Annotated in this window: 167 protein-coding genes, 3 tRNA genes, 3 pseudogenes and 1 riboswitch (1 of these 174 only partly in view); of the genes and pseudogenes, 91 read left to right on the forward strand and 82 right to left on the reverse strand. The window is 42.6% G+C overall.

Annotated elements, in window-relative coordinates:
- The 6 genes from ACTXGH_RS04950 to ACTXGH_RS04975 form a co-directional block, all read right to left on the reverse strand.
- Positions 1-247, reverse strand: the 5' portion of a protein-coding gene (locus ACTXGH_RS04950) for an acyl-CoA thioesterase (RefSeq protein ID WP_439262458.1). The gene continues 245 nt to the left of window position 1, outside the view; 247 of the gene's 492 nt are visible here — the first part of the coding sequence; it begins with the start codon at positions 245-247; its stop codon lies off the left edge, out of view.
- 154 nt (positions 248-401) lie between these two features.
- The gene (locus ACTXGH_RS04955; RefSeq protein ID WP_439296109.1) at positions 402-1,346 is read right to left on the reverse strand and encodes a hypothetical protein; all 945 of its coding nucleotides are present in this window, start codon (positions 1,344-1,346) and stop codon (positions 402-404) included.
- Positions 1,347-1,423: 77 nt separating this feature from the next.
- Entirely contained in the window at positions 1,424-2,377 is a 954-nt protein-coding gene (locus ACTXGH_RS04960; protein ID WP_439296110.1) for a uroporphyrinogen-III synthase, read from the reverse strand.
- 173 nt (positions 2,378-2,550) lie between these two features.
- Complete coding sequence (hemC, locus tag ACTXGH_RS04965; RefSeq protein ID WP_439296111.1) at positions 2,551-3,576, reverse strand: hydroxymethylbilane synthase; 1,026 nt, start codon at positions 3,574-3,576, stop codon at positions 2,551-2,553.
- Positions 3,577-3,840: 264 nt separating this feature from the next.
- Positions 3,841-4,578, reverse strand: a complete 738-nt coding sequence (locus ACTXGH_RS04970) for a LytR/AlgR family response regulator transcription factor (protein ID WP_299218690.1) — start codon at positions 4,576-4,578, stop codon at positions 3,841-3,843.
- A gap of 458 nt (positions 4,579-5,036) precedes the next feature.
- Positions 5,037-6,083 carry a sensor histidine kinase gene (locus ACTXGH_RS04975; RefSeq protein ID WP_439296112.1) on the reverse strand — a complete coding sequence of 349 codons (1,047 nt, stop codon included), beginning with the start codon at positions 6,081-6,083 and terminating at the stop codon, positions 5,037-5,039.
- A 227-nt stretch (positions 6,084-6,310) separates the two neighbouring features.
- Here ACTXGH_RS04975 and argH point away from each other — a divergent pair, with 227 nt between their 5' ends.
- The 3 genes from argH to thiC all read left to right on the forward strand — a co-directional run bounded on the left by argH (position 6,311) and on the right by thiC (position 10,634).
- The gene (gene argH, locus ACTXGH_RS04980) at positions 6,311-7,684 is read left to right on the forward strand and encodes an argininosuccinate lyase (protein WP_439296214.1); all 1,374 of its coding nucleotides are present in this window, start codon (positions 6,311-6,313) and stop codon (positions 7,682-7,684) included.
- 234 nt (positions 7,685-7,918) lie between these two features.
- Entirely contained in the window at positions 7,919-8,209 is a 291-nt protein-coding gene (locus tag ACTXGH_RS04985; protein ID WP_439262469.1) for an oxidative damage protection protein, read from the forward strand.
- 90 nt (positions 8,210-8,299) lie between these two features.
- A riboswitch (TPP riboswitch) is annotated at positions 8,300-8,416 on the forward strand.
- A gap of 232 nt (positions 8,417-8,648) precedes the next feature.
- On the forward strand, positions 8,649-10,634 hold the full coding sequence (gene thiC / locus ACTXGH_RS04990; protein ID WP_439296113.1) for a phosphomethylpyrimidine synthase ThiC: 1,986 nt from the start codon (positions 8,649-8,651) through the stop codon (positions 10,632-10,634).
- 87 nt (positions 10,635-10,721) lie between these two features.
- On the opposite strand, the gene ACTXGH_RS04995 is transcribed toward thiC, so the two are convergent.
- Complete coding sequence (locus tag ACTXGH_RS04995) at positions 10,722-11,612, reverse strand: fructose bisphosphate aldolase (protein ID WP_439296114.1); 891 nt, start codon at positions 11,610-11,612, stop codon at positions 10,722-10,724.
- Positions 11,613-11,934: 322 nt separating this feature from the next.
- Positions 11,935-12,825, reverse strand: coding sequence for an EamA/RhaT family transporter (locus tag ACTXGH_RS05000; RefSeq protein WP_439296115.1), 891 nt, complete (start codon positions 12,823-12,825; stop codon positions 11,935-11,937).
- A gap of 336 nt (positions 12,826-13,161) precedes the next feature.
- Here ACTXGH_RS05000 and ACTXGH_RS05005 point away from each other — a divergent pair, with 336 nt between their 5' ends.
- The 3 genes from ACTXGH_RS05005 to ACTXGH_RS05015 are packed head-to-tail and all read left to right on the forward strand — an operon-like array spanning position 13,162 to position 16,622.
- Positions 13,162-15,069: an ABC transporter ATP-binding protein gene (locus ACTXGH_RS05005; protein WP_439296215.1), complete on the forward strand. Its 1,908-nt coding sequence runs from the start codon at positions 13,162-13,164 to the stop codon at positions 15,067-15,069.
- Between the two features lie 36 nt (positions 15,070-15,105).
- The gene (locus tag ACTXGH_RS05010) at positions 15,106-15,996 is read left to right on the forward strand and encodes an alpha/beta fold hydrolase (RefSeq protein WP_439296116.1); all 891 of its coding nucleotides are present in this window, start codon (positions 15,106-15,108) and stop codon (positions 15,994-15,996) included.
- Between the two features lie 8 nt (positions 15,997-16,004).
- A complete protein-coding gene (locus ACTXGH_RS05015; RefSeq protein ID WP_439296117.1) occupies positions 16,005-16,622 on the forward strand; it encodes an alpha-ketoglutarate-dependent dioxygenase AlkB family protein in 618 nt (205 codons plus the stop codon).
- Positions 16,623-16,634: 12 nt separating this feature from the next.
- Here the strand turns inward: ACTXGH_RS05015 and ACTXGH_RS05020 are convergent, their stop codons facing one another.
- From ACTXGH_RS05020 to ACTXGH_RS05030, 3 genes are all read right to left on the reverse strand, one after another.
- A complete protein-coding gene (locus ACTXGH_RS05020; RefSeq protein ID WP_439296118.1) occupies positions 16,635-18,560 on the reverse strand; it encodes an EcsC family protein in 1,926 nt (641 codons plus the stop codon).
- Between the two features lie 70 nt (positions 18,561-18,630).
- Positions 18,631-19,386, reverse strand: coding sequence for an endonuclease/exonuclease/phosphatase family protein (locus ACTXGH_RS05025; RefSeq protein WP_439262622.1), 756 nt, complete (start codon positions 19,384-19,386; stop codon positions 18,631-18,633).
- 255 nt (positions 19,387-19,641) lie between these two features.
- Positions 19,642-20,754, reverse strand: a complete 1,113-nt coding sequence (locus ACTXGH_RS05030) for an AOC03_06830 family ribosome hibernation factor (protein WP_439296119.1) — start codon at positions 20,752-20,754, stop codon at positions 19,642-19,644.
- 554 nt (positions 20,755-21,308) lie between these two features.
- Here ACTXGH_RS05030 and ACTXGH_RS05035 point away from each other — a divergent pair.
- The 5 genes from ACTXGH_RS05035 (at position 21,309) to ACTXGH_RS05055 (ending at position 25,912) form a co-directional block, all read left to right on the forward strand.
- Entirely contained in the window at positions 21,309-23,525 is a 2,217-nt protein-coding gene (locus ACTXGH_RS05035; RefSeq protein ID WP_439296120.1) for a M3 family metallopeptidase, read from the forward strand.
- Positions 23,525-23,782 (forward strand): YheV family putative zinc ribbon protein, encoded by a 258-nt coding sequence (locus ACTXGH_RS05040; protein ID WP_439262485.1) that lies wholly within the window; start codon positions 23,525-23,527, stop codon positions 23,780-23,782. The genes ACTXGH_RS05035 and ACTXGH_RS05040 overlap by 1 nt, the downstream gene beginning before the upstream one ends.
- A 157-nt stretch (positions 23,783-23,939) precedes the next feature.
- Positions 23,940-24,461 carry a hypothetical protein gene (locus ACTXGH_RS05045; protein WP_439296121.1) on the forward strand — a complete coding sequence of 174 codons (522 nt, stop codon included), beginning with the start codon at positions 23,940-23,942 and terminating at the stop codon, positions 24,459-24,461.
- Positions 24,462-24,579: 118 nt separating this feature from the next.
- Positions 24,580-24,900 carry a hypothetical protein gene (locus ACTXGH_RS05050; RefSeq protein ID WP_439262489.1) on the forward strand — a complete coding sequence of 107 codons (321 nt, stop codon included), beginning with the start codon at positions 24,580-24,582 and terminating at the stop codon, positions 24,898-24,900.
- A gap of 160 nt (positions 24,901-25,060) precedes the next feature.
- Positions 25,061-25,912, forward strand: coding sequence for a hypothetical protein (locus ACTXGH_RS05055; protein ID WP_439262491.1), 852 nt, complete (start codon positions 25,061-25,063; stop codon positions 25,910-25,912).
- Between the two features lie 149 nt (positions 25,913-26,061).
- Here ACTXGH_RS05055 and ACTXGH_RS05060 read toward each other — a convergent pair whose 3' ends face one another.
- A complete protein-coding gene (locus ACTXGH_RS05060) occupies positions 26,062-26,982 on the reverse strand; it encodes a glutaminase (RefSeq protein WP_439296122.1) in 921 nt (306 codons plus the stop codon).
- A 344-nt stretch (positions 26,983-27,326) separates the two neighbouring features.
- Positions 27,327-27,773, reverse strand: coding sequence for a PACE efflux transporter (locus ACTXGH_RS05065; protein WP_439296123.1), 447 nt, complete (start codon positions 27,771-27,773; stop codon positions 27,327-27,329).
- Positions 27,774-27,863: 90 nt separating this feature from the next.
- On the opposite strand from ACTXGH_RS05065, the gene ACTXGH_RS05070 reads away from it, so the two are divergent.
- Positions 27,864-28,742 carry a LysR family transcriptional regulator gene (locus ACTXGH_RS05070; protein WP_439296124.1) on the forward strand — a complete coding sequence of 293 codons (879 nt, stop codon included), beginning with the start codon at positions 27,864-27,866 and terminating at the stop codon, positions 28,740-28,742.
- A gap of 859 nt (positions 28,743-29,601) precedes the next feature.
- On the opposite strand, the gene ACTXGH_RS05075 is transcribed toward ACTXGH_RS05070, so the two are convergent.
- The 15 genes from ACTXGH_RS05075 to tpiA all read right to left on the reverse strand — a co-directional run bounded on the left by ACTXGH_RS05075 (position 29,602) and on the right by tpiA (position 45,238).
- Positions 29,602-30,627 (reverse strand): ATP-grasp domain-containing protein, encoded by a 1,026-nt coding sequence (locus ACTXGH_RS05075; protein ID WP_439262497.1) that lies wholly within the window; start codon positions 30,625-30,627, stop codon positions 29,602-29,604.
- Between the two features lie 856 nt (positions 30,628-31,483).
- Positions 31,484-33,598 (reverse strand): polyribonucleotide nucleotidyltransferase, encoded by a 2,115-nt coding sequence (gene pnp / locus ACTXGH_RS05080; protein ID WP_439262624.1) that lies wholly within the window; start codon positions 33,596-33,598, stop codon positions 31,484-31,486.
- A gap of 641 nt (positions 33,599-34,239) precedes the next feature.
- The gene (rpsO, locus tag ACTXGH_RS05085) at positions 34,240-34,506 is read right to left on the reverse strand and encodes a 30S ribosomal protein S15 (protein ID WP_299218723.1); all 267 of its coding nucleotides are present in this window, start codon (positions 34,504-34,506) and stop codon (positions 34,240-34,242) included.
- Between the two features lie 370 nt (positions 34,507-34,876).
- On the reverse strand, positions 34,877-35,053 hold the full coding sequence (locus tag ACTXGH_RS05090; protein WP_439296125.1) for a hypothetical protein: 177 nt from the start codon (positions 35,051-35,053) through the stop codon (positions 34,877-34,879).
- A 103-nt stretch (positions 35,054-35,156) separates the two neighbouring features.
- Positions 35,157-35,321: a hypothetical protein gene (locus tag ACTXGH_RS05095; protein WP_439296126.1), complete on the reverse strand. Its 165-nt coding sequence runs from the start codon at positions 35,319-35,321 to the stop codon at positions 35,157-35,159.
- Positions 35,322-35,414: 93 nt separating this feature from the next.
- Positions 35,415-35,939 (reverse strand): type 1 glutamine amidotransferase domain-containing protein, encoded by a 525-nt coding sequence (locus ACTXGH_RS05100; protein ID WP_439296127.1) that lies wholly within the window; start codon positions 35,937-35,939, stop codon positions 35,415-35,417.
- A 411-nt stretch (positions 35,940-36,350) separates the two neighbouring features.
- Positions 36,351-37,421 carry a tRNA pseudouridine(55) synthase TruB gene (gene truB, locus ACTXGH_RS05105; RefSeq protein WP_439262504.1) on the reverse strand — a complete coding sequence of 357 codons (1,071 nt, stop codon included), beginning with the start codon at positions 37,419-37,421 and terminating at the stop codon, positions 36,351-36,353.
- Positions 37,422-37,430: 9 nt separating this feature from the next.
- Positions 37,431-37,820 carry a ribosome-binding factor A gene (locus ACTXGH_RS05110; RefSeq protein ID WP_058367855.1) on the reverse strand — a complete coding sequence of 130 codons (390 nt, stop codon included), beginning with the start codon at positions 37,818-37,820 and terminating at the stop codon, positions 37,431-37,433.
- Positions 37,821-37,969: 149 nt separating this feature from the next.
- Positions 37,970-40,702 (reverse strand): translation initiation factor IF-2, encoded by a 2,733-nt coding sequence (infB, locus tag ACTXGH_RS05115; protein WP_439296128.1) that lies wholly within the window; start codon positions 40,700-40,702, stop codon positions 37,970-37,972.
- Positions 40,703-40,892: 190 nt separating this feature from the next.
- Positions 40,893-42,377 carry a transcription termination factor NusA gene (gene nusA, locus ACTXGH_RS05120; protein ID WP_299218735.1) on the reverse strand — a complete coding sequence of 495 codons (1,485 nt, stop codon included), beginning with the start codon at positions 42,375-42,377 and terminating at the stop codon, positions 40,893-40,895.
- A gap of 93 nt (positions 42,378-42,470) precedes the next feature.
- A complete protein-coding gene (rimP, locus tag ACTXGH_RS05125) occupies positions 42,471-42,971 on the reverse strand; it encodes a ribosome maturation factor RimP (RefSeq protein WP_439296129.1) in 501 nt (166 codons plus the stop codon).
- 443 nt (positions 42,972-43,414) lie between these two features.
- Positions 43,415-43,491: transfer RNA gene (locus ACTXGH_RS05130), tRNA-Met, on the reverse strand.
- A gap of 122 nt (positions 43,492-43,613) precedes the next feature.
- A tRNA-Leu gene (locus ACTXGH_RS05135) sits at positions 43,614-43,698 on the reverse strand.
- Between the two features lie 208 nt (positions 43,699-43,906).
- On the reverse strand, positions 43,907-44,215 hold the full coding sequence (gene secG / locus ACTXGH_RS05140) for a preprotein translocase subunit SecG (protein ID WP_299218738.1): 309 nt from the start codon (positions 44,213-44,215) through the stop codon (positions 43,907-43,909).
- A 207-nt stretch (positions 44,216-44,422) separates the two neighbouring features.
- A complete protein-coding gene (tpiA, locus tag ACTXGH_RS05145) occupies positions 44,423-45,238 on the reverse strand; it encodes a triose-phosphate isomerase (RefSeq protein WP_439296130.1) in 816 nt (271 codons plus the stop codon).
- Positions 45,239-45,557: 319 nt separating this feature from the next.
- Between tpiA and pilB the strand changes: the two genes are divergently transcribed.
- The 4 genes from pilB (at position 45,558) to coaE (ending at position 50,356) form a co-directional block, all read left to right on the forward strand.
- On the forward strand, positions 45,558-47,261 hold the full coding sequence (pilB, locus tag ACTXGH_RS05150) for a type IV-A pilus assembly ATPase PilB (RefSeq protein ID WP_439262511.1): 1,704 nt from the start codon (positions 45,558-45,560) through the stop codon (positions 47,259-47,261).
- 120 nt (positions 47,262-47,381) lie between these two features.
- Positions 47,382-48,605, forward strand: coding sequence for a type II secretion system F family protein (locus tag ACTXGH_RS05155; protein WP_439296131.1), 1,224 nt, complete (start codon positions 47,382-47,384; stop codon positions 48,603-48,605).
- 7 nt (positions 48,606-48,612) lie between these two features.
- Positions 48,613-49,512 (forward strand): prepilin peptidase, encoded by a 900-nt coding sequence (locus tag ACTXGH_RS05160; RefSeq protein WP_439296132.1) that lies wholly within the window; start codon positions 48,613-48,615, stop codon positions 49,510-49,512.
- Positions 49,513-49,672: 160 nt separating this feature from the next.
- Positions 49,673-50,356, forward strand: a complete 684-nt coding sequence (gene coaE / locus ACTXGH_RS05165; RefSeq protein ID WP_439296133.1) for a dephospho-CoA kinase — start codon at positions 49,673-49,675, stop codon at positions 50,354-50,356.
- On the opposite strand, the gene rlmB is transcribed toward coaE, so the two are convergent.
- Both rlmB and ppnP read right to left on the reverse strand, forming a co-directional pair.
- The gene (gene rlmB / locus ACTXGH_RS05170; protein WP_439296134.1) at positions 50,319-51,089 is read right to left on the reverse strand and encodes a 23S rRNA (guanosine(2251)-2'-O)-methyltransferase RlmB; all 771 of its coding nucleotides are present in this window, start codon (positions 51,087-51,089) and stop codon (positions 50,319-50,321) included. The genes coaE and rlmB overlap by 38 nt on opposite strands.
- 124 nt (positions 51,090-51,213) lie before the next feature.
- Positions 51,214-51,549 (reverse strand): pyrimidine/purine nucleoside phosphorylase, encoded by a 336-nt coding sequence (ppnP, locus tag ACTXGH_RS05175; protein ID WP_299218752.1) that lies wholly within the window; start codon positions 51,547-51,549, stop codon positions 51,214-51,216.
- Positions 51,550-52,059: 510 nt separating this feature from the next.
- Here ppnP and recN point away from each other — a divergent pair.
- From recN to ACTXGH_RS05215, 8 genes are all read left to right on the forward strand, one after another.
- Positions 52,060-53,739, forward strand: coding sequence for a DNA repair protein RecN (recN, locus tag ACTXGH_RS05180; protein WP_439262519.1), 1,680 nt, complete (start codon positions 52,060-52,062; stop codon positions 53,737-53,739).
- A gap of 168 nt (positions 53,740-53,907) precedes the next feature.
- Positions 53,908-54,471, forward strand: a complete 564-nt coding sequence (locus ACTXGH_RS05185; protein ID WP_439296135.1) for a YqgE/AlgH family protein — start codon at positions 53,908-53,910, stop codon at positions 54,469-54,471.
- 68 nt (positions 54,472-54,539) lie between these two features.
- Positions 54,540-55,061: a Holliday junction resolvase RuvX gene (gene ruvX / locus ACTXGH_RS05190; RefSeq protein WP_439296136.1), complete on the forward strand. Its 522-nt coding sequence runs from the start codon at positions 54,540-54,542 to the stop codon at positions 55,059-55,061.
- 129 nt (positions 55,062-55,190) lie between these two features.
- A complete protein-coding gene (locus ACTXGH_RS05195) occupies positions 55,191-55,721 on the forward strand; it encodes a hypothetical protein (RefSeq protein ID WP_439296137.1) in 531 nt (176 codons plus the stop codon).
- A gap of 29 nt (positions 55,722-55,750) precedes the next feature.
- On the forward strand, positions 55,751-56,077 hold the full coding sequence (gene tusA / locus ACTXGH_RS05200; RefSeq protein ID WP_439262525.1) for a sulfurtransferase TusA: 327 nt from the start codon (positions 55,751-55,753) through the stop codon (positions 56,075-56,077).
- 66 nt (positions 56,078-56,143) lie between these two features.
- Complete coding sequence (gene xerD / locus ACTXGH_RS05205) at positions 56,144-57,082, forward strand: site-specific tyrosine recombinase XerD (RefSeq protein WP_439296138.1); 939 nt, start codon at positions 56,144-56,146, stop codon at positions 57,080-57,082.
- A gap of 29 nt (positions 57,083-57,111) precedes the next feature.
- Positions 57,112-57,450, forward strand: a complete 339-nt coding sequence (locus ACTXGH_RS05210; protein WP_439296139.1) for a DUF3817 domain-containing protein — start codon at positions 57,112-57,114, stop codon at positions 57,448-57,450.
- A 321-nt stretch (positions 57,451-57,771) separates the two neighbouring features.
- On the forward strand, positions 57,772-58,380 hold the full coding sequence (locus ACTXGH_RS05215; protein ID WP_439296140.1) for a class I SAM-dependent methyltransferase: 609 nt from the start codon (positions 57,772-57,774) through the stop codon (positions 58,378-58,380).
- A gap of 77 nt (positions 58,381-58,457) precedes the next feature.
- On the opposite strand, the gene lptG is transcribed toward ACTXGH_RS05215, so the two are convergent.
- The gene (lptG, locus tag ACTXGH_RS05220) at positions 58,458-59,666 is read right to left on the reverse strand and encodes an LPS export ABC transporter permease LptG (protein WP_439262537.1); all 1,209 of its coding nucleotides are present in this window, start codon (positions 59,664-59,666) and stop codon (positions 58,458-58,460) included.
- The gene (lptF, locus tag ACTXGH_RS05225) at positions 59,666-60,868 is read right to left on the reverse strand and encodes an LPS export ABC transporter permease LptF (RefSeq protein ID WP_439296141.1); all 1,203 of its coding nucleotides are present in this window, start codon (positions 60,866-60,868) and stop codon (positions 59,666-59,668) included. Before lptF ends, lptG begins: the two co-directional genes overlap by 1 nt.
- Positions 60,869-61,386: 518 nt before the next feature.
- Between lptF and ACTXGH_RS05230 the strand changes: the two genes are divergently transcribed.
- The 4 genes from ACTXGH_RS05230 (at position 61,387) to sstT (ending at position 65,956) form a co-directional block, all read left to right on the forward strand.
- Positions 61,387-61,992: a cysteine hydrolase family protein gene (locus ACTXGH_RS05230; protein WP_439296142.1), complete on the forward strand. Its 606-nt coding sequence runs from the start codon at positions 61,387-61,389 to the stop codon at positions 61,990-61,992.
- 316 nt (positions 61,993-62,308) lie between these two features.
- On the forward strand, positions 62,309-63,979 hold the full coding sequence (locus ACTXGH_RS05235; protein ID WP_439296143.1) for a leucyl aminopeptidase: 1,671 nt from the start codon (positions 62,309-62,311) through the stop codon (positions 63,977-63,979).
- Positions 63,980-64,000: 21 nt separating this feature from the next.
- Positions 64,001-64,471: a DNA polymerase III subunit chi gene (locus tag ACTXGH_RS05240; protein ID WP_439296144.1), complete on the forward strand. Its 471-nt coding sequence runs from the start codon at positions 64,001-64,003 to the stop codon at positions 64,469-64,471.
- A 282-nt stretch (positions 64,472-64,753) separates the two neighbouring features.
- Entirely contained in the window at positions 64,754-65,956 is a 1,203-nt protein-coding gene (sstT, locus tag ACTXGH_RS05245) for a serine/threonine transporter SstT (RefSeq protein ID WP_299218779.1), read from the forward strand.
- 92 nt (positions 65,957-66,048) lie between these two features.
- On the opposite strand, the gene ACTXGH_RS05250 is transcribed toward sstT, so the two are convergent.
- Positions 66,049-66,372, reverse strand: a complete 324-nt coding sequence (locus ACTXGH_RS05250) for a chaperone modulator CbpM (RefSeq protein ID WP_439262546.1) — start codon at positions 66,370-66,372, stop codon at positions 66,049-66,051.
- A gap of 104 nt (positions 66,373-66,476) precedes the next feature.
- Entirely contained in the window at positions 66,477-67,508 is a 1,032-nt protein-coding gene (locus tag ACTXGH_RS05255) for a DnaJ C-terminal domain-containing protein (RefSeq protein ID WP_439296145.1), read from the reverse strand.
- 337 nt (positions 67,509-67,845) lie between these two features.
- On the opposite strand from ACTXGH_RS05255, the gene ACTXGH_RS05260 reads away from it, so the two are divergent.
- Positions 67,846-68,208: a septal ring lytic transglycosylase RlpA family protein gene (locus ACTXGH_RS05260; protein ID WP_439262550.1), complete on the forward strand. Its 363-nt coding sequence runs from the start codon at positions 67,846-67,848 to the stop codon at positions 68,206-68,208.
- 112 nt (positions 68,209-68,320) lie between these two features.
- On the opposite strand, the gene ACTXGH_RS05265 is transcribed toward ACTXGH_RS05260, so the two are convergent.
- Positions 68,321-70,342: an ATP-binding cassette domain-containing protein gene (locus tag ACTXGH_RS05265; protein ID WP_439296146.1), complete on the reverse strand. Its 2,022-nt coding sequence runs from the start codon at positions 70,340-70,342 to the stop codon at positions 68,321-68,323.
- Between the two features lie 543 nt (positions 70,343-70,885).
- Here ACTXGH_RS05265 and erpA point away from each other — a divergent pair.
- The 8 genes from erpA to ACTXGH_RS05305 all read left to right on the forward strand — a co-directional run bounded on the left by erpA (position 70,886) and on the right by ACTXGH_RS05305 (position 79,472).
- On the forward strand, positions 70,886-71,266 hold the full coding sequence (gene erpA / locus ACTXGH_RS05270; RefSeq protein ID WP_299218789.1) for an iron-sulfur cluster insertion protein ErpA: 381 nt from the start codon (positions 70,886-70,888) through the stop codon (positions 71,264-71,266).
- Positions 71,267-71,668: 402 nt separating this feature from the next.
- Positions 71,669-73,243: a glutamate--cysteine ligase gene (gshA, locus tag ACTXGH_RS05275; protein WP_439262554.1), complete on the forward strand. Its 1,575-nt coding sequence runs from the start codon at positions 71,669-71,671 to the stop codon at positions 73,241-73,243.
- A 66-nt stretch (positions 73,244-73,309) separates the two neighbouring features.
- Positions 73,310-73,831, forward strand: coding sequence for a disulfide bond formation protein B (locus ACTXGH_RS05280; protein WP_439296147.1), 522 nt, complete (start codon positions 73,310-73,312; stop codon positions 73,829-73,831).
- A gap of 433 nt (positions 73,832-74,264) precedes the next feature.
- The gene (locus tag ACTXGH_RS05285; RefSeq protein WP_439296148.1) at positions 74,265-74,927 is read left to right on the forward strand and encodes a copper resistance protein NlpE; all 663 of its coding nucleotides are present in this window, start codon (positions 74,265-74,267) and stop codon (positions 74,925-74,927) included.
- 263 nt (positions 74,928-75,190) lie between these two features.
- A complete protein-coding gene (gene mpl / locus ACTXGH_RS05290) occupies positions 75,191-76,732 on the forward strand; it encodes a UDP-N-acetylmuramate:L-alanyl-gamma-D-glutamyl-meso-diaminopimelate ligase (RefSeq protein ID WP_439296149.1) in 1,542 nt (513 codons plus the stop codon).
- A gap of 386 nt (positions 76,733-77,118) precedes the next feature.
- Positions 77,119-77,373 carry a GlsB/YeaQ/YmgE family stress response membrane protein gene (locus tag ACTXGH_RS05295; protein ID WP_439262561.1) on the forward strand — a complete coding sequence of 85 codons (255 nt, stop codon included), beginning with the start codon at positions 77,119-77,121 and terminating at the stop codon, positions 77,371-77,373.
- A 228-nt stretch (positions 77,374-77,601) separates the two neighbouring features.
- Complete coding sequence (gene def, locus ACTXGH_RS05300; protein ID WP_439262563.1) at positions 77,602-78,156, forward strand: peptide deformylase; 555 nt, start codon at positions 77,602-77,604, stop codon at positions 78,154-78,156.
- A 140-nt stretch (positions 78,157-78,296) separates the two neighbouring features.
- Positions 78,297-79,472: a type III PLP-dependent enzyme gene (locus ACTXGH_RS05305; RefSeq protein WP_439262628.1), complete on the forward strand. Its 1,176-nt coding sequence runs from the start codon at positions 78,297-78,299 to the stop codon at positions 79,470-79,472.
- Between the two features lie 194 nt (positions 79,473-79,666).
- Here ACTXGH_RS05305 and dapB read toward each other — a convergent pair whose 3' ends face one another.
- Positions 79,667-80,497 carry a 4-hydroxy-tetrahydrodipicolinate reductase gene (dapB, locus tag ACTXGH_RS05310; protein WP_439262565.1) on the reverse strand — a complete coding sequence of 277 codons (831 nt, stop codon included), beginning with the start codon at positions 80,495-80,497 and terminating at the stop codon, positions 79,667-79,669.
- A gap of 328 nt (positions 80,498-80,825) precedes the next feature.
- Entirely contained in the window at positions 80,826-81,962 is a 1,137-nt protein-coding gene (dnaJ, locus tag ACTXGH_RS05315; protein ID WP_439262567.1) for a molecular chaperone DnaJ, read from the reverse strand.
- A 387-nt stretch (positions 81,963-82,349) separates the two neighbouring features.
- Here dnaJ and ACTXGH_RS05320 point away from each other — a divergent pair, with 387 nt between their 5' ends.
- Positions 82,350-83,009, forward strand: a complete 660-nt coding sequence (locus ACTXGH_RS05320) for a DUF2939 domain-containing protein (protein WP_439262569.1) — start codon at positions 82,350-82,352, stop codon at positions 83,007-83,009.
- Positions 83,010-83,124: 115 nt separating this feature from the next.
- Here the strand turns inward: ACTXGH_RS05320 and ACTXGH_RS05325 are convergent, their stop codons facing one another.
- Both ACTXGH_RS05325 and ACTXGH_RS05330 read right to left on the reverse strand, forming a co-directional pair.
- The gene (locus tag ACTXGH_RS05325; RefSeq protein ID WP_439296150.1) at positions 83,125-84,201 is read right to left on the reverse strand and encodes a disulfide isomerase DsbC N-terminal domain-containing protein; all 1,077 of its coding nucleotides are present in this window, start codon (positions 84,199-84,201) and stop codon (positions 83,125-83,127) included.
- 399 nt (positions 84,202-84,600) lie between these two features.
- Positions 84,601-85,305, reverse strand: coding sequence for a pseudouridine synthase (locus ACTXGH_RS05330; protein WP_439296151.1), 705 nt, complete (start codon positions 85,303-85,305; stop codon positions 84,601-84,603).
- A gap of 223 nt (positions 85,306-85,528) precedes the next feature.
- On the opposite strand from ACTXGH_RS05330, the gene ACTXGH_RS05335 reads away from it, so the two are divergent.
- The 8 genes from ACTXGH_RS05335 (at position 85,529) to ACTXGH_RS05370 (ending at position 93,250) form a co-directional block, all read left to right on the forward strand.
- Entirely contained in the window at positions 85,529-86,125 is a 597-nt protein-coding gene (locus ACTXGH_RS05335) for a YigZ family protein (protein ID WP_439296152.1), read from the forward strand.
- Between the two features lie 60 nt (positions 86,126-86,185).
- The gene (locus ACTXGH_RS05340; protein WP_439296153.1) at positions 86,186-87,217 is read left to right on the forward strand and encodes a YheT family hydrolase; all 1,032 of its coding nucleotides are present in this window, start codon (positions 86,186-86,188) and stop codon (positions 87,215-87,217) included.
- 197 nt (positions 87,218-87,414) lie between these two features.
- On the forward strand, positions 87,415-88,575 hold the full coding sequence (locus ACTXGH_RS05345) for a YheT family hydrolase (protein WP_439296154.1): 1,161 nt from the start codon (positions 87,415-87,417) through the stop codon (positions 88,573-88,575).
- 48 nt (positions 88,576-88,623) lie between these two features.
- Positions 88,624-89,166 carry an acyl-CoA thioesterase gene (locus ACTXGH_RS05350; protein WP_439296155.1) on the forward strand — a complete coding sequence of 181 codons (543 nt, stop codon included), beginning with the start codon at positions 88,624-88,626 and terminating at the stop codon, positions 89,164-89,166.
- Positions 89,167-89,319: 153 nt separating this feature from the next.
- Complete coding sequence (locus ACTXGH_RS05355; RefSeq protein WP_439262580.1) at positions 89,320-89,697, forward strand: DsrE family protein; 378 nt, start codon at positions 89,320-89,322, stop codon at positions 89,695-89,697.
- A gap of 251 nt (positions 89,698-89,948) precedes the next feature.
- A complete protein-coding gene (locus ACTXGH_RS05360) occupies positions 89,949-90,992 on the forward strand; it encodes an NAD(P)H-dependent flavin oxidoreductase (RefSeq protein ID WP_439296156.1) in 1,044 nt (347 codons plus the stop codon).
- Positions 90,993-91,364: 372 nt separating this feature from the next.
- The gene (locus ACTXGH_RS05365; protein ID WP_439262584.1) at positions 91,365-92,879 is read left to right on the forward strand and encodes an MATE family efflux transporter; all 1,515 of its coding nucleotides are present in this window, start codon (positions 91,365-91,367) and stop codon (positions 92,877-92,879) included.
- A gap of 119 nt (positions 92,880-92,998) precedes the next feature.
- Positions 92,999-93,250 carry a DUF2798 domain-containing protein gene (locus tag ACTXGH_RS05370; RefSeq protein ID WP_439262586.1) on the forward strand — a complete coding sequence of 84 codons (252 nt, stop codon included), beginning with the start codon at positions 92,999-93,001 and terminating at the stop codon, positions 93,248-93,250.
- Here ACTXGH_RS05370 and oppF read toward each other — a convergent pair.
- The 5 genes from oppF to ACTXGH_RS05395 form a co-directional block, all read right to left on the reverse strand.
- On the reverse strand, positions 93,244-94,299 hold the full coding sequence (oppF, locus tag ACTXGH_RS05375; protein ID WP_439296157.1) for a murein tripeptide/oligopeptide ABC transporter ATP binding protein OppF: 1,056 nt from the start codon (positions 94,297-94,299) through the stop codon (positions 93,244-93,246). The two genes, ACTXGH_RS05370 and oppF, sit on opposite strands and share 7 nt — an antisense overlap.
- A 2-nt stretch (positions 94,300-94,301) precedes the next feature.
- Positions 94,302-95,450 (reverse strand): oligopeptide ABC transporter ATP-binding protein OppD, encoded by a 1,149-nt coding sequence (gene oppD, locus ACTXGH_RS05380; RefSeq protein ID WP_439262588.1) that lies wholly within the window; start codon positions 95,448-95,450, stop codon positions 94,302-94,304.
- 12 nt (positions 95,451-95,462) lie between these two features.
- On the reverse strand, positions 95,463-96,368 hold the full coding sequence (gene oppC, locus ACTXGH_RS05385; protein WP_299185809.1) for an oligopeptide ABC transporter permease OppC: 906 nt from the start codon (positions 96,366-96,368) through the stop codon (positions 95,463-95,465).
- A 78-nt stretch (positions 96,369-96,446) separates the two neighbouring features.
- The gene (gene oppB, locus ACTXGH_RS05390; RefSeq protein ID WP_299185808.1) at positions 96,447-97,367 is read right to left on the reverse strand and encodes an oligopeptide ABC transporter permease OppB; all 921 of its coding nucleotides are present in this window, start codon (positions 97,365-97,367) and stop codon (positions 96,447-96,449) included.
- Positions 97,368-97,520: 153 nt separating this feature from the next.
- Positions 97,521-99,194 carry an ABC transporter substrate-binding protein gene (locus ACTXGH_RS05395; protein ID WP_439296158.1) on the reverse strand — a complete coding sequence of 558 codons (1,674 nt, stop codon included), beginning with the start codon at positions 99,192-99,194 and terminating at the stop codon, positions 97,521-97,523.
- A gap of 611 nt (positions 99,195-99,805) precedes the next feature.
- Between ACTXGH_RS05395 and ACTXGH_RS05400 the strand changes: the two genes are divergently transcribed.
- From ACTXGH_RS05400 to ACTXGH_RS05425, 6 genes are all read left to right on the forward strand, one after another.
- Positions 99,806-100,783 carry a zinc-binding dehydrogenase gene (locus ACTXGH_RS05400; RefSeq protein WP_439296159.1) on the forward strand — a complete coding sequence of 326 codons (978 nt, stop codon included), beginning with the start codon at positions 99,806-99,808 and terminating at the stop codon, positions 100,781-100,783.
- Between the two features lie 396 nt (positions 100,784-101,179).
- On the forward strand, positions 101,180-102,160 hold the full coding sequence (locus ACTXGH_RS05405) for a zinc-binding dehydrogenase (protein ID WP_439296160.1): 981 nt from the start codon (positions 101,180-101,182) through the stop codon (positions 102,158-102,160).
- 53 nt (positions 102,161-102,213) lie between these two features.
- A complete protein-coding gene (locus ACTXGH_RS05410) occupies positions 102,214-103,233 on the forward strand; it encodes an oxidoreductase (protein WP_439296161.1) in 1,020 nt (339 codons plus the stop codon).
- A 233-nt stretch (positions 103,234-103,466) separates the two neighbouring features.
- A complete protein-coding gene (locus ACTXGH_RS05415) occupies positions 103,467-104,258 on the forward strand; it encodes a TIGR04255 family protein (protein ID WP_439296162.1) in 792 nt (263 codons plus the stop codon).
- Positions 104,255-104,785, forward strand: a complete 531-nt coding sequence (locus ACTXGH_RS05420; protein WP_439296163.1) for a hypothetical protein — start codon at positions 104,255-104,257, stop codon at positions 104,783-104,785. The genes ACTXGH_RS05415 and ACTXGH_RS05420 overlap by 4 nt, the downstream gene beginning before the upstream one ends.
- An 8-nt stretch (positions 104,786-104,793) precedes the next feature.
- Positions 104,794-105,600: a hypothetical protein gene (locus ACTXGH_RS05425; protein ID WP_439296164.1), complete on the forward strand. Its 807-nt coding sequence runs from the start codon at positions 104,794-104,796 to the stop codon at positions 105,598-105,600.
- A gap of 60 nt (positions 105,601-105,660) precedes the next feature.
- Here ACTXGH_RS05425 and guaA read toward each other — a convergent pair whose 3' ends face one another.
- Positions 105,661-107,274 (reverse strand): glutamine-hydrolyzing GMP synthase, encoded by a 1,614-nt coding sequence (guaA, locus tag ACTXGH_RS05430; protein WP_439296165.1) that lies wholly within the window; start codon positions 107,272-107,274, stop codon positions 105,661-105,663.
- Positions 107,275-107,568: 294 nt separating this feature from the next.
- Between guaA and ACTXGH_RS05435 the strand changes: the two genes are divergently transcribed.
- A complete protein-coding gene (locus ACTXGH_RS05435) occupies positions 107,569-108,087 on the forward strand; it encodes a cupin domain-containing protein (protein WP_439263347.1) in 519 nt (172 codons plus the stop codon).
- 31 nt (positions 108,088-108,118) lie between these two features.
- Positions 108,119-110,002, forward strand: coding sequence for a BCCT family transporter (locus ACTXGH_RS05440; RefSeq protein ID WP_439263349.1), 1,884 nt, complete (start codon positions 108,119-108,121; stop codon positions 110,000-110,002).
- A gap of 205 nt (positions 110,003-110,207) precedes the next feature.
- Here the strand turns inward: ACTXGH_RS05440 and ACTXGH_RS05445 are convergent, their stop codons facing one another.
- Positions 110,208-111,380 carry a MalY/PatB family protein gene (locus ACTXGH_RS05445; RefSeq protein WP_439296166.1) on the reverse strand — a complete coding sequence of 391 codons (1,173 nt, stop codon included), beginning with the start codon at positions 111,378-111,380 and terminating at the stop codon, positions 110,208-110,210.
- A 344-nt stretch (positions 111,381-111,724) separates the two neighbouring features.
- Between ACTXGH_RS05445 and ACTXGH_RS05450 the strand changes: the two genes are divergently transcribed.
- Positions 111,725-112,543 carry a hypothetical protein gene (locus tag ACTXGH_RS05450; RefSeq protein WP_439296167.1) on the forward strand — a complete coding sequence of 273 codons (819 nt, stop codon included), beginning with the start codon at positions 111,725-111,727 and terminating at the stop codon, positions 112,541-112,543.
- A 319-nt stretch (positions 112,544-112,862) separates the two neighbouring features.
- Here ACTXGH_RS05450 and ACTXGH_RS05455 read toward each other — a convergent pair whose 3' ends face one another.
- A complete protein-coding gene (locus ACTXGH_RS05455; RefSeq protein WP_439296168.1) occupies positions 112,863-113,810 on the reverse strand; it encodes an AEC family transporter in 948 nt (315 codons plus the stop codon).
- Between the two features lie 94 nt (positions 113,811-113,904).
- Positions 113,905-114,708 (reverse strand): crotonase/enoyl-CoA hydratase family protein, encoded by an 804-nt coding sequence (locus ACTXGH_RS05460; RefSeq protein WP_439296169.1) that lies wholly within the window; start codon positions 114,706-114,708, stop codon positions 113,905-113,907.
- Between the two features lie 185 nt (positions 114,709-114,893).
- On the opposite strand from ACTXGH_RS05460, the gene ACTXGH_RS05465 reads away from it, so the two are divergent.
- Together ACTXGH_RS05465 and rlmF are read left to right on the forward strand one after the other, a co-directional pair.
- A complete protein-coding gene (locus ACTXGH_RS05465) occupies positions 114,894-115,559 on the forward strand; it encodes a LysE family translocator (protein WP_439263359.1) in 666 nt (221 codons plus the stop codon).
- Between the two features lie 65 nt (positions 115,560-115,624).
- Positions 115,625-116,647 (forward strand): 23S rRNA (adenine(1618)-N(6))-methyltransferase RlmF, encoded by a 1,023-nt coding sequence (rlmF, locus tag ACTXGH_RS05470; RefSeq protein WP_439296170.1) that lies wholly within the window; start codon positions 115,625-115,627, stop codon positions 116,645-116,647.
- A gap of 99 nt (positions 116,648-116,746) precedes the next feature.
- Here the strand turns inward: rlmF and ACTXGH_RS05475 are convergent, their stop codons facing one another.
- From ACTXGH_RS05475 to dnaA, 5 genes are all read right to left on the reverse strand, one after another.
- On the reverse strand, positions 116,747-117,355 hold the full coding sequence (locus ACTXGH_RS05475; protein ID WP_439296171.1) for a manganese efflux pump MntP: 609 nt from the start codon (positions 117,353-117,355) through the stop codon (positions 116,747-116,749).
- Positions 117,356-117,501: 146 nt separating this feature from the next.
- Complete coding sequence (gene gyrB, locus ACTXGH_RS05480; RefSeq protein WP_439263460.1) at positions 117,502-120,075, reverse strand: DNA topoisomerase (ATP-hydrolyzing) subunit B; 2,574 nt, start codon at positions 120,073-120,075, stop codon at positions 117,502-117,504.
- A gap of 532 nt (positions 120,076-120,607) precedes the next feature.
- Complete coding sequence (gene recF / locus ACTXGH_RS05485; protein WP_439296172.1) at positions 120,608-121,819, reverse strand: DNA replication/repair protein RecF; 1,212 nt, start codon at positions 121,817-121,819, stop codon at positions 120,608-120,610.
- Between the two features lie 135 nt (positions 121,820-121,954).
- Positions 121,955-123,130, reverse strand: a complete 1,176-nt coding sequence (gene dnaN, locus ACTXGH_RS05490) for a DNA polymerase III subunit beta (protein ID WP_439263366.1) — start codon at positions 123,128-123,130, stop codon at positions 121,955-121,957.
- Between the two features lie 316 nt (positions 123,131-123,446).
- Entirely contained in the window at positions 123,447-124,892 is a 1,446-nt protein-coding gene (gene dnaA / locus ACTXGH_RS05495) for a chromosomal replication initiator protein DnaA (RefSeq protein WP_439263368.1), read from the reverse strand.
- Positions 124,893-125,459: 567 nt separating this feature from the next.
- On the opposite strand from dnaA, the gene rpmH reads away from it, so the two are divergent.
- The 8 genes from rpmH (at position 125,460) to ACTXGH_RS05535 (ending at position 132,964) form a co-directional block, all read left to right on the forward strand.
- Positions 125,460-125,594 carry a 50S ribosomal protein L34 gene (gene rpmH / locus ACTXGH_RS05500; RefSeq protein ID WP_007394757.1) on the forward strand — a complete coding sequence of 45 codons (135 nt, stop codon included), beginning with the start codon at positions 125,460-125,462 and terminating at the stop codon, positions 125,592-125,594.
- A 186-nt stretch (positions 125,595-125,780) separates the two neighbouring features.
- Positions 125,781-126,152, forward strand: a complete 372-nt coding sequence (gene rnpA / locus ACTXGH_RS05505; RefSeq protein WP_439296173.1) for a ribonuclease P protein component — start codon at positions 125,781-125,783, stop codon at positions 126,150-126,152.
- A gap of 1 nt (position 126,153) precedes the next feature.
- Positions 126,154-126,528 (forward strand): membrane protein insertion efficiency factor YidD, encoded by a 375-nt coding sequence (yidD, locus tag ACTXGH_RS05510; RefSeq protein ID WP_439296174.1) that lies wholly within the window; start codon positions 126,154-126,156, stop codon positions 126,526-126,528.
- Positions 126,529-126,744: 216 nt separating this feature from the next.
- The gene (yidC, locus tag ACTXGH_RS05515; protein WP_439296175.1) at positions 126,745-128,424 is read left to right on the forward strand and encodes a membrane protein insertase YidC; all 1,680 of its coding nucleotides are present in this window, start codon (positions 126,745-126,747) and stop codon (positions 128,422-128,424) included.
- 214 nt (positions 128,425-128,638) lie between these two features.
- On the forward strand, positions 128,639-130,090 hold the full coding sequence (mnmE, locus tag ACTXGH_RS05520) for a tRNA uridine-5-carboxymethylaminomethyl(34) synthesis GTPase MnmE (RefSeq protein WP_439296176.1): 1,452 nt from the start codon (positions 128,639-128,641) through the stop codon (positions 130,088-130,090).
- Between the two features lie 96 nt (positions 130,091-130,186).
- Positions 130,187-130,645, forward strand: coding sequence for a transcriptional regulator NrdR (gene nrdR / locus ACTXGH_RS05525; RefSeq protein WP_058369796.1), 459 nt, complete (start codon positions 130,187-130,189; stop codon positions 130,643-130,645).
- A gap of 167 nt (positions 130,646-130,812) precedes the next feature.
- On the forward strand, positions 130,813-131,868 hold the full coding sequence (ribD, locus tag ACTXGH_RS05530; protein ID WP_439296177.1) for a bifunctional diaminohydroxyphosphoribosylaminopyrimidine deaminase/5-amino-6-(5-phosphoribosylamino)uracil reductase RibD: 1,056 nt from the start codon (positions 130,813-130,815) through the stop codon (positions 131,866-131,868).
- A 421-nt stretch (positions 131,869-132,289) separates the two neighbouring features.
- Complete coding sequence (locus ACTXGH_RS05535) at positions 132,290-132,964, forward strand: riboflavin synthase (RefSeq protein WP_439263380.1); 675 nt, start codon at positions 132,290-132,292, stop codon at positions 132,962-132,964.
- A gap of 74 nt (positions 132,965-133,038) precedes the next feature.
- Here ACTXGH_RS05535 and ACTXGH_RS05540 read toward each other — a convergent pair whose 3' ends face one another.
- Positions 133,039-135,885: a response regulator gene (locus tag ACTXGH_RS05540; protein ID WP_439296178.1), complete on the reverse strand. Its 2,847-nt coding sequence runs from the start codon at positions 135,883-135,885 to the stop codon at positions 133,039-133,041.
- 490 nt (positions 135,886-136,375) lie between these two features.
- Between ACTXGH_RS05540 and fmt the strand changes: the two genes are divergently transcribed.
- The 9 genes from fmt (at position 136,376) to ACTXGH_RS05585 (ending at position 147,950) form a co-directional block, all read left to right on the forward strand.
- Complete coding sequence (gene fmt / locus ACTXGH_RS05545; protein WP_439296179.1) at positions 136,376-137,422, forward strand: methionyl-tRNA formyltransferase; 1,047 nt, start codon at positions 136,376-136,378, stop codon at positions 137,420-137,422.
- Between the two features lie 40 nt (positions 137,423-137,462).
- Positions 137,463-139,043, forward strand: coding sequence for a transcription antitermination factor NusB (locus tag ACTXGH_RS05550; RefSeq protein ID WP_439296180.1), 1,581 nt, complete (start codon positions 137,463-137,465; stop codon positions 139,041-139,043).
- A 187-nt stretch (positions 139,044-139,230) separates the two neighbouring features.
- Complete coding sequence (gene thrC, locus ACTXGH_RS05555; protein ID WP_439296181.1) at positions 139,231-140,652, forward strand: threonine synthase; 1,422 nt, start codon at positions 139,231-139,233, stop codon at positions 140,650-140,652.
- 348 nt (positions 140,653-141,000) lie between these two features.
- The gene (locus ACTXGH_RS05560; RefSeq protein WP_439296182.1) at positions 141,001-142,098 is read left to right on the forward strand and encodes a LysM peptidoglycan-binding domain-containing protein; all 1,098 of its coding nucleotides are present in this window, start codon (positions 141,001-141,003) and stop codon (positions 142,096-142,098) included.
- A 35-nt stretch (positions 142,099-142,133) separates the two neighbouring features.
- Entirely contained in the window at positions 142,134-143,366 is a 1,233-nt protein-coding gene (gene dprA, locus ACTXGH_RS05565) for a DNA-processing protein DprA (RefSeq protein WP_439296216.1), read from the forward strand.
- 158 nt (positions 143,367-143,524) lie between these two features.
- A complete protein-coding gene (locus ACTXGH_RS05570; RefSeq protein ID WP_439296183.1) occupies positions 143,525-144,172 on the forward strand; it encodes a Sua5/YciO/YrdC/YwlC family protein in 648 nt (215 codons plus the stop codon).
- A 229-nt stretch (positions 144,173-144,401) separates the two neighbouring features.
- Positions 144,402-145,364: a TIGR01777 family oxidoreductase gene (locus tag ACTXGH_RS05575; RefSeq protein ID WP_439296184.1), complete on the forward strand. Its 963-nt coding sequence runs from the start codon at positions 144,402-144,404 to the stop codon at positions 145,362-145,364.
- A gap of 230 nt (positions 145,365-145,594) precedes the next feature.
- Positions 145,595-146,671 carry a metallophosphoesterase gene (locus ACTXGH_RS05580; RefSeq protein WP_439296185.1) on the forward strand — a complete coding sequence of 359 codons (1,077 nt, stop codon included), beginning with the start codon at positions 145,595-145,597 and terminating at the stop codon, positions 146,669-146,671.
- A gap of 151 nt (positions 146,672-146,822) precedes the next feature.
- Positions 146,823-147,950, forward strand: a complete 1,128-nt coding sequence (locus ACTXGH_RS05585) for a metallophosphoesterase (protein ID WP_439296186.1) — start codon at positions 146,823-146,825, stop codon at positions 147,948-147,950.
- Here the strand turns inward: ACTXGH_RS05585 and ACTXGH_RS05590 are convergent.
- Positions 147,927-149,357: an alpha/beta hydrolase gene (locus ACTXGH_RS05590; RefSeq protein ID WP_439296187.1), complete on the reverse strand. Its 1,431-nt coding sequence runs from the start codon at positions 149,355-149,357 to the stop codon at positions 147,927-147,929. The two genes, ACTXGH_RS05585 and ACTXGH_RS05590, sit on opposite strands and share 24 nt — an antisense overlap.
- A gap of 320 nt (positions 149,358-149,677) precedes the next feature.
- On the opposite strand from ACTXGH_RS05590, the gene grpE reads away from it, so the two are divergent.
- Together grpE and dnaK are read left to right on the forward strand one after the other, a co-directional pair.
- Positions 149,678-150,283 (forward strand): nucleotide exchange factor GrpE, encoded by a 606-nt coding sequence (gene grpE / locus ACTXGH_RS05595; RefSeq protein ID WP_439263403.1) that lies wholly within the window; start codon positions 149,678-149,680, stop codon positions 150,281-150,283.
- 282 nt (positions 150,284-150,565) lie between these two features.
- The gene (gene dnaK / locus ACTXGH_RS05600; protein ID WP_439296188.1) at positions 150,566-152,506 is read left to right on the forward strand and encodes a molecular chaperone DnaK; all 1,941 of its coding nucleotides are present in this window, start codon (positions 150,566-150,568) and stop codon (positions 152,504-152,506) included.
- Between the two features lie 184 nt (positions 152,507-152,690).
- Here dnaK and ACTXGH_RS05605 read toward each other — a convergent pair whose 3' ends face one another.
- Positions 152,691-153,494, reverse strand: coding sequence for a methyltransferase domain-containing protein (locus tag ACTXGH_RS05605; protein WP_439296189.1), 804 nt, complete (start codon positions 153,492-153,494; stop codon positions 152,691-152,693).
- A gap of 160 nt (positions 153,495-153,654) precedes the next feature.
- The gene (locus ACTXGH_RS05610; protein WP_439296190.1) at positions 153,655-154,887 is read right to left on the reverse strand and encodes an 8-amino-7-oxononanoate synthase; all 1,233 of its coding nucleotides are present in this window, start codon (positions 154,885-154,887) and stop codon (positions 153,655-153,657) included.
- Positions 154,888-155,177: 290 nt separating this feature from the next.
- Between ACTXGH_RS05610 and ACTXGH_RS05615 the strand changes: the two genes are divergently transcribed.
- The 3 genes and pseudogenes from ACTXGH_RS05615 (at position 155,178) to ACTXGH_RS05625 (ending at position 157,575) form a co-directional block, all read left to right on the forward strand.
- Complete coding sequence (locus ACTXGH_RS05615) at positions 155,178-155,717, forward strand: porin family protein (protein ID WP_439296191.1); 540 nt, start codon at positions 155,178-155,180, stop codon at positions 155,715-155,717.
- Positions 155,718-155,917: 200 nt separating this feature from the next.
- A pseudogene (locus tag ACTXGH_RS05620) lies at positions 155,918-156,373 on the forward strand (NfeD family protein); the annotation flags it as partial.
- A 341-nt stretch (positions 156,374-156,714) separates the two neighbouring features.
- The gene (locus tag ACTXGH_RS05625; RefSeq protein ID WP_439296217.1) at positions 156,715-157,575 is read left to right on the forward strand and encodes an SPFH domain-containing protein; all 861 of its coding nucleotides are present in this window, start codon (positions 156,715-156,717) and stop codon (positions 157,573-157,575) included.
- A gap of 86 nt (positions 157,576-157,661) precedes the next feature.
- Here the strand turns inward: ACTXGH_RS05625 and hemN are convergent, their stop codons facing one another.
- The gene (gene hemN, locus ACTXGH_RS05630; RefSeq protein WP_439296218.1) at positions 157,662-159,125 is read right to left on the reverse strand and encodes an oxygen-independent coproporphyrinogen III oxidase; all 1,464 of its coding nucleotides are present in this window, start codon (positions 159,123-159,125) and stop codon (positions 157,662-157,664) included.
- Positions 159,126-159,512: 387 nt separating this feature from the next.
- Positions 159,513-161,957, reverse strand: a complete 2,445-nt coding sequence (locus ACTXGH_RS05635; protein ID WP_439296192.1) for a penicillin acylase family protein — start codon at positions 161,955-161,957, stop codon at positions 159,513-159,515.
- Between the two features lie 264 nt (positions 161,958-162,221).
- Here ACTXGH_RS05635 and ACTXGH_RS05640 point away from each other — a divergent pair, with 264 nt between their 5' ends.
- Positions 162,222-163,808 (forward strand): YifB family Mg chelatase-like AAA ATPase, encoded by a 1,587-nt coding sequence (locus ACTXGH_RS05640; protein ID WP_439296193.1) that lies wholly within the window; start codon positions 162,222-162,224, stop codon positions 163,806-163,808.
- Between the two features lie 12 nt (positions 163,809-163,820).
- On the opposite strand, the gene ACTXGH_RS05645 is transcribed toward ACTXGH_RS05640, so the two are convergent.
- The 3 genes from ACTXGH_RS05645 to ACTXGH_RS05655 form a co-directional block, all read right to left on the reverse strand.
- Positions 163,821-165,530, reverse strand: coding sequence for a formate--tetrahydrofolate ligase (locus ACTXGH_RS05645; protein ID WP_439296194.1), 1,710 nt, complete (start codon positions 165,528-165,530; stop codon positions 163,821-163,823).
- 84 nt (positions 165,531-165,614) lie between these two features.
- Positions 165,615-166,292 (reverse strand): phosphoglycolate phosphatase, encoded by a 678-nt coding sequence (locus ACTXGH_RS05650; RefSeq protein WP_439296195.1) that lies wholly within the window; start codon positions 166,290-166,292, stop codon positions 165,615-165,617.
- Between the two features lie 143 nt (positions 166,293-166,435).
- On the reverse strand, positions 166,436-166,936 hold the full coding sequence (locus ACTXGH_RS05655) for a DUF4385 domain-containing protein (RefSeq protein WP_439296196.1): 501 nt from the start codon (positions 166,934-166,936) through the stop codon (positions 166,436-166,438).
- 194 nt (positions 166,937-167,130) lie between these two features.
- Between ACTXGH_RS05655 and ACTXGH_RS05660 the strand changes: the two genes are divergently transcribed.
- The gene (locus ACTXGH_RS05660) at positions 167,131-167,505 is read left to right on the forward strand and encodes a hypothetical protein (protein ID WP_439263418.1); all 375 of its coding nucleotides are present in this window, start codon (positions 167,131-167,133) and stop codon (positions 167,503-167,505) included.
- A 74-nt stretch (positions 167,506-167,579) separates the two neighbouring features.
- Here the strand turns inward: ACTXGH_RS05660 and ACTXGH_RS05665 are convergent.
- Together ACTXGH_RS05665 and ACTXGH_RS05670 are read right to left on the reverse strand one after the other, a co-directional pair.
- Positions 167,580-167,655, reverse strand: a tRNA-Phe gene (locus tag ACTXGH_RS05665).
- A 125-nt stretch (positions 167,656-167,780) separates the two neighbouring features.
- A complete protein-coding gene (locus tag ACTXGH_RS05670; protein ID WP_439296197.1) occupies positions 167,781-168,203 on the reverse strand; it encodes a hypothetical protein in 423 nt (140 codons plus the stop codon).
- Between the two features lie 290 nt (positions 168,204-168,493).
- On the opposite strand from ACTXGH_RS05670, the gene hisB reads away from it, so the two are divergent.
- From hisB to ACTXGH_RS05685, 3 genes are all read left to right on the forward strand, one after another.
- Positions 168,494-169,120: an imidazoleglycerol-phosphate dehydratase HisB gene (gene hisB, locus ACTXGH_RS05675; protein WP_439263422.1), complete on the forward strand. Its 627-nt coding sequence runs from the start codon at positions 168,494-168,496 to the stop codon at positions 169,118-169,120.
- Complete coding sequence (gene hisH, locus ACTXGH_RS05680; protein WP_439263424.1) at positions 169,121-169,765, forward strand: imidazole glycerol phosphate synthase subunit HisH; 645 nt, start codon at positions 169,121-169,123, stop codon at positions 169,763-169,765. It abuts the gene before it with no gap.
- 164 nt (positions 169,766-169,929) lie between these two features.
- Positions 169,930-170,319 carry a hypothetical protein gene (locus ACTXGH_RS05685; RefSeq protein ID WP_439296198.1) on the forward strand — a complete coding sequence of 130 codons (390 nt, stop codon included), beginning with the start codon at positions 169,930-169,932 and terminating at the stop codon, positions 170,317-170,319.
- Positions 170,320-170,368: 49 nt separating this feature from the next.
- Here ACTXGH_RS05685 and ACTXGH_RS05690 read toward each other — a convergent pair whose 3' ends face one another.
- A complete protein-coding gene (locus tag ACTXGH_RS05690) occupies positions 170,369-171,691 on the reverse strand; it encodes a valine--pyruvate transaminase (protein ID WP_439296199.1) in 1,323 nt (440 codons plus the stop codon).
- 225 nt (positions 171,692-171,916) lie between these two features.
- Between ACTXGH_RS05690 and ACTXGH_RS05695 the strand changes: the two genes are divergently transcribed.
- The 5 genes and pseudogenes from ACTXGH_RS05695 to ACTXGH_RS05715 all read left to right on the forward strand — a co-directional run.
- Complete coding sequence (locus ACTXGH_RS05695) at positions 171,917-172,864, forward strand: NAD(P)-dependent oxidoreductase (RefSeq protein WP_439296200.1); 948 nt, start codon at positions 171,917-171,919, stop codon at positions 172,862-172,864.
- Between the two features lie 663 nt (positions 172,865-173,527).
- Positions 173,528-173,641: pseudogene (locus tag ACTXGH_RS05700) on the forward strand (TetR/AcrR family transcriptional regulator); the annotation flags it as partial.
- Between the two features lie 123 nt (positions 173,642-173,764).
- The gene (locus tag ACTXGH_RS05705) at positions 173,765-174,028 is read left to right on the forward strand and encodes a hypothetical protein (RefSeq protein WP_443561723.1); all 264 of its coding nucleotides are present in this window, start codon (positions 173,765-173,767) and stop codon (positions 174,026-174,028) included.
- Positions 174,025-175,080, forward strand: a complete 1,056-nt coding sequence (locus ACTXGH_RS05710) for an alcohol dehydrogenase family protein (protein WP_439296202.1) — start codon at positions 174,025-174,027, stop codon at positions 175,078-175,080. Before ACTXGH_RS05705 ends, ACTXGH_RS05710 begins: the two co-directional genes overlap by 4 nt.
- A gap of 217 nt (positions 175,081-175,297) precedes the next feature.
- A pseudogene (locus tag ACTXGH_RS05715) lies at positions 175,298-175,399 on the forward strand (IS1595 family transposase); the annotation flags it as partial.
- 85 nt (positions 175,400-175,484) lie between these two features.
- Here ACTXGH_RS05715 and ACTXGH_RS05720 read toward each other — a convergent pair.
- From ACTXGH_RS05720 to ACTXGH_RS05780, 13 genes are all read right to left on the reverse strand, one after another.
- Positions 175,485-178,079: an ABC transporter permease gene (locus tag ACTXGH_RS05720; RefSeq protein ID WP_439296203.1), complete on the reverse strand. Its 2,595-nt coding sequence runs from the start codon at positions 178,077-178,079 to the stop codon at positions 175,485-175,487.
- Positions 178,057-178,797 (reverse strand): ABC transporter ATP-binding protein, encoded by a 741-nt coding sequence (locus tag ACTXGH_RS05725; protein WP_439296204.1) that lies wholly within the window; start codon positions 178,795-178,797, stop codon positions 178,057-178,059. Before ACTXGH_RS05725 ends, ACTXGH_RS05720 begins: the two co-directional genes overlap by 23 nt.
- A gap of 67 nt (positions 178,798-178,864) precedes the next feature.
- Positions 178,865-179,680, reverse strand: a complete 816-nt coding sequence (locus tag ACTXGH_RS05730; RefSeq protein WP_439296205.1) for an arylesterase — start codon at positions 179,678-179,680, stop codon at positions 178,865-178,867.
- A gap of 230 nt (positions 179,681-179,910) precedes the next feature.
- A complete protein-coding gene (locus ACTXGH_RS05735; RefSeq protein ID WP_439296206.1) occupies positions 179,911-180,984 on the reverse strand; it encodes an alpha/beta hydrolase in 1,074 nt (357 codons plus the stop codon).
- Between the two features lie 104 nt (positions 180,985-181,088).
- A complete protein-coding gene (locus tag ACTXGH_RS05740; protein ID WP_439296207.1) occupies positions 181,089-182,345 on the reverse strand; it encodes an MFS transporter in 1,257 nt (418 codons plus the stop codon).
- A 359-nt stretch (positions 182,346-182,704) separates the two neighbouring features.
- Complete coding sequence (gene nqrM, locus ACTXGH_RS05745) at positions 182,705-182,950, reverse strand: (Na+)-NQR maturation NqrM (RefSeq protein ID WP_299218936.1); 246 nt, start codon at positions 182,948-182,950, stop codon at positions 182,705-182,707.
- Between the two features lie 119 nt (positions 182,951-183,069).
- Positions 183,070-184,227 carry an FAD:protein FMN transferase gene (locus tag ACTXGH_RS05750; RefSeq protein WP_439296208.1) on the reverse strand — a complete coding sequence of 386 codons (1,158 nt, stop codon included), beginning with the start codon at positions 184,225-184,227 and terminating at the stop codon, positions 183,070-183,072.
- Between the two features lie 146 nt (positions 184,228-184,373).
- Entirely contained in the window at positions 184,374-185,609 is a 1,236-nt protein-coding gene (gene nqrF, locus ACTXGH_RS05755) for an NADH:ubiquinone reductase (Na(+)-transporting) subunit F (protein ID WP_439296209.1), read from the reverse strand.
- A gap of 124 nt (positions 185,610-185,733) precedes the next feature.
- On the reverse strand, positions 185,734-186,342 hold the full coding sequence (nqrE, locus tag ACTXGH_RS05760) for an NADH:ubiquinone reductase (Na(+)-transporting) subunit E (protein ID WP_299218941.1): 609 nt from the start codon (positions 186,340-186,342) through the stop codon (positions 185,734-185,736).
- On the reverse strand, positions 186,342-187,013 hold the full coding sequence (locus ACTXGH_RS05765; RefSeq protein ID WP_075103264.1) for an NADH:ubiquinone reductase (Na(+)-transporting) subunit D: 672 nt from the start codon (positions 187,011-187,013) through the stop codon (positions 186,342-186,344). Before ACTXGH_RS05765 ends, nqrE begins: the two co-directional genes overlap by 1 nt.
- Position 187,014: 1 nt before the next feature.
- Complete coding sequence (locus ACTXGH_RS05770) at positions 187,015-187,929, reverse strand: Na(+)-translocating NADH-quinone reductase subunit C (RefSeq protein WP_299218945.1); 915 nt, start codon at positions 187,927-187,929, stop codon at positions 187,015-187,017.
- Positions 187,910-189,145 carry an NADH:ubiquinone reductase (Na(+)-transporting) subunit B gene (locus tag ACTXGH_RS05775; RefSeq protein WP_299218947.1) on the reverse strand — a complete coding sequence of 412 codons (1,236 nt, stop codon included), beginning with the start codon at positions 189,143-189,145 and terminating at the stop codon, positions 187,910-187,912. Before ACTXGH_RS05775 ends, ACTXGH_RS05770 begins: the two co-directional genes overlap by 20 nt.
- 5 nt (positions 189,146-189,150) lie before the next feature.
- The gene (locus tag ACTXGH_RS05780; RefSeq protein WP_439263452.1) at positions 189,151-190,503 is read right to left on the reverse strand and encodes a Na(+)-translocating NADH-quinone reductase subunit A; all 1,353 of its coding nucleotides are present in this window, start codon (positions 190,501-190,503) and stop codon (positions 189,151-189,153) included.
- An 865-nt stretch (positions 190,504-191,368) separates the two neighbouring features.
- Here ACTXGH_RS05780 and hisA point away from each other — a divergent pair.
- Both hisA and ACTXGH_RS05790 read left to right on the forward strand, forming a co-directional pair.
- Entirely contained in the window at positions 191,369-192,106 is a 738-nt protein-coding gene (gene hisA, locus ACTXGH_RS05785) for a 1-(5-phosphoribosyl)-5-[(5-phosphoribosylamino)methylideneamino]imidazole-4-carboxamide isomerase (protein WP_439263454.1), read from the forward strand.
- 72 nt (positions 192,107-192,178) lie between these two features.
- Positions 192,179-193,780, forward strand: a complete 1,602-nt coding sequence (locus ACTXGH_RS05790; protein ID WP_439296210.1) for a mechanosensitive ion channel domain-containing protein — start codon at positions 192,179-192,181, stop codon at positions 193,778-193,780.
- 73 nt (positions 193,781-193,853) lie between these two features.
- On the opposite strand, the gene rnr is transcribed toward ACTXGH_RS05790, so the two are convergent.
- The 4 genes from rnr to thrS form a co-directional block, all read right to left on the reverse strand.
- Positions 193,854-196,121, reverse strand: a complete 2,268-nt coding sequence (rnr, locus tag ACTXGH_RS05795; protein ID WP_439263458.1) for a ribonuclease R — start codon at positions 196,119-196,121, stop codon at positions 193,854-193,856.
- Positions 196,122-196,244: 123 nt separating this feature from the next.
- Complete coding sequence (locus ACTXGH_RS05800; RefSeq protein ID WP_439296211.1) at positions 196,245-197,489, reverse strand: toxic anion resistance protein; 1,245 nt, start codon at positions 197,487-197,489, stop codon at positions 196,245-196,247.
- Between the two features lie 335 nt (positions 197,490-197,824).
- A complete protein-coding gene (infC, locus tag ACTXGH_RS05805; protein WP_439263464.1) occupies positions 197,825-198,346 on the reverse strand; it encodes a translation initiation factor IF-3 in 522 nt (173 codons plus the stop codon).
- Between the two features lie 5 nt (positions 198,347-198,351).
- Positions 198,352-200,286 (reverse strand): threonine--tRNA ligase, encoded by a 1,935-nt coding sequence (gene thrS / locus ACTXGH_RS05810; protein WP_439296212.1) that lies wholly within the window; start codon positions 200,284-200,286, stop codon positions 198,352-198,354.
- Between the last annotated feature and the right edge of the window lie 1,308 nt (positions 200,287-201,594).

A 201,594-nucleotide genomic window follows, 5' to 3' on the forward strand; every position in this document is an offset into this window, starting at 1 on the left:
ACTGACAGCTTGACTGAGCGAGTACAGTGACCATATTGCCATCAAACATCCCTAAAGTCTGCAAATAAGCAATGCGCGCTGACTCAGCATAACGATAAAACACCACGTTATTTAAATGATTGAAAGCATCCATCTCCCCCCAATGTATTGGCTGAGTATGTATGACTGGATAATGGGCCAGATCGACAGGATAGCTATCGTTTGGTATATCTGCTGTTAGGCGTGTAGAGTGATTAACGAGATCCATAATTTGCCTTAATTTTCGTTTACTATTTTTCGTTTACGGGATAGAAGTGCATCAAAGTATCAGTGTTTAAGAGCACTAGTGTTTAAGAACATTAGTGTCTAAAAGTAACAATGCTTAACAAGCTTGAACACTCTGACAGGCTGCTACTCAAAGCTTACTTACGCTCAGACTTGTCCAACATTTGACTAGTTAATAATGTCTGTGGCTTTGGCACGTCAGCGATGAGCCTATCAAGCCATATAATGGCTTCTGTAATGTCATCTGGCGACTGCTTCGTCGTTGGGGTCTGTTGATGTTCAATCGTTGACTTGTTATCTATCGATGAAGATGATGGTGACTTACTAAGAGCAGCTTTTTGTCTACGAGACGTATCTTTAACTAAAGTCTGTAACTGTGCCCGTGCTTGGTTTAAATAACCAGTCAGCTGGTTTTGCTCACGCATATTACCGGCTTGAATGGCCAAATTTAAAGTCATAATGACTTCATAACCAGTTAACTGTTGACCAGTAAGTGCTGCGCTGTTGTTCTGATTACTGTTACGCGCATAACTGCGCAAAAATTCCTGAATAGTTTGAATGGCGAGATTCTGTAGCTGCCAAGGATTAGGCTGCGAGCTTTGTGCTTGTAGACGCTCGATATCTTTGGACAAACTTTGTTTGATAACCATAGTTAGTGCTGGTGATATCTCATTATTATCTTGCGATAACTGCCACAGTAGACCCTGTAACAAATCAATTGAGCCTTTATAATTGTTATCTGCTATTAATTTATCGACTGCCTTGATTTGAATACGTAATAGATCAAGTTGATTTTGTGCTTGGCTGTTTGTTGTTGTACTCGGCTCTGGTAAAGTTTGCTGACTGATGGCAAACAGACGGTCATCTATCTCATTTAAACGACTGACCATATGCTCGTTACTTTGTAGACGTTCATTGATTTGATTTTGAAAACGCTGCTGAGCAATATATAGCCAAACCAAAGCGATAACCAATAATAGAATAAACAACCATTGCAACCGTAATAGCAACATACTTGCCTGCCGCCGCTGTTGATTTACCGACAAGTCATTTGCTGTAGACTTTTTAAACTTGGTTGACATAAAGCGGTACCGTTATCAATAGTTTTTATGGCATTTATAGTTTTAAGAACATTTCAAAACAAAGGAATAAGACAAGTTTACGGTTTTATTTTTATCAACCGGCCCTGCTTAATAGCAGCCAAAATAGTCGTAGGGGATAAGTCTTCTACTTGCCAGTAGTGCAACTGTTTTTCTGCCACTATATTGGCTAGGCGCGCGCCCAAAACCACATAGTTAAAATCTGTCAGGGTCGGTAATATGTTACTTTTCGAGGCCATAGCTGAATTCGACTGCGCTTGCTCAACAATATCTGTCCAATGCTCAAACGCTGTGCCACTACTGATGACGACAATAGGCTTGGGTGCTTGTGACTGTGAAAATCGCGGCGATTGACTGATATTTTGCTTGATGAACTGCTCAGCCCATTGTTGATAATTTGCCTGTGCATCAGTAGGCTGAATACGCTCGTACCATGCAATACTGTCAATATGTACACCGCGCGCCTTTAATGTATCGACCAGTAACCGTCGCCCTCCTAAACCGCGCCAGATCAGTAGTTTATTGCCAGCTTGCAAACGCTTAATCTCAGGCATGGCCAACATACCTTCATTATTGGCGACCATCGGCTGTAAGACTTGATAACTAAATGGCAATTTGGAATCTTGTAACACAGACGCTGTCGCCTCTCCTACTGCAATCAGATGACTTGGTGGCTGACTAGGGTAAAGTGTCCTTGATTCTGACAATAGAGCATCAGTAGACTTTTCTGTGGTCTTTTTAAGGGCTTGCCAGACTGCTAGTCCTGACGCTGCTGCAGTAGGACTGACGATAACGAGTGCGTCATAACTACCTGACAGCCAGTCTTGCATCAATCCAATATCTGCCTCACTTACTACTCTCGGCTTTAGTGTGAGCATTGGCATATCGACAACACTAAATCCTGCCTCTTTTAAATGCGTTGACAATGGTGCTGCACGTTCTAGCGGGCGGGTATTAATGATGACTGTTGGTGATGAATCGTGAGTTGATTCGGACAAAAATGCGTGTGACATAGGCCTACCACTGCTTAAAGTATCATGTAGTTAGCTACAGCCAACATAGATATTAAAAAGTAGATATTAAAAAATGACTGTTAAGATCTTTACAGCTATGCGCTACATACATCAACGGTATATAGCACAGCTTACTGTTATTTATAGCAATAACAGTATTTACCAGTATGTATTTATGACTCAGGATGATAAATCGCTGACAAGATAGCGCCTGCACCATCAGCGAGTAATTTTTTGGCAACATCGATACCTAACTGATTGGCCTGTGCTTCTTTTTCCGCTTGTGAGCCCGTCAATACGATGCATTTTTCAGCTTTCAGTAATTCACTACCATCTGCTTGTCCAACACGGCCGCGCAACCACAAATGGCTACCGTTATCATTGTTGTCATAAACCGTAGTAGCTTCTGTAGCCTCATCCGTTTGCAATACAGCATAAGCGGCAATTGGAACTTGGCAACCCCCTTCCAAATGACGATTTAGAGCACGCTCAGCGATGAGACGAATACGCGCCTTGTCGTCGTTTAGGGGAGCAAGTAGCTCTAATACGTTTGTATCATCTTGACGACATTCAATCGCTAATGCCCCTTGACCGACAGCTGGTAGACAAGTATCAATAGCCAATTCACCGCGAATGCGCTCATCAAGCTCAATGCGTTGTAGGCCACTGGTAGCCAAGATAATGGCATCATAATCGCCTGCATCAAGCTTACCTAACCGCGTGCCGACGTTACCGCGCAACGTTTTGATTTGTAAATCTGGACGATAGGCTTTGATCTGACATTGACGACGCAAACTTGCAGTACCGACAATCGCGCCTTGTGGTAGCTCGTCAATACTATCATAAGTATTGGAAACAAAGGCATCGGTTGGGGCTTCACGTTTGCAATAAACGCCCAAGGTAAGCCCTTCAGGTAACTGCATAGGAACATCTTTTAATGAATGTACCGCAATATCTGCCTGCCCATCGTATAGGGCTTGTTCTAACTCTTTGACAAATAAGCCTTTACCGCCTATTTTTGCCAGTGGTGTGTCTAAAATCTTGTCACCTTTAGTGACGATTTTTAGTAGATTAATAGTCAACTCTGGATAAAGCTTCAGCAATCGATCGCGTATATGCTCTGCTTGCCAGAGGGCAAGAGGGCTTTGGCGGGTAGCAATATTCAAGGTAGGTAAATCAGATAGCGGTGTGGTACTCATGATAAGCCTCAAAATTGTTAGTACTAGATTGTTGATACTAGGTCTGATGCGTCAGTAGGTCTGATGCTTGCAAGCCTTTAATAGGTAAGTATTTTTATCTGACGCAAAAAAAATACCCCTATTTAAGCATAAATAAGGGCATGAAGATATGACTGAGATATTTTGGTTGTTACTAACTATTTAGGACGTGCTCATTATAACGTAATGGGCCTTTAGCAATCGATAATGCATACATCCTAATCGTTTTATGATTAGCGCCAGCGATCACATACTTTGGATTTTTTCTCGTAGCGCTGGCAGATGTCGGCGGCTAACTGAGAGTGTCTCATCCAGCCCTTTGAAGCGTACTTGATATTGACCCGAATCTATTGTTTCTAAATAATCCAAAAATCCTAGATTAATGATCGCATTACGATGGACTCGAAAAAGTCGGCTTTCAAACTCTTGTTCAAGCTCTTTTAGCGTCTCATCGATGAGTACAGTTCCCTCTTTATGACGGACTTTGACATATTTTTGATCTGCCGTAAAATAATAGATATCTTTAAGCTTAATCAACTCAACGCCGCGATGCGTACGCGCTGCGATATGCTCGCGTACAGGACGAGCAGTGGGATCTTCAAGCTTACGAATCTCATTTAGCTGGGCGGCATTTAAGTTTTTTGCTTGACTCAAGGCTTCTATTAATTCGTCTTTATTGGCCGGCTTTAATAAATAGCCAATAGCATTTGCTTTAAATGCGGCGATGGCATAATGATCATAGGCAGTAACGAAAATGATAGCTGGCGGATGTTCAAGCTCATTTAACGCTTGTGCACAGCGTACTCCATCCATTTCTGGCATACGTATATCGAGCAATATTATATCAGGCTGCTGTACTTTCACTGCCGTTATGGCCTCAGCGCCTGTAGTTGCTTGGGCAACAACTTCATATCCTGTTTCTTGCACAATCCTAACCAAGCGCTCACGAGCAAGTGGTTCGTCATCACAAACTACAATCCGCATGTAGACTCCTCTCTTACAGCATAATAATTATACTATTAACTACTTTTAAGATTATATTTGTACAAACTCGTAGTAGCTCAGCATATAAAACGATTATTTAATGACTCTACAATTAATTAGTTAGAGACTGAGAACTGACCTTTATCATACTCTACTCAGGCGATAAAATTTGCATGATTTTTAGAGAGCGTTTGTCATTTATATGTTATTCGCACAGGCAAGGTGACATAGTGCTTACGCAGCCTTGAACCTAAAATTCTTCATTATCAGATAATTGACGAGTCAAAATATCTTTTACTGATTTAGTTTTCAAAGTCAGGTCATATAAGATAAAGAGCAATAAATATGCCATGTTTATACTAACGGTAGTAGTATTTAAATAAAAGGTAGAAAGGTGGTCGATTTATATCATGTAATAGAGACTGGTTCAGATATCTTTTTGCTTGGTCAGGCGCCCACTAAATACTCACATCATATAAAGGGTAGTTGATAACAGTCACTATTTGCTCGTTGGTGACATCACTTTGTATGTCAGCACTTTGATCAAAATAAGCACGAAGACGCTCAGCTTGAATATAAAAATTTACATGTCGACGTAGGTCGTGGACAATCATCAAGGTTTTACTGGGCAATTGGACAGTAACGGTAATAGTAACTCGGTGCTGGTGCCACTCTATTGTGATATCAATAAAGATCGTTTCAGTCGTCATTTCAACGACATTGAGCAGCATTTTTTCAAGCACACTTTGCAAAGTTAACGCCGTAATTACCATATCATACATGACGTCGTCGTCAGGAAGGTTCCAATTGACGACCAGCTTATCGCCCAAACGACTCGATTCGATGGCTAAATAGTGCTCGCAAAGTGCCACTTCTTCTTCAAAGCTAATCTCACGCGCACCGTCAAAAGTGGCACGAAATAGAGCTGATACATGTTGCAGAAGATCAGCGGCCTTTGGAGGGTTGGATTCAATAAGAGATACTAGACTGTTGACGGTATTGAAAAAAAAGTGCGGGGCAATACGGGCTTTTATTAAATCGTTTTGAGCAGTCAGTTTATGCTCAAATGACTGTTTTAGGGCAATCAGCTCACGATAACGTCTGATAAAGTACAACATAAACACCAAAGTGAAGCCAACCGTGATTACGATATTGAATAATACATTTAAAACAAACGCTTTGCGCTCATAAACTAACCAGCCTGTATTAATCTTGACCAGCATAACTAGAGTTGCAGACACAGCAGATGTAATCGCAAACAAGAGCAGTATTTTCATACTGACATTGATAGGATTGTCGCGTTTAAAGATGGGTCGTAGGTAATCTATAAGATATAAAGATGGGATAATACTCAAAGTATATTGAACAATTCTACTTAGGAATTTAACGAAAAACTGAGGCCAAGTGGCTAGATCATGACGGTCAATCGACGTCACAAATAACGCCCAAAAAAAGATGTAGAGCATCCATTGCCAAGGCTTCATCATCTCTATGAGCTTGGGCATAAAAAACTCTAAGCGCTCAGCTAGTAAGGCAACCTCATCCTTTGCTATACTTGAGCTCTTATTTTCCTGACTTGTCTTAGACCAATATGAACGCCAATTCTTCAAATTTTAGTAATCCCAAGCAAGATAATAATTCACGTGCCTCTGCTGATTCTAACACAGATGCCTCTTATCAGGACAACCATATGCCAAGTAGCCAACCTGAAAACAGCGCACCAGGACAACAAATGTGGGGTGGGCGCTTTAGTGAAGCGACTGATAGCTTCGTTGCAGCATTCACAGCGTCAGTCGGTTTTGATCAGCGCTTTGCACGTCATGATATCGAAGGCTCGATTGCTCATGCAACCATGCTCAAAAAATGTGACATTTTGACAGCTGATGAAGTTGCAACCATCATTGAAGGTCTACAGCAGGTCTTACGCGAAATTGAAGCAGGAACGTTTAACTGGTCAATCACGCTCGAAGACGTACACATGAATGTTGAATCACGCTTGACGAATATCGTTGGAGCGGTCGGCAAAAAACTACATACAGGACGTAGCCGTAATGACCAGGTTGCAACCGATATACGCTTATGGCTACGCGAAGAGACTGACAATATTATCGCGCTGTTAGTACGTTTGCAAAGTGGCCTACTTAGCCTAGCTGAACAACATACTGATACGATCATGCCAGGCTTTACTCATTTGCAAACTGCACAGCCAGTAAGCTTCGGTCATCATGTGCTGGCGTGGTTTGAGATGCTCTACCGCGATACGGAACGTCTTGTCGATACGCGCCGCCGTATCAACCAGATGCCACTTGGTAGTGCTGCTCTTGCTGGTACCACCTTCCCAATTGATCGTACTATTACTGCTGAGCTGCTAGGTTTTGAAGGTATTTGTCAAAACTCATTAGATGCAGTGTCAGACCGTGATTTTGCGATTGAGTTTACCGCAAACGCTTCTATTTTAATGATGCATCTGTCACGTATGAGCGAAGAGATTATCTTATGGATGTCAGCGCAGTTTAACTTTGTGCAGATACCGGATCGTTTCTGTACTGGTTCATCTATTATGCCGCAAAAGAAAAATCCTGATGTACCAGAATTGGTACGCGGTAAAACAGCACGTGTTTATGGACAATTGATGACGCTACTTAGTCTGATGAAGAACCAGCCACTTGCCTATAATAAAGACAATCAAGAGGACAAAGAGCCACTATTTGACTGTGTCGATACCTTGACCGGCTCGCTCCTTGCCTTTGCCGATATGCTACCGAACATTACCCCGAATAAAGAAAATATGCGCGCTGCCGCTATGAAGGGTTATGCTACTGCAACTGACCTAGCAGACTATCTGGTGCGCCGCGGTGTAGCATTCCGTGATGCGCACGAAGTCGTTGGCAATGCCGTTGCACTAGGTATTAAAGAAGGCGTTGATTTAAGTGATTTGTCGCTGACGCAGTTACAGCAGTTTAGTGATGCAATAGGTGATGATGTCTTTGATTTCTTAACCTTAGAAGGTTCATTGGCAGCTCGTGACCATTTAGGCGGCACTGCACCCAATCAAGTTAAGCAAGCGGTCATTAATGGTCGTGCGCGCTTAAAAGCGTTTGCTTAAACGCCTAATCTAAAAACCGCTTTAACTTTGTATATTTAACACTCACTTCTAATACGCATAAGTTAGGGCGAGTGTTTTTAGTTGTCATACCATTGCCAACATTTATATTAAGCGGGTTGACTGTTACCTTCTATACACTTGATACCCTTGGCTAAACGGTCTAAGACCGCTATCATAGATAGATATTAATATTCGACTTAATAAATAAATAACTTACTGAATAAGGAGCGCCCTGTGACTGAGAGTTTTAATCCGCAAGCCAATACCGTTTTTTGCCGTAAATATCAGCAAGAACTGCCAAAAATGCCGCATCCGCCTTTTCCTAATAAAAAAGGTCAAGAGCTACAAGAAACGGTCTCTGACAAAGCATGGCAAGAGTGGCTTGAGCAGCAGACGATGCTGATTAATGAGAACCACCTAAGTATGATAGACCCACAAGCTAAAAAGTTTTTAACTGAGCAACGTGAGAAATTTTTAGACAATGAAGATTATGAGCGTGCACAAGGCTGGACACCAGAGACTTAAAACTCAAACCAATAAAACTAATATCGGCAAGCTTGGTAAATAGCTATAATTTTCTATAAAACTTTGCTAATATAAAGTTGATTTACAACACTGACAGACTCGGGGTGCGGTGTATGAAAGGCTAACTGCCTTTGTACATTCGCTGAGAGATCACCCGCCGAACCTGATGCGGTTAGTACCGACGCAGGGAAGTCTTAAGCTTTAGTTATACCTAAAGGGCGCGCAGAAATGCCTTTTTATTACTGTCATTGTTCTTACTTGTTCAATTTTAGTATGACGGTCAATATTAAGTTGCGTTCACTGATTTTTAAAACTATCTTTATCTAGGTTTAGTAGTAGATAGTTTTTATAAGATCAACATTATAGGAATAAGTAATGCTATCCCCGCAGCTACTGGCGGTGTTGCTTTTGTTCAAAAACCAACACGCTAGGACAGCATATGACAACCTCAACCGTACCCCCCAAAACCCAGCAAAACGCCTCTAATAAAAAAGCCGACGCGTTAAAAACGCCTGCGCATCGCAACCAAAAAGATGTTCGTTTTGAAGAAGACGCGCGCGATCTACACCGTATCCTCCCTGCCTCCAAAAAAGTCTACATCGAAGGCTCAAGACCCGATATCCAAGTGCCCATGCGCGAGATTACGCTTGACCCCACCCCTATTCAGGGTGTTGATGAGTCTGACTGGGAGCAAAACCCGCCCTTTTATGTTTATGATACCTCAGGCGTCTATACCGACCCCGATGCCCAAATTGACCTAACCCGTGGCTTGCCAAAACTGCGCGAGGGCTGGATAGACGAACGAGGTGATACCGAACAATTAAGCGGTCTATCTAGCTCATACGGCCAAGCGCGCGCACGCGATATCACCACGGCAAATTTGCGTTTCGCCCATATCGATAAGCCGCGCCGTGCTAAAAATATTGATGGCAAATCAGGTAATGTCACCCAGATGCATTACGCGCGTCGCGGTATCATCACCCCTGAAATGGAATATATCGCCATTCGCGAGACGCAAAAGCAGCATGAACTGACCGATATGCGCCAACATGACGGCGAGAGCTTCGGTGCCAACACTCCAAAAATTATCACGCCTGAATTTGTCCGTAGCGAGGTCGCGGCAGGTCGTGCGATTATTCCTAACAACATCAATCACCCTGAATCTGAGCCGATGATTATCGGACGCAATTTCTTAGTGAAAATTAACGCCAATATCGGTAATTCAGCACTTGGCTCCTCTATCGATGAAGAAGTCTCAAAAATGACATGGGCAACGCGCTGGGGCGCAGACACCATCATGGATTTGTCGACTGGTAACCATATTCATGAGACCCGTGAGTGGCTGATTCGTAACTCGCCTGTACCCATCGGTACGGTGCCGATTTATCAAGCACTAGAAAAAGTTGACGGTGTGGCAGAAGACCTAACATGGGAGATATTCCGCGATACGCTCATTGAGCAAGCCGAACAAGGTGTTGATTACTTTACCATTCACGCAGGCGTGCTGCTGCGTTATGTGCCACTGACTGCCAACCGTTTGACAGGTATCGTCTCACGCGGGGGCTCTATCATGGCGCAGTGGTGCCTTGCCCATCATAAGGAGAGCTTTTTATACACCCATTTTGAAGATATTTGCGAGATTATGAAGCAGTATGATGTTGCCTTTAGCTTAGGCGATGGTCTGCGTCCCGGCTGTCTGCAAGATGCTAATGATGCGGCGCAGTTCGGTGAATTGCGGACCCTTGGTGAGCTAACGCAAGTGGCATGGCAGCACGATGTACAAGTAATGATTGAAGGTCCTGGACATGTAGCGATGAACCGTATTAAAGAAAATATGGACTTGCAGCTTGAGCTATGTGCCGATGCGCCTTTTTATACGTTAGGACCGTTAACGACTGATATTGCTCCCGGTTATGACCATATCACTAGTGCCATTGGTGCTGCGATGATTGGCTGGTTTGGTACCGCCATGCTTTGTTATGTCACGCCCAAAGAACATCTCGGTCTGCCCAATAAAAAAGACGTTAAAGACGGTATCATCACTTATAAAATTGCTGCTCACGCTGCTGATCTGGCCAAAGGGCATCCAGGTGCACAAGCACGTGATAATGCCTTGTCCAAAGCGCGTTTTGAGTTCCGCTGGGATGATCAATTTAATCTAGCGCTTGACCCTGATACCGCCCGTGAATATCATGATGAAACGCTGCCTAAAGACGCGCACAAATCCGCCCACTTTTGCTCGATGTGTGGACCGAAGTTTTGCTCAATGAAAATCACTCAAAACGTGCGCGAGTATGCTAAGGGTTTGGATGCTAAAGAAAATCTAGGCGCAGACGCTATGAGCGCGGCTGAGATTGAGCAAGGCATGGCGGAAATGACTGAAAAATATCATAGTGAGGGTTGCCAGCTGTATAAAGAAATATGATAGTCAGAATTAACTTTTGTCCCATAAAAAAGCGCTACTAATCAGTAGCGCTTTTTTTGATCGCGAGTATCTTAGTAAGAGTCTTGGTTACACTTTCGACGCTTTATAAATCTCGTCAATAGAGGCATTAATGGTATCGGCAAACTCTTTATCGCTTTGCTGCTTACTCAGTCCTTCAGTAAAGGCACGTGAAAAACTGGCAATCATACCTGGATTTTTCTTAAGCTTTTCACAAGCGTCGCTACGGCTATAACCACCAGACAAGGCAACGACTCTTAACACTTTTGGATGATCGATTAGCTCTTGATAAAAACCTTCTTCCTCTGGCAATGTCAGTTTGAGCATCACTTGGTGATCATCGTTTAAACGCTCAAGATTACGCAAGATATCAGCTTTCAATAGTAACTCGCAATCATGCTTATTAGCACTATCGATATTTACTTCTGGCTCAACAATTGGCATAAAGCCTTTAGAAATAATTTGCTTTGCAACATCAAACTGCTGCTGGACAACCAGTTCAATACCATCAGCACTTGGCTCATAAATAACTGAACGCATTTTGGTACCAAAGACTGGATAGTTTTGGGCTTTATCTAATAACGCCTCCAAATTAGGAATCGGACGCATCACTTGTACACCGTTCATTTGTTCTGCCAAGCCTTTATCGACCTTTAAAAACGGTACGATATTTTTGTCTTCCCATAGATAGTTAGCTGTTGGCTTACCGTTAACTTCACGATCCATTGTATCTTCGAATAAAATTGCCCCAAGTACCCGCTCATTATCAAAGCAGTCACAGGTCATGATTCGAGCACGCATTTCATGCACAAGGTCAAACATAGCCTCGTCGTTGTCATACGCATCACCAGTGACGCCATAGTTTTCAAGAGCCTTAGGAGTACTACCACCGCTTTGATCAAGCGCCGCGATGAATCCTGAACCTTCTTTTATTCGTTGAAGTTGCTTTTGATATTCCATTAATTATATATCCTCTAAACGTTGATAAGGGTCAAATTTTACTGTAGTAAATGATGCGTTATACGATAAGTTGAGTATGATTTAACTATAGTCTACCTTAGCATAGGACATAAGATGTGCCTATATTCGATACGTTAAGAATCAACGTATTTTAAGAACAGTTGTTGGACTTATATATGACGACATTATTTTTTATTATATATATTGAAATAAGAATATACAAACTTAACCTACTGTTTACCTACAAAATTCTGTCATCGTAAAAATTATTAGCTGGTTTTTTATTTTTGGTTGTATAATTTAATATACAAATGTAATTTCTTTAAGCTAAGAATAGGATGGCGACGCAGCTTACTGCTAATAACAAACCTAGCATATTGATACGATTGAGTGACTCTTTGAACACGCCTACCCCAATGATAGTCGCCACTGCAATGACTCCAACATTCATACCAGTAAATACGATGCTTGGTGATTCAGACAACATTTGATGCGCACGTACGTAAGCATAAATATTACCCATATTAAGCGCGCCCAGTAAAAGTCCTGCGCTAAGTGCGTTCCTTTGCCAGCGCACGCGAGTAACGAGCAAATACATAAATAACAATATCCCTGCCAGACCAAAACTGATAAATAAAGTCAGCGGGAATGCGGCTCCTTGTTTAGCAACTTGCTTGAATAAAATATCAATAACGCCATAGCCTGCCCACACGCCAAATAGCCATAACGGTGTTCGTAGTGTAGAAGGATTATTAGACCGCTTACCCGTTTTATTGTTGCTACTTACATGAGAGTTGCCGGTTTGTTTTGGGCGATAAATCAGTGCGCCAAGTGCTAAAAACCCTAAAGCCAGCCCGAATATACGAGTGCCAGTCAACACCTCCCCAAATAATAGAAACGCGGCGCCGATAGGAATAATCAATGATAAGCGCTGAGCGGCATCGGTTGCCACCATCCCGACGGCTTCAATGGCACGTCCAAGAATCACGAATACGGCAGGCAGTAGCACTCCAAGCGCAACAATGATGCCCCATGCACTGCCAAGTTTACTAATACCACTCACTTCTGGCTTCAATAATAGCCAAGTAAGCAAAAAAGCAACTGGATAACCGGCGACGATCGTCTGACGTATATCTATATTTTTTTGTCGTAATACTTTGAGTAGCACCGAAACAGCGACACTACAAAGCACCGCAATCGTTAAATACATCATTGACTTCTACCTTATTGAGTCGCAATTTTGCGTATTTTCCATTCGTATACCAGTACTAAAAATTTGGCACAGTTATCTTTACATACTTCAGTCTTCGATAAATTAAGTTACTGAATAACGCGAAACAATGAAAGGTAACAAAATACCTTTTGTACAGCAATTTATTTATAGTAGTTTTTAATACCTGATATTAAATACGACCTGCCGCGTTCAAATTACAATTAGCATGCAGGGGTGATTGCGAAGTTTTGCTAAAATAGCGCACAATCCTAACAACACAAGTAATTGTCCAAGATAGTGTCTAATACCACTTATCTTGGCGTATCGTCATTGCCTATGAATGCTCTATTCCGTTTTTTTGAAAATCGTCTTTCTGCCTTTCCTGATACGCCTATGCCGCTGCCATCACCGACTGATGGGCTGTTAAAGTTTTTGTGGGCATGCACTAAAGGTCTGCGCGGGTGGCTGCTGCTCTTTATGATTTTGTCTGCTGGTATCGGTGTTTATGAGGCCATGCTGTTTGCATGGATTGGTAACATAGTCGATTGGCTTGGTGTTTATACCCCGCAAAACCTATGGGCAGAAAAAGGCGATCTATTACTCCTTATGCTTGCAGTGATGATATTAAGTCCGTTATGGATTGCCTTGTCATCTTTTATACATTTTCAGACTCTGCAAGGTGTATTTCCCATGCAAATGCGCTGGCGTTTTCATCAGCGCATGCTAGGCCAATCCATGCAGTTTTATCAAGACGAGTTCTCTGGTCGCGTCTCAGCAAAAGTGATGCAAACGGCTCTAGCAGTACGTGATACCGTTATGACTGTTACTGACATGTTTACCTACGTGACAGTATACTTTATTACTTCTGGTATTATCTTATTCAATCTTGACAGCTTATTACTAACCCCTTTTATCATCTGGTTTGTCTTAGTCGGCTTTACTATTTGGTTTTTTATTCCACGGTTAAAACGCACTGCTATTGTGCAAGCGGATGCTCGCGCTTTGATGGTTGGGCGTATTACTGATGCTTATGCCAATATTATGACAGTCAAGCTGTTTAGTCACTCACGCCGTGAGCTGGGTTATGCCAAAAATGCGATGGGGCAGTTTTTGGGAACGGTGCATGCTCAAATGCGCTGGGTCAGCTATCTTGAGGTATCAACGCATTTAATTAGCGTGATCTTAGTGAGCAGTACTGCTGGAATTGGATTATATTTATGGCAACAAGGTGCTGTAGGTGTGGGCGCTATTGCGGCAGCAACTGCCATGGCGCTACGCCTTAATGGTCTCACTCGCTGGATTATGTGGCAGACAGCCAGCTTGTTTGAGAGTATCGGTACTGTGCAAGATGGTATGCGAACTTTATCTGCGCCTCAAACCATCATTGATGTGCCCAATGCTTCTGCGTTAAAAGTTACTGATGGACATATCGTATTCGACAACGTTGACTTTAGTTATGAAGATGAGAATACTGTAAATGCAGCGGCTAGTGAGTCTGATGCTACTAGCCCTACTCTGACATCTGCACCAATAAAGCTACTTGATAGCTTTTATTTAGATATCAAACCCGGTGAGAAGATTGGTTTGGTGGGACGCTCAGGTGCTGGTAAGTCAACCTTGGTTAATTTACTCTTACGCTTTTTTGATGTCGATAGCGGCAAAATCTACATCGATGGTCAAGCGATTGACGAGGTCACGCAAGAGTCATTGCGTCAGCAGATTGGCATGGTCACTCAGGATACCTCACTCCTGCATCGTACTGTTCGTGAAAACATCGCTTACGGTCGACCTGATGCCACTGATGAAGAGATTATTTTTGCGACCAAGCAAGCCCAAGCTTGGGACTTTATCAAAGACTTATATGATGACAAAGGCAACACCGGTCTCGATACCCAAGTTGGTGAGCGCGGTGTCAAACTCTCTGGTGGTCAGCGTCAGCGTATTGCCATATCACGTGTCATGTTAAAAAATGCTCCTATTCTGCTTTTAGATGAGGCAACCAGTGCGCTTGATTCTGAGATTGAATTTGCCATTACCGAAAGCTTAAATGACATTATGACTGGTAAAACCGTTATTGCGATCGCGCATCGTTTATCAACGATTGCCGCCCTAGATAGATTGGTCGTTATGGATAAGGGGCAGATTATCGAACAAGGTAGCCATGATGAATTATTGGCATTAAAAGGTGTTTATGCTGGTTTGTGGCAGCGTCAAAGCGGTGGTTTTTTGGGTGAAGACAATTGATCTTCATTCAAAAACAATAAAGGAGGAAGCCTTAACATGGAAGCATTTACAAATAGTATCGATATCAGCGGCAAACAAGCACGTTATTATGACCTGCATCAACTTAGTAGATCGATAAATACTACGACCCAAAAACGTCCACCTGCCCATTTTTATGGTGGCAACAGCTTTACGGTTGGTACCTACTCTCCGCTACTGAATGATCTTGCAGATAACTTTGATCTCACCTCTCTGGCGCTGCGTGGCTATTGGTATGATAAGCCCAAAGCTCAATGCCTAACTCGTGAGCAAGATGCCGATATGCTTATCGAGTTTTTAGATAAGACTCAAGATAAGCCCATTATTGGTATTGGGCACTCACAAGGAGCGACTGCAACGGCGATGGCAGCCGCTGAGCGTCCTGATCTATTCTCGCAGTTGTATCTTATTGAGCCGGTCACCTTTACTAAAAAACAAACAGCGTTATATAACCTATTGCCACGTGCTTTTATGCTCAGCCGTGAACCGTTTAAAAGCACCTTGACCAAGCAAACCCAATGGTCAAGTATCAATGACTACTACGAGCATCTGCGCAAACAACGTGCCTACAGACGTATCAATGATGAGCATTTACTAGTGTTCGCTGAGCAAAGCCTCGTTGCCAATACTGACGGCAGCTACTCTTTAATCTTCGATCCAGAACAAGAACTTGCCAACTATTTTGGTACGCCGCATATTGATAGTGCCCTTAAAAAACTGCGTTGTCCTTATACACTGGTCACAGGCAAGCCGACTCTATTTATCAATCATAAAGTCCGTAAGCAATGGCAGAAATTTGTACCTGATGACAGCTTGATATCGCTGTCTGATTATGGGCATTTGTTACCGATGGAAGCGCCTGAACTATGTGCGCAGATCATAAATGAGCATTATAAAGGCGAAAGATAAACCAAACGATGACTGATCTTTTTGCGCCCATGCCTACTGATAACCTATTGCCTTATGATGGCAAAGTAAACGATTTAGGGGTTATTATTGATAATCCCAATAACCTCTACGACATTCTCTTAGCTGAGCTTCCTTGGCATTCGGACGTCGTGACTTTGTTTGGTAAAACTCATGTCACTGCGCGTCAGATTGTTTGGATGGGTAATAACAATACCAGCTATCACTATTCAGGACATACGCGCCAAAGTGTACCATGGTCAAATTCCGTGTTTCATGTGAAACACTGCATCGAAAAACAGCTGGCAAAGACAGGAATTGAAGCTGATTTCAATTCCTGCTTGCTTAACTATTACCCATCAGGTGCTGAGGGTATGGGCTATCATGCAGACGATGAAAAAGAGCTGGGTGTGCAGCCAGTTATCGCGTCTTTATCACTGGGTGCCACGCGCAAATTTGTCTTAAAGCATAAAAAAACTCAAGATAAAGTCGAGCTTTATCTTGAGTCAGGCCAGCTTATCGTAATGCATGGTGATACCCAAACGTTCTGGAAACACAGTATCACCAAAACAACTAAGGCAAATGAAGGTCGTATTAGTTTGACCTTTCGACGTATGCTGACCGCTTGATGGTTCTAAACTCTATATCTCTTTACGGTTTAAAAAACGTTCGCGATAGCACTGATAAGCAGCTTCACATACGTTTGATGTGTAGCTGGCGTTAACCCCACCTGCTACCATAGCCCCTACTGCTGGAATGACTTGCGCAGCCTTGGTCTTGACCATATTAGTCGCCACCTTAGTTGCCGTTTGCCGCAAGACTCGTGAAGCTACTTTTTCGTTAACTTTATTAAAGGCCAGAACTTCTGGGTCTTTTACCGTGCTAAAAGTATCATCAAGCGCCGCTTTGCGCTCCTCAGCAGAAGCAGAGGTGGCTACCGCCAATAATGACATAGCAAATAACTGCTCATTTTTGTCACTCATGTCAAAACCGTAGTAAGTCGCATATTCACCAATAGCACGCAGATTAGCGATGATAAGACCTATTATATCTGCAGGAATACCTGCCCAACCTGTTATGCCTGTTGCTACTCCCTGAGCACTAGTTAACGCCACATATTTACTTTTAAAAAGTTTAACCCGCTTATCAACGATGGCAATAGGTAGGTTTTCAATGTCTTTGAGCTTTTTGACCGCTGAGCCATCGATATCTGCTTCATTCTGATAAGCTTCAATAGTATCTTGCACATCTAATGTCCAATTTGCAGTATCACTTAACGTGATTATCATCTTTTCAGTAGCTTTTTTTAGGGTTTCACCGAATTGCGGTGCCGCCATAAGCGTCTCCCCTGCTTTATCAATAGGCATACTTAAGGTAGCAAAGGCTTTATCTAGCAAGCTTTTATCAGGATTCCTCCAAGCTTCTATTTCTTGACGAACTTGATCTTCGTAGGCTTTATTATCGGTAGTACTGGTATTAGTAGCACTACCTTGACTCGCTTTTTCATCAGCGATTGTTTTATTATCAGTAGTAGCTGTTTCGTGAATACTTGTCTCTTCGTCATCAGAAACTGCTAAGACAATTTTACCAAAGGTATCACCTTTTTGTAGTTCACTGTGCGCGGCAACGACTTCAGATAGCGGATAAGTCTGCTGAATTTGTAACTTCAACTTTCCATCTCCTACTTTCTGTAAGACCTGACCCATAACCTCTCCACTACGCTGAGCCTTAAAACCTGCCACATTTAGGTTGTCCTGGCTACCCGCCTCTTTAAGTTTATCGACCCAAATAGTAGGTAATACATTGACGCGTCCGCCAGATTTAAGCACATCAAGCGCGCGTACGCCAGCATCATCACCGACTAAGTCCAGTAGCACATCGGCTTGCAAATTAGGGAATGCATCTTCTTTAGTATAGTCAATCCAGCCTGCAAGCTTGCTCTTATCTACGAGAGTATCAAGCTTGCTATATTTTTCTGGTGAGCAGATAACAGTGACTTTAATGTCATCTTGATTGACCTTTTCCATCAATAACTGAATAAGTAGATGACCAACACCGCCTGCTGGGGCATTGATGACGACATGCTCGCCTTTTTTGATATCAGCAAACTTAACAAATTGTAGCGCTGTTTGTCCGATACAAGGCAGTGCTCCTGCTTGCTCTAGCGTTACTGACTCTGGGACTTTGGCAAGCAGATTAGCATCAACTGCAACGTACTCAGCATAACAGCCACCATCAAAGGTCAATGCCGCCACTTGTTCACCGACTGTAAATCGATCGTTATTACTTTTGGCCACAACGCCAGCCACATCAAAACCTAAAATAGCAGGTTTGTCGTGATTAAATTTGTCGTTACGGATATTTTCCGCACCCCAACCTTTGCCTTGACGAGTTTTATAGTCGACAGGATTAATACCTGCATACGCTACTTTGACCAACACTTGGTCATCGTTCAAGTCAGGAATAGCGACACCATCTTGGTAGTGCATGACCTCAGGCTCGCCAAACTCACGAATAAGGGCGGCATGTTGAGTGGTTGGTAACGAATTATTAGAAACGGTAGACATAATTATATATCCTTATATTTTATGTAGTTATGGTTGTTTGTCTCATTAGTATATAGATTGAAAACCCACACTATATCAGAGCCAGTTCAGCACTGATAGGTAGATGATCTGAAAGCTTAGACCATGGTTTGCCATTATGCACCCAAGCACTTTTTATAGAAAGATTGCGAACATAAATACGATCTAAACTGAGCACTGGTAGCTTCGCTGGGAAGGTCGGTAACAGCTTGCCATGACAGTGTTTAAAGGCCTCAGTCATCCCAAGGTCACTGGCGAGTGTGTCACAAGATAGTTTTTTCCAGTCGTTAAAGTCACCTGCCAAAATCAGCGGTTGATCTGAGGCAATCTCATTACGTACGTAATCGCTAATTGCCTGATATTGTTTAATACGGTCGCGCTCGAACAAATTGAGATGAGCACATAGCACCACTACAGGTTTTTTCCAGCCAGCTGGCTGTACTTCACAATGCAACACCCCGCGTTGCTCTAGCTTATTTACAGTGATATTGACGTTATGTTTAGGGTCCAAGGGGAATCGACTCAGTACTGCATTTCCATGATGGCCGTCCTCGTATTCTGAGTTTTTGCCATAGCTATTTTGCAGCTGCAGATACTCACCAAACCATTCGTGCTGAGATTGATCAGGGTATTCGTTATAGTGCATGTTGCGCCTTAAGTGTTGACCTTGCACCTCTTGTAAACATAAGACATCAGACCCTACCTCTTCAAGCGCTTGAGCAATTCCTTGCATTTTGACTCGGCGATTAAGTGGCGACATACCTTTATGGATATTATAGCTGGTCACAACAAAAGAGTTTTTATTCATCATAAATTCAGTATTCATAGCATAATTGTTATAAGTAATTATAGGCGTTATCTATACTATAACAACATTGACGATAGTTTTAGCTTTATCGTTATGGCATTAAAGCGTATTAAGTACTTAACGGATAAAGGTTATTTGTGAATGCACAACACGTTTTAATGGTTGTAAACATAAAAGAGCATTGGCTCTGATTGAACCAATGCTCTTGTTTACTGATAATAAATTATCATTACTCAGTCAATTGGCCGTATAAAATCAGTAGCGTGTAACCAAAGCAATTGGCTGATCTTCGCTCATGATGTCTTGCGGCATAAATACCACTTCACCACCATTATGCATGACATGTTCTATAATCTCACCAACTGCGTCATCTGTTACGTCATTTGCAGCAGCATCATCTGCTAACATAAGGGTCTGAGCCTTTTCATCGATCTTGGCTGACTGCATATAGCCGCGACGTACATAAAGTGTCTCGCCTGCTCCTTGGAAGGCGCCGCGATAGACTTCTTGTAAATCGGTACGCAACATCTCTGCACCGCGTGCTTTGTCAATCTCACCAAGCGCGGCTTCGTGCAACGATGTACGATAGCCCTCTACCGCTTCTTGGACACCATCGATAATATGCTGAGCACTGCCATCTTCTAAATTGGTAACGTTCGAGACTTTGGCAATAATATTATCTGGACGATCACAGACGTCATTATAGTAGCTGATATTACGTGCATCACCGACCACAACCAGTGGCATTTTGTGTTCGCCCCATAGCTCTTGTACACTTTTATCAACTTGATTAAAGAACTCTTTTAAATAGTTATCTTCTTTGTTAGCTGAGCGGTCAGAGCCTGCATCACCAGTAGTATACAAACCATTATTTTCTATAGGAAACGGGATGTTTTCCATATTATTCTGGCGATCAGAATCATTATCGAATTCTTTGATAACGCGATCATTAGAAGCTTCAATTAAACGAGCCACATCGCGTGTGAGGACCACCGTATAGTAATGTACAGCGCTTGCCATATCGCGGACAAGGTCACGAGTTGCAAAACGATCTGATATTACAACGCGCTCTTTGGTATCAAGTGGCATACGGATAATTTGCACATCGTCAGTACTGGCAAAAATCGCTAACGTATCAAGGTTATAGTTATGATTGAGCTCGTCAGTTTTGGCATGAATATTTTCTAAAATAGTGGTCGCTGTTTGCTTGTCGTACTCATTAGTCAAGCGCTCCTCGACTACTTTTAGTTGATTCTTTAACGCAATAGGATCTTGTTCATTTCCTGGATGCTCACGGTGGGTCTTTACAAATATACTTACTGCAGGATCAGTTTTTGTTTCACGTAAACTCTTAAGGGTCGCTTTCATAAATACTTTTCCTTATGTTGTTGTTATAAATTCCAACCAATAAACTGTTTATATAGGTCAAATTACTTTGCTTAGTTTATATAGCTGTCTGATTTAGCTCAGTCTCATTAGCGTATTACAGTTACCTAATATTCATAATCGTTTTATAGTTTTTAATCGGTAAAACCTTGTTTAATACGTCTCCTTATGTGCGGCATAAACGATAACCCGTACATAAGACCATAATTTTTATATTGGAACTACTATGATGCTATCAAGTTAATATGATGAGCTATAGGGTTAGTTTGCAAGCAAATGATAGCGCTTTGTAAGCATAAGTAAGAAAAATTTAATATTACAACTCCTAATATTCTTTATCAGCACATAATAGAATCGCCAATACAGAGTATTTACTTATTACCTTTCACGGTGAACTTGTATTCTAAGCAAAATAGACCCATCATTTAAGTAGCCGGTCAGTTGCTCTACTAAATATGCGCATGAAAACCCAAATCATTAAATATTAACGCGCGTTTTCTTTACTGACTTGACCCTTATTGCTCTTGGATACCTCTATGACTACTACAACTACGATCGACCCAAATCTACACCTTGTTGACTTTGATGCAACCGACCCTGTTGACTTACAGGTAAAAGTCACGGATGCGATTCAACAAGGTAATGACTTTTTAGATAACATTGCAGCATCTACAGATAAAGACTCTAACGATATAAGTGCCAAACAAGCATTGACTGATGTCATGATGTTTGACCATATCAACTTAGCGTTGGATCGCAGCTGGGGTGTTTTGTCGCACCTTAATAGTGTGATGAGTAACGACAAGATTCGTCATATTCATCATGAGCTATTACCTAAACTCTCCGCCTACGGTACTCGCGTTGGTCAACATCAACCATTATTTGGCCGTTATCAGGCCATCGCTAACGACAAAGAGTTTTTTGCAACGCTTGAGCCTGCTCGTGCACGCGCTATTGAGCTCGCCCTGCAAAGCTTTGAGCTATCGGGTGTGGCGCTACCTAAAGACAAGCAGGATGAATTTGCTGACATTCAAAGTAAATTATCTACCTTATCGGCAACTTTTTCTGACCATATTTTGGATGCCACCCAAGCCTTTGCATTGCCTTTACAACAAGAACAATTAGCAGGCTTAACGGAAAGTGGCTTGGCTTTACTTGCAGATGCCGGTGAGCAGCATAAAGCCCGTGAACTTGCCAGTGGTACGCTCACGCAAGCTGATATTGATGCGTTACCAACACCCTACTATGTGGCGACTTTGAATATTCCCGTATATCTTGCGGTCATGACCCATGCAGACAATCGCGAACTGCGTGAGACTTTGTATCGCGCTTATGTGACACGTGCCTCTGAATATGACACTCATACCAATGCTAAAGGCGAGTCACTAAACAACGCGGATATCATGGGCCAAATCCTACAACTGCGTGAACAAAAAGCTCAGCTACTAGGCTTTGATAACTATGCTGAAGTTTCTCTATCGACTAAGATGGCGGAAAGCGTTGCAGAAGTTGAAACTTTTTTACGGAATTTGGCTACCAAGGCTAAGCCTACTGCTGAACAAGACTTGGCCCAGCTGCAAGAATGTGCCCGTGACTATGACATTGCTGAGCTACAACCATGGGATAGTGCCTATATTGCTGAAAAGGTAAAACAAAACAAATTTAGTTTATCGCAAGAAGAGATTCGTCCGTACTTCCCCTTACCGAAAGTTATTGACGGCCTCTTTGCTATCGTTGAGCGCTTATACGGCATCAAAGTACAAGAACAAAATAGTGCGAATGAGTCTACTAAAGCTGACAGCAACGCAGTTTCGCGCTGGCACGATGACGTACGTTTTTATCAATTATTCGATGCCGATAACAACTTACTTGGCGGCTTTTACTTTGATTTATTTGCTCGTAATGGTAAGCGCGGCGGGGCCTGGATGAGTGGTTTTCAATCGCGCTACAGTAATGATGAGCAAGCATATCAGCAGCTACCAGTTTGCTTTATGGTCGGCAACTTTACCCCAGCGCTAGATGGTAAACCAAGTCTGCTCACTCATGATGAAGTATTGACCTTGTTCCATGAGTTTGGCCATGGTCTACATCATTTGTTGACGCAAGTAACGGTTGGTGATGTCGCGGGCGTAAATGGAGTTGAGTGGGACGCAGTCGAGCTGCCCAGCCAGTTTATGGAAAACTGGGCATGGGAGAGCGATGGCATTACACTTATTAGCAGTCATGTCGAGACTGGTGAGCCATTACCAAAAGACAAGCTAGATGCTTTGTTGGCCGCCAAAAATTTCCAAAGTGGTATGCAGACCTTGCGTCAAATTGAGTTTGCATTGTTTGATTTACTGATTCATGCACATACCCCAGCGCTTGATTATGTAGGTATTCTTGCAACCCTTGATGACGTTCGCAATGACATTGCCATTATGGAAACGCCTAACTACAACCGCTTTGCCAACGGCTTTAGTCATATCTTTGCTGGCGGTTATGCAGCCGGCTATTACTCTTATAAATGGGCTGAGCTATTATCTGCTGATGCCTTTAGTAAGTTTGAAGAAGACGGTATCTTTAACCCAATCACTGGTAAAGCCTTCCGTGAGACCATCTTATCTGTGGGCGGCAGCTTGCCGGCAAAAACCAACTTTGAGAATTTCCGTGGTCGTAGTGCCAGTATCGATGCGTTATTGCGCCACAATGGCTTTGACGATAGAGGTATTAATACTGCGGCAAACGCTCAAACTACACGCGAGGTAGGCTAATGCGCTATCAATCAAGCCGTCCAAAAAGACAATTTTTAGCAGGGGTGCGTTGCCCCAAGTGTCAGGCGTTGGATGCAGTAGTGCAGATAAACGTCGTGACGCCAATACTTGACGAATATATTGAATGTACTCTGTGTGGGCATAGTGAGCATCGCCCTGACTCTGATGAGATTAGCGCTAAAAATCATCTTGAGGATCAGCTGATCCGTGATGCAACCGTCACAGGGACCAGCGGCACAGTCAAGTTTAAAAACTAGGCTTAGCGTCTTAAGACTTAATGGTTATCGCAAATTTTTAAATATTTGGGCTCATACCTGACAATTGTACTTACCACTAGCCTATCTATTGATAGGCTTTTGTTTTTTAGTTTGCTATAGTATGAAAACACTGTTATCGATATGCACTGGCTTTAGTATGACTTCTAAAAAATCGTCACCTACTCTCTCTAAAACATCTACTACTGGCGTTCGTTCAAAGAAATTCATAATAATCGTCTTATTATTACTCGCTGTTGTTATTGCCTATTTTGTATGGTCACGTCCACTATCGAATACATCGACCCCCATAAAAGAGACAACAACAAAAACTGTATCTTCTCAAGCTGAGACACTGTCAGACAATGCAGACAGCGATCTAGCAGACCCAGTAGATACGATGAATAACAACGTGCCTTTATCTGATAAAAAGGCTGTGCCAATTGAGACGCAAGCATCTGATTCTGAAACTATTTTAAACGCCTCATTGCCAGAGACCGATAGTTTAGCCAAAGAAGAAGTTGATCGTTTAGAAGATGAGCATCAACGCTTAATAGACCAAGAAAAATTGGCGGCTGAACAAGTACAAATGAATAAAAAATTAACCGACATGAAAGCTGAGCAAATTAAACTGCTTGAACAGCAAGTCGCACAGCTAGAAGCTGCACAAACGGCTGAATAATAAAAAAAACTATTAAAATTATAAGTGGCTAACCGTACGTCAATATATACTGCTTATCATTAGACAATAGCTTGAGTACATACTACTTATCAAATCATTTGCTTATGGGGTATTCGTTATGACCACTTTGCGTTTGACCCATGACCCAATTTTAAATAGCAGCGCGCAGGTACTTATTTTACCAGTTAATAGTACGGGGATATTCTTAGATCCTATACTCATGCCGTTAATACGTTATAAAGGCCTGCGCACAATGGCCTTATTGACACGGCCACTCCTTTCTAACTCTCCAAAGAATAACCCAACCAAAAAGTCTCATACCTCAAATGTGACCTCTTTAGATTGGGATACGGTAACTTTATCCCTACTCGCTCAACATTTACAAGATATACCAAAAGCTCGTGTAGATATTCATCTGCATAAAAGTATAACTATCTAAACATGTTAAATTCTCTAGTAAAATGTTTTTTCCTGTAGGTCTTAATAAGTATATTTATGTCGTGATATTGATTAAAAGATCACTCCAGCATAATATCAACTGTGCATGCCTTTGAGCATAAATATTTTTTATTTAATATACCTAAACAGGAGAATTAATTATGTCAAATAATAATTCTAGCAAAAACAATACCAAAGACGAGAACAATAACGCGGTAACGGCTGTAGAGGTTGTAAAAGACGATACCGTAGTATTTGAAAATGGCAACTTTGAAGAATACAACGCTGAGCACGACTATCAAGAAGATAAAGATCAGGACAACAAGGCTCAAGACGATAAAACTAAAGACAAGAAAACTGATAATACTGCTAAAAATGATAAATCAGCAGATAACAAGTCTGAAAGCCAAGATAAATCTCAAAGCTCTAGTAAAGCCAAAGACGCTAATGCTAAGTCAGACAACCAAGGCAAAGCTGAAAGCGCTAGCAAAAATGAAAATGTTGAAAAAAATCAGAAATCTGATAAAAAAGAAGCATCTAAGAAAGACACTAAAGCTGAAAAAGATGATCAGTCTGACAAAGCTGGCGATACTAATAAAGAAAGTAAAACTAGCAAAGAAGACAAGACTCGCAAAAGTGACAAGTCCAACGATGCTAAAGAAAATAATGCCAAGCAGCAAGACGACACTGAACAAAATGACGCTGATGCAACAGAGCAGTCCAATGAGAACAGCGACTCTAGCATGTCGATGGCAGGTTTATTCCAATGGGCAAATAAGCTCAGAGAAGACTTTATGTCTGAAGCGATGGGCATGACTAATGGCGTTACCGGAAGAGCTACTGCTATGACGCTAGAGCGATTAATCGCTGTGGTAGATATGGAGCTTGCCGCTTTTGATAAAAGCGTTGACGTTGCCAAAAAACTCATCGCAAATGTAGAAGAAGAGCGCAGCAAAATTGCTAGTAGAAAAGAGAAGTACCAAAGTATGATTGATGATTTAAATCAAGAGTAAGCATTTTAAATTGTTAATTTAGAGTTTGATTAATCCAATGTTAAATGTTTAATTTAAGCGTTTAACATTGGATTTTTTTGGCTAAATAAACTGTCTTAGCAAATGCTTATACAGACATATTTGTCCTTCTAATCTTGCTATAAGCTTGTTTACTTTGAAAACACCGACCAGCCTGTCCTTTCTCCCAGTAGCTCTAATGCTTTCGTCCCAAGTTTTGAGTTACCGACCGAATTTAGGCCAGGTGACCATACTGCGATGGCACCCTTGCCTGGCGCTATCGCTAGAATACCGCCACCGACGCCGCTTTTGCCTGGCAGACCTACCTGATAGGCAAACTCCCCAGAGCCATCGTAGTGACCACACATCATCATTAACGAATTGATCCGCTTGGATTGCTGCGGGCTGATCACCTTTGCCCTTGTGGGTTGATTGATACCGTTGGAGACCAAAAACAGACCTGCACGGGCTAACTGCTCACAACTCATCGCAATCGAGCATTGATGAAAGTAAGTATTCAATATCTTATCGACATCATGTTGTAGATGTCCAAAAGACTTCATAAAGTGAGCGAGTGCAGCGTTTCTATCTTCGTGGTCAATCTCAGACCTTGCCACCTTATAATCAAAGCAGATTGACGCATCATCTGCTATAAAATGCACAAACTGTATAATCTCATCCAATATCTCTTTTGGCTCGCGTCCCATCGTGATAGCATCCACTACCGCAATCGCGCCTGCATTGATAAAAGGATTACGCGGTCGGCCCGATTCGTATTCCAATATGGTAATGGAGTTAAAAGGGTCACCCGAGGGCTCACGGCCCACATGATTCCAGAGCGTACTGCCAAGCTTACTAAGCCCAATAGTTAGCGTAAATACTTTGGAAATACTTTGTATGGAGAATAGGGTATTGGCATCTCCTGCTGAGTATACTTGCCCATCAGGGGTAGCAACACTGATGCCAAACTGGTTGGGATCGACATGTGCAAGCTGCGGAATATAATCTGCTACCTTTCCGCGGTCGGTCTCAAGTGCCATTTGGGCGGTGATATCATCTAGAATCTTTTGCATAGGAGTGGTGTTCTTTTTCGTTATCAAGTAATGATAATTTTAACTGAATATAATCGGATGATGATAGGGGAAATATACTTAGAGATTTATTGGTTGAGTGTCACAAGCTTTATCTAGCCTCAATGCTTTTATGGGCTATATGACTATTATTAGTCACAACTACTTAAATAGACTGATATAAATGGTTCTATTATATCAGTCTATTTTAGGTGGTCTCTTAATAGGTTTGAAGGGCGAAATAGCAGGTTCCGCTGGGGTATGGCCTATGCTATCAAATCTAAACTTCTTAAGATCAAAAAAATCGTTTCTCAACTAATATGTGACTAGACACTCGTATCATATTGTTATGCTCTGCTTTTGTAGTAGGATGAAAAATCTACTTTCAAAACAGGAAACATCTTGTCATAAACCCAGTTATAGAAAAAGGCATACACCAAATAGAAAGTAGCCATAGAGACTCCCATCATAAACGCGCTCCACAAGCTAATATGTAAGTACCACGCAATCAATGGCAGGTACAATGATAGCAGACCACCTTCAAATAAAAACGCATGTAATAGCCTTAGGGCAACAGTCTTGTCTACTTTTCCTCGCATTTTCAACAAGACTTGATCAAATACCCAATTGTAAAAATAGTTCCATAGCATAGCGATAATTGAGCCAACAATAGCCATGCTACCTAATAAATGACTGTCAAAGCCAGATAACAAGCTCGTTAAGGGCACAAATATCATTAAGCCGATGACCTCAAAACCTAGCGTATGGCGAATACGATCTTTAGTAGTACGCATCGAGTTGTCCAATTAAATTAATGATTTATCCGGCTATTGTATCTGTTAAAATGGGATAACCAAGTTAGGACCTATAGGATATACAGATAGATGAGCTTTTCCTTAGAGCAACTAAAAGCCTTTGTCGCGACTGTAGAAACAGGCTCTTTCTCAGCAGCAGCACGTCAACTGGGTAAGGCGCAGTCTGTCATCAGCACGGCTGTTTCCAATTTAGAAATTGATTTAGATAACTTACTATTTGTGCGTGACGGTCGCTATCCAATTTTGACGCCAGCTGGAGAGCGGCTATTGGTAGAAGCACGATTTATACTCGGGCGCTGTGAACACTTTCGCGGGGTTGCCAAAAGTTTGGGCGAAGGCGTAGAGAGTAGATTGGTGTTAGCGGTCGATGAGCTATACCCTTTAGAACGCTTGGGGGCTTTGCTAGATGAGTTTTCATGTCGATTCCCTAGCGTGGAGCTAGAGCTACTGTTTCCTTTAATGGAAGACGTGAGTCAGCTGGTAATAGAGAAACGTGCTGATTTAGGCATTATGTGGCACCAAGATGTACCACCTTCCGCGCTAAATTTTCATATTCTGGGTTGGGAGCGGCTTAAAGTGGTTTGCGCCCCAGAGCATGAGTTGAATAGCCCAAAAATAGGATGGGAAGAGTTAAAACGCTATCGACAACTACTAGTAGCTACTCGTAATCATAGTGAAGATAAAGCACGATTACGGATAGCGTCGGATGTTTGGTGGGTTGAGAGTCAGTGGGTCATCGTTGAGCTAGTACAGCGCAACTTAGGTTGGGCTTTTGTGCCTGAACATGTGGTTGCTAGCGCCTTAGACAGTGGTCTTATAGTTGCACCAACATTGGGCTATGATGATCACGACTGGCCAGTAGCTTTAGTTCTTATTTGGCATAAAGAGCGCGCTTTAGGTAAAGCGGCGACTTGGCTAAAATCGGCTGCGATTGTTCAAGATAGATAATATCTTATTTTTAAGGCATATCATCTAATCGTAGTGTTCAACTTAACCTAATTGAGGTTTCGTGTCTTTTTTACATAATAATCTAGTCAAAAACCATCAAGCCAAGCTCATTAAGTACACTCAGATGTATACTGATTCGATATAAAAGTCTATACCCATTGGAGTCATTTGAGCTACAGTCTAAGGTTTCAATTCTCAATAGAGAACCGTCTTTGTTCTCACAAGAGAGGTCGTATTAAAGACCTTATAATCTAGGTAGAAATTATAATAACTAACACTACAGCTTAAAACAACTTTCCAATTATTCAAAAACAAAAAAACCGCCCTGACTGCTATTACTAACAGTTCAGAGCGGTTTTTTATATCAAACTAAGCTACTTATTCAGCAGTTGTCATTGTACCCTGCTCAATACCTTTCATAGTCAACTTAATGCGACCAACATGAGATTACTCCAGTGCTTATCTTCTTTAACCAGTCCCATTAAGCTCAAATCAAATTTAAGTATAGCTTATTGTACTCTACAAAGTTGAATTGTAGCTATTTCATCACTTCAATGGATAAATTTTTGAATCCAATAAATACTACTCGTAGATCATCAACTGATAAGTTAGGCTCAACCAACTCCCTCCTTCCTATCTTTTCATTAATGGTCTATAAATAGTATTACGCGTTACGTATTACTGGTTTCATTTATGCACATCCTAATCATACGGATATACGTTTAGACAAGTGAACCTATAAGATACTTGGGCTATAACTTAGTAATTAACGCTTAACACAAAAGCCAACTACAAATTACTCTATAATGACTTCAATATGAAGAACTCATCTAAATTGATATCTGAGTAAAAAATACGTTTATTTATCTCTTAAAAGCCCTTCAATTATCCAATTTTGGAGGTTTAAATCGCTCTCATGCCAATTTATATTTTTATCCCAATACCCTTCAGAGCGTTCAAGAAAATTCAACATAGGAAAGCCATAACTTATCTCTACAACTTTAATTTCATCGTCTATACCGTGAATCAGGTCAATGGCTAATGACTGAGTTTCAAGTTTATCAGAAACATTAAAAGCTAACTCTATGTACCTTCTATCAATTTTATCATTATCAAAAACCAAATTTCCGCTTCCTGATGCTCTAAAATCATTCTCTCTAACCATTCTCTTTAAAGCTACTGCTTTATTATCAATCACGACAACTCTAACGTCAAAACCTTTGTTTTCTATAAAGTCTTGAAAATAAGCGTAATCACGTTCAGGACTTTGTTTTTTAGCAAACTCGCTATTAAAAACAAGTCTTGTAACACCTTTTAAAACATTTGTTAACGAATCTATACTTACTGTATCTTTTCCACTCTTTCTAAGCGCTTCTTTTAAATACCCAACCCTATCTAGCTGAGGGAATCCCTTTCCAAAAGACTTATCTATAAACTTAATTGCGTCTGACTTTGATCTAGCCAGCTTAACATTACTAGACCCTGCACCTCGAGTTAGTTTGAAAACTTTGGGATAGCTAGTATTCTTTGCCCATTTCTTCGCTTGTTTCTTATCATAAAAAATATAGCTAGGAACTACTGGTATACCAGCAGCTTCAAGAAGATACTTTTGAGCGACCTTGTTATCAAAATGCCAGCTTGTTTTAAAATCAGGAAAAACTCTTAATCCTGCATGTTCTATAGCAAAAAGGATATTTTTGGCAGCGAGAACATCCTTGATTTGTGAATGATGATGATGCCACATGAAAACATCATAACCTTTTAGTTGTTCTATAATATCAGTATCAAAAGCATTAACTAACTTATAATCAATATTTTTATTTTCGCAATATTCAATCCAACGATCGGAAAAGCTCCCTGGTCTATGATGAATAGCTACTTTCATTTATATTTTCCTCAAAAAAAATCATTGAATATTTTAAAAAAACGGAGTCAATAGATTCTGTTTTTCTTAAAAGAGAGATCATTAAAACACAAAATTAAATTAATAGCACAATCGATACCACATCAATAGAGCAAAATTTTTGGTATGACATGGTTGATGTGATAACCGAATTAATTGTATATCGTAAAATTAAATACATCTTAAATAGACACCAAAATGTAAGTTGCTTTAACACAATGCGGTACATTTCGAATACTAAAGTTCAATAGCTTTATTAGCTAGCAGTTTAACGGCCATTATGAAGCCCGTACTCAAAAATAAAGATAGCAACACCTTGATGTTATTAAAAATATTTTAAAAGAATAGCGAAAACTGCTACAAAAAAATTGATAATTAACACACATTCTAATATTACGAGTAATCTATCTAACTATAAAACACTATATAGATAGAATCAAACAATATGTTGCAATCCGAATATAAGACAAAAATCTAGAAAAACACTTATTTATTACTTAGATAAAACCAATAAAATATTGAAATCAAAACTTATGATTCAACCAAAAAGTCCATAATCACTATTATAACGGTGCTGATGGCAAATTAAAGAAGACTCAATCTACTTTAGAAAATATTACTACATGTGGACTACAAGGTATATTGTCATTATGTCAATAGCTAGATCTATTGTTACATATAGCGCACAGCCAGAGATTAATATCCTTACTAGGAAACTAAATGCATTTGATAAAAGTAATATTTAACTATTTAGTAACATTAAAGAGACAGACAAAAAAACCGCCCCGACTGCTATTACTAACAGTTCAGAGCGGTTTTTTATATCAAATTAAGCTACTTATTCAGCAGTTGTTGCTGTACCTTGCTCAATACCTTTCATAGTCAACTTAATGCGACCACGGTTATCAACGTCTTGAACCAAGACACTAACCGTCTGACCTTCTTTTAGATAATCTGATACATTCTCTACACGCTCTTCTGCAATTTGTGAGATATGCACGAGACCATCTGTGTTTGGCAAGACGTTAACGAACGCGCCGAAGTCAACGATACGAGCGACCGTACCTTCGTAAGTTTTACCAACTTCAACTTCAGCCGTCAATGCTTCGATTTTACCAATAGCAGCTTTAGTTGCCGCTTTATTCTCACCAAAAATACGAATCGTACCAGCATCATCAATATCGATAACCGCGCCAGTCTCTTCTGTGAGCTGACGAATCATCGCGCCGCCTTTACCGATGACATCACGAATCTTATCAGGATTGATTTCGATAACCGCGTAGTTCGGTGCATGGGCGTTGATTTCAGTACGGCTCTCTGGCAATACTTGGTTCATGGCATCCAAGATATGGATACGACCAGCATGAGCTTGCTTTAGCGCTTGCTCCATGATGTCAGGCGTGATGCCTTCGATTTTGATGTCCATCTGTAGCGCAGTGATACCGTCTTTAGAACCAGCGACCTTAAAGTCCATATCGCCTAAATGATCTTCATCACCTAAGATGTCTGACAATACAGCAAAGCGCTCGCCTTCTTTAACCAGACCCATTGCAATACCAGCGACTGGCGCTTTTAATGGTACACCAGCATCCATTAATGCCAAGCTTGCACCGCAAACAGACGCCATAGAAGAAGAACCATTTGATTCAGTGATTTCTGATACCACACGGATGACATACGGGAAGCGTTCGCTGTCCGGTAGCATCGCTTGTACACCACGGCGCGCTAGACGACCATGACCGATTTCGCGACGTTTAGGGATACCTTCACGGCCAGTCTCACCCACTGAGAAATGCGGGAAGTTATAGTGCAGCATGAAATGGTCACGGATAGTGCCACCTAATGAATCAATCATGTTAACATCACGGCTATTGCCTAGCGTAGTGGTGACTAAGGCTTGCGTCTCACCGCGAGTAAATAATGCTGAACCATGCGTATATGGCAATACACCAACCTGCACGTCAAGCGCACGGACTGTTTCAGGATCACGGCCATCGATACGCGGCTTACCTGACAAGATATTGTCACGAACCGTACGATATTTAAGGTCGTTGTAGATTTCTTTTAGCTCAGATACCGTATCAGCATAAGTTTCTGACTCAGCATCACCAGCAAGCGCATCAATGATTGATTGCTTAATTTCATCGAGCTTGGTGTAACGCGCTTGCTTATCAGTAATGGTATAAGCATCTGCAACTTGCTCACCGAACTGCTCTTTCATGCTGCTGGTAAGCGCTTGGTCACGCTCAGGGGCAACATACTGCTGCTTAGCGGTACCGATCTCTTCTGCCATTGAAGCAATGTTATCAATCACGATTTGCTGTTGCTGATGACCATATAATACCGCGCCTAACATCTGATCTTCTGACAGCTCTGCTGCTTCAGATTCAACCATTAATACTGCAGACTTGGTACCAGCTACGACTAGGTCAAGATCACTCTCTTTAAGCTGCTCAGTCGTTGGGTTTAGTACGTACTCACCACCGATAAAGCCAACACGTGCCGCAGCGACAGGACCATTAAATGGCGCATCAGAGATTGCTAATGCTGCTGAAGCACCGATTAATGCTGCAATGTCTGCAGACTGGGTTTTATCTGAGGATACAACTGTTGCTGTAATCTGAATCTCGTTGACATAGCCTTCAGGGAACAGTGGACGAATTGGACGATCAATAAGACGCGAGGTTAGAGTCTCAAACTCGCTCGCGCGGCCTTCACGTTTGCCGTATGCACCTGGAATTTTACCCGCTGCATACATTTTTTCTTGATAGTTTACAGTTAATGGAAAGAAGTTTTGACCTTCTTTAGCTTCAGACTTTACTACTGCTGCAACCAGTACTGATACACCGCCCATATGAACCATAATAGAGTTGGCTTGGCGGGCAACACGGCCAGTTTCAAGGACGACCTTTTGGTCGCCATATTGGAATTCACGTTTAATAGTATTAAACATTGTCGGATTTGTCATATATTTTTCCTAATGTTGAATGACGAAAACAATTTCAATTGCTTGCGCAATCTAATATCGGTCATTAAGTGTTCTATCGTACTTTGATGTACTGATAAATCGTATTTAGTGGCCTTATTGCCAGGTCATATATTTACCAATGGTACTACTGTATTTTCTTTATTATTCAGATTCAGTTTTTATAGCCATCTACCATCATAAACTTTCTATCATCATGGATTTTAATAGTGTTCTACACCGTTTCCACACTTTTTTTATTATGTAAATTATTTATATAACATAACAATATATAGAGACAAACTACGAGATAGATACTGTGTTTTAACGCGCTATAAAATTACCCAATGCACCATTTTACAGTGATTTATAGGTGTTGACCAATTAAATACAAAACTGAGTGTTTTTATGGTCAAAAGTTGGGCTAAACGGCAACCAGACTACCTAATACTTACCAGATATCCATAAAAAAGCGGCGTGAAACTATTCCACACCGCTCTTTCATTACTTACATATTATATTGATAACAGTCAATTATTTTTTCAACACTTAAAAGAGAGTCTTTAGAGTCATATGACAAATAAGCACTACCTTTTTACTTAACTATTATTAATATTGCAGACGTCAAATTAACGACGTAGACCCAACTGCTTGATAACAGTTGTATAGCGACCAAGATCTTTACCTTTTAGGTAATCAAGCAATTTACGGCGCGTATTAACCATACGGATAAGGCCACGACGGCTATGGTGATCGGCTTTATGCTCTTTAAAATGATTCTGTAAATCATTGATACGAGCACTTAACAAAGCGATTTGAACTTCTGGTGAACCTGTGTCATTTTCGCCGCGCTGGTATTGAGCGATGATTTGTTCGCGATCGGTATTAGTTAGCATAAATATCTCCGGCAATGCTAAAATCTCAAAGATGTACTCAGATTTAAGCCATCTTTTGAGCATTAGAATAATAATTAAAGTAACTTTATCGTCATTCAGGACAACCCTGCATTACTAGAGTTGACCTAGTGTACGACAAGCTCAATGAATAATAACAATTATTTAAAAATAGATTAGATAGCGACAAAATAATGCATAAATCGACCTTATAATCGAAATAGTAAACAAAATATTTTGACTTATCTAAAATCATATTTAAATGTGGTGGCAATTATAACAAAAAACTGCTGAACTCGCAGCAGTTTTTCATATTAGTTTTCTTGTTTAATCAAGGTTTTTTAGAAGCAATAAAATAACTGATCGTCTTAGACTATTTGTTTTTTATATCAGCTTCAGTAGCCTTGCCACCAAGCTCATCACCATCTAAAGGCACTGTCGTCGCTTCTGCTATGCTATCTGGAATAGCGTCTTTGCTAGGATTGATGTCTTCTGCAAGCTTTTCAATTTCTTGTTCTTGTTTATCCATATTTTGTTTTGATTTATCCATAATATTTCCTTAAAACTATTTAATAACTGTGAAATACTAACCATCACTTGATTAGTACTCACGGTAAAAATTCGTTTAACAAAAGCTTCTTGGACTCAAAGCACTACTTATCGTCGTCTTTAGCATTTTCTAAATTATCAGCGATACGCTCGGCTGCAGCTTCAGTATCTTTGGTATGGTTGTCTTCAGTTTGGCTCTTGAGCGCTGCAGTTGCAGACTCAGAACGTTGTTGCTCAACTTTAGTATCGTTTGGATTAGGGTTAGCCATAATAATTTCCTTAGTTAATATCAGTTAATATTGTTCTAGTTTAGAATAAAAATATAATGAGTTGTTTTACGTTTTGTAGAGTATTTGAACTAGTTAAGACAATGCTTTATCAATAGCTTCAACAAAGTTATCAATGTCATCCGGGTTGCGAGAGGTAATTAAATTACCGTCGATCTGTACTGTTGTATCGATAAAATCTGCACCAGCATTTTCTAAATCTGTTTGCAATGAGTGATAAGCGGTCAACTTCTTACCCTTTGCGATACCTGTATTGATAAGCACCCAAGGCGCATGACAAATAACTGCCAGTGGTTTACCTGCTTTATAAACAGTATTGATGATACTGTGTGCCTCTGCATTGCCACGGATAGTGTCAGCATTGACAGTTCCGCCTGGCAGTACCAACGCATCGTAGTCAGCTGCATTTGCATCACTTGCAAAGATATCAGCGGTAAAAGTATCACCTTTGTTGACGTCCTGTTTCATTGCTTGAACGTCTTTATCTTTATTAGTTGTAATCAATATAGTTTTATAACCTTTGTCTTTCAACTGGTTATTTACGTCTTCATATTCTGCTTGCTCAAAATTATTGTGTAATAAAAAAGCGACGGTTTTCATATTATTCCTTATTTAACGATTGGGAATTTATGTGAATAAATTAACTAATAACTCTATTTATCATAATTTTTTATTATTATTAAGTATTTTCTATTATTCATCCTCAGTGATCTATTAGTCGTCCGTGCCCTGCTAAAGCTATTACCTGTTATATTTCTTATATGAAGCCCTTCCCATAAGATGTTTTTATTATCAAATTAAGTTTTTGTTTTTATAGATTAATTTTACCATTGAGCTTTGTTATTTTATTTGTCCTTCCCTGTCACTTTCCTTAGCTGACTTAACTAATGTACAAAAAAAACAGGTTTCACCATAGGCGAAACCTGCAATAAAATGTGACGATATGTGATTAATGTAAACTGTTAGTAAGCTGCTCAGGAATTGTCTATAAGATAGTTTAGAAAAATAACCTTAACGTTGAATCAACTTCTTTGGTTGCAACCGTCCATTGAGACTAACGGCACCTAAACCCAAAAACTGACCTTGCTCATTTATTAAACGAATATCTATTGGTGTCTCGTACGTTAACAGTTGTGCGCTAGCAGTGTCCTTAGAGGTAGCAAAGTTACTTTTGTCGGTATGGATAGACGACTGGTTATCTATCCTATCTAAAATATAGCTCTTAATCTGGTCTGTCAATTGTTCAGATACGTTTAAGCGTTGACCCATATGGATACGCTTACACTGCTCAGTCGTCAATGTCAGCTTCATATCGATATCGATACATGCATCCACTGGCATTAACTGTGCTTGACGATTATCCAATGCTTGTTCTTCTAATGCGGTCAAGCTAAGCGCATTATCAATATCGAATTTACCGACTTGCAAGCGCCGCAGTGCTGTCAGATGCCCTAATGTACCTATCGTTTTAGCGATGTCTTCACCAAGCACGCGTACATAGGTGCCTTTGGTGCAAGTAACCGTCAACTGTATTTGTTCGTTATCAAGTGCTTTTAAATCAATTGACTTGATGACGATATTTCTTGGTAAACGCTCTACTTCAATACCAGCCCGTGCATACTCATAAAGTTTTTTGCCGTCCTTTTTTAGCGCCGAATACATGGGTGGTATTTGCTGCTGAGCGCCCAAAAACTGCTGGGCGATTTTTTCTAACTCTACCTCATCAAACTTTGGCACAGACATAGTTTTAACAATCTGACCCTCCGCATCACCAGTATCAGTCTGACTACCAAGCAAGATAGTCGCTTGATAAGTTTTATCGGCATCCAATTGATAGTGGCTAAATTTGGTAGCCTCACCCAGACAGATAGGTAACAAGCCAGTGGCCATGGGATCAAGCGTACCAGTATGACCCGCTTTTTTACTATTATGGTTTGGCGATTTAAAAAGATATTTCACTTTCGATACCACTTGCTGTGATGTCATACCGTAAGGCTTATCTATTAAAATAACCCCTGAGACTTTTATTTTATCAGGTACTATTTTAGCTTTTTTATCAGTTTGCTCAGGCGCTATAGACATAATAGTAATTTACTCGTCATTCTCGTTTTGTTCAGTTTTACTGACGGCTTGATTGATTAAATCCATCATATAATTGCCGCGCGCAGTGACTTCATCATAATGAAAACGCAAACGTGGCGTAGTACGCGTTTTTAAACTATGGCTAAGCTCAGTACGCAAAAACCCTGCCGCTTTATTAAGAACTTCTATGCTTTGTTCATGATTGGTTTTAGTCATGGCATCATTGAGCTCAGGCTCCATAATAGTGACGTATACATCAGCATAACCCAAATCTGGACTGACCTTCACACTAGAGATAGTTACAAAGCCCGTCAAACGCGGATCATTGACCTCGTCACGAATTAGCACTGCAAGCTCACGCTGTATCTGATCTGATAAGCGTTGTAAACGTTGATTCATTTTATTATCCTACTTTTCAATAATATTTTAAAAATAGCTTTTAATAGCGGAAATATACGATAAAAAAGGCCTACCAGGATGATCCTGTTAGACCTTAATATGTCGTTATATTAATACTCTAAGTTCTAACGAATAAAAATACAATATGGTTAAATTGTACGTTCAAACTGTTGAATCTCAAAGACTTCAATCTTATCACCAGCTTCGACATCATAACCACGAACGGCAAGACCACATTCCATGCCAGTACGCACTTCATTAACGTCTTCTTTGTAACGGCGTAGCGACTGTAACTGTCCAGTGAAGATAACTTTATCATCACGTAATACACGAATTGGCTTATTACGATAAATAGTCCCTTCAACCACCATACAACCAGCAGCAGCACCGAATTTGCTAGAACGGAATACTTCACGAACTTCTGCAATACCAAGAATCTTCTCACGATGTTCAGGCGCAAGCAAGCCACTCATCGCAGCTTTTACATCGTCAATCAAGCCATAGATTACGCTGTAATAACGAATATCCATGTTGGCAGTATCTGCTTTACGGCGTGCAGTTGCATCTGCGCGAACATTGAAGCCCAATAATACAGCTTCACTTGATTCTGCAAGCGTGACATCAGACTCAGAAATTGGACCAACACCTGAGCTAATCACTCGTACTTTAACTTCATCGGTGGACAGCTCATTTAGTGCAGCTAGTAAGGCTTCGAGTGAACCACGTACGTCAGTTTTTAGTACGATATTTAAGAATGACACATCGCCTTGTTCCATCTGATCAAACATGCTTTCTAAACGCATGGCATTTTGACGTTCAAGTTGACGCTCACGCTCACGGTTGGTTCTAAAATCTGCAACTTCACGTGCTTTTTTCTCGTCTGTTACGACTAAGAATTCACTACCAGCTGCTGGCGTTTCAGGTAAGCCTAGGATTTCGACCGGTATAGAAGGACCTGCTGACTGTACACGTTTACCATGTTCATCCGTTATTGCACGCACTTTACCGTAATGCTCACCAGCTAGCACTAGATCACCCTGTTTAAGTGTGCCTTTCTTGACCAATACACTAACAACAGGACCACGACCTTTTTCAAGTTTTGACTCAATGACCACACCTTGTGCAGCACCATCTAATGGCGCTTCTAGTTCCATTAGTTCAGCCTGTAAGCTAATATATTCTAAAAGATCATCAATGCCTTCACCGGTCTTGGCTGAAATACGAGCCATTGGTGTATCACCGCCCCAATCTTCTGAGACCACTTCTTTTGTAGTTAACTCATTAAGGACGCGATCAGGATCAGCACCTGGCTTATCCATTTTATTGATAGCTACGATTAAAGGTGTACCAGCAGCGCGCGCATGATCAATTGCTTCTTCTGTCTGCGGCATCATGCCATCATCCGCTGCCACAACCAATACTACAATATCAGTAGCTTGCGCACCACGTGATCGCATAGCGCTAAAGGCTGCGTGACCTGGAGTATCAAGGAAAGTAATAACGCCGCGTTCCGTCTCTACATGATAAGCACCAATATGTTGAGTAATACCACCTGCTTCACCTGTGGCGACCTTCGTTTCACGAATCTTATCAAGTAATGAGGTTTTACCATGGTCAACATGACCCATAATAGTAACCACTGGTGGCCGCGTTTGTACATTACTGCTGCGCTCATCAACGGCATCGTGAAGATCATCTTCAACTTTAGTATCACTAACAGGCACTGGATTATGTCCCATTTCTTCAACGATTAAGCTGGCTGTTGCTTGGTCAATCGTATCTGATTCTCGAGCCATTTCACCCATTTTCATCAGCAGTTTAGTGACTTCGCGTGCTTTGACCGCCATACGCTGGGCCAAGTCTGCGACAGTAATATGTTCACTAATCTCTACATCATAGACAATCTTTTCGAGCGGCTTTTCAAACTTATGCTGCGACGCTTGAGAGGAACGTAGACCATTTTTGGTATTTTTGATTTCACGTTCGCTTTGATTTTTACGGCGACGTCCACGAGTACCTGTACTATTCGCTCCTCGTTTGATCTCACGGCGCTCTTTTTCAAACGATTCTTCTAATGCGTCCCCAACCAACCCTTCGGCCAATGGCTCATCCTTACGAACTTCAGTCGCAGGTTCACGGTCAGTATATTTACCAGCCATCTTACGCATCTGCTCAAGGGTACGCTTTTGCGCTTCTTCAGCTTGTACGCGACGTGTTTCGCTCTCAATTTGACGTAAACGCTCTTCTTCTTTCTCACGTGCTTCACGAACTTTACGTTCAGCAGCTGTTTCAGTCTTTGGCTTAGTAGCAGCAACTTTTTTCTTTTCTTTCTCTTTTTCTTTAGGTTTAACTTCAACGGTAGCTTTGCCGCCTTTTTTGACTACGACTGAGGTAGATACTTCCTCACCTTTGCCTTCTGAGCTTTTACTTGAACCAAGACTTGCCCGCATAGCAGCTAAGGTAGCCGCTTGACGCTCTTCTGATTTTTTCTTAGTGGCATCACGCTCTTCAGCTTCTTTAGCCGCACGTGCTTGTGCCTCAATCATCGCCTGTTCACGGGCAGCCAATTCTTCTGCCATTTTTTCTGGATTCGGCTTATCAAACACTTTCTTTTTACGTACTTCAACATTGACGCTCTTAGATTTACCTGAAGAGCCCGTCACGCGCGCAGTACTGGTCGTTTTAGATTTAAGACTAATACGACGTTTTTCTTGCTGTCCGTGACTTTGTTTTAAATACGTTACCAATTTTTCTTGCTCAAGTTCGGTGACTGAGTCATCCTCCCCGCGAGCAGGTAGCCCAGCATCCTGGAGTTGCTGCTGTACAGCACCGACGGTTTTGCCTACCATTTCTGCCAGTTCTTTGACGGTCTTATCTGCCATTTATTATCACCTACTGTCTATTATTTGCTATTTGTTCAATTCAGTTGTTGGCTACAAATGATTGCGTTTGACCAAAACAGAGATTATTTAATATAATTGGATGTTATATAAGTATATTAAATATTAATCTTTTATTAGCCTTTCATTATTAATAGCATACCACCAAAAGACAGCGATATGCAGTTAACACCTATTCATCGAACCAAGATTCCCGAGCCTTCATGATAAGCTTGCCTGCTGTTTCAGCATCTAAACCTTCAATATCTTCTAAATCAAAAACTGCTTGTTCAGCCAGATCGTCAACGGTAATAATGTCTTTTTGAGCCATTTTATAGGCCCAACTGACTGTCATACCCTCAAGATCCTGCAATTCTTGACTCGGCTCTTTCATGTTTTGCTGTTTAAATAATTCATCTGCAATGACTACTTCTTTAGCACGTTCTTGAATCATGTCAATTGCTTCATCGTCTAACCCTTCAATATCGTAGAAGGTCTCGACAGGTACATATGCTACTTCTTCAATACTCGTAAAGCCTATATCAACCAAAGCTTGGGCAAGGTCCTGATCTACTTCTAAACGCTCATAGAACAATTCAATAAATGCCTTGCTTTCGTTTTCTTGACGCTGTTGATACTCTTCTTCTAGCATCATGTTCAACTTATAACCAGTCAACTCTGAAGCCAAACGTACGTTTTGTCCTTGCGAACCAATGGCACGCGCAAGCTGATCATTGGTACTAAAGATAATATCTGCTGTCTGGGTATCTTCATCTAAGATGATACTGCTGACGTCTGCAGGTTCAAGTGCACTGATAATATATTGTGCAGGATCGTCTGACCATACTACGACATCGATACGTTCTCCATCAAGCTCTTGCTGTACTGCTTGAATACGTGTACCACGCATACCAATACATGCACCCACCGGATCAATACGATGATCATTAGTCTTAACGGATATTTTAGCACGAGTACCTGGTAGGCGAGCGACATTACGAATCTCAATAATTTGCTCTGCGATTTCGGGTACTTCCTTTTGCATTAACGCTGAAAGCATTTCAGGATGCGTACGCGATAATAGTAGCTGTGCACCGCGATTTTCACGATTCACATGATACAAGATAGCATTAATACGTGATTTAACGCGTAGCTGCTCACGTGGCAACATATGATCTCGTGCTAAATAGCCTTCTGCATTGTCACCTAGATCGATAATATAACCATCACGCGTCTGCTTTTTAACTTCGCCATACATCATCTCACCAATACGTGGCTCAAAAGCATCTGCTACTAAGGCACGCTCAGCTTCACGGATTTTTTGGATGATTACCTGCTTTGCTTGAGTCGCTGCGATACGCCCAAATTCGATCGACTCAATCTGCTCTTCCTTTACATCCCCGATCGACCATTCTTCTTGATCAAGGTCAGTAATAGCAAGCTGACAAGCTGGCATTTCATGATCTTCATCAGCAACCACTGTCCAATAACGATAAGTATCATAATCGCCAGTAGTACGATCGATAGCCACTCGTACTGCCACTTCTGGCTGTTCGGTATATACTTTTTTCTTAGTCGATACTACTAAAGCGTCTTCTATGGCTTCAAATATATCTTCAGGGTTTAGGCCTTTTTCATTACTGACGGTTTCAACTACCGTTAAGATTTCACGACTCATGCTATACCAGTCCTATACTTACTTAAATTTCATAATTTGTGTATTGACGTTATGTTGCTAAAGTAAACCGTACGTTATCTAAGTTTTACAACATCAAGTGTCTTCAAAAACGAGATTGGCCTTGTCGATATTACTAAAAGTAATCTCGAACTGCTCATTGTCAGTAGCAGTAAGAATCAACGAGGTAGCACCCATACTATCTAGGTTACCCGTTACTTTTCGTCGTTTTTTGTCCCCTTGTCCTATTGCTTGGATCAGACGCAAACTAACCGTTTGTCCGATATAGTCTCGCATTTGCTCTTCTGAGAAGAACGCACGATCAAACCCTGGCGATGATACTTCTAAAATATACTCACCCGCAATAGGATCATGTACTTCAAGAATACCACTCACTTGATGGTTGACTGCGGCACAGTCCTCAATAGTTACCTGTTTGTCTTGCGCTTGCTCTTCTGGTAGCGACTCAATATAAATACGCAATAAAGAACGACGTCCCTGTGGTACGAACTCTACGCCCCACAAAGCTACATCACATGCCGCTACTGCAGGAGCAATAATATTGGTCAATTCTTCAACTTTGGTAGAAAGTTTCATAATTTGTTTATAGTTTCCTATTTACTGGTGTACAGAACTTAAAGCGTTTTTTTATATTTTATGAGCAACGTTTAAGAATAACACTGTAATCGTTGTATCTTTTTGCAGCTAAACTAAAGTGTATGACTTTGCATATTAAGTCCAAGCCTCGTATCGTCTTATACTTATAGAATAATACAAATTATAGACGTTGGATTAAGGCTGTACATTCTAATAGAATACACAAAGCCAAAATATCACTGAGAGAGTATGAAATAAAAGGTATTGCCGCTTATGAAGCGCTGCACAATTAACCGATATTACTTCACTCTATAAAAATAGAGCTTAGCATAAGTAGGATAAATACCGTGATAACACAGACTCTCAGATACAAAAAAACCCACAAACATAATGGTGGGCTTATTGCAACTGACAATTTAGTGTACAAAAATCAGTATTGAAAGTGGTAGCGGGGGCTGGATTTGAACCAACGACCTTCGGGTTATGAGCCCGACGAGCTACCAGACTGCTCCACCCCGCATCAATTTAGAATGCACATTGTAGGCGAGTTTTATAGACTTGTCAATCTTTATTTAAAATAAATTTAAACTAAAAATCTTAACTCTATAACAATCCACTCAGCACTACGTGCTGCAAAAAAGTTGGTGCGATTGGGGGGACTTGAACCCCCACAGCTTGCGCTACCACCCCCTCAAGATGGCGTGTCTACCAATTCCACCACAATCGCTTATAGTCGTTTATAACTATAACTTTTTTACTTCTCTGTTTTTAAGCAGCTTTTTTCAAAGTCATGAGGATAACAATGAGGAGTAATACATGTAGCCGTACAAAAACAGACGAGCATTGTAAAACTAACCCAACGAAATAGCAAGGATGACTATAAAAAACTTGCCTACTATTACTCTTTGCAGGCTAGGTTGTTATAAGTCAGCTCATTACTCAGGATTTTGCGTCAAAGGACGCGGCGTTTGCGGCGCTGAAACTGGAGCATCTAAACGAAACTGATCTTCAGCCTGCTCACGCGCGTTTACCGCAAGAACCATACTGGTTATAAAGAAAATAACAGTCAATACTGCAGTAGCACGTGTCAAAAAGTTTGCCGTGCCTGCTGCACCAAACACGGTACCAGAAGAGCCAGCACCAAAAGAGGCTCCAGCATCTGCTCCTTTGCCATGCTGTATCAAAATCAAGCCAATCATGGCAATCGCCACGATGATATGCAGGGCTAATATAAACGTAAACATGGTGGCCTCTTTTGCCGACAAATAACGAAAGTCAACTCTTAATATTTAGCACTATGATCATAGAACTATAGGAAGATTCAACTATAATAAGAATAAATAAGGCGCATTGTACACGATTGCAAGGGCACTGTTAAACCCACTTTTTATGACTCATAAACGCTTTTTGCTCAATACTTATTTTTAATAAGTAAACTTAGTAGTTAATTATTATAAAGTCTGTTTGTTTTTAGCTTGGTTAAAAGCGTGAGCAATCGCCAAAAAACTCTCTGCTTTTAGTGATGCACCGCCAACCAGTGCTCCATCTATCATAGGGCTGGCCGCAAAGCTATCAGCATTATCTTTGTTAACGCTGCCGCCATATAAAACCGTCGTTGCAGGTAGCGTTGTCTCAAAGCTTGCGACTGTTTCTTTAATATGCTGATGAGTCGCGTCTACTTCCATCACTGTTGGGACCTTGCCTGTACCAATCGCCCAAACAGGTTCATAAGCGATAATCAAACGCTCCGCTAGTCTTTGAACAAGTTCAGGCGCTTGCTCTTTACTTTTAATAAGTAAGTCCTTTATTACAGCTAGTTGATCATCTAATACACTAAAGGTTTGCTGATTATCGTATTGAGTTTGCGTTTCACCGATACAGTACACCACGCCTAAGCCTTGTGTAAAAGCATGACTCAGTTTTTCTAACAGACTCTCATGAGACTCTTGGTAATATTGGCGACGCTCAGAGTGCCCGAGTATCGTCCATGTCGCGCCTGCATCAGCGATTTGCTGTGCTGAACAATCACCAGTATATGCCCCGCTACTATCACTAAGCGCACTGATATCTTGAGCAGCAGTGAGTATAGCGGTGTTTTGCAAGCGTGCGCTCACATTTGCTAAGTGGATACAGCTAGGCGCTACCATTAACTGACAACCATTACTGACAGTATCATCAGCAGTCGTTAATAACGTGTCTAACAGTGCATTAACGTCTTTAGTCGTTGCTGGATTTTGTTTCCAATTGCCAATTACCCAAGCTTGCATGGTTTATCTACCTTCTATCATTCGTCGTTGTCGATGTGGCTGATACGCGCGTAAGTATAGCAAAAATTCATCTGCTACTGTTATAAGTGTCGTTATTGTTCTATAAGCTTTGACTTTTTACTGTCATAAAACTTTATATACTTTTAAAGCTGAAATGTAAATTGTCATGTTTCTTGCATATATTCACTATCGTTCTATTAAACCAGAGTATAAGTCACGATTTATAAGCTTGATTTGCTTATCGATATCGAAATAAAAAATAATTCTAAGACTAGCACTCATAGATTTGCCATATATGCAGTATTAAGGAGAAAGGGTCATGTCTACTACATTTGGTGGATTAGCACAGCAGCTAACTCATGCAGGGATTGTGAGTGAAGCAAACATGCAGACTGCTCAGACTGAATCAAAGCAGCAGCAACTCAGTCTCGTATCATATTTAGTAGAGCACAATATGGCCAATGCCTATCAGCTTGCTCAGTTGATGGCGCAGTCTTTTGGCGATCCGCTGTTTGATCTTAATGTCCTTAGTAATGATGTTATTCCAAAAGATCTGGTAGACGAGAAAATTGTACGTAAGTTTAATGCGCTGCCTATCTTTAATCGCGGACAGCGATTATTTGTGGCCTTAAGTGATCCTACTCGTATTGATGCTATTGATGCCATTGCCTTTAATTCTCGGCTGTCAGTTGAGACAGTAGTAGTCGAAGAAGACAAGCTTAAAAAACGTATCGATAGTATTTATGCAGACACCATGCAAAGTTTTGACAGTTTCGCTGATGGCGACTTGAGTGTCGACTTTGAAGATACAGAAGAAGGTGACAGCGGTGAAACCACACTTGCTGACGGTGTCGATGAAGCCCCTGTTGTGAAGTTTGTAAATAAAATGCTGGTCGATGCGATTCGTATGGGAGCGTCCGATTTGCATTTCGAGCCCTATGAGAAATCTTATCGCGTGCGCTTTCGAGTCGATGGTGTGATGGAAAAAATAGCAAATCCGCCCGTACAGCTGGCGGGTAAAATTGCAGCTCGCCTCAAAGTGATGTCACAAATGGATATCTCAGAGCGGCGCATACCACAAGACGGCCGTATTAAGCTTAAACTGTCCAAAAATAAAGCGATTGATTTTCGTGTGAACTCGTTGCCAACCTTATTTGGTGAAAAGGTGGTACTCCGTATTTTAGATCCTTCTGCTGCAAAGCTTGGTATCGATGCTTTGGGTTATGAGCCTGACCAAAAAGAGATGTTTTTAGAAGCGCTTCATAAGCCGCAAGGTATGCTATTGATTACTGGACCGACAGGCTCTGGTAAAACGGTATCGTTATACACCGGTATCAATATTTTGAATACCGGAGCGACCAACATCTCTACCGCTGAAGATCCTGTTGAGATTAACCTTGAGGGTATCAATCAGGTCAATGTGAATTCGAAAGTAGGTCTAACATTCTCTAATGCTCTAAAATCATTTTTGCGTCAAGATCCAGATATTGTCATGGTTGGTGAGATTCGTGATCTTGAAACGGCTGAAATTGCTATTAAGGCGGCTCAGACAGGGCATATGGTTCTCTCAACACTACACACCAATTCAGCGCCTGAAACCTTAACGCGTTTACGCAATATGGGCGTTGCCTCATTTAATATTGCCACCTCTGTCAACCTAGTCATTGCTCAGCGACTGGCGCGACGCTTATGCAAAAACTGTAAGACCGCTCTTAACGTACCAAGACAAAGCTTACTTGAGCTTGGCTTTACTGATGCTGACTTAGATGATCCAAACCACAGTATTTATGAGCCTGTTGGTTGTAACGAATGCCGCGAAGGCTATAAAGGCCGTGTTGGTATTTATGAAGTTATGAAAGTCGACCCAAATATCTCACGTATCATTATGGAGGACGGTAATGCAATCGATATTAAAGATGCCGCACTCAAAAACGGTTTTCGTGATTTGCGACGTTCGGGCATTTTAAAAGTACTTCAAGGTGTCACTAGTATACAAGAGATGATGCGAGTAACTTCTGAATGATAGTAAGTTAATGCTGGCCATTGTTTAAGACTTAAGAGCGACTAAATAACCATCTAAAAAACACTTATTAAATAACGCTGATTAGAGCATATAGATTACGAAAAACTTGAGGGTAAAGACATGGCACAAGCTAAGACTGATATGCTATTAGACTTTGTCTATGATGGAGTCAATCGGCGTGGACAAAAGATCAAAGGTGAAACCACAGGTCGCAGTTTAGAGATTGCAAAAGCGACGCTGCGTAAACAAGGTATCACAGTCAAAACAATCAAGAAAAAACCTAAGCCCCTGTTCACTGTAAAAAAAGCCATCAAACCCATTGATATTGCCATCTTTGCGCGTCAATTAGCTACTATGATGAAGGCTGGTGTTCCCTTGACTCAGTCGTTTGAGATTGTCGCGGATTCGCTAGACAATCCGAGTATGAAAGAGTTGGTACTGCAAATCAAAACCGATATTGAAGCTGGCGGTACCTTTGCCTCAGCGCTACGCAAGCATCCGCGCTATTTTGACGATCTGTTTTGCTCTCTTGTAGACTCTGGTGAGCAATCAGGCGCGCTTGAGACTATGCTTGAGCGTGTCGCTACCTACAAAGAAAAAAGCGAGCTTCTTAAAGCTAAAATCAAAAAAGCCATGAAATACCCTATCGCTGTAATTGTAGTAGCTATAATCGTCACCATCATCCTACTGATTAAGGTAGTTCCTGTTTTCTCGGGTCTATTTGAATCTTTTGGTGCAGAACTACCCGCTTTCACACAAATGGTTGTCGGTATGTCAGACTGGATGCAGGCATGGTGGTTTATTCTTATCATTGCCATTGGTGGTAGTATTGTTAGCTTTACAGAAGCCAAAAAACGCTCTAAAAAGTTTCGTGATTTTCTTGATCGTGCTACTTTAAAAGCACCTATATTTGGCAATATTGCTTACCAGGCTGTCATCGCCCGTTTCGCGCGCACGCTGTCTACTACCTTTGCTGCTGGTGTACCATTGATTGATGCTTTAGACTCTACTGCAGGTGCCGCCAATAATGTGGTATTTTACGATGCTATTCAACAGATCAAAAACGATGTATCAACCGGTCAACAATTGCAGTTTTCGATACGCACGACTAACCTGTTCCCAAGCTTAGCGATCCAAATGGTCGGTATTGGTGAAGAATCAGGCAGCTTAGAAGAGATGCTTGACAAGGTAGCCGTATATTATGAAAACGAAGTCGATAATGCCGTTGATGGTTTGACCAGCTTGATGGAGCCATTGATCATGGCGGTACTAGGGGTTTTAGTAGGTGGTTTGGTCATTGCCATGTACTTACCAATTTTCCAGATGGGTTCAGTAGTAGGGTAGCAAATTGATGCAATTGTTAGAATTATTACAAAGTAATATGACCTTGGCGCTCGTTGTATTTGCAATATTAGGGCTATGTATAGGCAGTTTTTTGAATGTCGTGATTCATCGCATACCGCTGATGATGATTTATAGCTGGCGACAAGAATGCAGCCAGTTTATGTCTCAGCAAGTAGATATGCCGCATGAGCATACTAAGGCCTTAACGGACATTACGGCGACAGATACGCCCATTACTTTAAGTAGACCAGCATCGCGCTGTCCTCACTGTGCGCATCAAATAAAATGGTATGAGAATATACCCTTAGTAAGTTGGCTTGTACTACGTGGTCGTTGCTCTGATTGCAGCGCAGCGATTGGTATACGTTATCCTATTGTAGAGCTAGTCACTGCGCTACTATCAGCATTGGTTATCTATCAATTTGGCGTTACAGCTGCTGGCTTGTCTGCTCTTATCTTGGTATGGACATTGATTGCCTTAACTGGTATCGATTTTGATACGCAGCTATTACCTGATCGACTGACTTTTCCATTAGCAGGGCTTGGCTTGGCGGTCAATTCTCAAGGCTGGTTTGTCTCCCCTACCCAATCGGTTTGGGGGTTATTGCTAGGATTTTTATCGTTATGGATCGTCGTAAAAGTGTTTTATCTCATAACCAAAAAACATGGTATGGGACAAGGTGATTTTAAGCTACTAGCAGTATTGGGGGCTTGGCTTGGACCTATGATGTTGCCGTTGATCATTCTTCTATCTTCTTTACTAGGCTCAATTGTCGGTATTGTTTTGATGAAAAGGCACGGAGAGAGCCAGCCTTTTGCCTTTGGACCTTATATTGCGATCGCTGGTATCGTAGCTCTCCTTTATGGCTCTGATATTGTTCATTGGTATTTAAATATGTATGTTTAATATAGAATTACAATATAACAAACGAATGCTTATATCTTTATCGGCGGTACGCGTTAAGCTAGTTGATTAATGACGATTGTTTGATAAGAACAAGCAATTCATTAGTACTAATATTTATAATTGTCTTTTCTACTAACTTACGAGCCAATAAGTCACCGCTATGTCAATATATTCTGAAACGCCTGTACATAAAAGCCAACAAGCTAAAATACAGAACAAGACCTTAGTGGTTGGGCTAACAGGCGGTATCGGTAGTGGTAAGTCTGCCGCCAGCGATTGGTTTGCAGCACAGGGAATTGACATCATTGATGCCGATGTGATTGCTCATGAAGTAGTAAAAAAAGGCAGCCCTACTTTGCGTAAGATTCAAAAAAAGCTTGGAGAGTGGGTAATTGATGCAGAGGGTCACATGGACCGTGCAGCAGTACGCACACACGTGTTTGCAAATCCTGCCGCGCTTATTGACCTTGAAGCCATTACCCATCCTGCTATTCGCGAGGCTGCAAAACAACAACTAGCAGCAAGCACTTCACCCTATGTTATATTGTCAGCCCCACTACTCATTGAGGCCGCAGAAGCAGGTCTTGCTAACTTATGCCAACGTATTTTAGTCATTGATGTAGATGAAGAGACGCAACTTGCGCGTGCCAGTCTGCGTGATGAACAAAGTATAGTGAAAATAAAAGCCATCATGGCAAACCAACTTCACCGTACTGAACGTAATCACCATGCTGATGATTTGGTGGTAAACGAAGAAGACTTAGCAAGCTTACATCAACAGCTAGAGCCACTGCACCAAACATACCTCAAGCTTGCCCAGCAGCTAAAGTACGCTGGCGATTGATTTCGTAAAGCGCCATACCAGTAGCCACACTCACATTAAGGCTTTGTAAGTTACCGTGCTCATTTCCTGACATAGGTATGTATACCAGCTCATCACAGCTTTCTGTGGTCAACCGACGCATGCCCTCACCTTCTGACCCCATAATTAAAGCTGTTTTTCCTGTCAAATCAGCAGCATGTATAGGCTTAGCTGTCTCATTTAATGCCGTACCGAATACAAAAACGCCTGCATCCTTGATACGCGTCAGCGTACGCGCTAGATTGGTTACACTAACAATAGGCATCATCTCAGCTGCGCCTACTGATACTTTAGCGACTGTCGGAGTCAAACTTGCTGCATGATGCTTTGGACATATCACTGCATCCACACCCATAGCGACTGCTGTACGTAAGCAGGCACCAAAGTTGTGCGCATCCGTAATCTGATCAAGTACCAATAATAAGCATTGATTGCGCCCAATAACGTTATCTAATAATCCTTCATCTGCAAATCCTAATGGACGAGCATGTAATACAACCCCTTGATGCTGAGGACTACCGCATAGTTGCGTCAGCTTATCTTTTTGCGTTGGCTGCATGCTAATGCCATTTGCCTGTGCTTGCGCGATAATGTCTCTTACATGACTGTCGTTTTCGCGCCCTTGTTGTACAAATAAGCTCAATGCATCAAGTGGACGAAGCTCAAGCAAAGCTTCGATGGCGTGAATACCATAGAAATAACTGGGTTTTGCCATAATAGGCCTACTAAAAAATTGAATATCGCTAATATGATATAAGTTGGGATAACACGATGTCTATCTGTCTCTACAGAAATTTATCGAATATGATTACAGTAAAGCGGTACCTACCTTGTGAATACTACCCTTCTAAATGGCAGACATACTGTACAATCTCTTCAGTACGCAGATTGAAGCTGCTATTGCCTTCAACCACGAACGATTGACCAGCGCGGTAGTAGCTAAACTCCTCATCGCCCTCTATTTTGACTTCACATTCGCCGCTAATAATCTCAATACGCTCTGAAGTATTGGTACTAAAGTGGTATCGTTCAACGGTATTGTCACAAGGTAAAATGACACCCAATGTTTTATGCCGGCCATCTTCGAACATAATAGTATGACTTGAGCAGCGCCCATCATACGTTACTGTAGCCTGAGCATTGACCGTTACGTTAGTATATTGTGCCGCTGACATAGTGGCTTCCTTATCAAATAATTATAGCTAAACTAAAAAATAAGTGTCTTATGACATTACAGTTTACATCTTCATACTGAACATAGCTTATTTTAAAATAACTGCTTTTAATATAGTTATTATTAAATAAGCAGATTATATTACTGGTTTGATAACCTAACCGCTTATAGACTCAAGTTTTACCTAGGCACGTCCCATCTTTGACAGACTATTATGTGTACATACTGTGGCATAAGTTTATGATTGAGTGAGTTTATGCTACCACATTATCTCTAAAAAGTTTGTTACAGCGATGCTGAAAATATTATCTATTCACCAAACTGACCATCTTCTAGTACCCTTAAATAATTGCTATGTATACCAATATTGATATAATTTGCTAGGGTTATGACCATTAATTAAATCCTCATTTAGTTTAGAATAAGACACCAAACACAGTTGCTTTTCACAGACCTTATCGTTAGTCTAACTAAGATTACCAATGCCAATTGCCTACCATGAGAGACTTTAATGCTTTTATCGTTAACCTTATATCAGTTTGCGCTGATTGCTGAACATGAGCTGAGCATGGCTGAAGGCTTTAATGTCATTACTGGTGAAACAGGCGCAGGAAAATCGTTGCTACTGGATGCATTATCGCTTTGTATCGGTGAACGAGCAGACAGTGCCATGGTCAGACATGGTGCGGCTCACGCCGATATCTACGCGCAGTTTGATGTGACAAATAATGCTGTTGTGTCCGACTGGTTTACTGAGCATGAGCGCTCTTTAGATGAGCCTGAGATATTGATTCGTCGTCAGCTAAGTAACAGCGGGCGCTCAAAAGCTTGGTTGAACGGAACGCCTGTGAGCCTAGCTGAATTGAAAAGTTTGGGTGCATTGCTTGTCAACATTCATAGTCAGCATGCGCAGCAAGCGCTACTAAAGCCGCAATTTGTAGTGCAGTGGCTTGATGAGATGGCTCAGTTAACTCCTTTAGCAGCGCAGACGGCGAGCAGTTACCAGCACTATCAACAGCTAAAACGTCAAGCGGATGAAATTGCTAGCCGCGAAGCCCAGCGTCAAGACCGTATTCAACTGCTACAAAACCAATTGGCAGATATTGCACCGTTATTGGCTGTCGACTATCATGATGTCGAAGCTGAGCATGAAGAGCTGTCTAATATAGAGGCCTTAATGACAGAGGCCAGTCAGGGTTTGCACTTGCTCGATAATGATAGCGATGAGCCTGATGTCATGACCTTACTTGGTCAAGCGATTAAACTGTGTGACCATCAAATAGGGGTTAGCCAAACCTTTGGGCAAGCCTCAGAGCAACTACATCTTGCGCAGCAGCAGATCACTGAAGTGACTGCTCTACTTTCAGATTATGCCGAACAACAACTTCCTGATCCTGAACGCTTGCAAACCTTGGACAGCCTGATAAGTCTTGGCCATCGTCTATCGCGCAAACATAACTTACCGGCAAATGACTTAATTTCTGAAGCCCATGTGTGGCAGCAGCAGTTAGAACAGTTAGAAAACGAGCCTAGTAGTGATGTGTTGGCTGCACAAATCGAAGATGCTTGGCAAGTGTATCTGCAGCTCGCTACCAAGTTAAATGAGCAGCGTTCAAAAGCGGCACCCGTGATCAGTGAGCAACTTATTCAGCAACTACAGCCCCTTGCTTTGCCTAACGCTCGCTGTGAGTTTGTCTTTACTAAAAAGGCGAATCCCAGTCTTTATAATGCGCAAGGTTGTTACGATATTGACCTATTGTTTAGCGCCAACGTTGGTATGCCGATGCAGCCGCTACACAAAATTGCCTCAGGTGGTGAGCTGTCGCGCATGGCGCTGGTCATGCAAGTATTGCAAGCGACAAGTGCGGATAACAATGCTGCCAAACCGATGCTAGTCTTTGACGAGGTGGATGTCGGTATCAGTGGCGGTACTGCCCAGGTAGTAGGCGAATTACTGCGTAGCCTTGGACAGACACAGCAGCTGCTAGCAATTACTCATCAGGCTCAAGTCGCTGCCCAAGCACATCAGCATATTTTAGTGCAAAAGCATCACAATGAGCAGACGCAAAGTGAGCTTATTATTTTGACTAAAGATGCGCAGGTAAATGAGCTGGCACGTATGTCAGGCGGGGTTACTATTACTGATGTCACTCGTGACCATGCCCGTAGTTTGCTAACTGGTATCAAGTAAAGAGCTATTGCTAGTATGCATCCTTATTTTAAAAGTGGGATAGCAAAATAGTTCATACTTTACGTCTATTGCTTATGATAACGATGCCATTCCTATATTGCTTTTTTGTTTAGTATCACCATATAGTAGTGTCTCACCTTTTATATTACTTATATTATATTTGTCTTTATGTCCAAAGCTAATTTGACCCATCACTTCTTAATTGCCGCTCCTGACTTGTCAGACCCAAGGTTTGAGCGGGCGCTTATTTATATTTGTCGTCATGATAAACAAGGCGCTTTAGGGTTGATGGTGAACCGTCCCCTTGAGCAGGCACGTGTGGGTAAACTGCTAGAAGATTTGAACATCGATGTGACCAATCCTCAAATTATGGAAGACTTAGCACTAGAAGGCGGCCCGATGTATCCTGAGGTAGGATTTGTATTACATACGGGTCAACCGGAGTGGGCATCGTCGTTTGCCATCTCAGAGAACGTCTGTATCACTACCAGTCAAGATATCTTACAGCGTATCGCGGCAGGGCAAGGTATTGGGCACTACCACTTATGCTTAGGACATGCCAGCTGGAACAAAAAACAGCTCGAGCGTGAGCTTAAAGACGGCGACTGGTTAGTATGCCCTGCCGACTTAACATTATTATTTGATACGCCGTTTGAAGAGCGCTGGCAGCTCGCCGCTGAGAAAATCGGGATTAACTTTGATTATCTCAGTAGTGATATTGGTCATGCATAAGGTATTTGTAATGGTAGAGTCTTGTCCTATTAAATTGGGCCTCATAGAAATAGGAGATGCATAGAACGATGGTAGATTCTAATCTTTCTCTTGAAGCTGTTGACACGGCTATATCGGAACCTGAGATTAAGCCGCATCTTATCTTGGCACTAGATTATGGTGTCAAAAAAATGGGAATGGCACTTGGCAATACTGTGACCGAGACTGCACGCGCATTTGATATCTTGGCCATGAATAATGGACAGCCAGACTGGGACAATCTATTGGGCATTATTAAGGTTTGGGGGGTTACCCAAGTGCTCGTCGGGCTCCCTTTAAATATGGACGGTAGTAGCTCTATGCTCTCAAAACGGGCGCACAAATTTGCGCGTCGCTTGACTCATAGATTAATGGAGCAGCGCCTGCCTGCAAAAGTGACATTATGTGATGAGCGTCTAACTTCTATGGCTGCAAGAGAGATCGCTTGGGAAAATGGCTGGATTCGAAATGAGCGTGACCCAATCGACGACATCTCTGCCTGTATTTTATTATCAACTTACTTTACCGATCCAAATAGCAGCATGGCCATCAGTGCGATAAAACCTGATTAGTTGAATCATTAGACAGTCGAATGTTGCGCTCATTCAAAGACGATGTTCTGACCCAATTCTATGCTTTGTCTAAGCATACCGCCGTTAAATAAAGTATTATAAACCTTTACGAACAGATGACTGATCGTTATGACCAATGTTTCAGACCAACCAACGCAATACGGTTTTGCCCCGCTTGCTATCGCACGTATTAAAGGTGCACAGCTTGCCAATCAAATAGCGATTTATCTTATTTACGCTGCTATTATCGCTTTTATGGTCTTTGGCACCATTGCTAGTATTAAAGCATTCCATGACAATCAGCTACTTTATCGACTGTTTTTTAATTTGCCTTATGCGCTGATAGCATTGACCATACCTATCACTATTTATGATGGTTTTGTCATTTACCGTTACCGCTTAAATCAACCTTCAATGATTGCTTTAAGCATTGGTGTATCTACGATCGTACTGGTCGGTGGGCTGTTATTCGCTGATACTGCATGGTTGGGACTGGCATCGTGGCTTGGAGTGGCGTTTTTATTTAAAGCAAACTTTAAGCGCTTTTTTAACTTTTTGGAAGCCGAAGCAGTAACTGAAGAAGAGCTTGGAAACGAACATGTAACTGATGAAAAGTTGCCACAAACTCCTAAAGAATCTTCAATCGACAGCAATTTCTAAATTTACTACTTATTTTTAATATAACAACTATGACTACTTCAATATCTGACATTGCGATCCATCATCATTTGGATACCCAAGGACTTATATGTCCGGAGCCGGTTATGATGCTGCATCGAACCATTCGTAAAGCCGATGGCGGCGATATCATTGAAATTCTTGCAACCGATCCTGCGACGACGCGCGATATTCCTAATTTTTGTCGTCATCTTGGTCATGAGCTTGTACATCAAGAAACACTGGCTGAGAACGTACACTTAAATGCCGATCCTGACGAAATCACCATTGATAGCGATGATGCTACGCCTACAAATATGACACTCTATCGATATTTGGTTAAGAAAAAAACGGCATAGCATTTCTAAGCGTGTTTTTGTGAGCATTTTTCATCGCTGTTTTCATTCTTACTTGAGCACTATTTTATGAGTCGTGATCGCGCCGTGCAACAACGCCAACCTAAAGCACTGGCAGTAGACGACGAGCCCAGTTATATGACTGAGTTTCGTCAAGCGATGCTGGCCCGCGGTTTGGCAACTCGTACGCGTAATGCTTATGTTCGTGACTTGCGTACTTGTGAGCTGACCAGCCCTACAGCATTGACAAAGTGGCAAGCCGAGGATGTATTGCAGTGTCTCTCTTGCCTCGCCACCGAAAGCAAAACCCCGCGTACCCAAGCGCGAATGCTCTCAAGCCTGCGTCAATTCTACTTGTGGATGATCGCCAGCAACCTGCGTGAAGACAATCCTTGTGAGCGTATTAAAAGCCCTAAACTTGGACGTCCTTTACCAAAAGATTTAGCGGAAGCAGATGTCGATAACCTACTTGCTGCACCTGATACTAGCACCGCGCTGGGTCTACGTGATAAAGCTATGTTAGAAGTGTTGTATGCTTGCGGCCTACGGGTCAGTGAGCTGATTAATCTGGCGCTTGAACAAGTCAATCTTAATGCTGGCTGGTTACAGATTACGGGGAAAGGTAATAAAACGCGACTGGTACCGCTAGGTGAATATGCAGCGGACGCGCTGGACGATTATCTGTCTCATGGGCGTGGAGACTTGATTGCGCATTTGAAATCGGGCAATTGCCAAGCGGTATTTCTGACCGCACAAGGTGGTTATATGACGCGGCAGAACTTTTGGTACTTATTAAAGAAATACGCCAAAGTCACCAGTATTGATAAAGAGCTATCGCCGCATACGCTACGTCACGCCTTTGCGACTCACTTGCTCAATCATGGCGCGGACCTTCGCAGCGTACAGTTATTATTAGGCCATAGTGACTTATCGACCACGCAAATTTATACCCATGTGGCGACGGCAAGATTGCAAAAATTGCATGCAGAGCACCATCCGCGTGGCTAGAATTAAAATCTAACATTAAGGAATATATCGTGTTGCAAGCTCAGTCGTCTCTTCAGCCTACCCTGACAAAAGGGCAAAACTCTGCACTCAAAAACCTTACCATTATTGGTTACTTAGAAGGTACGTCTTTTCTATTGTTACTTGGTATCGCGATGCCACTCAAATATATGTTGGGCATTCCTGAAGCGGTAAGATATATCGGTATGGCGCACGGGGTACTATTTATCGGCTACATTTTGACACTTGTGTATGCCGCGAGCAAAATAAAAATGCCACTGTGGGCGCTACCCGCTGGTGTGCTCGGCTCGTTTTTACCCTTTGGTCCGTTTGTGTTTGATTCTTTGTTGAAGAAGCGTTTGGAAAAGTAGTTTTGAAAAAAATTGAGTATCAGTAACGATGTTACAGATGAATACGACTTATAATATTGAGATAAAAAATCGCTAACTATGAAGGTTTCAAAATGAACTTCGATTAAAAACTATGTGGTTTTTCCATTTATCAACTTTAAATCTTGATCTTTATTAAATACGCTTTTAACTCAGTAACTAAAACACCATTTTATTCTTCTGAATTACCGACCACTATGTGAAATACAATTCTATCAATCCCTAGCTGCAAACCTGCCTTTTTCTCGTTACAATACCTGCCATAGCTTATTAACCTTTTCCTATCTATTATCTGAGAACCCCATGAGCCATAGACCACCTGCTGACCTATTAAAAAACGCCGAACACTGGCGCGAAGATATCAATTTTAGCCAAGATGTACTGGGTAAACCGTTTGACTTTACTACCACGTGGGGTATTTTTTCACCGCAAAAGCTCGATGACGGTAGCCTCATGCTGCTTGATTATGTGGACTTTCAAGCGGATGATGATTCGATAGATTTGGGCTGCGGTTATGGCGTGCTCGGTATGACAGCAGCACGCGAATGTCCAAACGGTCAGCATACATTAATTGATAAAGACTTTATGGCGGTAGAATATGCACGCCATAACTGCGTGCAAAATGGTCTAAACAATGTCGACGTGCATTTATCAAACGGCTTTAATCATGTGGCAAAAGACAAAGATTTTAGCCTTGTGATGTCAAACTTGCCAGCCAAGGTCGGTAAGGAGCAGCATTATCTATACTTCCTTGATGCCTATGCGCGCATGCGTGAAGGTGGACGATTTTATGTGGTCACTATCAATGGCTTGCGCCAGTTTATGAAGCGCTCGTTTACCGAAGTATTTGGCAATAGTGAAAAGGTCAAACAAGGCAAGACCTATACCATTACCATGGCAACCAAAGACTAAAACGATTTATATCTGCCATAAAAAAACACGCTAACGTTAGCGTGTTTTTTTATGCATGCTTTAGGATGCTCCCTAGGCTACATCTGCCGTTTTATCAGATAAAAACCTAAGGCAGCACTACCGATAATCGGTAACAGTACCATGAGCATGGGCGAAAACCCCGTCGCCAATGAGACAAAGCCGACCAAATCTTGCACATAGCTAAATAGCAAACCAAAAAGTAACGCGACCACAATACGCAGACCTAAGCTATGCGTGCGCAATGAGCCAAAAACGAATGAACAAGCAACAATCACCAGCGATAAGATGGACAGCGGTGATAACAGCTTTTGCCAAAATGCAAGCTCATGTGGCAACGAGCGCTTGCCTTGTTGTTGCATAAATTGACGATGTTCATAAAGCTGCGTCAGAGACAAATCCTCTGCTTTGCGAGTCAGTAAATAGACGGACTCAGGTGCAAAGGGCAGACTTAGAGTATCTAATGAGGCCTTAGATTGGCTACTCTCAAAGCCTTGATTGATGGACAGCTTAGTCATATTATTTAGCTGCCACTCGTACCGATATTGCTCGCTTAGCTTGCCAGTAGTGCCCAAAGATTGACGACCAATGTACTGCCCACCCATCGCATGAGTGGCTGTTTGTAAGTCACCATTATTGTCCAGATGCCAACGTTTGACTTCACCAATGTTACCTTGTACATCCGCATAATCGATATATAAAATATCACTGCCATCAGGCTGTACGTTACCATCCGTATTGCTTTCAGTTGTACTTTGAAAGCGCGGCTGCATCGTCCAGTAGCCACGTACTGAAGTGACTAGTGAGCTGCTGTCTTCGTTGTTTATTTCACGAGCCAGTTGGTTAGAGTTGGGCAGTACAAACTGATTCAGCATTAGTGCCAATAGTACAAACAATAACGCTGGTTGCAATACCCAGCCGACGATGCGATAGATACTGACGCCAGCGGCACGCATAACGACAAGCTCACTTTTACTAGCCAGCAACCCTAAGCCCACTACTGCGCCAAGTAGTGCACCTGTTGGCATAAATTGCTCTAAAAAGTAAGGCGAGCGGTAAAAAATATATCTGAGCGCATCAGACATGGTATAACTATCAGACAAATCTTCAAGCTCAGACAAGTAGGTAAACAAGACTTGTAGTGCCCATAACCCAACTACCGCCGCGATAATCGCTAAAAGCGCATTGGTTTTGACATAACGTCCAAGCACCTTTAAATTGGAGGAACGGCTTTGAGGGATCTGAGCTTTAGATAACAAGGCGCGCATTAGAGCTGACCTCCATTAGAGTCTTTTATTGAATTATCGACAGACCCCAATGACTTATCTTCAAAACGCACACGCAATCGGTGCTGAAAGCGACTGCCCCAATTCATATAAAGCGCCAATGCCATAAATCCTAGTACCAGCCATGCGTACGCCCAAACGCTCACGCTACCTTTACCCACAGCATTCTTCAAAGATATGATGCCAAGCGCACAACTGACAAACAATAAAATAGAGGGAAACAGTCGCAACCAGCGACCTTGACGCGGACGTACTTGTGCAAGCGGTACAGCAAGCATAGGAGCGATAATCATCAGCCAAGGTAGCGTAAAGCGGTAGCCAAGCTCACCTTGTGCTGCTCGTAGCGCATCAGCACTACCAACTTGCACACTGCCTGTAGCGGCCTGCCATAAAGGTCCGATTTCTTGGGTTTCAATATTGTTTTCAGTCACCACCTCTTTTGAGGATTCAGTTAACGTAATACGATAACGATCAAAGCCTACTTGATTGTACTTCAGGCTACCTGCGCCCACTTCATAACGTCGACCTTGGAATAGATCTAACTGCGTCACACCGCTACCAGCATTCTCTACTTGCTCAGCGCGCTTAGCCAAGGTAATGGTGTCTTTATTAATAGAATGATCCGCATTGTCAGCTGACTTTTTGGATGGCTCAGATTGGATAAGTACCACATCTTGTAGCTGCGTTTTGTCATCGCTAAGACTGCCTACATACAAATGATAATTACCGCTACTAATAAACTCATTGGGACGAATTAAGTCAAAAGCACTTGTCAATGCTTGTTGCTGCCAAACCGCCTCAGATGAGCGCACCCCCCACGGCTTACCGACAATCGATAATGCCGCCTCCCCTACAAACAATGCCAAAATTAATGGGGTCATCAAACGCGCAAGCTTACCGCGAGAGACACCGCTGGCATTGATAACCGCCATTTCTTGATCGACATACAGACGTCCAAACACCAGCATCAAAGCAATAAAAAACGCTAACGGTAAAATAAGCTCTAAAAAATACGGCAAGTTATAACCAATAATGACAAACAATAAGCCAATATCGAGATTCCCTTCAGCAGCAATTCCGAAGTAACGTATTAGGCGACCACCAAGCATCATCACTACCAAAAAGCCCAATACCAAAGCAGTGGTTGAGGCAACCTGACGGGTCATGTAGCGGCGTAATATCACAATAGGTACTCTTAAACAGTTGGTATTGGTGCGTTTCTTCGCAAACTTAATGACGGTTTTTAAGGTGTCGATTGGGTATTATAGAGATAGCATTGCTCAGGTAAATACTTAAATAAATATAAACATCATTGAACCGCTGGTTAGCGACATCGTATGAAAATTAGCGACTACTAGTGATCGAGACAACCGCTAATGCTAGCACGTTTTGGCAAAAAATAGCGGTGAAATGTGTTTGGAAACATTACCTAACCCTTGCCAATGGCATATTTTTCATAACATAAAGTAGTCCGATACGATAAAGTCATATAGCTTAATAAAAACGATAGGTAGACTGGTTTAATCATACAAAGGCTTTGATTAATTCGGTTTGGAAAGATAGAAAGGTTTGTTTGTCATTCGTATCACTGATCGAATATTGGCGCTATTCATTGCTAAACTCATGTATTGTCAAAAATCACGATCAACATTTACTATACCAATAGCCCACTTTTTACTTATGCAGCCTAATGGAGAACAATATGTCTAATCCCTCTACCTTGCTTGAATTAGCTGGTGGCGAATTTGATACGCTTGATTGGTCAAATTGTGCTATCGTCTTTATCGATTATCAAAACGAATATGTGGACGGTGTTATGCCACTAGGTCAATCGGGTAGTAAGGCGATTGACAATGCACGCCTACTGCTTGATAAAGCTCGCAAAAAAGACATTCCTATCTTTCATATCGCCCATCATGGTGAAGACAATGGCAACGTTTTTGATCCATTATCTTCTAATGTTGCTATTGTTGACGATTTAAAACCGATGAATGGCGAAAAAACCATTACCAAAAAGCATCCTAATGCGTTTTATAATACTGAGCTTAGTACACTTATCTCTGCTGCGCAAAAGCAGCAAATTATCTTTGCAGGTTTTATGAGTCATATGTGTGTCAGCTCAAGTGTCAGAGCTGCCTTTGACTTAGGCTTTACTAATTTTGTCTGTCATGATGCTTGTGCCACTCGCGACCTTCCCAACGCTAAAAGAGAGACGATAAGTGCTAACACTATGCACGACACGGCTATGGCAGCGTTGCAAGATAGGTTTGCTGCGTTAGTATCGACTGACGAGCTGGCCAATGACTAATCAGTTGCAGATGGTGAGTGCGGGGGAATAGGGTAGAAAAACATATGGAAACATTCACTAACCCTTGCCCTCTGCGCACGAATTATTCAATATGCTACACTACAGCCATAATCAAATATACTAAAAATGTATCGCTGTTAATGCAGTCGCTTTCAAAGTGTAGAAGTCATGATTTACTCATTTTAGGTTCAGAGTTTATCAATAAATGAATGATCAATAATCTGTCTTATTTAACTTTTTGTTTTACAATTTTGATGTGAGTATCTGCATCATTTATCAACACTTCTTATATTACTACTCTAATAAGGATAACTATATGAATATCAAACTATCTCAGCATTTGCCAAAGACTCATACGCAAAAAATGCTCAAAAAAGAAGCAAAGAGTAAAGATGAAGCTTGCCTTGTGGTTTTGGTGGACGATGAAAAGAACATCCTTGCCAAATCGGCTTTAACTGACTATACCGCGCGTATCGAGCAGTTGATTGAGGTCTCACACTTTAACGGTAAAGCTTGTGAGACAGTGGCAGATTATGCGTTGGCAGGGGACAAAAAAACCACCAAGCAAAACCCTGTACAACTCTTATTAGTTGGCGCTGGTAATGTTGATAAACTGAACGAAACTGTTTTACAGAAGATTGCTAAAACCATCTATAGCAGCACCCAAAAACGTGTGGCATCGATTACTGTCGCATTGGGTGATACTCTAGAAGAAAACCATTTTGGTCAATTTGCCCTCAATCTATTGGCAGCAAGCTATCGTTTTGACAAATACAAGTCAGAGCAAACTACGCCCATATTGACCGATATCTATTTGGTGGCTGATGAGTCACTACAGCCTGCGCTAGATTTTGCCCAATCAGTCTTTGCAGGTCAAAGTCTGACCCGTGATGTGGCCAATGAGCCTGGCAATATTTGCTTCCCGGCGTATATGGCAGAACAAGCCGAAGCGCTTGCCAAGACTTATCCTGACCTATTAAAAGTGAGCGTACTTGGTGAAGATGAGATGTCAGCGCTAGGTATGGAGTGCTTTTTAGCAGTGGCTAAGGGCTCTACCAAAGAAGGTAAGCTGGTACTTATGGAGTATCGCGGCAAATCTAATTTCAGTGCCGATGCTGACGCTAGCAAAGAGGCCACTAGTAGTGCGAAAGTTTCTGGCAGTTTAAAAGCATTGGCTGATAAATTACCAACCAAAACCTCTAATAAGAAAACGGCTAAAAATGCAGTTACCAGTAGCGATGATAATGCACAAGCTGTAAACGATGATGCTCCTATCGTGTTGGTCGGTAAAGGCATAACCTTTGACTCAGGTGGTATCTCAATCAAGCCTGGTGCGGCCATGGATGAGATGAAATTTGACATGGGCGGTTCAGCGTCTGTGCTTGGTACGCTCAAAGCCTTATGTGAAGCGCGTCTACCGATCAACGTTGTGGGCGCCCTCGCCTGCGCTGAAAATATGCCATCAGGCGATGCCACTCGCCCTGGTGATATCGTCAAAGCCATGAACGGTAAGTCAGTTGAAGTCTTGAATACCGATGCTGAAGGCCGTTTAGTATTGGCAGATACCTTGTGCTACGTACAACGTTATCAGCCAAAAGCCATCATCGATGTCGCGACATTGACTGGTGCCTGCGTGGTCGCATTAGGTCATGTACGTTCAGCGGTCTTTAGTAATGATGAAGATGTGTTATTCGAATTAGAGAACGCCAGTAATCAAACAGGTGATCTTATCTGGCATATGCCAATGGATGATGCTTATCAAGCACAGCTTGACTCGCCTATCGCTGATATGCAAAATATCGGTGGCAAAGGTGCAGGCGCTGTGACCGCTGCTTGTTTCTTGTCACGCTTTGTGAAAGAAGGTCAAGCATGGGCGCATTTAGATATTGCTGGCACTGCGTGGAGCTCAGGTAAAGATAAAGCAGCAACGGGTCGCCCTGTACCATTATTTATGCAATACTTGAAAAATAGCGCAAATATGGCCTAATTCATTGACGAAAACCAATTTATGAAAATTAGCTTTTATGTATTAAGTGAGAGTAAAGCCCAAGATTTCTTGGGCTTTATTTGTCAGTTGACTCAAACAGCACTCAACAAAAGTAATCAATCACTACTAATTCTTACTCAAGATAAAACCTTGTTGTCGACGCTTGATGAGGCGCTATGGACTCAGGATGAGACAAGCTTTATCCCGCATCAATGCCTTGCAACTTTAACCAACGCTACTCCTGACGATAATGCTACTAATAAAATGTCAGCACCGGTTTTATTAGGTAGCTATATGCCTGCTGATTTTAACGGTATCGTACTTAATACCACGCTACATCCAGTCAACGACTTTATGGCAGTGACTAACAACGCCAAGCCCACTCGGGTCCTTGAGTTGATCAAGCCTGATACAACCAGTGTGCAAGAAGGGCGTCATAAATATAAGCACTATAAACAGTTAGGCTATGAATTGACACACTTCAAAGTATAATTGACCAATATTAAAGCTATAGAACACCCTCTCTTATTGTCTTCATTCTTGTGTAATAAATCTTCTAAATAGACTGATTGAGAAAAAATTAGTTTGCCTATACTTACCTGCTTATTTTCTCTTATTCATTGTATTTTTAACTTTGTATCATTGTTATTGTCGCTCTTATAGTCAACTAATAATCACTATTAGGTGAATAAGTTAAAAAATGCTACTATCTGTCGTCTCGTTTTTTATTGTTACTACAATTTATTTTTTACTGACGAATTTGAGGATAGATAGATGCGTTCATTGACTGCGATGTACAAGCGTATAGGGCTGGTACCGCTCATTATTATTGGTTTGATATTAGGGGTATTAATTGGTTGGCTGGCACCAAGTGTCGGTATTGCTTTGGGATTATTGGGAACGCTATTTGTCGGTGCGCTAAAAGCTGTGGCACCGATTTTGGTATTCGTCTTGGTCATGGCAGCAATTAGCCAACATCGTAGCGGTAACGAAGTCTATGTCAAACCTGTGCTTATCATGTATATTTTCGGCACTTTTCTGGCAGCACTAACTGCCGTAGGAGCGAGCTTCTTATTTCCGACTGAGTTGGTTCTCGTGAATGCAGATATTGAGCAGGTACCGCCAGCTAACCTCAAAGAGGTATTGACGAACCTACTCATGAATCTAGTCGCAAACCCTATCAGTGCGATTGCTGAAGCCAACTATATCGGTATCTTGGCATGGGCAATTATTATTGGCTTTGCGCTGCGTCAAGCCAGCGACACTGCTCGTACCATCGTTGGCGATTTTGCTGATGCCATCTCACAGGTCGTAAAGTGGGTCATCGCCCTAGCGCCTTTTGGTATCTTAGGTTTGGTTGCCAATACGGTCGCTGAGACCGGCTTTGCCTCTTTAGTAGGTTATGCTCGTATCCTAATGGTACTAGTCGGTTGTATGCTATTTATTGCGTTGATTGCCAATCCTCTTATTGTGCTTATCAAGACTGGCAAAAACCCTTATCCGCTCGTATTCACTTGTCTACGCGAATCAGGAATCACGGCATTTTTTACCCGTAGTTCGGCGGCCAATATTCCCGTCAACATGAACCTTGCAGGCAAACTGGGACTGCACGAAGATACATATTCAGTCACCATTCCACTAGGTGCGACCATTAATATGGCAGGCGCGGCGATTACGATCAACGTCTTAACACTTGCAGCAGCGCATACTTTAGGTATCGAAGTAAGCTTTGCTTCAGCCCTTTTATTGAGTTTGGTTGCCACAGTCAGTGCTTGCGGTGCCTCTGGGGTCGCTGGTGGTTCGCTACTGCTAATTCCATTGGCGGCCAGTTTGTTTAGCATTCCAAATGACATTGCCATGCAAGTGGTTGCAATCGGCTTTATCATTGGTGTCATTCAAGACTCAGCAGAAACAGCACTAAACTCTTCAACGGATGTTTTATTTACCGCTGCTGCTGATCCTAGGTATTCACGTTAATTTATGCACATTTATTATTACCGCTAACACTAATATGACAAAAGGGCTTCTAAAAGCCCTTTTTTTTGGTCTGTTACTTACGATTGACGTAGCTATTTTAGCTGCTCAATATCTACTTCAATGATCGGCGCTTGCCTGTCTATCTGGCGCTTAAGCTGACGTAATTGCTCGACCTCATCTAATAGCTCAAGTATTAAACCAATCGCTGGTACACTGGCGTCAAAGTCGCGACTGAGACGTGAGGCACGGCGTACAGTTGTTAGCTGGTAACCCGTAAACTGCTCACGCTCCGGTACGTCATATTCGATGATGTTTTCTTCTATCAACTTGATGACCCATTGACGCTCTTGACCACAGGCAGTCACTAGCTCATCTAAACTCATAATAATATCGGTAAATTCAGGCGAGTGTTTCATAATTATTATCCTCGTTTGCTCTTTATGTCGTCGTTATCGTATTCATCTTTGCGCTTTATGACCTATAGCTTGTCACATTGATTGGCAGCTATAAATAACGACTTTTAACGATTAATAGCGGTATCGGCAAAAGCGTGTTTTAGTTGCTCATAAGCTTTAGTGGCAGCCTCGCTACTGATATCAGGATTAACGATGTTTAAGGTTAAGTATAAATCGCCCGCTTGTTTAGCAGGGATACCTTTACCTTTTAGACGCAAGTTACTACCTGATTTGCTGTTTTTAGGAATCGTGACACCAAGCGTACCTGCTGGCGTACTGACGTTTATTTTATCTCCTAATGCTGCTTCCCAAGGCGCAATATTGACCGTCTGATAGACATCTGCGCCTTCGATACGGATATTAGATGTGTGGCTGATTTTAACCTTTAAAAACAAATCGCCGTTTTTGCCGCCGCTCATGCCAGCCGCGCCTTGTCCCGCTAGGCGTATTTGCTTGCCATCTGTGATGCCTTTAGGAATCTTAATTTTGAGCGTTTTATTCTCATAACCTACGCTACCATTAGGCTGACGAACCGGCACATTTAACTTAATACTGTAGTCATCACCGCTATATACCGAGGCTAAATCCACCGTAATCTCTGCATGTTGGTCTTGACCCTTGTTATCTTGTGCGCCAAAACCGCCGCCAAATTGATCAAAGCCACTACTTTGCGTGCGACTGCCTGCCTGTCCACCAGCAGAGCCACGTGCCCCGCGACCAAATGCTGAAAATATATCGTCGAAGCGAAATCCGCCACCACCAAAAGCTTCACCATCGCCAAACTGATCTTTGATATCTTCCCAGCGAAAGCCGCCTTGCCCGCCGCTAGCCGATTGACCACCAAAACCGCCGAAACCTCCAGCACCGCCTTGACCAGCGAATGGATTGTCTAACATAGCGTCATATTCGCTACGTTTGTCTTTATCCCTAAGCGTCTCATAGGCGTTATTGATTTCAGCAATTTTATTATCAGCATCTGGATCATCACTCACATCGGGATGAAATTGACGTACAAGCTTACGGTATTTTTTTTTGATATCAGCGTCTGAGGCGTCTTTTTTGACCCCTAAAATATCATAGTAGTTTTTTTCTGCCATGTGGTAGTTCCTTAAAACAAAAGCATGTTGATGATATTGGTATGCCAATTTTAAATAATATGGTATGAAATTTTGATGTAACTTAACGATGATGATAACAATAAAAGAAGCAAAGACCGTTATATAAATATTAAGAGTAATATTGCTATTAATATTTTCACTATAAAAATAAACATTTATGAACTGGACAAATTGTGAACTCGAGCGTTTTTTACAGTACAGTAAGGACTAAGAAAGCTTTTTAATGTAAAATACTCATATTATTCATACTCATAGGGAATATGAATAACATAGGCAAAAGTATCTGTCTATTTTATAAACTGCATATAGGTATTAAATGTCTTATTTGATCAAGTCTTTGATAGTCACGTTATCACTACTACTGACTACTACCGCATTTGCTGGTAATACCAGTTATTATGGTAGTAAGTTCCATGGCAAACGTACCGCTAGTGGTAGTATTTTTAATATGAATGCGATGACTGCCGCTCATAAAACGTTACCATTTGGTACAAAAGTAGAAGTGACTAATAAAAAGACGAAGCAAAGCGTCATAGTAAAAATTACGGACAGAGGACCTTTTACTCCGGGACGAATCCTTGATTTATCTAAAGGCGCTGCTGGTAAAATAAACTGTCAACTTTGTACCACCACTATGAAGATCTTATCTTATGGTGATGGTAAATACCGTAGACAATGATGTAGTAAAAAGGGAGAGCCGGCGCTCTCCCTTTTTTATGGCGACTACTATTTTATAGCTACTATAATGATTATTATAAGCGAACAACCATTTGCTAAATCGTTAAAGCCACCTAGTCAAATTTTGCTTCCATTTCCTCTAATGTCGTCATTGATAGCAGCAACTTCTCTTCGTTATCGCTATGCTGCTGCTGTAGCGCACTTTGCTCATCTAACAATTGTAACAAGTCTGACTTTCGGCTCTCTTCATAAAGATCGGTATCAGCCAGCTTTTCTTCCAACGTTATTAGTTGCTTATCCATCTTAGCTAAAGCCTTTTCTGTGTCTTCGATGTCACGGCGAATAGGCGCTGTTAGCTTACGTTGTTCAGCCGCCAGCTTACGCTGCTCATCTTTACTAAGAGCAGGTTGAGCAGTTTTATCTTTTATTGGTGCAGTAGATGTTTCACTATTTACTAAGCCAGTATCTGTTTCACGTGAAACAAACTTCTTACTCTCTTTTTTACTTTTCTTTTTGCCAGTATTCTTATCTGGCGCATTCTCTTGTTTACGTTTTTCTGCTAGCCACTTACCATAATCACTGATATCGCCATTGAACTCATCAATTTGGCCATCGTGCACCAAATATAACTCATCACAGACATTCGCAATCAGCTCACGATCATGCGAGACCAACACCACTGCCCCCTGAAACCCTTGCAACGCGATGGTCAACGCTTGACGCATTTGTAAGTCTAAATGGTTGGTCGGCTCATCGAGGACAAGAACGTTTGGGCGCTGCCAGACAATCAAAGCCAGCGTCAAGCGCGCACGCTCCCCGCCAGAGAAAAGCTTACTTGGGGTGTCAATACGATCCCCGCGAAAGTCGAAGCTACCAAGGAACGAGCGCAGCTCAGCGTCAGAGGTTTTGCCTGCTAGACGGCGCAACATTTGTAGAGGGGTGGCCGCTGCATCCAATGCATCCATCTGATGCTGGTTAAAGTAGCCAAGCTTTAATGTATCTGAGACACGGTAGCTGCCTGTCAAAATACCCAACTCGCCCACCAATGCCTTAATTAGCGTTGATTTACCCGCACCATTCATACCGAGCAGGCCTAGACGAGTATCAGGCGTTACTTGTACGCTTGCGTTATACAAAAGCGGCGTATCGCTATAGCCAATATCAGCCTGCGTCATCTCAATCAGCGGTGAGCTCATATTAGCAGGCTCATAAAAACGGAACGAGAATGGGTTGTCCGCCATCATCGGTGATAGCTCTGCCATACGCTCAAGCTGCTTGATACGGCTCTGTGCTTGCTTGGCTTTACTGGCTTTGGCACGGAAGCGGCGAATAAAATCATCCAAATGAGCTTTGGTAGCTTCCTGCTTCTCAAACGCTTGCTGCTGCTGCGCCATACGCTCATGACGGGTACGAATAAACTGTTGATAATTACCCGTATAAAGAGTGATTTTTTGTTGTTCAACATGCAAAATATGACCGACGGTCGCATCTAGAAATGCTTGATCATGTGAGATGACAATAACTAGGCCAGTAAAGGCATTGATCCAAGTTTCAAGCCATAAAATAGCATCCAAGTCCAAATGGTTGGTCGGCTCATCGAGTAGCATTAAATCTGCACGGCTCATCAGAGTCTTGGCAAGGTTTAAGCGCATACGCCACCCACCCGAAAACCCTTCTACTGGCAGCTCATGCTGACTTGTCTTAAAGCCCAGTCCTGCCATGATTTGCGCCGCTTTGGTCGGCGTACGATAGCCATCGATTTCATCGAACTGCTGATGCAACACGCCAATCTGCTCATCACTGACGGCGCTTAAGTCATTCAAAGCAGCATTAATCTCATACCACTGCTCGTCACCGCTCAAGACATAATCAATCGCTGTCTGCGTACTGGCACCGACTTCTTGCGCCATATGGGCAACCTGCCAGCTATCAGGAATACTCACCTCACCCCTATCAAGGGTAACCTCGGTATCGCCTGCGCCCATTTGCGTGAGTAACAAGGCAAACAAGGTAGATTTGCCAGTGCCGTTGTTGCCCGTCAAGCCTACTTTATGGCCCGGGTGGAGCTGGAAGCTTGCGCCTGCAAACAACTCACGACCATCACGGCGAACACCAACGTCTTTAAATTCGATCATAGGACTTCTTCATCTCAACAGTAATATAAAATATAAAGCAGCAATAAAAACACACTTAGGGCGTGCTAATTGGTGGCTATTATTTCAAACGCCTAGCCGATAGGCAAACGATTAAATAACTATTTCAAATTCAAACAAATTTATGCTAAAAAGCTTATAGAACGACATAACGCTTTTAATCGTATGCACAGGTTTTAGTATTCTTAGTGTCGTATCAATCTCATAATGATCAAAGCGTCAGTACAGTATTGGGAGTAGTTTCAATAATGACTACTTATCTTTGGGTCATTAAGTCAAGATATCCAGCATGACTCTTGACAAATCCAACGCTACCCCCAGTATGATATAATGCAATAAGGCAGATGCCAGCAACCACCAAAGTGCTGTGATTATACAAATATAATATTTATAATACGCCAATAGTTTTGCCATAATGACAGCACTCAATCAAATCAAACGCCGTGTGTATCTTTTTTTGCAAGCTTTTAGTGGCAAACCCAAACAGGACGACAACAGCATTTGATCCTAGCAACTGAGGTAGATATGAACGAATCAGCCAACCAATTTAGCCCAAGCTCAAGCCAGCCTGTAGATCCCACTATCTTAAGTCTAACGGATAGTGCCGCCCAAAAAGTACGTCGCCTACGTGAAGAGGAAGGTGACAGCAACTTGATGTTACGTGTCTATGTGACTGGTGGCGGCTGTTCTGGGTTTTCTTATGGTTTTAACTTTGCCAATGATCTAAACGAAGACGATGCTAACTTTGATAATGGCGATGTTACATTGGTTGTCGATTCGATGAGCTATCAGTACCTACAAGGCTCTACTGTGGACTATACTGAAGGCCTAGAAGGCGCACGCTTTATCGTGACAAATCCGAACGCGACCACGACTTGTGGTTGCGGTTCATCATTCTCTATCTAAATGGCTTCTTCTATATCGACAGCCAATTTAGCTATTGTTTAAATTATTTTTTCAAGCACCTATCTTATTGTTGGGTGCTTTTTAGTCTCAGACTTTATCTTAAGCATATAAGTACGCTGGAGTCGGCTGAAGCCTCTGAGAAAGTAATGCACATTTAATGAGAAAATACAGATAAAAAACAACTATTGAGTTTGGGTTTTTGCTATTATTTTTAACCTATTTTTTCGTCGGTATCCAGTCAGTTGGCCTTGGGTAAAGCTTATTGTATTTGTAATTGTCCGTGGTTTTCATAGCGGCTTTGAGCTAAACTGACGGAATTCTTCATCCTAATATTTACCTCTTTTATGGTCAAACGTCAGTTGCGTTTTGATCTGCCATAATAAATAACAATAGATGACTATTATGAGTAATTTTGCAAGCAGCTTTGTTAATTTTGACATCCCAAATTGGTTTGACACTCAGCATTTAGCGGGTATGCTCCGCGGTATCGAAAAAGAAGGTTTGCGCGTTAAGCCAGATGGTTTTTTGGCGCAAACACCGCACCCAACCAAACTTGGCTCAAAACTCACCCATCCGTTTATTACGACGGATTACTCAGAAAGTCTGCTTGAGCTCATCACTGATCCCAAGACCTCTCCTAAAGAGACGTTAAATATGCTGCGTCAGCTGCATGTGTTGGTCTATCAAGGTATCCCTGAAGGCGAGCTGATGTGGCCGCTATCCATGCCATGCATGCTGTCGTCTAAAGATGAAGATATTCCGCTGGCTGATTATGGTAGCTCTAATACCGGTAAGCTTAAAACTTTATACCGCAGTGGCCTTGGTATTCGTTATGGTCGCCGTATGCAGGCTATTGCAGGCTTACATTATAACTTATCTTTCGGTGATAATTTATTTGAAGCTTGGCAAGCTAAAATACCAACAGCACAAAGTCAAACGTTGACAGAGTTTAAGAATGAAAAATATCTGGGCCTTATCCGTAACTTTAAGCGCTTGACCAGTTTGGTACTATATCTACTGGGCGCCAGCCCAAGCGTTTGTCCTTGTTTTGTGGCCGGACGTGAACATGACTTAGAGCTGCTAAATGAGTCAACTTATTATAGACCTGCTGCCACCAGCCTACGTATGGGCAAGCTTGGCTATACCAATAGTGTGCAAGAGCAGCTAGACATCCGCTATAACAACTTGCCTGAGTATATCAAAGGGTTACGCCGTGCTATTCAGACGCCGCATGAGAGTTTCAAGGCGTTGGGTTTAAATGATACTAATGGTAATCCTATTCAGATTAATGATCATATTTTGCAAATAGAAAACGAGTATTATAGCCCCATTCGCCCAAAACAAATTGCCATGAGTGGCGAGACACCAACCGAAGCGCTTGAGCGTCGCGGCATTGCCTACGTTGAGTTCCGCGCCATCGATCTCGACCCCTATAGTGATATTGGTATTCGTCTTTCTAGCGCCTGTTTCTTAGAAGTGATGGCGCTGTACTGTCTGTTAAGCGACTCCCCTGATCTGCTCCCTGACGAAGAAGAAGCACTGGCCATTAATCTTGAGCGCGTGGTAAATGAAGGCCGTCGTGAAGGCTTGCACATTATCAATGATGGTGAAGAGCAATTGCTTGAGAGCTGGATGCTGGTACATTTAGAACGTATGCAGCCACTGGCAGCATTGCTCGATGCACATTATGGCGGTAATGATTACCGTGCAGCTGTGGCGTTGATGCAAGGAAAGGCAGGGCATCCTGAGTCGACCATTTCTGCACAAGTAAACTCCGATAGCAAAAGACTTGGCAGTCTATGGCAGCTTGGTTTTACCTTGGCACAGCAGCATCGTGATTCATTGTTACAGCAGACGCTTAGTCCAAACACCCAAGCCAAATATGAGGTGCTGGCAGAAAAATCTATTTTGCAGCAAGCAGAAGTTGAAACAGCTGAGACTGAAAGTTTTATAGACTTTTTGCAGCAGTATCGTTAGTAAATTATTGACCACTATTAATACATCCTACTGATAAATAAACCATTTTATAAGAGTATGTCGCTCATGCAAAAACTGACCAATTATCGCAGTTTACAAGTATTTTTGGTCTTTATGACTGTGATTGGTATGAGTTACGCGTTGTTTTTTTTACAGCGTTATATGGGGTTATCTCCTTGTCCACTTTGTATCTTTCAACGTATTGGCTTAATGGTCATGGGCGCTTTTGCATTAGTAGCCGCTTTGTTTCACCCAAAGTCGATTGCGATACGCTTGCTATTATGGCTTGGTAGCTTGGTGGGTATTGGCTGGGCTACAATCGTAGCAGCACGTCATGTTTGGCTACAGCACTTACCCGCTGACCAAGTCCCTTCATGTGGGCCAGGTTTAGATTACTGGCTCGATACTTTGCCTATGCAGCAGGTACTAAAAGAAGTGTTCGCAGGTTCAGGCGAGTGCGCAACTATCGACTGGACATTTATGGGACTTAGTATTCCTGAACAATCATTAATATTTTTTAGTATTCTGTTGTCGGTACATATATTGATATTGTGGCGTATTTTTCGCCCAGTGAAGACACTAGTTTAATAATAGTAACCCGAATATTGTTGTGCTTTTTTCTTGTCTTGTTTTTTATCCTTTCTTGTAACGTATTCATGGTAAAACACTTTAGGCGTTCAACCAAGAATTCATCTCGTTTAACTTTACTTACTCCTAACAAAACATCTACATAAGAGTAATATCGGTTTGTTAAGGTACCTAGCGTTTATCCCTCTTATACAGTCGTCTATCGGTCAACTTTGACTACTTTCAACCTAACTTATCTTAGAAGTGGTATTTAAGGCAGATAAGCGGTCGTTTAATAAGTATTAAAATACAAAAAGAGATACATCTAACTAATTGAAACCAGTGACGTTTTTACAACGTTGCCGTAACTTATTGACGCTACTATTGAGATAAACACTGATAGATATCTAATTTGCTTTTTTATTATAAAATAAACTTTTATTTTCTTTTTTATATGATGAAACAACTTATCCCTACCCCGCTTATGGTGGTCTCCTTAATCAAACGCTTTGGTAGCCTTTTATTGCCACTGCCGCTTTGTATGATTTTGATTGGCTGTGATAGTCAGTCATCTACGACTGCAGCTGCTCACAATGCATCGATAAAACAGTCTTTAACTGATAGTAAAGTCCGCCATGATAATAAGCATAATTCTGTGCAGGTAGATAGTGATAGTGAAAGTGTTGCTGTAGCAGATGATGTAGTAAGCGTTGATGAAGGTGACTCTTTACTAGCAGCAGCCAAACCTGATAGCCCTGACACCAATGTACAGAGTCGTCGTACTCCGATGATTTCAAATGCTAGTATGGATAGTGAGTTACAGGCGACTTTGATTGGTGATTATGTAGGTATTTTGCCATGTTCTTTTTGTTCTGGTATTACAGTAACCCTAAATTTGTTCGCTGATGGTTCAATCACCAAGACAAGCATCTACGAAAACCCAACTACCCCTAAAGTACCTCTTACTGAATATGGTATCTATCGTCAAGACAATGACACTATTACTATTGTTTATGAAAACGATCAAATCGAGAGCTATCGTATTGAAAACAATCATCTTGTTATGTTAAATGATGATGACACTTTGAACACCGATTACACCTTGTCACTCAAATAAGCAGACGTTTATAGGGTTGGATATAACTCTATACGTATCAATATAGACGCAACTTTATTAAAACTGTCTCAACGACTATTTACGCCTACTTGTTGGGCGTTTTTTATTGGTTATCTATTGGTGTTTACTTTACAATAAGCGCTGCTAACATTCATGCACAAGTTAGTAGCCGTTAAATACTAAATCTTTTTTAATTAATTTATTGACTGTTTATTCTTGTCAGTATGATTTCATTTAATTTCTCATCATAGCGTGGACCATCTATGCATATTCATATTCTTGGTATTTGTGGCACTTTTATGGGTTCATTGGCCTTATTGGCGCGAGAGCTTGGACACAAGGTCACAGGTTCAGATGCTAGTGTCTATCCTCCTATGTCGACTCAGCTTCAAAACGCTGGCGTGACTATCCAAGAAGGCTATCTTATAGAGCATTTGCAACCAACGCCTGATTTGGTGGTCATTGGTAATGCAATGAAGCGCGGTATGGATGTCGTTGAGTATGTGCTTGATCAAGGCATGAAATATACTTCAGGCCCGCAGTTCCTCTCTGAGCAAGTATTGCAATCACGGCATGTATTGGCAGTGGCGGGTACGCATGGTAAGACGACCACGACTACTATGCTGGCATGGATATTACACTATGCTGGCATCGATACTGGGTTTTTGATTGGCGGTGTGCCATTAGTAGATACGACAGATGCGCGCCTGCAAAACGTATTTGCGCACAGCAGTTACTTAGGTGCAGATAGCGAGTCCAATAAAGCTGCAAACTCTATCGAAAGTAATAGTACAACATCTGCAACATCTGCAACATCGGGATATTTTGTCATAGAAGCAGATGAATATGATTCTGCGTTTTTTGATAAACGTTCAAAATTCGTCCATTATCGACCTCGGACTGCTATTTTAAATAACCTAGAATTCGACCATGCCGATATTTTTGCTGATTTAAATGCTATCCAGACTCAATTCCATCATATGGTACGTATGATCCCAAGTTCTGGCAAGATTATCATGCCAGCAGCGACCGCCAGTTTAGAAGATACATTGGCTAAAGGTGTATGGACACCAGTCTGGCGCACCGCAGTGACGGACGAGAGGCTTACAAATATTGCAGCAGTAGATAAAAAAAGCACTACGAACGAAGTTAGGGCAAGTGACTGGCAAGCAGCTCTGTTGACAGAAGATGGTAGTCAGTTCAAAGTAAGCTTTAACGCTGATCCATCAGCGAGTGCTACTGTTGATTGGTCGATGAGCGGTATGCATAACGTTAATAATGCGCTAGTTGCAGTAGCCGCAGCTTATGACGTCGGGGTAGATGTGACGACAGCATGTGCCGCTCTATCAGCGTTCGCAGGTATTAAACGTCGAATGGAGTTAATCGGAGATGTTAACGACATTTTGGTATTTGATGACTTTGCTCATCACCCGACAGCGATTACGACCACCTTAGATGGTGCTAAAAAGAAACTCACCAACAGACGGCTATGGGCGATTATTGAACCACGTAGTAATACCATGAAAATGGGTATTCATCAGGACAGCCTGGCCCAATCAGCAGCACTAGCAGATCATACACTTTGGTATGAGCCTGCTGGTCTTGAATGGGGATTACAAGAAGTCATTGATCGAGCAAAACACAACAGCAATCAGCAGGTTATAAACAGTATAGAAGATATTATTAATCATGTTACGACGCATGCACAAGCGGGTGATGCGATTGTCATTATGTCGAATGGAGGCTTTGAAGGTATCCATCAGCGTTTATTGGCTTCATTGTATGAATTAAATGCTCAAACTTAGCCCTTCTTGTTGAGTTGTGACTCATTGCAACTAATTAACAGCATATAGAATTGATTTGTATTTAAATGCGCTATTTTTATGTTTAAAGATAGCGCTTTTTTATACCTTATTATAAGCTCCATTTTCTCTGTTTATTTTTTGAACAAAAGTATGATTCTACTTAGTAACATCCATATCACTGAGATTACTTTTGTAACCTTCCATTTACTAATTTCATCTGCAAGATAGCAAATGGCTATCTTTTCTCACATAGCACCTACACTGGTAACACTTTATGCTTATTTATACTGACATTAAATGTTTACAATGCTGCTATCAACATTAGAAAAGTCTTAAGAAAAATTCATATAAAATTTTACTATTCGTAATACGTTAGGAGAACAATAATGAGCTTTATTTGGATGATCATCGTAGGTCTTGTTGCAGGACTATTGGCACGAGCTATCAAACCTGGCAGTGACCCCATGGGTTGGATTATGACTATCGTATTAGGTATCGTTGGTGCGATGCTAGGTGGCTTTATCGCTGGACTGATTGGTATTGATGCTGATGGCGGCTTTACTGGTCTATTGTTCTCAGTCATCGGTGCTATCATATTGCTATTTTTGTATGAGATGATCGTGAACAAGCGCCGTGTATAACAGGCTTAGATAAAATAGCATAATCTATCAGACACTATAAAAGACTTTACATATGTAAGGTCTTTTTTTATGCAAAATACTATTGCTATTTTTTAGATGCTATTAGTATCTTATGTGACACCTTAGTACATCCTTTTATATGCTCACCCGTTGATTATTATCACTTTTGCCCTTATTTAACTTATAATACATTGCCTATTCAATTCGCTATTATCGAGGTGCTCCGTCATGGCATTACTCCCTATCTTAAGTTATCCTGATCCACGTTTGCGTACTATCGCAAAGCCAGTTAAAGAAGTCGATGATGAGATCAAAACTTTAATCACTGATATGATCGAGACTATGTATGACGCAGAAGGAATCGGTCTAGCCGCGTCACAAGTTGATCAGCATGTTCAACTGATCGTTATGGATTTGTCTGAAAACAAAGACTCACCTATGGTGTTTATCAATCCAAAAGTAACACCGCTAGTAGAAGAAAAACAACCATATGAAGAAGGGTGTCTTTCTGTGCCTGATGTCTATGATAAGGTTGAACGTCCCAATAAAGTACGTATCGAGGCAATAGATGAAAATGGTCAAGTCATTGATAAAGAAGTAGAAGGGTTGTTGGCTGTCTGTATTCAGCACGAGATGGATCATTTAAATGGAGTCATCTTTGTCGATTATTTATCAAGATTAAAGCAGACTCGCGCACGTGACAAAGTCCGTAAAGTACTTAAAGTACGTGAGAAACAGGGCGAGAGACAAGTGAGTAAAGAGACGCAGACAACTAATGCTTAACTTATGACGCTTAGTTTATTGTTTTCTTTGTTATTTGATTCTTTCTAAAGGCTGTTTTCAAAAGCTATCTTTGTTCCTAGAGATTAGCTCTATTTATTGTCTCGTTATTCTATTTACCTTAAAGGCTTCTTCTCATGACCATGATCAAAATTGACCAATATTTTGACCCTACTGGCTGGAAAAAATTTACTAAAGCTGCTGAAGGTCGTGAGACGCCTTTGCTTGTGGTTGATTTGAGTCGGATTAAAACTAAATATGCTGAAATGGCAGATTTGTTCCCGACTGCTAAGATTCATTATGCAATGAAAGCCAGTCCTGCTGTGGAAGTGATCAACTTGCTGGCTGATCTTGGCTCAAACTTCGACTGTGCTTCTATCTATGAGCTTGATCGCGTTCTTGACTGCGGTGTCGATGCGTCCCGTATCTCTTATGGTAATACAATTAAAAAAGCGGCACATGTCAAATATGCTTTTGAAAAAGGTATTGATTTATATGCAACCGACTCAGAAGCTGACTTAAAAAATATCGCCGAACAGGCACCTGGCTCTAAAGTGTTTGTGCGTATCTTGGTACAAGGTTCAGATACCGCTGAATGGCCATTATCGCGCAAGTTCGGTTGCCATCCTAATATGGCGCTTGAACTACTGGTACAGGCACGTGATTTGGGCTTGGTACCTTATGGTATCTCATTCCATGTAGGTAGTCAGCAAAAAGACGTAGCAGCATGGGATGATGCACTTGCCAAGGTCAAATATATGTTTGACTGGATGAAAAATGAAGAAGATATTAAGCTACAAATGATCAATTTGGGTGGTGGTTTTCCAGCCAACTATATCAGTGAAGTCAATCCTGTAAAGGTCTATGCGGAAGAGATTACACGCTATTTAAGCGATGATTATAGTGCTGAGGACATGCCTGAGATTATCCTTGAGCCTGGACGCTCATTGGTTGGAGGTTCAGGGGTCTTAGTCAGTGACGTGGTACTCATCTCGCGTAAGTCGCATACTGATTTAGCCCGCTGGGTGTACACTGATGTCGGCTTGTTTCAAGGTTTGATCGAAACCTTGGGTGAAGCGATAAAATATCCGGTCTATACGCCAAAAATGGAAACATCGACCAGTGAAGGCACAGTCGTACTGGCAGGCCCAACATGTGATTCGACTGATATCATGTATGAAGAAGCAGGTTATCAATTGCCAGAAGAGTTAGAAGTTGGTGATAAAATCTATTGGCTAACGACTGGTGCTTATACCAACTCATACTCGTCTGTTGAGTTTAATGGCTTTCCGCCGTTAGAAGTGGTCTATATTGACTGAGATTTCGTCGGTATTATTGATAGAAAAGGGCGGTACTGTGATGAGCAGTACCGCCCTTTTTTATATAGCTTGTTTATTAACCTGAAAAACTCTGACCCTTATGGTCTACGCAGTGATGATAGATATGCAATGGCTATTCATTAAGGCTTAGGACTGGTTAATATTTTAAGTCATTTTTAAGTTATAGATGATAACTACTCATTTAAACCCAATACATCCTGCATATTGTATTGTCCAGCTTGCTGCTGAATAATCCAAGTCGCTGCGCGTACGGCTCCAGCGGCAAAGGTCATGCGTGCGCGGGCTCGATGGGTAATCTCAACCACTTCGCCATCCGCGATAAACATGACCGTATGATCACCAATTATTTCGCCGCCGCGAATAGCATGGATACCGATCGTACCTATTTCACGTGCCCCTGTTTGGCCTTCACGGCCATAGATAGCGACGTCTTTTAGATTCTGTCCACGTGCTTCTGCAACAGCCTCCGCCATCATATAAGCGGTGCCTGATGGAGCATCAATCTTATGCTTATGATGTGCTTCAATGATTTCAACATCAGCATCTGTACCAAATGCTTTTGCTGCCATGTTCAATAGCTTCAATGACAAATTAACACCAGTAGAGTAGTTGCCAGCATAGACAATGGCCGTATGCTTGCTGGCCTCGAACAACACTTGCTCTTGCTGTGTACTAAACCCCGTCGTACCAATAACCATCGCTACCTGATGCTCAGCACAAATTTGCATGTTTTGTTCGGTGGCATCTGGTAAGCTAAAGTCGATTAAGACATCTATGTCATCAATTACTGCACTCAAGTCATCGACAACTTTGATATCTAAACGTCCTATAGCGGCTACCTCTCCTGCATCAGCGCCAACTAAGCTGGAACCTTGACGCTCAATAGCTGCGCTTAATGACGTTTGCGGATTGTCTTGCACTGCTTCGATTAGCATACGCCCCATACGACCGCCAGCCCCGATAACGCCGACATTGATAAATTGTCCTTTCGCTTGTTGAGTCATATTCTTTCCTAAAGCCTTATTGTTTTATATGGTTATTTTTGAGGTTATATAGTTGATACTAAATTAAATGGATACACTAGATTATGACGCGAGACTGGGGAAAATTTTTCTTGCATGCTGTATCTACGCTGACAGAGGCTGCGCAAAATTTGTCCCAGTCTCACTGTATCTCTTTTATATTGACCTGACTATAGATAACCTATACCAAATATCATAGCATGAATTATTTTTTATACAGCCACTAAAAAGCCCAATAGTTTCACGTGAAACTATTGGGCTAAAATATTTAGATTGATTGATTAAGCCAAACGATCAGTTGCACAATCTATCAGTCGAACAATTCGCCAATTTTCTTAAAGAATGATTTTTTATGTGGCGACTGTTGATGTTTGCTATCATCATCGAGCGTATCTTGGAATTGGCGTAGCAAGTCCTTTTGCTCACGATTTAGGTTCACCGGCGTCTCGATGACCACTCGGCAAATCAAATCACCCTGCATCGTTGTACGTACAGGTGTGACACCTTTACCGCGCACGCGTAATAGCTTACCGCTTTGTGTCCCTTCAGCAACTTTGATTTTTACCTTACCATCTAAAGTGGGGATTTCGACCTCTTTACCAAGCGCTGCATCAGTAATGCTAACAGGCACATCCATATACAGATCCGCACCCTGACGAGTAAAGACGTTGTGCGGTTTGACGCGTACTTCAACATACAAGTCGCCGTTTTGCACGCCTGCCCCGCCCGCTTCGCCTTCACCAGCCAGACGTACGCGATCACCATCATCGACCCCTGCTGGAATAGAAACTTCTAGCGTACGTGACTTTTCTTTGACGCCATCACCATGACAGTCAGGACATGGGTTTTTAATCTGTTTACCCGTGCCACCGCAATGTGGACAAGCTTGCTGTACCGCAAAGAAACCTTGCTGCATACGAATCTGACCTTGACCATGACAGGTCTGACACGTAACCACATCAGAGGCGTCTTTTGCGCCTTTACCATCACAAGTATCACAAGGGGCTGGTGCAGTAAAGCTGATCTCTTTTTTGCAGCCACGTACTGCTTCTTCTAGTGTCAGCTCGATTACATAACGCAGATCAGAACCACGGCGTGAACGCCCGCCGCCGCCACCGCGTGACTGACCAAAGATATCGCCGAAGTTTCCAAAGATATCGCCAAAGATATCTTGGAAGTTACCTGCGCCTGCCCCGCCAAAGCCGCCACCGCCCATACCATTTTCAAAGGCAGCATGACCCATACGATCATAGGCTGAGCGTTTGTCTGCATCGCTCAAGACTTCATATGCCATGGACGCTTCTTTGAATTTTTCTTCAGCTTCAGGATCATCAGAATTACGATCGGGATGATACTTCATTGCCAGCTTGCGGTATGAACGTTTGATCTCTTTGCTATCTGCAGTCTTACTGACGCCTAATACTTCATAAAAATCACGCTTACTCATGGGCTCTCCTCTCGTCATTACAGTCACGCCAACGGGCAAATTCATCAACCACCATGTTAATTCTTACAATTAGGCATCTGCATATGTTTCACATGAAACATTAGCTATATGATAAAAATGTAGGAAGTATATGAAAATTGCGAGTTAAAATGGCGGTGTGCTGCTTTAACCAAATCAATTAATATATGTTTGCGCTATTAATGGAGACCCTAAGTTGATTTATCAAGTTACCAAATTATTAAATTATTGATTGCTGTATCAACGCTTATATAGTCATTACTCAGGCAGCAAACCTACGTAACATTTTCACACTTATATTGACCAAAGTCATGCTAGTATTTATCGCCATATTGATAATATCAAGTCCGCTAAAAGGTAGCCCAATCAATGAAAAAGCTTATAACACTGTTTACATTATTGGTCGTCATTATAGTCGCTATTTATGCAGGTTCGCCTTATTACAGCGCCTATCAGCTCAAAAATGCTTATGATGATAAAGATGGTGCGACTATTGCGGCTGCCATCAATTACGACCGAGTACGGCCCAATATAAAGACCCAACTGACCAGTAGATTTTCCAATACAATGAATCAGTACCCATTAGTTGCAGAGCTTGGCGGTGAGCCTCTGGCAAAAGCGGCTAATAGCTTTATTGTGCAGGCAGTAGATAGCGCAGTTACTCCGCAAAATATCGAGAGGCTGATCAATACTCAAGGACAAGCCAATACTGCGACCAAAGAGCTTGCCGCCGCTTGGGCAATCTCTAGCAATCAAATTGATCTTAAAAACCTTATCCAGGACTTGATTATTCATCGCGGTGATGTTGATATCGTAGTCAAACAACAAGTGCAGCAGATGATGAATCAGCAAGCCGCCCAATTAGAGCAGCAGGCAGCTCAAGGGACAGACAGCGATAAGCCGACCTTAAACTATTGTGGTCTTAATTGCTTTACCATTAGTGGTCAAGTCAAAGGCTACCCGATTACTATAAAGATGCAGCGTGAAGGCCTTATCGACTGGAAAATCGTAGATGTCGTGTTGCCATAAGTTATTTAGTCCTGCCGTAAATCTTGAATAAAATACAATAAAAAACCGCCCTATAAACATAGTTTATAAGGCGGTTTTTATTGACGATCTTCTTTAAGAAGAATGACAGAGGTATCTACTTGACTCCCAAGAACTCTAAGAACTCAGGACTCTCAAAACTGGCTTGATAGAGCACCCCATCTTCACGGTAGATTGCAGGCGTGGCTATAACGGCCAGTCCAGCTGCCTTTTCACGGTTCGGTGTCACATAATCTGCGCTACAGCTAGCTGATGCAGGTGTCATCGCACCCGTTAGCATGGCTTTATCAAATGCCTTGCGACGACTGCTATCATCTGCCTGACACCAAATACCACGCATTTGCGCCGGTGACTGCTCATATATTGGATAGCCGATGACTTTTACGGTTACGCCCTTTGCATTCAGCATCGGTAGTTGTTGATGCAATCTGCGGCAATAAGGACAATTCACATCGTCGGCTACATAGATAACGGCTCTCTCAGCGCTAGTCGCTGGATAGGTTATTAGTTGTTTGTCATCTAAGGTTTTAAACACCGACTGGTTTTTACGCTTTTCAAACTCTTCATCCAGTCCGGTAAACTGACCATTCTCAATGACGGATATTTCACCATCTGTAATATATTGCGCGTCATCGGATAATAAAAATGGTACACCCTCTAAAGTCGCGCCCCAAAGCACGCCCGGTACCGCGGTATAAAAGAACGGTGTTTTAGCGCTCATGTTTTTGAGCTCATTCATATTAGCAAGTACCGCAGATTTGACCGCAGCGCTTACTGGCATACCTATTTGCGCACTATTGCTACGCGCTGGGGTTTTGGTCACGACACGCTTGCTTGGGTTCTTTTGTAGCTCGCCTTGGATAACGTATTTGCCATCAGCAGTAATATGTAATGGCGTTTGACCAGCAAGATCAACTTGATACATGTTAGGTAAATTAGATGGCGAAATAGAAGTAATTTGCGTCTTAATACCAGCTTGGGTCAGCACTTGGCGTAGCTGACTATCGATAGCAGCACTAACTTCGCCAGTTGCTGTTGTATTCTTTGCGTTTTGGCTAGTGTTTTGACTCGTACTTTTACTTATGGAGTTCTTAACGGTTGGCTCAGCGCAGGCAGTCGTCACTAATAACATGGTACTAATAAGACTAGCAAATTTTAATACAGGTCGTTTCACAAGCGTTGTCCTATCAAGTTCGTAGTAGATTACTGAATCAAAACTTCTAAATTTTCTTCAATTAAGGTCTTTTAATTAAGAACTTTAATTCATGTTCTTTATTTCTTAATTTTAAAACAAGAAACTATATTTAGAAGATTATATTGAAAACAGCAACACTATGTAAAAAAGTAGATTAATTAAGCTGCTGAGACTGTAGCACATTGGCAGATTTTTATAAGCACTTGATAAGCGCTGAGTGCTTTATTTTGCAAAACTGCTACCCAGCTTTAAGAGACAGGCAACATCAACAAACAGACGACCGATACGGTGCCTGCTGCTGATAGTTGTTTTGGGTAACTGGCTTTTTACGAGTGGATGTTGGAAAGAGTATGAGGCAACTTTTCTGCTACATAAAGTCTAGAATTTCGCGACTTCTTCTTCTGTCAAAAAGCGGCTATCCCCTTTATCCAAACCTTCTAATGTAATATGACCAATACTGGCGCGGTGTAGTTCAACGACCTTATTACCGAAATAACCCATCATACGTTTGACCTGATGATACTTGCCTTGCTCTAACGTCAGACGAGCATGAATCTCATCAATGAACTCGAGTGTCGCAGGTTTAGTCGGCTCGTAATCCCCTTCTAGCAAAATACCTTCAGCGACCTTTTTGATAGCTTTTTCTTGCGCCTCGCTGTCCATCGGATCTGCTAAGGTCAACTCGTAGACTTTTGCGTGCTCGTGTTTAGGACTGGTCACCCGATGTAGCCAACCGCCATCATCACTCATCAGTAACGCCCCAGTAGTATCCACATCGAGGCGTCCGGCGATACGCAAACTGCCTAATTCTGGTACTGCGATCAGCTCGGTAACGACAGGGTATTCTTTAGCCTTTAACGTACATTCAAAGCCTTCTGGCTTATGCAATAGAATATAACGATTGCCTGTCGCCACTGACAGTGGTTCGCCTACCCACATGACATCATCGTTAATGATATCGACATGTACACCAGGATCTTTGATAACTTCGTCGTTGACGGTGACTTCGCCTGCGTGCAGAATTTTTTTGGATTCTTTGCGCGACAGTTCCGTGGCTTTACTAATAAATTTATCTAAACGCATGCTATTTGCTACCATTAGTTTTGTTATAGTGAGGCAAGTTTAACATATCCCATCTAAACCTAGGTGTATCATCAAAACAATATAGACGCTAAAAACAAAACTGCGATATGGGCTAACGTGCTACTGAAAATATTTTTTCTTGCGTGCTGTGCCTACGCAGACAGAGGCTACGCAAAATTTATTTCTAGTGGCACTATGTCTAATTTCAGATTGGATTAATTATATGAGTTATCACACCCTGCAAAAAGCCATCACTGCTCGTCTTGAAATCAAGAAATCTGAATTCATTACTTACGCTTATCCGGTCACCACGCGAGAACAAGCCATGTTTCACGTGGAACAGCTACGTGAACAATATGCTGATGCACGTCATTGGTGCTGGGCTTATATCATTGGTGACCCTGACAATACAACGAGCGCAGGCTTTGATGATGATGGCGAACCCAACGGTACAGCAGGTCGGCCTATTTTAAACGTCCTACAGCACAAGTCTATCGGTAACGTTATTATTATCGTCGTGCGTTATTTTGGTGGTATTAAACTGGGTGCTGGCGGCCTGACTCGTGCTTATTCAGGCTCTGCGCAAGCGGCAGTGGATGAGATGATATTGCGCCCTTATGTACCAATGGCTCAAGTACAAATACTGGCAGAGTTCGCTACTGAAGCGCAATGTCGCTACGTAGTAGAAAGCTTAAATGGCAGTATTGATGACGTAAATTATAGTAAGCAGGTTACGTTAACCGTGACTATTGCTGAAGCTGATATTGAGACTTTAAAAGAGCGTCTGGCAATGGATGGACGGGTGCTAGAGGATGAGTAATCACCGCTAGTCTTCAAAATAAATAGCAATAAAATAATCAGTCAAACCAAGAGAGTTGCCATGCCAGTACTTAACCTAGCAGAATTGAAAACCCCGCCTATTATCAATGGTAATACTTTTAACTTTGAGCCCTTTGAGCCGCCTTTTTGGCTCAGCAATGCCCACTTACAAACCATCCTGCCTACTGTCCTTGTCAAACATAATCCTGCCTATCGTCGCGAGCTAATACTAGACTCTCATCAAATCAGTGAAGTGGCTTATGATTTCATCGATAATAGTGAGCCACAACCAGAACACAATCAACGTTACAAAACGCCATTGATAGTATTATTTCATGGGATGGAGGGCAGTAGTGCCAGTCATTATGCTCGGACGTTAGCCACTTATGTCAAGCAGCAAGGCTGGCACTTTGTAGTGGGACATTTTCGTGGCTGCGGCGGCGTGCCAATGTCCGATAAGGTGGTCTACCATGCTGGTGATAGCGAAGAGACCCATCATACGCTGGGAGTATTGGCCGAGCGCTACGAAACTATTTATGCTTTGGGAGTCTCACTAGGGGGAAACTTATTGGCACGTTATATGGCAGATTATGGTGATGATGCCATTTGTGCAGCCGCAGCAGTGGTATCAGCGCCCCTTGATTTGGCATCAGCCACAACGGCGATGGAAAACCTCATAGGTCGCAGGCTATATACACCCTATTTACTAAACCCTATGCTGACCAAGGTTTTGAGTCAGCAGTTAGATGTTACAGAGCTCAATAAAATTACCGCCAGCGAGCGCATTCAGGAGTTTGACGAGGCCTTTACCGCGCCGCGCCTAGGTTACCGCTCGCCTTATGACTATTATCGCCAAGCCTCGGCGATGCCGCACCTGCATAAAATTAGCAAACCAACCCTGATTATCACGGCTAAAGACGACCCTTTTTTGGGTATTAATGCTACGGCAGGTGATGTCTCAAACAGCGTGATATTGTACGAGCCGGTGCATGGTGGCCACATTGGCTTTGTACGTTGGAAAGACAAAGGGTTAGATACCAATTGGGTGCCAGAAATAGCGCTACAGTTTTTTAACGCTGCTGCGTCTGCTTAAATAACTGCCCTTTGCGGCAATCCTCTTCCTATTAATTTTACTCAGACCTTAACCATGTCATAAATATTAGACTAGTTAATACCATTTTAGTAACCATCTTTAAGTAACCAAGCGTTCACTGAAAACCATTGGTTTTAACCCTGTCAGTCGGTATGATAAGTCACTGTTTTTGATAACAACTTATATAAGACTGACCTATGCAAACTTCAAAACCTTCAAAGCAAACTTCAAAACCTTCAAATACCGCAAAGCCATTCGCTCCTGCTCCTTTTAAGCCACCATTTTGGCTGACTAATCCTCATCTGCAAAGTATCTTGCCCAAGTTTTTTGCGCCAGAAGTGCCAAAGTATCGGCGGGCAGTCAAGCAAGACTCGTTGTGTGAGACTGACATTGCTTATGACTTCTACGATGCGCATCCAATAGAAGCAGCGAACGACGGTACACTTGAGCAAACACCTTTAGTCGTGCTATTTCACGGAATGGAAGGTAGTAGCGATAGCCATTATGCGCGCGCATTGGCCTATCAAATGCATAACGATGGCTGGCACTTTGTAGTGGCACACTTTCGCAGTTGTGGCGGTATTCCGGCCAACGGGCGCGTCTTTTATAATGCTGGAGACACTGAAGAGGTGCATCACATGCTGCAGAATTTACGTGAGCAATATGCCCATATCTATGCGGTAGGCGTCTCGCTAGGCGGTAATGCGCTGGCAAAATACATGGGTGAATATGGTGATGAAGCGCTATGCGAGGGTGCCGTGGTCATCTCCGCTCCTGTCGATATGTCGTCAGCTGCTCTAAGTATGCATAGTTTCTTGAGTCATCGTATTTATACGCCGTATTTACTCAATCCAATTATCAAGAAAGCACTGGCAAATGATATCACCGTAGAGGAAATTGCCTCTATCAAGTCGGTCAATCGTATCAGTGACTTTGATAATATCTTTACCGCGCCGCGTCATGGCTATCGCTCCAAAAACGACTATTACCACTCCTCATCAGCTCTACCCTACTTAATAAATGTTACCCATCCGCTACTGCTGATTAGTGCCAAAGATGATCCCTTTATTGGCTTTACCGCCACTCAAGGCGATGTCTCTGATAGCGTCACTATCCTTGATACCGAGCATGGTGGACATATTGGTTACCTGCGTTATCGCTCAGCTAGCAAACAGGCCGACAAGGTGAAATCCAGCTCTAAGCAATCGAAAAAGAATGGTAAAAAAACCAAGACCTCAAAATTCGATATCAATTGGATACCTGAAACCGTTAGCGCTTTTTTTCACTCAATTGGCATTCCGTCTAACGATATTTCACTTGATAATGTTTCATCTGAAAACACTTCATCCCATGAATAACCATCTAATGAGCCTTAACCCTAAGCCCTAAACTATTGAGAGTCTGTCATGTATCCATTTTTCCGTTATGCTAAATCTATCACTAGGGCTGTCATCGCTAATAAAAAAGCCGATCAACTAGACTTAGCAGATACCAGCGAGATTGAGATTCACTGTAGCTTGACAGACATTGATAATTTTTTAGAGATGAATAATGGTCGCGTGCTGACGTTGTTCGATTTGGGACGTACTGACTTTGCCATTCGTACTGGCCTTGGTAAACAATTACTACATAAACGTTGGGGGCTGGTCGTAGCTGGCAGCACCGTACAATATCGCAAACGCATTCGCGCTTTTGATAAGGTCACGATTAAGACGCACGTCGCTGCTATTGATGAGCGCTGGATTTACGTGGAACAATCAATGTGGGTGAAAGGCAAGCCCTGCTCGTCTGCCCTACTACGGACAGGCGTCACTAGCAAAGGGCGCGTGATTGAAACTCAAGAAGTGCTGGATGCGATGGGTAAGTCTGATTGGGGTATGCCGCCGACTGGCTATGTAGCAGAATGGATTGAGAGTGATGATGACCGTCCATGGCCGCCTTTAGGTTAGGCTAACTGTAAATTTATTTTTGATAATCTTTCGCAGCCAGTTAACCTTAAGACTACTATTCCACAACATTACATTATACAAATACGTATAATAATTGTTAGGATATTAGTGAGTAGAACATTCCATTAAATATAGTCTAATAAGGAAAATAAAATGGTTAATAATACGGATTACGTTGGAACGCTATTTGATAATAGTGAGTCAAACCCAGGCAAAATTACTTTAGCCTTTACGATGGCAGGTGTCGCGCTTAAAAAAGGTCACTCTGCATCAGTGATACTGATGGTAGACGCGGTACACCTAGCATTGCCGAACGCTTTGGATAACGTCGATATTGGCGATCCGTTCGACCCTGCTAAGGATTTGCTAGAAGCGTTTGTAGAGAAAGGTGGTAACGTCTTAGTCTGCGGTGCCTGTATGAAACACGGCGGTGTGGAAGAGTCAGACATCGATAAGCGCTTTACCGTCATCAGCGGCGATGATGTGGTTGAGCTATTGATGAATGCGAAGGGGTCTTTGCAGTTGAACTAAAACTTAAGAATTGAAGTTGTGAAAATGGGCTGGTTTTCTTAACTGTCTTTTTGATGGTTTGGGGAACTGGCTTATTTTTTGACGTATCACTTAACTACAAAACCGTAGTCAACTATTTTAACTACAATCTTGTAGCCAAAATTTGCTCCTTTTATTGAACAACTAAATACACATTATCTAACATGCAAGCTGTCTGGCTTTGTTAAAGTAAGTCATGCAAATCTCATAATAAGATAACAAGGAAGCCCATCATGACCTTAATGAATACTCTTAATTTAGCCTGCCCTATCATTCAAGCACCGATGGCAGGAGCAACCACGCCCGAGCTGGCGGCGACAGTCAGTAACTTTGGCGGATTGGGATCATTGGGGTCTAGCACGACGGCGCCAGATGTTTTGGATAAGCAAATTGACACTATTAAATCGCTCACCGACCGCCCTTTTATGATCAATCTGATGGTGTTGTCTGAGCATGACTCCAGTACGTTAGATAGCGAGATTCCTGCTTGGCTAAGTAATTTCTATCAAGAAAAAAATATAGAAATGGCGTTACCTGAACGACCAGCGCTAAGCTTTGCAGATCAACTACAAGTGCTCTATGACAATCCCGTCCCTGTAGCCAGCTTTACCTTTGGTATTATCAGCGCCGAGCAAGTGCAGCATTTACAGAGTCTAGGCACACGCGTCATCGGTACCGCCAATCATCCATTGGAAGCAAAAGCATGGGCAGAGATTGGCGCTGACGCAGTATGCGTGCAGGGGGTAGAAGCTGGTGGACATCGCGGTGGTTGGTTGCCACAAAGCGCAAACGATCCAATGGGATTATTGACGCTGATTAGTCAAACGCGGGCTTGCACCGATATTCCGTTAATCGCTGCGGGTGGGATTATGACTGGGCAAGCCATCAAAGCAATTCAAACAGCAGGGGCTGAGCTGGCACAAATCGGTACGGCATTTTTGACCACAGATAAGTGCGGTATCAATGCTACCTATAAACAGGCGCTACTCGATGCCAGTCAAGATAATCGCAGTAGCGAAACACGCTTAACGCGGCTGTTTTCAGGTAAGCAGGCACGCGGCTTATTAAATGATTATTTACGTGATTTTGCGCAATTTGAAAACGCGCATGAGCTACCGCCTTACCCACAATTAAATGCCATGACCAAAGACTTGCGTGCCCATGCAAAAAAGACTCTTGATGCAGAACATCAGTCTTTATGGGCAGGACAAGGAGTCGCTTTGGTCAGACAAGAAGGCACGATTGAATTGCTAGAGCGACTGGTAAAAGAGTTGTAATTTAATTAGCGTAGGCCCAGTTTTTAACCCTGAGAAGCGTTAAAAAATTGTACTGTAATTTTAGCTTTGCAAGGAAAATGCTGGGTTAAAAACCCAGCCTACCATCTATACTTAAATAACTATTTAACTACCTCTTTGGCCCCTCCCGAAACGAATTATAATTCTTCAGCGTTTCTTTTACCGCTTCGCTCATCGGCATATAACTGACTTTTACCTTCCTCTGTAAACTGTATGACCATCTCATAAAAAATGACAGTCAAATGATCATAAAGCATGCCGCGGGTTTACAGCTCTAATAAAGACGGCATAAGCTTTCTCGTCTATGATAAGCGTTTCGTTTAGTCAGCCCCAGATAGCGCCAAAGGATAAACATTGAGTAATACAGACATATCTTCCAGTAAACAACGTGACCTTACCCAAGGGTCGATTGCCAAAACGATGCTCCTGTTTGCCTTGCCAACGCTTGGCTCATCGGCGCTGCAATCCTTAAATGGCTCAATCAATGCTATTTGGGTAGGACGGTTTTTGGGTGAAGAAGCGCTGGCGGCGACGGCAAACGGCAATATCTTGATGTTTATCCTGATATCCTTTGTGTTTGGCTTTGGTATGGCGTCAACGATCTTAATCGGTCAAGCCATGGGTCAGCGCAATGAGGATGTGGTCAAACGCACCATGGGTACAGCGCTTGGTAGTATTATTCCAATAAGTGTGTTGGTCGCGGCTGTAGGATGGATATTTGCGCCACTGCTGCTTGATTTATTAGGGACGCCGCCAAGTGCTGTGGATCTGGCTCTGAGTTATCTGCGCATGATATTCGTTGCTATGCCGGTTACCCTAACCTTTACGCTGATCATGATGGCGTTACGTGGTACGGGTGATTCTACGACGCCGCTTTGGTTCATATCGATGTCGGTCGCTATTGATTTGGTGTTGACCCCTACGCTTATTTTGGGCCTCGGACCCTTCCCTGAATGGGGTATCTTTGGTTCAGCATTTGCTACTGCCGTTGCCAATACATTGGCGCTGATTGGCATTCTTACCACTATGTATTTTCGTGGTTCTGTGCTGGCGCTTAGTAAGCCTGAGCTGCGGTTTTTGCGTGCAGATAGAGAAATTCTAAAATCAATGTTTTCAAAAGGGCTGCCGATGGGTCTTCAGATGATCGTCATCTCGTCAGCGGCACTGACGATGCTTTCTTTGATCAACCGCGAGGGAGTGCAGACGACAGCCGCTTATAGTGCCACGCAGCAGCTTTGGACCTATGTACAGATGCCTGCAATGGCGCTCAGTGCAGCAGCAAGCGCCATGGTGGCGCAAAACATCGGGGCAGGACAATGGAATAGGGTGGCAAAAATAACTCACTGGGGGCTTGTCTTTAATGTGGTGTTGACAGGCGCTGTCATCGTAGCGCTGACAATATTTGATGAAGCTGTCTTAAGCCTTTTCCTCGGTAGTGATAGTCCAGCGGTACCGATTGGGCGTCATATTCAACTGATGGCAACATGGGGCTTTGTGTTTTTTGGCATAGCGCAGGTATTTTTTGGTACCATGCGTGCCAATGGCTATGTAATCTGGCCACTGATTGTGATGGTAATTTCAATGTATCCTGTGCGGCTTGGCTTCGCGTTTGGATTTTATTCAACCCTTGGTAGTGACGCGCTTTGGCTATCGTTTCCAGCGGGAATGGTAGCGACCGCGCTTATGGGAGCAGGATTGTATCTGTATGGCGGCTGGCGTAAAGGTAAGCTGTTACCTGAAGAGGAAGCGGCACAAACAACCGAGGGTTATCGCGCCCATGCAGGCACTTGTTCGGCGTGCCGTGATGTGACACCGACGACGTCATGGGAGCAATCTGAAGATAAAAGAGCGGTTGCTCAGCGTTCATGATTACAAGGTTAATCAGGTAATTGTGATTACCGGTGTAACGTATTTACTAAGCCAAAATTGCGCTAGTGTATCATCAAAAATTTTCATTAAATGATGAAAAATTAAGGACTAAAATTATCATGGCTCTTCCCACCCTTAGAATACGCATGCGTCGCAAGTACTACCGCCTAGTCTTTACAGGACTCATGGCACTGATGATGTCGCTTATTATCTCGACTGCGTTGATACTGGTCAAAACAGGCTATAGTGATCATTTCTTCGCTGATCTACTGGGGTCATGGGGGCTGGCATTTATATTCGCTTGGCCAAGTGCTTATGTTTGCGCGTATCTGGTGCAGGAGCATATACTTAGTCGGATTGAATTTTATTGAGTAGTCTCAACCTTGTTTTTTAAACAAGCTACCCTATGATTGATCGTTCCCTCCAGTACTGGCTCGATCTGCGCGCACTCTGCGTCAGCGAGCGGACAACGGGTGCGAAACACACAGCCAGATGGCGGATGAATAGGACTGGGCAAGTCACCTTCTAACAGCTGAATGGTTTTGTTACGCTCAGCGATAGGGTCAGGTAATGGCACCGCTGACATCAGCGCTTGAGTATAAGGATGGGTTGGATTGCCGTAGACTGCTTTGTCCACCCCAAGCTCAACCGCGTGACCCAAATACATCACCAGCACTCGATCGGCAATATGTTTGACCACCGATAGATCATGAGCAATAAAAATGAGCGCCAGCCCCATCTCTTCTTGAATATCTTGCAATAAGTTAATAACCTGCGCTTGAATAGAGACATCAAGGGCGGAGACAGGTTCATCGCAGATAATGATTTTGGGCTTCAATATCAGTGCACGCGCGATACCAATACGCTGACACTGACCGCCTGAGAACTCGTGCGGATAGCGGTTGATTTGATTGGAGAGTAGGCCCACCTTTTTCATAATGGCGCGTACTTCGTCTTGCACTTCCGCCTTTTTCATCTTTGGATAATAAGTACGCAATGGCTCAGCGATGATATCGCCGACGGTCATGCGCGGATTCAAGGAAGCCAGCGGGTCTTGGAAGATCATCTGAATGTCTTTGCGCTTTATTCTCATAGTCTTTTTGGAGGCGCCCACGATCTCAGCATCATTGAACTTAATGCTACCCGAATTGGCACGTACCAGTCCGATGATCGTTCGAGCAAGTGTGGATTTACCGCAGCCTGACTCCCCAACCACGCCTAAGGTCTCGCCGGCAAACAACTCAAAAGATACGCCATCAACTGCTTTTAAGGTATCGGGCTTTTGCCAAAAGTACGAGCCTTTGCGCTTGATAGCGAAGCTTGTGCGCACATCTTGCACTTGTAATAGTGGGGTTTGGTTCAGCGTTAGATCAGGCGCTTGACTGGTCGTGTTAATGGTCTCTACATTCGCTGTGGTCATGCCTAACCCTCCAAATTCAATAGATTGGTATTGCTCTTTGCTGACGTATCCACTTGCATCTCAGGCTGCCAATAACAGGCGCGCTGACGCTCATGCGGTAAGAACTCAAGCGGCGGTGGCACATCGCGACAGATATCCATCGCGTGCGGACAACGCTCATGAAACGGACAGCCAGTCGGCAAGTTTAGCAAGTTCGGCGGACTGCCTGGAATGGTCGCAAGCTTACCACCTTTATCGTCAAGACGCGGAATGGCTTTGAGCAGGCCAATCGTATACGGATGCGTCGGCGTATAAAATATCTCCTCGGTCTCGCCATACGCCATGGTTCGCCCTGCATACATGACCAATACCCGATCGCAGATACCCGCGACCACGCCCAAATCATGAGTAATCATCACAATGGTCGTACCAAAGTCGCGCTTAAGCTCGTTGAGTAGCACCATAATCTGCGCTTGTACAGTGACATCAAGCGCTGTCGTTGGCTCATCAGCAATCAAGAGTTTAGGGCGACATAAGAGCGCCATAGCGATCATCACGCGCTGACGCATACCACCTGAGAACTCATGTGGATACATACCGATACGTTTTTTGGCTTCTGGAATCTTAACTGCGTCGAGCATTTTTATCGATTCAGCCCAAGCCGCCTTTTTACTCATGCCTTTATGTAAAATCAAAACCTCGGCAAGCTGATCGCCTATTTTCATATAAGGGTTCAGGGAGGTCATCGGATCTTGAAAGATCATCGCGACTTGCTCAGCGCGGATTTTATTCAATGCCTTTTGCGGTAGTCCTAGCAGCTCCTGACCTTCAAAACGTACCGAACCTTGAGTGCGGCCATTTTTAGCCAACAGCCCCATAATGGCAAAGGCGGTTTGCGATTTACCAGAGCCGGATTCACCAACGATGCCTAAAGTCTCCCCTTCATTGAGGTTAAAATTTAGACCATTTACCGCGGTCACCAGACCGTCTTCTGTCGTAAACTGTACAGATAAATCTTTGACGGTCAGTAAGCTGTTTTTCTCAGAGCGGCTATCTACAGGCGCGTCCCTACTGTCATCACGAATGGTCGAAACTATTTTTTTAGGAGGACTGTTTTTAGTATCATTTTTAGCATGGTTTTGAGCGGCGGTATTGATATTTTGAGTTGTCATAGTGTCGACCTCCTAGCGATCTTTGGGATCAAACGCATCACGCAGACCATCGCCGATAAAGTTAAAGCAAAATAGAGTAATGACCAAAAATGCAGACGGAATCAAAATCTGCCATGGTGCTACTTGCATAGTCTGCGAGCCTTCTTGTAGCAGCGCGCCCCAACTGGTCATCGGCTCTTGTACACCCAGTCCTAAGAAACTTAAGAACGACTCAAATAAAATCATCGTCGGTACCAGTAAGGAAGCATAAACCACCACCACGCCGAGCACGTTTGGCACGATATGACGCAGGATAATATTAAACCCTGACACCCCACCGACGTGCGCCGCTTCGATAAACTCTTTACTTTTAAGACTCAGCGTCTGACCACGCACAATACGCGCCACATCAAGCCAAGAAACCAAGCCTATAGCGACGAAAATTAAAATAAGATTACGACCAAATATAGTCACTAGCAAAATCACAAAGAACATAAATGGAAAGGCGCTTAAAATCTCCAAGAAGCGCATCATGATCATATCGACTTTACCACCAAGATAGCCTGACGTTGCGCCATACACGGTACCAACCAATACCGCCACCGTTGCGCCTGCGATACCGACTAATAAAGATATCCGTCCGCCCATTGCAGTACGTACGAGCAAGTCGCGACCGAGCGAGTCGGTACCAAAATAATGCTGGTTTTCAATCGATGGCGCCGCTTGCATAAAGCTCCAATCGGTCTCAGCATACCCATAAGGCGCTAGCATCGGTACAAATATCACAAAAGCACCGACCAGCAATAAAATAAAAAAGCTGGCCACTGCGGCTTTGTTTTGATAAAAGCGTCGCCACGCATCTTGCCAAAGGCTACGGCCTTTAATCTCTTTGGTAGGCAAATCAGCCATGCCAGTAGGTTGGTCTGCGATAAGGCTCATAGTCGTCCTTTTAATAATCTGTCATTTAAAGTGTTAAGCGGCAGTGCGCTCTAGATAACGGCTCGTTTTTGATCACAATCAATACTGAACTTTGGGATCAATAACGGCGTATAAAATATCGACAATAGCGTTAAAAGCAATGGTCAATACGCCAACCAAAATGGTCAGACTCAGCACCACACCATAATCGCGATTAAGCGCTCCATTGACAAATAACTGACCGATACCCGGTAGACCAAAGATGGTTTCAATAACAATAGAGCCTGTGATAATACCCACAAAAGCAGGGCCTAGATAAGAAATAACAGGTAGCGACGCTGGACGCAAAGCATGCTTTAACACAATCTGACGCATCGGTAACCCTTTAGATTTGGCGGTGCGTATATATTGGCTGTTCATCACCTCGATCATCGAGCCACGCATGATCCGCGCGATACTTGCCACATAAGCCAGCGCTAACGCAGTCACGGGCAGGATAAGGTTTTGCACTGCGCCATCGTTCCAGCCGCCTGCCGGTAACCACTGCAAAATGATGGCAAAAATAAGCACGAGTAACGGCGCTTTGACAAAGCTTGGAATCACAACGCCGGTCATCGCAAAAGCCATGAGCACGTAATCAAGCCATGAGTTTTGCTTGAGTGCAGCGATAATACCAAGTGCCAAACCCAGTACCACTGCTACTACAAAGGCATAAAATCCAAGCTCTAACGAGACGGGTAGAGACTGGGACAACAGCTCATTGACCGTATAGTCTTTGTACTTAAAAGACGGCCCAAAGTCGCCTACTGCCAACTGCTTTAAGTAGTTGACATATTGTAGCCACATTGGGTCGTTAAGATTATATTTGGCTTCAATATTTGCCAATACCGCAGGTGATAAGTTGCGCTCTGTTGTAAAAGGACTACCAGGCGCTAGGCGCATCATAAAAAAGGACACGGTAATCAAAACGAACATGGTCGGAATGGCTTCTAAGATACGCCGAAAGATGAGCTTTAGCATAGAACCTCTTTATAGAACCCTTGTATAAAGGTTCCTATCTCTAAAATTTTTCTTGAAACAATGACCTTCAAGATTTATAAGTCCAAACAGACAAGCGCTATAAATCAGAACAAATATTTTTTATAGCGCTCACTCATAAATGTGATTTAATGACTAGTGTTTGGCAATAGAGATATTTTTGCCCTGCCAATTGCCCAAAGGATCATTCTCCGAAAATCCGATAACATAAGGCTTAACCATTCGCGGACTGACGTAGTGATAGATGTTTAACAGCCCCATATCGTCATCCAACTGAGCCTCTGCTTGCTGATACAAATCTGCACGTTGCGCATCGGTGACCCCAGGTTTTAGGGTTTGCGCCATCAGACTGTCAAATTTGGGGCTATTGTATTTACCGTAGTTGCCGCTATTGTCGGATTTTGTGATATTTAAAAAGGCTGAAGGCTCATTGTAATCCGCACACCAGCCAGCACGCGCAATTTCATAATTACCGTTACGGCGCGTATCAAGGTAGGTTTTCCATTCTTTATTGACTAAATTAACATCGACAAACCCAAGTGCTTGCTTCCATAATGAAGTGGCAGCAACCGCGACCTTTTTATGATTGTCATTGGTATTGTAGAGTAGCTCAAAGCTAAGCGGGTTATTCTCATCATACCCTGCTTCATTGAGTAGTTTTTTGGCCTCAGCGATACGCTTGTCTTGATCCCAACTGGACCACTCTGGTGTGTTTGCCACATCACCATTGGTCACAGTAGGCGTCAGCTGATAAGCGGCCGTTTGGCCTTGACCGATTACCTTATCAACGATAGTGTCACGATCTAAGGCTAGCGCCAAAGCGCGGCGTACTTTAGGATCATCAAAAGGCGGTTTTACGGTATTAAATTCATAATAGTAAGTACAAAGGTAAGGCGATACTCTCAGCTCTTTTCCATAATCTGTTTGCAAAGAGTTAAATTGCTCGGTTGGAATCTCATTATAGGTTACATCAACCTCACCTGCCTGATAGCGCGATACATCAGTCACGCTAGAAGGAATCGGTAACATGGTAATCGTATCAAGCGTAGTATTGGCGTCATCGTAATACTCAGAGTTGCGCGATAGCACCAGCTCGTCGTTGATCTGCCATTTACTGACGGTATAGGGGCCATTGACTACGATATTAGCAGGGTCTGTCCACTTATCGCCAAATTCTTCGACAGTCTTTTGATGTACTGGTTTAACTGAATTATGAATCAGCATATCGGGGAAGTACGGTACTGGTTCTGTTAGTGTCACCTGCAGCGTCTTATCGTCGATGGCTTCTACGCCTAGCGTCTCAGTACCGGCGGCGCCCTCAACGATTTGATCGGCGCCTTTCACTTTGGCATCGACCAAATAGCTTGAATAAGGGGACGCTGTATTTGGATCGACCAAACGACGCATACTATAAGCGAAATCCTCTGCGGTAACCGGATCACCATTTGACCAGTTGGCATCACGCAGTTTAAACGTCCATACCTTGTTATCGTCGCTCTCCCAGCTGGTTGCCATTGCTGGGATAGTTTTGCCATCAGCATCGGTATTGGTCAGGCCCTCAAGTATTTGACGACCAATATTAGATTCGGGTACGCCCGATACTTTATGCGGATCTAGCGACTCAGGCTCGGTGCCGTTGTTGATGGTCAGCTCTTGCGTTTCAGCCAAGACATTAGGGTCAATGTCAGCTGCAGCATCGGCATTGCTGGTGTTGGCAGTATTGTCGCTACAGCCCGTCATAAACATAGCAAGTACAAGAGAAGTGGGTAAAAAGACGGTAGTACGCAGGGAGGTAGGGTTGAAAGTCATATGATATCCTATCGGGCAGATGGCAAGCAGCTTGCCCAATCTTTTAGTAAATCCATTTAAGTTTAGTATCTCTTACTTATGTCATTAAAGGTCATATTTAGACCTTTCACCTTGTAATTACAACGCTTCAACCAAACCCTTTTAGGTCTAAATGAGCAGTTACTATTACCTATTGATAACACAAATTAGAAAACTATTGGTAACATTAATAATAAAAAAAGTTATGAATGTCAACAGCTTTTAAGAATTTGGAGAGGATATGAGGTAGAAAGAGTCTCTTAAGACGATGATGCTATTGGGTCAAAATGATGAAAAACCCTGTCAGTTTATGAATTTTTGCACAAGATTTATCGCTTTTATCGCTTAAAACCGACCTTTCATCAAAAGACTGCTCTTCTGTTATGAATTGTAGTCAAAATTTTTCAATAGCCTACAATGCTCAGTAGGGGTTTATTTGACTGTTTGGTCTGAATCTTAATAGAAGTGATGTTACCTTGTGATTGTAAGTCGATGACAACGTTCATTAACCAAACTGATGTTGCGATAGACACGCGCGACTTGCTACTGTGGCTGGTAGTTTTTCACCAATCAAAAACAAAAAAGGATTTATTATGCGTAGCGCAACTTATGAGACTTTTGGCAAACCGACTGAGGTATTGAGCCTTGGTGACAGCCCTATTCCAGAGCCAAAGGCTACCGAGGTGCGAGTCAAAACCGTACTCGCCTCGATTCACAACCATGATCTGCTTACCATTCGTGGCAAATACGGCTTTAAACCTGAACTGCCAGCGATCGGTGGTTCTGAAGCCTTGGGGATCATCGATGCTGTCGGTAGTGACGTCAAAGACCTAAAAGTCGGTCAGCGTATTGCGGCAGCAAGCGTCCAAGCAACGTGGGCTGAATACTTTACCGCACCTGCCAGTATGATATTCCCTATACCGGACAGCTTAGAAGACGAGATGGCGGCACAATTGATCGCTATGCCGCTCAGCGCTCTTATGCTACTTGAGTTCTTAGAAGTAGAGAGTGGGCAATGGATTATTCATAATGCCGCCAATGGCGCAGTCGGTAAGTCGCTTGCGATGTTGGCTGCGGCGCGCGGGGTGAATACCATTAATGTGGTACGCAGTAGCGATGCATTACAAGAGTTAGAAGCGCTTGGTATCAAAAACAATATCAATAACTCAGATGACGACTGGAAAGATCAAGTCCGTAACATCATAAGCGATGACAGCATCAGCGCCGCAGTAGACTCGGTCGGCGGTGAGGCCAGTGGTGATTTACTGTCATTGCTAGGTCACTATGGTACGTTTGCTGTCTTTGGCGCAATGTCAGGCAAGCCAATGGCGCTCAATCCTACTGATATGATATTTAAGCAAGCAACGTTAAAAGGCTTTTGGGGCAGCAAAATCAGTCAAGAAATGAGTGTCGAAAACAAGCAGCGTTTGGTTGATGAGCTGATCGAGCGCGCCGTTGATGGCAAGTTAAAGCTGCCCGTTGAAGCAACTTTTGATCTGGCGGATATCATCAAAGCAGTCGATGGTAAATTGCAGTCTGAAAAAACAGGCAAAGTGCTTTTGAAGCCTTAGTTTTTAGTCAATACTAAAACTATCAGTGATGGCAGTGTTCTTCTTAGAATGCTGCCATTTTTTTATGTTTTTATTTAACAATAGTAACCCATTCATCGAATTTACAATGATAAGCAAGTAACAACGTTAGGTAACCAAAATCAAGTTGAGAACGCTTAGTCTGAGTTGTTATCGTCTATAAGTAGCAAATTATAGTCAGTACTAAATAAAATCAATACATTATTAGCTACGTGCTACTGGTATAAATTTTCCTCGCTTGCTGTGTGCTTCGCACTCCAGAGGCTTCGCAAAATCCATTCCAGCAGCACTGTATCGGTTTTAAAGTGATTTGACTATGTTATCAAGCTTATATCTCTTTAAGTACTCAAACTTATAAATAATAAAAAGGATATTTCTATGCGCACTGCAACTTACAACGAATTTGGCAAACCCTCAGAAGTGCTTAGTGTAACCGAAAGCCCTACTCCAGAACCTAATAATAACCAAGTCCGTATCAAAACCATCTTATCTTCTATCCATAACCATGATTTGGTTACCATCAAAGGCGAGTACGGTAATAAACCTGAATTGCCTGCGACGGGCGGTAGTGAGGCGGTAGGAGAAATCGATGCTTTAGGTAGCGCGGTCACAGGCTTTGAAAAAGGTCAGCGCGTGGTAGTCTCAGGCGTACAAGGTACGTGGGCGGAGTATTTTATCGCTCCTGCTCAAAGCTTAATCCCGATACCAGATGCTATCGACGATGAAATGGCATCTCAATTAATTGCTATGCCTATGAGCGCGTTGCTACTCATTGAATTCTTAAATATTGAACCCGGTCAGTGGATCATCCAAAACGCGGCTAACGGTGCGGTCGGTGAATCCATGGCAATGCTCGCTCCCGAGCGTAATATCAACACCATTAATTTAGTACGCAGCAAAGAGTCAGAGCAAGAACTCATCGATTTAGGTATTACCGAAAACAACGTTGTCACCGATAATGATGACTGGAAAGAGCAAGTCAAAAATATCGTTGGTGACGACAAAATTAGTGGCGCTGTCGATGCGGTCGGCGGCAAGTCTGGTGGCGAGCTGGTATCTCTACTAGGTAAACACGGTGTGCTAGCATCTTTAGGTGCTATGTCTGGCAAACCGCTCACACTCAACCCTAGTGACCTGATTTTTAATTTGGCGCAGGTAAAAGGCTTTTGGGCGAGCGATATGATGCAAGAGATTAGTAGCGATGATATGCAGCGCCTAACCCGTGAGCTGATTGAGCGCGCGGCAAGCGGTCAATTAAAACTCCCTACTGGCGGCATTTATCCTTTAGATGATATTCAAACAGCGGTCTCTGAAAAAGTACAGTCAGACAAAAAAGGTAAGATATTGATTAAGCCTTAATATATGTGTTTAAAACCTATTTAATCCAAAAGTAATAAAAAAGGAATAATATTATGTCCAATCAAACGAACGCTGATAATAAAACCTTTAAAGCCTTAGTTGTCGAAGAAACGAACGACGGTGAATTTACAAAAAGTATTGAGCAGCGCAACGTCAGTGATTTGCCTGAGAACGATTTATTGATCGAAGTTCATTATTCATCATTAAATTTCAAAGATGCCATGTCAGCATCGGGCAATAAGAGAATCACTAGAAACTACCCGCATACCCCTGGTATCGATGCCGCTGGTATCGTAGTCAGTGACAAGTCTGGCACGTTTTCCGAGGGTCAAGAAGTCGTAGTCTTTGGCTATGATTTGGGCATGGATACGGATGGTGGCTTAAGTCAAATGATTTCTATCCCTGCCGATTGGGCGGTAGCCTGTCCAGAATCTTTATCGCTAAAAGAAGCCATGATATATGGTACTGGCGGTCTAACCGCAGCCTTAAGTGTGCAAAAGCTGGAAAAAATGGGCGCAAAACCTGAAGATGGTCCAGTCGCCGTCACGGGCGCAACGGGCGGTGTCGGTAGTATCAGTATCGCGATTTTGAGTCAATTGGGCTACGAGGTTATCGCCTTCTCAGGTAAGCCTGAACAAAGCGATTATCTAAAAGATCTTGGCGCAAGCGAAGTCCGTCATCGCGATACTATCAATGAGATCGGCAATAAACCTGTCGGGCGCGAGCTATGGGCCAACGCTATTGATACCATCGGTGGCGACTACCTAGCCAACTTACTTAAGCAAACCAAAGCGGGCGGCGCAGTCACTTCTTGTGGTCTAGCGGGCGGTGCTGAATTTTCGATGACGGTCATACCGTTTATCACTCGTGCGGTGTCCCTACTCGGTATCGATTCGGTCTATATTCCATTGGCTGATAAAAAAGCGATTTGGCAACGTGTTTCAACCGATATGAAACTGCCTGATCTTGAGAGTTATGCTGAAGAGATTACCTTAGAGCAAACGCCTGAGTACTTAGATCGCTTTATGGCGAGTAAAACGGTAGGACGTTATGTGGTGAATGTGCAGGGTTAGGTTTTGGTTTAAAAAATAGGTTTTTATATGATGGCAGCATCTCTTTTGAGGTGCTGTCTTTTTTTTGACTTGAATAGCTCTTAAAATCATACAAACTAAGTAATACTAATATGTTACTTGGTAATTAGTTCTTTCACTCCTTAATTAATTTCCAAAAATTACACAACTAATTACACATAATGTGTATTATATAATAAATTTAAATAGACTTATCAGCTTACTGAGAGTTCGTTATGTGTGACTACAAAAAGTTATCGAATCAGCCTTTAGTCTTTGTATTAGCAGAATTTAGATTTTCTCCTATACTAGATATGAAGGAATATATACCTAAGATTCAAGACGCTTTGAGAAATAAGCTACCAATTCTAAGAAACACTGAGACCCAGGAAATTACGGTGTCGCCTAACGGTATAAGCTTAGAGGCTCAAGCCAACTGGGAGTTTATCTCTAAAAACAGTCATACCGCAGCTTCTATTAACCAGAATCGTCTGTTGTTTATGACTAGTGAATATGAACGATTTAATGGATTTGAAGGAAACTGTGATTTCTTATTACAAACTATCATAGATATTATTAACCCAAGCCTCTGTTTAGGTGTTGGTTTACGTTATAGCGATACCATTTTTAACATTGAAGGCAAAGGCTCAATAGAAGACTTTGTTCAGTCTAGACTATACAACAACGATGATTTAAAACTGTCAGGGAGCTTACTAAGACAGACTAATGAAACCTTATGGAGAACGACAGAAGGGGCTATTTTTATCCGTTCGATATATGGTGAGGATAAAGTTTTAGTTTGGCCTGATGCAGAGAACCTGCCTATTGCAATACAAAAATCTTCTGATAAGCCTGTTAAAAGACTACTATTGGATATTGATCATGTATGGAATGCGCAGGAAGAAGAGTATGGTCCACTAGATTTTGATAAAGGATTAATACTTAATAAGCTATCAAACATGCATAAGATCAGTCGAAAAGCATTTTGGAATGTAACAACAGAACAAGCCAAGGAGGCATGGAAATGAGACAAAATAGTTATGGAGCAAATAGCTGGATAAATAAGAATATTACTACCGCTCTTATAGGCGCTTCTATTCTTGCCACTACTCCAGCCTATGCTTTTAAGAAATCAACCAGTTACGATAACAGTCGTTATATAATTGACAAAATGAGCCAAGCAAGCGGATCAAGTATTAATGTTAAGTACAATACTCGCCAGTCTCAGCTTTCGACAATAAAAGAGTATTTTGATTTGAGTGATGAAGAGCTTGCTAACCTTGTTGGTGTCTCAAGAAAAACACTGTACAACTGGGAGAAGCAAGGGATTAGTAAAGAAAAAGATAGACAAAGAGTGTTTGAGTTAAGCGTTATCGCAGAAGACTGGAGTTATAACAAGCTTCCTACTGATAAAGAAAAGCTGTTTACCCCTATCCTAGGTTCTACTAGCGTGATGCAAATGTTGACAGATAAAAAGCTTGATAGAGAAAAAATAATTTTTGCAGGTCGACGTCTTGCTCATCAATCATTGGCGCCTGAAGTAGGTTTGATTTAGAGGTTTAAATGCAGCGTATACTCGAAGCATTAGGATGGCGACAAGGCAGCTTTGTCAAACCTGAATCAGTTGCAAAGCTCATAGGTGATATAGATAGTACGTTCACTATATCTGCTAACAACTTGTTGGTTGTTGCCTCACAATCATGCGACGTTGCCTCCTCGCAAGAAGAATACATCGAGCTCTCTATTGTCCGGCTTTTATCAGCTGAAGCGTTTAAAAAACAGTATAGCCACAACCGCCACCCTAGAATGTTGCATATAGAAGCAAACTCAAGCAGCTCTGATGAGAAGATTATTTTAGAGCTAAAAGCTCATGAAAAAATACAAATAGAAAAACAACTTCTTGAAGAACACACTCCTGATAACTCAATTAACTTTTTAGAAGATAATCTAAATCTGTATGTGGATTGGTTAGCAGGTCGTTATAAGAGACCTGCATTACCTACGAAATTTGATCAGTTAATCGCGTCTTCTGATAAGAAAGGTAAGAGAAAAAAGATTGCTAAGCGAGCTAATGATTATCTAACTGGTATATATGTTGAGATTTATCCAAATCGAGATATCAATGATGATGAAACTTATTCAGTGAATTTGTTAGGTATAGCTTCTAATGATCAGTCTATTACTTCTGCTACTGATGCACTTAATGACTATGCTGATATATTGGAAGATGCTGGAATGGACGTTTCTGTTCCTAAAGTAGTTACTGAATTTCAAGTTTCTGTAGGAACCCTACGTCAATATCAACGTATCAATTTTGACTATCTTTCGTACGAAGAAAATAACCCTTTACCACCTGACACAGAAATTTAAAACAAAAAACACCCAACCAAGTTGAGTGTTTTTTTATGTCAGCTAAAGACTAAGTAGAGATTATTCCCACTCAATAGTAGCCGGTGGCTTGCTCGACACATCATACGTCACGCGTGAGACGTCAGCGATTTCATTCATGATGCGATTACTTACCGTCTCAATCAAATCATACGGCAGATGGGCAAAGCGCGCGGTCATAAAGTCGACAGTTTCAACCGCACGTAGCGCAATCACCCACGCATAGCGGCGACCATCACCGACCACGCCAACAGACTTGATCGGTTGGAATACCGCAAAGGCTTGTGCGGTCTTGTCATACCAGCCTGAGCGCTCCAGCTCCTGCATAAAGATAGCATCGGCAAGACGCAGGATATCAGCATATTCTTTTTTCACCTCACCCAAGATGCGCACGCCAAGACCTGGACCTGGGAATGGATGACGATAGATCATTTTCTCTGGTAATCCAAGAGTGATACCAAGCTTACGAACTTCATCTTTAAATAGATCACGTAATGGCTCGACCAACTCAAACGCCAAGTCATCGGGTAGACCGCCCACATTATGATGGCTCTTAATGACGTGCGCTTTGCCTTGATGCGATTTGGCTGATTCAATCACGTCAGGATAAATCGTACCCTGTGCTAAGAACTCAATGGTTTTGCCATCGCTTTGCTCGCTCACTTCACGCGCGCTATTAGCGAATACATCAATGAAAGTTTTACCGATGATTTTACGCTTGGCTTCAGGATCAGACTCGCCTGCTAATGCATCTAAGAATAAATCTTCGGCATCGACACGGATGACTTTGACGCCCATGTTTTCCGCGAAGATTTGCATGACCTGATCGCCTTCATGTAGACGAAGCAGACCGTTATCGACAAACACACACGTGAGCTGATCGCCAATGGCTTTATGCAATAGCGCAGCGACCACAGAGCTATCGACGCCGCCTGATAAACCAAGCAATACTTGCTTATCACCGATTTGCTCTTTGAGCTGTGCCACACGCATATCGACGATATTGTCTGGCGTCCACTCACCAGCACAGTCGCAAATCTGATGCACAAATCGGCCGAGGAGCGCTTGACCTTGTAAGGTGTGCGTCACCTCAGGATGGAACTGAAGACCATAGTACTGCTTGTCATCATCAGCCATAATCGCAATCGGACAGCTTGGTGTGCTGGCAATGATATCAAAACCTTGTGGCGCTTCGATGACCTTGTCGCCATGACTCATCCATACATTCAGCTTGGCTGACTTGCCTTCCGTGCTGCTGTCTTCGATGCCTTCAGTTAGCTGCGAGTGTCCGTTAACGTCAATCGTCGCCGCGCCAAATTCATGGATATCACTAGCGTGAACCTGTCCGCCAAAACGATCTGCCATCGCCTGCATACCGTAGCAAATGCCGAGTACTGGCACACCAAGCTCAAATACCGCATCATTGATACGCGGACTGTCCTCAGCATGTACGCTCTCAGGGCCGCCCGATAGGATGACACCTTTTGCACCAAAGTCATGGATACGCTGAGCGTCGATATCATAAGGGAACATCTCACAAAATACCCCAGAGTCGCGCACACGGCGAGCGATAAGCTGGCTGTACTGTGAGCCAAAATCGAGAATGAGGATGCGGTCTTCTTTGATAGTAGGTAATGCAGGAGTGGCAGTGGTCATAAATCAATGTCCATCAAGAAAAAATTAGTGGCCTATTTTAACAAGTTTGCGCCCATTAATGGCTATTAGATGATGAATTATTCGCAGTTATTGACGATTATTAGCCGTTTTGCCATTTATTCGTAGTTATTTGAATTTGACGGTATTAAATGTGAGAAAAGAAAAGGCAGCAATATCGATAATAAGGAAGCTTTGCGCTTACTAATCGCATTTTATACGCAATTAAGTAAACAAAACCATGCATTTATAGCTACTATAAGGTTAAGCGCAAAATAAAAGTGACGGAGATAAACGATGACTAAGCCATTGAAAGGGTTACCCCAAGAGTTACTTCAAGAGACACTCAAAAACACCCAAGACTACATCCTAACCAAGTCTGATATCGAAAATACGCCTGAGACCAAGCATGTTCACCAGTTCAATGAGTGTGCTATTCGGCATACGGTTTCGTTGAGTGACATCACTGGTCTGACTAAATTCGGTCTGCATCTTGTGCGCGTTGAGCCGGGAGATGAGACCACGCAGCATCATTATCATGAAGAGTCAGACGAATTTGTCTATGTATTATCAGGACAGCTTTCATTGCGTTATGGCGATAACAATTATCCGTTAACTGCTGGCGACTTCGTAGGTTTCCCCGCGCATGGAGCTGCCCATTCTATGCTCAACGATAGCGATACAGACGCAGTCTATCTGATGGGCGGAAGCAGACCGCCGATTGATATTTGCAATTACCCAGACATCAATCGAAAAATGTATACTATCCACGGAAAAAAGGAATTTGTAGACTTAGAGAATCTAGGCAAGGTATAGAATTTAACAACCAATACAAAGAGAAAACAACATGGGCAACACTGATAACAGTAAAGGCAATAAAAAACCTGATAAATCTAAGTCAGGTCTCGGGCTATCAAAAGAATATCTTCCAGACTATGTAAGAGCACGATCAAAGCATCATAAGCCTCCTCATCTAGGTACCTTTGATGTAGGTATGTCCATTCCGCAGTGGCGGCCTGATCACGTACCAGATACCCGTATCGACAAGTTCACTTTTTTTATGGTGCTTGTCATACTTTTTAGTATCGCTGTGCCTTTGATACTTTTCCCCGAGCAGGGAAAAATATGGGTCGGGATAGCACGTAGCTTTGTCAGTGATAACTTTGGTTTTGCCTATTTAGCTTTTGGCGTCCTTGCCATGTTGTTCGTCATTTACATCGTGATTTCTGATATTGGCAAGATCAAACTAGGCCGTCCAGAAGAAACCGCTGAGTTCTCCGATGCCTCTTGGGCGTCGATGTTGTTCTGCGGTGGTATTGGAGCCAGTATTCTGTACTGGGGTCTGATTGAGTGGGCGTATTATTATCAAAGCCCTCCTTTTAACATAGCAGGCGGCACGCCGGATGCCATTCGCTGGGCCACCACCTATGGTATTTTTCATTGGGGGCCTGTCGCTTGGGCTATCTATTTAGTACCTGCTATACCTATCGCTTACTTTTATTATGTGCGCCAGACGCCGGTACTTAAAGTTAGCCAAACGCTTATGCCATTATTAGGCGAAAAGCTAGCTGGCAGCAATTGGGCCAAAATGCTCGATGTATTATTTGTTTTTGGTATGGTTGGCGGCGGTGCGACGACGCTAGGTCTTGCCTCTCCGCTTATCAACGAAGGCCTTTACAATTTATTTGGCTTGCCACGTAACATCACTATGCAGATTGTGGTGTTGTTAATTACCACTATGATTTTTGCTTATAGTGCGTATCAGGGGTTAAAAGGCGGGATTCAAAAACTCTCCAATATCAACTTTTATTTAGCCGTCGTTTTCTTATTATTCATTCTGATTGTCGGGCCGACCGTCTTTATTTTGAATACTGGCTTAGAAGCTATCGGGCGTTCTCTCACCGAAATGCCGCGTATGATGACTTATATAGAACCCTTCAAAGACTTCCAACAGTTCGGCTTTGAACACACCACCTTCCCGCAAGATTGGACCGTTTTTTATTGGGCATGGTGGTTGGTATTTGCACCGACTATCGGGCTGTTCATTGCCAAAATCTCGAGAGGGCGCACGATACGTAATATGGTCTTGGGGTCGATGTTCTATGGCTCGCTTGGCTGTGCGATGTTTATGATTATCTTGGGTAACTATGGTCTATATCTACAATTGACAGGCGTTGTCGATGTGGTGGCTGTCCTAAATAATGAGTCGCCCACTGCGGCCATCTTCGCTATCTTAAATAGCTTGCCGATGTCTTATGTAGTCATCGCTATCTTTACCTTTTTAGCTACTATCTTTACTGCTACTACCTTTGACTCTATCTCTTATATCTTGGCGTCCGTGGTACAACGAGAAGTCGATGATGAACCGCACCGTTGGAATCGTCTCTTTTGGGCATTCACATTGTGTTTATTACCAGCAATTTTAATGTTCTTAGGAGACCTGCAAACCTTGCAGACTGCTTCTATTATCGCTGGTGCGCCGCTCATTATCATTCTCTCGATGATGATGGTCTCGGTCATTAAAGCTGCGCGTTATGATCTCGCTTATCAGCCTGATTACAATATAAAAACCATTCATATCGAAGAGCTGCCTGATAATGCGCCGTGGGAAGTAGGGGAAACCTCAGTATCACTTGAAGGCTCAATCATGCATCAACATGAAGAATGGGAGCAAATGCGCGAGGATACTGAAAACGCTGTGAACGCTAAAAACAACGGAAATGAGAAGTAGCTAATCGAAAGTGACTGTATTTAAGCTTTTTCTCAATTATCAAATTAAAAAGTATCAAATTAAAAGGCTGGGCTACGTTGGTAGCCCAGCCTTTTTGCTGTTTTTATCTATGATAATTAATCTACTTTAAAAATGGGCTAGCAACAGAGCTAGATATAAAGGCAAAAACAGAAACAGTGCTAATGAAACGAATTTCTTGCCAGCTTTATGAGTCCTTAACGACATCACTAAAAGCCGTATAAATACGATTCAACCCTTCTCGCAATAGCGCTTCAGGACACGCCACATTAAGGCGCATTTTAAGATACCCCTCATCGCCATATTTAATACCCGCATTGAGCTCAACTTTAGCATCGCGCAGCTTGTCATACAGCATTTGATCATCTTGCCCATACGCCGAGCAATCAAGCCAGATTAAATACGACGCCTCTGGACGCATGACCTTAATGTCAGGCAAATGACCTGCTAAAAAGTCTAGTGTTAACTCAATGTTTTTTTCAATATAAGCAAGTGCCTGCTCAAGCCACTCCTCGCCCTCTTCATAGGCGCTTTGCATCACGGTATAGGCAAATAAATTGAGCTCATACTCATCATTTAAATTCTGTTTCTGGCTGATTTTTTTGAGTAACGCCTCATCCTTAGCAAAAATCATTGAGCCTTTGATGCCCGCTACGTTAAAAGTTTTAGTCATCGAAGTCAGGCTCACCACCTTGTGTTCATAGCCTTCTGCAAGCGTTAAAAAAGGGATAAACGTGTGACCGTTCAAAGTTAAATCTTGATGAATCTCATCGCTGACAATCGCTACATCATGCTTTTTGCAAATCGAAAGCAACGCCTCAAGTTCATCCCTCGTCCAAACACGCCCGCCAGGATTGTGCGGATTGCATAACAAATAAAGCTTTACTTTATGCTGGATAATTTTGGCTTCGATGTCGTCCAAATCCAGATGATATTGTCCCTCGACTTCTTTTAACGCAGAGGTCACTAGCTTGCGATCGTTTTGTTCAACCTTGGTCATAAAAGGCGTATAGATAGGATCATTGATCAGTACCGCATCGCCTATCTCGGTAAAGACGTTCATCATTAACGCTAAACTTGGCACCACGCCTGGGGAGAATAAGATATCGCTTTTGGTTAACAGTAATCCATAACGGCTACTATGCCAGTCAACAATCGCTTGATATAGTGCCTCAGTGGGTTTGGTATAGCCTAATACGCCGTGCTGAACCACGCGCTCAATGGTGTTTAAGATAGGCTTGGCAGCTTTAAAATCCATATCCGCCACCCACAGTGGAATGGTATCGTCGCTATAATGCCATTTAAGGGACCCTGTACCGCGTCTGTCGATTATCTCGTCAAAGTTATGTAGCACAGGCATTCTCCTTCATTAGTAAAGTAGGCGTTTAGAGTACAACAGGAATGGCAGCGTCGCCAATCGCTTTATAAAAATCATATAGATGTACAGTGAGATGATAATACACAGACTAAAACTATTTAGCGCGGGTTATCTGTTTATCGACTTAGTTGATATTTAAAATAAAATACTAGTATTATTTGGGTTATTAATATAAGTTAATAGTACGTTTGTATTTATAAATATAAATGTACATTCGGATTTATATTATTGGAGGGATGCAACACTATGAGCAGTATAAATCCTGTTACTACTTACCCAAATCACTACTGAGCCAAGTTGGCTTTTTTAACATAGGATAACTTATAATGAAAATGGATTTTTCACCAAACTTAGTACTCAAAATAAGCGCACTTACTTTAGCAATTGTAGGCGTCGCTTCATGTACGTCTATGGCAACAGGCGCTGATTCTCAACCAATGAAAGCAAGCAGCAGTACTGCCCTTGCTTTCGGTAATAGCGCGATGGCTGGCGGCACTAACGATACTGTCGCTATCGGTAGCCAAGCCAATGCAGGACTCAACTCAGCCACCGCTGTTGGCGGTCAAGCCAATGCCGCAGGTCTCGGCTCAACGTCGATTGGTTGGCAATCTAAAGCCACCGCCGAACGTGCGCAATCCTTCGGTCATCTAGCCAGTGCGAGCGGTGTACGCTCTACTGCGGTGGGTGAAGCGGCAACCGCTGGCGGCACCAATGATACCGTTGCCATCGGTAATAAAGCTAATGCAGGACTCAACTCAGCCACGGCTGTTGGTGGTGAGGCCAACGCTGCGGGTCTCGGCTCAACGTCTATCGGTTGGCAATCTAAAGCCACTGCCGAACGCGCTCAAGCCTTTGGTCATATCGCCAATGCGAGCGGCGTACGCTCTACCGCAGTGGGTGAGGCAGCAGCAGCACAAGGGGAAAACTCGGTCGCCGTAGGGAATAAATCTATGGCAGGCGGTATGAACAGTATCGCTATCGGCAATGGAGCAATGGCGGCAGGCAACAACCAAGTCGTCTTAGGTACTGCCGGACAAGTGCAGTCTAGTACCGAGTCACAGTCAGGTACGGTCAGAATAGTCACTATCGATGACAATGGTACGTTAGGTACGATGCTCGTTGACTACTACAAGTCAGCTAAATAACTATAGTAAAGTTAAAAATGCTGGTACAGATATTAGCCCTAGACAAAATAATGAGACCTCGCTATTGCGGGGTTTTTGCTATTCAAATTGAGCATATTAGCGATAGTTGTTTAGAGGGTTGGTTTGGACGGTACGAAATTTGCGGATTGTCAAATAATACAGTTTTAACTATAAAGGGAGCTTGTTACTTTTATGGTTGTAAATATGCATTTGACACCAGTACAAAATATTTGAATTACATTAAGTCACTCTTGTTAATGAAAACTTTAGATTCTACCTTCCTCTAAAACCTTTCCTTTATCTTCATGCAAAACACCCCCTAAAACCCCACCGTCATCTGCCAATAAATTAGCACCGCACTCATACTAAAGAACGAGCCGATGGTAGAGACGATGACGATAGCCGACATACGATTGACCAAGCCATAATACTGACCAATGATAGCGATGGTCGAAAATGTCGGCGCGGCAGCAAACAGCATCGCCACATATTTACCTTCTAGCGTACCGCCCGGAATTAAGGTAATAGCCAGCAGAATCATCAGCGGATGTAGTATCAGCTTACCCAAGCCGACCGTAGTGATTTTTGGTAAATCGCCTTTAAGCTCCAGTCCATACAGGCTCATACCGATCACAAACAGCGCAACAGGAGCCGCCGCGCCAGTAAGTATTTGCGCAGTTTGAGCAACCACTTGCGGTATAGGTAGACTAAAGATAGAAAAGATCACGCTGACCACCAAAGCAATGATCAGCGGATTACGGGTAAAGTTTTTGCCAATACCGAGCAGCACACTGGCTAAAGACTTGTTAGAAGTGGGATTGATATCAGCCATGATAAACAGCATCGGCAGGATGATAAGGTTTTCGATGATGACGCCCATGGATAAATAGGCGGCAGCCTTATCAGTGCCGATGACCATAGAGGCCACCGCATAGCCAATAAAGGCGCTGTTAGAGAACGAAAGCGCCGTAGAGTTGAGTGCGGCGGAGACATTATCTTGTCGCCAAATCACTTTGGTCAGCACGACACCCACTATAAAAGCCATGACCGAGCCTAGAGCATAGGCAAACAGATAGTGCGGCATTATGACTTGTTGAAAAGGCATGTCTGCAATAGCGTTAAACATGAGTGCAGGCAGTGCAATATTTAGCACCAAACTACCCATACCTTTAGCGTGCTTAGGAGCGATGGCTTTAATGCGCACGCACAAATAGCCAAGCGCAATGATGATGAAGATAGGGGCGGTGATGTTAATAATGTCTAACATAGGTGTGATTGCCCCTTGTAGGCATAAATATAATCAAGCGATTATAATCAATCAATCCTCGGATGAATATAAAATCAAACTTTAACGCCCTTTTTTAACGACCTTTAAAATTCGCCTCGCGCCTTTCAACCATCGCCATCGCACCCTCGCGAGCGTCTTCTGAATGAAATAAATGTGGCAAATAACTATGAATATTAGCCAGTGCCGCGGCGGTGCCACTACGACTCACATCTTGTGCTGAGGACAGTAGCCCTTGTACGCCAAGCGGTGCAGCTTTGCAAATCTCTTTAGCAATGGTCAATGCGCGTTCGTATTCTTTGCCATTCGGCACGACTTCACTGACCAGATTGAGATTATCAGCGGTTTGTGCGTCAAAGGGCTTGCCAGTTAATAAATATGGCATGGCTTTTTGCCAGCCAGCCGCTGCGACAAATCTGACCGTCGCCCCGCCAAATGGCATAATACCCCGCTGCACCTCCATCTGCGCAAAGTTGCAATTTTCGCTCGCGATGACCACATCACTGTTGAGCATGAGCTCAATCCCAGCAGTAAAACAGGTGCCTTGTACCGCAACGACAATAGGCTTGGTGCGTAATTTACCACTGATGCCCCACGGATCAATCTCGTCATCGTTAAATTCAAACGCACCTTTGTCCCATTTGTCTTGTAGCTCCATGAGATCAAGACCAGCGGTAAAGTGCTCACCATGCGCAAATATCAGCGCACAACGTAAATTATCGTCATTGTCATAATGAGTCAGCGCATCAGACAATTGATTGATCATATGGCTGTCAAAGGCATTTCGCTTATCTACGCGATTTAGTCCAATAAGACAAATATAGTCTTGGACTTCATAAGTAATGCGAGTGTCTGTGTGATGATTATGTTCCGTCGTCATAGTTTCGTCCTTTTATACTTGTCTTTATTGAGAATCATAAGAAGTCGCTTTTAATATAGCCATCTATACACTATTACACAAGCAGCAAAGCCATTATCAATACTCACTGACCTGACGATAATAGTTGACCTGATTTACGATTGGTGCAACTATTATTCAAACTAAAACATTACTCAGAGCCTATTATGGAATTTTGGCATGGATTTTTACTTATCACTAGTGTGCACTTACTCGCAGCCGCCTCTCCTGGTCCTGACTTTGTGTTAGTTTCACGTGAAACTTTAACCAAAGGACGTCGTACTGGCTTGATTTGTAGTCTAGGTATTACAGTTGGTCTTGCGGTGCATATTATTTATTCCGTGTTAGGGTTAGCGGCGGTAATAGCTCATTCGCAGCCGTTATTGACTGCTATTAAATGGTTGGGTGGTAGCTATCTGATTTATTTGGGATGGCAAGGTATTCAAGCCAAACCAAAGCCTACAACTGACTTAGCACTAGATACTCCACAGCAGGAAGCGGACAAACAGGCAAAGCAAGACGTTTTAAAAGCCGATTCAACCCTTGCTACCCTGCGACGCGGTTTCTTCTGTAATGTCTTTAACCCTAAAGCGCCTGTATATTTTGTCGCAATATTTACCCTCGTATTGTCCCCCGATATCCCGCTGTGGCAGCTCTCCATCTATGGCGTATGGATGATGGTGCTACAGATGGCATGGTTTAGCGCTGTGGTGATGCTGCTCTCTATTCCTGCTATTCTGCGACGTTTTGGGCGTATTGAGCACTGGATAAACCGTATCTTAGGTAGCGCAATGATAATATTAGGGTTAAACCTCATTTTACGTAGCCGATAAGACATTCGCTACTCGCAAAATCTGCTAAACTGAACAGTTATATTCAAACCTCAAAGCCCCATACTATGACCAGTAGACCAAACACTAATAAACACCGAAACCGCGCACCTGAGACTGCCAAAAAACTTGGCAAGCTGCACTCGCGTAATCCGCACCAAGGTCGCTACGACTTTGCGCTATTGACCCGCGCCTTACCTGAGCTTGCCAAGCATACGATCACCAATCCTAAGGGTGAGCCGACGATTAATTTTTCGGATCATCAGGCGGTACGGGTGCTCAATCAAGCGCTATTGGCCCATTATTATGGTGTCAAGTTTTGGGACATTCCAGAAGGTTATTTGTGCCCGCCCATCCCTGGACGCGCCGATTATATTCATTATATTGCCGACTTATTGGCTCAAACCACACACGTGAACGAAAACAACACACCGCCGATTGGCAAAGAAATTCATGCCCTCGATATTGGGACAGGTGCTAGCGCCATCTACCCTATTATCGGCAGTCAAAGCTATGGCTGGCGCTTTACTGCAAGCGATATTGACCCCGTTTCTGTCAATACCGCAAGCGTTATTTGTCAGGCGAACCCAAAACTAAAAGGCGCGATTAAGGTCAAACTGCAACCCGAGCCAAAATATATTTTTAAAAATATCATTGGACGTCAAGACTACTTTGATGTGGTGGTTTGTAATCCGCCCTTCCATGCCTCCTTGGATGAAGCCTTGCAAGCAAATAGCCGTAAACAACACAATCTGCAAAGACACCGGGGCAAAAACGAAAGTACACAAATCAGTCGTCACTCTACAAAGTCAGGTAATGCCGCGCAAAACCTCAACTTTGGCGGTCAACATAAAGAATTGTGGTCTGAAGGTGGTGAAATTGCTTTTTTGAGTAATATGATAAAAGAGAGCCAAAACTATGCTGAGCATGTTGGTTGGTTTACTAGCCTAGTCTCAAAATCTGAGAATGTAAAACCGTTACAGCAATTATTAAAAGAGCTTGGCGTCGCGCAGATGCGTATTATTGAGATGAGCCAAGGACAAAAAAACACCCGTGTCTTAGCATGGCGATTTAATATTGACGAAGCATAATCATTGCCAAAGCGTATTAACAGAGTTTCACGTGAAACAAAAAAGCCGCTATAAAGATTTATAGTGGCTTTTTATTTGAGCATAAAATAACGTATCTATTTAGCTAAAAAACATAATTTTGAGCCCAATCAAAACCAATACGATGCCGCCGAGTGCTTCTGCTTTATCTTCAAGATACGTACCTGATTTTTTGCCCAAATAGATGCCCACTGCGCTAAAGATAGCCGTGACAATCGCGATGATCACACAAGCAAACCACGCATCAAGATCGAGTAGGTTTAAAGTAAAACCAGCCGCCATGGCATCGATACTGGTGGCAATCGCGAGGGTAAACATGGTGCGATGATTGATATATTTTTCTGCGTTATTTCTTACTGGAGTGGCATTATTACTTACATCAAGTTGTTGATCTGAGATAGCCTCCTTACTTCCCAAAAACACCTCATAGAGCATCTTGCTGCCCAGCCCAATAAGAATAAAACCTCCGGTCCAAGGAGCAGCAGCGGCAAGCCAACCTAATAAAGCTGCACCCAGCAAATAACCAATAAGCGGCATTATCCCCTGTGCAATCCCAAAATATAAGGCAGCGTAGACAGCCAGTCGCCCTATATATCGACGGCTTTGTTTTTGCGATTTAGCGCCCAGTCCTATAGAGACTGCGAACGCATCCATCGCCAAAGCGATAGCCAGTAGTACCACTTCAACCATCTTATTATCCAGTTATCCATTAACTCAAAATATAGCAAAGGTATTATAAGGTGTTAAATAAAGTTTCACGTGAAACAACTCTATTGTTAAAAAATACCGCCTTGGAAGACAAGGCGGTATTTTATACTTAACGTAAAAGCTAAACCTTAAATATCAAGGTTAGAAACCGTTAATGCATTTTCCTCGATAAAGATACGACGCGGCTCGACGTGATCGCCCATCAAGCAGGTAAACATATGATCCGCTGCAATAGCGTCTTCGATGGTGACACGTAGCATGCGACGGTTTTCAGGATCCATCGTCGTGTCCCAAAGCTGATCAGCATTCATCTCCCCTAGCCCTTTATAGCGCTGAACTGCCAAACCACGACGGGCATCTAGCATCATTTGCTGCCAGAGATAGTCAAAGTCGCGCACAGGGATATCTTTGGCTGTACCTGAATTTGCTTCGCGGCGAATAAAAGCATCATCCTCAAGTAGCGTGTTCCATTCGCTTGATAAGCGAAGCAGCTTGCTATACTCACCTGAATTGATGAAACTTGCATCAAGCAAGTAATGATGTGCTAATTGATGCACATAAACGGTAATACGTGGTAACCACTGCGCTTTATTAGATATGGCTTCTACGTTTTCTACTGCTGGCTCTATATTGAGTACGTTTTCTGCTGCATCCATACTCTCAGACTGCTGTTCATGAATATTGACCAGCTCAATCTCAGGGCTTAAATCACTACCGAAGTGATTAAGCTGAGCTTGCATAGTCTCTTGCCATTCTTGCATAGCAGACTTATCATAAGTCATGTCAGTGCTAAGCTTTGGTGTATGCGTCAACGCATCCAAAATTACTGCTGGAAAACGAATCTGCAAACGGGCTTTAATCAGCTGTGTCTGGTTGTAATCATTTAGCAGTGTTTCAAGCGCTTGACCAGTAATAGCAGGAGCATCGGCACTGATATGCAACTTAGTATTATCAATCGTAGATGACAACAGATAAGCTTTGAGCGCCTCATCATCTTTTAGATACAACTCTTGGCGACCTTTTTTGACTTTATACAATGGTGGCTGCGCAATATAAATATAACCACGTTCAATCAGCTCTGGCGTTTGACGGAAAAAGAACGTTAGTAGCAAGGTACGAATGTGCGAGCCGTCGACGTCGGCATCGGTCATAATGATAATTTTATGATAGCGTACTTTGTCAGGATTGTACTCGTCAGGACCAATACCGCAGCCAAGCGCGGTAATCAAGTTACCTACTTCTGCAGACGATAGCATCTTGTCAAAACGCGCACGCTCGACATTTAGAATCTTACCTTTTAGTGGCAAAATTGCTTGCGTCTTCCGGCTACGACCTTGCTTCGCTGAGCCGCCAGCAGAATCACCCTCCACGATGTATAGCTCTGATAACGAGGGATCTTTTTCTTGGCAATCAGCCAGCTTACCCGGCAGACCTGCGATATCCAAAGTAGTCTTACGACGCGTCATCTCACGCGCTTTACGCGCCGCATCACGAGCCCTTGCCGCATCGATAATCTTATTGGCAATACCTTTGGCAGCGCTTGGATTTTCAAGCAGATAATCATTAAACTTATCATGCATCGCTGACTCAACAGCAGATTTGACTTCGCTTGATACCAGCTTGTCTTTGGTCTGACTAGAGAACTTTGGATCAGGTACTTTTACTGAAACAATAGCACTTAGACCTTCTCGCGCATCATCGCCACTGACCGCGACTTTCTCTTTTTTAAACAGGTTTTCACGATCCATATAGCTGTTTAGACCACGGGTAAGCGCTGAGCGAAACCCTGATAAGTGCGTACCACCGTCGCGCTGCGGGATGTTATTTGTGAAACAAAGTACTTTTTCATTATAAGTGTCCGTCCACTGTAACGCGACTTCGACTGCGATACCATCGTCTTGTTCACTAGTAAAATGGAACACTTCATTGATGCCGTCCTTGCCTGCATTGATATAGCTTACAAACTCAGATAACCCGCCTTTGTGCTCAAACTCATGGCGCTTATCGATACGCTCGTCAGTTAAGACAATGCGCACACCTGAGTTTAAGAAGGACAGCTCACGTAAGCGTTTGGCCAAAATATCATACTCGAAGATAGTACCCGTAAATACGTCGCTACTTGGATAAAAACGGATTTGTGTACCCGTTTTATCGGTCGCTTCCATTTGCTGAATATCAGCATCTGGCACACCGTCGGTATAAGTTTGATGGTAATGATAACCTTCACGCCAGATATTCATCTCAAGCTTTTTCGATAATGCGTTAACGACTGAAACGCCAACGCCATGTAAGCCGCCTGAGACTTTATAGCTGTTGTCATCAAACTTACCGCCTGCATGTAGTACGGTCATAATGACCTGCGCGGCAGACACCCCTTCTTCTGGATGAATATCAACAGGGACACCGCGACCATTGTCCATGACACTGACCGACTCATCTTCATGGATGATAATATCAATCTGATCACAGTGACCAGCTAGCGCCTCATCGATAGAGTTGTCCACTACCTCAAAGACCATATGATGCAAGCCTGTGCCATCATCTGTATCACCGATATACATACCAGGACGTACACGCACCGCTTCTAAACCGCGCAATACACGAATGTCTTTGGAGCTGTACTCAGATGGAAGTCCTTCAGAAATAGTCGCTGGCGCAATAGTCTCAACGATAGTATCTGACATCATATTGTCTGACGTCAGTTGCTCGTAATCGGTAGGTAATGAATCACTCATGTGCATTCCTTAATCTAGCCACAATCAGCCATATATCATCAACTCACCACTTTGGTGAGACTTTACAGTATTATCTTAAAATGAACGTTTTACTGTTAAAACCTCGAGCTTGTCTCATTAACCAAAGCTGCATAAAACATAATACTGACTTCGAGTCAACACATTATGTCTGCCTATAATTTCCACTTTGCATTAAGACGACCAACAATCAATAAAACAGTAAACTTATCAATTACTTACAAACTCATAAGTAATAACTAACAGTGATATGAAATCACAAGATAACTTGCTGAGAATAGGGCAAAAATAAAGCCTTATTTTAACATTTTTTTACCCGTAAGTCACTGTTTACTGGCTGTTTTAGGTCTTGGAAACAGTCGTTTTAGAGTAGTAAATATTATATAAACACCAGACAGCAGTTAGCTGGAAATATGAGAGAATAGAAAAATAATAAGGATGTAATGAAGAAGTAAAAACAGTGATCTAATAACAGAATTTGCTAAGTCAAATAGATCTGACCATGTTTCACATGAAACGTTCTAGGATTTGACCATAATTCTTTAACTAGGGGTACAACATCATCAGTCAGACTGGTCATAAATACTTGACAAGGTAGACGCGCTAAAGTTGTTAGTAATATTTTTATCGCCCTACTGTCCAATTCTGCCGTAATATCATCTAAAAGTACGACAGGAGTCATTCTTGTTTGGATATCACTATTAGATAATTTTGTGACTACCTCATTATTAAGTAGCAAAGGCAATTGAGACAAACGCAATGCAGTAATCAAGAGCTTCTTTTCACCGCGAGATAAGACATTGGCTGCCTGTTCTTTCAAAATCGGCAATTTGTGGTTTAACTCATCTCTTAAGGCGACATCTACTTCTTTATCAGAACTTTTGGCTCCTGTAGAGTCACTAGAGCGCCAATGTACATGAATATCAGCACGATGATTGCCGATACGAGTGTACCCTAATTGCAAATCCTGCTCTAGGCGCTCATTAAGCTGCACGTCAAGTCCCACACTTGTATCGTAGCCTGCATTGTAGCTTAAGCTTAGTTGATCCGCATAGGCAGGCAGTAATTGTGCAATGCTTTTTGCAAAATAAGGCTGCCATTCGGTAAATACTTGCTCACGATAATGGTGAATAAGCGCAGCGTGGTTACCAAGCCCTTTGTCCCAGGATCTTAGCTCTGCAAGCTGAACATGTGATAAATGATTCGTCTTTTTTAACAAACTATTGCGCTGTTTTAATAGACGCTGATACGCTACCCACTGGGAGTGAAAGCCTTGTTTCATGTGAAACACCAACCAGTCTAATAACTGTCGACGACTGGCACTACCCTGCTCTAACATATCCATTGTGGAAGGGTCTATCAACAGCGTGGGCAACTGTTCGGTGAGGATGCTTTGGTTGTAGACAGTGGTTTGATTAAGGCGTAATAACGTTGTCGCATCGGCCTGCTTTTGAATAGCTAATGTACTGTTATCAGTCAACCTAGCATGTACAGTAGTACTGTCTTTATGATGCTGAATATAACGTTTGGGCTGATGATGACGAAAGCTTTTACCTCTTGATAATAAAAATATTGCTTCAAGTAGTGAAGTTTTGCCGCTACCATTGACACCGATGATGACATTACAAGCGGCAGAAGACAGGTCAACTTGAGATAAGTTACGCAAATATGAGACTTGTAGACGTTCAATCATAACAGCGGTGGCTGCCTATAAAAAACCCAAAATGGGCAAAATTTTGATTAAAAAACGATGATTTAAAAATTATTGCCTCAACTTGTAACCTATCTCAAACTAAAACAGCTGTACTAACCATAGTGGAGAAAAACACTATATACGCATTGGCATAATGACATACTGATGAAAATCATCATTTAGCTGATTGACCAGTACAGAAGCGTTTGATTGGCTCATGTGCATTTGCAAATCACCTTGGATAACGCCTAGCACATCTTGTAGATAAGCGGCGTTAAATGACAACTCCATCGGGTCGCCCTGATATTTAGCTTGTATCATTTCAACCGCCTCATCTTGCTCAGCATTGTTGGCACGGACTTCTACCATACCGTCACTGGCAAAATTAAACACCACACCGCGAGATTTTTCGTTACTCAAAATTGCAACACGGCGCAGCACTTCAGTCATCTTTTCTTGATTAAACAAAGCCAGCTTGTCAGTGTTACTTGGCATAACACGGCGATAGTCAGGAAACTTACCATCGATCAAACGCGCGGTAAAAGTCACCATTAGATCTTGACTGACCTGCCCTGCACTATCTACCTCACCAAAAGGTAAACTGACTTGCAAAAACTCACGACCAAAACTCAAAGTTACTGGATTGTCTTTATCGCCCAACATTTTACCAAGCTCAGAAGCCAAACGTTCAAGCTCAATGACAGCTTTACGTGGCAATATAGCTTGCATATTCAAATCACTACTAACATCAATCACACTACGTGCTAAAGCCAATCTATGCCCATCGGTCGCAACCGTCGTCAGCTGCTGCTGTGAAACATCAAATAGCATGCCAGTTAGATAATAGCGTACGTCTTGGATTGCCATTGCAAACTGAGTCTTATGGATCAAATCAGTTAGGCGACTGCGACTGATCGTCAATGGCGTGATGTTCTCTGGGTTGCCTAAGCTTGGGTAATCTTCACTAGGCAAGGTTCCTAAAGTAAAACGGCTCTTGCCACTAGTTAGTAAGCAGCGCTCGTTTTCTTGGGTAGTAAGGTTTACCTGTGCCTGAGTGGGCAAAGACTTACAAATCTCTTTTAATTTGGTTGCCGGTAATGTCGTTGTCCCTGCTTCAACACAAGCACCTGTAGGCAATCTCAATGTCGATGTCAGCTCTACTTCTAGATCAGATGCGGTCAAAACAAGCTCAGACTCAGACAACTGCAGCTTTATATTACCTAAGATCACCATGTTATGACGCTTGTCAGCAGCCTTGGCGATTAAATTAATAGCTTTTAGTAACGACTCTCGATTAATCGATAATTGCATGCTTAGTTACTCTTATTTAAGTTACTATAGTCGATTCTACATAAAACAGATACGTTATATGCCAACGCGGAACTGGTATAAATTTTTCTGGTGTACTGTGCCTGCGCAGACAAAGGCTGCGTAAAATTTATCCCAGTCTCACTGTATCGGTTTTATACTGAACTCACTATATTTAAATGACTCTATTTTTATAAAATTCAAACGATGGTTTAATAATACCTTGTCTACTGGCTATAAACCATCAACCATCTGTGCGCTTATCCGCTCAATATTATAAACCATATCCCCCTACTAAAACATAGTGATACTAAACGATCTATGCCGCCTGTAACATTAATGCAAGTGTTTTATAGTCCTTATCAAAAGCAGGGTCAGCTGCGCGCAGTTGGTTGACCTTATCACAAGCATGCATGACCGTTGTATGGTCGCGTCCACCAAATGACTGCCCAATCTCAGGAAAGCTATCGCCCGTGAGCTCACGTGCTAGCGCCATGGCGATTTGACGCGGTCTTGCAATACTACGCGTACGTTTACGTCCCATGATATCTTTCACTGTAACGTCATAATATTCTGCAACCACTTTACGGATGTTGTCCATATTGACGGATTGTACTCGCATTGCCACGATATCTTTTAGTGCATATTGCACCATCTCAAGAGTAATCGGTGCACCAGTTAAATTGGCATTAGCAAATACCTGATTTAAAGCACCTTCTAAACGCCTCACATTAGAAACCACATTTTGAGCGATAAATAGTGCGCACTCTTTAGGAAGTGTCATGCCATAAGATGCTGCCTTCTTCTGCAAGATTTGCATACGAGTATCGATTTCGGGGGGATCAACAGCTACGGTCAGCCCCCAAGAAAAGCGTGATCTAAAGCGTTCATCGAATTCCGTCATTTGTGATGGATGACGATCAGAAGCCAAAATCAGTTGCTTATCACCACTAGTAAAGTCAGCAAATAACGTTAAAAACTCGTTACTACTTTTCGTTTTTCCAGCCAATACATGAATATCATCTACAATTAATAAATCAACTTTTTTTATTTTCTTTTTAAAATCTTCTATTTTATTATTTCTTAATGAATAAACTAATTGGTTAATAAATTTTTCAGAAGTAAAATAATAAAAACTTCTATTATTTTTTAAATAGCGATGAGCAACGGAATGCATTAAATGAGTTTTTCCCAATCCTGAAGGACCGTAAATAAATAAAGGATTATGACGATTCTTTGATTGGCGCTTACTGAGCTCATAACATGCTTTATAAGCTAAATTATTAGATTTACCAGTCACAAAAGTCTCGAAGGTAAAGTCTGGATTAAGGTAACTCAACGACTTGGCGTCAGCAGAATGAACCAATTCGGTATGGCGCATATTAGCGTCAATATCTGCTTTAGCGATACGATGATGTGTGTTTTCAGAATCATAACTTGGCAGGGTAGGGGAGGGACTTTCTGCTACCAACAAGGAGTCTGGCTGTGCCTGATTACTCTCAGCTGGCTCGCGGCCAGCATTATCAACACGTACAACAACTTCTTCGATACTGCCTTGGCTATGTTTAGCAACTAACTGTTGAATGTCATGCAGATGGTTTTTTTTGATGTATGTGACGAAATAGTCGTTAGGTGCAAGAATTATTAGCGTTTGTGCTTCTTGCTGTGCCGATAGCGGTCTTAACCACATAGTAAAAACGTTATCTTTGACATGATAACGTAAGTCGTTCAAACACTTATCCCAAATAGCTGCTGTATCCATCATGAAAAGTAAACGCCCCATATTCTAAATTTAACAAGTATCATTTGACTCGTTGATAATAAAAACAGCCTGTAGTTACTGCTTAAAAAATGATGATATAAAACAACCGAATAATCACTCATCAAACTAGGACACAATCTAACATAAACAGCCTGTGGATAACATCATGTTTTTTGTGGATAAGATTGTGGACAGTATTGTGGATAAGTTTATATTACAAGTTATCCATATTTCACCCACAGGTTATCCACAGGTTTACCCATAAGCTAGTTCATTGATAAAAATCAATAAATCTTAGTTAACCACAGAAAATATGCCTCCCAATAACAACAATACTTATATATATTAATTAATAATTATTATAGAACCGAAGGAATTCTGTGGATAACTTTTCAACTAGTACATAAGACAACTCTTTTTTAGGTATTCTTCTGATAAAGAATTTCTGTAAATAAGCAGTTATTAGTTCAATGTAGAAGACTGAATAAATTAGTTTATTGACCAAGATATAATGCAGTGGTATAATCCTGCGTTATTACGAATTTAGTCCATTATTTTGATAGGTGAGTTATGAAACGTACATTCCAACCAAGCGTGATCAAGCGTAAACGTACTCACGGTTTCCGTGCCCGTATGGCAACTAAAAAAGGTCGTCAAGTTTTAGCTCGTCGCCGCGCTAAAGGACGTCATCGCCTTACTGTATAATCAGAATACTGCGATGAGCATGGTTTATAGTGCTTGTTGTGTTTCTATTATTTATAGATTGCGATAGTCAATCATCACAACTGACACTTAGCCATATAAAAAAAGCGCCCATATCGGCGCTTTTTTTATTTCTATACTTTGTTATTCTCTCTACTAACATTATTAGTTCTCATACAGGGTTGTACTATGTCCAATACTGTCTCAACGACGCCTAATGCCTGCTTCACTAAAGAGCAGCGTCTACTAACGCCTATAGCCTTTCGCGAGGTCTTTGATGCGCCTGAACGTAAGCTCCATCAAGCCCACTTAATGGCCTTTATACGTCCTAATACGAACGAGCAACCACGCATAGGGATGGCCATTACTAAGCGTAAAGTACCTACAGCAGTCACACGAAATTTAATTAAACGTCAAATTCGCGAACAGTTTCGATTAAGATCTTCAAAGTTAGAAAATAAAGATATTGTTTTTATTGTTAAAAAATCTGTTAAATATTTAAGTAATAAAGAATTAAAAAACGAGATAAATAATATTTTTAAAAAAATAGAAAAAAAATAAAATGAATTTTATATTAAAAAATAAAAATAACTTTATTTATAAACTGTTATTTACTTTAATTGTTTTCTATCAAAAATTAATAAGTCCAATATTGCCTGCTCGTTGTCGATATTACCCAACATGTTCTAACTATGGCAAGCAAGCTCTAGAATGGCATGGGGTTCGATCTGGTAGTTGGCTACTGTTAAAACGTATTGGAAGTTGTCATCCTTTGGGTGGACATGGTGTCGATTTTGTACCGCTACCTTTGTCTTCTTACTACTATCAATATGTGCCCGCTACTACCATAGCTACCGTTAGTTTTCAGGGTATTTATGTCTATAAAGATCGTAAAAGTTATGTTTCTCGTTTGAACCATATGATGAAGCTAATGTAGTTTTTGTCATTGATAGACCATCTGTGGATATCTATTTAGTTACCCACAAGTTATCCACACTCTTGGTATCATTTAGAGTGGTTTTTTAGTAAAATGATGAACATTTTATGTGATTGACTGCTGATACTGCTGCTCAAGGTATGAGTTAATACTATGCGGCGGTCATAACACATGCCTGATTTTTTATTCCCTAATTTTTTAATCTAGGAAAGGTTTATGCAAAAGATATTTCGGGTGATGATCATCATTGCGATGTTAATCACCGCTTATCTGCTAATTCTGGCATGGCGAGATGATTATGCTAATGAGCCAGCTGTAGACACGGTATCAGAAACAGCAACGTCGGTCGGTGCCGACATTCCCTCTACAAGTGGTGCAGCAGGTGACATACCAGTACAGACACTACCTGTTGGCTCTGGTGCTGTGACTACGACACCTGCCAAAAATGCAGGATTAATCACAGTTACAACTGACCGCTATGACATCAAAATCAATCCAGAAGGTGGTGATATCGTCTATGCTGCTTTAAAGCAGTATGATGCCACGCTTGATAGTGATGAGCCTTTCGTACTATTAGAAAATAACGGCAATCGTGTCTATGTGGCTCAGTCTGGTCTGATTGGTCAAGATGGTATTGACACAGCTGAAGGACGTGCAACTTATAGCCATACTGCAAATAATTATGTGATGGAAGCGGGCCAACAAACCTTGTCGGTACCGCTTACTTATAAAAAAGATGGCGTGACAATCACCAAAACCTTTACTTTTACGCAAGATAAATATCCGATTGATGTTAGCTATCAGATTCAAAACGCTTCTGCGAATGCCTGGCAAGGACAGATGTTCGCGCAGTTGAAGCGTGATGACAGTAAAGATCCTGGTATGTCTGATAAGGGTGCGCTTAGCATGGCAACTTATCTAGGCGGCGCTTGGGGTACACCTGATGATCCTTACAATAAGCTAAAATTCAAGAACTTTAGTGACGAGCTGTCAGTGACTAGTGATGATGGCTGGGTCGGTATCGTGCAGCATTATTTTGTCTCTGCATGGACACCTGAGAATTTTACCGGCAAGTTCTTTAGTCGTGAAACTGGTAACGATTACTTTATCGGATTTAACAGCCAACCTGTCAATGTTGGACCGAACAAGCAAGCGACCTTGAATGCAACGTTATATTCAGGACCAAAAGTACAATCTGAGCTTAAGGACGTAGCAGTAGGTCTAAATCAGACGGTTGATTATGGTTTGTTATGGCCAATATCAAAGATACTTTTTGCTATTTTGGATGGTATCCACAAAATTATTGGCAACTGGGGTTGGTCAATTATTGTACTGACTATCTTGGTTAAGTTTGCCTTAATGTGGTTCTCAAATAAGAGCTACTATTCAATGGCGAAGATGCGTGCCATTGCTCCAAGATTAGCGGCGCTGAAAGAAGAGCATGGCGACGATCGAATGAAAATGTCGCAAGAAATGATGGGCATTTATAAAGAAGAAAAAGTCAATCCAATGGCAGGTTGTTTGCCAATATTGATGCAAATGCCAATCTTCTTAGCTTTATATTGGGTATTGGTCGAAAGTGTTGAGCTACGTCATGCGCCATGGATACTGTGGATTCAAGATCTCTCAGCGATGGATCCTTGGTTTATCTTACCACTGCTGATGGGTGCTTCTATGTTCATACAGCAGCAGCTAAACCCACAGCCAGCGGATCCTATGCAAGCAAAAGTAATGAAATTTTTGCCGATTATCTTTACCGCTTTTATGCTATTCTTCCCAGCAGGTCTAGTATTGTATTGGACGGTGAACAACTTGTTTAGTATGACGCATCAGTATATTGTGAATAAAAAGGTAGAAGAAGAACAGAAACAGCGCACTGTTAAAGTACTTGATTAGTTTGAATAAGAGCCTTTGAATAAAAAAACCATCGTGCAAACGGTGGTTTTTTTTATAGGTAATTTGTTTATAATATTTTTTGCTGGTAGGTAAGCAGAACGCTAATACAGCGTCATAAAAGCTCAAACATGTACCCTACATTAGGATATAAAGTTTGCTTTGTCAGGCTGGGTTTAGGCGTCTATAATGGAGCTTTTAGTTAATGAGAATAACTTTGAATTCTTTACAGACGACGCAAGCCTTATCTGATTCATCTGGAAAGTCTAAGCCATCCGGTTTGGCTACGATTGCCGCGATTGCCACACCACTTGGGCGTGGCGGCGTCGGTGTGATACGGCTGTCAGGTGCGCGTGCTTATGACATTGCTTGTCAGCTCACAGGCAAGACAGCATTTACTCCGCGCATGTCCAGTTTTTGCCGGTTTTATCAGGCAGATGGCACGGTAATTGATGAAGGATTAGTGTTATATTTTAAAGGCCCGCATTCGTTCACCGGTGAAGATGTGATTGAGCTGCAAGGGCATGGTGGCATGATTTTGCAAAACCAGCTGCTTGCTCGCGTGTTTGAGCTGGGTGCCAAACAGGCCAGTGCAGGGGAGTTCTCCTACCGCGCTTTTGACAATGATAAATTAGATCTGGTGCAAGCAGAAGCGATTGCTGATGCTATTGATGCCACGAGTGCTGCGGCTGCGAGCAGTGCCATTCGTTCGCTAAGCGGGGAGTTTTCGCAAAAAATTAACCAGCTATTAGAACAGCTTATTCATCTGCGCCTGCACGTTGAAGCCGCCATCGACTTCCCTGATGAAGAGGACGTTGACTTTTTATCTGATGGCGTCATTCAAAACAAGCTTGAACAAACTCAAGATAAAATACAGCAAGTGTTGGCAACGGCAAAACAAGGTCAGCTGTTACGTGATGGGATTCATGTGGTGTTGGCAGGGCGTCCTAATGCTGGCAAATCAAGCTTACTCAATCGTCTAGCTGGGCAGGAGCGCGCTATCGTTACCAATGTGGCAGGCACCACGCGAGACACACTACAAGAAACCGTCGTCCTCAATGGCCTGACCCTGCATCTCACTGATACCGCAGGGCTGCGCGATACCGAAGACACTGTGGAGCGTATCGGTATCGAACGGGCGCGTACCGCTATTAAGCAAGCTGATATGCTACTGATGGTCTATGATGTTACTCGGGATCTTGAAGAAGATACCACACCGTTGCAACTTGCAAAGCAGCTATTTGGCGAATTACCAGCCACCAAAAAACTATTAATTATTGCCAATAAAAGTGATTTGTTGACTCATAGCAAAGATAAAATAGCGATGACGGTCTCACAAAATGAAATCACTAATCGCGGTTATGAGCAAGTAAATGTTTCATGTGAAACAGGTGCTGGCATTGATACATTAATCGAAGAATTATGTGCTAAAGTCGGCTTCCATCCACCAGAGAATAGCCTCATCGCCCGTACGCGTCATATAGATGCGCTTAGACGGACGGCTGACTATCTAGCAGAGGCGCATGAGCAGCTAACGGTCTTTCAAGCAGGAGAGTTAGTCGCTGAAAGCTTACGTCAAGCTCAGCATAGTTTGGGTGAAATCACTGGTGAATTCAGTGCTGATGACCTACTAGGTAAGATATTCGGCAGTTTTTGTATTGGTAAGTGATTAGCAAACTACTGTTTCTATCTTCGATTGCCTGATAAAAAGCTTAAACTTATCAACAACGGCTCTTGCTCTTAATGTTAAAACAAGGAAATTACTATGCACTGCCCGTACTGTAACGCGTCAGATACCAAAGTTATTGACTCGCGTCTTGCTGCGGAAGGTGCGCAAGTGCGTCGTCGTCGTTCTTGTAACAGCTGCCAAGAGCGGTTTACCACTTTTGAGATGGTAGAGGTGGTGATGCCAAGAATTATTAAGTCTAGCGGCAAAATTGAGCCTTACGATAATGAAAAACTGCGTCGCTCTATCTTATTACCCTTACAAAAACGCCCTATCACGATTGACGAGCAAGAGGCGATGATTAGTCGTATTGAGAAGCGTGTCAGACAGATGGGAGAGCGAGAAATTAGTAGTAAAGTCTTGGGCGAGATTATCATGAGTGAGCTTAAAACTTTAGATGATGTCGCTTATGTACGCTTTGCCAGTGTCTATCGCGACTTTCAAGATATCGATGCTTTTCATCAAGAGATTGCCAATATCCGTCCTAATGAAAAATAGGCTATAGTCGATACCAAATAAAATCAATACGTTGTAATGTGAGACGCAACTGGTATAAATTTTTCTTGCTTGCTGTGTCTACGCTGACAGAGGCTGCAAAAAACTTATACCAGTCTCGTTGTACCGTTTTTATAGTCACACATTCTTTATAAATTAAGCCGATTCTTATGTCTACCTTCAACCACGCGCAAGATGCACAAGATCGCTACTTTATGATGCTGGCGATTGAGCAGGCCAAGCAAGGTTTATATACCACAAGACCCAATCCTGCTGTGGGCTGCGTCATTGTCCAAGCAGGGGTAGTGGTGGGTCAAGGGTTTCATCCCAAGGCAGGCCAGCCACATGCAGAAGTATTTGCGCTCAAAGATGCAGGTGCGTACGCGGTCGGTGCCACCGCCTATGTCACTTTAGAGCCTTGTAGCCATACAGGACGTACGCCGCCTTGTGCTTTAGGTCTGATAGAGGCAGGCGTACAGCGCGTAGTAATTGCAGGTCTAGACCCGAACCCGCAAGTAGCGGGACGCGGTGTGAGGCTATTAGAGCAGGCTGGCATTGCAGTCACGGTTGGCGTACTAACAGAACAAGCAGAAGCATTAAACCGTGGGTTTTTAAAGGCGATGCGCACTCAAATGCCCTACGTTCGGCTTAAGATTGCTGCCAGTCTCGATGGTCGCACCGCGATGGCAACAGGGGAGTCAAAATGGATTACCTCGATAGCAGCTCGCGAGGATGTACAAAAACTTCGCGCCCTAAGTGGTGCGATTGTCACTGGTAGTGAGACCATCATTACTGATGATCCACAACTTAACGTGCGCTCTAGTCAGTTGGGTGTGCCAGCTGGGCAAGTACCAGCTCCTAAGGTTGTAGTGCTGGATAGGCGTCAACGCTTAGAACACAGTCTGCAGTCCGATTATCAGCTATGCCGCCGTTTGGATACGCTTTATTGGCGCAATGATGATTTGACTGCATTATTAAAAGATTTGGTCAGTGAATATCAATGCTATGACGTACTAGTAGAGGCGGGTGCAAGCGTCGCTAGCAGTTTTTTAAGTCAACAACTGGTAGATGAGCTTATTGTTTATCAAGCGCCTTGTTTATTAGGTGAAAAGGCACGGCCGATGGTTGCTTTTAATCCATTGTCTTTATCTGAGCAGCTGCGTTTTAGAGTAAGCTGCCATGAGCAGCTTGGCCCTGATCTTAAATTGATCTTATATCCTTTGTGAATTATAAGTTATAAACAACTTATCCACAGCTGTAGACAATTATTGTCAAAGTACAGTATTTATAATAGTCATCCAGTCAAAAAAAATGTTTCATGTGAAACTGTGCATAACTTTGTTTCACATGAAACTATAAACTGTAGCTCTTAAGACTATATTCGAAATAATATATATAAATCATATACTTACAGTTAGTCTGCAAGAAAAGCGATATAGTAAAGCTAAAATACTACTTTGTGGATAACTTAGTATAAAAAAGGGTTTTTGTTGGGGTGTAACTTCATTTATTCTTACTTATCCACAACTTATCCCATCATAGGATTAAAAATAATCAAATTTTTTTAAAGCTTATCTTATATAAACGTACATTAATTAAGCAAAATACGTTGTTAACGACAGCAACACGATAAAACACGAGGTCTATATGTTTACCGGAATTATAGAAAATATCGGAAAAGTAAAGTCTATGCAGCCTACAGGCGGTGATATCCGTCTAACTATAGAGTCGAACGACATGGACTTTAGTGATGTCAAGTTGGGCGACTCTATTGCGTCAAATGGGATTTGTTTAACTGTAGTAGAAGTGGGTAGTAATTCTTATTCTGTTGATGTTTCACGCGAAACAATCGCTCGAACCGCTTTAGAAGAGCTAAAAGCGGGTCATATTGTCAATTTAGAAAAAGCGATGTTACCAACTACGCGTTTTGGTGGCCATATCGTTGCCGGTCATGTCGATGGGGTCGGGCGCGTCAGTAAGCTGCAACAAGATGCGCGCTCTATCTATATTGAAATTGAGATACCTAAAGAGCTGGCGCATTATACTGCGACTAAAGGCTCTATCACCGTTGATGGTATTAGCCTGACGACCAACTTAGTACGTGACAATATCGTCTGCCTCAATATCATTCCGCATACCGCGCAAGTAACCAATATCGCCAAACACTGGCTGGTAGGTAGCAAGGTCAATATTGAGGTAGATATCGTTGCTCGCTATTTGGAGCGTCTGTTAGGCAAGTCGCAAACAGGCAGCATAGGCGCACCAAGCTCGCAAAGTCAAATTACTGAAGATTTTTTGGCTGACAATGGTTTTATGAAATAATCCGTATCGTAGCATCAGGTAACAAAGTAGAAAACAATAAAGCCTACTGACAGCTTTTGACGGTGTTAAATAACTTATTCGGTTGTCATTAGGCTTTGCAAGACTGTTTTTAACTTATCTTTATTGATAGGTTTCGCCAAAAAATCATCCATTCCCGCCTGGCGGCAAGCTTCACGATCTTCTTCTGTATTATTCGCAGTTAATGCGACAATGGGAATACTATTCCCTTGTGAGCGTATGACTTGAGTAGCTTGCAAACCATCCATGACTGGCATTCGGCAATCCATAAGGATTAATGAGATTTGTTGTCGCTGTGCATCAAGTTGTTCTAAGGCTTGTCGACCATCATCTGCCACCAAGCTAGGATAGCCCAACTTATCCAACATCTTACAAGTAATTTTTTGGTTGGTTAGATTGTCATCGACAACTAATATGGTAGGAGCGCTGGCCACCTCGACAGTGTTATTATCCATCGTTGGTTTTTTTGTACTCTCAGAGGTTTTACCAGTATCCTCGTATTTATGCGAGACGGTTGTAGACTGTAATAAACGGATGAGCTCAGATAATAACAAGGCCACGTCTAAAGGTTTATTCAAAAACCCATCAAACTGATCCAAAAAGGAGGATGGAATACTGCGCTCAGGTTTCATGCTCAATAACAATTTTGGCAAAGAGGTAACGTTCAATAATTTATGAATAACCTGACTTTGTTCACTGTTAACAAGTCTTTGTTGATTACCTATGCTTGGATCGTCAGTAGCGCCAGTCACGGGCGCTAAGTGAGTATAGGTTTCATAATACTCATAATCCAACAACAGTATAGGTTGTAGGGTTTTTGCTTCAAGCTCTAGCTGCTTATACAGTTTTTGAGCGGTCTTGTCGTCTAAGTCCGTATAGATACTCACGGGCAATGATAAGTGGGAGCACAAATGCTGGAAAAAGGTTACGCAGATGTCTTGCTCTACAATAACGATAAAACGAATATGCATGAGACTACTATGAAAGTGATAAATAGGCTGATAAGTCGGCTGTTGACAAGGCAGGTAAAGAGCAAAATTGCTACCTACGTCAAGTTCGCTATCTAATTGGATAAACCCACCCAACAACTGAGCAAAGCTATTAGAAATGGCCAGTCCCAAGCCTGTACCGCCAAAGTTTTGGCTGATTTGCCGATTTGCTTGGTTAAAATAAGAAAACAGCTTATCTTGTTCAGACTCTGCGATACCAATGCCAGTATCCTTGACACTAAAACGCATCCACTGATGCTCGGCGCCAGTATTGGGTAAGCGATTGTCGGGGGCTAAATTTTGATTGCGTGCAATAGTGGTTAAGGTGCGCTTATTATCAAGGCTTGTGATAGAACGCATCTGTTCATAAGTAATAGGCTCTATAACCAGTGCTACATAACCTGATGAGGTGAATTTGGTGGCATTATCTAGTAAATTGAGAAGAATTTGACGTAAACGGTTGCCATCTGTGCTGATATAACGCGGGCTATCGGGCATAAAAAAATACAACAGATTGATACCTTGCCGACGTGCACTACCAATCATTAAATCGCTAACATGTTGTCCAAGCTTAAAGATATCAGTAGGCTCATTCACGATATCTGCTTTTCCTGCTTTTATCTTTGCCATATCGAGCATATCGTTTAGCATCGCCAGCATTGATTGGCTAGACTGGGTTAACATCGACAGCACCTCTTGCTGCCTTGGCGTTAATCGATGCGCCTCTATCAACCCTAAAGTGCCGATAATAGCGTTCAATGGTGTGCGTAGCTCATGACCAATAATAGACCTAAGCTTGGTAAACTCTTTTATCTGCAGCTGTAATTGTTGGTTTTGCAGGTGCAGGTCATCAGCTTGCGTAATGAGATTATCGATATTATTAAGTATCACTGTAAACCCATGAACTTGTCCATGAGCGCCAAACCATGGAGTAATGTGTAGCTGATAGGCTTGTCTGTCCTCTAGTCCATAAACCAATAGATTACGAGTAACGCGTAGCGTGGAGAGCTTTTGTAGCAGTTGCTGAGTCGCTTTGTCACTGCCGGTCAAAAAATCCGTCAAGCTATAATGGTTATGACGTTGGAAGGCTGTGGTAAAAACTTGCTCAAAGCGCTGGTTAAAAAAACTGATGTGACCTTGGCGCATGACCATTAACATTGGTAAAGGGGCTTGATTGACTAAGTGCTCTAAACGCTGATTGAGTATTTTGATACGGCGATGATGGTCATGAAGCTGATAACTGATGCGGCTTAGGGTATGGCCGAGGCGTAAAAACTCGGGGGTGGCTTTTTCTGTGACGAATGGGGGCGGTATATAGGCCTCTTTAGAGCTTATCGTTAAACTGTCCGTATATTGTATCAATTGCTCCCAATTAGTACGGCGTTTAAGCGCATAAAGCAATGCCAAACTAAATAACATAATCGCTGTCATTAGTGGCAACCAAAATTGATAGGATATCCAGCTTATATTGAGAGGTTGATGACGCAGTACGACATATATCTGATGACCGTTTTCAAGCTTAATTCTACCAGTTAATGTGTCATTATCTATCTGATACGAGCTGTTATTTGTAGTAGATGTTGAGGTAAGCGTAGGAAAAGTCACGCTAGTAAACTCGGTTTCTTGAGGTTGTATGTGATGATAAACATACGTTTGTCCAGACGGCAGCATAAAAATCAGCTGGTAGCTTATGTCTTGAAAAAAAGGTTTGGTAACGATGTTTTCGATTTCAGTTTCTGTCGGTACGGCGTGATTAATAATCTCATGCTTCAACGCTGCAAACACAACTTGGCTATGCGTCTGGCTCTGAGTTTTGAGCGTCGAAAGCATCATGGCATAGTATAAAGCCAGCATTATTAGCAGTGTCAAAATATAAAAGAGAAGCAGACGTTTTAATGACTGAAACTGTTGCATGTGGGTATGTTCCTATACCTGCGCGACAATACAGTGCGATGGTAAGCTAAAATAATATAATCTATTCGTTGGATAGGGCGCTTTGACAGCGCTATTATCTACAAACCTTTAGGCGTAAGGTAAAGGTTGAGGTATTAGTAAAAACAGTTAGGTAAAACTTTATAGTAACAAATTTGTCCCTCTTACGGTTATGACAATTATACTAATTTAAATGTTTACTTAAGCTTTAAATTGAACATAGCGTGGCCGCTTGGTTTATCATTTAAACATACTAAACTAACTATCGACTAGTGAATACCAACTAGATAAGTACCTATAAATAGCAAAAGTCACTAGCATAATGTCAATACAGACTAAGTCAAGAGAGTCATTATAAATTAAAGACAACGATAGCTATCTGCAAATAGATAACTCAGCTCACAATTATGGCACAACACTGTAAACTCACCTATAATGTGACGACCAATCACACAATATATAATATGGTGCTATGACCACAACTAATGCTGTCTCTAATGATAGGGTACAAACCAATCGATTGCGCGTGGTGTTTGCAGGCACACCTGAGTTTGCTGCAGCTAGCCTTGAATCACTCATCGCTCAGCAAGAGCAACTTAATATAGACATCGTTGCGGTATATACGCAGCCCGATCGCAAGGCAGGCCGTGGCCAAAAACTATCTGCCTCTGCTGTTAAACAAGTAGCGCTCACTCATGATATTGCCATCGAGCAACCTGCTACCTTCAAAAAATCCAATACTGAAGGCTTGGCTGCTAGACAGACATTGGCAAGCTATCAGCCTGATATCATGATTGTCGCAGCCTATGGTTTGATTTTGCCTATCGGTGTATTAGATATCCCAACTTATGGTTGTTTAAATATCCATGCTTCACTTCTACCGCGCTGGCGCGGCGCGGCGCCTATTCATCGCGCGTTATTGGCAGGGGATACCAAGACTGGCATTACCATTATGCAAATGGATAAAGGTCTGGATACTGGAGATATGCTCTACGAAGCCAGCTGTACTATCGCTGATGATGATACAGCTGCAAGCTTGCACGACAAATTGGCTGATTTAGGAGCAACGGCTATCAGCACTGTCCTACAAGATTTGTCAAATTACCAAGCAGAGGCGACTGTACAAGATGACAGTCAAGCCAATTACGCTGAAAAACTGGTAAAAACTGAGGGCGAGATTGATTGGACGCAGTCAGCTAACATTATTGAGCGTCAAATCCGCGGTTTAACGCCTTGGCCAGGCGCTTATACGTTTTTAAACGGTGCGCGCGTAAAAGTATTAAACAGCTTGCCAGCAAACCCATCACAGCAAACTACAGAACCTTCTGGCACTGTTATCAGCGTGGGACGTAAAGCGATTTTAGTCGCTTGTGGTAAAGAGAGTGAAACTGAATCATCAGCCACTACTCTAGCCGTTACTCATTTGCAGTTTGCAGGTGGTAAGCCCGTTAGCGCTGAGCAAATCTGTCATGGCAACCAGCTCGATGATGGTGACCAGTTTGGCCCCGAATTCAATTAATCACTGCAGACGCTCCAATGCGTATAGGATATGAATACTAATGAGACATAACGCAACTGCGTCTAAAAGCACTAACAACCACAATAAACCGTCCAGTAACCTTAAAATGACGGGTAGCGTGCGCGTACGCGTCATTCGCAGCTTACTTGCCATTCAACAGGGTCAGTCACTCTCAAGTGTGCTTGATCCCCTACTAAATAGCTTACACGACGGTGATAAAGGCTTTGCACATGCGTTATTATTGACCACGCTGCGTCAATGGCACGCACTTGCAAGGCTACTTGATAGCTTAGCTGACAATCCTATTGATGAGATTGAGGTGCGCACTGCTATTCAAGTGGGTCTTGTACAGCTGCTTTACTTAGAGGTAGCTGACCATGCTGCTATTCATGAAACGGTAGAGGCAACCAAAGAAATTGAATTTGCGCGGGCTTCTGGTCTTGTCAATGCGATCCTACGTAAAGTCGCCAAAAACACCAATAAATTCCGTAAAAAATGCGACAAGAACCACAGTTTGCCCAACTGGCTCGCTTATCAGCTTAAACAAGATTGGAGTGATGAGTATGCAGCGTTGACGCAAGGTTTACGCCAGCCTGCGCCGATGTTTTTACGGGTAAACTCAGGGATTAGCTCAGTAGAGGATTATCAACAAACATTGGATGGGGCAGAGATAGAAGCGGATTTGATTGAGCTAACCAGTGGTTTTAACTTAACGAGTTCGTCAGATACAGCCACGCCTACCACATTATCAACCAAAGGTCTTAGGCTACATCAAAGCACTGCAGTGAACGCTTTGCCTCATTTCGCTGAAGGTGCTGCCAGCGTACAAGATATGCATGCTCAACTTGCCGCGCCACTCATTCATACCGCTTTAATGAATAAAGTTAGTGCTGATAAGTCTAATACAGATATTGATTCAGACGCTGATAATAACCAGCTGCGCATTTTAGATGCTTGCGCTGCACCCGGTGGTAAGCTTGCTCATTGGTTAGAATTAATTAGCTTAAATGAGCCATCGTTGTTTCACGTGAAACAAGAGGATACTGAAACATCACCTGTGATTGGTGACATCAAGGCAACGGCTATCGATAACGAAGCGCCTCGTATCGAACGTATTTATGAAAACTTACAGCGCTTAAACTTACAACAGCAAGATTTAGAGCAAGCTGAAAAAAACATCGCGCTCAATATTGTCTGTGCGGACGCCACGACATGGCAAGGTGCTGGTAAGAAAAAGAGCAAGCTCGTATTTGACGCTATATTACTAGACTCACCTTGTACGGCTACGGGGGTGATTCGTCGTCATCCTGATATCAGTATCCTGCGTACGGAAGAAGACGTCGAGCAAACCGCACTGTTACAAGCGGATATCTTGCACAATCTGTGGCCACAACTTAAAGTCGGTGGCTATCTATTATATGTGACTTGCTCTATCTTAAAGCAAGAAAACGTTGAACAAATGCAAGAGTTCCTCACGCACTATAACAATGCGGTAGCGATTGAATTTACCGAGGATTGTAACTGGGGCATCGCTCAAGCGATCGGTCGTCAGTGTCTACCGATAGATAGCGCTAGCGGAGATGGTTTTTATTATGCATTGCTGCAAAAGACTGCTGAATAAAATACAATATTACAGAACCTCACTCTCAGCTTTATAGATTCATTAATATAAGCTGGTTTTTTTAGCTAAGCATAAACCTTTGCGTAAGCAAAATGCTTGGTTAAAAATACTAGACTGTGGCGATTCATAAGACATTGAGATTCAGGTACTAAAGACTAACTCTAGACATTTTAAGTAGGGATGCACTATGAAATATATCAGTACCCGTGGTCAGACAGCGCCGATGGATTTTAGTGATGTGCTATTGATGGGACTGGCACCAGACGGTGGCTTGATGTTACCTGAGCACTATCCAAATATTGACAATGCAACGCTTGATGAATGGCGCACGCTTAGCTATCCAGAGCTTGCGCTAGCAATTATGCAGCGCTTTGCCACAGATATTCCTATTGCCGATCTTAAAGATATTATTGAACGTACTTATACTGCTGAAGTATTTGGCTCTGATGAAATTGTGCCGGTCCGTAAGCTTGAGGATAATCTTTATATTTTAGGATTATCCAACGGTCCAACGCTTGCATTTAAAGATGTGGCGATGCAGTTTTTGGGTAATGCTTTTGAATATGTGCTTAAGAAAAAAGAGGCGCGTATTACCATTATTGGTGCAACCAGCGGTGACACGGGTAGTGCAGCAGAGTATGCGCTGCGCGGTAAAGAAAACATCGAAGTCTTTATGCTGTCACCACATGGCAAAATGAGTGAATTTCAGCGCGCGCAAATGTATAGCTTAACGGATGAAAATATCCATAATATCGCTATCGACGGTATGTTTGATGATTGCCAAGATATCGTTAAAGCCTTACAACAAGATGTAGAATTTAAAGCTGCTTACAACTTAGGCACGGTCAACTCCATTAACTGGGGTCGTATCTTGGCGCAGATTGTCTATTATTTTAAAGCTTACTTTGCAGTGACAAGTAGCAATGATGAACAGGTCAGCTTCAGTATTCCTTCGGGGAACTTTGGCAATGTTTGCGCAGGTCACATTGCTCGTGAGATGGGGCTACCAATAAGTCGTTTAATCGTCGCTACTAATGAAAACGATGTGTTAAATGACTTCTTTAATCAAGGGTCTTACCAGCCACGGGCGACTGATAAAACCTATGTGACTTCTAGCCCATCAATGGATATCTCTAAAGCATCAAACTTTGAGCGTTTTGTTTATCTATTACTAGAAAAAGACAGCGCTCGCGTCCATGAATTGTTTGAGGGCGTAAAGTCTGGCCAAGGTTTTGATTTATCAGATGTGTTAGAGGCTGTTAATACCCGTTATGGCTTCGCTGCAGGCAAGTCTACGCACGCTGACCGCCTGCAAACGATCAAATCTTTATATGAAACATATAGCGAATTGGTTGACCCACATACCGCTGATGGCATTAAAGTCGCTAAAGCGTTGCAGCAGGACGGTGAAATTATTATTTGTGCAGAAACGGCGTTGCCAGTCAAATTTGCAGATACGATCATTGAAGCTGTTGGTCAAATAGACATTGAGCGTCCTGCTCACACCGAAGGATTAGAAGAATTGCCGCAACATGTTATCGTTTTGGACAACAAAGCAGAGTTGGTCGCTAAACAGATTCGTCAACATGTAACGGCTGATTTGTCGTAGTTTTACCTTGTAGACATAAGCTTAAATATTTTGTTTCACGTGAAACTTTATATATATATTAATATAAGCCTTACTATCCACATATCGGATAGTGAGGCTTTTTTGTACTTAGCTTACCGATATAGTTAACCCTGATTATTGAAGTATTTTAGGACTGAACAGACTGTTGTGTGACTTAAATTTTTGTAAATAGATGTCTGGTTATATGCTATTGTGTATATAATTGTAATTTTAACTGTCTCATTACTTAATAAGCAATTCTAATAACTTGTTGGTTTCAATCTTGCAAGGATAAGTAATAAAACAAAATTCTATTTACGCTGTACTTTAAAATTTGTGGATACAATCATGAAAATGAGTCTAAACTCTATAGCAAAAGCGCTGATTGCTACTGCTTTTAGTGGTGCAATGCTGATGAATACTGCTCACGCTAATAACCCACCGCCAACTATCAAAGCCGATGCACCCAACCGCTATATCGTCAAAAAAGGCGATACATTGTGGGACATATCAGGTCGTTATCTAGATAGCCCATGGCGTTGGAAAGAGATTTGGGCCACCAATAAACAAATTAAAAATCCTAACCTAATCTATCCCAACGATGTGCTTATCTTATGTGTGATTCAAGGTAAGACGCTAATCGGTGTTGATACAGGTGAGGGCTGCGCAGGTATTGAAAGACAAGTAACAGGCAATGTAGTGGCTAATACCGTTGCAGTCACTTCGGTTGCCAATAGTATTCCGGCGATTCCACGTGCGGCGATCCAGCACTGGTTGGACAAGACAATTATCGTTAATCCAAAAGACTTTAATACCACCCCTTATGTATTAGCGTCCAAAAATCGTAACTTGATCACCGCTAGTGGCGATAAGATTTATACCAAAGGAATACCACTTATCGTTGGCCAACGCTACGGGGTGTATCGTGAAGGTGAGATGTATGTCGAACCTAGAACCCAAGAGGTCATTGGCCTTGAAGTGACGCAAGTAGCCACTGGCTTGGTAACGAGTGTTGAAGAGAACGGTGTGAGCAGCCTGCAATTGACGGACTCTTATGGCAAAGAAGTACGGGAAGGCGATCGCGTGTTTGTCGAATTAGACGACTCTATTCCGCCAGTATTCTATCCTGCGCCTGCCACGGTAAACCGTGGCGGATTGATCGTTCGAGTGATGGATTCAATCAGCTCTGCGGCGAAGGGTAGTGTGGTTGCAATCAACTTGGGTAGTAACCAAGGGGCTAAACCTGGTGATGTAATGACAGTCTATCGAAAAGGCCCTTTAGTACGCGATACTATGGACAATGACACTCCCGTACGCTTGCCAAGCGAGCCTGCTGGTATGGCGATGGTATTTAATACTTTTGATGATATTAGCTATGCTTATATTTTAAGCTCAGAGCTACCCCTGAATGTGGGCGATCAACTGTTGCCACCGCCTTATCTATAGGCATTTATACCATTATCTAAGAGTAAGCAGTCATGATGGAACATTCGCCTTCTTTATCAATTGAACAGCGTGCAATCTTAGCACTGTGGTATGAGGTGAATGCGTCATTATCTGCTTATCATAAACTTATGACGTTTTTTGGCGATGCGCAGCTTGCTTGGCAAGCGACGGTAGAAGCATGGCGTCAGTTGGGTATTCATCATACTCATCTCAAACGTCATGAGCAGCCAGATCAAACGCTCGCCAATATTGATAAAATTCAGCAGGCGTTGCTAGAAAAACGCTATAGTCTCTTATTCGCCGATCAGCCCGATTATCCCTCCCAGCTTTTACAGATATATGATCCACCGCCATTGCTGTTTTATCGAGGTAATAGTGCACGTTTGCATCAAGCTCAAATCGCTATCGTCGGTAGTCGAAAGCCGACAGCACATGCGCAAAAGATTACTTTTGACATTGCACAGTACTTAGCGCAAACAGGTTACGTCGTGACAAGCGGGCTTGCAATGGGTGTAGATAAGCGGGCACATCTAGGTGCACTGTCCCAAACAGACGTTGAACTTCAAGGCCGTACAATTGGTGTTATGGGTACAGGGATTGATGTGCATTATCCCAATCATCATGACAAATTGTTTGCTCAAATTATCGAGCAAGGTGGTTGTATTGTCAGTGAGTTACTGCCGCATACGCAGCCGCACAAACATACTTTTCCACGCCGCAACCGACTAGTCGCTGGACTGAGTTTGGCGACGATTGTGACCGAAGCTACCATTCAAAGTGGCTCCTTGATTACCGCGCGCCTAACCTCTGAGCAAGGCAAGCAAGTCTTTGCGATTCCAAGTCATATTGATAATAGTAATGCAGAAGGCTGTCATCATCTGATACGTGAAGGCGCAACGTTGATTTACCATCCTAAACAGGTCATAGAGGATGTCAATAGTCAGCTAGATTATGGTAGTCGCTCGCACAAAAGAGCCGCGAGAACCACATCAAATATCAGCCCCATTTTTCATTCGTCAGATCTAAACAGCCGCCTCGCTACCGCTACTCATCACTTGTCATCATCTACTCTTAAGTCTTCTGGTAACGCTATAAACGTCGCTGAACATTTACTAACGGTTTATGATCAACTTGACTGGCATGGACAGGATTTAGATGCATTGTTAGTAACCACCAAGATGGCCCCACCGCAGCTAATCGGCCAGTTGATGGAGCTTGAATTATTAGGGGTTATCAGTGTGCAAGGCGGGCGCTACTTACGCGTCTAAAACTATGTTTTAGTTACCTTAAAGTTCTTCTTTATTCCAATTATTGAGTATTTAAACCAAGAACAATTTTGGTAATTTCAAACTCTGCTATCCTAGTCTTTCTTTGTCATATGTTATTATGAGTGCTTAACCTCCTATCTCTTTGAAGCACTCAAGTCATGAAACAATCCGCGCCCTTTACTACTAATTCTGTCATTCAAGCTGCTGACTGGCTTAAAGAAGGAAAGCTACTTGCTTATCCAACAGAAAGCGTTTGGGGTATCGGCTGTGATCCATTTAACCAAATGGCAGTGCAGCAATTATTAGCTATGAAACAGCGGCCAATACACAAAGGGATGATTGTCGTCACTGACGATGTTCACCGTATAGCGCCATTGTTAGATGACCTAAACGACAGTCAACGTCAGACGGTCCTTGAGAGTTGGCGTATGCACCCAGAAGCTATCTTAAAGCAGGCGCATACTTGGTTATTACCCTTATCAAAACAGATTACTGTACCTATTCCGTCATGGATTACTGGAGAACACGATAGTGTGGCCGTACGTATTATCGCGCACCCTCTAGTCCAACAGCTATGTACGCAGATGGTTTCACCAGACAATCCTTACGGCTTTATTGTGTCGACAAGCTGTAACCCTTCAGGAAAACCTCCAGCCCTGACGTTAATTCAAGCACAAGCCTATTTTCTTAACGACAATGAACACAGTAATCTGGACCGACAAGTGCATTATCTAACAGGAGATACACTAGGCTATAAGTTGCCAAGCCAGATCGGAGATGCCTTGACAGGGAAAATAATCAGATAGTATATGAATAAAATACTGATGTTTTATCGGCGCTTTTCTACCAGCCAACTACCTATGACTTAATTACCTAAATTAAGTCTCTCTTATCCTATGCTTCTTTCTATGCGGCTGCCAAGTTGCATATTCTAAATCTGTACTTAAGTAGTTACTTCTACAATTATCCTATTGTTTTTGTAGCTTATTTTTTGTCACACTAATCATAGTGCTAAAAATAATTAGGGAGTAGGACATGAATATTTTGATCAGTGGTGGCTCAGGATTCTTAGGTAGTGCGTTTAGTCGTGAGCTTATGACACGTTACCGCGCACAAAATAAAGAGCTGCAGATTACTTGGCTTACTCGCGATAGCAGCCAAGCACACCCTGACGATATTGCTATGATGACTTATGATGAGCTTGCAGGGAGTGATAAAAGCTTTGATGTGATTCTCAATTTAGCAGGTGCTGGAATAGCAGACTCGCGCTGGAGTGATGAGCGCAAAGAAACACTGCTTGCCAGCCGTGTGAAGCCTACCGAGTCACTACTTGCGTTCATTGCACGTAGCAGCGCCAAACCTAAACTGCTAGTTAGTGGTTCAGCGATTGGCTGGTATGGCACGCAAGGCGATAAACCATTGACTGAAAGCAGTGGTTTTGAGACGGATTTTGCTCATAAATTGTGTGATGATTGGGAGCAATTAGCACTCAAAGCGACTGAACATGGCGTACCGGTGGCTATTGTGCGCACTGGTGTGGTGATTCATCCTGATGGCGGTATGCTGGGTAAGCTTTTAACACCTTTTAAAATGGGCGTCGGTGGACAATTAGGTGATGGCAAGCAAATAATGAGCTGGGTTAGTCGTGAAGACTGGGTGGGGGCTGCGATATTTATTATTGAAAAGTCTCTTGCTGATCCTGCGAACACTCAAATGATAAATAATAACTCGCTAAAAACCACAAATGATACGCCAGCGCTGGTGTATAACCTTACTGCGCCTAACCCTGTAACCAATCATACTTTTACTAAGGCGCTTGGATCATGGTTAGATCGTCCAACATTTTTTACGTTACCGGAGTTTTTACTAAAGCTGATGTTCGGTGAGATGTCGACACTACTCATTGATGGGCAAAAGGTATTGCCACAAGCATTGCAGGACGCAGGTTATGAGTTTAAACAGCCAACGTTCAAGCAGGCGTTAGAAGAGCAGAATTAATAGAACTTTGAAAGTTATAGAAAACGGTATGGTTTCATGTGAAACGCAGGTAATTCAAAAAGTTATTGAGTTATGTCTGTCAAAAATGACTAAAATAACTGACTAAATTGGACGTTTGAACACTATAGAGATATAAAAATCATGAAACCTCAATGAAATAAAATATCTGTATTCAGCGCGTAAGAAACTTGGCGTAAGATAGCTGCATCTTTATTTGATCAGATATTATTATGTGGTTTTTCTTTATTGTCGTTACCCAAATATTGGCGTCAACGACTAGTATCATTTTATGGTGGCTTATCAAGCCAAGACGTTCGATTCCAAAAAAAGCAATTATATCATCCGTTTTTATTATTAATAATGTGGCGCTCATTTATGGGCTTAGTGAGTTTTGGCGTGAGCGTTTTCATGTCTATTTAGTCGTCAGTATTTTACAAGGCTTTATGATCTATGCGGCGATAATTACCTCAGCTATTGCTCTGATATATTATAAGTTATTAAGAGGTCAGCGCCGACCTAAGCTCATACGTAGCTTCGGCATCATGACATATATTGGTATCGTAAGTTTAGCGGTGTTTAATGCTTACTCGCCAGTGGTACATCAGTTAACGGTTACGACAATCAAACCATTAGATGAGCCGGTAGATATTGCCTTAGTATCCGATACGCACTTAGGCAGATGGTTTGGCAATCGACAGATAGATAGGTTGGTCAATCTCATCGATGCTCAAGATGCCGACATGGTGGTGCTGGCAGGTGACGTGATGAATGATACTACCGTCTACTATGACAAAACCAACATGCATGAACATTTATCAAAACTACGCGCACCGCTTGGCGTATACGCGGTTTTAGGCAACCATGATTATTTAGGGTACGAAGAAGCAATCGCTGAAGCGGTAACCAATGCAGGTATCACCGTACTTGATAATGAGAGTGTGCTGCTTAATGACACGGTGTGGTTAGTCGGACGCTCGGATGATATGGATCCTACGCGTTTATCAGCCTCTGAATTACTGTCGAAGGTCGATACCGATAAGCCAACGGTGTTTTTGGAGCATCGCCCTACAGCGCTAGAAGAGATCGGCGATACACCTGTAGATTTGCATTTATCGGGGCATACGCATGGCGGGCAGATATTCCCGTTAACGCTATTAAAGCAGTGGTTTCAACCACTGGTACACGGCACCAAAAATATAAAGGATACGCAGTTTTTGGTATCTTCAGGCTATGGATTTGGTCCTGTACCATTTAGGTTGGGAACACGGTCTGAGATATGGATGATCAGGTTACAATCTGCCCTATAAACTGTTTAAGTAAATGACATAATGCCCATACTAAAAGCCTCTACTATATACAAGCATAGTAGGGGTTTTTTATACGCTACCAAACTTCCGCTTAAACTTTCTTTGTCTGGTCTAAATCTCTTTAAATACCAAAACTACTCCGGAATTACTCATGCGCTACGCATTTTTTATCACTATTTTTGTACTGTTGCAGCTTTTTAGTTTAGGAGCTGCATTAAGCTTACAGTGGTGGTTACAGCCTTTGATAAATCCTGCGCTACAAATTTCCATATGGATTGCTATATTTATCATTACCAATAGTTTGCTGCTACTGAGTGTAAAAAGGGTGTTTGCCAATAGCTATCGCTGGGTGAGTGGTTGGATGTTATTCATGCACTTTATGGTATTAACCGCGCTGCTGACCAGCCTGTTATACGGAGGGTATTGGTTAATAGTAACCTTTACTGACTACCGTGCTCTTAATCCTTCGGTAGTGGCAACAGGGTTGCGAGTACTTGCTCTGCTTATCTTTATTGGTCTATTTATTTATGCTTTATATAGCGCCTACATACCTGTTGTGCGTAAAAAAACGATTCATATTAATAAACCGATGGTAGGGCAATTACGTATCGCGGTCGCCAGTGATTTGCATATTGGTCGACTGTTTGGTAGCGGTGCAATAGATAGGCTGCGCCGCCTCGTCATCCAGTCTGAGGCAGATATATTGCTGATGCCAGGCGATATTATGGATGACAATACCGACGCATTTATTGCCTACGATATGCAGGCAAACTTAACTGAACTATGTGGCAGCCTGTCTTATGGGGTTTATGCGACGTTAGGCAATCATGATTTGTACGGACACGAGCAGCCTATTAGTCACTCGCTGCGTAGTGCTGGCGTGCATTTATTGAACGACGATGTGTACTGCCTGACGCACCAAGGACAGCCGATTTGGTTGGTTGGTCGTTTTGATAATCACAAACGTGAGCGCGTAGCGACACCAGAGTTACTGGGACAAGTCAATATAGATGAGCCTATTATATTACTAGACCATCGCCCTAGCGATATCGTTGAACATAGCCAGCTACCGATTGATTTACAAGTGTCAGGACATACTCATAATGGTCAAGTATTTCCTGCTAATTTTATCGTCAGTTCGATTAACCGTCTAGGTTACGGTTATGAAGCGATTGGTCGTGGACACTTTGTGGTGTCATCTGGCTATGGTTTTTGGGGTATTCCATTTCGCTTGGGTTCGCGCTCAGAGATTTGGTTAATCGCTCTTAGTGGTAAGTAGTTGGCGGACAAAGCTGGCAAACTTGTCAATAATACCAGCCGTCTCATGACCAACACCCTTATGAATACTCATTAAATGAATAAAACCGTGTGGCGCGCCCAGCACAGTGTAGGTCTTAGTTGCGATACGACTATCTTGTAATTGGTCAGCGTAAACGAGAGCCTCATCACGTAAGATATCTAGCTCAGCCGCCACAATGTAGCTAGGACACATATGCGCATTGTGACCATGCATGGGTGAAGTAAGCGGATGTGAGCCTGTCAAAGTACTATGTTGCATGTAGGCGGTGTCAAATACTTCGACATCATTGTAATCGAGCAATAACCCTTTACCGTATAAAGCCCAGCTAGGATAATTCGTCTCAATGTCGGTCACAGGATAGAGAGGCAGTTGGGCAAGTGGACAGGGCAAGTCTTGCAACTTATTAATCATGTCTTTTTCATCTAACCCTAAATTTAACCATTGCGTAGCGTCTGGCGCAGTGATCTGCTGGGCGACCAAGATGGCCAAGCAACCGCCAGCACTATCACCTGACAATACAATACGCGATGGCAATGCACCCAAGGTAGGGCAGTGCTCAGCTAGCCATTCATAAGCAGCCAGACAGTCTCTAAGAGCGGTCGGAGCAGCGTGCTCTGGCGCCAATCGATAGTCGACACTAACCACAGACCAGCCTGTTCGTCTGCAGACTGTATGACAAAACTCATGATGAGTATCAATATCGCCAATACAAAACCCGCCACCATGAAAGAACAACATAACTGTTTTGTCGATGTTCGTTTCATCATTACCTTGCTTATGCTGTTGGTAGCAACGCACCGTCATATCATCGCCGTCAGCGTTCGCTATTATGTCATCTTGCCAGCGCACCACTGCACCAGTTTTTGCCTTACCTTGTGTACGAGTTTTCGCGTTGTTTTTTGCGTTGATTTCTGCATTATCTTTAATCAGCGACTTTGATTGGTTATCGAACTGTTGCCAGACGTCTGGCGCTTGCATAGCGACTGCATCGGCTGCAAATTTGTGACGCAGTGTCGGCAAACTATCCAAGCTTAACGGACGTTTAAGCTTATTGTTTAACGCTATAATCAGGCGCATGTGAGTATCAGTATGTGGATATTTCTGAATATCTGCACCATTAACAAGTGCATTTAACTTATCAAGTAAGGGCGTTGGTAGATAGCCAAGACTTTTTAGCATGTGGTGTAAGGCATGCTTTTGATAGCGTGCTGGTAAATGGAGAGTATCGCTAGAGTGGCGATGGTTTAGACGACTAAATGACAGATGACTGTTATTTAGTAAGCCGCCTTTTGGCGCCTCACTGTTTGCTCGATTGCGCAGCACTTTTATAATAGTAGCAATGTTATTCACCAGTACATTGACAGATGGCGTTGGTAAAACAGGCATAGTATTCCTTAGCGAATTTAGTAAAAAGAAAAACAACTTATAGCAGGTAGCTTGGTTGTAGTTAACAAACCTATGATGTCACGCACCTGTTTGCTGCTGGTTTTTAACGTCCTTTACGCGAGTCTTTATCTATGAAAACTCATTATTTCATCAAAAGCCAAAAATTCATCTCATTTAGGCTTGAAATTTATGCTTAGGGTCTTTATCAAGCAGCTATCAGAATACAATTGTATTGAACGTTTATTTATAAGAAATCTAGATTTTACGGTTTTATTTTATATTAAGTTTAAGCACCATTACTAAAATCATAAGGAGCTATTATGACTGAACAAGCACCCAATCATGAGTTTGATACCAATGATCCAAAGGCGGCTCAGAGTAATATTGAGCGTGAAGAAAGCCTTTTAGAGGAAACCATGAACGAATTTGATCCAGAAAACAACTCAGGCGCAGAAAGTACGGTTAAAAACGATATTGATATCGATGCTTTTCATGCACGTATTGCTGAGCTTGAAGGCGAGGTAAAACAAGCCAAAGAAGGAACGGCTCGTGCCAATGCTGAAGCTTACAATGCGCAAAAGCGTATGGAGCAAGAAACTGATAAAAGTAAAAAATTCGCCCTACAAAAATTTGCCAAAGATCTACTAGAGATCGTCGATAATTTAGAGCGCGCTATTGAGAGCGCTACTGATAACGACCCAGTGACTGAAGGTGTGCAGTTGACTCATAAAGCGCTACTTGCGGTCCTTAATAGACATGGCGTAGAGGTGGTCGATCCACAAGGCGAAAAGTTCAATGCAGACTTTCATGAGGCAGTCGGTATAGATGCTGACGCTGAAGCGGACACCGTTGGTACAGTATTGCAAAAAGGCTATAGCTTGAATGGCCGTTTATTACGTCCAGCTATGGTACGTGTTGGTCAATAAGTGAAGTGAGAATGAGTGTAAGCCTTATTAGAAGTAAGGATATTCACAAAACTTCACACAAAACCAAGTTAATGTACTGTCATTGACTTGAAAAAACACAAACACAAACCGATATAAAGCAACAAGTGACCACTTAAGGTCTGATACTCAAGCTTAGTGGCTTATATTAATAACTTGGTCTATTACTAAAACCAGTAATATCGTCCAGTTGTTTAAAAGACTAGCGTGGGTAAGCAACAATCTTATAAACAGTAATTTAGAATAAATTTGGAGTAATTAATTATGGGTAAAGTAATTGGTATTGATTTAGGTACAACTAACTCATGTGTAGCCGTAATGGAAGGCGATTCGGTCAAAATTATCGAGAACGCTGAGGGTACACGTACAACGCCATCTATCGTCGCTTATAAAGATGACGAAACGCTTGTTGGTCAATCAGCCAAGCGTCAGGCAGTGACCAATCCAAGCAACACTTTGTTTGCAATCAAGCGTTTGATTGGTCGTCGTTTCGATGACAAAGTGGTGCAAAAAGACATCGGTATGGTGCCATACAAAATTGCTAAAGCAGATAATGGTGATGCTTGGGTCGAAGTGAACGGTAAAAAATTAGCGCCGCCACAGGTTTCTGCTGAAATCTTGAAAAAAATGAAAAAAACAGCAGAAGACTATCTTGGTGAGAGCGTGAGTGAAGCAGTTATTACTGTACCAGCTTACTTTAATGACTCACAGCGCCAAGCAACCAAAGATGCGGGTAAAATCGCTGGTCTTGACGTCAAGCGTATTATCAACGAGCCAACCGCCGCTGCACTTGCTTATGGTATGGATAAAAAACAAGGCGATAGCACCGTTGCTGTTTATGACTTGGGCGGTGGTACCTTTGACGTATCAATCATCGAAATCGCTGATGTCGATGGCGAGCAGCAGTTTGAAGTACTAGCGACCAATGGTGATACATTCCTTGGTGGTGAAGACTTTGACTCAGCCTTGATTGAATACCTAGTTGCTGAATTCAAAAAAGAGCAAGACGTGAACCTAAAAGGTGACTCTCTTGCAATGCAGCGTCTAAAAGAAGCGGCAGAGAAAGCAAAAATTGAACTATCAAGTGCGCAAAGCACTGAAGTGAACTTGCCATACATTACTGCTGATAGCAGCGGTCCTAAGCATTTGGTAGTGACCATCAGTCGCTCAAAACTTGAAAGCCTAACTGAAGAGCTGGTTCAGCGTACCATGGGTCCTTGTAAGATTTCTCTTGAAGATGCCGGCATCAAAATTAGCGATATCGACGATGTAATCTTAGTCGGTGGTCAGACACGTATGCCACTAGTACAGAAAAAAGTACAAGAGTTCTTTGGTCAAGAGCCACGTAAAGATGTTAACCCTGACGAAGCGGTAGCTGCAGGTGCTGCTATTCAAGGTGCCGTATTGTCTGGCGACAAAACTGACGTCCTATTACTTGATGTGACACCATTGACACTTGGTATCGAAACGATGGGCGGTGTGATGACGCCAATCATTGAGAAGAACACGATGATTCCGACTAAGAAATCACAAGTATTCTCAACAGCTGAAGACAATCAGCCAGCAGTAACGATTCAGGTCTATCAAGGTGAGCGTAAAATCGCTAATCAAAACAAACAGCTTGGCCGTTTTGATTTAACAGACATTCCACCAGCACCACGTGGTTTGCCGCAAATCGAAGTTACCTTTGATATCAACGCCGACGGTATCATGAATATCTCAGCGACTGATAAAGGTACTGGTAAAGCACAAAGTATTCAGATCAAAGCGGATTCTGGTTTGTCTGATGAAGAAGTCGAACAAATGGTACAAGACGCAGAAGCAAATGCTGCTGAAGACGAGAAGTTTGCCAACTTGGCACAAGTACGTAATGAAGCTGATGGTCGTATCCATGCGGTTCAAAAAGCATTGAAAGAAGCAGAAGATAAAGTCACTGACGAAGAAAAATCATCAGTAGAAGCGGCTATCTCTGAGCTTGAAACGGCGACCAAAGAAGATGATCATGATGACATCAAAGCCAAGCTTGAAGCGTTAGACAATGCTTTCTTGCCAATCAGCCAAAAGATCTACGGTGAGGCTGGCGCAGGTGCAGAAGGTATGGACCCAGGTCAGTTCCAGCAAGAAACTGAATCAGCGGATGCAAGCCAAGCTAATGATGATGTAGTCGATGCTGAGTTTACTGAAGTAGACGAAGACAAAAAATAATACCAAACCCAAAAACTCGCTTAGTCTACTCAATGTAGTACTTATGCTCGTTATCTTTGCTATTCAAGTTTTTGAAAATGGTAGAATCGATACAAATTGATAAATCGTTAAATGAAAAAACGCATCCTTCGGGGTGCGTTTTTTTATGACCATGATTTTAGTGTTACTACTGTATATTATAAGGTTATGGTCTAAAAGCGCTCACTATCAGTACTTCATAAGTCAAGCTGACACAAGGCTGGCCCTCTTCATTTGTTGCCGAAAAATGCTGCCAATAGTCTCGCTCAAATTGTTGCAAACGCGCTTTTGTCCACTTAAAAGGTTGAGCGTTGACTGATTGCGTTTGGTTGGTCGACACTCCTGTCAGTTTCATGTGTTTTAATACTGCATAAGGGGTTGTAAACAGTAGATCAAAACGCTGAGTTGATAGTACGACTCTCTCAAAGCCAGCATGAGTTAATGCTAGCTGCCACTTGCTCGTTTCTGGATAGTGAAGCCCTTGGTTGGTGAGCGTCTTGATTTGCAAAAAGTTATTGGCGGTAAAAGTGCTAAATAGTAGCTGGCCACCAGCTTTTAATCGAGGTGCCGATTGCATGACAAAGCTCAGTGGATTATCAAACCATTGCACCGCATTGGCACTCACTATCAAGCTATGATCTCCTTTAAAGTCTAAGGTTTCGGCATCGCCAATGACTATCTGAGCATCAGGAAGGATGGATTGCAAGGTAGCTGTCTGCTCAGTACATAACTCGTTGATCAGCCAATGCTTGCTTTGAATGTGGGCAGCTAGTAGGCGTGTCATTTGACCAGTACCTGCGCCAATTTCTAATACACTGTCTTGTTTATCATAAGCAATATTAGCCAATAAAGATTGACATGCTTGCTGCTGAATATGGGCGTGCTGGTCATAGTCACTCGCACTAGCAAAATGGCGTGCGATGGTTTGTTTTCTGCTGCTAAAACGAGAAGGCGTGGCAAGTATTTCCATATGGCTTAGTACATCCAATTAAGTCGATTATTATTTTATATATCGTTAATATCATAAAAGACAGATATGGTTTGAGCATACTTTTACTCAATTTTCTTCTTACTAAGTTATCTTGAACCAACTAGAGTAAAATATCTGCCAAACCTCAGTATCTCCTAAATCATAATTGTTGTATCAACTGCTCACAATCCTCGGTTGTCAGTTTGGCATTCATAACCAGACGAATACGAGCGGTGTTGGCAGGAACCGTAGGCGGTCTGATAGGCAGCGCATAAAATCCTGCTGTTTGTAGCTGCTGTGCTTTGGCAATCGTGCGCGCATTGTCCCCTAATATGTAAGGCACAATAGGTGACTCATAGGTTACATTTTGACGGATAGGCGCTGTTTGCTGTGACTGATTGATGGCTTTGCTAATTTTTGTAGATAACTGTGCCAAGTGGCTGCGTTGGTCATTAAGTGTTGGCATTTTTGCTAAAATAAAGCGTGTCCATGCATGGTTGATTGGGGGTAGGGCGGTGCTAAATATTAGAGGACGCATATGGTTGATCAGCCATTGTTTGACAATATCATCACACATAATATAAGCCCCAACTGAGGCAAAGGCTTTGCCAAAGGTACCAACCAAGTAATCAATGTCCGCCAACGTCTGTGTCTCTTCTGCTAGCCCTAAGCCCGTCTCACCTAACACACCGATAGCGTGCGCCTCATCGACATATAGCTCAATGCGCGCATCTTTAGCCTTTAATTGTACCAACTGAGGCAAATCCGCACGGTCACCATCCATACTAAAAACGCTTTCAGTAACGATAATAATGCGCTCAACGGTAGGTCCTGCTTGTTCAATGAATTTGGCCAAATGTTCATAATCGTTATGACGGTAGCGGCGATAGCTGACAAGTTTGTTTTGACTTAAACGTAGACCGTCAATGATGCTCGCGTGTACCAGTTTGTCTGCCAACACAAGCGTGTTGACGGGTAGAGTGGTCAATGCTGGCAAGATCCCAATATTGGCATGATAACCACTGTTCAATACCAATACAGACTTTGGAGTGGGCATATCTTGGCGACACACGGCAGTGTGATACCATTCTTGCATTTCAGACTCTAACGCTTGTAACTGGGTATCATTTCCCGTGAGTAACCGTGATGAAGTCGCACTCATCTTAGGCAGTTGTACTGCTGACAGCGCTTCTAATTGACTAAAAAATTCAGCTTGCAACTCACCATCACTGCCCAACCCAAGATAGTCATTACTGGCAATATTAAGCAGAGTATGACCATTATGCACAACGTAGCGTCCCCGATGCTCTAGGTTTGGCAAATGTCGATATTGCTGTTGAGACTTCAAATGCGTTAGTGTGTCACGCAATTGCTCTATGATAGAACTTGTCATATACGGTTGTTCCTTTGCTCTGCCTCTGATTTTCCGGCTTTTTATTTAAGTAATGAGTAAGAATTATTGCACAAAAACGTTAGTTGTAACAAAAAATTTCATATAACAGGATTTGTAACCCATTTGATGACAAACACTTTCAAATCTTAACTCTCGTACCGTTAAACACTGACAGAGTGTAAGAAATAGTTTGTTACTATATCTTCATCGTTAGCAAACAAGGCGATATGGCTATAACAGCCAACACTAATAACTAACTTGTTTGTCAATTTTGTTCGAAGGAGATAATAATGAAAACCTTACAAAAAACATTACTTGCACTAGCAGCTGGTTCTTTATTAAGCGTAAGTGCACAAGCTGCCGTGTCGTATGGCAATGGCTATACTGGCCAACCGTATGTCGGTGTGAAAGTTGGTCAATTTGATCTAGATGTTAATGGTGCTGATGATCCTACCGCGTATGGTGTCTACGGTGGTTACAACTTTGATCCTAATTTCGGTATTGAAGCTGAGTATGTAGGTTCAGACGATGCTGATTATAGAAATGGTGACATTGATGCTAAAACCTATGGCGCCTATGGTACTTACCGCTATGCTTTCCCAAATACTGCCTTATATGCTAAAGGTAAAGTAGGTATTGCTAAAACAGAAGTAGAAGGCGATTATACAACTGCAGGAGTACGTCGTTCTTTCTCAGATGATGACACCAGTCTTGCAGGTGGCGTAGGTCTAGGCTATGCAATCAACCAAGATTTTAACGTTGAAGCTGAATATGCCGTCACTGGTAGTGATGCTGACCTTATGACAGTAGGCGCACATTTAAAATTCTAATGCATGCTTAAGTTACTACTATAAAAATAAAAAACGATCACTTTATGTGGTCGTTTTTTTTGGCTATAACTTTTATTATAAAATTATGTTTGGTACATTATCTATAATCATAACTAATGGTATCATATTGATTTTTAAGAGATTATTTATCATCAAAGTGTGCTACATTAAAAGTTAGAACTGCAAAGGAGGATACGCTGATGATTGAGACTATTTGGATGATTGAACCTTGGCACTGGCTGGTATTGGGTTTTTTATTAATGATTGCTGAGATATTTATTCCTACCTTTGCAAGTCTTTGGTTTGGGGCTGCTGCCGTTATTGTTGCCGCTCTATCATGGCTGCTACCTGTTCCTTTGATATTGCAGGTCATTATCTGGTTAGCGTTGTCAGTATTATTTATGTTTGCTTGGGTTAAGTATATAAAACCATTATCGATAGATCGTACCAAAGCTGGATTGGGTGGCGGGGTAATCATCGGTGAAACTGGTATGATTATAGTTAAACCGCAAGCAGGCAAGTTGGGTGTGGTACGATTTAATGTACCAATTGTGGGTGCAGATGAATGGTCGTGCCGAGTCAATGATGAAACGGTTGAAGTGGGTGATCGAGTTGTGGTAACAGATATAAGCGGTAATGAGCTGATTGTCGCACCAACTAGGCGCATAGAAGCTCAAGCGGTCAATCGTCCCAATATCGCTCCCACTGTTGAGAGTCATTCTGTTGCAGCTAAAGCAAAGGTTGGTAGACTAAACCTCAATAAACCTGGTCTTGATAGAGATCGATTGAAAAAAAAGTTTATGGATAAATAATTTATCGGACGGTTTGATTATTCACATTTAATTAGTAGCATAGAATATTACCTCCTTTTTATCATAGTCATTATTTGTCATACCATACGATACACCGGAGTTGTAAATATTAAATAAATAGGACGTTGCTGCTCCATTTATAGCAATGGTTCAAGGAGAGTGTTATGAATAACATCATAAATAGTATGAATGGTCTGAGTATCGTGATGGTTGTATTGATTGCCCTAGTCATTTTTACCGTTTTTAAAAGCGTGTGTATCGTACCGCAAGGGTACAAATGGGTGGTGCAGCGTTTGGGTAAATACCAGCAAACGCTAGAGCCTGGCTTTAGTCTCATTATTCCCTTCGTGGACAGAATTGCTTATAAGGTCACGACCAAAGACATTGTGCTCGATATTCCCTCGCAAGAAGTCATTACTCGCGATAATGTGGTGATAATCGCTAATGCGGTGGCCTATATCAATATCATGCGCCCAGACAAGGCGGTCTACGGTATCGAAGATTATGAGCATGGTATCCGTAATTTGGTACAGACTTCCTTGCGTTCGATCATTGGTGAGATGGATTTAGATAATGCATTATCTAGTCGCGATGAGATCAAAGCACTACTCAAGCAAGCCATCTCAGAAGACATTGCCGATTGGGGTATTACTCTTAAGACGGTTGAGATTCAGGACATCAATCCATCGCAAACCATGCAAGCATCGATGGAAGAACAAGCAGCAGCAGAACGTCTACGCCGTGCCACAGTGACCCGTGCTGATGGTCAAAAGCAAGCAGCCATCTTAGAAGCCGATGGCCGTCTAGAAGCGTCACGCCGTGATGCAGAGGCGCAAGTGGTACTTGCTAAAGGTTCAGAGGAGTCCATTCGTCTTATTACCGCTGCAATGGGTGACGAAGAGATGCCTATTGTCTACTTACTTGGCGAGCAGTATATCAAGTCGATTCGTCAATTGGCTGAATCTGACAACTCAAAAATGGTGGTATTGCCAGCAGATATCTTAAGTACAGTTAAGGGTATGGTTGGTGATAAGTTAAAAGTTTAACTGCACAAAGACTTTCACAATGTCATAAAAAAGACCTCACTTGAGGTCTTTTTTATAACTGATAATTGGCCCTATGTTTCATGAGCCTAGATGACTTTTGAAAAGCGATCTTTATGTTTTGTCTCAAGATATTCATCAAATACCATGGCCACGTTACGCCCTAATAGGCGACCTTTTGGTAATACACGAATGCCAGCGGCGTCCATATCAACAAGCCTATCTTTTTGCATCTCACCCAATTGTTGAATTTCCTCAATAAAGTAAGTAATAGCATCAATACCAAATTTTTGATTGACGTCTTTAAAGTCAATATAATCGTGACAGAGTAGGTTCATGATGACATATTCACGCAAGCGATCCTTAATAGAGGTTTTGATAACTTTTACCGCTGGCATAACAGCAGGGTTGTTTTGCGCCGCATCAATATTGGCTTGATAGGCTTGTAGATCGGTATCGTTTTGTAGGATGTAGCGGGTATTGGCATTGGCAATTTGACTGATAGATGAAACGCCAAAGCCTAGCAAGTCACAGTCGCCCATGATGGTATACCCTTGAAAATTACGATGCAGCTTGCCTTCGCGCTGTGCGACAGCCAACTCGTCATCAGGCTTGGCAAAGTGGTCGATACCGATATATTGATAGCCCGCCTCGGTCAGTGTATTGATGGTATTGCCAAGCATAGTGAGCTTAGCCGCTGGATCTGGCAGGTCTTCATCTTTAATTTGACGCTGAGCTTTAAAGCGCTCTGGCAGGTGCGCATAGTTAAATACTGACAGACGATCTGGTGACATCTCGATGATACGGCGTACCGTTGTGTCCAAGGTAGCAGGCGTTTGATGCGGCAGACCATAAATTAGATCAATATTAATAGAGTGAAAACCCAATTCACGCGCTTCAGTGAGCACATTTTCAATCAACTCTGCTGAATGCACACGATTGACCGCGATTTGTACGGTCTCGTCTAAATCTTGTACGCCTAAGCTGACACGGTTAAAACCAAGGTTACGCAATACTTTTAAGGTCTTACCATTCAACTCACGTGGGTCAATCTCGATAGAGTAGTCGCCTTCATCTTCAGGTAAAAACTCAAACTGCGTCTGCAAAAACTCCCATAGTTGTACCATTTCTTCATCACGCAAAAACGTCGGCGTACCACCGCCTAAATGTAACTGTTTAACGAGTGGCTTGCTACTATCTTCTGGCGCAGATAATAAGCGACTTTTATGTTTAATCTCTTTGATGAGGTATTGTAGATAATCACCTGAGTCGCTATTTTTTTTGGTGATAATTTTATTACAGGCGCAGTAGTAGCAAAGGTGACGACAAAATGGAATGTGAAAATATAGGGATAATGGAGCACGAGCTTCACGGTTTTGCAAAATTTTTGTTTCAAGACCCTCTGGCATCGGTGAGAACTCTAAAGCGGTCGGGTAGGAGGTATAGCGTGGCCCTGAGCGATTGTATTTATTGATCATCGCTTCATCGAATGCTGGTAGCTGTTTGCTGGTAATGCTGCCGCGCGTACTGGCGTACGGATTATCTGGCTGCATGACATGGCGTACTGTAGTCGGCTGCTCGTTAGCATGATTATAAGGCTGCTGGATGTTTTGTTTTGAATGATCCGTCATGCGACACTCCTCGTTTTGACTATAGTATGGTTAACTGTTGTAGAGTTAACCGCTAACGATGCAAATATCGATTAGTAATTTATTTTAGTAGCGCGTTTTGTACCCATTTTATCCAAAACGACGATAGATAAGAGGGTTGTTTATCGCGTTATTTACAGATAAGTGAACAGTCGCTAGTATAACAAATCCTTACTCGCAGTGGGGAGCTTAATGGATTTTTTAGTATGTTAAATATTGCTTATTTTTTTCAATAAAAAAACCCTAGAATTCATCTAAGGTCTTTTTTATTCGGTTAAATTTGGGTGATATTTATTCTCTTAATTGAATCGCATTACCAACGGCCTGATTGTTGATCTCAGTTTTGCTAAAAGGCATGCGTATCCAGTCCTTAGCAGAGTAACGACGCGTTTGATCACGATGATAAGGTCGCGTCGTATCTGAAGCTTGTGAATAACCTAATAGCGCCTCTACAACGGGACCTTTACTATCAAAGGTTACCGCTTGCATATAAGTGGGGCCGTGGGTGATTGGGCCATATGTGCCATCATCGTTTTGACTTGAGCTTGCGACATTGAAGATACCTTCGCCTCCGAAGCCACCATGCATTGAGATTTTCTCACCGTTTGTGCCTTCATCAATGACGAACTGTAAATCGGCAAGCGTGGCATCAAGTGCAATATTTTTACTATTGTAATAGTTGATAGCGTCGCCTAGAGCAGTACGCGTTTTGTCGTTGATGATTAAGTCACGAGGGGTATTGATAGGATCATTTTTATCAAATGGAGTTTTAAATCCTGCATAACTACTAAACTCAAAGTTGGTCCAGAATTTTCTGAAAACATGAGCGCCTTGGCTATCAAGGTTATTACGACGATCCCAGTTACTCAAGATAGTACAAGCTTGAGTAGCGTCGATGGTACCACCACCAGTTAGAGGCAAGGTCGGAGCAGCTTGACAATCGTCTAAAACATCATCCAGTACCAATTCAGCACCATAACTGCGATTGCCGTAGACAACTTCTTGCATATTATCAAGATTGAAAGTAGTGCCGCCTAGACCATCTGTATTATCCAATCGATCGAATATTTGAGTAAAGGCCATACGAGTACGTGGAGACAATGGCGAGGCATCTTCAGAGAGAGGTAATAACTCACGTCTCAATAACGGTGAAAATCCTGTTAGGGGCTTATCTGCATTACTCAGCCAATAAGAATCGTTTGAGTTAAGCACATAGTCATCACGAATTAAGAACGGTAAATTTGAGCCGCCAAAGATACCTGCTTGCGGTGAATCTGCATCATTACCCCATTCACAAGCGGCAGTACTACCATTGAGCGCAGGTAAGTTTGATGCTATTAAAGCGCCAAGAGCGGGACCAGCATTAGCACTACAGGTTGCTAGTTTTTCTGCGGTCACATTAGGCACGGTTGAGATATCTGCATACAGTGCTTTACCGTAACGGTCGGTTGCGATGGTATTGACAAACCCTAGGCCTAGAATGTTTTGCATTCTATCTTTTAAATCCTCAACGCTAGTTGCCATATTCATACTACGCCACTGATTGAGCGCGCGGGGATTTTCAGAAGCTGCATCGCGAATAGTATAGGCTACATTGCTTGCGTCCCCCCAACCAGGCAGTTGACCGTTTAGCGCTTTGGCATTCAACATAGGTCCATAGTGAGACACATATAACGATTCAACGCGTTCCCTGCCATCTGGCAACTTAACGGTTACCTCAACTTCTTCGATATCACGCTGCTCAAGCATACCGTCGCTATTTAGATAGTTATACTTCATCGGGTCACCGTTTACCAAGCTTAGCTGATAAAGGGTAAAGCGTTTGGCGGTAGAAACCGTGTGACTCCATGCCACATCCTTGTTAAAACCGATATTGATAAAGGGCTGACCTTGTTGGGCTGCCCCCATCACATCCAGCTTACCTGGCATAGTCAGATGAAACTCATAGAAGCGCTGAACACCGCTCCATGGTTCATGCGGGTTACCATAAAGAATACCCTTGTCGGTACCAGTCACATCGCTACCAAACGCATACGCATTACTACCGCCATTTAAGACGTTGATCGTTGTCATATCGAATTCAGGTGCGGATTCGGCTACTGGGTTTGTCGCAGCGCTGCTCATTCTTGAGCTGCCCATCACTACATTTTGCGCTGGCGGTGCAGCTGCTGCGATAGCGCCGACAAAATTAGAGAGTCCACCGCGCAGGTTGGCTTTGCCATAAACTGTCAATAAATCATCGGTAGTGATTTCTCGGACCCATTCAGCATTGGCACAAGCGGGGTCGATATTGGCAGCTCCTGTATCGCGTAAGTACCTACTATATCCTGCCGCATAACCTGTCACCGCATCGATAGTTTCAGGATCTTGAGCCGCTAGGAATTCAGCACGTCGCTCAGGAGAGTTGTACCACGTATAAAATACATCGTTAGCTAAGTTACCTTGATCACCTAGGTACCGCATACTCTCACCGCTAGCGACCACCAGTTCACGTGCCAGGGAGCAGAGGTTGTCCTCGGCGAAAGCATAGCCCACACCGTAGCCTAGACTTTTATAATCATTGGCAGTGATATGAGGTATACCGAACTCGGTACGTTGAATGTCTACGGAGTAAGTTGGTTGAGAAATCGTAAAGTCGTCATTGTCGTCGCCAAAACACCCAGACAGCCCAAAAGAAACTGCGACTGTGAGTAGCGCGAGCCTAGGCACACGCTGATTAAGCATATCAATGCTCATAAGCTTATCCATCCATGGTTAGTTGGTGTGTATAAAGCCGTTAAAAACAATAATTATCGAGCTTTATATGATCAATAAAATCCTTTTATTGCCAATGCTCTTTAGTACTGATGGTCACCTTGTACCAATCAGCCAACGCTAAATATAAGAGCATTTACTCATCATATAACAACATCGGTCATCTACACCAGCGATAAAACACGACATTTGCGCGTTGGTTAATAATACTTTATGATTAATGGCTCTCTATATTAGGAAACGCCGATGTCGTTTGCTCAAGTTTATACCCGTTCGGTCGTGGGCCTACATGCTCCCAAAGTCATCATTGAAGTACATTTGTCCCAAGGCCTGCCAGCATTGACCATCGTAGGTTTGCCAGAAGCTGCTGTACGCGAGAGTAAAGATAGAGTGCGCTCAGCCATTCTTAATTCAGGATTTCAATTTCCCAATCGCCGTTTGACCATTAACTTAGCCCCAGCAGACCTGCCCAAAGAAGGTGCTAGGCTAGATTTACCGATCGCTATCGGTATTTTGGCAGCCAGTGATCAGATTGATCCAGAGTCTCTGTCAGAGTTTGAGTTCATCGGCGAGCTTGCGCTCAATGGGGAGCTTCGGCAGGTGACAGGCAGCTTAGCAGTAGCACGCGCGATCAAAGCGGAAGCGTTGGCCTTAAAATCGTCAAAAGCATCTAAACCGTCAAAAAACAATGAGCTGCCACTGACTGAGCAATGGCAAGAACCACAAACCGCAGAGTTAATCGTACCGATGGACAATGGTGCTGAAGCTAGCCGTGTCGATGGTGTCACGATATTGGCCGCCCAAAACTTAAAAGCTGTCTGTGATCATCTACAATCACTAACAGACTCCAGTGCTACAGATAGGCGTTTAGAGGTGGTCCAGTCTAAACCTACACAGCAACACCTTGGCTATTCGGTAGACTTGGCGGATGTCAAAGGTCAGCATCATGCTAGGCGCGCGCTAGAGATTGCCGCAGCGGGTGGTCACTCGCTGTTATTTACAGGACCACCTGGCTCAGGCAAGACATTGATGGCATCACGGCTACCGACTATCATGCCGGATTTAAGTGATGAAGATGCGCTAGAAGTGGCGAGCACCTATTCAGTTGCAGACAGCGACTACGATTATGGCACACGGCCATTTAGACAAGTGCATCACACTATATCAGCGGTGGCGTTGGTCGGCGGAGGCTCACGTCCCAAGCCTGGTGAGATTACGCTTGCTAATAAAGGCGTGTTATTCCTTGATGAATTACCAGAATTCGATCGTACCGTGTTAGAAGTATTGCGCCAGCCGTTAGAAGCCAAGCAAATCACGATTAGCCGTGCCAACTCGCAAATGACCTTTCCGGCAAATTTTCAATTGGTGGCGGCGATGAACCCTTGTCCATGCGGCTACGATGGTGACGGAACAGGGCGCTGTCGTTGTCGTCCTGAACAGATCAAGCGCTATCAAGACAAACTATCAGGTCCGCTACTAGACAGGATAGATCTACATATTACCGTACCAGCGTTACCGATTGCAGACTTGCAAAACGCTCAGGCTGGCGAAGCATCCGAACAAGTACGCACGCGAGTAGCCGCTGCGCATAAGCAGCAATTACAGCGGCAACAGAAAGTAAATAATGAGCTAAGCCCTAGTGAGATTGATAAATACATTCAGCTAGGAGAGGGCGAACAGCAGCTATTACAGATGGCACAGCAACGTCTAAATTTATCTGCTCGTGGCTATCATCGGGTATTGCGAGTCGCGCGTACCATTGCCGATCTTGCCGATAGTATTGATATTACCAGTGCTCACGTATCTGAGGCACTAAGCTATCGTGGTAAGTGATTTGTTATTAAGTTAAAACAGCCCAATAATATTACCAGCATCATCCAAATCAATATATTTAGCTGAAGGGGTTTTAGGCAGGCCGGGCATTTTCATAATAGGTCCACAGATCACCAAGATGAAGCCTGCGCCAGATAAGATACTGATATCGCGTACATGAACTTTAAAACCAGTAGGCCGACCAAGTAGCTTGGCATTATCACTAAGTGAATACTGAGTTTTGGCGATACAAATCGGCAGCTTATCGAGATTAAGGGCTTCTAGGCGGCGTATTTTAGCCTCAGCCAGACTGCTGATATCAATATCATCTGCCCCATAAATTCGCTGTGCTATCGTACAAATTTTCTTTGCAATACTATGGTCATTGTCATAAGCCAAACGAAATTGGCTGGGTTTATGACGGTTGTCATGGAGCAAACTTAGCAAAGTTTTTGCTAAATCTTCACCACCAGCGCCGCCTTTCTCCCATACTTGTGTTAGCGCAACTTCCACGCCTCTTACTAGGCAAGCTTGTCGCACCAATTCAATCTCAGCGTCGGTATCACTGGCAAACTGGTTAATGGCGACAACTACAGGCAGCCCATAGACTTCCTGCATATTTTCGATATGCTTCATAAGATTGGGCAGACCACGCTCAAGTGCGATTAAGTTTTGATCAGTGAGCGTGTCTTTAGTTACGCCACCATTATATTTTAATGCGCGAATGGTGGCGACGATAACGACTGCATCTGGCGTCAGCCCTGACAAACGACACTTAATATCAAAAAACTTTTGCGCCCCAAGGTCAGCGCCAAAGCCTGCTTCGGTGAGTGTATAGTCTGCTAAATGCATGGCAACTTGGGTTGCGATAACGGAGCTACAACCGTGGGCGATATTGGCAAATGGCCCACCGTGGACGATGGCAGGTGTGCCCTCAATCGTTTGTACAAGGTTGGGTTTTATAGCTTCTTTTAGGAGTACTGCCATGGCCCCATGAGCGTTAAGGTCTTTGGCGTAGATTGGCTGTTTTTCTTTATTGGAAGCTATTAGGATATTGCCTAGGCGCTGTTTTAAATCGTTCAAGTCTGTCGCTAAGCAAAAGATAGCCATCACTTCAGAAGCAACGGTGATATCAAAACCATCCTCACGCATCACGCCATCAGTAGTTTTGCCAATGCCGCTGATAATATTGCGTAATTGACGATCATTCATATCGACTGCCCGACGCCAGAATACTTGTTTGGGATCGATATTGAGCGCATTACCTTGATAGATATGATTGTCTAATAGCGCCGCCAGCAGGTTATTTGCCGCCCCAATCGCATGAAAGTCACCGGTAAAATGCAGGTTGATATCTTCCATGGGCAGTACTTGCGCGTAACCGCCACCAGCTGCGCCGCCTTTAATCCCAAATACTGGACCGATGGATGGCTCACGTATGGCAACCGCCGTTCTCTCACCGCTGTTTTGTTGCTCATGTATGCGGTTTAAAGCATCAGCTAAGCCGATAGTGACCGTAGTTTTACCTTCGCCGGCGGGTGTTGGATTAATCGCAGTGACTAGTATCAACTTGCTCTGCTTGGCCTTAGCTGGCATGGCAAACACATCGGCTGGATTTATTTTTGCTTTATAATGTCCGTACGGTTCGATATGAGTGGCTGATAAACCAAGTTTTTGTGCAATGTCATTGATAGACTGTAAGGTAACATTTTGGGCGATGGCAATATCGCTAGGTACGGTCATATCAAAGGTCTCGTTGCAGAATGCAAGTGCGTAGGGTAAAGGGTTATTTGCTTAGTGTTTTAAATGTTGTAAACACACTAAAGCTTAATTCTTCAAAAGGTATTCAACCAAGGTAGCAAAGTCATCAAATGCTCGAGTAGGATTTAGCTCCCGAATGTCTTGCCCGTAGTTATAACCATAAGACAGCCCAAGGGTGTCCATATTGGCATTTTGTCCGGCTAATATATCGTTTCTTGAATCACCAATCATGACTGCTTGATCTGGGGTGACATTTAACGTGTCGCAGACATAGAGTAGCGGCGCGGGGTCTGGTTTTTTAACGGGCAGGCTATCACCGCCTAAGACTTCTACAAACACATCCTGCCAGCCAAAGGATTGTAAGATTTTGGGGACGAAACGAATGGGCTTATTGGTTACTAATGCCAACGTATAGCCTGCAGCTTTGAGTTTTTTTAGTCCGTTATCTACATCTGGGTAGGCAACGGTTTTGCTACCGCTAATATTGCTGTAAGCGGCAAAGAATACTTCCTCTGCATGATCGGCTTCCTCGACCGTCAATTCACCTTCTAACACTTCTATCTTCCCTACCAACGCGCGTTCAACCAACATTCTTGAGCCATTGCCGACCCAATTGCGTATGGTGTCGAGAGAGTAGGTCTCTTTGCCAAGCGTGGTTAGCATAGCGTTGGTTGCATCGGCCAAATCTGGCACACTATCAATCAAGGTGCCATCAAAATCAAAAATTAGCAGTTGCTTATCCATTATTCCTCGCTACTAGAAGTATTGCATTCGTTTTTTAAGTTATTAGATTTAAATTTTAGGTTTTCGTTCTGTCTTACCATAGCACAGCAAACTATTAAAACTAACTGTTACTGGGGTTTTTAATAGCTGACTTTTAACATATGCTATTCAACCTCTTTATAGCGCGCGCGGTGTTCCTTTTTCATCTTTAGATAGGTTTCGTTTTCGCGGCATTCATCCCATTTTTGTTTAAAAATACGGGCAGATTCTGCTTTGATAGGATCTTCCTCTTGCCGTGGTAGCTCTTCGCGCCCATGGGCCCCGCTTTGGCCTTTTTTATCATCAGGTACTGGTCCCTTATACTTTTTGCCGCCTTTATGATTGGCGTAGCGACGCGCGCGGGTATAGCCCATTTGAATAAATTTGCGCGCCATATCTGCACCGACAAAGTCATCATCCGCCAGATAATCTAAAAACATCTGATAAATAGTCTCGCTACTTTCTGTCGCAATATCAGGCGTGGCAAAGCGCCAGTGCGGTAGGATTTCAGACTTGTAAGGTTCTACCAGTAATACGCCTTGTTCACCGCGACCGACGCGATACAGCTCAGGCTGTGCACGCAAGTCTAAGTTTTTATAATCCAAATCATAATCAAACTCTCTCATAGTCTTTCCTTATTCATAGTCATTTTTTTAGTATTCAGCTGTCAAATTTATCATTATCAATACTATCGAGTATACTGAGCACAGCGGTCTAAAAAACAGCACAAAAATGTTATGCAACCGTGACAGTAAGCGTTTAGCATAAGAAGCGTCATTAGTAGAATCAATCATTGGGCAGGTCTGAGTAGGTAGATGTCATGACAGTTAGTAAAAATATCGTAAATAAAAGCAGTCTAGCTAGCTCGACTTTTACGATGTCATTAAAACGTGCATTCATACTATTAGCGCTGCTGCTTATAAGTGTGCTAAGCACTAATACTGCTCATAGTGCGTGGTTTGAGCGTTTGATACCGCAAGGAGAAAGTTATACAGTACGCGAGACAGATCGTGATTTGGCGTTTGTGATTGATGGTTTTATCTATGATGCGCGTACGTCTTGTTTTTTAGCAGTGGGCGATCGGGTGATATTTTTTGAAGGGCGGCATGGTATTGATTACCGCGCGACGATTTATGATTTGGACTCGCGTGAGCGCTGTCAGCTGCTCTTACGCGGCCGGTTGTATCAAGAATAGATCGAACCAAAAATTAAACATAAAAAAAGCCCCAAACATTGCTGTTCGGGGCTTTTTAGAATTCGTCAAACGAATGGTGGCTCGAGGCAGGATCGAACTGCCGACACACGGATTTTCAATCCGTTGCTCTACCTACTGAGCTATCGAGCCGTCTCGTTGAGGTCGCTATTAAACTAAATATACGCGTTGCTGTCAAGCTATTTTTGCATAATTATGAGAAAAGCTTAAAAATAGGTGGGTATAAGCAGTCAAAATAAAGACAATGTTACTTTTGCTCACTCTTTAACACGCAGTAGCTCATACTCGCTCATAATACGATGAATGTCTGTATCAACAGGGACAAACTCACGAACACCTTTTTTAACCTCAGCATCATAGACCAATTTAATAAACTTAGCATCAATGGCGCGGCCTTTATTTTGCGGGTGTACGGTCAAATACTGCAAGCGCTTGGCATTGGTTTGCCCGTCATCGAAGCAGGCTACCGCAGCGATGGGTTTATCATTAAACATACCGACGTATAAATATTGCCCACGTTTAAAACCTTGCGTAACGATATTTAATACTTCTATGCCACTAGGCTGCGTATCATCGCTATCATATAAGGCATGCAAGCGCTCAGATAACTCATTTTCACGCGCAGGTTTTTTGATGAGTGGGGCATCCAAGCTATTGATGGCAATCGCTTCTAAAGGCATAGTTGGTTCCTAGTAAATTGATATAGCATGGCGTTGTAAAGTCGGCGCAGGTAATGATTGATAAAACTGAATTCACTATTTTAGCAGAATGACATGATTTTGTACGCGGTTTAACGCTTGGTCATGGCGGTAAATGGTAGGGTTTGCTATGATAAGGTTATTATTTTTTAACGTTATTAATAATAACTAGTTTTTTTGACTATTTGTGTTTTATCGTTCTCACATTTGGACCTCGCCGGGCTTTTTTAGGCCTGTTTTTATTGTTTGCTTTTCATTGATAGAGAGTAGCCATGACAACTGATTCAAACTTAAATCTACACGGCCGCCCAGCACGCACGGCCACCGTTGAGCGCAATACTGCTGAGACGCAAATCACTTGCACAGTCAATCTTGATGGAACCGGTCAAGGAGTTGTCGATACTGGCGTGCCATTCTTAGATCATATGCTTGATCAAATTAAGCGTCATGGTTTGTTTGACCTTGACATCAAATGTACTGGCGATACTTACATCGATGATCACCACAGCGTCGAAGATACGGGCATTACCCTTGGGCAGGCATTCAATAAAGCACTTGGCGATAAAAAAGGCATCCGTCGCTACGGACATTTTTATGCGCCACTTGACGAGTCATTGACCCGTGCCGTTGTCGATCTTTCAGGTCGCCCTGGGTTACACATGGACATTCCGTTTACGCGCTCGCACGTGGGTACTTTCGATGTTGATCTATTTAGTGAGTTTTTCTATGGCTTGGTTAACCACTCGTGGATGACCGTGCATTTAGACAATCTCAAAGGTAAAAACAGCCATCATCAGATCGAATCTACCTTTAAAGCTTTTGCTCGTGCGCTACGTATGGCGTGTGAATATGATGAGCGTGCATTGAATACGCTACCGTCGACCAAAGAGGCGTTCTAGATGAGTAGAGCTACTAAAATTGCACTATTAGATTATGGCATGGGTAATTTGCACTCTGCTGGCAAAGCACTATCAGCAGTAGGCGCAGACGTCTCTATCACCAATGACCCAAAAGTCGTCGCTGCTGCCGACAAAATCGTTTTCCCCGGTGTCGGAGCCATGCGCGATTGCATGATTGGTATGCATGAAGCGGGTATTGATGAGGTCGTGCGTGATGCGATATTTAACAAGCCTGTGATGGCTATCTGTGTCGGTATGCAGGCGTTGTTTGAGCAGTCGGCGGAGAATGGTGGCACGGACTGTTTGGGCATCTTAAATGGCACGGTAGAAGCCTTTGACCCGGCGTGGACGGACGAGCAAGGCGCGACGATTAAAGTGCCGCACATGGGCTGGAACACGATTACGGAGATGGATACTAGCCACCCGTTATGGAATGGTATTGAGGACAACGCGCATTTTTACTTTGTACATAGCTATTACTGTGCGCCTGCCGATAGCGCACAAGTAGCGGCGGTATGTGACTATGGGCAGCCATTTTGCGCCAGCGTTATCCAAGACAACTTATTCGCCACCCAGTTCCATCCAGAAAAAAGCCATACTGCTGGCTTGCAGCTGTTAAAGAATTTCGTCGAGTGGGATGTGTAGATAGGTAGTAAACATAAATTGCATACTTGCTTCAGAATAGGGTAGATTATCGTTTGTATAATCTGCCCTTTTTATTATCCGTTATTTTTATTATTCATTTTTAGTTATCGTTGTTTAATGATACGCTCAATTATTTTTTGCTCGCTTATACTTGGAATATCTCAGTGGACTTTACCGCCTTTAAAATTGATATCATCGACATAACAGGATTGGCCAAAGATGCGCTGCATATTTATGTTGGCGTCGGCGTCTATCTGCTTTGTCTACTCATACTGCTGCCTATTATCAAAAAGCAAGGTATTCGATCATTCATCGCATTGATCGTGGTGACGGGTGTTGCTCTATTGGGTGAGTATTTGGACAACCGTCATATCATTAGACCAAGAGGGTTTTTGGCATTAGGAATGGTAGATATCAAGGCAAGTTTTCATGATTTGGTGAATACTTGCTTAGTACCTTACGTGCTACATGCATTAAATAAGTGGACAGCCATCTTTCGACCAGCCAATAAACCTGCCTCATTGACCAAACGCCATAAAAAAACGGACTATTAAACAGTCCGTTTTTTTTTGCTATTTGAGCTTATGATTTTAGCAGCTAATCTTATTTTTTGGCCTCATCATACAGCTCACGTACGACTTCACCAATCACTGCAATCCCTTTCTCCAAAGTGTCTTCATCCGCCGCAATACTCATGCGAATACATTCGTGCGCGTGCTGATAGTCGTTGACATCAACCCCAGGGAAGAAGTACTCACTTGGTACAATAAGCGTGCCTTTTTCTTTTAGGCGCTCGTATAGATCCAGCGTGCTAATCGGCAAGTCTTTAAACCACAACCAGAAAAATATCGCGCCTTCAGGCTTATGAATAACCAGCGGATAATCACCCAAAGCTTCTTTTAATAGCTTCACAGCGAGTTTTGCTTGCTGCTGATAAAACGGCTTAACTTCATTATCAGATAACTGCTTGATACGATCGTTTTCTACCAGTGGTGTGGCAATCGCTGCACCAAAGCGTGTCGGTGCTAGATTGACCACGGCATTCATCGCGCTGACCGCTGCGATCACTTTCGCATCGGCGACAATGATACCGGTACGCACACCAGGCAGACCGATTTTGGACAGGCTAAAGCACAGAATGGTATTGTTATCCCAGCTTAATTGCGCGTCAGAGTAGATGATATTGGGGAAGGGCATACCGTAGGCGTTGTCGATAATCAGCGGTACGTCATAGCGCTTGGCAATCTCGGCTAAGTGTGCCATTTCCTCATCAGTCAACACGTTACCCGTTGGATTGGTCGGACGTGAACAGCAAATTGCGCCGATACGACCTTCTTTTAACGCTGGCAAGTTCTCTAATGCCTCAAAATCCACCCGATATTTAAAGAAGCCTTCTCCGCCATCATGCGTGACTTCATCGATATGCGGCAGGACAGCCATGAAGTGTTGACCATCGATGTGTACGTCGCTATAGCCGATGTATTCAGGCGTGAGCGGCAATAGAATCGATTTATCGACAGACTCATTCTTTTCATCAATGAAAGCACCGCCAAATAGGTTAAACAAGAAGAAAAAAGCATTTTGCGAGCCATTGGTCAGGGCGATATTTTCCGCGCTCAGATTCCAATCATAATGACGGTTAAAAAAGCCAACTAAGGCATCAATAAATTCAGCATCACCTTGCGGGTTGGAGTAGTTTGCCATGCTAATAATGGCGCTACTATCAGGATCACTAGCGTTACTGTCATTACCAAGCGCTTGGTAAGTCTGCAAAAACAACTCATTCACCGCATCAATTTTGGCAGGATTACCACCGCCTAACATATTGACTGGCTGATCGCTTTTGAGCGCATCGCCCAAATCATCCATCAATTGTGAGATGCCAGTGGGCTGGGTGAATTTTTGACCGAACTTTGAGAATTTCATAAGACTACCATGCTGTTTTGGAGAGGTGTAAGAGGTTATTCATTGATAAAGTTGGGCTAGTATATCAAATGAGGGCTACGAAGGGAGTAAACAACCTTGCTTGATGCCGCGCTTAATATATAGGAGCTTGTCCGATATCGAACAAACGCTAACACAGCGTCCACCGCAACCCTTATATAGTAAGTGCTAAATTACAGACCCACTACTATTAAAAAAGGAGTCCTTATGAAAGCCGTATTACTTGATGAAAAAAGATTTGTCGCCGACCTTGCACGACCTACCCCCGAAAAAATAACCGACTACGTTACCTTTGAAGAAACCCCACAAGACAATAAAACCATCATTGAGCGCTGTCAAGACGCCGACATCATGATTAATGGCTCCCTACGTATCGAGCGTGAAGTGATTGAGGCGCTACCCAATCTCAAGCTCATCCAGCTCCTCTCTGTCGGCTCCAACCACATTGACAAACAAGCCTGCGAAGACAATGACGTCACGCTCCTCAACGCACCAGATTTTGCCAGCGCCACCGTCGCCGAGCACACCATGATGCTACTACTCAGCGCCATGCGTGCCAGTATCAATTACCACAACAAAGTCAAAAGTGGCGAATGGAAGGAGAAGGGGCGAGCCGACATCATTGATGCTGAGGCCATTGACCTTGAGGGCTTAACCATCGGTATGATTGGTATCGGTGACATTGGCAAGCGGATTACCAAGCTTGCTAAAGCCTATGACATGAATGTCCTATGGGCAGAGCGCCAAGGTCGCCAGCCTCGTAATGACGACTACACCGACTTTGAAACCGTCCTTAGTAAGTCCGATGTCATCACCATACATTGCCCGCTCACCGAGGAAACCAAACATCTCATTAACCAAGATACCCTAAGCAAAATGAGCAAAAAACCGCTACTGGTCAACGTCGCCCGTGGCAAGATTGTCGATAGCGAGGCCTTAGCTAGCGCAGTCAGACAAGAGCAAATACTCGGCTATGCCACCGACGTATTTGAACAAGAACCTGCCGGCGAAAATGATCCGATTGTCCAGCTCGCCAATGAAGGTCATCCTCGCATCATTCTAACCCCGCATATGGGTGCCGGAAGCCGAGCCTCGCAAGTCAAGCTATGGAAGATAATCACTCGGCAAATCAATGACTTTATTGAAAATAACTAAGATTAAAGTGATTGGGATTAAAATAAATGAGATGGGGATTGAGAGGGTTTTGGTCTGAGGCTTTAGATACTGGGGGTTTTGGAGCTAATCCTGCTTTTCGCTTGTAGTTGGCAGTCTGCGGCGCACAGCACCTAGGCACAGTAGCGTTCCAACGTCCGAGCGATCACTCCTGTGCAAGGTGCTGTAAGCGCCACAGTCCACCAAGCTACCGCTGCAATCAGGGCTAAAAAGCCTTGCTATGGCAAGGTTCACTAGGGTAATCAAAATCTTAACTTGAGTTTGGACGGTAGGGTGCGTTGTACGCACCGCTAGATTAAACAATCTATAAATTTAAACAGATTCTGTCAAAGGATGGCTATTTATGCGATTTTCGAAGTTAAGAATGGCTTTGTCTGACCAAGTTTTGAGAATTTTATAAGGTTACCATGCTGTTTTGGCAGGGGTTATCATGTTATTTAATTAATAAAGTGGCGCTAGTATATTAAATGACGGCTACAAGGTGAGCAAACCGCATTGCCGATTTGTCCCAACAGCAATCCACATTCAGCACTATACCTTTACCATCTAGAAAATACCTTGACAGAGGTAGAATAAATACTTTACCCTCTCAAGTAGAGTGTTTATTCTACCTGAGAGGATTCTGTTATCAAAGAAGATATTGCCATTAAGCTTGAGAAAGCTTTTAGCCAACATGGTTTCGCTGAGCCAAGTGTTGCTCAGCTAAAAACTGCGTGTAACGTCAGCCTGCGAACACTATACAAATACTATCCCTCTAAAGAGATGATGGTCGTTGGTGCATTGGATTATCGCCATCAAAGATACCTAGACTTTTTGCTCAATGAATCACCTCCCCCTGGCATAGCGTCTATTACTCATGTTTTTAACAAGCTCGAACAATGGATGCAAGAATTCGCCCCACACGGCTGTATGTCTATGAATGCCATAGCGGCTTTTCCTGACGATCCAGTGATTGCCAACTCAGTAAAAAAACACAAGCAAAAAGTCCAACATTTTTTGGGGCAACAAAGTCAGAGAGAAGATCTTGCGACCGCTATTTTTTTGCTACATGAAGGCGTATCAAGTGCATGGCCTGTATTAGGCAAGAAAGCCATCACCTCAGCACAAACCGCACTATCACAACTTTTAAAGGAAAATAAACAATGAAAGTTATCCCAAAGACGATGAAAGGTGTCCAGCTTATCGGTCATGGTGGCCCAGAGATGCTCGAATACCGTGATGATATTCCAGTACCTACTCCCACTTCAAATGAAGTACTCATCCAAGTTTCTGCTGCTGGGGTTAACAACACTGATATCAATACTAGAACGGCATGGTACTCAAAGGGAGATAGCAGTAGCGCTGATGCCAGTTGGTCTGGCAGTGCCTTGAACTTGCCTCTTATCCAAGGTGCAGATGTTTGCGGCACTATAGTAGCGGTCGGTAATAATGTTAGTCGCGAACGTATTGGAGAACGAGTTCTAATTGAACCTTGCCTGAGCGAAATCAATGGTCAAATACTGGATTCATTTGGTTACTATGGCTCAGAATGTGATGGTGGATTTGCTGAATATACAGTAGTCGCTGCCAAACATGCCTATGCGGTAAATAGTACGCTCTCTAATATCGAACTGGCGTCCTTCCCCTGTTCGTATTCCACTGCTGAGAATATGCTGACGCGAGCGAACGTTTCGTCAGATGATAAGGTATTGATATCTGGTGCTTCAGGAGGGGTTGGGTCGGCAGCAGTCCAGCTTGCTAAAGCACGCGGTGCTTATGTTATTGCTATTACCAGTCCAAGCAAAAATCAACAACTTCTGGATTTGGGAGCGGATCAAGTGATATCACGTGATGATGACTTGATCGAGATATTAGGCGAAAACTGCCTTGATGTCGTCATCGATTTGGTCGCAGGAAAGCAGTGGCCTGAGTTTTTACGATTACTAAAACCAAGAGGTCGATATGCTGTATCTGGTGCGATTGGAGGAGCATTGGTTGAGCTAGATATCAGAACACTTTATCTAAAAGACTTAACTTTTTATGGCTGTACTTCCCTTGAGCCTGAAGTATTTCAGAACCTCGTTAACTGTATCGAACAACGTAAGATAACCCCAATCGTTGCGTGCACCTTTCCACTAAAAGAGATACATACCGCTCAAGAGGTGTTCTTGGAAAAGAAGCATGTCGGTAAGATTGTTTTGAAAGTTACTCAAGAATGACCATACGCTAACAATAAATAAGGAGCTGTAGTAGATAAGCACTATACTAGACTGCTGAAATGAAGATAACCCATCATAAATTAAGTAAAAAACCACGGTTAAGATTGCTAGAACAGAGGCTGATTTACTTAATATTCAGCAGAATGCAGCAGCACTTTTCTACCATAAAACAAGACTCGTTATAGAGTATTATTTATCTCTTGAAGAAAATGACATTAAGAAGCATTTGCACTTATTTTTAAAAGAGTATGAGTTTAGATTCAATTATAGCTCACCATCTAATCAGCTGAAAACTCTGAGAAAATGGTGTGATATTTAATCTTTATCTACTACAGACTCTTTTGATTTTTTCTAAGAGCATTGCCTAAGTAGTTTAGGGAATGATAAATCTCCAGTAAAAAACTCTAAATCATCGCCCGAACCCTCGCCATAATCCCGCGTCCAATCACCAACCTCACATAGATAATGGCAATTGCAAACAGCAACATGATTAACGCTGCACCGCCAATAGCCAAGCTTGTCCACGGCACACTAAATTGTAGATTAAACCACTGCGTGATAGCAGCCCATGCGCCAACGCTGGCGATAACGACCGCAAAGGTCGCTGCGCTAATACCAAGCACGCCCAGCTCTAGGATATTGAGCATGTAAAGGTCGCGTTTTTGCATACCGAGTAGTCTAAATGACGCGCTGTCCTTCATACGATCTTGCGAGGTAGAGAGCAGCGAGCTGATCAACACCATGACCCCCGTGAGTAGGGCAAGCAAAGTGAACACATAGACCAAGCGGCTCATTTGTACCACCAGCTCTTGGATTTGCTCAGCGATTGCCGTACCGTCAATGGTGGTGACCGCAGGAAACTCGCGTACTAATTTGCCTTGTAGCTCTGGAATCGTATCTTCTGATACGTGGGCAGTAGCAAACTGGATTTGCGGGGCAGCAGATAAAACAGATGGCTCAAACAAGAAGTAAAAATACGGGCTTGGGCCACGCTCATAGCGCGTGCGAATACTAGTAATCTGCCCGATGATTTCGATACCTTGAACGTTAAAGACCACTTCATCGCCCATGCCGACATTGAGCATGCTGGCAGCAGTGTCTAAGATAGATAAGGGTTTGACTTGCTGATCGGCATCATCGATAGGCGTATACAGCGCGTCGTCTGTAAGCGAGTCAACGATATACTCGGTCTCCATGACCGTATCTGTATAGCTTAAGTTAAACACCCGCGTAGGATCATCGAAGCCATCCTCAGGTTCGATGTCTTTTGCCACCACGTCATTGGCCGTCTCCACACGGGCACGAATCACCGGATAATAGGTAACGGGTGCCTCAATGATGGTATCAATCTTATCATGCTGATCGCTCTGCACATCGAGCAAAAACAGATTGGGCGCGTCTTCAGGATAGGCATTAATAAACTGCGCATTGATACTGTGATTAAGTGTGGTGATGAGCGTTAGCACCGCGACCGACAGTGATAAGGTGACAAAGAACAGCGCGGATTGGTTGCCTTTACGCGCCAGATTATGAATAGCGATACGCTGCATCCAGCTGACCTTAGTGTTGCTTGCCAATTTCGCCAGTAGCCAGAGCCAACCACGCGCCAGTAGCCAAAATATCGCCACCAGTACGATTAAGCCGCCTAATAGCTGCGCTCCTAACGACAGCGAACCCACTTCATAAGCAAAGAAGGCATATAGCCCTGCCAGCACCAAGCCATACCATAGTAACGGTACGCGTCGATACCAAGGCAGGTCTCTAGTCTGCGTACTCGCACCTTGGTTGAGGAGGGTAGCAGGCTTAGTGGTGTTTAGTGTACTCAGGCCGCGCTGCGCAATCAGTAATGTTAAGACTAAGGCAATTGTCACGGTCTTGATGGCACTGATTGGATTGATGGCAAGACCCACATCGGCAGGCAAGATAGCCACTAGATAAGGCTGACCAACTTTGAGTAAGCCTAGGCTTAATATCACTGCAGCAACACAAGCGACAGCAGTCGTGACGATAAGCAGCTGATAGTAACTGCGCTTAAGTGAGCCGAGCGGCTCGCCTAATGCCAAGCGAATGGCGTTATTGGACTGCTGCTTGGTGACAAACGCGCTAATGACACCGTACATGGCGACCGCAGAGAGTAGTAATACCGCGATGACCAACAATTTTAAAAACATCAATACATTGTCAGAGATACGCGAGACCGAAGTATCGGCTGACACAGCGTCAGACAGCTCAATATCAGGATAATTGGTCAGGATATCTGTGAGCGCATCTTGCTGTGTGTTTATCAGCTCTAAGTCGCCTGCTATCTCGATACGATAGTTTATGCGGCTGCGTTGTCCTAATAGATTGGTTGACGGGAGTGCATCTTGCTTCATCAACACACGGCCACCAAAACCAAAGGTAGTTAGCGGTCGATCAGGCTCTTTTGTCAGTACATCATTGATCATGAATTGCGCATCGCCAATGGTGATACGGTCGCCGACTTCGGCCTGTAGACTACTGAGCACTTCTGGCGCGACGATCACACTGTCAGATGTTAGCTGCTCCCATAGCGGCTGTCCTGAGGCAAGCTCGGCTGTACCGTATAAGGGATACGACGGCGAGACGGCTTTGACGCTGGCAAGCAAGGTTTGCTCATCATTGACCAGCATGGCGCTAAACTGATAGTCATACACCGTCTGTGTATTAGGGATAGTTTCTACCTGCGTTAGTACTTCGCTTGGCCAGTCTTGCTTACTATTTAGGATGAGATCCCCACCAACGAGCGCGCGCTGATTGTCATTGATATAGCTATCGACAGACTGCTGCACAGAGTCGAGGGTCAGGTAGGTAGCAAGCGATAGCGTGAGCGTTAATAAAAACAATACAGGATATACCCAGCGCTGCCACCAGCTACGACTGAGTGCTTGCGAGCCTAAATCGCGATTAAAAAGCTGGCTTATCATGCCACTGGAGTAATTTGACTCTTTATCCATATTATCCATTAACTGTCGACCCATCTATCATACCGTCATGCATAGTAATGACGCGATCTGCCATGTCAGCAAGCGCAGGATCGTGAGTCACGACGACCAGTGCTGACCCCGTCTGCTGGCGCAGGTCTAATAATAAGTTCATGACTTGATCGGCATTTTGCTCATCAAGGTTGCCTGTTGGCTCATCAGCGAACACAATTTTCGGCTGCGATACCAGTGCCCGTGCTACAGCGGTACGCTGCTGCTCACCGCCTGATAGTTGATTGGGCAGACTGTCACGTCTATGACCTAAGTCGACGGCTTCAATCAATTCGTTGACGCGTGCTTTATTCGGACGCCGCGCAATATCAAGCGGAAAGGCAATGTTTTCCGCCACCGTCAAAGTTGGTAGTAAGTGAAACGACTGAAAGACAAAGCCCATCTCACGCTGACGAATGACCGCCAGCGCATCTTCATCAAGACTGCTTAATGTCTGTCCAGCCAGCTCAACCGAGCCGCTATCAGGATAGTCTAGTGCAGCAAGTAGACCCAGCAGAGTGGATTTACCCGAGCCTGATTTACCCATAATGACCACAAACTCGCCAGCATCGACATGGATACTCACGTCTTTGATAATAGACAGTGATTGCTCACCGACTTGCACGGTTTTGTTGAGATGCGTGGCGGTAAGTAAGGCTTGCTGTGCAGAATTGGATGTAGATTCTGTTGATAATGATGCTACAGTTGAGTTTGATAAGGTCATTACATAGTCTCAGTTGACGTAGGGTCTGTTACTTGTGCTGGCTCGTTAGGTATCTTAGTCAGTCGAATCAGTTGTTTTCAGTCTCTACCATTGCTTCAAGCTTGGGCGCTAAGATTGGCAGGATGTTATCATTGACGATAATTGTGTAGCCATCTTTGGTTGGATGAATGGCATCGGCTTGGTTGAGCTCAGGGTCTCCGCCCACACCATTTAAAAAGAACGGAATCAGCGTGACGTTCATATCTTTAGCGATGCGAGGATAAATTGCGGCAAACGACTCTACATAGTCAGAGCCAAGATTGTCATAAATCTGCATGCCACCCAAGATGACTTCACTGCCGTTGTCTTGCAAATGTTTAGCCGCGGTACGGATGTTATCTTCAACGGTTGCGACGTCAATACCACGGATAGCGTCATTAGCGCCAATAGTCAGTATGGTAATATCAGGCTTGGTTTGTGTTACCCAGTCTAAACGATTGACCAAGCCCGTACTGGTCTCACCGCTAAGACCTGAATTGATAACTTTGACATTCTTATAGCCCATGTCCTTTAGCGTTACTTCTAACTGGGCAGGGTAATTGTCATCAGGGTTTACGCCCAAGCCTTCGGTCAGAGAGTCGCCAAGTGCTAAAATAGTAATAGGTTGCTCAATCGCCACGACATTGTCTTGTTCAGTCGCTGTTTCACGTGAAACCTTGTTAGTAGTATCGTTAATGGCTTCTGTTTGAGAAGCATCTACTACAGGCTCGTTCGCGTTAGCACTAGTAGTATCAGCATCATCGGCTGGACTACAAGCCACTAGTGCTAAGCTGGTCAATAGCGCTAAGCTAAGTTTCTTTGATAAAAATTTAGATAAATAAGGCTTTATTAAAGGCAATGACATAGGGGTTCCGTTAGATATTTCTGGGCATTATCTGTTTTATATTAGGGCGGGCTTAACATTCACAAGTAGTTGTTGCTCTAGGTTAATTAACCGACTTTTTCTACAGTTGATTCAATCTAAAAGTGTTAATGTGCGACTGGTATAAATTTTCCTTGCTTGCTGTGCGACTTCGTCACTCCAGAGGCCGCGCAAAATTCATGCCAGTCGCACGTTGAGATTTTCATGCTTTTTTATTCAGAACTTTTGCTACCCAAAAACTCATTTATTGCCTGATAGGTTTGCTTGCAGATGTCAGGATTAAGATTTTCCATATTAAGGTAAGCATGAATGACCTTGTCATAAGTGATGTGCTGCGTATCGACGCCAGCTTCGCTAAGTTTGGCAGCATAAGCGACACCTTCATCATATAAAGGATCAACCGCTGCATTGATAATAAGCGCGGGTGGCTGATGTGCCAGCTCATCTCGACTGGCAAACAGAGCAGATTTTGACTGTCTGTCCTCACTGTTTTGAAAGTTGTTTCGAAAGTACTGATCAAAGTACCAGCCGATACGCGCTTGACTGAGTAGATAACCATTGGCGTATTTCTCAATAGAGGGACAGCTCATAGTAAAGTCAACACTTGGATATATCAGTACTTGCGCGCTGATATCATTTATTACGCCTGACTCTATTATTCTAGGGTCGCGTAGCAGATTGGTGGCTAATGCACCGCCATGACTGTCTCCTGCTACTACTAGCTCATTCGTGCTAATGTGCCGGCGGGCGAGTAGTTTATTTAAGCCAAGCAAAGCAGTGCAAGCATCGTTTTGGGCGCAAGGGTAGGGGTTTTCTGGTGCAAGGCGATATTCTGGTGCAACAATAATGTGCCCTGTATGTTTCGCTAAACGGCATAAAATTTGATGATAAACAGAGACGCTACCTGCTGTACCACCGCCACCATGAAAGTACAGCATCACGGGTAGTGGTGTCTGCTCAGTCTGAACTATTGAAGCGTCAGGCAAGCTAGGATAAAAGAGGCGCACCGGTACATGATAAGCAGGCACGTCATAAGCATCGTTAGTTGACGCATCATATTCAATGATGTCATCGACTATTAGCGCCACATTTACGGCCTCGGTAACAAAGGTATGGGTTAAATTTGCTAGGCCATCTCTAGCATTGATGGCATTAGGGATACTACCTGTTTGCACAAAGGCAGGGAGCAGCTGTTCATTTAATACCTTTAGATAATTAGCAACAGCAGGTAATAAATCGACTTGGTTTTCAGCATCAGCTTTGTTGGATTTAATAGAGTCGTTCATCTTCATTCCTCTGAATTTATCAATATTAAAACGCGTTTAATAAATGACAAGTCGGTATTGTTAGTGGTTGCTGATAGCTAAAAACACATCAAACAGGCTTTAAGCTAAGCAGGGCGACCATCGACCATCACCGGACGACTGACCATCCAAGCAATCACAACGTTGATAATCATTAAAATTAACATAATAAGTAATGGTAAATCCCAATCGCCAGTCGCTTCATGTAGCCAACCAGTCCCTAATGGACCAAAAAACGCTATCAAATACCCAACGAATTGAGCCATGCCAGACAGCTCGCTAGATTGGTTGGTCGTATAAGTCCGTAGCGAGAACAACATCATACATAAGGTGAAAATCGCTGAGCAACCAATGCCCATTAAGCCTGACCATAACCATGCTAGGTCAGTAGATAAGTAGCTTACCCCTATGATACCAATGACGTTTAATACAGCGGCAAAGACTGCCAACGCTTGAATAGGGCGACCACGGTTTACCAGCCACGTTAAGCTTAAGATAGAAATAGGTGCCATAAATTGAAACACCGAACCCATTTGCCCCGCTTTAACGGCAGATAGTCCCTGACTCACCCAAATAGATGGCAAGAAACTGGCAACGGTATAAAACAATAAAGACTGCAAACCCATAAAGACTGCAATTTGCCAAGCAAAAGACGTGCGCCACATGGAGACCTCTGAAGATCCTAACTTAGGCAGCTCAACCGCTTGATGACTAGACGATCCTAGGCGCAGACGTAAAAACACCCAAAGCACAATGGCAAATATGCCTAAAAGCGACCAACCACCAAGCGCCCACTGCCAGCCTACCTGCTCAGATAGCGGTAATACGACTCCTGCTACTATGCCTGCCGACACCGTCATCGTTAAACTAAATAAACCAGTTATCAGTGGAATATGTTTCGGCGTACGCTGTTTAATAACGGGTGCCGCCAAAGTGTTAGCAAAGCCGATGGCCAACGTTAGTAATAATGTACCACTCAAAAAGCCAATCCACGTAGGAACCACGGAACGCAGCACCATACCAAAGGTGAGTAGTGCAACCATCACAATGAGCGTATTCTCAAGGCCAAAGCGCTTACCAATCGCTGGTGCGATAAGCGCGCCTACTGCAAAAGTCAGCATTGGCACTGCACCTAACCAACCAATCTCAGTCTCAGAAATGTTGAGCGCATCTTGTACTACTGGCGCAATAGAGCCAAGTGCAACGATCGGCGCCCGCATATTGGTGGCGAGTAAAATTATGGCACATAATACGAGCCAAAAAGTGAAGCGTGAGGAGGGCAGCTTAGACGCCGATGCAGTATCTAGATGAGACTTTGGTTGCAAATTAGAGGGGGTAGACATAGCAGCACGACTATTATTAGAATAAGAAAAAAGACACGTCATTGAGCAGCGCCGAAGAGTCGTCGCTTGCACATAACACCAAAGAAAACGCACCTAAAGGGTGACTAACATCGTGAACCAGAGCTTAAAAATACTTGCAGAATGCAAGACTGTGAGCTTATTACCCTGATAATCAGGATAAATACGATATGCGAGTAGTTAATTCAAAAAATTAATAATAAGCGATTTTTATATAAAATGACTCATCAAAGTCTGATGGCATAACTAAAAATAGCGTTAAATCATATTTATATGACCTAACGCTATTATAGGAACAAATGATGGGTAAATACTACCAGCGTATGGTAACCAGCTTTACACTATACCGATTTACCCAGTTGAGCCGCTTTTAGTGCATTCTCTTGTTGTTCTGCGACAATAGAATCGCATTTGTTGGGATCATTGCCACAAAACGAGCAGTTTTCATCACCCATTAATTTAGCAACACCGCCACAAGAGCCTCTAAGCGGCTTTTTTTTGACCATATAACCAATACCCATAAATACAAAAAACAGTATAAATACAGTAAAGGTAATAGCGAGCATAGGAAGCAGTTGGCTAAGCATAGAGGAAACCTCAAGTTTAGAAAATAGAGTTATCTTTAATGATAACTATCTAATAGTATAGCAAATTTTTACGCTTTGCGTTTGTTGTTAATACATTCTCAAAACACTACAACCAAAACTCAAGGCTGCTTATCAGCACGTAATGCTTGCATTGCAGAAGTCTGAACTACTTGCCAATCATCAATACTGTTTAGCGCATCATTATGCTCTACCCCATCAGCCAATACGACAAATAAGGCTGCTATATTTTGCTTTTCAGCAAGGCTTAACGCCTTTTCGTAAGGCATGGCAGTCAGTGCAGTTGCCCAAGCATCGGCAAGTGCAACTGAGTCAGCTGCTACTGTCACCGAAGGAGCACCACCAACAATAGGTTTACCCGTTGTAGGATCGATGGTATGACTATAGTGCTTACCATCAAATATGACGGAGTTGCGATAGTTACCAGAAGTTGCTATATGCATCTGATTATTGGTTTTTAGTGGTTGACGAATAGCCGTAATTGTTTGACGTTCGCTAACAGTACTGCCCTCAATAGGTGCATCAATGGCAATCTGCCACGGCTGCTGCTTATTGTTAACGCCAGAAGTCGCTATTTCTCCACCAATCTCAACCATATAGTTACGGATGTTGTAACGATCTTTGAGAACATCAGCAATGACGTCGACACCGTAACCTTTTGCTACTGCCGAAAAATCCAGACCAATGCCATCTTTGGTCTTATAGAGAGTTTGGTCTTGCTTGACGACGCTATCAAAATCTACCAATGCTTGGGCGGTTGCGATTTCAGTTGCACTTGGCGGACTCTGTAAGCGTTCGACAGTCATAGTACTACCAAACCCCCAAGTATTGATAAGCGGTATAACAGTCGGATCAAATGCTCCGCCAGACTGTGCATAGACTTGTCTTGAGATATCAAGTACGTGACTAAAGTCAGCATCGATTGTAATAGGTGTGTCTTTGCCTAACTGATTAAACTTGGATATAGTAGAATCAACTTGATAGGTCGACATACTGTCATTAATCTGCTGTAAACGCTGATCAATGGCAGCCTGAATATCTGCCTCGATTACCTCTTCTGGTAATTGATAGCTGATATGATAGCTGGTACCCATTGTTTCACCGATTAAATAGTTATAATCAGGCGACTGTTGACAGGCGGTTAGACCAACTATACTCAATGCTGATAACGCAAATAATATAGGATTACTTACCGTCTTTTGATCATTTTGAGACCGGGTAGCGAAAAGATATGTTTGAGGTTTTTCTTTATTAAACATTGTAAATTTATCCAACAGCAAAAATGGATGAAAAAAAAGAGCGCCACTGTTGACGCTCTTTTTTATGTCTTTCATATTGATCATCGAAATAAATATGAGTCAAAATAAAAAACTATTTGCTCAATTGATCATGGTCTTGGGCCAATTTAACCACCGAAATCATCAAGCATGATGTTTTCGTCTTCCACACCTAGGCTGTGTAGCATGTCGATAACCGCCGCGTTCATCATCGGTGGCCCGCACATATAATACTCACAGTCTTCTGGATTAGGATGGTCTTTTAGATATTCTTCTAGTAAGACATTATGGATAAAGCCTGTATAGCCGTCCCAGTTGTCTTCAGGAAGAGGATCCGATAAGGCAACATGCCATTCAAAGTTATCGAACTCTTCTTCTAACTGATCATAGTCTTCAACGTAGAACATCTCACGAATAGAACGTGCACCGTACCAAAAACTAATCTTACGATCAGAGTTCAAACGTTTAAGCTGATCGAAGATATGCGAGCGCATTGGTGCCATACCAGCACCGCCCCCAACAAAAATCATTTCAGCTTCAGTATCTTTGGCAAAGAATTCACCATAAGGACCTGATACGGTCACTTTATCGCCAGGCTTTAAGCTAAACGTCCAAGAAGACATTTTACCTGGTGGTATACCATCTGGACCACGTGGTGGTGGACTTGCGATACGAATGTTGAACTTGATGATACCTTTTTCGTCAGGGTAGTTGGCCATTGAATAAGCACGAATGACAGGTTCATCAACCTTTGACACATATTTGAAAATGCCAAACTTTTCCCAATCTTCTCTATATTCTTCAGCAACATCGAAGTCTTTATAATGTACTTCATGCGGTGGCGCTTCCAACTGTACATAACCACCAGCACGGAAGTTAACTTCTTCGCCTTCTGGAATTTTGAGTACTAGCTCTTTAATAAAGGTTGCAACGTTCTCATTAGAGACAACTTCACATTCCCACTTTTGCACATCAAAAAACTCAGGGTCAATCTCTATTTCCATGTCCTGCTTGACAGATACCTGACAAGCCAAGCGCATGTGATTGCGGATCTCGCCTTGAGTAAAATAGCCTTCTTCGGTGGGCAGAATAGAACCGCCACCTTCAATAACACGGCAGCGACATTGAGCACACGTACCACCACCACCACACGCAGAAGATAAAAATATACCTTCACTAGCAAGGGTTTGCAGTAGTTTTCCGCCTGCTGGAGTCACCACATCATTATCGGGATTATCATTGATATGAATAGTAACATCGCCTGAACTGACCAGTCTTGAGCGTGCTGCCAAAATAATGGCAACAAGACCCATGATGATCAAGGTAAACATAGCAACGCCACCAATCGCCGTAGCATAATCCATGATATGTATCCTTAATCTATGGGGTAGGGGTGCGGGTACATAAATTTGATACTGTACCCGAACACCTACCGAATAAATGAATTAAATATGTCAAATCGCTAAATAGATGTCTAAGCTTAGCGGTTTAAATGGACATGCCACCGAACGACATAAAGCCGAGCGACATAAGGCCAACCGTAATAAAGGTAATGCCAAGACCACGTAATGGTCCCGGAATATCTGAATACTTAAGCTTTTCACGAATACCTGCTAACGCAGTGATCGCAACTGCCCAACCAAAACCTGCACCGACCCCATATACCACTGATTCACTAAAGTTATAGTCACGCTCAACCATAAATAAGACGCCACCTAAGATCGCGCAGTTTACGGTAATGAGCGGTAAGAAGACACCAAGCGCGTTATATAGAGCTGGGACAAACTTGTCCAAAAACATCTCTAGAATCTGTACAGTCGCAGCAATAAGACCGATATAGCTTAGTAGACCTAAGAAACTAAGGTCGATATCGGGAAAGCCTGCCCATGCCAGCGCACCATTTTTTAGAATGAACTGGAACAAAAGGTTATTGAGTGGCACAGTAATCGCCATTACAACAATAACAGCGACTCCAAGGCCTATAGCGGTTGAGACTTTTTTGGACACGGCCAAAAAAGTACACATACCTAAGAAATAGGCGAGCGCCATATTCTCAATAAAGACTGAGGTTATAAATAAACTAATATAATGTCCCATTAGTGACCGCCTCCGTGTGCCATGCCTTTAGACTGTGGCTTCATTACAAATTCGGCTTCTTCAATTTGTTCTGGCTTCCAAAGACGAACGATGGCAATAAATAAACCAATAATGAAGAACGCTGATGGTGGCAACAACAATAGACCATTTGGTAGATACCAACCGCCATCAGTGACTGGTTGTAAGATAGTGATACCAAACCATGTACCTGAACCTAGTAATTCACGAATAGTCGCAACGAACAGTAATACGGCAGAGTAACCAAGACCATTACCGATACCATCTAAAAAGCTTGGTACTGGTGGATTGCTCATAGCAAAGGCCTCAGCACGGCCCATGACGATACAGTTGGTAATAATCAAACCAACGAACACCGATAAGCCTTTACTCACATCATAAGCGACAGCTTTTAGTACCTGATCGACCAAAATAACCAATGAAGCAATAATCGTCATCTGTACAATGATACGAATACTTGATGGGATTTGCTTACGAATAATTGAAATAAAGAAGCTGGAAAAAGCGGTTACCAATGTCAATGCCACACACATTACCAAGGCATTTGACATACTCGTCGTTACCGCTAACGCCGAACAGATACCTAATATCTGTAAGGCGATAGGGTTATTATCAAAAATAGGCGAGGTTAAAATACTTTTTGTGTCAGCCATGTTATGCCTCCTTGCCGTTTGCTACTGGTAGCGCTGCTGCCAGTTCGGTTGTAGGTTGAGCTGTCTGATTGTCTGGTTGTTTTGACTGACTTGCTTTTGTATCAGCGTTATCAATCGTTTGACCACTGTCTTTACGTAAGGTGTCTAGATAAGGTTTATACCCTTGCTCACCTAGCCAAAACTGAATCATATTGCTGACACCGCGGCTAGTTAGCGTTGCACCACTAATACCATCAACCCAGTTTTCTTTTGGATTGCCAGCTTTGGTAACACCTGTTGCTACTTCGCCACTATCGTCATACGAGTGAATGCCCTGCCATTTGGCACGCCATTCTGGCTCTTCAATACGAGCGCCCAATCCTGGCGTTTCTTTATGCTCATAAAAACTGATACCTTTAATAGTATTCATATCGCTTTCAAGCGTCAAGAAACCGTAGATAGTACCCCATAAGCCATAGCCTTGAATCGGTAGGACCACCATCTCAGGCTGACCTGCATCATCACTTTTAACATAGACCTTCGCATACTTAGGTTTACGACCAATACCAGCAGGATCGTTATCACCTAAGTCTTCACTCAATGCCTGATTTTTAGTTGCCTGACTGGCATCGTAAGCATTGCGATCTGGAATACCCGCATCGCTTAAGGCATTGTCGTCAAGATAGTTGCCTTCGTTTAGATCAACGATTTTTACTTCAAAATCCTTAAAGCGTTCGGCAACATCTTTAGCAGTATCAGACTCAGCATCATACATGCCAGCTGCTACTAGAATGTTTTTATTACGATCTAAGCGTGCATTTTCAACTTGTGATGGTTTGAGGCCGACCGCAACTGCTGAAACCAATACAGAACACACCAAGCATAGCGTTAATGCCACACTGATGGTTTTTGCATTATTACTTTTGGGCTTGGACATAACGAACCCTCCGAGCTGTTTGGCGTTTGATATTTGCTTGAGTCACAAAATAATCAAACAATGGAGCAAATAAGTTGGCAAATAAAATGGCGAGCATGATGCCTTCTGGGAAAGCTGGGTTAACTACTCGAATCAGCACTGTCATAAAGCCAATCAAAATACCATACGCCCAGCGGCCATTATTAGTATGTGCAGCTGAGACTGGATCGGTTGCCATAAAGACAGCACCGAAAGCAAAGCCACCAATTACTAAATGCCAATAAAATGGCAAGTTCATCATCAAGTTATCGTCAGAGCCAATCATATTGAAGATAAGAGACGTTGCAATCAGACCAACTACACAACCTGCCATAATGCGCCATGAGGCAATACGCGTCCACAGAAGCACCGCTGCACCCAGCAAAATAGCTAGTGTAGAGACTTCACCGACACTACCTTGGATATTACCAAAAAACGCATCACTCCACGTGATCGCCTGACCATATACGTTGGTAAAATCAGCTGGTGTCACACCAAGGGCAGCAAGACCTAGTGGCGTTGCACCTGAAAATCCATCAACCGCCGTCCACACTGAGTCACCTGATATATAGGCAGGATAGGCAAAGTAAAGAAAAGCACGACCAGATAAGGCAGGGTTCAAGAAGTTCTTACCGGTACCGCCGAACACTTCTTTTGCCACTACCACACCAAAGATGATACCTAAGGCCACTTGCCATAATGGAATATCAGGTGGCATGATTAGCGCATATAGCACAGAAGTGACAAAGAAGCCTTCGTTGACTTCATGCCCGCGCACCACGGCGAAGATGATCTCGCATAAGATACCGACAGCAAAGGTAACAATATAGATTGGTAAGAACTGCATCGCCCCATACACAAAGCAGGCCCAAATACTATCTGGATTGTAGCCTACCATACTAGTGATCATAGTGCGCCAGCCTTCAGGCTGTAACCCTAGTTGTGAGATAGCAGTCAGCGCTTGATGACCGACATTATACATACCCCAAAACATCGCTGGGAACGTACACATCCATACTGTAATCATAATACGCTTGAGGTCGATACCGTCACGTACGTGCGAAGAAGCGTAAGTCGTCGTACCTGGCTGACGTAAAAACGTATCAAACATCTCAAAAATAGCGTAATACTTTTCGTGTTTGCCACCCTTGGTAAAAGACGGCTCCATACGATCGAACATATTGTGTAAAAATTTCATCGTGGTTAGCCCTCCAGCTCAATGCGCGTTAAATTATCACGCAAGATATCACCAAATTCATATTTACCAGGAGATACGAAAGTGCATAATCCAACATCTTCTTCATCCAGTTCAAGCACGCCCAAATCAACCGCAGACACGATGTCTTCAACGATCAAAGCGCGTAACAACTGTGTGGGTAAGTAGTCTTGTGGCATAACCTCTTCATAAATCCCGATAGGCACCATCGCTCGCGGCGAACCATTACTTGTGGTAGTAAAGTTGTACTTTTTGCCACCGAAAAACTGCGAGATATAAATGGGAAGCTTAGAGAAGCGGTTTTTACCTGGACTAAAGAAGTGAAATGCTGGCCGTTCACGGCCTTCAGGTAATACACTAACTTGATTGTGGAAACGACCAAGATAAGCCACATTATCGAACAACTTACGTCCAGAAAGTACCGACCCTGAGATGATACGATTCTCGCCTGCCATCAATTGACCTTTTGTCAATGCGGTCATATCAGCACCGCGCTCAGTCGCAACCAAGTGTGGGTCCTTAACTGCAGGACCTGCAAGGCTTAACAGACGACGCGTATATAAGCGACCCGTCGTAAAGAGTTTACCAATCGCAATCACATCTTGATAACCGATCGTCCAGACAGTTACGCCGCGGCTGATGGGATGTAAAAAGTGAATATGCGTACCAGCAAGACCAGCTGGATGCTTGCCTGCAAAGCTATGATACTCAGTGACATTATTAGCCGCAGTCTTTGCAACTGGTGGCAGCTTAGCGTCACCATGATGACAGACAAAAGTTCTTGGGCTGAGTGTAGACAATACAGCCAGTCCGTCATTGAACGCTTGCAGCTCTTCATTAATCAGTAGCATTGGGTCGAACGCTAATGGATTAGTATCCATCGCGGTGACAAAGATAGCGTGCGGACGTGCACCGATTTCAGGAGCACGGCTATAGGGACGTGTGCGAAATGCAGTCCATTCACCAGACGCAAGCAATTGGGTTTCAACGGCTTCCGAGTCTAAGTCAGCAAGTTGCTGGGAGTCATAGCGCTGAAACTCTACTTCTTCACCGTTTGGGTCAACCTCAATGACAAGACTTTCAAAGACACGACGCTCGCCACGTTTAATGGCAATAACTTTACCAGCTGCAGGGGCCGTGTATATAACACCAACTCGTTTTTTGTCTTCAAAAACAGGTTGACCTTTAGCTACAACGTCACCTTCTGTGACGTTCATCGTAGGTTTCATGCCTACGTAATCGTAACCAATAAGTGCCACATGTGCTGGTCTGTGCTCTGATATCTCGCGGGAGGGCTCACCTGTGATGGGCAAATCCAAACCTTTCTTGATGGTAATCATAAGCGAAAACTTAGTCCATAGTCTAAAACGATACCAGACGTCCTGTTTGGTACGACAGCAGTATTCCAAAAGCATTATGACAGACCATCATGCAGCAGCAGCCTAGGGCGGAGCTGTGATTGAGTGCCTTAAACAGAACGCTTAAGTATTACTGCAAGTAAGAGTATTAACGCTGACCTTAGACTCCTTAACAACACGTTAACGTCTTATTCGAATTACCAAAGTGGCGACCGGCTACCAAGATGCATCATAAGTCTATCAAATAAAAGTAAACCTCTAAAACCAACTGCTTAGAGTGAGCACTTTAAAATATAGATGAACCTACAATACGTTTTATTGAAATTTATAACATTGTAATACTAGTATCATGTGATTGAGTCTAAAACAGAAAAAACTCTCAGACGCAATATATGATAAGTTGATTAAAAACAAACCGATTAACGGAGGAGGATACAATTTTAAATCATACCCATCTATCGAAAATCAGGCTGTCATATCTTTATAGTTATGTCCTATTATAGCCAAACACGATCAATCTATGTAAAAGCTCAATAGGCATTGCTAAGATATAGAAACAAATACAAATTTACCTAGGATTATACGCTAAATTAACCTAAAATTGCCAGTTAGTAATTGAATTTATCTAATTGTAGTACCTAATTTAGCGGTCGAAACTTATAGTTATCAATCATCAAAAATACTCAGACGACTATAATAGTTTTAACTTAAAATATAAACTAAAGTTGTTCTTAGAGACAAATATTTGGTTAAGTGCATACTTTATAGTATTTTCTTCCTAATTATCAATTATTGTTGTTTCTGTTGTACTTTCGCTATCCATAAAACGTTTTATAAGGAGTACTATATGTGTGCTGCGCCTGTAATTATCCCTGCTATCGATCTAAAAGATGGCAAATGTGTACGCTTAAAACAAGGTCGTATGGAGGATGATACCGTATTCTCTGACAATCCTGTGGCTGTAGCGGGTCGCTGGGTAAAAGAGGGAGCACGGCGTTTGCATCTGGTTGATCTCAATGGCGCATTTGATGGCGTACCAGTTCACAGGCAAGTGGTCAACGATATCGCCAAAGCCTACCCAAACTTGCCTATTCAATTGGGTGGCGGCGTACGTAATATGCACACCATTGAACAATATATCACAGCAGGTCTCACCTATATTATTATAGGAACCAAAGCGGTTGAAGAACCTGATTTTGTGACGGAGGCTTGCCGTGAGTTTGCCGGGCATATTATCGTTGGTATTGATGCTAAAGACGGTATGGTGGCCACTCATGGCTGGGCGAATGTCACGGACACCAAAGCGACCGAGCTTGCCCGCCGCTTTGCTGACGTCGGTGTATCATCCATCGTTTATACTGATATTGCTCGTGATGGTATGATGCAAGGGGTCAACGTCGATCAAACGGTCAACCTTGCACGTGAAGGCGGTTTGCCCGTTATAGCGTCGGGCGGTGTCACTGATATGCAAGATATCGAGCTATTAAAGCCTTATGGCGATTGTATTGAAGGGATTATTACAGGGCGGGCGATTTACGAGGGCACACTGGATCTTGGAGAGGCACAAAGCTATCTAGACAGTTAATAGTTTATACATAGGGTTGTCTGTATTGTCTACAAAGACTATGGTTGTTCATTACCTTCAACAAGGATACTTATGATAGCTATTTTTGACTATCTATCTTTACGCAGATACTTGCCAGTTATAGGTCAGCTGTTATTATTAATAAGTATCTTTTATGGCTCTCCTGTTCACGCGGCTAGCGAAGAGTTAACAAGCGTAGCAGCCGCAGCAGGCATAGATAACAGTACTTTACTAAATTTAGAGGCAGAGTCTGAGACAGAAGCGGAACGTGATACATCAGCACTCATAGATGCGCCGCCAGTCATTAGTGGGGAAAGTACCAATAATGCTCAAATTGAAACCACGCCCACTTTGCAAAAAGACAATGAGATCCGTCAACGTATTAACGGTATTTTCTCTGAGATTGATGGTTTACAAGCTGTCGATGTGAGCGTTACTCAAGGTGTCGTCACCTTAGGTGGAGAGACCCCTAATGAAAAAAAGGCGCAACAAGCGATCAATTTAACCAATCGTCTAACAGATGTAGTAACGGTTGAAGACAATATTAATCGAACGCTCGATGTGCAAGACAATGTGTCAACAGTATATCAAGGACTGAAGACTCAAGGTATAAACCTAATCAAAGCCACTCCATTGCTGTTAGTCGGTATTGTATTATTTGGCTTGGTGGCATGGTTTGGTAGCTGGCTATCTAAACGACAAAAAATGTGGCAGCGTCTTACTCCCAATCCTTTTGTAGCTGAGTTACTGGCGCAAACTATTAAAGTAATCTTTATCATCTTTGGTTTGATATTGGCCTTGAGCCTGATAGGTGCTGAGACCATCTTAGGTACGCTTCTTGGCGGGGCAGGGGTCATCGGTATCGCTGTTGGTTTCGCAGTCAAAGATACTATTGAGAACTATATAGCCTCTTTAATGCTCAGTATTCGCCAGCCATTTCGTGCCCGCGACCAAGTCGTAATCAATGGTCAAGAAGGTATCGTGGTGCGTCTGACCTCAAGAGCAACGATTTTAATGACGCTAGATGGTAATCAGCTGCGTATTCCTAACGCTGAAGTCTTCAAAGGTACGATTTTAAATTACACCAAAAACCCTGAGCGCCGTTTTACCTTCGAGCTGGGTGTAGATGCCAATGACGATCCACTCGCAGCGATTAAAGTCGGACTTGATGCGATATACAAATTAGACTTTGTGTTGGATGAGCCTAGAGCTATTGCTATCATAGCCAACGTTGGTGACTCTAATATTATTCTTGAATTTCAAGTATGGGTGGATCAGTCAGAAACTGATTTTGCAAAAGCCCGTAGTATTGCTATTCGTGAAACCAAACACGCTTTAGAAAACGAAGGTTTTAGCTTGCCTGAACCTATTTATCGTTTACGTTTCAACGATAAGTTGGAAACAGCCTTTGAGCATATGCAAGAGAGTAGAAGTAAAACAGGCTCTGAGATGACTGTCACACCGCTAACTTCTGGTGCAGAAAACCAGCAGACCAAAGATGACAAGGATAAACAGCAAGCAAAGGCGCGTGCAAAGCAAATTTTGGATGGGCGCGACAGCAAAGATGTATTTGATGCCCGTCCTGATGAAAAACTTATGCAAAAAGTTGAGCAGGAAATTGCAGAGAATTCTGATGAGACTGATCTATTGAATAACAATAGCCCACAAGAATAAGCTGTATGTATAAACGTAAAAAAGGCTAAAGATGACTTTAGCCTTTTTTGTTATTTTAGTATTTTGTCTAAACCTAGCTCTTTTTATTTGAACCTTTGCGGCTTCGGCCATTACTTTTCTTGGCGGCGCTTTTTTTCGTTTGATCTTTTTTTGTTTGATTCATCTCGCTAGCTTGTATCTTCGCTTTCAAGTCAAAATCAATCTGCAGCAGATCCATATTGACACCAGCAACTTGTACTTTGACCAAATCACCAAGACCAAACAAGGTGCCTTTATCTTTACCAATGAGCTGTTGTTGGTGCTCATCATAGACAAAGAAGTCATCACCAACGTTTGAGATATGAACCAGACCATCAATATATAGGTCAGTCAATGTCACAAATAAACCAAAGCTTGTGACGGTTGTAACGACACCATCAAACTCTTCACCAACATGATCTTTCATATAATGACATTTTAGCCAAGACTCTACAAAACGTGATGCCTTTTCAGCACGGCGCTCAGTATCTGAGGTTTGTGTGCCTGCGCCATCAAGAGAGAAATCCATAACAGGCTGTTTACTATTGGTTACCTTGGCTTTAATCGCACGATGTAACATCAGGTCCGGATAACGACGAATCGGTGAGGTAAAGTGACTATACTCATCATATGCCAGACCAAAGTGACCAATGTTATCGGGCGCATAGTTAGCCTGCATCATTGAGCGCAGCAGCATACTATGAATACTGATTGCATCTGGACGATCTTTTGTCGCTTCAATAATACGCTGATAGTCGGCCTGCGTTGGATTCTCTTCAGGGAAACTTAAACCAAAGTTCTTTGCATATTCGTGAATACGCATTGATTTTTCGCTGTCAGGATTGTCATGGTTACGGTATAAAACAGGCAACTCATTTTTTAGCGCAAAGTTTGCTGCACAAGTATTGGCAAGCAACATACACTCTTCAATAAGCTTATGAGCATCACCGCGAGTACGTGGTAAGATGTCCGCGATACCGCCTTCTTCGTTGAACTTTATATAAGTCTCAACGGTTTCAAACTCCATTGCATGACGATCTTCACGCTTTTTGATAAGCAACCCATACAATTGATGAAGCGTATCGACAGACTTTTTGACGTCTTTATTACCTGTTAAAGATTCAGGGACACTCTTATCTTTTGGATTAGCAAAATAATCATTTACCTGATTGTAGGTTAGACGTGCCTGTGAATGCATAACACCAGGATAAAACTCGTAACCTGTGATCTTGCCTGCACGTGATATTTTAATATCAGCAACCATACAGAGACGATCCACTGAAGGGTTTAACGAACATAAACCATTCGACAATACTTCAGGTAACATAGGAATCACACGGTGCGGAAAATAAACCGACGTGCCACGCTCATAGGCGTCTTGATCTAGTGGAGAGTTTGGTGTCACATAATGGCTGACATCAGCAATAGCGACCAACACTCGATAGTTCCCGCCTGAGCGTTTTTCAGCAAATACTGCATCATCGAAGTCACGCGCATCTTCACCATCAATAGTGATTAATGGTAGGTCACGTAAGTCCGTACGACCTTTAAAGTCCTTCTTACTAGGCTCTCTATAGTCATTGGCTTGTTTGAGCGCTTCTGCACTGAATTCAGAGGGTATATCGTAATTGAGTAGAGTAGTTTCAATGATAAGTTCACGGTCATTGTCGTCACTCAGCACCTCTGTAATCTTACCTGTAGCAAACTCGTGCTGATTGGGCCAGTCAATGACATCAACTTTCACCGGATCGCCTTGTTTGGCACCTACCGCTTGTATATTATCATCAGTGACGGTGATTGGTTGATGGTTGTTTGGGCTGCCAAGCTCAACACAATAACCATCTTCATCACGAGTAAGCGTACCAATAAACTGATTTTGATGACGTTCAGTCACATCAACGATACGACCTTCGGTACGACCACGGTTATCTGTTGTGGTGCCGACAGCATCGACCATGTCACCGTTAAATACCCAGCGCATTTGTTTTTCATGTAAAAACAAATCTGGCATATCTTCTAGTACCACAAAACCAAAGCCTTTTGGATGAGCAGATACCGTACCAGTAACCACATCTTGTTGCGTGACTGCACGAAAGCGATAAGGGCGTCCTTCACGATTTACTTGTCCATCACGAGCCATGGCTTTGAGACGATTGCCTAATGCGTCAAACTGGTCAGGATCATTGATGTCAAAAGCTTTTGCCAGCTGTTGATGTGTCGGTTCATCGTTTTCAGCGATCGTACGTAGTATCAGCTCACGACTAGGGATAGGATTGTCATATTTCTGTGCCTCACTTGAGGCGTTTGGATCATTCCAACTCATAAATTACCGTATCTATTTTTAAAATTATTAATAATGGCTATCTTAACACGAACGACGCTTTAATACCCGACGTCAATGAGGTTATATCTATTCGATAGCTGACTGTTTGGGTAGACTGTTTAATCAAATATCGATGTCAGTAGTACCAGATTGGTTTGCAATCTTTTTACTGTCTAACTCTTTTGATACTTCAATTACAGTCGTTTGATTAGATTTATCTAAATACTTTTGTGCTTTATCCACTTCACTCGTTAAGGTATTGACCGTTTGCTTCATGCTCTCTAAAGCTTCAACTTTATAATTACTAATCATATCCATCGTATCATAGACATTATTGAAGGCGTTTTGCAGTTTATCAAGCTCAATAGTACTACTGGTTGCTTGTTCATGAATTTCACCAGATTGACGTTTGAGCATCGCTGAGGTTGACTCAATCAAACTACTGGTCGTTTTGTTCAATGCCGTGATCTGATCTAAGACCAGTTTTTGATTGGTCATAGCTTGTGCAACCACGACGGCTGTCCGTAATGCAGAAATAGTCGTTGTAGTAGCGCGATCCACACCTTTAATAAGTTCCAAATTATTTTTACGAATGGTATCTAATGCCAAATAGCCTTGTACGTTAACAGCCAGCTGTGTCAAAAAGTCAGTGTTTTTTTGGCGTACGTAAAACAGCATCTCTTCTTTTATGATGCGGGCCTTTTCAGGGTCAGTCGCTTCTAAAGAATAGACTTTTTGCTCAAGCTGCTCATCAATCTTTTTGCCGACGTAGATATACTGGCGAATGGATTGCATCAAATCCCACATATTGACTTTTTCTTGCTCGATCATCGCATTGTCTTTGAGCAGCTCATCCTTACCATTATAAAGACTGGTCACCACCGCGTTAATATGCGACTGTGCGGATTCATATTGACGAAAATAATCTTGAACTTTATTGCCAAACGGTATGATGCCGAACAGCTTGCGCGAATTGGTCAACTCTTTTTTGCTTGGGTCCAAGTCTTCTACGATACCGCGTAATTCAGTCAATGATTTGGCAATTGGTGAATTATCAAATAGGCTATCATTGATACTCTTAGCAGGAAGTTCTAACATTCGGTTAGACACTTGAGCCGACTCACGAATCTCTTTAGTACCTAAGTTATGAATGGATTGTAAGTTTTCTTGAAAGTCAGGTCCATTTACTGGATTGGTAATGACATGATCTACAAAAGCATCGACTTTAGCATCAAGCTCTGGAATCTGACTTTTATCCAGCTTAACCATCTGATCCGCTTCGCTTTTTTCCACCTCTTTTACAGGGTCAGGTGGCGTCAAAGAGATACTTGGCGTATTCGTATTTTCTGGCGGTGTAAGTTCTTGCATAAGTGTTCCTGTCAATAAATGATAGATTAAAATGTTTGAATTATTCAATGATGTTAGGTAACGTTTAGTCTGCTAGTTCAAGCAAGTAGCATAATTGCTAAAGATCTATTAATTGACTTATGGTTATTAAATGATCATTAATAGGAAATACAAAGTAGATTTTAAGATTATCGTATAATCAGGAAGCCATGAAGATAGACTTTGTAAAACTATATGGTGGTTAGTATAGTAAAATTACAATGTGTAATAGTAAAAAACCATCAATATCCCGCAGCATATTGATGGTCAAAAACAAAGATAAGTAAATATGGCAAACTTATGCGTTTACGGTTCAGTTATTTTTTCTTAGTAGGGCCAAGCAACATACCCATTTGTCGGCCTTCCATCTTTGGATACTGCTCGACGTTAGAGATCTCAGCCGTATCTTCGATAATGCGCTCAAGTTGTTTACGACCAATATCTTGGTGCGCCATTTCACGTCCACGGAAACGAATGCTCACTTTAACCTTGTCTTGATCTTCTAAAAAGCTGACGATTTTTTTCAGTTTTACCTGATAATCAGCTTCTTCAGTACTCGGACGCAGCTTCATCTCTTTAAGCTGAGTTTGCTTTTGGTTCTTTTTAGCCTCTTTCGCTTTTTGCTTTTGATCATAGAGGAAATGCTTATAATCCATGATTTTGCATACTGGCGGCTTGGCATCGGGCACTAATTCAACTAAGTCTAGGTTTTCATCACGTGCCGCTTTCATCGCGGTATCGATATCGACCACGCCCATTTGTTCGCCGTCCTCTCTGACAAGACGAACTTCTTTAACACTGATATCTTCATTGGTGTTTAGACGGTTGGACTGTTTAATAGGTATTACTCCTGATCTGTTTTTTGATTCTGACGGCCTTTTTTGGCAACGGCAGTCTGTACTAAGGTAATAAATTCAGAGACAGTCATCACGCCTAAATTCTCACCTTCGCGAGTGCGGACGTTAACGCTGCCTGTTTCAACTTCTTTATCCCCTAATACTAGCATATAGGGAATACGTTCTAATGTTTTCTCTCGTATCTTAAATCCAATCTTTTCGTTACGCAAGTCACTAACCGCACGTAAACCTGCATTTTTTAGCTCACTAACGACATTTTCACAGCTTTCTGCCTGTTTATCGGTAATATTCATCACTGCCACTTGCTGCGGGGCTAGCCAAACCGGCATCCACCCAGCATAGTTTTCGATCAAAATACCTATAAAGCGCTCAAACGAGCCAAGAATAGCACGGTGCAACATAATAGGCACTTCACGCTCGTTTTGTTCATTGACGAATTCAGCGTCTAAGCGCTCAGGCATATTAGGATCGACTTGAATAGTACCGCACTGCCATACTCGTCCCAAGCTGTCTTTGAGACTAAACTCAATCTTCGGACCATAGAATGCACCTTCACCAGGCAGGTATTCCCAGTCGAGACCTGAGCTATCTAGTGCATCAGCGAGCGCTTTTTCAGCAAAATCCCAAGACTCTTCACTACCGACGCGTTTTTCTGGACGCGTTGAAAGTTTCATAATAATGTTATCAAAACCAAAGTCTTCATAGACAGCAAGAGTAAGCTTAATAAAGTCAGCCACTTCCTGCTGAATTTGCGCTTGTGTGCAGAAGATGTGTGCATCATCTTGAGTGAAACCGCGCACACGCATCAAACCATGTAGCGAACCTGACGGCTCATTACGGTGACATGAACCAAATTCTGCCATACGCAGTGGCAACTCGCGGTAAGATTTCAAACCTTGATTAAACACTTGTACATGACAAGGGCAGTTCATTGGTTTTACCGCATAATCACGATTTTCACTCGATGTGGTAAACATATTGGTTGCATAGTTACCCCAATGTCCAGAACGCTCCCACAAGCTGCGATCAACGATTTGCGGTGTTTTGATTTCTTCATAACCATTATCATATTGTACTTTACGCATATATTGTTCAAGTACTTGGTAAATCGTCCAACCATTGGCATGCCAAAATACCATACCCGGTGCTTGCTCTTGCATGTGGAATAGATTGAGTGCTTTACCAATCTTACGATGGTCACGCTTTTCAGCTTCCTCAATACGTTGAATGTAAGCTTTTAGATCTTTTTTATCAGACCATGCGGTACCGTAAATACGTTGTAGTTGCTCGTTCTTAGCATCACCGCGCCAATAAGCGCCACTCATCTTGGTTAATTTAAAGACCTTTAGGAAGCGGGTATTTGGCACGTGCGGGCCACGGCACATATCGACGTATTCTTGATGATGATAGAGACCGAAAGCTTCTTCGCCTGGCATATCATTGATTAGTTTAAGCTTATAATCTTCGCCGCGCTCTTCAAATATCTTGATTACTTCATCACGTGGCGTTATCTTCTTTATAACGTCGTAGTCTTGCTTAATCAGCTGCATCATACGCTTTTCTATCGCTTGCATATGCTCAGGTGTGAACGGTGTCTCACTATAGATATCATAATAAAAACCATCATCAATGACAGGACCGATAACCATCTTTACATCAGGATAAAGTTGTTTGACCGCATGACCGAGTAGATGCGCGCATGAATGACGAATAATATCGACACCATCAGCATCTCTTGGGGTAACAATCTCAACCTTTGCGTCATGAGCGATAGGATCAGAAGCATCAACTAAATGTCCATCTACACGTCCGGCGACTGTAGCCTTAGCAAGACCTGCCCCAATGCTTTTTGCCACTTCCATGACTGTAGTATTGCCTTCGAAGTCTTTTACGCTTCCATCGGGCAAAGTAATCGCTACCATAATCTGTTCACCTGTTTTAGGTCCGTTAGCAGTGATGATTGCAACTATCAATCATATGACCGTAAGACCAAATAAATTATATACGTTAGATGTGATACATCAAAAGAGACAGACATTACCCAAGACACTTAACATATCGGCGATCGTCTAAATGTTCATTCAATCTGCTATCTATATCAAGAGCACAATGATAATACTACATCGTTAAACACAGCCAAATGCTTCTTATATAGTGTTGATTAATCATGCAGGATAAGTAATGCCATAAAGGCGACTACTATAACAAAAACCATCTATAAACACTAGATAGCAAGGGATAACAACATATCTAGCATAGATATAGCTTTAAAAGAGCCGGCCAACTGCATCCAAGAATAATAGATATAGCTTTAAAAGAGCCGGCCAACTGCATCCAAGAATATAAGTCATCTCTACCCTTTAGTAGCAGCTTTTTAGTAGCAGCTTTTCGATCTAAGAGAATTAGTAAATAATATCTACTATATTATAAGCAGTATCTATATATAAGGACTACCTTCACTTATATCAATAAGGCAACCTTAAGCGTGAATAAGCAAAAAAGATGCTTAGAGACATTAAAATTAGCAAAAAGTAAGATTTCAACAAGAGTGATTCAACCAGTTTTGGAGAACTATCAACAGTTTTCATGTTGTATAAAAATAATAAAAGACTCTTACTTTTCTAACTTGTTGAAAAATATATATTATTTGAAACCCTTTATAATTAATTAAAAAACATCTATAAAAACAGTTGACACTGAATATAAAGTATCTATAATACGCCCCACAGCAAAGGAAGCGCAGCGAAACTAGTGGATATACTCACTATTAACGAGGCAGCTAACTTACTGAATTATTAGTAAATAAAAGCTTGACACTGTATCAATGAATGCTACAATAGATAGCTTACCAGTTAGAACGAATGTATTGTTTTAGTGATAATTGGTTATAGAATTTACAAACGCTTCAACTGGACGACAGTGAAGGGACATTATTTAAAAGCAAAACTAAAGAACAACTTGTGTGGATTTTTGCTGAGTTAGAATGCTAAAAATAAAGTTGGTTTTGACTTCTTTTCGGGGTCAGCACTAACTATAAAAATTATCATTTAATCAGCAAGAAAACTCAAAGTTAATTCATTACGAACATATACGAAGAGCGTAATTGCCAGATTAAATGAGCCAAGATTAGAAGTCATCTTACTATTTATAGTAAAGACTTCAAGCAAGATTAAACTGAAGAGTTTGATCATGGCTCAGATTGAACGCTGGCGGCAGGCTTAACACATGCA

The sequence above is a fragment of the Psychrobacter sp. 1Y10 genome (assembly GCF_052259005.1).
Taxonomy (GTDB): domain Bacteria; phylum Pseudomonadota; class Gammaproteobacteria; order Pseudomonadales; family Moraxellaceae; genus Psychrobacter; species Psychrobacter saeujeotis.

Coding starts and splice junctions, on each gene's coding strand:
- ACTXGH_RS04955 (WP_439296109.1), bottom strand. CDS start 1,346: ATGTCAACCAAGTTTAAAAAGTCTACAGCAAATGACTTGTCGGTAAAT.
- ACTXGH_RS04960 (WP_439296110.1), bottom strand. CDS start 2,377: ATGTCACACGCATTTTTGTCCGAATCAACTCACGATTCATCACCAACA.
- hemC (WP_439296111.1), bottom strand. CDS start 3,576: ATGAGTACCACACCGCTATCTGATTTACCTACCTTGAATATTGCTACC.
- ACTXGH_RS04970 (WP_299218690.1), bottom strand. CDS start 4,578: ATGCGGATTGTAGTTTGTGATGACGAACCACTTGCTCGTGAGCGCTTG.
- ACTXGH_RS04975 (WP_439296112.1), bottom strand. CDS start 6,083: ATGCCCAAGCTCATAGAGATGATGAAGCCTTGGCAATGGATGCTCTAC.
- argH (WP_439296214.1), top strand. CDS start 6,311: ATGTGGGGTGGGCGCTTTAGTGAAGCGACTGATAGCTTCGTTGCAGCA.
- thiC (WP_439296113.1), top strand. CDS start 8,649: ATGACAACCTCAACCGTACCCCCCAAAACCCAGCAAAACGCCTCTAAT.
- ACTXGH_RS04995 (WP_439296114.1), bottom strand. CDS start 11,612: ATGGAATATCAAAAGCAACTTCAACGAATAAAAGAAGGTTCAGGATTC.
- ACTXGH_RS05000 (WP_439296115.1), bottom strand. CDS start 12,825: ATGATGTATTTAACGATTGCGGTGCTTTGTAGTGTCGCTGTTTCGGTG.
- ACTXGH_RS05005 (WP_439296215.1), top strand. CDS start 13,162: ATGAATGCTCTATTCCGTTTTTTTGAAAATCGTCTTTCTGCCTTTCCT.
- ACTXGH_RS05010 (WP_439296116.1), top strand. CDS start 15,106: ATGGAAGCATTTACAAATAGTATCGATATCAGCGGCAAACAAGCACGT.
- ACTXGH_RS05015 (WP_439296117.1), top strand. CDS start 16,005: ATGACTGATCTTTTTGCGCCCATGCCTACTGATAACCTATTGCCTTAT.
- ACTXGH_RS05020 (WP_439296118.1), bottom strand. CDS start 18,560: ATGTCTACCGTTTCTAATAATTCGTTACCAACCACTCAACATGCCGCC.
- ACTXGH_RS05025 (WP_439262622.1), bottom strand. CDS start 19,386: ATGAATAAAAACTCTTTTGTTGTGACCAGCTATAATATCCATAAAGGT.
- ACTXGH_RS05030 (WP_439296119.1), bottom strand. CDS start 20,754: ATGAAAGCGACCCTTAAGAGTTTACGTGAAACAAAAACTGATCCTGCA.
- ACTXGH_RS05035 (WP_439296120.1), top strand. CDS start 21,309: ATGACTACTACAACTACGATCGACCCAAATCTACACCTTGTTGACTTT.
- ACTXGH_RS05040 (WP_439262485.1), top strand. CDS start 23,525: ATGCGCTATCAATCAAGCCGTCCAAAAAGACAATTTTTAGCAGGGGTG.
- ACTXGH_RS05045 (WP_439296121.1), top strand. CDS start 23,940: ATGACTTCTAAAAAATCGTCACCTACTCTCTCTAAAACATCTACTACT.
- ACTXGH_RS05050 (WP_439262489.1), top strand. CDS start 24,580: ATGACCACTTTGCGTTTGACCCATGACCCAATTTTAAATAGCAGCGCG.
- ACTXGH_RS05055 (WP_439262491.1), top strand. CDS start 25,061: ATGTCAAATAATAATTCTAGCAAAAACAATACCAAAGACGAGAACAAT.
- ACTXGH_RS05060 (WP_439296122.1), bottom strand. CDS start 26,982: ATGCAAAAGATTCTAGATGATATCACCGCCCAAATGGCACTTGAGACC.
- ACTXGH_RS05065 (WP_439296123.1), bottom strand. CDS start 27,773: ATGCGTACTACTAAAGATCGTATTCGCCATACGCTAGGTTTTGAGGTC.
- ACTXGH_RS05070 (WP_439296124.1), top strand. CDS start 27,864: ATGAGCTTTTCCTTAGAGCAACTAAAAGCCTTTGTCGCGACTGTAGAA.
- ACTXGH_RS05075 (WP_439262497.1), bottom strand. CDS start 30,627: ATGAAAGTAGCTATTCATCATAGACCAGGGAGCTTTTCCGATCGTTGG.
- pnp (WP_439262624.1), bottom strand. CDS start 33,598: ATGTTTAATACTATTAAACGTGAATTCCAATATGGCGACCAAAAGGTC.
- rpsO (WP_299218723.1), bottom strand. CDS start 34,506: ATGCTAACTAATACCGATCGCGAACAAATCATCGCTCAATACCAGCGC.
- ACTXGH_RS05090 (WP_439296125.1), bottom strand. CDS start 35,053: ATGGATAAATCAAAACAAAATATGGATAAACAAGAACAAGAAATTGAA.
- ACTXGH_RS05095 (WP_439296126.1), bottom strand. CDS start 35,321: ATGGCTAACCCTAATCCAAACGATACTAAAGTTGAGCAACAACGTTCT.
- ACTXGH_RS05100 (WP_439296127.1), bottom strand. CDS start 35,939: ATGAAAACCGTCGCTTTTTTATTACACAATAATTTTGAGCAAGCAGAA.
- truB (WP_439262504.1), bottom strand. CDS start 37,421: ATGTCTATAGCGCCTGAGCAAACTGATAAAAAAGCTAAAATAGTACCT.
- ACTXGH_RS05110 (WP_058367855.1), bottom strand. CDS start 37,820: ATGAATCAACGTTTACAACGCTTATCAGATCAGATACAGCGTGAGCTT.
- infB (WP_439296128.1), bottom strand. CDS start 40,702: ATGGCAGATAAGACCGTCAAAGAACTGGCAGAAATGGTAGGCAAAACC.
- nusA (WP_299218735.1), bottom strand. CDS start 42,377: ATGAGTCGTGAAATCTTAACGGTAGTTGAAACCGTCAGTAATGAAAAA.
- rimP (WP_439296129.1), bottom strand. CDS start 42,971: ATGAAACTTTCTACCAAAGTTGAAGAATTGACCAATATTATTGCTCCT.
- secG (WP_299218738.1), bottom strand. CDS start 44,215: ATGTTTACGTTTATATTAGCCCTGCATATCATCGTGGCGATTGCCATG.
- tpiA (WP_439296130.1), bottom strand. CDS start 45,238: ATGCAAGCTTGGGTAATTGGCAATTGGAAACAAAATCCAGCAACGACT.
- pilB (WP_439262511.1), top strand. CDS start 45,558: ATGTCTACTACATTTGGTGGATTAGCACAGCAGCTAACTCATGCAGGG.
- ACTXGH_RS05155 (WP_439296131.1), top strand. CDS start 47,382: ATGGCACAAGCTAAGACTGATATGCTATTAGACTTTGTCTATGATGGA.
- ACTXGH_RS05160 (WP_439296132.1), top strand. CDS start 48,613: ATGCAATTGTTAGAATTATTACAAAGTAATATGACCTTGGCGCTCGTT.
- coaE (WP_439296133.1), top strand. CDS start 49,673: ATGTCAATATATTCTGAAACGCCTGTACATAAAAGCCAACAAGCTAAA.
- rlmB (WP_439296134.1), bottom strand. CDS start 51,089: ATGGCAAAACCCAGTTATTTCTATGGTATTCACGCCATCGAAGCTTTG.
- ppnP (WP_299218752.1), bottom strand. CDS start 51,549: ATGTCAGCGGCACAATATACTAACGTAACGGTCAATGCTCAGGCTACA.
- recN (WP_439262519.1), top strand. CDS start 52,060: ATGCTTTTATCGTTAACCTTATATCAGTTTGCGCTGATTGCTGAACAT.
- ACTXGH_RS05185 (WP_439296135.1), top strand. CDS start 53,908: ATGTCCAAAGCTAATTTGACCCATCACTTCTTAATTGCCGCTCCTGAC.
- ruvX (WP_439296136.1), top strand. CDS start 54,540: ATGGTAGATTCTAATCTTTCTCTTGAAGCTGTTGACACGGCTATATCG.
- ACTXGH_RS05195 (WP_439296137.1), top strand. CDS start 55,191: ATGACCAATGTTTCAGACCAACCAACGCAATACGGTTTTGCCCCGCTT.
- tusA (WP_439262525.1), top strand. CDS start 55,751: ATGACTACTTCAATATCTGACATTGCGATCCATCATCATTTGGATACC.
- xerD (WP_439296138.1), top strand. CDS start 56,144: ATGAGTCGTGATCGCGCCGTGCAACAACGCCAACCTAAAGCACTGGCA.
- ACTXGH_RS05215 (WP_439296140.1), top strand. CDS start 57,772: ATGAGCCATAGACCACCTGCTGACCTATTAAAAAACGCCGAACACTGG.
- lptG (WP_439262537.1), bottom strand. CDS start 59,666: ATGCGCGCCTTGTTATCTAAAGCTCAGATCCCTCAAAGCCGTTCCTCC.
- ACTXGH_RS05230 (WP_439296142.1), top strand. CDS start 61,387: ATGTCTAATCCCTCTACCTTGCTTGAATTAGCTGGTGGCGAATTTGAT.
- ACTXGH_RS05235 (WP_439296143.1), top strand. CDS start 62,309: ATGAATATCAAACTATCTCAGCATTTGCCAAAGACTCATACGCAAAAA.
- ACTXGH_RS05240 (WP_439296144.1), top strand. CDS start 64,001: ATGAAAATTAGCTTTTATGTATTAAGTGAGAGTAAAGCCCAAGATTTC.
- sstT (WP_299218779.1), top strand. CDS start 64,754: ATGCGTTCATTGACTGCGATGTACAAGCGTATAGGGCTGGTACCGCTC.
- ACTXGH_RS05250 (WP_439262546.1), bottom strand. CDS start 66,372: ATGAAACACTCGCCTGAATTTACCGATATTATTATGAGTTTAGATGAG.
- ACTXGH_RS05255 (WP_439296145.1), bottom strand. CDS start 67,508: ATGGCAGAAAAAAACTACTATGATATTTTAGGGGTCAAAAAAGACGCC.
- ACTXGH_RS05260 (WP_439262550.1), top strand. CDS start 67,846: ATGTCTTATTTGATCAAGTCTTTGATAGTCACGTTATCACTACTACTG.
- ACTXGH_RS05265 (WP_439296146.1), bottom strand. CDS start 70,342: ATGATCGAATTTAAAGACGTTGGTGTTCGCCGTGATGGTCGTGAGTTG.
- erpA (WP_299218789.1), top strand. CDS start 70,886: ATGAACGAATCAGCCAACCAATTTAGCCCAAGCTCAAGCCAGCCTGTA.
- gshA (WP_439262554.1), top strand. CDS start 71,669: ATGAGTAATTTTGCAAGCAGCTTTGTTAATTTTGACATCCCAAATTGG.
- ACTXGH_RS05280 (WP_439296147.1), top strand. CDS start 73,310: ATGCAAAAACTGACCAATTATCGCAGTTTACAAGTATTTTTGGTCTTT.
- ACTXGH_RS05285 (WP_439296148.1), top strand. CDS start 74,265: ATGATGAAACAACTTATCCCTACCCCGCTTATGGTGGTCTCCTTAATC.
- mpl (WP_439296149.1), top strand. CDS start 75,191: ATGCATATTCATATTCTTGGTATTTGTGGCACTTTTATGGGTTCATTG.
- ACTXGH_RS05295 (WP_439262561.1), top strand. CDS start 77,119: ATGAGCTTTATTTGGATGATCATCGTAGGTCTTGTTGCAGGACTATTG.
- def (WP_439262563.1), top strand. CDS start 77,602: ATGGCATTACTCCCTATCTTAAGTTATCCTGATCCACGTTTGCGTACT.
- ACTXGH_RS05305 (WP_439262628.1), top strand. CDS start 78,297: ATGATCAAAATTGACCAATATTTTGACCCTACTGGCTGGAAAAAATTT.
- dapB (WP_439262565.1), bottom strand. CDS start 80,497: ATGACTCAACAAGCGAAAGGACAATTTATCAATGTCGGCGTTATCGGG.
- dnaJ (WP_439262567.1), bottom strand. CDS start 81,962: ATGAGTAAGCGTGATTTTTATGAAGTATTAGGCGTCAGTAAGACTGCA.
- ACTXGH_RS05320 (WP_439262569.1), top strand. CDS start 82,350: ATGAAAAAGCTTATAACACTGTTTACATTATTGGTCGTCATTATAGTC.
- ACTXGH_RS05330 (WP_439296151.1), bottom strand. CDS start 85,305: ATGCGTTTAGATAAATTTATTAGTAAAGCCACGGAACTGTCGCGCAAA.
- ACTXGH_RS05335 (WP_439296152.1), top strand. CDS start 85,529: ATGAGTTATCACACCCTGCAAAAAGCCATCACTGCTCGTCTTGAAATC.
- ACTXGH_RS05340 (WP_439296153.1), top strand. CDS start 86,186: ATGCCAGTACTTAACCTAGCAGAATTGAAAACCCCGCCTATTATCAAT.
- ACTXGH_RS05345 (WP_439296154.1), top strand. CDS start 87,415: ATGCAAACTTCAAAACCTTCAAAGCAAACTTCAAAACCTTCAAATACC.
- ACTXGH_RS05350 (WP_439296155.1), top strand. CDS start 88,624: ATGTATCCATTTTTCCGTTATGCTAAATCTATCACTAGGGCTGTCATC.
- ACTXGH_RS05355 (WP_439262580.1), top strand. CDS start 89,320: ATGGTTAATAATACGGATTACGTTGGAACGCTATTTGATAATAGTGAG.
- ACTXGH_RS05360 (WP_439296156.1), top strand. CDS start 89,949: ATGACCTTAATGAATACTCTTAATTTAGCCTGCCCTATCATTCAAGCA.
- ACTXGH_RS05370 (WP_439262586.1), top strand. CDS start 92,999: ATGGCTCTTCCCACCCTTAGAATACGCATGCGTCGCAAGTACTACCGC.
- oppF (WP_439296157.1), bottom strand. CDS start 94,299: ATGACCACAGCGAATGTAGAGACCATTAACACGACCAGTCAAGCGCCT.
- oppD (WP_439262588.1), bottom strand. CDS start 95,450: ATGACAACTCAAAATATCAATACCGCCGCTCAAAACCATGCTAAAAAT.
- oppC (WP_299185809.1), bottom strand. CDS start 96,368: ATGAGCCTTATCGCAGACCAACCTACTGGCATGGCTGATTTGCCTACC.
- oppB (WP_299185808.1), bottom strand. CDS start 97,367: ATGCTAAAGCTCATCTTTCGGCGTATCTTAGAAGCCATTCCGACCATG.
- ACTXGH_RS05395 (WP_439296158.1), bottom strand. CDS start 99,194: ATGACTTTCAACCCTACCTCCCTGCGTACTACCGTCTTTTTACCCACT.
- ACTXGH_RS05400 (WP_439296159.1), top strand. CDS start 99,806: ATGCGTAGCGCAACTTATGAGACTTTTGGCAAACCGACTGAGGTATTG.
- ACTXGH_RS05405 (WP_439296160.1), top strand. CDS start 101,180: ATGCGCACTGCAACTTACAACGAATTTGGCAAACCCTCAGAAGTGCTT.
- ACTXGH_RS05410 (WP_439296161.1), top strand. CDS start 102,214: ATGTCCAATCAAACGAACGCTGATAATAAAACCTTTAAAGCCTTAGTT.
- ACTXGH_RS05415 (WP_439296162.1), top strand. CDS start 103,467: ATGTGTGACTACAAAAAGTTATCGAATCAGCCTTTAGTCTTTGTATTA.
- ACTXGH_RS05420 (WP_439296163.1), top strand. CDS start 104,255: ATGAGACAAAATAGTTATGGAGCAAATAGCTGGATAAATAAGAATATT.
- ACTXGH_RS05425 (WP_439296164.1), top strand. CDS start 104,794: ATGCAGCGTATACTCGAAGCATTAGGATGGCGACAAGGCAGCTTTGTC.
- guaA (WP_439296165.1), bottom strand. CDS start 107,274: ATGACCACTGCCACTCCTGCATTACCTACTATCAAAGAAGACCGCATC.
- ACTXGH_RS05435 (WP_439263347.1), top strand. CDS start 107,569: ATGACTAAGCCATTGAAAGGGTTACCCCAAGAGTTACTTCAAGAGACA.
- ACTXGH_RS05440 (WP_439263349.1), top strand. CDS start 108,119: ATGGGCAACACTGATAACAGTAAAGGCAATAAAAAACCTGATAAATCT.
- ACTXGH_RS05445 (WP_439296166.1), bottom strand. CDS start 111,380: ATGCCTGTGCTACATAACTTTGACGAGATAATCGACAGACGCGGTACA.
- ACTXGH_RS05450 (WP_439296167.1), top strand. CDS start 111,725: ATGAAAATGGATTTTTCACCAAACTTAGTACTCAAAATAAGCGCACTT.
- ACTXGH_RS05455 (WP_439296168.1), bottom strand. CDS start 113,810: ATGTTAGACATTATTAACATCACCGCCCCTATCTTCATCATCATTGCG.
- ACTXGH_RS05460 (WP_439296169.1), bottom strand. CDS start 114,708: ATGACGACGGAACATAATCATCACACAGACACTCGCATTACTTATGAA.
- ACTXGH_RS05465 (WP_439263359.1), top strand. CDS start 114,894: ATGGAATTTTGGCATGGATTTTTACTTATCACTAGTGTGCACTTACTC.
- rlmF (WP_439296170.1), top strand. CDS start 115,625: ATGACCAGTAGACCAAACACTAATAAACACCGAAACCGCGCACCTGAG.
- ACTXGH_RS05475 (WP_439296171.1), bottom strand. CDS start 117,355: ATGGTTGAAGTGGTACTACTGGCTATCGCTTTGGCGATGGATGCGTTC.
- recF (WP_439296172.1), bottom strand. CDS start 121,819: ATGATTGAACGTCTACAAGTCTCATATTTGCGTAACTTATCTCAAGTT.
- dnaN (WP_439263366.1), bottom strand. CDS start 123,130: ATGCAATTATCGATTAATCGAGAGTCGTTACTAAAAGCTATTAATTTA.
- dnaA (WP_439263368.1), bottom strand. CDS start 124,892: ATGATGGATACAGCAGCTATTTGGGATAAGTGTTTGAACGACTTACGT.
- rpmH (WP_007394757.1), top strand. CDS start 125,460: ATGAAACGTACATTCCAACCAAGCGTGATCAAGCGTAAACGTACTCAC.
- rnpA (WP_439296173.1), top strand. CDS start 125,781: ATGTCCAATACTGTCTCAACGACGCCTAATGCCTGCTTCACTAAAGAG.
- yidD (WP_439296174.1), top strand. CDS start 126,154: ATGAATTTTATATTAAAAAATAAAAATAACTTTATTTATAAACTGTTA.
- yidC (WP_439296175.1), top strand. CDS start 126,745: ATGCAAAAGATATTTCGGGTGATGATCATCATTGCGATGTTAATCACC.
- nrdR (WP_058369796.1), top strand. CDS start 130,187: ATGCACTGCCCGTACTGTAACGCGTCAGATACCAAAGTTATTGACTCG.
- ribD (WP_439296177.1), top strand. CDS start 130,813: ATGTCTACCTTCAACCACGCGCAAGATGCACAAGATCGCTACTTTATG.
- ACTXGH_RS05535 (WP_439263380.1), top strand. CDS start 132,290: ATGTTTACCGGAATTATAGAAAATATCGGAAAAGTAAAGTCTATGCAG.
- ACTXGH_RS05540 (WP_439296178.1), bottom strand. CDS start 135,885: ATGCAACAGTTTCAGTCATTAAAACGTCTGCTTCTCTTTTATATTTTG.
- fmt (WP_439296179.1), top strand. CDS start 136,376: ATGACCACAACTAATGCTGTCTCTAATGATAGGGTACAAACCAATCGA.
- ACTXGH_RS05550 (WP_439296180.1), top strand. CDS start 137,463: ATGAGACATAACGCAACTGCGTCTAAAAGCACTAACAACCACAATAAA.
- thrC (WP_439296181.1), top strand. CDS start 139,231: ATGAAATATATCAGTACCCGTGGTCAGACAGCGCCGATGGATTTTAGT.
- ACTXGH_RS05560 (WP_439296182.1), top strand. CDS start 141,001: ATGAAAATGAGTCTAAACTCTATAGCAAAAGCGCTGATTGCTACTGCT.
- dprA (WP_439296216.1), top strand. CDS start 142,134: ATGGAACATTCGCCTTCTTTATCAATTGAACAGCGTGCAATCTTAGCA.
- ACTXGH_RS05570 (WP_439296183.1), top strand. CDS start 143,525: ATGAAACAATCCGCGCCCTTTACTACTAATTCTGTCATTCAAGCTGCT.
- ACTXGH_RS05575 (WP_439296184.1), top strand. CDS start 144,402: ATGAATATTTTGATCAGTGGTGGCTCAGGATTCTTAGGTAGTGCGTTT.
- ACTXGH_RS05580 (WP_439296185.1), top strand. CDS start 145,595: ATGTGGTTTTTCTTTATTGTCGTTACCCAAATATTGGCGTCAACGACT.
- ACTXGH_RS05585 (WP_439296186.1), top strand. CDS start 146,823: ATGCGCTACGCATTTTTTATCACTATTTTTGTACTGTTGCAGCTTTTT.
- ACTXGH_RS05590 (WP_439296187.1), bottom strand. CDS start 149,357: ATGCCTGTTTTACCAACGCCATCTGTCAATGTACTGGTGAATAACATT.
- grpE (WP_439263403.1), top strand. CDS start 149,678: ATGACTGAACAAGCACCCAATCATGAGTTTGATACCAATGATCCAAAG.
- dnaK (WP_439296188.1), top strand. CDS start 150,566: ATGGGTAAAGTAATTGGTATTGATTTAGGTACAACTAACTCATGTGTA.
- ACTXGH_RS05605 (WP_439296189.1), bottom strand. CDS start 153,494: ATGGAAATACTTGCCACGCCTTCTCGTTTTAGCAGCAGAAAACAAACC.
- ACTXGH_RS05610 (WP_439296190.1), bottom strand. CDS start 154,887: ATGACAAGTTCTATCATAGAGCAATTGCGTGACACACTAACGCATTTG.
- ACTXGH_RS05615 (WP_439296191.1), top strand. CDS start 155,178: ATGAAAACCTTACAAAAAACATTACTTGCACTAGCAGCTGGTTCTTTA.
- ACTXGH_RS05625 (WP_439296217.1), top strand. CDS start 156,715: ATGAATGGTCTGAGTATCGTGATGGTTGTATTGATTGCCCTAGTCATT.
- hemN (WP_439296218.1), bottom strand. CDS start 159,125: ATGCAGCCAGATAATCCGTACGCCAGTACGCGCGGCAGCATTACCAGC.
- ACTXGH_RS05635 (WP_439296192.1), bottom strand. CDS start 161,957: ATGAGCATTGATATGCTTAATCAGCGTGTGCCTAGGCTCGCGCTACTC.
- ACTXGH_RS05640 (WP_439296193.1), top strand. CDS start 162,222: ATGTCGTTTGCTCAAGTTTATACCCGTTCGGTCGTGGGCCTACATGCT.
- ACTXGH_RS05645 (WP_439296194.1), bottom strand. CDS start 165,530: ATGACCGTACCTAGCGATATTGCCATCGCCCAAAATGTTACCTTACAG.
- ACTXGH_RS05650 (WP_439296195.1), bottom strand. CDS start 166,292: ATGGATAAGCAACTGCTAATTTTTGATTTTGATGGCACCTTGATTGAT.
- ACTXGH_RS05655 (WP_439296196.1), bottom strand. CDS start 166,936: ATGAGAGAGTTTGATTATGATTTGGATTATAAAAACTTAGACTTGCGT.
- ACTXGH_RS05660 (WP_439263418.1), top strand. CDS start 167,131: ATGACAGTTAGTAAAAATATCGTAAATAAAAGCAGTCTAGCTAGCTCG.
- ACTXGH_RS05670 (WP_439296197.1), bottom strand. CDS start 168,203: ATGCCTTTAGAAGCGATTGCCATCAATAGCTTGGATGCCCCACTCATC.
- hisB (WP_439263422.1), top strand. CDS start 168,494: ATGACAACTGATTCAAACTTAAATCTACACGGCCGCCCAGCACGCACG.
- hisH (WP_439263424.1), top strand. CDS start 169,121: ATGAGTAGAGCTACTAAAATTGCACTATTAGATTATGGCATGGGTAAT.
- ACTXGH_RS05690 (WP_439296199.1), bottom strand. CDS start 171,691: ATGAAATTCTCAAAGTTCGGTCAAAAATTCACCCAGCCCACTGGCATC.
- ACTXGH_RS05695 (WP_439296200.1), top strand. CDS start 171,917: ATGAAAGCCGTATTACTTGATGAAAAAAGATTTGTCGCCGACCTTGCA.
- ACTXGH_RS05705 (WP_443561723.1), top strand. CDS start 173,765: ATGCAAGAATTCGCCCCACACGGCTGTATGTCTATGAATGCCATAGCG.
- ACTXGH_RS05710 (WP_439296202.1), top strand. CDS start 174,025: ATGAAAGTTATCCCAAAGACGATGAAAGGTGTCCAGCTTATCGGTCAT.
- ACTXGH_RS05720 (WP_439296203.1), bottom strand. CDS start 178,079: ATGGGTCGACAGTTAATGGATAATATGGATAAAGAGTCAAATTACTCC.
- ACTXGH_RS05725 (WP_439296204.1), bottom strand. CDS start 178,797: ATGACCTTATCAAACTCAACTGTAGCATCATTATCAACAGAATCTACA.
- ACTXGH_RS05730 (WP_439296205.1), bottom strand. CDS start 179,680: ATGTCATTGCCTTTAATAAAGCCTTATTTATCTAAATTTTTATCAAAG.
- ACTXGH_RS05735 (WP_439296206.1), bottom strand. CDS start 180,984: ATGAACGACTCTATTAAATCCAACAAAGCTGATGCTGAAAACCAAGTC.
- ACTXGH_RS05740 (WP_439296207.1), bottom strand. CDS start 182,345: ATGTCTACCCCCTCTAATTTGCAACCAAAGTCTCATCTAGATACTGCA.
- nqrM (WP_299218936.1), bottom strand. CDS start 182,950: ATGCTTAGCCAACTGCTTCCTATGCTCGCTATTACCTTTACTGTATTT.
- ACTXGH_RS05750 (WP_439296208.1), bottom strand. CDS start 184,227: ATGTTTAATAAAGAAAAACCTCAAACATATCTTTTCGCTACCCGGTCT.
- nqrF (WP_439296209.1), bottom strand. CDS start 185,609: ATGGATTATGCTACGGCGATTGGTGGCGTTGCTATGTTTACCTTGATC.
- nqrE (WP_299218941.1), bottom strand. CDS start 186,342: ATGGGACATTATATTAGTTTATTTATAACCTCAGTCTTTATTGAGAAT.
- ACTXGH_RS05765 (WP_075103264.1), bottom strand. CDS start 187,013: ATGGCTGACACAAAAAGTATTTTAACCTCGCCTATTTTTGATAATAAC.
- ACTXGH_RS05770 (WP_299218945.1), bottom strand. CDS start 187,929: ATGTCCAAGCCCAAAAGTAATAATGCAAAAACCATCAGTGTGGCATTA.
- ACTXGH_RS05775 (WP_299218947.1), bottom strand. CDS start 189,145: ATGAAATTTTTACACAATATGTTCGATCGTATGGAGCCGTCTTTTACC.
- ACTXGH_RS05780 (WP_439263452.1), bottom strand. CDS start 190,503: ATGATTACCATCAAGAAAGGTTTGGATTTGCCCATCACAGGTGAGCCC.
- hisA (WP_439263454.1), top strand. CDS start 191,369: ATGTGTGCTGCGCCTGTAATTATCCCTGCTATCGATCTAAAAGATGGC.
- ACTXGH_RS05790 (WP_439296210.1), top strand. CDS start 192,179: ATGATAGCTATTTTTGACTATCTATCTTTACGCAGATACTTGCCAGTT.
- rnr (WP_439263458.1), bottom strand. CDS start 196,121: ATGAGTTGGAATGATCCAAACGCCTCAAGTGAGGCACAGAAATATGAC.
- ACTXGH_RS05800 (WP_439296211.1), bottom strand. CDS start 197,489: ATGCAAGAACTTACACCGCCAGAAAATACGAATACGCCAAGTATCTCT.
- thrS (WP_439296212.1), bottom strand. CDS start 200,286: ATGGTAGCGATTACTTTGCCCGATGGAAGCGTAAAAGACTTCGAAGGC.